The organism is Amycolatopsis marina (genome assembly GCF_900111885.1).
In the GTDB taxonomy this organism is placed as follows: Bacteria; Actinomycetota; Actinomycetes; order Mycobacteriales; family Pseudonocardiaceae; genus Amycolatopsis; species Amycolatopsis marina.
Genome location: NZ_FOKG01000005.1, coordinates 1 through 230,686 on the forward strand (window position 1 = coordinate 1; position 230,686 = coordinate 230,686).

Annotated in this window: 218 protein-coding genes, 5 tRNA genes and 2 pseudogenes (1 of these 225 cut by a window edge); 99 read left to right on the forward strand and 126 right to left on the reverse strand. The window is 67.9% G+C overall.

The genetic code is table 11. The features are described from left to right. A partial coding sequence (locus tag BM199_RS09575; protein ID WP_143101807.1) for a sodium:solute symporter occupies positions 1-1,366 on the forward strand: 1,366 nt, incomplete at its 5' end. Positions 1,367-1,515: 149 nt separating this feature from the next. After that, on the forward strand, positions 1,516-2,277 hold the full coding sequence (locus BM199_RS09580) for a phytanoyl-CoA dioxygenase family protein (RefSeq protein ID WP_091672179.1): 762 nt from the start codon (positions 1,516-1,518) through the stop codon (positions 2,275-2,277). On the opposite strand, the gene BM199_RS09585 is transcribed toward BM199_RS09580, so the two are convergent. The 6 genes from BM199_RS09585 to BM199_RS09610 all read right to left on the reverse strand — a co-directional run bounded on the left by BM199_RS09585 (position 2,267) and on the right by BM199_RS09610 (position 10,880). Further along, the gene (locus tag BM199_RS09585) at positions 2,267-2,644 is read right to left on the reverse strand and encodes a VOC family protein (RefSeq protein WP_091672180.1); all 378 of its coding nucleotides are present in this window, start codon (positions 2,642-2,644) and stop codon (positions 2,267-2,269) included. The genes BM199_RS09580 and BM199_RS09585 overlap by 11 nt on opposite strands. Before the next feature lie 17 nt (positions 2,645-2,661). Then, complete coding sequence (smc, locus tag BM199_RS09590) at positions 2,662-6,279, reverse strand: chromosome segregation protein SMC (protein ID WP_091672182.1); 3,618 nt, start codon at positions 6,277-6,279, stop codon at positions 2,662-2,664. A gap of 113 nt (positions 6,280-6,392) precedes the next feature. Next, complete coding sequence (locus tag BM199_RS09595; RefSeq protein ID WP_091672184.1) at positions 6,393-6,698, reverse strand: acylphosphatase; 306 nt, start codon at positions 6,696-6,698, stop codon at positions 6,393-6,395. Between the two features lie 312 nt (positions 6,699-7,010). Further along, positions 7,011-7,553: a hypothetical protein gene (locus BM199_RS33815; protein WP_177242554.1), complete on the reverse strand. Its 543-nt coding sequence runs from the start codon at positions 7,551-7,553 to the stop codon at positions 7,011-7,013. Between the two features lie 25 nt (positions 7,554-7,578). Further along, entirely contained in the window at positions 7,579-8,295 is a 717-nt protein-coding gene (locus BM199_RS09605) for a response regulator (RefSeq protein WP_091672187.1), read from the reverse strand. Then, positions 8,292-10,880 carry a sensor histidine kinase gene (locus tag BM199_RS09610; RefSeq protein ID WP_091672189.1) on the reverse strand — a complete coding sequence of 863 codons (2,589 nt, stop codon included), beginning with the start codon at positions 10,878-10,880 and terminating at the stop codon, positions 8,292-8,294. Before BM199_RS09610 ends, BM199_RS09605 begins: the two co-directional genes overlap by 4 nt. Positions 10,881-11,289: 409 nt before the next feature. On the opposite strand from BM199_RS09610, the gene asnB reads away from it, so the two are divergent. The 3 genes from asnB to BM199_RS09625 all read left to right on the forward strand — a co-directional run bounded on the left by asnB (position 11,290) and on the right by BM199_RS09625 (position 15,283). Continuing rightward, on the forward strand, positions 11,290-13,131 hold the full coding sequence (gene asnB / locus BM199_RS09615) for an asparagine synthase (glutamine-hydrolyzing) (RefSeq protein ID WP_091672191.1): 1,842 nt from the start codon (positions 11,290-11,292) through the stop codon (positions 13,129-13,131). Positions 13,132-13,332: 201 nt separating this feature from the next. Further along, positions 13,333-14,634: an ROK family protein gene (locus BM199_RS09620; protein WP_091672192.1), complete on the forward strand. Its 1,302-nt coding sequence runs from the start codon at positions 13,333-13,335 to the stop codon at positions 14,632-14,634. A 127-nt stretch (positions 14,635-14,761) separates the two neighbouring features. Further along, positions 14,762-15,283 carry a YflT domain-containing protein gene (locus BM199_RS09625; protein ID WP_091672194.1) on the forward strand — a complete coding sequence of 174 codons (522 nt, stop codon included), beginning with the start codon at positions 14,762-14,764 and terminating at the stop codon, positions 15,281-15,283. A 74-nt stretch (positions 15,284-15,357) separates the two neighbouring features. Here the strand turns inward: BM199_RS09625 and BM199_RS09630 are convergent, their stop codons facing one another. The 10 genes from BM199_RS09630 to rsmD all read right to left on the reverse strand — a co-directional run bounded on the left by BM199_RS09630 (position 15,358) and on the right by rsmD (position 22,472). Continuing rightward, the gene (locus tag BM199_RS09630; RefSeq protein ID WP_091672195.1) at positions 15,358-16,527 is read right to left on the reverse strand and encodes a DUF1700 domain-containing protein; all 1,170 of its coding nucleotides are present in this window, start codon (positions 16,525-16,527) and stop codon (positions 15,358-15,360) included. Between the two features lie 113 nt (positions 16,528-16,640). Continuing rightward, positions 16,641-16,964, reverse strand: a complete 324-nt coding sequence (locus BM199_RS09635) for a PadR family transcriptional regulator (protein WP_091672197.1) — start codon at positions 16,962-16,964, stop codon at positions 16,641-16,643. Positions 16,965-17,071: 107 nt separating this feature from the next. Continuing rightward, positions 17,072-17,935: a bifunctional DNA-formamidopyrimidine glycosylase/DNA-(apurinic or apyrimidinic site) lyase gene (gene mutM / locus BM199_RS09640; RefSeq protein WP_091672199.1), complete on the reverse strand. Its 864-nt coding sequence runs from the start codon at positions 17,933-17,935 to the stop codon at positions 17,072-17,074. A 6-nt stretch (positions 17,936-17,941) separates the two neighbouring features. Then, on the reverse strand, positions 17,942-18,688 hold the full coding sequence (gene rnc / locus BM199_RS09645; protein ID WP_091672201.1) for a ribonuclease III: 747 nt from the start codon (positions 18,686-18,688) through the stop codon (positions 17,942-17,944). 19 nt (positions 18,689-18,707) lie between these two features. Then, positions 18,708-18,890 (reverse strand): 50S ribosomal protein L32, encoded by a 183-nt coding sequence (gene rpmF, locus BM199_RS09650; protein WP_091672203.1) that lies wholly within the window; start codon positions 18,888-18,890, stop codon positions 18,708-18,710. 88 nt (positions 18,891-18,978) lie between these two features. Continuing rightward, entirely contained in the window at positions 18,979-19,602 is a 624-nt protein-coding gene (locus BM199_RS09655; RefSeq protein WP_091672205.1) for a YceD family protein, read from the reverse strand. Between the two features lie 95 nt (positions 19,603-19,697). Further along, positions 19,698-20,417, reverse strand: coding sequence for a flotillin family protein (locus BM199_RS09660; protein WP_091672206.1), 720 nt, complete (start codon positions 20,415-20,417; stop codon positions 19,698-19,700). A gap of 103 nt (positions 20,418-20,520) precedes the next feature. Further along, positions 20,521-21,234 (reverse strand): ribonuclease domain-containing protein, encoded by a 714-nt coding sequence (locus BM199_RS09665; RefSeq protein WP_091672208.1) that lies wholly within the window; start codon positions 21,232-21,234, stop codon positions 20,521-20,523. Positions 21,235-21,306: 72 nt separating this feature from the next. Next, entirely contained in the window at positions 21,307-21,789 is a 483-nt protein-coding gene (gene coaD / locus BM199_RS09670; RefSeq protein ID WP_091672209.1) for a pantetheine-phosphate adenylyltransferase, read from the reverse strand. Between the two features lie 101 nt (positions 21,790-21,890). Beyond that, positions 21,891-22,472, reverse strand: coding sequence for a 16S rRNA (guanine(966)-N(2))-methyltransferase RsmD (gene rsmD, locus BM199_RS09675; protein WP_281245685.1), 582 nt, complete (start codon positions 22,470-22,472; stop codon positions 21,891-21,893). Between the two features lie 111 nt (positions 22,473-22,583). Between rsmD and BM199_RS09680 the strand changes: the two genes are divergently transcribed. The 3 genes from BM199_RS09680 (at position 22,584) to BM199_RS09690 (ending at position 27,109) form a co-directional block, all read left to right on the forward strand. Continuing rightward, on the forward strand, positions 22,584-24,731 hold the full coding sequence (locus tag BM199_RS09680) for a HelD family protein (protein ID WP_091672213.1): 2,148 nt from the start codon (positions 22,584-22,586) through the stop codon (positions 24,729-24,731). 353 nt (positions 24,732-25,084) lie between these two features. Then, the gene (locus tag BM199_RS09685) at positions 25,085-26,044 is read left to right on the forward strand and encodes a glutamate ABC transporter substrate-binding protein (RefSeq protein WP_245788258.1); all 960 of its coding nucleotides are present in this window, start codon (positions 25,085-25,087) and stop codon (positions 26,042-26,044) included. 60 nt (positions 26,045-26,104) lie between these two features. Next, on the forward strand, positions 26,105-27,109 hold the full coding sequence (locus BM199_RS09690; RefSeq protein ID WP_245788259.1) for an LLM class flavin-dependent oxidoreductase: 1,005 nt from the start codon (positions 26,105-26,107) through the stop codon (positions 27,107-27,109). A gap of 99 nt (positions 27,110-27,208) precedes the next feature. Here BM199_RS09690 and BM199_RS09695 read toward each other — a convergent pair whose 3' ends face one another. The 3 genes from BM199_RS09695 to BM199_RS09705 form a co-directional block, all read right to left on the reverse strand. Further along, on the reverse strand, positions 27,209-28,756 hold the full coding sequence (locus BM199_RS09695) for an adenylate/guanylate cyclase domain-containing protein (protein WP_091672216.1): 1,548 nt from the start codon (positions 28,754-28,756) through the stop codon (positions 27,209-27,211). A 19-nt stretch (positions 28,757-28,775) separates the two neighbouring features. After that, positions 28,776-32,150 carry a pyruvate carboxylase gene (locus BM199_RS09700; RefSeq protein ID WP_091672217.1) on the reverse strand — a complete coding sequence of 1,125 codons (3,375 nt, stop codon included), beginning with the start codon at positions 32,148-32,150 and terminating at the stop codon, positions 28,776-28,778. 103 nt (positions 32,151-32,253) lie between these two features. Continuing rightward, positions 32,254-33,213, reverse strand: coding sequence for a S8 family peptidase (locus tag BM199_RS09705; protein ID WP_091672219.1), 960 nt, complete (start codon positions 33,211-33,213; stop codon positions 32,254-32,256). Between the two features lie 214 nt (positions 33,214-33,427). Between BM199_RS09705 and BM199_RS09710 the strand changes: the two genes are divergently transcribed. Both BM199_RS09710 and BM199_RS09715 read left to right on the forward strand, forming a co-directional pair. Further along, complete coding sequence (locus BM199_RS09710) at positions 33,428-33,622, forward strand: hypothetical protein (protein WP_091672221.1); 195 nt, start codon at positions 33,428-33,430, stop codon at positions 33,620-33,622. Next, positions 33,619-34,350: a peptidoglycan recognition protein family protein gene (locus tag BM199_RS09715; RefSeq protein ID WP_091672222.1), complete on the forward strand. Its 732-nt coding sequence runs from the start codon at positions 33,619-33,621 to the stop codon at positions 34,348-34,350. Before BM199_RS09710 ends, BM199_RS09715 begins: the two co-directional genes overlap by 4 nt. 27 nt (positions 34,351-34,377) lie before the next feature. Here BM199_RS09715 and recG read toward each other — a convergent pair whose 3' ends face one another. Then, the gene (gene recG, locus BM199_RS09720) at positions 34,378-36,528 is read right to left on the reverse strand and encodes an ATP-dependent DNA helicase RecG (protein WP_091672224.1); all 2,151 of its coding nucleotides are present in this window, start codon (positions 36,526-36,528) and stop codon (positions 34,378-34,380) included. A gap of 171 nt (positions 36,529-36,699) precedes the next feature. Next, positions 36,700-38,355 (reverse strand): DAK2 domain-containing protein, encoded by a 1,656-nt coding sequence (locus BM199_RS09725; protein WP_091672664.1) that lies wholly within the window; start codon positions 38,353-38,355, stop codon positions 36,700-36,702. Positions 38,356-38,536: 181 nt separating this feature from the next. Here BM199_RS09725 and rpmB point away from each other — a divergent pair, with 181 nt between their 5' ends. After that, on the forward strand, positions 38,537-38,728 hold the full coding sequence (gene rpmB, locus BM199_RS09730) for a 50S ribosomal protein L28 (protein ID WP_091672226.1): 192 nt from the start codon (positions 38,537-38,539) through the stop codon (positions 38,726-38,728). 135 nt (positions 38,729-38,863) lie between these two features. Here the strand turns inward: rpmB and BM199_RS09735 are convergent, their stop codons facing one another. The 4 genes from BM199_RS09735 to BM199_RS09750 form a co-directional block, all read right to left on the reverse strand. Then, a complete protein-coding gene (locus BM199_RS09735) occupies positions 38,864-39,541 on the reverse strand; it encodes a uracil-DNA glycosylase (RefSeq protein ID WP_091672227.1) in 678 nt (225 codons plus the stop codon). A 103-nt stretch (positions 39,542-39,644) separates the two neighbouring features. Continuing rightward, positions 39,645-40,166: a gamma carbonic anhydrase family protein gene (locus tag BM199_RS09740; protein ID WP_091672229.1), complete on the reverse strand. Its 522-nt coding sequence runs from the start codon at positions 40,164-40,166 to the stop codon at positions 39,645-39,647. 35 nt (positions 40,167-40,201) lie between these two features. Continuing rightward, entirely contained in the window at positions 40,202-40,678 is a 477-nt protein-coding gene (locus tag BM199_RS09745; RefSeq protein ID WP_091672230.1) for a GNAT family N-acetyltransferase, read from the reverse strand. A 23-nt stretch (positions 40,679-40,701) separates the two neighbouring features. After that, positions 40,702-41,700, reverse strand: a complete 999-nt coding sequence (locus BM199_RS09750; protein WP_091672232.1) for a thiamine-phosphate kinase — start codon at positions 41,698-41,700, stop codon at positions 40,702-40,704. A gap of 118 nt (positions 41,701-41,818) precedes the next feature. Between BM199_RS09750 and BM199_RS09755 the strand changes: the two genes are divergently transcribed. Both BM199_RS09755 and BM199_RS09760 read left to right on the forward strand, forming a co-directional pair. Then, positions 41,819-42,052, forward strand: coding sequence for an Lrp/AsnC ligand binding domain-containing protein (locus tag BM199_RS09755; RefSeq protein WP_091672234.1), 234 nt, complete (start codon positions 41,819-41,821; stop codon positions 42,050-42,052). A gap of 19 nt (positions 42,053-42,071) precedes the next feature. Further along, on the forward strand, positions 42,072-42,653 hold the full coding sequence (locus BM199_RS09760; protein WP_091672236.1) for a DUF3515 domain-containing protein: 582 nt from the start codon (positions 42,072-42,074) through the stop codon (positions 42,651-42,653). A gap of 147 nt (positions 42,654-42,800) precedes the next feature. Here the strand turns inward: BM199_RS09760 and BM199_RS09765 are convergent, their stop codons facing one another. Then, complete coding sequence (locus BM199_RS09765; RefSeq protein WP_091672238.1) at positions 42,801-43,898, reverse strand: D-alanine--D-alanine ligase family protein; 1,098 nt, start codon at positions 43,896-43,898, stop codon at positions 42,801-42,803. Positions 43,899-43,934: 36 nt separating this feature from the next. Beyond that, entirely contained in the window at positions 43,935-45,320 is a 1,386-nt protein-coding gene (gene pdxR / locus BM199_RS09770) for a MocR-like pyridoxine biosynthesis transcription factor PdxR (protein WP_091672239.1), read from the reverse strand. 97 nt (positions 45,321-45,417) lie between these two features. Here pdxR and BM199_RS09775 point away from each other — a divergent pair, with 97 nt between their 5' ends. Next, on the forward strand, positions 45,418-46,110 hold the full coding sequence (locus BM199_RS09775; RefSeq protein WP_091672241.1) for a pyridoxamine 5'-phosphate oxidase family protein: 693 nt from the start codon (positions 45,418-45,420) through the stop codon (positions 46,108-46,110). A 119-nt stretch (positions 46,111-46,229) separates the two neighbouring features. Here the strand turns inward: BM199_RS09775 and BM199_RS09780 are convergent, their stop codons facing one another. The 4 genes from BM199_RS09780 to BM199_RS09795 all read right to left on the reverse strand — a co-directional run bounded on the left by BM199_RS09780 (position 46,230) and on the right by BM199_RS09795 (position 49,658). Next, positions 46,230-46,709, reverse strand: a complete 480-nt coding sequence (locus tag BM199_RS09780) for a cysteine dioxygenase (RefSeq protein WP_091672242.1) — start codon at positions 46,707-46,709, stop codon at positions 46,230-46,232. Between the two features lie 186 nt (positions 46,710-46,895). Then, positions 46,896-47,828: an LLM class flavin-dependent oxidoreductase gene (locus BM199_RS09785; RefSeq protein WP_091672244.1), complete on the reverse strand. Its 933-nt coding sequence runs from the start codon at positions 47,826-47,828 to the stop codon at positions 46,896-46,898. 92 nt (positions 47,829-47,920) lie between these two features. Next, positions 47,921-48,943 carry an NAD(P)H-dependent glycerol-3-phosphate dehydrogenase gene (locus BM199_RS09790; RefSeq protein ID WP_091672245.1) on the reverse strand — a complete coding sequence of 341 codons (1,023 nt, stop codon included), beginning with the start codon at positions 48,941-48,943 and terminating at the stop codon, positions 47,921-47,923. Between the two features lies 1 nt (position 48,944). Then, positions 48,945-49,658 (reverse strand): lysophospholipid acyltransferase family protein, encoded by a 714-nt coding sequence (locus tag BM199_RS09795; protein WP_091672247.1) that lies wholly within the window; start codon positions 49,656-49,658, stop codon positions 48,945-48,947. Positions 49,659-49,888: 230 nt separating this feature from the next. Between BM199_RS09795 and cofC the strand changes: the two genes are divergently transcribed. The 3 genes from cofC (at position 49,889) to BM199_RS09810 (ending at position 53,778) form a co-directional block, all read left to right on the forward strand. Then, entirely contained in the window at positions 49,889-50,506 is a 618-nt protein-coding gene (gene cofC, locus BM199_RS09800) for a 2-phospho-L-lactate guanylyltransferase (protein WP_091672666.1), read from the forward strand. A 156-nt stretch (positions 50,507-50,662) separates the two neighbouring features. Next, entirely contained in the window at positions 50,663-52,807 is a 2,145-nt protein-coding gene (locus tag BM199_RS09805; RefSeq protein ID WP_245788291.1) for an RNA degradosome polyphosphate kinase, read from the forward strand. Continuing rightward, on the forward strand, positions 52,804-53,778 hold the full coding sequence (locus tag BM199_RS09810) for an NUDIX hydrolase (RefSeq protein WP_091672250.1): 975 nt from the start codon (positions 52,804-52,806) through the stop codon (positions 53,776-53,778). Before BM199_RS09805 ends, BM199_RS09810 begins: the two co-directional genes overlap by 4 nt. 164 nt (positions 53,779-53,942) lie before the next feature. Here BM199_RS09810 and BM199_RS09815 read toward each other — a convergent pair whose 3' ends face one another. The 3 genes from BM199_RS09815 to leuC all read right to left on the reverse strand — a co-directional run bounded on the left by BM199_RS09815 (position 53,943) and on the right by leuC (position 57,030). Beyond that, positions 53,943-54,644: an HU family DNA-binding protein gene (locus BM199_RS09815; RefSeq protein ID WP_091672251.1), complete on the reverse strand. Its 702-nt coding sequence runs from the start codon at positions 54,642-54,644 to the stop codon at positions 53,943-53,945. 258 nt (positions 54,645-54,902) lie between these two features. Next, positions 54,903-55,496 (reverse strand): 3-isopropylmalate dehydratase small subunit, encoded by a 594-nt coding sequence (leuD, locus tag BM199_RS09820; protein WP_091672253.1) that lies wholly within the window; start codon positions 55,494-55,496, stop codon positions 54,903-54,905. A gap of 49 nt (positions 55,497-55,545) precedes the next feature. Beyond that, the gene (leuC, locus tag BM199_RS09825) at positions 55,546-57,030 is read right to left on the reverse strand and encodes a 3-isopropylmalate dehydratase large subunit (protein ID WP_091672255.1); all 1,485 of its coding nucleotides are present in this window, start codon (positions 57,028-57,030) and stop codon (positions 55,546-55,548) included. Between the two features lie 135 nt (positions 57,031-57,165). On the opposite strand from leuC, the gene BM199_RS09830 reads away from it, so the two are divergent. The 4 genes from BM199_RS09830 (at position 57,166) to BM199_RS09845 (ending at position 61,346) form a co-directional block, all read left to right on the forward strand. Continuing rightward, positions 57,166-57,885, forward strand: a complete 720-nt coding sequence (locus BM199_RS09830; RefSeq protein ID WP_091672257.1) for an IclR family transcriptional regulator — start codon at positions 57,166-57,168, stop codon at positions 57,883-57,885. Positions 57,886-58,006: 121 nt separating this feature from the next. Beyond that, positions 58,007-59,650, forward strand: a complete 1,644-nt coding sequence (locus BM199_RS09835) for a LuxR family transcriptional regulator (protein ID WP_091672668.1) — start codon at positions 58,007-58,009, stop codon at positions 59,648-59,650. 142 nt (positions 59,651-59,792) lie between these two features. Beyond that, a complete protein-coding gene (locus BM199_RS09840; protein ID WP_091672259.1) occupies positions 59,793-60,632 on the forward strand; it encodes a class I SAM-dependent methyltransferase in 840 nt (279 codons plus the stop codon). A 39-nt stretch (positions 60,633-60,671) separates the two neighbouring features. Continuing rightward, positions 60,672-61,346: a hypothetical protein gene (locus BM199_RS09845; RefSeq protein ID WP_143101810.1), complete on the forward strand. Its 675-nt coding sequence runs from the start codon at positions 60,672-60,674 to the stop codon at positions 61,344-61,346. Positions 61,347-61,515: 169 nt separating this feature from the next. Here the strand turns inward: BM199_RS09845 and BM199_RS09850 are convergent. The 4 genes from BM199_RS09850 to gltX all read right to left on the reverse strand — a co-directional run bounded on the left by BM199_RS09850 (position 61,516) and on the right by gltX (position 64,172). Next, positions 61,516-61,588, reverse strand: a tRNA-Glu gene (locus tag BM199_RS09850). A gap of 50 nt (positions 61,589-61,638) precedes the next feature. Beyond that, a tRNA-Gln gene (locus tag BM199_RS09855) sits at positions 61,639-61,710 on the reverse strand. A 105-nt stretch (positions 61,711-61,815) separates the two neighbouring features. After that, positions 61,816-62,601: an HAD family hydrolase gene (locus BM199_RS09860; protein WP_091672262.1), complete on the reverse strand. Its 786-nt coding sequence runs from the start codon at positions 62,599-62,601 to the stop codon at positions 61,816-61,818. Positions 62,602-62,681: 80 nt separating this feature from the next. Further along, positions 62,682-64,172, reverse strand: coding sequence for a glutamate--tRNA ligase (gene gltX, locus BM199_RS09865; RefSeq protein ID WP_091672263.1), 1,491 nt, complete (start codon positions 64,170-64,172; stop codon positions 62,682-62,684). Between the two features lie 132 nt (positions 64,173-64,304). Here gltX and BM199_RS09870 point away from each other — a divergent pair, with 132 nt between their 5' ends. Further along, positions 64,305-65,537, forward strand: a complete 1,233-nt coding sequence (locus tag BM199_RS09870) for an FAD-dependent oxidoreductase (protein WP_091672265.1) — start codon at positions 64,305-64,307, stop codon at positions 65,535-65,537. Positions 65,538-65,598: 61 nt separating this feature from the next. On the opposite strand, the gene BM199_RS09875 is transcribed toward BM199_RS09870, so the two are convergent. Continuing rightward, a complete protein-coding gene (locus BM199_RS09875) occupies positions 65,599-66,372 on the reverse strand; it encodes a fumarylacetoacetate hydrolase family protein (RefSeq protein ID WP_091672266.1) in 774 nt (257 codons plus the stop codon). Positions 66,373-66,622: 250 nt separating this feature from the next. On the opposite strand from BM199_RS09875, the pseudogene BM199_RS35190 reads away from it, so the two are divergent. Continuing rightward, positions 66,623-67,096 (forward strand): annotated as a pseudogene (locus BM199_RS35190) (DUF998 domain-containing protein); the annotation flags it as partial. Positions 67,097-67,183: 87 nt separating this feature from the next. On the opposite strand, the gene cimA reads toward BM199_RS35190, so the two are convergent. The 3 genes from cimA to serA form a co-directional block, all read right to left on the reverse strand. Further along, positions 67,184-68,815 carry a citramalate synthase gene (cimA, locus tag BM199_RS09885; RefSeq protein WP_091672268.1) on the reverse strand — a complete coding sequence of 544 codons (1,632 nt, stop codon included), beginning with the start codon at positions 68,813-68,815 and terminating at the stop codon, positions 67,184-67,186. 353 nt (positions 68,816-69,168) lie between these two features. Next, entirely contained in the window at positions 69,169-70,209 is a 1,041-nt protein-coding gene (locus BM199_RS09890) for a 3-isopropylmalate dehydrogenase (RefSeq protein WP_091672669.1), read from the reverse strand. A gap of 197 nt (positions 70,210-70,406) precedes the next feature. Beyond that, positions 70,407-72,005, reverse strand: coding sequence for a phosphoglycerate dehydrogenase (gene serA, locus BM199_RS09895; RefSeq protein ID WP_091672269.1), 1,599 nt, complete (start codon positions 72,003-72,005; stop codon positions 70,407-70,409). 386 nt (positions 72,006-72,391) lie between these two features. Here serA and BM199_RS09900 point away from each other — a divergent pair, with 386 nt between their 5' ends. Both BM199_RS09900 and BM199_RS09905 read left to right on the forward strand, forming a co-directional pair. Next, on the forward strand, positions 72,392-73,789 hold the full coding sequence (locus BM199_RS09900) for an ankyrin repeat domain-containing protein (protein ID WP_091672271.1): 1,398 nt from the start codon (positions 72,392-72,394) through the stop codon (positions 73,787-73,789). A gap of 88 nt (positions 73,790-73,877) precedes the next feature. Next, positions 73,878-74,621 (forward strand): SDR family NAD(P)-dependent oxidoreductase, encoded by a 744-nt coding sequence (locus BM199_RS09905; RefSeq protein WP_091672273.1) that lies wholly within the window; start codon positions 73,878-73,880, stop codon positions 74,619-74,621. A gap of 133 nt (positions 74,622-74,754) precedes the next feature. On the opposite strand, the gene BM199_RS09910 is transcribed toward BM199_RS09905, so the two are convergent. From BM199_RS09910 to BM199_RS09925, 4 genes are all read right to left on the reverse strand, one after another. Next, complete coding sequence (locus tag BM199_RS09910; protein WP_091672275.1) at positions 74,755-75,027, reverse strand: DUF397 domain-containing protein; 273 nt, start codon at positions 75,025-75,027, stop codon at positions 74,755-74,757. Positions 75,028-75,115: 88 nt separating this feature from the next. Further along, positions 75,116-76,129, reverse strand: coding sequence for a ketol-acid reductoisomerase (gene ilvC / locus BM199_RS09915; protein ID WP_091672277.1), 1,014 nt, complete (start codon positions 76,127-76,129; stop codon positions 75,116-75,118). Between the two features lie 76 nt (positions 76,130-76,205). Further along, a complete protein-coding gene (ilvN, locus tag BM199_RS09920) occupies positions 76,206-76,712 on the reverse strand; it encodes an acetolactate synthase small subunit (RefSeq protein ID WP_091672278.1) in 507 nt (168 codons plus the stop codon). Beyond that, a complete protein-coding gene (locus BM199_RS09925; protein ID WP_091672280.1) occupies positions 76,712-78,580 on the reverse strand; it encodes an acetolactate synthase large subunit in 1,869 nt (622 codons plus the stop codon). Before BM199_RS09925 ends, ilvN begins: the two co-directional genes overlap by 1 nt. A gap of 329 nt (positions 78,581-78,909) precedes the next feature. Here BM199_RS09925 and BM199_RS09930 point away from each other — a divergent pair, with 329 nt between their 5' ends. Continuing rightward, complete coding sequence (locus tag BM199_RS09930; protein WP_245788260.1) at positions 78,910-79,389, forward strand: PH domain-containing protein; 480 nt, start codon at positions 78,910-78,912, stop codon at positions 79,387-79,389. A gap of 264 nt (positions 79,390-79,653) precedes the next feature. Beyond that, positions 79,654-81,498, forward strand: a complete 1,845-nt coding sequence (gene ilvD, locus BM199_RS09935; RefSeq protein WP_091672281.1) for a dihydroxy-acid dehydratase — start codon at positions 79,654-79,656, stop codon at positions 81,496-81,498. Positions 81,499-81,537: 39 nt separating this feature from the next. Here ilvD and BM199_RS09940 read toward each other — a convergent pair whose 3' ends face one another. The 4 genes from BM199_RS09940 to BM199_RS09955 all read right to left on the reverse strand — a co-directional run bounded on the left by BM199_RS09940 (position 81,538) and on the right by BM199_RS09955 (position 84,553). After that, complete coding sequence (locus tag BM199_RS09940; protein WP_425425514.1) at positions 81,538-82,089, reverse strand: DoxX family protein; 552 nt, start codon at positions 82,087-82,089, stop codon at positions 81,538-81,540. A 78-nt stretch (positions 82,090-82,167) separates the two neighbouring features. Next, on the reverse strand, positions 82,168-82,638 hold the full coding sequence (locus BM199_RS09945; protein ID WP_091672285.1) for a VOC family protein: 471 nt from the start codon (positions 82,636-82,638) through the stop codon (positions 82,168-82,170). 51 nt (positions 82,639-82,689) lie between these two features. Next, positions 82,690-83,400 carry a hypothetical protein gene (locus BM199_RS09950; protein ID WP_091672287.1) on the reverse strand — a complete coding sequence of 237 codons (711 nt, stop codon included), beginning with the start codon at positions 83,398-83,400 and terminating at the stop codon, positions 82,690-82,692. A 238-nt stretch (positions 83,401-83,638) separates the two neighbouring features. After that, positions 83,639-84,553, reverse strand: a complete 915-nt coding sequence (locus BM199_RS09955; protein WP_091672288.1) for a 2-hydroxyacid dehydrogenase — start codon at positions 84,551-84,553, stop codon at positions 83,639-83,641. A gap of 166 nt (positions 84,554-84,719) precedes the next feature. On the opposite strand from BM199_RS09955, the gene BM199_RS09960 reads away from it, so the two are divergent. Next, positions 84,720-85,859, forward strand: a complete 1,140-nt coding sequence (locus BM199_RS09960; RefSeq protein WP_245788294.1) for a PQQ-dependent sugar dehydrogenase — start codon at positions 84,720-84,722, stop codon at positions 85,857-85,859. Positions 85,860-85,874: 15 nt separating this feature from the next. On the opposite strand, the gene BM199_RS09965 is transcribed toward BM199_RS09960, so the two are convergent. From BM199_RS09965 to gatC, 4 genes are all read right to left on the reverse strand, one after another. Continuing rightward, positions 85,875-86,333, reverse strand: a complete 459-nt coding sequence (locus tag BM199_RS09965) for a hypothetical protein (RefSeq protein WP_245788261.1) — start codon at positions 86,331-86,333, stop codon at positions 85,875-85,877. A gap of 26 nt (positions 86,334-86,359) precedes the next feature. Next, positions 86,360-87,868 (reverse strand): Asp-tRNA(Asn)/Glu-tRNA(Gln) amidotransferase subunit GatB, encoded by a 1,509-nt coding sequence (gene gatB / locus BM199_RS09970; protein WP_091672291.1) that lies wholly within the window; start codon positions 87,866-87,868, stop codon positions 86,360-86,362. Next, positions 87,865-89,421, reverse strand: a complete 1,557-nt coding sequence (gene gatA, locus BM199_RS09975; RefSeq protein WP_091672293.1) for an Asp-tRNA(Asn)/Glu-tRNA(Gln) amidotransferase subunit GatA — start codon at positions 89,419-89,421, stop codon at positions 87,865-87,867. Before gatA ends, gatB begins: the two co-directional genes overlap by 4 nt. Before the next feature lie 73 nt (positions 89,422-89,494). Then, complete coding sequence (gene gatC, locus BM199_RS09980; RefSeq protein WP_091672294.1) at positions 89,495-89,794, reverse strand: Asp-tRNA(Asn)/Glu-tRNA(Gln) amidotransferase subunit GatC; 300 nt, start codon at positions 89,792-89,794, stop codon at positions 89,495-89,497. Positions 89,795-90,076: 282 nt separating this feature from the next. On the opposite strand from gatC, the gene BM199_RS09985 reads away from it, so the two are divergent. The 3 genes from BM199_RS09985 (at position 90,077) to BM199_RS09995 (ending at position 92,218) form a co-directional block, all read left to right on the forward strand. Then, positions 90,077-90,730 (forward strand): ACT domain-containing protein, encoded by a 654-nt coding sequence (locus tag BM199_RS09985; RefSeq protein WP_091672297.1) that lies wholly within the window; start codon positions 90,077-90,079, stop codon positions 90,728-90,730. Between the two features lie 18 nt (positions 90,731-90,748). After that, positions 90,749-91,354: a hypothetical protein gene (locus tag BM199_RS09990; RefSeq protein WP_245788262.1), complete on the forward strand. Its 606-nt coding sequence runs from the start codon at positions 90,749-90,751 to the stop codon at positions 91,352-91,354. 219 nt (positions 91,355-91,573) lie between these two features. Next, positions 91,574-92,218, forward strand: coding sequence for a hypothetical protein (locus BM199_RS09995; RefSeq protein WP_091672299.1), 645 nt, complete (start codon positions 91,574-91,576; stop codon positions 92,216-92,218). 90 nt (positions 92,219-92,308) lie between these two features. On the opposite strand, the gene BM199_RS10000 is transcribed toward BM199_RS09995, so the two are convergent. The 5 genes from BM199_RS10000 to BM199_RS10020 all read right to left on the reverse strand — a co-directional run bounded on the left by BM199_RS10000 (position 92,309) and on the right by BM199_RS10020 (position 98,184). Next, a complete protein-coding gene (locus BM199_RS10000; RefSeq protein ID WP_091672300.1) occupies positions 92,309-92,815 on the reverse strand; it encodes a GNAT family N-acetyltransferase in 507 nt (168 codons plus the stop codon). Positions 92,816-92,821: 6 nt separating this feature from the next. Further along, positions 92,822-94,972, reverse strand: coding sequence for an NAD-dependent DNA ligase LigA (gene ligA, locus BM199_RS10005; RefSeq protein WP_091672302.1), 2,151 nt, complete (start codon positions 94,970-94,972; stop codon positions 92,822-92,824). A 64-nt stretch (positions 94,973-95,036) separates the two neighbouring features. Beyond that, the gene (locus BM199_RS10010) at positions 95,037-95,729 is read right to left on the reverse strand and encodes a hypothetical protein (protein WP_245788263.1); all 693 of its coding nucleotides are present in this window, start codon (positions 95,727-95,729) and stop codon (positions 95,037-95,039) included. Positions 95,730-95,738: 9 nt separating this feature from the next. Further along, positions 95,739-96,791, reverse strand: coding sequence for a methionine synthase (locus tag BM199_RS10015; RefSeq protein ID WP_281245686.1), 1,053 nt, complete (start codon positions 96,789-96,791; stop codon positions 95,739-95,741). A gap of 13 nt (positions 96,792-96,804) precedes the next feature. Then, on the reverse strand, positions 96,805-98,184 hold the full coding sequence (locus BM199_RS10020; RefSeq protein ID WP_245788264.1) for a pyridoxal phosphate-dependent decarboxylase family protein: 1,380 nt from the start codon (positions 98,182-98,184) through the stop codon (positions 96,805-96,807). A gap of 316 nt (positions 98,185-98,500) precedes the next feature. On the opposite strand from BM199_RS10020, the gene BM199_RS10025 reads away from it, so the two are divergent. Next, positions 98,501-99,538 (forward strand): MBL fold metallo-hydrolase, encoded by a 1,038-nt coding sequence (locus BM199_RS10025; protein WP_091672305.1) that lies wholly within the window; start codon positions 98,501-98,503, stop codon positions 99,536-99,538. Here the strand turns inward: BM199_RS10025 and BM199_RS10030 are convergent. Beyond that, entirely contained in the window at positions 99,523-101,076 is a 1,554-nt protein-coding gene (locus BM199_RS10030) for an acyl-CoA synthetase (RefSeq protein WP_091672307.1), read from the reverse strand. The two genes, BM199_RS10025 and BM199_RS10030, sit on opposite strands and share 16 nt — an antisense overlap. Positions 101,077-101,101: 25 nt before the next feature. On the opposite strand from BM199_RS10030, the gene BM199_RS10035 reads away from it, so the two are divergent. Further along, on the forward strand, positions 101,102-101,308 hold the full coding sequence (locus BM199_RS10035; protein WP_143101812.1) for a hypothetical protein: 207 nt from the start codon (positions 101,102-101,104) through the stop codon (positions 101,306-101,308). A gap of 76 nt (positions 101,309-101,384) precedes the next feature. Here the strand turns inward: BM199_RS10035 and mnmA are convergent, their stop codons facing one another. Genes mnmA through BM199_RS10050 form a run of 3 tightly spaced genes read right to left on the reverse strand, consistent with a single transcriptional unit; the run spans position 101,385 to position 105,118 of the window. Next, the gene (gene mnmA, locus BM199_RS10040; protein WP_091672310.1) at positions 101,385-102,476 is read right to left on the reverse strand and encodes a tRNA 2-thiouridine(34) synthase MnmA; all 1,092 of its coding nucleotides are present in this window, start codon (positions 102,474-102,476) and stop codon (positions 101,385-101,387) included. A gap of 3 nt (positions 102,477-102,479) precedes the next feature. After that, positions 102,480-103,700, reverse strand: coding sequence for a cysteine desulfurase family protein (locus BM199_RS10045; RefSeq protein ID WP_091672679.1), 1,221 nt, complete (start codon positions 103,698-103,700; stop codon positions 102,480-102,482). A 41-nt stretch (positions 103,701-103,741) separates the two neighbouring features. Then, positions 103,742-105,118, reverse strand: a complete 1,377-nt coding sequence (locus tag BM199_RS10050; protein ID WP_091672311.1) for an MFS transporter — start codon at positions 105,116-105,118, stop codon at positions 103,742-103,744. A gap of 266 nt (positions 105,119-105,384) precedes the next feature. Here BM199_RS10050 and orn point away from each other — a divergent pair, with 266 nt between their 5' ends. Then, the gene (gene orn / locus BM199_RS10055) at positions 105,385-105,993 is read left to right on the forward strand and encodes an oligoribonuclease (RefSeq protein WP_091672313.1); all 609 of its coding nucleotides are present in this window, start codon (positions 105,385-105,387) and stop codon (positions 105,991-105,993) included. Between the two features lie 82 nt (positions 105,994-106,075). After that, positions 106,076-106,151: transfer RNA gene (locus tag BM199_RS10060), tRNA-His, on the forward strand. A 259-nt stretch (positions 106,152-106,410) separates the two neighbouring features. Here BM199_RS10060 and BM199_RS10065 read toward each other — a convergent pair. Together BM199_RS10065 and BM199_RS10070 are read right to left on the reverse strand one after the other, a co-directional pair. After that, positions 106,411-106,785, reverse strand: a complete 375-nt coding sequence (locus BM199_RS10065; protein WP_091672681.1) for a PH domain-containing protein — start codon at positions 106,783-106,785, stop codon at positions 106,411-106,413. 78 nt (positions 106,786-106,863) lie between these two features. Further along, positions 106,864-108,069: a L,D-transpeptidase gene (locus tag BM199_RS10070; RefSeq protein WP_091672315.1), complete on the reverse strand. Its 1,206-nt coding sequence runs from the start codon at positions 108,067-108,069 to the stop codon at positions 106,864-106,866. A 202-nt stretch (positions 108,070-108,271) separates the two neighbouring features. Here BM199_RS10070 and BM199_RS10075 point away from each other — a divergent pair. Further along, a tRNA-Lys gene (locus BM199_RS10075) sits at positions 108,272-108,347 on the forward strand. 138 nt (positions 108,348-108,485) lie between these two features. Here the strand turns inward: BM199_RS10075 and BM199_RS10080 are convergent. The 5 genes from BM199_RS10080 to BM199_RS10100 all read right to left on the reverse strand — a co-directional run bounded on the left by BM199_RS10080 (position 108,486) and on the right by BM199_RS10100 (position 114,019). After that, on the reverse strand, positions 108,486-109,073 hold the full coding sequence (locus BM199_RS10080) for a TetR/AcrR family transcriptional regulator (RefSeq protein WP_091672316.1): 588 nt from the start codon (positions 109,071-109,073) through the stop codon (positions 108,486-108,488). Between the two features lie 185 nt (positions 109,074-109,258). After that, positions 109,259-110,674: a TRAP transporter large permease gene (locus BM199_RS10085; RefSeq protein ID WP_091672318.1), complete on the reverse strand. Its 1,416-nt coding sequence runs from the start codon at positions 110,672-110,674 to the stop codon at positions 109,259-109,261. Next, positions 110,671-111,219: a TRAP transporter small permease gene (locus BM199_RS10090; RefSeq protein WP_177242555.1), complete on the reverse strand. Its 549-nt coding sequence runs from the start codon at positions 111,217-111,219 to the stop codon at positions 110,671-110,673. The genes BM199_RS10085 and BM199_RS10090 overlap by 4 nt, the downstream gene beginning before the upstream one ends. 16 nt (positions 111,220-111,235) lie before the next feature. After that, positions 111,236-112,336 (reverse strand): TRAP transporter substrate-binding protein DctP, encoded by a 1,101-nt coding sequence (gene dctP, locus BM199_RS10095; RefSeq protein WP_091672321.1) that lies wholly within the window; start codon positions 112,334-112,336, stop codon positions 111,236-111,238. Between the two features lie 474 nt (positions 112,337-112,810). Then, the gene (locus BM199_RS10100) at positions 112,811-114,019 is read right to left on the reverse strand and encodes a TetR/AcrR family transcriptional regulator (protein ID WP_091672323.1); all 1,209 of its coding nucleotides are present in this window, start codon (positions 114,017-114,019) and stop codon (positions 112,811-112,813) included. Positions 114,020-114,199: 180 nt separating this feature from the next. Between BM199_RS10100 and BM199_RS10105 the strand changes: the two genes are divergently transcribed. From BM199_RS10105 to BM199_RS10130, 6 genes are read left to right on the forward strand one after another with little or no spacing between them, the layout of a single operon-like run. Then, entirely contained in the window at positions 114,200-114,733 is a 534-nt protein-coding gene (locus BM199_RS10105; RefSeq protein WP_091672325.1) for a cupin domain-containing protein, read from the forward strand. A 48-nt stretch (positions 114,734-114,781) separates the two neighbouring features. After that, on the forward strand, positions 114,782-115,927 hold the full coding sequence (locus tag BM199_RS10110) for a CaiB/BaiF CoA transferase family protein (RefSeq protein WP_091672327.1): 1,146 nt from the start codon (positions 114,782-114,784) through the stop codon (positions 115,925-115,927). 11 nt (positions 115,928-115,938) lie between these two features. Continuing rightward, positions 115,939-116,931 carry an LLM class flavin-dependent oxidoreductase gene (locus BM199_RS10115; RefSeq protein ID WP_177242556.1) on the forward strand — a complete coding sequence of 331 codons (993 nt, stop codon included), beginning with the start codon at positions 115,939-115,941 and terminating at the stop codon, positions 116,929-116,931. Further along, positions 116,931-117,812 carry an enoyl-CoA hydratase gene (locus tag BM199_RS10120; RefSeq protein ID WP_218160324.1) on the forward strand — a complete coding sequence of 294 codons (882 nt, stop codon included), beginning with the start codon at positions 116,931-116,933 and terminating at the stop codon, positions 117,810-117,812. Before BM199_RS10115 ends, BM199_RS10120 begins: the two co-directional genes overlap by 1 nt. Next, positions 117,809-119,368 carry a class I adenylate-forming enzyme family protein gene (locus BM199_RS10125; protein ID WP_091672330.1) on the forward strand — a complete coding sequence of 520 codons (1,560 nt, stop codon included), beginning with the start codon at positions 117,809-117,811 and terminating at the stop codon, positions 119,366-119,368. The genes BM199_RS10120 and BM199_RS10125 overlap by 4 nt, the downstream gene beginning before the upstream one ends. A 25-nt stretch (positions 119,369-119,393) precedes the next feature. Further along, complete coding sequence (locus tag BM199_RS10130) at positions 119,394-120,533, forward strand: acyl-CoA dehydrogenase family protein (RefSeq protein WP_245788265.1); 1,140 nt, start codon at positions 119,394-119,396, stop codon at positions 120,531-120,533. A 97-nt stretch (positions 120,534-120,630) separates the two neighbouring features. Here the strand turns inward: BM199_RS10130 and BM199_RS10135 are convergent, their stop codons facing one another. The 6 genes from BM199_RS10135 to BM199_RS10165 all read right to left on the reverse strand — a co-directional run bounded on the left by BM199_RS10135 (position 120,631) and on the right by BM199_RS10165 (position 129,354). Then, positions 120,631-120,957 carry a hypothetical protein gene (locus BM199_RS10135; protein WP_091672333.1) on the reverse strand — a complete coding sequence of 109 codons (327 nt, stop codon included), beginning with the start codon at positions 120,955-120,957 and terminating at the stop codon, positions 120,631-120,633. Next, positions 120,954-122,570 carry an AMP-binding protein gene (locus BM199_RS10140; protein WP_091672334.1) on the reverse strand — a complete coding sequence of 539 codons (1,617 nt, stop codon included), beginning with the start codon at positions 122,568-122,570 and terminating at the stop codon, positions 120,954-120,956. The genes BM199_RS10135 and BM199_RS10140 overlap by 4 nt, the downstream gene beginning before the upstream one ends. A 234-nt stretch (positions 122,571-122,804) precedes the next feature. Continuing rightward, the gene (locus BM199_RS10150; protein WP_091672338.1) at positions 122,805-124,655 is read right to left on the reverse strand and encodes a hydantoinase B/oxoprolinase family protein; all 1,851 of its coding nucleotides are present in this window, start codon (positions 124,653-124,655) and stop codon (positions 122,805-122,807) included. Continuing rightward, positions 124,652-126,691, reverse strand: coding sequence for a hydantoinase/oxoprolinase family protein (locus tag BM199_RS10155; protein ID WP_091672340.1), 2,040 nt, complete (start codon positions 126,689-126,691; stop codon positions 124,652-124,654). Before BM199_RS10155 ends, BM199_RS10150 begins: the two co-directional genes overlap by 4 nt. A gap of 388 nt (positions 126,692-127,079) precedes the next feature. Then, positions 127,080-128,705 (reverse strand): AMP-binding protein, encoded by a 1,626-nt coding sequence (locus BM199_RS10160; RefSeq protein WP_091672341.1) that lies wholly within the window; start codon positions 128,703-128,705, stop codon positions 127,080-127,082. Between the two features lie 58 nt (positions 128,706-128,763). Beyond that, on the reverse strand, positions 128,764-129,354 hold the full coding sequence (locus tag BM199_RS10165; RefSeq protein ID WP_177242557.1) for a TetR/AcrR family transcriptional regulator: 591 nt from the start codon (positions 129,352-129,354) through the stop codon (positions 128,764-128,766). A gap of 184 nt (positions 129,355-129,538) precedes the next feature. Between BM199_RS10165 and BM199_RS10170 the strand changes: the two genes are divergently transcribed. The 9 genes from BM199_RS10170 to BM199_RS10210 all read left to right on the forward strand — a co-directional run bounded on the left by BM199_RS10170 (position 129,539) and on the right by BM199_RS10210 (position 139,446). Further along, entirely contained in the window at positions 129,539-130,711 is a 1,173-nt protein-coding gene (locus BM199_RS10170) for a thiolase family protein (protein ID WP_281245687.1), read from the forward strand. Positions 130,712-130,806: 95 nt separating this feature from the next. Then, positions 130,807-131,574: an MlaE family ABC transporter permease gene (locus BM199_RS10175; protein ID WP_177242558.1), complete on the forward strand. Its 768-nt coding sequence runs from the start codon at positions 130,807-130,809 to the stop codon at positions 131,572-131,574. Between the two features lie 13 nt (positions 131,575-131,587). Beyond that, the gene (locus tag BM199_RS10180) at positions 131,588-132,421 is read left to right on the forward strand and encodes an MlaE family ABC transporter permease (protein ID WP_091672684.1); all 834 of its coding nucleotides are present in this window, start codon (positions 131,588-131,590) and stop codon (positions 132,419-132,421) included. Between the two features lie 4 nt (positions 132,422-132,425). Continuing rightward, positions 132,426-133,616, forward strand: a complete 1,191-nt coding sequence (locus tag BM199_RS10185; protein WP_091672348.1) for an MCE family protein — start codon at positions 132,426-132,428, stop codon at positions 133,614-133,616. Then, entirely contained in the window at positions 133,613-134,638 is a 1,026-nt protein-coding gene (locus tag BM199_RS10190) for an MCE family protein (protein WP_091672350.1), read from the forward strand. Before BM199_RS10185 ends, BM199_RS10190 begins: the two co-directional genes overlap by 4 nt. Then, complete coding sequence (locus BM199_RS10195; RefSeq protein ID WP_091672351.1) at positions 134,635-135,645, forward strand: MCE family protein; 1,011 nt, start codon at positions 134,635-134,637, stop codon at positions 135,643-135,645. The genes BM199_RS10190 and BM199_RS10195 overlap by 4 nt, the downstream gene beginning before the upstream one ends. Beyond that, a complete protein-coding gene (locus BM199_RS10200) occupies positions 135,645-136,868 on the forward strand; it encodes an MCE family protein (protein ID WP_091672353.1) in 1,224 nt (407 codons plus the stop codon). Before BM199_RS10195 ends, BM199_RS10200 begins: the two co-directional genes overlap by 1 nt. Continuing rightward, the gene (locus BM199_RS10205) at positions 136,865-138,091 is read left to right on the forward strand and encodes an MCE family protein (RefSeq protein ID WP_091672355.1); all 1,227 of its coding nucleotides are present in this window, start codon (positions 136,865-136,867) and stop codon (positions 138,089-138,091) included. The genes BM199_RS10200 and BM199_RS10205 overlap by 4 nt, the downstream gene beginning before the upstream one ends. Further along, a complete protein-coding gene (locus tag BM199_RS10210) occupies positions 138,088-139,446 on the forward strand; it encodes an MCE family protein (RefSeq protein ID WP_091672357.1) in 1,359 nt (452 codons plus the stop codon). The genes BM199_RS10205 and BM199_RS10210 overlap by 4 nt, the downstream gene beginning before the upstream one ends. 11 nt (positions 139,447-139,457) lie before the next feature. Here BM199_RS10210 and BM199_RS10215 read toward each other — a convergent pair whose 3' ends face one another. Together BM199_RS10215 and BM199_RS10220 are read right to left on the reverse strand one after the other, a co-directional pair. Next, a complete protein-coding gene (locus BM199_RS10215; RefSeq protein WP_091672358.1) occupies positions 139,458-139,961 on the reverse strand; it encodes a hypothetical protein in 504 nt (167 codons plus the stop codon). Positions 139,962-139,975: 14 nt separating this feature from the next. Next, positions 139,976-140,509, reverse strand: coding sequence for a hypothetical protein (locus tag BM199_RS10220; protein ID WP_091672360.1), 534 nt, complete (start codon positions 140,507-140,509; stop codon positions 139,976-139,978). Between the two features lie 293 nt (positions 140,510-140,802). Between BM199_RS10220 and BM199_RS10225 the strand changes: the two genes are divergently transcribed. From BM199_RS10225 to BM199_RS10250, 6 genes are all read left to right on the forward strand, one after another. Continuing rightward, positions 140,803-141,693 carry an enoyl-CoA hydratase gene (locus BM199_RS10225; RefSeq protein WP_091672362.1) on the forward strand — a complete coding sequence of 297 codons (891 nt, stop codon included), beginning with the start codon at positions 140,803-140,805 and terminating at the stop codon, positions 141,691-141,693. A gap of 49 nt (positions 141,694-141,742) precedes the next feature. Further along, positions 141,743-142,543, forward strand: coding sequence for an enoyl-CoA hydratase/isomerase family protein (locus BM199_RS10230; RefSeq protein ID WP_091672363.1), 801 nt, complete (start codon positions 141,743-141,745; stop codon positions 142,541-142,543). 76 nt (positions 142,544-142,619) lie between these two features. After that, complete coding sequence (locus BM199_RS10235) at positions 142,620-143,354, forward strand: SDR family NAD(P)-dependent oxidoreductase (protein WP_342741703.1); 735 nt, start codon at positions 142,620-142,622, stop codon at positions 143,352-143,354. A 53-nt stretch (positions 143,355-143,407) separates the two neighbouring features. Then, positions 143,408-144,109 (forward strand): hypothetical protein, encoded by a 702-nt coding sequence (locus BM199_RS10240; protein ID WP_143101813.1) that lies wholly within the window; start codon positions 143,408-143,410, stop codon positions 144,107-144,109. Between the two features lie 77 nt (positions 144,110-144,186). Continuing rightward, on the forward strand, positions 144,187-144,642 hold the full coding sequence (locus BM199_RS10245) for a hypothetical protein (RefSeq protein WP_091672368.1): 456 nt from the start codon (positions 144,187-144,189) through the stop codon (positions 144,640-144,642). Between the two features lie 93 nt (positions 144,643-144,735). Continuing rightward, positions 144,736-145,806 (forward strand): ABC transporter ATP-binding protein, encoded by a 1,071-nt coding sequence (locus tag BM199_RS10250; RefSeq protein WP_091672370.1) that lies wholly within the window; start codon positions 144,736-144,738, stop codon positions 145,804-145,806. 27 nt (positions 145,807-145,833) lie between these two features. Here the strand turns inward: BM199_RS10250 and BM199_RS10255 are convergent, their stop codons facing one another. Together BM199_RS10255 and BM199_RS10260 are read right to left on the reverse strand one after the other, a co-directional pair. After that, positions 145,834-146,970 carry an acyl-CoA dehydrogenase family protein gene (locus tag BM199_RS10255; RefSeq protein WP_091672686.1) on the reverse strand — a complete coding sequence of 379 codons (1,137 nt, stop codon included), beginning with the start codon at positions 146,968-146,970 and terminating at the stop codon, positions 145,834-145,836. Between the two features lie 38 nt (positions 146,971-147,008). Next, entirely contained in the window at positions 147,009-147,764 is a 756-nt protein-coding gene (locus BM199_RS10260; protein ID WP_091672372.1) for an SDR family NAD(P)-dependent oxidoreductase, read from the reverse strand. 212 nt (positions 147,765-147,976) lie between these two features. On the opposite strand from BM199_RS10260, the gene BM199_RS10265 reads away from it, so the two are divergent. From BM199_RS10265 to BM199_RS10275, 3 genes are all read left to right on the forward strand, one after another. Further along, positions 147,977-148,873, forward strand: a complete 897-nt coding sequence (locus BM199_RS10265) for an SMP-30/gluconolactonase/LRE family protein (protein WP_177242559.1) — start codon at positions 147,977-147,979, stop codon at positions 148,871-148,873. 135 nt (positions 148,874-149,008) lie between these two features. Continuing rightward, positions 149,009-149,611 carry a TetR/AcrR family transcriptional regulator gene (locus BM199_RS10270; protein ID WP_177242560.1) on the forward strand — a complete coding sequence of 201 codons (603 nt, stop codon included), beginning with the start codon at positions 149,009-149,011 and terminating at the stop codon, positions 149,609-149,611. Between the two features lie 141 nt (positions 149,612-149,752). After that, a complete protein-coding gene (locus tag BM199_RS10275) occupies positions 149,753-151,306 on the forward strand; it encodes an AMP-binding protein (protein ID WP_091672378.1) in 1,554 nt (517 codons plus the stop codon). 48 nt (positions 151,307-151,354) lie between these two features. Here BM199_RS10275 and BM199_RS10280 read toward each other — a convergent pair whose 3' ends face one another. Continuing rightward, positions 151,355-151,591, reverse strand: coding sequence for a hypothetical protein (locus tag BM199_RS10280; protein ID WP_091672379.1), 237 nt, complete (start codon positions 151,589-151,591; stop codon positions 151,355-151,357). 79 nt (positions 151,592-151,670) lie between these two features. After that, entirely contained in the window at positions 151,671-152,669 is a 999-nt protein-coding gene (gene ku / locus BM199_RS10285; RefSeq protein WP_091672381.1) for a non-homologous end joining protein Ku, read from the reverse strand. 359 nt (positions 152,670-153,028) lie between these two features. On the opposite strand from ku, the gene BM199_RS10290 reads away from it, so the two are divergent. Then, the gene (locus BM199_RS10290; RefSeq protein ID WP_091672383.1) at positions 153,029-154,870 is read left to right on the forward strand and encodes an AMP-dependent synthetase/ligase; all 1,842 of its coding nucleotides are present in this window, start codon (positions 153,029-153,031) and stop codon (positions 154,868-154,870) included. A gap of 57 nt (positions 154,871-154,927) precedes the next feature. Here BM199_RS10290 and BM199_RS10295 read toward each other — a convergent pair whose 3' ends face one another. Continuing rightward, a complete protein-coding gene (locus tag BM199_RS10295) occupies positions 154,928-155,815 on the reverse strand; it encodes an SDR family NAD(P)-dependent oxidoreductase (RefSeq protein ID WP_091672384.1) in 888 nt (295 codons plus the stop codon). A 449-nt stretch (positions 155,816-156,264) separates the two neighbouring features. Here BM199_RS10295 and BM199_RS10300 point away from each other — a divergent pair, with 449 nt between their 5' ends. The 5 genes from BM199_RS10300 to BM199_RS10320 all read left to right on the forward strand — a co-directional run bounded on the left by BM199_RS10300 (position 156,265) and on the right by BM199_RS10320 (position 164,600). Then, positions 156,265-157,452, forward strand: a complete 1,188-nt coding sequence (locus BM199_RS10300) for an MFS transporter (RefSeq protein WP_091672687.1) — start codon at positions 156,265-156,267, stop codon at positions 157,450-157,452. A 776-nt stretch (positions 157,453-158,228) separates the two neighbouring features. Further along, positions 158,229-159,428: a GGDEF domain-containing protein gene (locus BM199_RS10305; protein WP_245788267.1), complete on the forward strand. Its 1,200-nt coding sequence runs from the start codon at positions 158,229-158,231 to the stop codon at positions 159,426-159,428. 163 nt (positions 159,429-159,591) lie between these two features. Then, the gene (locus BM199_RS10310) at positions 159,592-161,772 is read left to right on the forward strand and encodes a phospholipase A2 (RefSeq protein ID WP_245788268.1); all 2,181 of its coding nucleotides are present in this window, start codon (positions 159,592-159,594) and stop codon (positions 161,770-161,772) included. Positions 161,773-162,086: 314 nt separating this feature from the next. After that, entirely contained in the window at positions 162,087-163,856 is a 1,770-nt protein-coding gene (locus tag BM199_RS10315; protein WP_091672388.1) for an LCP family protein, read from the forward strand. 261 nt (positions 163,857-164,117) lie between these two features. Then, positions 164,118-164,600 (forward strand): helix-turn-helix transcriptional regulator, encoded by a 483-nt coding sequence (locus BM199_RS10320; RefSeq protein ID WP_091672390.1) that lies wholly within the window; start codon positions 164,118-164,120, stop codon positions 164,598-164,600. A 147-nt stretch (positions 164,601-164,747) separates the two neighbouring features. Here the strand turns inward: BM199_RS10320 and BM199_RS10325 are convergent, their stop codons facing one another. After that, positions 164,748-166,274 carry a flavin-containing monooxygenase gene (locus BM199_RS10325; protein WP_091672690.1) on the reverse strand — a complete coding sequence of 509 codons (1,527 nt, stop codon included), beginning with the start codon at positions 166,272-166,274 and terminating at the stop codon, positions 164,748-164,750. Between the two features lie 132 nt (positions 166,275-166,406). On the opposite strand from BM199_RS10325, the gene BM199_RS10330 reads away from it, so the two are divergent. Beyond that, positions 166,407-166,985 carry a TetR/AcrR family transcriptional regulator gene (locus tag BM199_RS10330; protein ID WP_091672391.1) on the forward strand — a complete coding sequence of 193 codons (579 nt, stop codon included), beginning with the start codon at positions 166,407-166,409 and terminating at the stop codon, positions 166,983-166,985. A gap of 194 nt (positions 166,986-167,179) precedes the next feature. Then, on the forward strand, positions 167,180-167,674 hold the full coding sequence (locus BM199_RS34485) for a hypothetical protein (protein WP_245788269.1): 495 nt from the start codon (positions 167,180-167,182) through the stop codon (positions 167,672-167,674). A 39-nt stretch (positions 167,675-167,713) separates the two neighbouring features. On the opposite strand, the gene BM199_RS10340 is transcribed toward BM199_RS34485, so the two are convergent. Continuing rightward, positions 167,714-167,935 (reverse strand): DUF3618 domain-containing protein, encoded by a 222-nt coding sequence (locus tag BM199_RS10340; RefSeq protein WP_091672393.1) that lies wholly within the window; start codon positions 167,933-167,935, stop codon positions 167,714-167,716. 137 nt (positions 167,936-168,072) lie between these two features. Here BM199_RS10340 and BM199_RS10345 point away from each other — a divergent pair. After that, positions 168,073-168,146 (forward strand) — tRNA-Leu (locus BM199_RS10345). Between the two features lie 479 nt (positions 168,147-168,625). Here the strand turns inward: BM199_RS10345 and BM199_RS34490 are convergent. Genes BM199_RS34490 through BM199_RS10400 form a run of 11 tightly spaced genes read right to left on the reverse strand, consistent with a single transcriptional unit; the run spans position 168,626 to position 182,436 of the window. Beyond that, complete coding sequence (locus tag BM199_RS34490) at positions 168,626-168,784, reverse strand: hypothetical protein (protein ID WP_245788270.1); 159 nt, start codon at positions 168,782-168,784, stop codon at positions 168,626-168,628. A gap of 35 nt (positions 168,785-168,819) precedes the next feature. Continuing rightward, on the reverse strand, positions 168,820-169,509 hold the full coding sequence (locus BM199_RS10355) for a methyltransferase domain-containing protein (protein WP_091672394.1): 690 nt from the start codon (positions 169,507-169,509) through the stop codon (positions 168,820-168,822). After that, entirely contained in the window at positions 169,484-170,860 is a 1,377-nt protein-coding gene (locus BM199_RS10360; protein ID WP_091672396.1) for an MFS transporter, read from the reverse strand. Before BM199_RS10360 ends, BM199_RS10355 begins: the two co-directional genes overlap by 26 nt. Before the next feature lie 47 nt (positions 170,861-170,907). Next, the gene (locus tag BM199_RS10365; RefSeq protein WP_091672398.1) at positions 170,908-172,074 is read right to left on the reverse strand and encodes a pyridoxal phosphate-dependent aminotransferase; all 1,167 of its coding nucleotides are present in this window, start codon (positions 172,072-172,074) and stop codon (positions 170,908-170,910) included. After that, positions 172,074-173,327, reverse strand: a complete 1,254-nt coding sequence (locus BM199_RS10370) for a glutamate-5-semialdehyde dehydrogenase (RefSeq protein WP_218160325.1) — start codon at positions 173,325-173,327, stop codon at positions 172,074-172,076. The genes BM199_RS10365 and BM199_RS10370 overlap by 1 nt, the downstream gene beginning before the upstream one ends. Before the next feature lies 1 nt (position 173,328). After that, positions 173,329-174,393: a glutamate 5-kinase gene (proB, locus tag BM199_RS10375; protein WP_177242561.1), complete on the reverse strand. Its 1,065-nt coding sequence runs from the start codon at positions 174,391-174,393 to the stop codon at positions 173,329-173,331. Then, positions 174,390-176,765: a condensation domain-containing protein gene (locus BM199_RS10380; RefSeq protein WP_218160326.1), complete on the reverse strand. Its 2,376-nt coding sequence runs from the start codon at positions 176,763-176,765 to the stop codon at positions 174,390-174,392. The genes proB and BM199_RS10380 overlap by 4 nt, the downstream gene beginning before the upstream one ends. Positions 176,766-176,802: 37 nt before the next feature. Continuing rightward, positions 176,803-178,362, reverse strand: a complete 1,560-nt coding sequence (locus BM199_RS10385) for an AMP-binding protein (protein WP_091672402.1) — start codon at positions 178,360-178,362, stop codon at positions 176,803-176,805. Further along, positions 178,359-179,084 (reverse strand): thioesterase domain-containing protein, encoded by a 726-nt coding sequence (locus BM199_RS10390; protein ID WP_218160327.1) that lies wholly within the window; start codon positions 179,082-179,084, stop codon positions 178,359-178,361. The genes BM199_RS10385 and BM199_RS10390 overlap by 4 nt, the downstream gene beginning before the upstream one ends. Further along, positions 179,078-182,212 (reverse strand): non-ribosomal peptide synthetase, encoded by a 3,135-nt coding sequence (locus BM199_RS10395; RefSeq protein ID WP_091672404.1) that lies wholly within the window; start codon positions 182,210-182,212, stop codon positions 179,078-179,080. Before BM199_RS10395 ends, BM199_RS10390 begins: the two co-directional genes overlap by 7 nt. Next, a complete protein-coding gene (locus BM199_RS10400; RefSeq protein ID WP_091672406.1) occupies positions 182,206-182,436 on the reverse strand; it encodes an acyl carrier protein in 231 nt (76 codons plus the stop codon). The genes BM199_RS10395 and BM199_RS10400 overlap by 7 nt, the downstream gene beginning before the upstream one ends. A 413-nt stretch (positions 182,437-182,849) precedes the next feature. Between BM199_RS10400 and BM199_RS10405 the strand changes: the two genes are divergently transcribed. Genes BM199_RS10405 through BM199_RS10415 form a run of 3 tightly spaced genes read left to right on the forward strand, consistent with a single transcriptional unit; the run spans position 182,850 to position 184,271 of the window. Further along, the gene (locus BM199_RS10405) at positions 182,850-183,218 is read left to right on the forward strand and encodes an ArsR/SmtB family transcription factor (protein WP_091672408.1); all 369 of its coding nucleotides are present in this window, start codon (positions 182,850-182,852) and stop codon (positions 183,216-183,218) included. Beyond that, the gene (locus BM199_RS10410; RefSeq protein ID WP_091672410.1) at positions 183,215-183,703 is read left to right on the forward strand and encodes an SRPBCC family protein; all 489 of its coding nucleotides are present in this window, start codon (positions 183,215-183,217) and stop codon (positions 183,701-183,703) included. The genes BM199_RS10405 and BM199_RS10410 overlap by 4 nt, the downstream gene beginning before the upstream one ends. A 1-nt stretch (position 183,704) precedes the next feature. Further along, positions 183,705-184,271: a TIGR03086 family metal-binding protein gene (locus tag BM199_RS10415; RefSeq protein ID WP_091672412.1), complete on the forward strand. Its 567-nt coding sequence runs from the start codon at positions 183,705-183,707 to the stop codon at positions 184,269-184,271. A gap of 262 nt (positions 184,272-184,533) precedes the next feature. On the opposite strand, the gene BM199_RS10420 is transcribed toward BM199_RS10415, so the two are convergent. From BM199_RS10420 to BM199_RS10430, 3 genes are read right to left on the reverse strand one after another with little or no spacing between them, the layout of a single operon-like run. Continuing rightward, the gene (locus tag BM199_RS10420) at positions 184,534-185,133 is read right to left on the reverse strand and encodes a dihydrofolate reductase family protein (RefSeq protein WP_091672413.1); all 600 of its coding nucleotides are present in this window, start codon (positions 185,131-185,133) and stop codon (positions 184,534-184,536) included. Next, on the reverse strand, positions 185,130-185,969 hold the full coding sequence (locus BM199_RS10425) for a metalloregulator ArsR/SmtB family transcription factor (protein WP_091672415.1): 840 nt from the start codon (positions 185,967-185,969) through the stop codon (positions 185,130-185,132). The genes BM199_RS10420 and BM199_RS10425 overlap by 4 nt, the downstream gene beginning before the upstream one ends. A gap of 57 nt (positions 185,970-186,026) precedes the next feature. Beyond that, positions 186,027-186,770 carry a helix-turn-helix domain-containing protein gene (locus BM199_RS10430; protein ID WP_177242562.1) on the reverse strand — a complete coding sequence of 248 codons (744 nt, stop codon included), beginning with the start codon at positions 186,768-186,770 and terminating at the stop codon, positions 186,027-186,029. 62 nt (positions 186,771-186,832) lie between these two features. On the opposite strand from BM199_RS10430, the gene BM199_RS10435 reads away from it, so the two are divergent. Continuing rightward, positions 186,833-187,414 carry a TIGR03086 family metal-binding protein gene (locus tag BM199_RS10435; protein WP_091672418.1) on the forward strand — a complete coding sequence of 194 codons (582 nt, stop codon included), beginning with the start codon at positions 186,833-186,835 and terminating at the stop codon, positions 187,412-187,414. A 34-nt stretch (positions 187,415-187,448) separates the two neighbouring features. Here the strand turns inward: BM199_RS10435 and BM199_RS10440 are convergent, their stop codons facing one another. After that, on the reverse strand, positions 187,449-188,645 hold the full coding sequence (locus tag BM199_RS10440; protein ID WP_245788271.1) for an FAD-dependent oxidoreductase: 1,197 nt from the start codon (positions 188,643-188,645) through the stop codon (positions 187,449-187,451). A gap of 93 nt (positions 188,646-188,738) precedes the next feature. On the opposite strand from BM199_RS10440, the gene BM199_RS10445 reads away from it, so the two are divergent. Beyond that, positions 188,739-189,344 (forward strand): TetR family transcriptional regulator, encoded by a 606-nt coding sequence (locus BM199_RS10445; protein ID WP_091672420.1) that lies wholly within the window; start codon positions 188,739-188,741, stop codon positions 189,342-189,344. 140 nt (positions 189,345-189,484) lie between these two features. Next, complete coding sequence (locus tag BM199_RS10450) at positions 189,485-190,762, forward strand: choice-of-anchor B family protein (RefSeq protein WP_091672421.1); 1,278 nt, start codon at positions 189,485-189,487, stop codon at positions 190,760-190,762. A 23-nt stretch (positions 190,763-190,785) separates the two neighbouring features. On the opposite strand, the gene BM199_RS10455 is transcribed toward BM199_RS10450, so the two are convergent. Further along, a complete protein-coding gene (locus BM199_RS10455) occupies positions 190,786-192,219 on the reverse strand; it encodes an MFS transporter (RefSeq protein WP_091672423.1) in 1,434 nt (477 codons plus the stop codon). Positions 192,220-192,392: 173 nt separating this feature from the next. On the opposite strand from BM199_RS10455, the gene BM199_RS10460 reads away from it, so the two are divergent. The 5 genes from BM199_RS10460 to BM199_RS10480 all read left to right on the forward strand — a co-directional run bounded on the left by BM199_RS10460 (position 192,393) and on the right by BM199_RS10480 (position 195,368). Then, on the forward strand, positions 192,393-192,755 hold the full coding sequence (locus BM199_RS10460; protein WP_091672425.1) for a YciI family protein: 363 nt from the start codon (positions 192,393-192,395) through the stop codon (positions 192,753-192,755). Positions 192,756-192,758: 3 nt separating this feature from the next. Next, positions 192,759-193,139, forward strand: coding sequence for a YciI family protein (locus tag BM199_RS10465; RefSeq protein WP_091672427.1), 381 nt, complete (start codon positions 192,759-192,761; stop codon positions 193,137-193,139). Then, entirely contained in the window at positions 193,136-194,398 is a 1,263-nt protein-coding gene (locus tag BM199_RS10470; protein WP_091672429.1) for an RNA polymerase sigma factor, read from the forward strand. The genes BM199_RS10465 and BM199_RS10470 overlap by 4 nt, the downstream gene beginning before the upstream one ends. Positions 194,399-194,705: 307 nt before the next feature. Beyond that, a complete protein-coding gene (locus BM199_RS10475; RefSeq protein ID WP_245788272.1) occupies positions 194,706-195,026 on the forward strand; it encodes a hypothetical protein in 321 nt (106 codons plus the stop codon). 96 nt (positions 195,027-195,122) lie between these two features. Then, the gene (locus BM199_RS10480) at positions 195,123-195,368 is read left to right on the forward strand and encodes a hypothetical protein (protein WP_245788273.1); all 246 of its coding nucleotides are present in this window, start codon (positions 195,123-195,125) and stop codon (positions 195,366-195,368) included. 22 nt (positions 195,369-195,390) lie between these two features. On the opposite strand, the gene BM199_RS10485 is transcribed toward BM199_RS10480, so the two are convergent. After that, the gene (locus tag BM199_RS10485) at positions 195,391-195,870 is read right to left on the reverse strand and encodes a pyridoxamine 5'-phosphate oxidase family protein (RefSeq protein WP_245788274.1); all 480 of its coding nucleotides are present in this window, start codon (positions 195,868-195,870) and stop codon (positions 195,391-195,393) included. Positions 195,871-196,028: 158 nt separating this feature from the next. Between BM199_RS10485 and BM199_RS10490 the strand changes: the two genes are divergently transcribed. The 3 genes from BM199_RS10490 to bcp all read left to right on the forward strand — a co-directional run bounded on the left by BM199_RS10490 (position 196,029) and on the right by bcp (position 197,568). Next, positions 196,029-196,211, forward strand: a complete 183-nt coding sequence (locus BM199_RS10490) for a hypothetical protein (RefSeq protein ID WP_091672433.1) — start codon at positions 196,029-196,031, stop codon at positions 196,209-196,211. Positions 196,212-196,440: 229 nt separating this feature from the next. Then, on the forward strand, positions 196,441-196,980 hold the full coding sequence (locus tag BM199_RS10495) for a hypothetical protein (protein WP_245788275.1): 540 nt from the start codon (positions 196,441-196,443) through the stop codon (positions 196,978-196,980). 105 nt (positions 196,981-197,085) lie between these two features. After that, positions 197,086-197,568, forward strand: coding sequence for a thioredoxin-dependent thiol peroxidase (gene bcp, locus BM199_RS10500; protein ID WP_091672436.1), 483 nt, complete (start codon positions 197,086-197,088; stop codon positions 197,566-197,568). 1 nt (position 197,569) lies between these two features. Here the strand turns inward: bcp and BM199_RS10505 are convergent, their stop codons facing one another. Next, the gene (locus BM199_RS10505) at positions 197,570-197,755 is read right to left on the reverse strand and encodes a DUF397 domain-containing protein (protein ID WP_091672438.1); all 186 of its coding nucleotides are present in this window, start codon (positions 197,753-197,755) and stop codon (positions 197,570-197,572) included. Further along, complete coding sequence (locus BM199_RS10510) at positions 197,712-198,617, reverse strand: helix-turn-helix domain-containing protein (protein ID WP_091672439.1); 906 nt, start codon at positions 198,615-198,617, stop codon at positions 197,712-197,714. Before BM199_RS10510 ends, BM199_RS10505 begins: the two co-directional genes overlap by 44 nt. A gap of 115 nt (positions 198,618-198,732) precedes the next feature. Here BM199_RS10510 and BM199_RS10515 point away from each other — a divergent pair, with 115 nt between their 5' ends. Continuing rightward, on the forward strand, positions 198,733-199,062 hold the full coding sequence (locus BM199_RS10515; RefSeq protein WP_245788276.1) for a hypothetical protein: 330 nt from the start codon (positions 198,733-198,735) through the stop codon (positions 199,060-199,062). A 62-nt stretch (positions 199,063-199,124) separates the two neighbouring features. Here BM199_RS10515 and rdgB read toward each other — a convergent pair whose 3' ends face one another. Together rdgB and rph are read right to left on the reverse strand one after the other, a co-directional pair. Beyond that, positions 199,125-199,733 (reverse strand): RdgB/HAM1 family non-canonical purine NTP pyrophosphatase, encoded by a 609-nt coding sequence (rdgB, locus tag BM199_RS10520; RefSeq protein WP_091672441.1) that lies wholly within the window; start codon positions 199,731-199,733, stop codon positions 199,125-199,127. Next, positions 199,730-200,509, reverse strand: coding sequence for a ribonuclease PH (rph, locus tag BM199_RS10525; RefSeq protein ID WP_091672443.1), 780 nt, complete (start codon positions 200,507-200,509; stop codon positions 199,730-199,732). Before rph ends, rdgB begins: the two co-directional genes overlap by 4 nt. Positions 200,510-200,671: 162 nt before the next feature. On the opposite strand from rph, the gene BM199_RS10530 reads away from it, so the two are divergent. Both BM199_RS10530 and BM199_RS10535 read left to right on the forward strand, forming a co-directional pair. Further along, positions 200,672-201,508 carry a hypothetical protein gene (locus tag BM199_RS10530; protein WP_245788277.1) on the forward strand — a complete coding sequence of 279 codons (837 nt, stop codon included), beginning with the start codon at positions 200,672-200,674 and terminating at the stop codon, positions 201,506-201,508. A gap of 85 nt (positions 201,509-201,593) precedes the next feature. Next, a pseudogene (locus BM199_RS10535) lies at positions 201,594-202,574 on the forward strand (lysylphosphatidylglycerol synthase transmembrane domain-containing protein); the annotation flags it as partial. A 45-nt stretch (positions 202,575-202,619) separates the two neighbouring features. On the opposite strand, the gene BM199_RS34495 reads toward BM199_RS10535, so the two are convergent. The 3 genes from BM199_RS34495 to BM199_RS10550 form a co-directional block, all read right to left on the reverse strand. Further along, positions 202,620-203,387 carry an MBL fold metallo-hydrolase gene (locus tag BM199_RS34495; protein ID WP_143101814.1) on the reverse strand — a complete coding sequence of 256 codons (768 nt, stop codon included), beginning with the start codon at positions 203,385-203,387 and terminating at the stop codon, positions 202,620-202,622. Positions 203,388-203,470: 83 nt separating this feature from the next. Next, positions 203,471-204,121 carry a response regulator gene (locus tag BM199_RS10545; RefSeq protein WP_091672448.1) on the reverse strand — a complete coding sequence of 217 codons (651 nt, stop codon included), beginning with the start codon at positions 204,119-204,121 and terminating at the stop codon, positions 203,471-203,473. Continuing rightward, positions 204,118-205,239, reverse strand: a complete 1,122-nt coding sequence (locus BM199_RS10550) for a sensor histidine kinase (protein ID WP_091672449.1) — start codon at positions 205,237-205,239, stop codon at positions 204,118-204,120. Before BM199_RS10550 ends, BM199_RS10545 begins: the two co-directional genes overlap by 4 nt. Positions 205,240-205,381: 142 nt before the next feature. Between BM199_RS10550 and BM199_RS10555 the strand changes: the two genes are divergently transcribed. Beyond that, entirely contained in the window at positions 205,382-206,311 is a 930-nt protein-coding gene (locus BM199_RS10555) for an ABC transporter ATP-binding protein (protein WP_091672451.1), read from the forward strand. Next, on the forward strand, positions 206,308-207,081 hold the full coding sequence (locus tag BM199_RS10560) for an ABC transporter permease (RefSeq protein ID WP_091672453.1): 774 nt from the start codon (positions 206,308-206,310) through the stop codon (positions 207,079-207,081). The genes BM199_RS10555 and BM199_RS10560 overlap by 4 nt, the downstream gene beginning before the upstream one ends. 186 nt (positions 207,082-207,267) lie before the next feature. On the opposite strand, the gene rnhA is transcribed toward BM199_RS10560, so the two are convergent. The 9 genes from rnhA to clpS form a co-directional block, all read right to left on the reverse strand. Beyond that, positions 207,268-207,741, reverse strand: a complete 474-nt coding sequence (gene rnhA / locus BM199_RS10565; protein WP_177242563.1) for a ribonuclease HI — start codon at positions 207,739-207,741, stop codon at positions 207,268-207,270. 9 nt (positions 207,742-207,750) lie between these two features. Next, positions 207,751-208,566 carry a glutamate racemase gene (gene murI / locus BM199_RS10570; protein ID WP_091672454.1) on the reverse strand — a complete coding sequence of 272 codons (816 nt, stop codon included), beginning with the start codon at positions 208,564-208,566 and terminating at the stop codon, positions 207,751-207,753. Then, positions 208,563-209,213 carry a rhomboid family intramembrane serine protease gene (locus BM199_RS10575; protein WP_091672708.1) on the reverse strand — a complete coding sequence of 217 codons (651 nt, stop codon included), beginning with the start codon at positions 209,211-209,213 and terminating at the stop codon, positions 208,563-208,565. Before BM199_RS10575 ends, murI begins: the two co-directional genes overlap by 4 nt. A 117-nt stretch (positions 209,214-209,330) precedes the next feature. Then, complete coding sequence (locus BM199_RS10580) at positions 209,331-210,281, reverse strand: PLP-dependent cysteine synthase family protein (RefSeq protein WP_091672456.1); 951 nt, start codon at positions 210,279-210,281, stop codon at positions 209,331-209,333. Between the two features lie 2 nt (positions 210,282-210,283). Next, positions 210,284-210,562: a MoaD/ThiS family protein gene (locus BM199_RS10585; protein ID WP_091672457.1), complete on the reverse strand. Its 279-nt coding sequence runs from the start codon at positions 210,560-210,562 to the stop codon at positions 210,284-210,286. A gap of 77 nt (positions 210,563-210,639) precedes the next feature. Beyond that, positions 210,640-211,098, reverse strand: coding sequence for a M67 family metallopeptidase (locus tag BM199_RS10590; protein ID WP_091672459.1), 459 nt, complete (start codon positions 211,096-211,098; stop codon positions 210,640-210,642). A gap of 46 nt (positions 211,099-211,144) precedes the next feature. Beyond that, positions 211,145-212,161, reverse strand: a complete 1,017-nt coding sequence (locus BM199_RS10595; RefSeq protein WP_245788278.1) for a P1 family peptidase — start codon at positions 212,159-212,161, stop codon at positions 211,145-211,147. A gap of 3 nt (positions 212,162-212,164) precedes the next feature. Next, a complete protein-coding gene (locus BM199_RS10600) occupies positions 212,165-212,722 on the reverse strand; it encodes a DUF2017 domain-containing protein (protein WP_091672461.1) in 558 nt (185 codons plus the stop codon). A 34-nt stretch (positions 212,723-212,756) separates the two neighbouring features. Next, positions 212,757-213,041, reverse strand: a complete 285-nt coding sequence (gene clpS / locus BM199_RS10605) for an ATP-dependent Clp protease adapter ClpS (protein ID WP_091672463.1) — start codon at positions 213,039-213,041, stop codon at positions 212,757-212,759. A gap of 72 nt (positions 213,042-213,113) precedes the next feature. On the opposite strand from clpS, the gene BM199_RS10610 reads away from it, so the two are divergent. Together BM199_RS10610 and BM199_RS10615 are read left to right on the forward strand one after the other, a co-directional pair. Continuing rightward, complete coding sequence (locus BM199_RS10610; protein ID WP_091672465.1) at positions 213,114-214,427, forward strand: nicotinate phosphoribosyltransferase; 1,314 nt, start codon at positions 213,114-213,116, stop codon at positions 214,425-214,427. Between the two features lie 14 nt (positions 214,428-214,441). After that, complete coding sequence (locus BM199_RS10615) at positions 214,442-215,014, forward strand: isochorismatase family protein (protein WP_091672467.1); 573 nt, start codon at positions 214,442-214,444, stop codon at positions 215,012-215,014. A gap of 139 nt (positions 215,015-215,153) precedes the next feature. Here the strand turns inward: BM199_RS10615 and BM199_RS10620 are convergent, their stop codons facing one another. Further along, on the reverse strand, positions 215,154-215,819 hold the full coding sequence (locus tag BM199_RS10620) for a hypothetical protein (RefSeq protein ID WP_245788279.1): 666 nt from the start codon (positions 215,817-215,819) through the stop codon (positions 215,154-215,156). A gap of 192 nt (positions 215,820-216,011) precedes the next feature. Here BM199_RS10620 and BM199_RS10625 point away from each other — a divergent pair, with 192 nt between their 5' ends. The 3 genes from BM199_RS10625 to BM199_RS10635 all read left to right on the forward strand — a co-directional run bounded on the left by BM199_RS10625 (position 216,012) and on the right by BM199_RS10635 (position 219,310). After that, a complete protein-coding gene (locus BM199_RS10625) occupies positions 216,012-216,602 on the forward strand; it encodes a biotin transporter BioY (protein ID WP_091672468.1) in 591 nt (196 codons plus the stop codon). Between the two features lie 56 nt (positions 216,603-216,658). Then, the gene (locus BM199_RS10630) at positions 216,659-218,746 is read left to right on the forward strand and encodes an ATP-dependent DNA helicase (protein WP_091672470.1); all 2,088 of its coding nucleotides are present in this window, start codon (positions 216,659-216,661) and stop codon (positions 218,744-218,746) included. Between the two features lie 225 nt (positions 218,747-218,971). After that, positions 218,972-219,310, forward strand: a complete 339-nt coding sequence (locus tag BM199_RS10635) for a hypothetical protein (protein WP_091672472.1) — start codon at positions 218,972-218,974, stop codon at positions 219,308-219,310. A 13-nt stretch (positions 219,311-219,323) separates the two neighbouring features. On the opposite strand, the gene BM199_RS10640 is transcribed toward BM199_RS10635, so the two are convergent. From BM199_RS10640 to BM199_RS10655, 4 genes are all read right to left on the reverse strand, one after another. Then, the gene (locus BM199_RS10640) at positions 219,324-220,079 is read right to left on the reverse strand and encodes a peptidyl-tRNA hydrolase (protein WP_177242564.1); all 756 of its coding nucleotides are present in this window, start codon (positions 220,077-220,079) and stop codon (positions 219,324-219,326) included. Continuing rightward, positions 220,076-221,305: a phosphoserine phosphatase SerB gene (serB, locus tag BM199_RS10645; RefSeq protein WP_091672473.1), complete on the reverse strand. Its 1,230-nt coding sequence runs from the start codon at positions 221,303-221,305 to the stop codon at positions 220,076-220,078. Before serB ends, BM199_RS10640 begins: the two co-directional genes overlap by 4 nt. Continuing rightward, the gene (gene ctaD / locus BM199_RS10650) at positions 221,302-223,101 is read right to left on the reverse strand and encodes an aa3-type cytochrome oxidase subunit I (protein ID WP_091672475.1); all 1,800 of its coding nucleotides are present in this window, start codon (positions 223,099-223,101) and stop codon (positions 221,302-221,304) included. Before ctaD ends, serB begins: the two co-directional genes overlap by 4 nt. A 371-nt stretch (positions 223,102-223,472) precedes the next feature. Then, positions 223,473-224,291, reverse strand: a complete 819-nt coding sequence (locus BM199_RS10655) for an SDR family NAD(P)-dependent oxidoreductase (RefSeq protein WP_091672477.1) — start codon at positions 224,289-224,291, stop codon at positions 223,473-223,475. A gap of 80 nt (positions 224,292-224,371) precedes the next feature. Between BM199_RS10655 and BM199_RS10660 the strand changes: the two genes are divergently transcribed. The 3 genes from BM199_RS10660 to BM199_RS10670 all read left to right on the forward strand — a co-directional run bounded on the left by BM199_RS10660 (position 224,372) and on the right by BM199_RS10670 (position 226,253). After that, positions 224,372-225,064 carry a TetR family transcriptional regulator gene (locus BM199_RS10660; protein WP_177242565.1) on the forward strand — a complete coding sequence of 231 codons (693 nt, stop codon included), beginning with the start codon at positions 224,372-224,374 and terminating at the stop codon, positions 225,062-225,064. Positions 225,065-225,126: 62 nt separating this feature from the next. Continuing rightward, on the forward strand, positions 225,127-225,735 hold the full coding sequence (locus BM199_RS10665) for a TetR/AcrR family transcriptional regulator (RefSeq protein WP_091672481.1): 609 nt from the start codon (positions 225,127-225,129) through the stop codon (positions 225,733-225,735). Positions 225,736-225,767: 32 nt separating this feature from the next. Further along, positions 225,768-226,253: a GNAT family N-acetyltransferase gene (locus BM199_RS10670; protein ID WP_177242566.1), complete on the forward strand. Its 486-nt coding sequence runs from the start codon at positions 225,768-225,770 to the stop codon at positions 226,251-226,253. A 5-nt stretch (positions 226,254-226,258) separates the two neighbouring features. Here the strand turns inward: BM199_RS10670 and BM199_RS10675 are convergent, their stop codons facing one another. Beyond that, the gene (locus BM199_RS10675; RefSeq protein WP_091672483.1) at positions 226,259-226,762 is read right to left on the reverse strand and encodes a metallophosphoesterase family protein; all 504 of its coding nucleotides are present in this window, start codon (positions 226,760-226,762) and stop codon (positions 226,259-226,261) included. A 213-nt stretch (positions 226,763-226,975) separates the two neighbouring features. Between BM199_RS10675 and BM199_RS10680 the strand changes: the two genes are divergently transcribed. Both BM199_RS10680 and BM199_RS10685 read left to right on the forward strand, forming a co-directional pair. Then, positions 226,976-228,805, forward strand: coding sequence for a VanW family protein (locus BM199_RS10680; protein ID WP_091672485.1), 1,830 nt, complete (start codon positions 226,976-226,978; stop codon positions 228,803-228,805). A 98-nt stretch (positions 228,806-228,903) separates the two neighbouring features. Next, positions 228,904-229,092 (forward strand): DUF5302 domain-containing protein, encoded by a 189-nt coding sequence (locus BM199_RS10685; RefSeq protein WP_091672487.1) that lies wholly within the window; start codon positions 228,904-228,906, stop codon positions 229,090-229,092. Positions 229,093-229,177: 85 nt separating this feature from the next. Here the strand turns inward: BM199_RS10685 and BM199_RS10690 are convergent, their stop codons facing one another. Further along, complete coding sequence (locus tag BM199_RS10690; RefSeq protein ID WP_091672488.1) at positions 229,178-230,251, reverse strand: Glu/Leu/Phe/Val family dehydrogenase; 1,074 nt, start codon at positions 230,249-230,251, stop codon at positions 229,178-229,180. 137 nt (positions 230,252-230,388) lie between these two features. Beyond that, positions 230,389-230,580, reverse strand: a complete 192-nt coding sequence (locus BM199_RS10695) for a hypothetical protein (RefSeq protein ID WP_091672490.1) — start codon at positions 230,578-230,580, stop codon at positions 230,389-230,391. Between the two features lie 97 nt (positions 230,581-230,677). On the opposite strand from BM199_RS10695, the gene BM199_RS10700 reads away from it, so the two are divergent. Further along, on the forward strand, positions 230,678-230,686 hold the start of the coding sequence (locus BM199_RS10700; RefSeq protein WP_177242567.1) for a LysR family transcriptional regulator. It continues 972 nt past the right edge of the window; the window shows 9 of its 981 coding nt (coding positions 1-9); it begins with the start codon at positions 230,678-230,680; its stop codon lies off the right edge, out of view.

Below are 230,686 nucleotides of genomic sequence, written 5' to 3' on the forward strand. Positions count from 1 at the left end.
GGTGGTCGCCACCGAGACGTCCACGCTGACCGTGATCAGCGTGCCGACCGTGGCCTACCTCGGCAACATCACCTACCTCCAGCTCGCCATCGGCTATCTGATCGGCCGGGTACTGGTCGCCTTCGTGCTGTTGCCCAAGTACTACGCGGGCGACCTGGTCAGCGCGTACGGCTTCCTCGGCAAACGGTTCGGCAGCAGCATGCAGGGCACGGCATCGGTGACCTTCCTGGTCACCAGGCTGCTCGCCGACGGAGTCCGGCTCTTCGCCACCGCGATCCCGGTCAAGGTGATGCTGGGTGTGTTCGGCGTGGACGCGCCGTACTGGATCATCGTCGCGGCGATCGCGCTCATGGCGGTGATCTACACGACCCTCGGCGGGATCAAGGCCGTCATCTGGATCGACGTCATCCAGATGGGCATCTACGTTCTCGGCGCGGTGTTCGCGCTGGTGATCCTGACCGGGAAGCTGCCGGACGGCTGGCTCGGCGCCGCGTTCGACGCGGGCAAGTTCCAGCTCTTCGACTTCTCCTCCGACATCATCACCTCGCAGTACGCGTTCATCACGGCGGTCATCGGTGGCGCTCTGTTCGCGATGGCCTCGCACGGCGCGGACCAGCTGATGGTGCAGCGGCTGCTGGCCTGCCGCAACGTCAAGGAAAGCCAGAAGGCCATCATCGCCAGCGGTGTCGTGGTGTTCTTCCAGTTCGCCCTGTTCCTCGTCGTCGGTACGGCGCTGTGGTCGTTCTACAAGGGACTCGCGCCGGCCGACATGGGAATGGCGGCGAGCGACGAACTCTTCCCCACGTTCATCGTCAACGAACTGCCTTCGGGGCTCTCCGGCCTGCTGGTCGCCGGCATCCTGGCGGCGGCGATGAGCACGATCTCGTCCTCGCTGAACTCGCTGTCCACATCCACGGTCAGCGACCTGTACCAGCGCTTCGCGAAGCGCAAGCTGGCGGACAGCGCGATCCTGAAGCACGCGAGGGTGTGGACGGTGGTCTGGGCGTTCGTCTTCATCGGGTTCGCGTCGATGTTCACCACCACCGAGCAGCCCGTGGTCGAGTTGGGCCTGAGCATCGCCAGCTACACCTACGGCGCGCTGCTGGGCGCGTTCTTCCTCGGCATGCTGGTGAAGCGGGCGAGGGAGGCCGACGCGATCGTGGCCTTCCTGTCGACCGTCGTGGTGGTCGCGGTGTTCATCCTCGGCGTCGAGTTCACTGTGGACGGCGAGCAGAAGACGCTGGCGTTCCCGTGGTACGTCCCGCTCGGCGTACTCGTATCGCTGGTCGTCGGTGGACTGCTCTCCCTGCGTCACCCGAAGGACACCTCGGACGACCCCGAGCAGGAAGAAGTCCACGCCAGCTGATCAACCGCACTTTCCCGGGAAAGTGACGTCCTTGCGTACGCGGGGTATCGCACTTTCCCGGGAAAGTGCGCGGCCGAAAATCCGGTTGATCACGACACGGCCGCCTTGTCAGCATGGGACATCAATCGATTGGAAAGTAGGTCCGCCCGGTGTCCCTGAGCGCTGCCCAGATCGATCAGTTCGTCGCGGACGGCTTCGTCAAGCTGGAGAACGCGTTTCCGGCCGAGGTCGGCCAGCGCTGCCTTGCCGAACTGTGGGCCGCCACCGGGTGTTCCCCGACCGACCCGGCAACCTGGACCGAACCGGTGATCCGGCTCGGCGGCTTCAGCACGCCGCCGTTCCGGGAAGCCGCGACCACCGCCGCACTGCACGAGGCCTTCGACCAACTCGTCGGCGAAGGGCGTTGGCAGCCGCTGGGCGGTCTTGGCACGTTCCCGGTCCGGTTTCCCGTGGCCGAAGAACCCGGTGACGACGGCTGGCACGTCGAAGGGAGCTACGCCGGAGCACACGGAGAACTCCGGGTCAACGTCGGCTCCCGTGGCCGGGCGCTGCTGCTGCTCTTCCTGTTCTCGGACGTCGGACCGGACGACGCACCCACCCGCGTCCGGGTCGGATCCCACCTCGACGTCCCCCGGCTGCTCGAACCGTACGGCGAGGACGGGCAGGAATGGATGCCGCTGTGCCAGGAGGCCGTCCCCGCCTCCGCGCACCGGGCCACCGCGCTGGCGACAGGAACCCTCGGCGACGTCTACCTCTGCCATCCGTTCCTCGTGCACGCCGCGCAGCCGCACCGCGGGCACACACCCCGGTTCATGGCACAGCCGCCGCTGCTCCCCCGCGAGCCCCTCGGACTCCGCGACGAGCATCCCAGCCCGGTCGCCCGAGGGATTCTCGCAGGCCTCAGCGGTTGAGACGCTCGACGTCCCCGCGCAGCACGCAGAACTCGTTGCCCTCCGGATCACCGAGTACCACCCAGCCGGTGCCGTCCGGCTCCCGGCAGTCGTCGACAAGGGACGCGCCGAGCGACGCCAACCGCTCGACCTCCTCGTCCCGCGTGCCCTCGGGACGCAGGCACACGTGCACGCGGTTCTTGCCCGCCCTCGGTTCGGGAACCCGCTGGAAGAACAGCACCTCACCGTTCGGGAGCAGTACCTCGGCCTCGTCCTCGCCCGGGGCGTTGTCCTCGTGTGCGGGCGCGTCGAAGACCTGACTCCAGAACCGGGCCAGGCCGTACGGGTCGGCACAGTCGAAGGCAACGTTCTGCAGTCGTGTGGCCATGGGCGCCTCTCTGGGACTCAGGCCGACGCCGGTTCCGGTTCGGGCTCGATGACCACACCGTCGTTGCGCAGGCGCTGCGAGATCACCTTGGTGATGCCGTCGCCCTGCATGCTCACCCCGTAGAGGGCGTCGGCGATCTCCATCGTCGGCTTCTGGTGCGTGATGATGATGAGCTGCGAGCTCTGCCTGAGCTGCTCCAGCAAACCGATCAGCCTGCGCATGTTCGTGTCGTCCAGCGCCGCCTCGACCTCGTCCATCACGTAGAACGGCGAAGGGCGGGCGCGGAAGATCGCCACCAGCATGGCCACGGCGACGAGCGACTTCTCCCCGCCGGAGAGCAGCGAGAGCCGCTTGACCTTCTTGCCGGGCGGGCGTGCCTCGACGTCGACACCGGTGGCGAGCAGGTCGTTCGGCTCGGTCAGCACCATGCGACCCTCGCCGCCGGGGAACAGGACCGAGAAGACGATCTCGAACTCCCGCGCGACGTCCTCGTAGGCGCCCGCGAAGACCTCGAGGATCTTGTCGTCGACCTCCTTGATGACAGTCAGCAGATCCTTGCGGGTGGCCTTGAGGTCCTCGAGCTGGGTGGAGAGGAACTTGTACCGTTCCTCCAGCGCGGCGAACTCCTCCAGCGCCAGCGGGTTCACCTTGCCGAGCAGGGTCAGGTCCTTCTCCGCCCGCTTGGCACGGCGTGCCTGGGTGTCCCGGTCGTAGGGGATCGGCTGCGGGGCCATGACGGTTTCCCCGCGCTCCTTCGCCGCCTCGTACTCGGCGATCTCACCCGCGCCGGGCGGCACCGGAACGTCCGGGCCGTACTCCGCGACCAGATCGTCGAGACCCATGCCGAAGTCCTCGGCGATCTTGGTCTCCAGCTGTTCCAGCCGCAACCGCTGCTCGGCGCGCAGCACCTCGTCGCGGTGCACGGCGTCGGTCAGCTTCTCCAACTCGCCGGACAGCTCCCTGACCTTGCTGCGCACCTGATTCAGCGCCGACTCGCGGCGCAGCCGCTGGCTCTGGATCTCGTCACGTTCGGCGGCCGCGCGCTGCAACGACACCTCGATGCGCTCCAGCGCGGTCTCCCCGCCGTTCACCACGGCGGCGGCGATCTCGGCACCGCGGGCACGTGCGATCCTCGCCTTCTCCGCCCGCTCCCTGGCCTGCTGCTCGGCGTGCGCGGCGCGGCGCAGCGCGTCCGCCCTGCCCGCGATGCCCCTCGCCCGCTCCTCCGCGGTGCGCAGGGCCAGCCGGGCGTCGACCTCCTCCTGCCGGACGGTGGCCAGCGCTCCGGCCGCCTCGTCCCGCTCGCTGGTGTCGGGATCCTCGTCGACCGGCTGTTCGGCCACCGCCGTGAGCCGCTCCTCCAGCTCGACGAGCTGCGCCAGCGCCTGCTCCCGGCTCTGCTCGACCTTGCCGCGCTGGTTGCGCAGGCGCTCGACGTCGGCCTCGGCCGAGCGCACAGCCTGCTGCATCCGGCTCAGCCGCTCCGAGGAGCGAGCCCTGCGCACCTTGGCCTCGCTCAGCGCCTCCTTGGCCTGTCCGACCTCGTCCCTGCGGTCCTGCTGCTCGGCGTGGGCGCCTTCCAGCTCCGCCGCCGTGCGTTCCAGCATCCGTTCCGCGGCAAGCATGCGGTCCTGCGCCTCGTCGACGGCCGCCTGCACCTCGATAACGCTCTCGCTGCGCGCCGACCCGCCGACCGCCCAGTGCGCGCCGTACACATCGCCGTCCTGGGTGACCGTGCACAGCTCCGGGTACGCGAGAACGAGATCCTGTGCCCGTTCCAGCGTGTCCACGATGACCACCCGCTCCAGCGCGCGCTCGACGGCGGGGCGCAGCGCCTCGGGTGCCGTGACCACTTCCCTTGCCCAGCGCGCCCCTGTGGGCAGCGCGGGCCAGGCAGAAGTGTCCACTGTGTACTTCTGGCCGCCGGGTAGAATGCCCGCCCTGCCGGACTCGTTGGCCTTCAGGTACTTCAGCGCGGCTACGGCGTCCTCCCCCGCGCTGACGGCGACCGCGTCGGCGACCGGCCCCAGCGCCGCCGCCAGCGCCACCTCGTACCCTGCTTCCACGGTGAGCAGCGCGGCGACCGAACCGATCAGGCCGGGCAGGTCGTCGGCCGCGCCAAGCAGCGCACCGGCGCCGTCCTTGCGCTTGAGCCCCATGGACAGCGCGTCCACCCTGGCCTTCTCGGACGCGATCTCCCGCTCGGCGGCCCGCTCCGCGCGGACGAGTTCCTCGACCCGTGCCTTCGCGGCGTTGTTGGCCTGTACCGCGCGGTCGTGGCGGTCCTGCAGGTCCGCGTCGTCGGACTCCTCGACGCCGCCCTCCGCGCGGGCCTGCTCGAGTTCCTCGGCGGCCTCCTCGGCGCGCGCGGAGGCCTCCTCGATGCCCACGGTGAGCCGGTCGATCTCCTCCGCGGTGGCGCCTGTCTTGCTGCGCAGGGCCTCCACCTGACCGGTCAGCTTCGCCAGCCCCTCCCTGCGGTCGGCGATCGCGCGCACCGCCGCCATATGGGCCTTCTCGGCGGCCTGCACCTCGCGTTCCAGCTGCTCCCGGCTCTGCACGGTGGCCGAGAGCATCGAACGGGCCTCGGCGACGACGTCGCCCAGTTCCTGCTCCCGCTCGGCCACCCGGTCGGCCTCGGCGAGCATCTCCTCCGGGTCACGTCCCGCGGTGCCGGTCTCCACCTCGCTGGTCAGGTGCCGCTGCCGCTCCACGGCCAGCCGCACGGTGCCGCGGAGCCGTTCGGCCAGCGCGGAAAGCTTGTACCAGGTGTCCTGGGCCGCGGTGAGCTTCGGCGCGTCCTCGGCCAGCGACGCCTCCAGGTCGGTCTGCTCCGAGGTCACGACCTCGAGGGCCTGCTCGACCTCGGCGCGCCGCGCCCGCGCCGCGTTCTCGTCGGCCTCCTCCCGCGCCAGCTCATTGCGCTGGGTCACCAGGTCGTCGGCGTACAGCCGGAGCCTGGAGTCGCGCAGCTCGGACTGCACGGCCTGCGCCTTGCGCGCGATCTCCGCCTGCTTGCCCAGCGGTTTGAGCTGGCGGCGCAGCTCCGTGGTGAGGTCGCCGAGGCGGTCGAGGTTCGCCTGCATGCCGTTGAGCTTGCGCAGCGCCTTTTCCTTGCGCTTGCGGTGCTTGAGCACACCGGCGGCTTCCTCGATGAAGGCCCTGCGCTCCTCCGGCTTGGCCTCGAGGATCTGCGAGAGCTGCCCCTGCCCGACGATGACGTGCATCTCCCGGCCGATCCCGGAGTCGGAGAGCAGTTCCTGCACGTCCAGCAGCCTGCAGTTGCTGCCGTTGATCTCGTACTCGCTGGCCCCGTCGCGGAACATGCGCCGGGTGATGGAGACCTCGGAGTAGTCGATCGGCAGTGCACCGTCGGAGTTGTCGATCGTCAGCGTGACCTCGGCGCGGCCGAGCGGGGCCCGGCCCGCGGTACCGGCGAAGATGACGTCCTCCATCTTGCCGCCACGCAGGTCCTTGGCGCCCTGGGTGCCCATGACCCAGCGCAGCGCGTCCAGGACGTTGGACTTGCCCGACCCGTTCGGCCCGACCACACAGGTGATTCCGGGCTCGAAACGCAGCGTGGTCGCCGAGGCGAAGGACTTGAAGCCCCTGAGCGTCAGGCTTTTCAGGTGCACGTGGTGCTGACCTCTCGCTGCCGGTTCGCAAAAGTTCGGTGTCGGCGGAGTTTACCCGCCGCTGCCTGACGACCGTGGGACCTGGGGCGCAACACAGGCGTGCGGCGCCGGACTCAGCGCTCGACGAACCCCTCGATCCCGCCCTTGGCCGCCGACCACCGCTCCACCACACGATCCACTCGTCCGGGTGACGTACCCGAGCGCAGCGCGGCCAGTAACCGCTCACAGTGTGATTTCGGGCCCTCGGCGACGACCTCGACCCGGCCGTCGGCGAGGTTGCGCGCACTTCCCACCAGGCCGAGTTCGAGTGCTCTGCTCCGCGTCCACCAGCGGAAACCGACCCCCTGGACGGAACCGTGCACCCAGGCGGTCAGGCGTTCGTGTGTTGTCTCGTCGGTCTTGGAAGTCACGGACCCCATGGTGCCCGACCGCCCGCGAACGCGGAGAGTGAACACCCGGCACACAGCCCCTCGCCCATAGTGACCCGACAGTGGTAGCGTGCCGCCGTCCACCATTCGGACTCACCCGTCCGAGTGCTCTTGCTGCGGTCCCGGCACTCGGAACGAGGCCGAGGACGCACAACGCCGAGGACATGGACCGGACTGAGGATCTGCCAGCCACCACCGCTGTACCAAGGAGCCATGCATGACCCCTGTGCCCGGGTCAGGATCGAGCCCACGGGGCGAGACAAAGCCCCCCACAGCACCGACGGAAAAGTTTCAGCGCTCCGGCTACGCGATGCTCGCGGTGAGCGGGCTCGTCGTGGCCACCGCCTTCGCGGGGGTCGCCGAGCTGGTCGGCGGCGGCGTCAGCGAGGCAGGGGGGCCGCCGGCACAGGGCACCGCCCCCGCCGGAGGCGCCCAGTTGATCCCCGGCAACGGCGTGCCGGGAACGGACACGATGACCGTCACCGGCGTGGCCGAAGCGGGCGAGCTGCCGTCGACGTCGGCACCGACCACGGTCGTGAGCGTCGGTCCCGACGGCACCCCGACCACGACGGTCCTCCCGCCACCGCCACCGGGAACACCGAACCAGCCCGGCCCGTCCGGGCGCTCGGACCTGCCGGGGTCCACCACACGCCCCGGCGGTGGCAACAGCTCCACACCACCGCCGGACACCGGGACGACACCCCCACCGGACACCGGAACAACGCCGCCGCCGGACACCAGCACAACCCCGCCACCGGACACCAGCACAACTCCGCCGCCGGTTTCGGAGGAACCACCCGAAGACACTGCGCCTCCCGGCACCTCCGGTTCAGGTGACTCAGACACCAGCGCCTCCCCCAGCTCCTGACGCTCAGGGTTCGAAGCGGTAGCCCATTCCCGGCTCGGTCAGCAGGTGCCGGGGCCGGGAGGGCTCGCGCTCCAGCTTCCTGCGCAGCTGCGCCAGGTACACCCGCAGGTAGTGCGACTCGGAGTCGTACGACGGTCCCCAGACCTCGTGCAGCAGCTGCTTCTGCGCGACCAGCCTGCCCCGGTTGCGGATCAGCAGTTCGAGCACACCCCACTCGGTTTTCGTCAGGTGCACCTCGGCGCCGTCGCGGGTCACCTTCTTGGCCGCGAGGTCCACGGTGAACGAGCTGGTCTCCACGACGGAGTTGGCCTCCTCCGCCGAGCGGTCCGCTGACCGCCGGACCGCGGCGCGCAGCCGGGCGAGCAGTTCGTCCATCCCGAACGGCTTGGTCACGTAGTCGTCGGCGCCCGCGTCGAGCGCGTGCACCTTGTCCGCCGAATCACCCCGCGCCGAGAGCACGATGATCGGCACCTTGGTCCAGCCCCGCAGTCCGCCGATGACCTCGGTCCCGTCCATATCGGGTAGGCCGAGGTCCAGTACCACGACGTCCGGCCTGTTCTCGGCGACGGCTCGCAGCGCAGCGGTGCCGTCATGCGCGGTGATCACCCGGTAGCCACGGGCCGAGAGGTTGATCCGCAGGGCACGCACGATCTGCGGTTCGTCGTCCACCACGAGCACGGTGCTGTCCTTGCCCGGCGTTTCTCCGGTCGTCGAGTTCACGACAACTTCCCTCCTGCCCGGTACCGAGCCGGAAGCGAGATCACCACGGTGAGTCCCCCTCCTGGTGTGTCCTCGGCACTGATCGTTCCTCCCATGGCCTCCGTGAATCCCTTCGCCACGGACAGCCCCAGCCCAACCCCGGGTGTGTTGTCCCGGTCGCCGAGTCGCTGGAACGGGGCGAAGGCCGAGCCCGCCTTGCCTTTGGCCAGCCCGCGTCCGTAGTCGACCACCCGTAGTTCCGCGTGCTCCCCGTGTGCGCTGGCCCGCACCGCGATCGGCCGGGCGGAGCGGCCGTGTCGCAACGCGTTGTCGATCACGTTGGCCACCACCCGTTCCAGCAGGCCCGGATCGGCCAGCACGACCGGCAACCGGTCGTCGATCTCCACGGCCACCGACTCGGTACCATCCACGTTGGACAGCGCATGTGCGACAACCTCCTCGTAGCCGACCGGACGCAGCAGTGGGCGAACCGCCCCCGTCGCCAGCCGGGAGGAGTCGAGCAGGTTGTTCACCAGCCCGGCGAGCCGGTCGGCCGACTGCTCGATCGTCTCCAGCAGCTCCTCGGTGTCCTCTGTAGACAGATCGATGTCCTGTGCCCGCAGGCTTCCCGCCGCGGCCTTGATCGACGTGAGCGGAGTCCGCAGGTCGTGGCCGACGGCGGAAAGCAGCGCGGTTCGCAGTTCGGTGGCCTCGGCCTTGCGTTCCGCCTTCGCTGTGGCCTGGGCAAGACGCTGCTGGCGCAGCACTAGCAAGGCCTGCCCCGCCGCGGCCTCCAGCGCCCTGCGGTCGGAGGCGGGCAACGCACGGCCGCGCAGGGTGAGGTGGACGTCCGCCGTCACCGGCACGTCGGCATCGGCCTCCTCGGGATCGGCGCAGGGATCGACACCGGCGTGCGCCACCCCGTACCAGTGCCCGTCGCGTTTCTCCAGCAACGCCACGGAATCCAGGCCGAAGTTCTCCCGCACCTTCTCCAGCAGCCGTTCCAGCGGCCGGGGATGGGTCAGCACCGTTCTGGCGTAGGTCGCGAGCAGCGCTGCCTCCGTGCGGGCGCGGGAGGCCTGCACCGCACGCCTGGCCGCGAGGTCGACCACAACCGAAACCAGCAGTGCGACGATCACCATCGCGATCAGCGTGATGACGTTGCCCTGCGCGTCGACCGTGAGCGTGTGAAAGGGCTCGGTGAAGAAGAAGTTGAGCAGCAGGGCCGACAGCACAGAGGCCAGCAGGGCGGGCCCGAGGCCGCCGACGAGCGCCACGACGACGCTGACGAGAACGTACGCGATCACGTCGGTGGAGAAGTCGAGCTCGTCACGCAACAGCACACCCGCACCCGTCACGCCGGCGGGCAGCAGCACGGCCAGCAGCCAGCCCATGCTCAGGCGCGACGGAGCCAGTTCACTGCGGACGATCCTGCGCCGCTGCCGCCCGCCCGCCTGCTCGTGCGTAACCATGTGCACGTCGATCGGCCCCGAGTCCTGCACAACCGCTGCGCCGATGCCCTCGTCGAACAGCCTGGCGATCCGGGACCGCCGGGAGGTGCCGAGCACGAGCTGGGTGGCGTTCACGCCTCTGGCGAAGTCGAGCAGCGCCCGGCGTACGTCGTCCCCGACCACGGTGTGGAAGGTCGCCCCGAGTTCGTCGGCGAGCCTGCGGCAGCCGGCGAGCGAGGCAGGCCAGCCCGGCTGTGGGCCCGGCCCGGCGAGACCGTCCCCGCGCAGCACGTGCAGCACGAGCAGTTCGGCCCCTGCCCTGGCCGCGATCCGGCTCGCGCGCCGGATGAGGGTCTCGCTCTCGGGGCCGCCCGTGACCGAGACGACGACCCGCTCCCTGGCCTCCCAGGTGTCGGTGATGCGCTCCTCGGCCCGATACCGCTGCAGGGCTACGTCCACCTGGTCGGCGACCCAGAGCAGGGCCAGTTCCCGGAGCGCGGTCAGATTGCCGGGCCGGAAGTAGTTGGCCAGTGCCGCGTCGACCCGGTCCGCCGGATACACATTGCCGTGGGCCAGCCTGCGGCGCAGTGCCTCCGGGGTGATGTCGACCAGTTCGATCTGCTCCGCGCCGCGCACCACCTCGTCCGGAATCGTCTCCTGCTGGCGCACGCCGGTGATGCGCTCGACCACGTCGTTCATGCTCTGCAGGTGCTGGATGTTGACCGTGGAGATCACGTCGATCCCGGCGGCCAGCAGCTCGGCCACGTCCTGCCACCGCTTGCCGTTCCGGGAGCCGGGAGCGTTGGTGTGCGCCAGCTCGTCGACAACCACCACCTCGGGCGCGCGGGCCAGCACCGCATCGGTGTCGAGCTCGGTGAACTCGTCGCCGCGGTGCACCACGCCGCGCCTCGGCACCAGTTCGAGACCGGCGAGCGCCTCGGCCGTCCTGGATCTGCCGTGCGTCTCCACGAGCCCGATCACAACGTCGGTACCCCGTTCCAGCCGCCTGCGCGCCTCGCCCAGCATCGCGAAGGTCTTCCCGACGCCCGGTGCGGCGCCGAGATAGATGCGCAGCTCACCTCGAACAGGAACGCTCGCCTTGCCAGCAGACGTGTCCTCGGCAGACTCCACGGTCTCAGTGTGCTCCCGTCGCATGTCCCATACCGATCCGACTCGCGGCTACGGCATGTCCGCTGCCGCCCGCACCGTGGTTCACATGCGTGCCAGTCCGCGCAGCGTGAGCGCCAGCATCAGGAACACGCCGATCAGCAGAACGGCGAGGAGTATGTCGGCCATGTCGCTTCGGCACCTCTCGATGAACAGGTCCTCCCTGGTGGGACCCGTGCGCCTCGATCCTGTGGCCGCGGGACGGCGGGGCCGACGCAGCCTGACGACTCCTTGACGCTGGTAGGGGTGCCTTTTGACGGGTCCTTGACGCCTGGTGAGTTCGCCCACAGCAGGTGACGAACTTCCGAGCGGGCGCAAACCGGGCAGACATTTCCGCCAATCCGCGTTACAACAAGATCACATAGTTGCAAACGCTAAGCAATTGGAGGCGAGGCGGATGTGCGGCATCACTGGATGGGTCTCCTTCGACAGCGATCTGACCGGCGAGCGCGCCGTGGTCGACGCGATGACCGCGACGATGGCCTGCAGAGGTCCCGACGACTCCGGAATCTGGACCCGTGAACACGTGGCGCTGGGCCACCGCAGGCTGGCGATCATCGATCTGCCCGGTGGCTCCCAGCCGATGACCGTGCGCACGCCGGGTGGCACGGTCGCGATGGTCTACAGCGGCGAGGCCTACAACTTCACCGAACTCCGTGCCGACCTACACGGTCGGGGTCACCGTTTCGAGACCGACAGCGACACCGAGGTGGTGCTGCGCGGATACCTTGAGTGGGGCAGCGCGGTGGCCGAGCACCTCAACGGGATGTACTCCTTCGCCATCTGGGACGAACGGGAGAACCGGCTGGTGATGATCCGCGACCGGATGGGGATCAAGCCGTTCTACTACTACCCGACCAGGGACGGGGTCCTGTTCGGCTCCGAGCCGAAGGCGATCCTGGCGAACCCGCGTGCGGCGAGGGTCGTCGACGCCGACAGCCTGCGCGAGCTGGTGGCACTCACCAAGACCCCGGGCTGGTCGCTGTGGAAGGGCATGCGCGAGGTGGAGCCGGGCACGATCGTCACCGTCGACAATGGCGGGATCCGCACCCGCACCTACTGGCAGCTGCCGACCGCTCCGCACACCGACAGCAGGGACGACACCGTCGCACACGTGCGCGAACTGCTCACCGACACCGTGCACCGCCAGCTCGTCGCGGACGTGCCGCGCTGCGTCCTGCTCTCCGGCGGGCTCGACTCGAGCGCCATCACCGGGCTTGCCGCGGCGCACCTGGGCGAGCAGGGCGAGCGGCTGCGCACCTTCTCCGTCGACTTCGCGGGACAGGAGGAGAACTTCGTACCGGACGAGCTGCGCGACACCCCGGACTCGCCCTACGTTCGTGACGTCGCCCAGCTGGTCGGCTCGGCGCAGCAGAACGTGATGCTGAACCCGGACGAGCTCACCGACCCTGCCGTACGCAGGGCGGTCATCAGGGCACGGGACATTCCGGCCGGTCTCGGGGACATGGACGTCTCGCTGTACCTGCTGTTCAAGGCCATTCGCGCGGAGTCGACCGTGGCTTTGTCCGGCGAATCGGCCGACGAGGTCTTCGGCGGCTACCGCTGGTTCCACGACGATCGTGCGCGGATGGCCGACACCTTTCCCTGGCTGGCCGCGCACAACTCCCTCACCGCGGACCGTGACGCACTGTTGCGGCCGGAGGTACGCGACCTGCTCGACGTCCGCTCCTATACCGCCGACCAGTACGCGACCGCGGTGGCCGCGGTGGAGCACCTGGACGAAGCGGACGAGTTCGAACGCCGTATGCGGACCGTGTGCCGACTGCATCTGACCCGCTTCGTCCGGCTGCTGCTGGACCGTAAGGACAGGGCTTCGATGGCGGTGGGACTCGAGGTGCGCGTCCCCTTCTGCGACCACCGGCTGGTCGAGTACGTCTACAACACGCCGTGGTCGCTGAAGACCTTCGACTCCAGGGAGAAAAGCCTGCTGCGCCATGCGACCAGCCACGTGCTGCCCACGTCGGTGGTGGAGCGCGTCAATAGCCCGTACCCATCGACCCAGGATCCGCGGTACGCCGCGGCACTGCAGCAGCAGGCCAAGGAGGTGCTGGCCGAGCACGACGGTCCCGTGCACGAACTGGTGGACCGGGACTGGCTGACCGAGGCGACGCAGCTCGACTCGGCCACCATGCCGGCCGCCACCCGCCAGGGCCTCGACCGTGTGCTGGACCTCTACCACTGGTTCGATCTGTACCGCCCACAGCTCGACCTCGCCTGAGCGCCGCACCCGGATCGCACTTTTACGGGAAAGTGCGACCGAAGGGGCACTCCGGGGCGCACTCTTACGGGAAAGTACCGACCCCGGTGTCGTCCACACCCTTCCTTCGGCTGGTTTTTCGGCTCGTAATGTCGTTCGTAAACGTAAGTAACGTCACAAGAGGTATATGATTGGACCAACCACACAGAAGGGGGCACCCGTATGGACATCAGGCCGGTTCCAGAGGCCCCGAGCATCGAACTGCTCGACAGCTACACGAAGCTGCTGGAACTCGTCCGTACCGGTGAGGCAGAGACGAGACCGGCGCTCAGTCTGCGCACCGGTCTCGGCCGTACCGCCATCACCCAGCGCACCACGACGCTGCTGGAAGCTGGTCTTCTGGAGGAGGGCGACCTCAACCCCTCCACCGGCGGACGCCAGGCCAGGACGTTGCGCTTCCGCAAGGACGCGGGCCGGATCCTGACTGCCGAACTCGGCGCGACCGGGTTCACGGCGGGGATCACCGACCTGCTCGGCAACGTCCTGACCCTGCGCCACCGCGACTGCGACATCGCGCTCGGTCCCGATCCGGTGCTCACCGAGGTCGAGGCGACACTGGACGAGATACTGCGGGACACCGGCACCGCACCCACCCAGGTGTGGGGAGTGGGCCTCGGTCTGCCCGGCCCCGTGGAGTTCGCCACGGGGCGCCCCTCCGAACCGCCGATCATGCCCGGCTGGAACAACCATCCCGTCCGAGACCGGCTGGCCCGCCACTACGAAGCTCCGGTGTGGATCGACAACGAGGTGAACCTGCTCTGCCTCGGCGAACTCCGCACTCCGGGACTTCCGCTCGGCGGGGACCTGCTCTACATCAAGATCGGTACCGGCATCGGCGCGGGCATCAGCAATGGCGGCAGGCTGCACAGGGGCGCCCAGGGCTGCGCGGGTGACATCGGGCATGCCGCGGCCTCCGACGACAGCAGCGTGGTGTGCCGGTGCGGGAAGACCGGGTGTCTGGAGGCACTGGCCGGGGGCGCCGCCCTCGCCAGGGACGGCACGGCGCTGGCTCGCTCCGGCACTAGCGGGTTGCTCTCGGAGGTGCTCGCCGAGCGCGGCTCCATCACCGGCGAGGACGTGACCGCGGCGGCCAGGGCCGGTGATCACCACGCCGTGCAGCTGCTGGTCCAGGCAGGCAGGCGAATCGGCACGATGCTGGCGACCATGGTCAACTTCTACAATCCGTCGACCATCCTGCTCGGCGGCCAGGTGGCCGACGCGGGTGACCTCTTCCTCGCGACGATCCGGGAGACCATCTACCGGCGGTCACTGCCGCTGTCCACAAGGGAGCTGCGGATCGACCGTGCGCGCCTCGGCGAGGAGGGCGGTCTGGTCGGCGCCGCGTACATGGTGCTCGACGAGCTGTTCTCCAGCCGCCACTTCGGACAGTGGCTTCCGGTGGGCACGCCTGCCGGCATGCCGGAGATGCACACGGCGAACGGCAGGAGCGGGATTCTCGCCTGAGTGCCACCCCGCGGCTGAGGATCACCTGATAGTCGCCTGTGAAGTTCCGGCAGCGGGCACGGAAATGGGGCACCCCGACGTTGACACAGGTGTAACACCCATTCACGTACAGCCCGAGGTGAGGACCATGACCGCCGCATTCAGCCGGACCGCGTTCGCCGGACCGTCGAGGGGACCGGCACTGCCGACCCTGCCCGAGGGCTGGCCCATCGGCTCCTACGACTCCTACGCCGAGGCACAGCGAGCAGTGGATCACCTGGCGGACAGCGATTTTCCGGTCCAGGACGTGACGATCGTCGGCGTCGAACCGATGCTCGTCGAACGCGTGGACGGGCGTCTCACCTGGGGCAAGGTGCTGGCGGGAGGGGCGATGTCAGGGGCCTGGTTCGGGCTCTTCGTCGGACTGCTGCTGAGCATGTTCACCCCCGGCGCGGGTCTGCCGCCGATCGTGATCGGCCTCCTCGCCGGTGTCGGTTTCGGGCTGGCCTTCTCGGCCATGAGTTACGCGGCCACCCGTGGCAGGCGTGACTTCGTGTCGCACAGCCAGTTCGTCGCCCGCCGCTACGACGTGCTGTCGATGCCGCGCAACGCCGAACAGGGACGCGAACTACTCGCCACACTGGCGGCGCGCACGGCACTGGTCCACTGAGAACCGAGCTGAGCTGACGAGCCTGAACCGGACGAGGAGCGAGTGGCCCCCGACGCCACTCGCTCCTCGTGCCGCTACTTCTCGCCAGGCTGCTGCGGAGTCACCGACTTGGGGATGGCAGCGGAGAACGGGACACCGGTGATCTCCCGGCAGGTCGGCCGGTAGGCGTTGTAGCCGTTGTAGTAACCCTGGTCGTCGTAGGCGCCGTAATCGATGTGCGGCCGGGGATAGTGATTGTCCTCGCCGACCCGCATGTTGCTGCCGGTGCTCTTGTCGCATCCGTACCGAGCGGTGGTGAGCGGGTTGCCCTGACCGTCGTAGAGGTAGACATCGGTCAACGGTTTGCCCTCGGCGTCGAACGCGTAGATGTTCTCCACCAGCCGGTTGTCGTAGAGCAACTCGTTCGGTCCCGAGGAGTACCGGCCCGTGGAGTAGTACGGATCGCCGGAGGTGCCGCGTTCGTACACCATTTCCACGAACTGGCCCGCGAGACCCAGCAGACTGCCGACCACGAACGCGGACACGGGCAGGCTCACCCAGAGCAGGCGCCGGTCCTCCGCCGACTTCGGCCCGGCCCACAACACCGCGACACCGACGGCCACGAACACCGGCAGCGCGAGTACAGCACTTACGCTGCCCAGCAACAACAACACGCCCAACCCGAGCAGGACCGCGGCACAGAGCAGCCACCAGGCCGGCCGCAACGACGCGAGATAACGCAGAGCCGCTCCAATCCGGCCACTCTCTCGCTGACCGAACGTGTCACGAATCCGGCGCATTTCAGGTAGGTCCTCCACGGGACGGACTCCGTGCTTCCACACGTACCAGGCGCTCGCGCCCAGCACGGGCAGCAGAATGGCGAACGGGTACAGGTAGTCGTCGGCCAGATTGACGGCGACCCCGAATCCCGTGAGCAGCACCCCGAACACCCCGAGCACCAGACTCCACGCCGCCAGCCGGGCTCCCGTGTTGCGCTTCGGCTCGGTGGCCCGCGCCGCCTGTTCGACGGGCGGGGCGGGATAGCCGCCCGCCGCCCGTAGTTCGGCGGCATAGCTCTCCGGCGAACCGAGCCGCTCGACCAGTGCGGCCAGTGTCGCGGACTCCCCCAGTTCGGTGCCGATGTCCTGCAGGTGGGGACGGACGTCCTCGAGGATCTCCTCCACCTCGGCGTCGGGGAGGTCAGCCAGCGCCGTCCTGACCCGCGCCAGGTAGTCGCGCACCCCGCCCGAATTCTGTGTGCTCATGTCTTTACCTCACTCGCCGGCGGGCTGCACATCGCTCAGTGCCACACCCGACTTGTTCACGGTGCCGGTCGCTCATGTCTCTCCCTGTGTGCCGCGTACGCCTGCACCGCCGGTCATGCCGCCTCGCCCAGCAGGTCGTCCATCGTCTTGGCGAACGAATGCCAGGTTCTGCCCGCCTCCGCCAGCCGCTGCCGCCCCAGTTCGTTCATGCTGTAGTACTTGCGGTGCGGGCCTTCCTCGCTCGGCACGACGTACGACGTCAGCAAACCGGCCTTGTACAGCCGTCGCAGCGTCCCGTACACCGAGGCGTCGCCCACCTCGTCCAAACCGGCCTGCCGCAGCCTGCGCAGTACGTCGTATCCGTAGCCGTCCTGCTCGCGCAGCACCGCCAGCACCGCGAGATCGAGCACACCCTTGAGTAGCTGACTGATCTCCACGTGTTCCTCCAGACTCGCACTAAGGACGGTACCACGCATACCGCAGTAGCGCGCACAGCGTTAGGCATGTCGGAGTGTCGGTGGACCCGACATGTGGATAGGAACTGTCAGCGAGCGCGGCGCGGCCGGGGCTGGCAGCGCGGGCAGGAGAACGACGACCGGTTCATGAAGGGGTCGCGCCGGATCGGTGTGCCACAGCGGCGGCAGGGCAAGCCCTCCTGGCCGTAGGCGTCGAGCGAGCGGTCGAAGTAACCGGACTGGCCGTTGACGTTGACGTACAGCGCGTCGAACGAGGTCCCTCCGGCTCGCAGCGCCTCGTTCATCACCTCGGTCGCCGCCTCGAGCAGCGTGCGCGCCTGGCCCGCCGTGAGCCGGTCGGCGGGACGGGCCCAGTGCAGCCTGGACCGCCACAGCGCCTCGTCGGCGTAGATGTTGCCGACACCGGAGACGAGGGTCTGGTCGAGCAGGGCCCGCTTCACCTCGGTCCTGCGGGAGCGCAGGGCGCGCATACCGTGCCGGGGGTCGAAATCGGGATCCATCGGATCGCGGGCGATGTGGGCGATCGTTTCCGGCAGCAGTGTGCCGTCGGACTCGACCAGGTCCGCGAGTGCGAGGCCACCGAAGGTGCGCTGGTCGACGAACCGAAGCTCGGGACCGCCGTCGGCGAACCGCATCCGGACACGCAGGTGCTTCTCGTCCGCCGTGGTCTCGGGCTGCACCCGCATCTGACCACTCATGCCGAGATGCGCGAGAACCGCCGACCGGTCGGCGAGTTCGAGCCACAGGTACTTGCCCCGCCTGCGGGCGGCATCGATGCGGACACCGGCGAGGCGGCCGGTGAAGTCCTCGGCACCGAGGACATGGCGGCGAATGGCTCTCGGATGCAGTACTTCGACATCGGCGATCGTGCGACCCGCGACGTGCTCCTGCAGGCCGGCTCTGACGACCTCCACCTCGGGAAGCTCGGGCACGCCGTGTTACTCCTGGGCCGTGCCGTCTGGCCCCAGTTCCGCGGACAACGCGCGCCATGCGGACTCGGCGGCCTTCTGCTCGGCTTCCTTTTTGGTGCTGCCGTCGCCGTGACCGAGGTCCCTGCCCGCGACGAGCACGATGGCGGTGAACTCCTTGCGGTGGTCGGGTCCGGTGTCCTCGACCTTGTACTCCGGCACGCCGAGGCCCGCGGAGGCCGTGAGCTCCTGCAGGCTGGTCTTCCAGTCCAGGCCGGCACCGCGCAGCGGCGCCTCGGCCAGCAACCCGTCGAACAACCGGTGCACCAGTGTGCGCGCGGTGTCGATTCCGTGAGCCAGGTAGGCAGCACCGATCACGGCCTCGAGACCGTCGGCGAGAATGCTCGCCTTGTCCCTGCCGCCGGTGAGCTCCTCACCCTTGCCCAGCAGCAGGTGCGCACCGAGCCCACCCTCACCGAGCCCTCTGGCCACCCCGGCCAGCGCATGCATGTTCACCACACTGGCCCGCAACTTGGCGAGCTGGCCCTCCGGCAGATCGGGATGCTGGTTGTACAGATGGTCGGTGACGACCAGACCAAGCACCGCGTCCCCGAGAAACTCCAGCCGCTCGTTCGGCGGCAGGCCACCGTTCTCATACGCGTAGGAACGGTGGGTGAGCGCAAGCGTCAGCAGCTCGGCGTCGAAGTCGACGCCGAGCGCCTCGAGCAATGGGGTGGGGTCAGCTGCCGGACCACCGTGTGACGACTTTCCCCCCATTATCTGTAAGCCGACCGTCTCAGGCGGGCTCGACGACCTGGCGACCGTCGTACTGACCGCAGGTGGGGCAGGCGGTGTGCTGCGGCTTCGGCTGCTTGCACGCGCGGTTGGAGCAAGGCACCAGGTGCACGGCGCTCGTCTTCCACTGGGCGCGGCGCGAGCGGGTGTTGGAACGCGACATCTTCCGCTTCGGGACGGCCACGACTGGTTCTCCTCATCAGCATCTGCTCGCGGACGCGAGCGTTCTCGTCATCACCGGCGCGGGCAGTTACCCGCGCCCGGCTGCTTCATCAAGCGTTGTCGTCGGCACCGCTCGCCGGAGTGTCGTCGTCGGCACCGTTCGAGGTACCTTCGAGACGTTCGACCAGCGCGGCCCACCGAGGATCTATGGTCTCATGCCCGTGTCCGGGCTCGAGATCGGCCCACTTCACGCCGCACTCGGCGCACAGACCTGCGCAGTCCTCGGTGCACAGCGGCACCTGCGGCAGCGCGAGCACCAGCGCGTCCCGCACTGCGGGCTCGAGATCGATCCGGTCGTCGATCAGCCTGCTGACCTCGTCCTCGTCGGTGGTGGCCTCGGTCGTCGAGTGCGGGTACGCGAACAGCTCGGTCAGCTCGACCTCGATCTCGTCGGAGATGGGGTCGAGGCAGCGCGAGCAGTGCCCGGTGGTCGGCGCGATCGCGCTTCCCGTCACCAGCACACCCTCGACGACCGACTCCAGGAGCAGGTCCAGGTCGATCTCCGCGCCCTTGGGCACGATGATCACGTCGGGCACGCCGAGCGAGGTGTCGAACGGCGCCTGACGGCGCAGTGACCGGCTGAGGCCGGCTCGCCTGCCGAGCTCACGGGTGTCGACCACCCACGGGCTACGCGCGTCGAGTGGACCATGGGTGGCAGTTCTGAATTCGGACATCGTCTCTTCACGCGTGATGGTCGGTGGTACTTGCGCAACCCGTCCAGCGTACGCGAGGCCCGGCATACCGCCCACCGCGCGGCTGCCAGTGCTCGCTACTGGTAGTCGTACACCGGGGTGCGCTGGCCTGCCGCGCTCCCAGGAGCACGCAGGTGGTTGCGGCCGGAGTCGACCGTACGCAGGGTCGTCGCCAGCAACTCGGAGAACTCGGCCAGCTTGCCGTCGACGTAGGCGTCGCAATCGGCTCGCTGCCGGTCGGCCTCGCCGTGTGCCTCGTCGACGATACGCGCGGACTCGGCGTGGGCCGCCTGCACGATCTCGGTCTGCGACACCAGCCGCGCCTGCTCGTTGCGCCCCTCGTCCACCGCGCGGTCGTAGGCGTCCCTGCCCGCCTGGATCATCCGCTCGGACTCGTGCCGCGAGCGTTCGGTGAGGTTCTGGTACTCGGTTTGGCCCGCGGCGACCGCCCGGTCCGCCTCGGCGTGCGCGTCGGCGACGATCTGCTCGGCACGGGCCTGCGCCTCGGCGACCATCCGCTCCGCCTCGGCCTGTGAGTCCGCGAGCAGCCGCTCGGCCTCCGCGCTGGCGCCGCCGACGGCCGAATCGGCCTCGGTACGGGCCTTCAACAGGATCTCGTCGCGCTTGTCGAGCACGTCCTGCGCGTCGTCCACCTCGCCGGGCAGCGCGTCCCGCACGTCGTCGAGCAGCTCGAGGACGTCGCCACGCGGCACGACGCAACTGGAGGTCATCGGCACCCCGCGTGCCTCTTCCACGATCGTGACGAGCTCGTCCAGAGCTTCGAACACCCGGTACACGGCAACTCCCTAGTGGCCATTCATCCCCGTACGGCTAGCGACCAGTTTGCCTGGTCACTAGCCGAATCCGGGGCAGGCGGCGGCTGCCGGGCGTGTCTGGCCCTCAGGCCGCGAGGTCGACCGCGAGGAACGTCCGGTAGTGATCCGGCGTGTAGGCGATCTCGCCGCCATCGCCCGCGATGACCCTGTCCTGCTCGCCGACCTGGTGCAGCTGGTAGTAACCGGACTCGCAGGCGGGCAGCACGCCCTCCCGGTTCTCGTAGGTGATGCCGGTGGCTCCGTCACGCGCGTCGTCGACCACCGCTCGCGCCGCCGAGGACAGTGCGGAGTACGCGACGGTGTCCAGTTCGGACAGGTCGCCGCACGCCGTCCCCTGCTCCCCGTCCACGTCGATCAGCACGAAACTGGCGTAGTGGTCGGCGGTGTAGAAGTACTCGCCACCCTCGCCGGTCACGATCCGCCGCGCTCCCCGGTCCGGGCTGCCCGGCGTGGGAACGGTGTACTCGTGGTAGTAGCCGGAGGAGCAGTCCGGGAGCAGGCCCTCCCGGTTCTGGAACACGGTTCCGTCCTTGTCGGGATACGGGAAGGGGCCATCCGACTGGATCAGGTCGTAGGTCTCGCTCGCCTCGGCGGGCAGCGCGGAGAGCGGTGTCTTCTCGAAACCCGAGGTGTCACCACACGCCGCCTGGGCTGCCTGGGCCACCTGGGCCTGTTGGGCGGCGGGCAGGGCCTGCGCGGCACCGAAGCCGAGGCCGCCGAGCAGGGCGAAGAGGAGGACGAACAGGGTCGTGGCTGAACGCATCCGTATGTTGGTCATTTTCCGACCGTAAGCCGCGAGGGTGATCGTCCGATAGCGCTCAGGTGAATTCTCCGACGAACGGAGGGGGCGTCAGGCGCGCTCGGCGAGCCGCGCGGTGAGGCGCTCGTGCACGTGCTCGGGCACCATCTGCGTGACGTCCCCGCCGTAGGTTGCGACCTCCTTGACCAGGGAGCTGGACAGGAAGCTGTAGGTCGGGTTGTTCGACATCAGCAGGGTCTCGACGCCGGACAGCTCCCGGTTCATCTGCGCCATCTGCAGCTCGTAGTCGAAATCGCTCACCGAGCGAAGACCCTTCGCGATCGCGGCGATGTCGTTCCGCCTGCAGTACTCGACCAACAGCCCGTGCCAGGAGTCCACCCGCACGTTGGGCAGTTTGGCCGTCACCTCGCGCAGCATCTCCATCCGTTCCTCGATGGAGAACAGGCCCTTCTTGCTCTTGTTGATCAGCACCGCGACCACAACCTCGTCGAAGAGGCTGGACGCTCGCTCGATGATGTCGAGATGACCGTTGGTCGCCGGGTCGTAGGAGCCGGGGCACACCGCTCGCCGCATGGCCGGACGCTACCAAGCCACACGCGCGCCTGCGCGGTATGTGACGAATGCGTCCCTCAGTGCCTGTCGAGAACACGCGACGTGTCCAGGCGGGAGCGGTTTCAGCCGGTGTACTCGGCGCGGTAGAGCGCCGTGTCCCCGTACCGCCTGCTGCGCAACGGATCGAAGCCCGAAGGCCAGTCCGGCTCGCCGTCCCGCTCTGCGCGCTCGACGACGACAAGGCCGCCCGCGGCCACCCACCCGCCCCGCGGCAGCGCGGCGAGCATCGCGGTCAGCTCCGCCCCGCCCACCGCGTACGGCGGATCGGCGAGGACGAGATCGAACGGGGCGGCCGAGTCCGGTGCGGACTCGGCCAGCACCTGGTCAACGCGCCCGTGCCGCACCCGGCCACCGAGGCCGACCGCCGCGATGTTCCCGCGCAGTACCTCGACGGCGGAGCGGTCGGCCTCCACGAACACCGCTTCGCCCGCGCCACGGGACAGCGCCTCGAGACCAAGCGCGCCGGAACCGGCGTACAGGTCGAGCACCCTCGCCCCGTCGAGCTCACCCGCGACCTCCAGCGCGTTGAACAGCGCCTCGCGAACCCGTTCCGAGGTGGGCCGGGTGCCGCGGGGCGGCACCCGCAGCCGCCTGCCGCCCGCCTGCCCGGCCACGATCCTGGTCACCCCGACATCTTGACTCACCGCGCCGGATGTGTTTTTCGCCGGGACTTGGTGAAGTCGCCGCACGGGTTGCGTATTGTCGTTCTTCGCCCTCCCGACGTTGAGTGAGCAATTGAGCTGCTAGGAGCCTGCGTGTCGGAACCTCGGGTCAGACGAGCCGAGATCGCTGTCGAACAGAGTCACGTCGACCGCGTCTACGCTCGTCTCGCGGAACTGCGCGCACAGGCGGAGTCGATGCGCACCAAGGGATACGAGATCGGCCACGGTGCGCAACGGGAGGCCGTTTTCGAGCAGGCCTCCATGCTCTTCGAACGCGACATGATGGTCTTCCACGCCACGCAGACCCTGCAGACACTGGACGCCGAGTACGAGGGTCTTGTGTTCGGCAAGCTGGACTACGCGGCGGCCGCGCAGGAGACCGAGCCGCTCTACGTCGGCAGGCTGGGCATCCGGGACGCCGACTTCGACAACCTCGTCACCGACTGGCGCGCCCCTGCCGCCGCCGCCTTCTACCAGGCCACGGCCGAGGAGCCGATGGACGTCGTGCGCCGCAGGGTGATCCGGTGCTCCGGGCAGAAGGTGCTCGACGTCGACGACGACGTGTTGATGGCCGACGCCGTACCCGAGGACATGCGCGTGGTTGGCGAGGGCGCGCTGATGGCGGCGCTGGGCCGCTCCCGCGGCGAGAAGATGCGCGACATCGTGGCCACCATCCAGCGCGAACAGGACGAGGTCATCCGCGCGCCGTGGCGCGGGGTGACCGAGATCACCGGCGGTCCGGGCACCGGTAAGACCGCGGTCGCGCTGCACCGGGCCGCCTACCTGCTCTACCGGTACCGCAGGCAGCTCGGCGGAGCCGGCGTGCTGGTCATCGGTCCTTCCGGGGTGTTCACCACCTACATCTCCCGGGTGCTGCCCTCCATGGGTGAGACGAACGTGGAGCTGCGGGCACTGGGCGAGGTACTCGACGGCATCGCGGCTACCAGGCAGGACCCCGCCCCGCTCGCCGCGATCAAGGGCTCGCTGCGGATGCGCAAGGTGCTGCTGAAGGCACTGCGGGCGACACCGCCGGACGCACCGGAAGAGATGCGGATCGTCTACCGGGGCGAGGTGCTCAGGCTCGGCGCCAGGGAACTGGACAAGGTGCGACGCAAGGTGCACACGCAGGGCGGCCCGCCGAACCGGTCCAGGGTGCGCGCGGCCGAGGCATTGCTCGGTGCGCTCGCCGACAAGGCCGAGGAGTACGCGAACGCCGACGACAGGACGGTCGAAAGGGCCGAACTGATCAACGATCTCGGTGAGCGGATCGACTTCCACCGGTTCCTGGTGACGTGGTGGCCCGCCCTCTACCCGGCCCAGGTGCTCGGCTGGCTCGGCGACGAGCGCAGGCTGGCGCGAGCGGGCAAACAGCTGCTGTCCTCCGGCGAGATCACGATACTGGCCGCCTCCATGCGCGACCGCACTCGCGGCTGGTCCGTCGCCGACATCGCACTGCTGGACGAACTGCGGGTGCTGCTCGGTCCCCCGCCGAAGCGCCGCAGGCAGGACAACAGGCTCGAACTGGATGCCGAGCAGGCGCGGGACAGCACGGCCGTGCGGGACCGGCACCGGCCCGAGCACTACGACGAGTACTCCCACATCGTGGTGGACGAGTCGCAGGACCTCTCCCCCATGCAGTGGCGGATGGTCGGTAGGAGGGGCCGTTTCGCGAGCTGGACCGTGGTCGGTGACCCGGTGCAGAGTTCGTGGCCGGATCCCGCGGAAGCCGCGCAGGCCAGGGACGCCGCGTTCGGTACGCGGACGGCGCGCAGGCGCTACACGCTGCGGACGAACTACCGGAACTCGGCGGAGATCTTCGCCCTCGCCGCGCGGGTGGTCGCCGGGCACGCGGAGGCGGACGATCTGCCCCACGCCGTGCGCACGACCGGACTCGTGCCCGAGGTCCGCACCATCGAACGCGGCACCGCCGAGGGCGCCGTGCAGGCCGCGGTCAAGGAGCAACTCGGCTCGGTGGACGGCACCGTCGGTGTGATCTGCGCCATGGACCGGGTCGGCGAGGTGGAGCAGTGGCTGCGCGGGCAGACCGACGAACGACTCAAGGTCGTCGGCAGTCTGGACTCGAAGGGACTCGAGTACGACGCGGTGGTCCTGCTCGAACCCACCGAACTGATCACCGAGTCGACGACCGGGCGCAGGGTGCTCTACGTCGCACTGACCCGCGCCACCCAGCAGCTCACCGTCCTGGCTTCGGACCAGGACTGGCTGCCGGACCAGGACTGAACTCCTCACTCTCCGCACAAAGACAACTACGCGCATTTCGCCGTCGAAGTTGGTTTGTCACTGACAATTCCGATGATGAATTGGACTACACCGCCGTTCGAATTTCGCGGCAAAGTGAGTACTATTCACCCGGCCGTATTCCGTCAGCGGTCCCGTTCGACCCGGAGGGCTATTCACGATCAGCCGGACGGGGGTGGCCCGGAGGGCTACTCGCGGCTGGTCGATGCAGGTGAGATGCGTGCATCGGTGACGTGTGTCGCGTGAATAGCCCTCAGCTGAATAGTCCACACAGCCTGCCGATGTGCGATCCACTCGGCGGCCCACATCGCAAGCCGAGATGGAGTGTGTCCTTGATGACACTGTTCTCTTCGATGCGTGGCCCGTCCGCGCGCCGTCCGGCGCACCGGGTGACCACCGCCATCGGGGCCGCGCTCGTGCTGCTGGCCACCGCCGCCTGCACCGCGGAACCGCAGCAGACACCACCCCAGGACACCGCGTCCGGCGCGCCCAGCCTGTTGGACCTGGCTCCTGTTGCCAGCGCGGAGGAACTCGGCTCCTCCCGCACGGCCGCGGCGATCAAGCGACGTGGGGAGCTCCTCGTCGGCGGTGAGGTGAACATGCCGCTGCTGTCCCAGCGGAACCCCACCACGGGGCAGACCGAGGGATTCGACGCCACACTGAGCAAAATGCTCGCGAAGTACATCATCGGCGAGCCGAACACGAAGATCATCAAATCCACTCCGGAGACCCGTGAAGCACTGCTGCGGATCAACACGGTCGACGTGGTGATCCGGATTTACTCCATCACCCCGGCACGAGCGGAAAAGGTGTCGTTCGCGGGCCCCTACCTCACTTCGGGGCAGGCCATAGCCACCCTGAAAACAGAAAAGAACATCACCGCCCCGGAAGACCTCAACGGAAAGACCGTGCTCGCCGTCGCGGGTGCGACCAGCGTTCAGGCCGTGCGGGACCACGCACCCGATGCCGAGATCAAGACCTTCGACACGGCTCCGGAGTGCATCCAGGCGCTGGAGGACGGTGGCGGCGACGCGTACGTGCACGATCTCACGCTGCTGGCGGGGTTCGCGTTCCTGAACGAGAAGATCCAGGTGGTGGGCGACCCGTTCACCAGCGAGCCCTACGGAATCGGCCTGCGCCACGGGGACGAGGAGTTCAAGCAGTTCATCAACACCTGGCTGAAGAAAATCGAGGATGCCGGGCTGTGGGAGCAGGCGTGGCAGCAGTCGCTCGGCACGGTGGTCGCGGGCGACCCGCCCGAGCCCCCCGCGATCGGCTCGGCACCCGGGTCTTGACCCAGGACCCGATCGGGAAGTAACTGCGATGCTCGCGCGTTGCACACAGGCGTGACTTCCGTGCCCAGCACCAGCCTGACCGAAACACCGCTGTCCGTTCTGGACCTTTCGCCGATCACCAGCGGCTCCGACGCGGCGACCTCCTTCCGTAACACCGTGGATCTCGCCAAACACACGGAGTCGCTCGGCTACCGCCGATACTGGCTCGCCGAGCACCACAACATGCCGGGGATCGCCAGCTCCGCCACCGCTGTGCTGATAGCGCAGGTCGCGTCGGCCACCGAGCGCATCAGGGTCGGCTCCGGCGGAGTGATGCTGCCCAACCACGCCCCGCTGGTCGTGGCCGAGCAGTTCGGCACTCTCGAGGCGTTCCATCCGGGCCGGATCGACCTCGGGATCGGCAGGGCGCCGGGCACCGACCAGCGGACTGCCGTCGCGCTGCGCGGCTCGGCCGCCTCGCTGTCCGCCCAGGACTTTCCGCAGCAGCTGACGGAGTTGATGGAGTACTTCGCCGCGGATGACAGCAGGTCGGTGCGCGCGGCGGTCGCCGAGGGCAACCGCCCGCCGATCTGGCTGCTCGGGTCGAGCGGCTTCAGCGCGCAGCTGGCCGGAATGCTCGGCCTTCCGTTCTCCTTCGCGCATCACTTCAGCGCGCAGAACACCGGTCCGGCGCTGCGGATCTACCGGGAGTCGTTCCAGCCGTCCGCCGTGCTGGACGAACCGTACGTGCTGCTCGGAACCTCGGTCATCTGCGCCGAGACCGACGAGCACGCCCGCTGGATCGCCGGTCCTGCCGGAGTGACCTTCCTCAGTCTCCGGCACGGGCGGCCGATCCCGCTGCCGAGTCCGCAGGAGGCCGCGGACTACCCGTACTCCGATCTGGACCTGATGTTCATCGAGGAGCGCATGGCGAGCAACATCGTCGGTTCGCCGGAGACCGTTCGCAAGGGTCTCGACGACCTGGTGGCCGAAACCGGCGCGAACGAGTTGATGATCACCACGATGGTGCACGGCCACGAGGACCGGCGCCGCTCCTACGAACTGGTCGCCGGCCTGGCCCGCTGACCTGGCCCGACCTCGCACTTTCCCGGGAAAGTGCGAGGTCGGGAGGCCCTGAGCTGGGACGGGACGTTAGCCTCCCCGCATTCTTGCGGGAAAGTGCGGCTACGTCACCTCGGCAACCGGCGCCGCGACACGGGTCGGTTCGGTGCGCCCGCGCAGGGTGGTCTCGTCGATCGCGGTCCAGAGCGCGGCTTCGTCGCCGTCCGCGTGCTCGACCGCGCGCATCGAGGCCACCACGCGCCCCGGCACGGACTTGGCCAGCTCGGTGAGCCGCGCCGCCTCGTTCACCGGGTCACCGATCACGGTGTACTCGTACCGGTTCTCCTCACCGATGTTGCCCGCGACGGCCGGTCCCGCCGCGACCCCGATGCCTGCCTCGCATTCGGTCACCTCGACCCGCAGCCGCCTGCTCATGGACCGCGCGGCGGCCAGTGCCCGCCCCTCGGGATCGGACAGGCTCGTGGGTGCGCCGAACACGGCGAGCGCCGCGTCGCCCTCGAACTTGTTCACCGAGCCCCCGTGCTCGTGCACCTCGGCCACCACCACTCCGAAGAAACGGTTGAGCACGCCGACCACCTCGGTCGGCGGGTGGGTGGCCGCCAGGGTCGTCGAACCGATGACATCGACGAACAGCACGGCCACCTCCCGCACCTCCCCGCCGAGTTCGATGTCCCTGGACAGCAGCGCCTCCGTTGCCACCTCGTGGCCGACGTGCCTGCCGAACAGATCGCGGATGCGTTCCCGCTCCCGCAGGCCGTCCACCATCCGGTTGAAGCCCGCCTGCAACAGCCCGAGCTCGGTCCCGTCGAACACCACCACCTCGGCGCTCAGGTCCCCGCCCTGCACCCGGGCCAGCGCGGAGCGCACGGTCCGGATCGGGGCCACCGTCGCCCGCGCCATCAGCAGCACGATCAGGAACCCGAACACCAGGATGATGCCGCCGAGCACCAGGATGTTGATCGAGAGCTGCGTGGCCGAGACGTCACCTCTGGCCAGGGCGAACAACGCGACCAGCATGAGACCCGTCAACGGCACCCCGGAGCCCAGCGCCCAGGCCATCAGCACGCGGGTGGTCACTCCGGCGACCATCCGCCTACGCGGGGCAGGCCCGCTGGAGAGGGCCCGCGCGGCGATCGGCCGGAGCGCGAACTCGCTGAGCAGGTAGGCGTTCGCGCACACGACGAGGCCGCCGAGTCCGACGGTGAAGCCGACCTTGAACACCGCGTCCGGGAGTTCGAGGGCGTAGATCGTGGTGAACAGCACCGTGCCGCCGAACCAGAGAGCGGCCTGCAGCCGGAACAGCCGGATCGGCACGCGCAGCGTCGCCCTGCGCTCCGGTTCGGTGGGCGGCCGTCCCTCCAGCACCCAGCGCATGGTGCGCAGTGCCCGCCTGGTGCCCCAGACGATACCGACGGCGAGCGCGAACACGATGTACGCCGGCAGCGCGACGAAGTGCACCAGGGTCAGGTCCCCGACGAAGACGCTCGGTCCTGGCAGCACGACCGTCACCAGCGTCACGACGGCGACGATGCCGACCAGATTGGCGATCACCAGCGTCGCGGTGAGCAGCAGCTGCACCCGCAGGCGCAGCACCGTGTTCCGCTGGTTCACCGAGCCGAGCAGCCAGGACCCGAGCGGGCTCGCGCTCATGCGGTCGGCGCCACGCCGGTCACTCCAGCACCACCAGGAGGTCTCCGCCCTCGACCTGCTGGACCGAGTTGATGGCGAGGCGGGAAACCTTGCCTGCCTCGGGCGCGGTGATCGCGGCCTCCATCTTCATCGCCTCGATGGTCGCGATCGTGGCACCGGCCTCGACCTCGTCGCCGTCGCGGACGGACAACGTGACCACCCCGGCGAACGGTGCGGCGACCTGCTTGGGGTCGGACTTGTCCGCCTTCTCCGCGGCCGGCAGGTCGGACGCCACCGACTTGTCCCGGATCTGGATCGGCCGGAGCTGACCGTTCAGCGTCGCCATCACGGTACGCATGCCGCGCTCGTCCGCCTCCCCGATCGCTTCGAGTTCGATCAGCAACCGGACACCCTGTTCGAGGTCGACCGCGTGCTCGTCCCCGGGGCGCAGCCCGTAGAAGAAGTCCTTGCTCGGCAGCACACTGGTGTCGCCGTATGCGGCCCGGTGTGCCTCGAAGTCCTTGGTGGGTCCGGGGAACAGCAGGTAGTTCAGTGTCACCCGCCGGTCTGACGCGAGGCTCTTGCGTTCCTCCTCGGACAGCTCGACGACCGGCTTGGGTTCGGCCCTGCCCTCCAGCGCCTTGCTCCGGAACGGCTCCGGCCAACCACCGGGCGGGTCGCCGAGTTCCCCGCGCAGGAAGCCGATCACCGAGTCCGGGATGTCGTACTTGTTCGGCTCGGCCTCGAACTCCTCTGGTGATACTCCCGCGCCGACGAGGTGCAGGGCGAGGTCGCCGACGACCTTGGACGACGGTGTGACCTTGACCAGGTGTCCGAGGATCCGGTCGGCCGCCGCGTACATCGCCTCGATGTCGGTGAAGCGGTCGCCGAGGCCGAGTGCGATGGCCTGGGTGCGCAGGTTCGACAGCTGCCCGCCGGGGATCTCGTGGTGGTAGACCCGGCCTGTCGGCGAGGCCAGGCCTGCTTCGAACGGCGCGTAGATCTTGCGCACGATCTCCCAGTAGGGCTCGAGATCGCCGACGGCCTGCAGATCCAGCCCGGTCGGCCGGTCGGAGTGATCGGTCGCCGCCACGATCGCCGAGAGCGATGGCTGCGAGGTGGTTCCCGCCATCGAGGCCACGGCCCCGTCGACGGCGTCCGCGCCGGCCTGCACCGCCGCGAGGTAGGTGGCCAGCTGACCACCCGCGGTGTCGTGGGTGTGGATGTGCACCGGAAGGTCGAACTCCTTGCGCAGTGCGGATACCAGCCGCGCCGCGGCGGGCGCGCGGAGCAGTCCCGCCATGTCCTTCACGGCGAGCACATGCGCGCCTGCCTCGACGATCTGCTCGGCGAGCCGGAGGTAGTAGTCCAGTGTGTACAGCTTCTCGTCCGGATTTGAGAGATCGGACGTGTAGCAGAGCGCCACCTCGGCAACCGCCGTTCCGGTCTCCCGCACCGCTTCGATCGCGGGTCGCATCTGGGAGACGTCGTTGAGGGCGTCGAAGATGCGGAAGATGTCGATCCCCGTCGCGGTCGCCTCCTCGACGAAGGCGTTCGTCACCTCGGTGGGGTACGGCGTGTAGCCGACCGTGTTCCGGCCGCGCAGCAGCATCTGCAGGCAGATGTTGGGCACCGCCTTGCGCAGCGCCGCGAGGCGCTCCCACGGATCCTCCGCGAGAAAGCGCAGTGCCACGTCGTAGGTCGCGCCGCCCCAGCACTCGAGGGAAAGCAACTGCGGCACCGTGCGCGCCACGACCGGCGCGACCGCGAGCAGGTCCTTCGTGCGGACCCGCGTAGCCAGCAGTGACTGGTGCGCGTCGCGGAAGGTGGTGTCGGTGACACCGATCGTCGGCGACTCCCGCAGCCAGCGGGCGAATCCCTCCGGTCCGAGTTCGAGCAGCCGCTGCCGGGATCCGGCTGGCGGTTCCCGGCCATCGATCGGCGGCAGCTTCTCCACCGGGTTGATCAGGCGAGGGCGTTCCCCGTTCGGCTTGTTCACCGTCACGTCGGCGAGGTAGGTCAGCAGCCGGGTGCCGCGGTCGGCCGAGTGCCGGGCGGTGAGCAGGTGCGGTCGCTGCTCGATGAACGACGTCGTGACCCGGCCCTCCTGGAAGTCCGGGTCGTCCAGCACCGCCTGCAGGAACGGGATGTTGGTCGCCACACCGCGGATACGGAACTCGGCGACGGCTCGCCGTGCCCGCCCGACCGCCGTCTTCAGGTCCCGTCCACGACAACTGAGCTTGACCAGCATCGAGTCGAAGTGGGCGCTGATCTCGGTGCCCGCGAAGGCGGTGCCGCCGTCGAGCCGGATACCGGAGCCGCCGGGTGAGCGGTACGCGCTGATCATCCCGGTGTCGGGGCGGAAGCCGTTGGCCGGGTCCTCTGTGGTGATCCGGCACTGCAGTGCAGCACCGCGCAGGTAGATCGCGTCCTGGGAGAGGCCGAGATCGGCCAGCGTCTCGCCGGCGGCGATCCGCAGCTGCGACTGCACCAGGTCCACGTCGGTGACCTCCTCGGTCACCGTGTGCTCGACCTGGATGCGCGGGTTCATCTCGATGAAGACGTGGTTGCCATAGGGATCGAGCAGGAACTCGACCGTGCCCGCGTTGCGGTAGCCGATCTGTTCGGCGAAGGCGACCGCGTCGGCGCAGATCCGGGCGCGGAGTTCAGGGTCGAGGTTGGGCGCGGGGGCGAGCTCGATGACCTTCTGGTGCCTGCGCTGCAGCGAGCAGTCCCGCTCGTAAAGGTGAATGACGTTGCCCTCGCCGTCGGCGAGGATCTGCACCTCGATGTGCCGCGGATCCACGACGGCCTTCTCCAGGAACACCGTGGGATCACCGAAGGCGGACTCGGCCTCGCGCGCGGCGGCCTCGATCGACTCGCGCAGCATCCTCGGCTCCGTGACCCGCCGCATTCCCCGGCCGCCACCACCGGCAACGGCCTTGACGAACAGCGGGAAGCCGAGTTCCTCCGCGTCCGCCACCAACCGATCGATGTCGGAGGACGGTTGCGAGGAGCCGAGCACGGGCACTCCCGCCGCGCGCGCGGCGGCCACCGCGCGGGCCTTGTTGCCGGTCAGCTCGAGGATCTCGGCGCTCGGGCCGACGAAGGTGATTCCGGCCTCCTCGCAGGCCCGAGCCAGGTCGGGATTCTCCGAGAGGAATCCGTACCCCGGGTAGACGGCGTCCGCGCCTGCCTTGCGGGCGGCTTCGACGATCTCCTCGACGGAGAGATACGCGCGGACCGGGTGTCCTTCCTCCCCGATCTCGTAGGCCTCGTCGGCCTTCAGCCGGTGCAGTGAGTTGCGGTCCTCGTGCGGGAACACCGCGACTGTGCCTGCGCCCAGTTCGTAGCCTGCACGGAACGCGCGAATGGCGATCTCACCACGGTTCGCGACGAGTACCTTGCGGAACATGCCGGTCCTTCCCTCGTACGGATCGGTAGATTGCGCACGTTACCGCCTGCCTCCCGCTGTGCGGGAGTTCCGTACCAGGTGATGGACATCATTGCGGTGCGACCTACCGCTCGGCGCTCCCGGTGAACAGCAGCCGGTTGGCCGTGCCATCGGGCACTGCGCTCAGTGCGTCCTCGGTCGCCGCGGCCAGCAGTGCCTCGCCGACCTCGGCAGGTGTGGCCTCCGGATGCTGCGCCCGGTAGAGGGCCGCGGCCCCCGCGACATGGGCGGCGGCGATCGAGGTTCCCGACTGCACGGAGACGGCCCCGCCGGTACTCGGTGCGGGAATCTCCGCGCCCGGGGCGAAAAGGTCCACCGCTGAGCCGGAGTTCGACCGCGACACAGCGGCGTCGGTGCGATCCGCCGCCGCGACGGTCAGCGCCTCGGCCACCCTGCCCGGCGAGAAGTCACCCGCCGACGCACCTGAACTGCCCGCGGGCACCGCCACCGGCATCACCGCGGCAAGCTCGCGGACGGCCTCGTCGAGCGCTTCCTCCGGCGGGCCGCCGATGCCGAACACCGCAACCGCGGGTTGCGTGGCGTTCACCCTGACCCACTCGATTCCGGCGAGGATGTCGAGCAGACTCCCCGCGCCGTTGTCATCGAGGACCCGGACCGGCATGATCCGTACGTCCTTGGCGATGCCGTGGTGCTCCGCACCGATCACTCCGGCGAGATGAGTGCCGTGCCCGTTGCCGTCGGTGGCGTGATCGTCGTCGTCGACGAAGTCCTTGCCGGGCCACACCCGCCCCTCGAACTCCGGATTGGTGCCGTCGACGCCGGTGTCGATGACGTAGACGGTCACCTGCTCCGCCCTGGTCGGGTAGCGGTACAGCTGGTCGAAGCCCTCCCGCTGGTCGATCCGGTCCAACCCCCAACTCGGCGGCTCCGCCTGCTCCCCCGGCTCCGTCACCGCGGCTTCGACGGGCGCCGCAGCCGCCGATGGCACCACCAGCCCCATCCCCGACGTCACAAGAACAACCGCCGTTGTCGCGAGCACGGCCCGTGCGCCTCGAAGTCCCATGCGAAGGGCTTACCCGCTGCGGCCAGGCCCGGCAACGCGAGCGTTCCCCCGATCGTGAGCCCACCGAAGGCGAGCACCGCGGGGACATCCCCCAAAATAAAGCCAAAATCTTTTCGGCGTTGATTCCGCTGAGTGGCCGGTTGTACGATCAGCCCATTCAGCCGAAATTGATTCGGCAGATTCTTCGTCGTCTCGCGTACGAAACGAGAAAAACATGTCCGAGATCGAGCATTCGAGGCGTCGTTTTTTCGCCTCGGCCGGAAAGACTCTGACCGCGGCGGCCGCACTGTCCCTGCTGCCGGCCACCGCCTTCGCGGCGACCGCGACCGAGCTGACGGCAGGTGTCGACGCCGCTGCCGGCGAGCCGCTCGACGCCGGAATCGACTGCGACCGGGAGCGCCAGCTATGACCACCGTCGTGACCAGGGCAAAGTGGGGTGCGGTCGCGCCGCGCAACGTGCCGACCAACATCACTCCCGGCAAGGGCGGAGTTGCCATCCACCATGTCGGCAAGGGGTCGGTGGCCAGATCGGACCACGCGCAGTGCGCGGCACAGGTGCGCGGCATCCAGAAATTCCACATGGAAGAAAAGGGCTGGGCGGATATCGCATACACCTATCTGGTCTGCGTGCACGACTACATTTTCGTCGGCCGCGGCAAGAATGTGCGAACGGCCGCCAACGGCTCGAACTCCGGAAATCAGAACTGGTATGCGGTGTGCGGACTCGTGGGTGACGAGGACACCCTGGGGGAAAAACTGGTCGACGCCTACAAATCCGCCATCGTGGATCTGCGCACCTCCGGGGGCGCGGGCCGGGGTATCACCGGCCACCGGGACCATGTCTCCACGACCTGTCCCGGCGACGAGCTCTACCAGATGGTCAAGGATGGGGCGCTGACCCCGGGCCCTGATGTCCCGCCGCCCTGGCCCGGGATCTACCTGAGCTATCCGCCGATCATGCGGAACAGCAGCGTCACGGTCTGGCAGAAGCAGATGCGCGCCCGCGGCTCGTCCATCACCGCCGACGGCGCGTACGGCCCCTCGTCGAAGTCCGCGTGCACCTCGTTCCAGCGCGAGAACGGCCTCACCGCCGACGGCATCGTCGGACCGGCCACCTGGGACGCCACCTGGGCCTGACGCAAACCGGGCCTGACGTGACCTCTGTCAGGTCTTTTCCAGGTACTCCGCACGGTCGGCGTCCACCACGTCGGCCACCAGGTGCGCGAGACCGAGGTGGTTACCCAGCGCCGGATCTTCGGCGACGATGCGCTGAGCGCACTCCCGAGCCTCGGCGATCACGTCCTCGTCGCGCAACAGCGACAACAATTTCAACCCCGACCGCTTCCCGGACTGCGCCGCGCCCAGGATGTCCCCCTCCCTGCGCAGTTCGAGGTCCAGCCTGGACAGTTCGAATCCGTCGAGTGTGGACTCCACGGCCGCGAGCCGCTCCCTCGTGGCCGTGCCGTCCAGCGCCTCGGTGATCAGCAGGCAGAGACCGGGAACCGAACCGCGGCCGACCCGGCCGCGCAGCTGGTGCAGCTGACTGACCCCGAATCGGTCCGCATCCATGATCATCATCACGGTCGCGTTGGGCACGTTCACACCGACCTCGATGACGGTCGTGGCGACCAGCACGTCCAGGTCACCCGCCGCGAAGGCCCGCATCACCGCGTCCTTCTCGTCACTGGGCAGCCTGCCGTGCAGCACGCCGACACGCAGCCCTTTCAGCGGTCCCTCCGCCAGTTCGGGCGCGAGGTCCAACACGGCGAGCGCGGGCCGTTTGTCGGTCTTGTCCGACGGCGGTTCGTCACCGATTCTCGGACAGACCACATAGGCCTGATGGCCCTTGCGGACCTCCTCGGCGACCCGCTGCCACGCGCGGTCCAGCCAGGCCGGTTTCTCGGCGGCCGGAACCACGGTGGTGGAAATCGGCGAACGGCCCGCGGGCAGCTCGCGCAGTGCGGAGATCTCCAGATCGCCGTACACGGTCATCGCGACCGTCCGCGGGATCGGGGTCGCGGTCATCACCAGCACGTGCGGACTGGTGAAGTCCGCTCCTCTCGAGCGCAACGCGTCCCGCTGCTCGACGCCGAACCGGTGCTGCTCGTCGACCACGACGAACCCGAGGTCGGCGAAGGACACGGTGTCCTGGATCAGGGCGTGCGTTCCGACAACGATGCCCGCCGCCCCGCTGGCGATGTCCAGCAGCGCCTGCTTGCGTTCCTTCGCCGACATCGAGCCGGTGAGCAGGGTGACCCTGGTGGCGTTGTCCGCTCCACCCAGTTCACCCGCCATCGCGAGGTCACCGAGCAACTCGCGCAGGGAACGCGCGTGCTGCGCGGCCAGCACCTCGGTCGGCGCCAGCATGGCCGCCTGCCTGCCCGCGTCCACCACCTGCAACATCGCCCGCAGCGCGACGATGGTCTTACCGCTACCCACCTCGCCCTGCAGCAGCCGGTTCATCGGATGCTCGCCTGCGATGTCGGTGGCGATCTTCGCGCCGACCTCGCGCTGGCCCTCGGTGAGTTCGAAGGGCAGTCGCATTTCGAAGGTCTCGGCGAGGCCGCCCGCCTTCGGTGGGCACGCCGGCGCCGTCCGGGACACCGCCGAGTACCTGCGCTGCGCGAAGATCAGCTGGATGGCCATCGCCTCGTCCCACTTCAGGCGGGTCCGCGCGGACTCGAGTACGTCCCAGTTCTCCGGCCGGTGGATGTTGCGCAGCGCGGGATGCAGATGGTCGAGGTCGTACCGCACGCGCAGCCAGTCGGGCAACGGGTCGTCCTCGGGTTCGAACGTGCCGAGAACCTGCTGCACGGCTCGGCCGATCGACCAGGACGGCATCCCCTGTGCCGCCGGGTACACGGGGATGATCTCGGCGAGAAAACTGTCCACGGAGGACATGTCGTCGTCGTCGATCAGCTCGTACTCGGGATTGGCCAGCTGCAGGTTGTTCCGGAACGCGGTGACCTTGCCCGCGAACAGCCCTGTCCGGCCGGGCCGCAACTCCCGCTCCCGCCATGCCTGGTTGAAGAACGCGCAGGAGAGCCTGCGGTAGCCGTCGGTGATCGTCATCTCCAGGATCGAACCGGGACGCGCGCGCATCCTGCGCTTGCTCACGTGCTCGATCCTGGCCATCACCGTAGCGTGCTCGCCGATCTCGAGCCCCGCGATGTCGGTCAGTTCCCCCCGCGCGGCGTAGCGCCTGGGGTAGTGCCGCAGCAGGTCACCCACGGTGTGGATGTCCAGCGCGGACGCCAGCGCCTTCGCGGTCTTCTCCCCGACCAGTGACGTCAGCTTGTCGCGCAGCCCGCTCATTATCCGATCTGCCTCGCTCGTCGCTCCAGGTTGTGCACGGTGTCCTATTCAACTGAGGGTGATCACGCGACGCACGTCACCGGCGCACGCATCTCACCTGTATCGACCAGCCGCGAGCAGCCCTCCGGGCCACCCCCGTCCGGTCGGTCGTGACCCCCTCTCCCGGCCCAGTCACTCCACGCCGATCAGCAGCACCGCATCGGTCGCACCACTGGAATAGCACACCAGTTCGACTTCCGGCCGCTCGGCACGCAGACGCAGGGCGAGTTCGGCGTCGATGTCCGGCGGTGCGGCCACCCCGGTGAGGACAGTGACCAGCTCACCACCGAGGTCCAACATCCGGCCCAGCACCTCCATCGCGGCCGCGAGCACGCTCTCGGCCGTGGCGGGTCCCGGTTCGATGAGCTGGACCTCTCCGTCGACCAGGCCCAGCACGTCTCCGGCGTGGGCCCGTCCCGCCCAGGTGATCGCCTCCTCGGCGGCCACCCGCAACTCCCCCCGCCGGGTCGCGGCCGCCGCCTCGGCCATGGCCACGACGTCGTCGTTGGTCCGCCTTTCGATGTCGTGCACGGCCAGCGCGGCCAGCACCTGCACCGGGGAGGTGCACGGGACCACCACGATGTCGCGTTCCTCCAGCATCGAGTGTCCCGCCACCCGGTCGGCGGCCGCGGTCAGCTCCGGCCCGCCTGGCAGCACCGTGACGTGCGCGGCGCCCGTTCCGGTGATCAGGCCCAGCAGTTCCTCGGCGCTGGGCACCTCCCCGGTGCCGACGGCGAGCACACGCGCGCCCTCTCCCCGCACCAGCGCGGCGAGCTCGTCGCCGTGCACGACGGCCACCACCGCGCGGTCGCGGCCCGGCTCGGCGGGTTGCTGTGGCGGATGCGCGAGCAGCGGCTCGACACGGATCCGGTGCGGCCTGCCCGCGTCGAGCCCGGCCTCGATCGCCGCCCCGATGTCGCCGCAGTGCACGTGAACGGCGTAACTGCCGGCACCGTCACCCGCCACGGTGACGCTGTCGCCCAGCTCGCTCAGCGCCGCCCGCAGGGTCGTCAGTCCGTCCGCTGCCGCGCTGTCGGCGGTGCTGGCCCCATGCACGCCGTCCAGCAGGTACATGACCTCCCATGCGTGCACGACGGTGGATTCGAGCGGCGTCTCCTGGAGACGTGCCCGCCCTCCCGGAGCGGTGAGTGTGTGCCGCGGCTCGGCGGCCCGGCCTGTGAGAACACACACCAGTGCGTCCAGCACGGCGACCAGTCCCCGCCCGCCGGCATCGACCACGCCCGCGGAGGCGAGCACCGGCAGCTGTGCCGGGGTGCGGTCCAGGGCCGCTCCCGCCGCCGCGGCGGCCGTGGAGGCGACCTCGGCGGCCGTGCCCGTCGAGACCCCGGGGTCGGAGACCGTCGCCGAGACCGCGTGCAGCACGGTGAGCATGGTGCCCTCCACCGGGCGCGCGACGGCCGCCGTGGCCACGCTGTCGGCTCGGACCAGTGCCGCGGCCAGCGCGGGTCCGTCAAGTAGCTCGGCGCCGGGCCGCACCGACTCCGCGAGACCACGCAGCACCTGCGAGAGGATCACGCCGGAGTTGCCCCGTGCCGCCCGTACCGCACCGCGCGCGAGCACACCCAGCGCGCTGCCCACGGCGGCGGGCTCGCCTTCGGCGCGGAGCATGTCCCTTGCGCCGGTCACGGTGTGCAGCAGGTTCGAGCCGGTGTCGGAGTCGGCGACCGGGTAGACGTTGATGCCGTTGATGTCCGCGCACAGCGCATCGAGGCTGCGCACACACGCGTCGGCCCAGTTCGCCACCGCCGCCGCGTCCACCGCCGACACCACCTGTCATCATTGCCGGGCAGCACCCGGTCCGTCAGAAGTCTTCGAGGTCCACGGCGAGGGTATCGACCCCGCTTCGACCTCTGAGAGCGCACCGGCTACGCTGTTCGAGTTGCCCGGCGCCGCCGGGTCAGCGCTAGTAAGAGCTCAGCGTTTCCCCAGATTTCGAGGAGTGTTCGACGTGGCTGCCGTGTGCGACGTCTGTGGCAAGGGGCCCGGCTTCGGCAAGTCGGTCTCACACTCCCACCGGCGTACCAACCGCCGGTGGAACCCGAACATCCAGACTGTGCACGCCAAGATTGGCATTTCCCAGCGGAAGCGCCTGAACGTGTGCACATCCTGCCTCAAGGCAGGCAAGGTCGTTCGCGGCTGAACCCAGGCTCTCCAACGGCCCGGTGGATCTCGATCCACCGGGCCGTTGTTGTGTTGTCAGTCGCGCTCAGCTGGCGCTCGGGACCGGAATTCGTCGACGAGTTCCGGGGTGGCAGGATCGCCCCGGGGTCTCGGATCAGGGCAGCTTCCAGTCGACCGGCTGCGCACCCTGCTCGGTGAGCAGTGCGTTCGCCCGGCTGAACGGCTTCGACCCGAAGAACCCGTTGTGCGCGGAGAGCGGGCTCGGATGCACCGACTCGATGCACGGCACCGGCGACAGGAGCGGCTTGAGCTTGCGGGCATTGCTGCCCCACAGGATCGCCACGAGCGGGCCACCGCGGGCGGCGAGCGCCTTGATGGCCTGCTCGGTCACCTCCTCCCAGCCCTTGCCCTGGTGCGAGTTCGGCGAGCCGGGGCGAACGGTGAGGGCTCGGTTGAGCAACAGCACGCCCTGCTCGGTCCACGGGGTCAGGTCACCGTTGGACGGCAGTGGATGCCCGAGATCGTCGGCGTACTCCTTGTAGATGTTGACCAGGCTCTTCGGCAGCGGCCGGACATCCGGCGCGACCGCGAAACACAGACCGATCGGATGGCCTGGCGTCGGGTAGGGATCCTGGCCGACGATCAGCACGCGGACGTCGGCGAACGGCTGCTGGAACGCGCGCAGCACGTGCTCACCGGCCGGCAGATAGCGGCGGCCCGCCGCGATCTCGGTGCGGAGGAAGTCCCCCATCGCGGAGACCCGGCCCGCCACCGGTTCGAGGGCCTGCGCCCAGCCTGCTTCGACGATCTCATGCAGCGGTCGTGCGGTCACGGGCAGCGACTCTAGCGCACCGAGGGCTCGGTGTTTCCGAGCACTCGGGCCCGCGATCCACAGATCACCATGACCACGCGGTTCACCGTTCGCAGAAGCCCGGTCAGTCCAGGCGGCGGAGTTCGGCCCTGAACCACGCGCCGCGCTTGACGTAGCTCTCGACGACGGCCTGGATCATCTCCGGGCCGAAGGAGGTGTTCGGCCGGTTCTTCGCCGGCACACCGAGCGCCACCTCGCCCGTTCCCACTCCACCGCCGTAGGAGAGCACCGCGCCCGCGCCGACCATGCCGCCGTCGGCGATGACGCTGCCGTTGAGGACGACCGCCCCCGAGGCGATCAGACAGCCGGCACCGATCCGGGCGCCCTCGACATGTACCGAGTGGCCGATCGCCGAGTTCGGGCCAAGCACCAGTGGATCGCGCTCGGTGCAGTGCAGCACGCTGCCGTCCTGCACGTTGGACCGCTCGCCGATCTCGATGTAACCGTGATCCCCGCGCAGCACCGCCTGCGGCCACACCGACGCTCCTGGTCCGAGCCGCACATCGCCGATCACGGTCGCGTCGGGGTGCACGTAGGCCTCGGGGTCGATCTGCGGGCGCAACTCACCCAGCGCGTAGATGGCCATCGTTTCTCCTTGCCAACTCGGTCCTGCGGGAGCGGTCAGTCCACCAGGGACTTCGCGAGGCAGAGACTGCGCTCGTCGTCCTTGTACAGCCCGTACTTCTGCATGTCTCGGTAGCCACTGGAACGGTAGAGCGCGATCGCCTCCGGCTGTTCGGTGCCGGTCTCCAGCACCGCACGCAGCCGGCCCGCCTCAGCCGCTGTCCGCTCGAGTTCGGCGAGTACCGCGCGGGCGTAGCCCCGGCCCCGCGCCGTGCGTGCGACGTACATCCGCTTCAGTTCGGCGTCCCCCGGCAGGAGCGCGGGCGGCGGCCCGTCATGGGCGCGCCACGCTCCCGTCGCCACCGGCGTGCCGTCCTCGTACCCGACGAGGAACAGCCCGCGGGGCGGGGCGAACTCGGCGGGATCCATCGGGCTGATGTCGGGCTCGCCGTAGCGGCGGACGTACTCCTGCTGTACCTCGTCCATCAGCTTGCGGGCGTCCGCATCGTCGTAGGGCACCACACGAATCTCCACCCGGCCACGATAACCGGCAGGGATCAGCGCCAGTGTTCCCAGCCGGAGTCGCCCTCGTACGGCATACCGTCAACGGTCACGCCGGTGTCCGGCAACAACACCGTGCCGATCTGCACCCACCCCTCGGGCAGGTCCGCGTACGACGGGAAGGTCGCGGCCAGCGCATGGTCCTCGCCGCCGGTGAGCACCCAGCGCAGCGGGTCGGCACCGAGCGCCGTGCCGACGTCGACGAGCCGTTGATCCACGGTCAGCCGCGCCGTCTGCACGTCGAGGCCGACCTCGGAGGCCGCCGCCAGATGGCCGAGGTCGGCCAACAGACCGTCGGACACGTCGATCATCGAGGTCGCGCCTGCGATCGCGGCCGCGGGCCCGGCCTGATAGGCCGGTTCCGGGTAGCGCTGCGCGTTGACGACACCGACCGGCGAACGGAATCCTCGCCCGAGCACCGCGAGCCCGGCCGCCGCCCAGCCGAGCCTGCCGCAGATGGCGAGCACGTCGCCCGGCCGCGCGCCAGAGCGGGTCACCGGGGGTCTTCCGCCGAGGTCACCGAGCGCTGTAACGCTCAGCACAAGCTGGTCGGCGCCCACGACGTCGCCGCCGATGATCCCCGCACGAGCCCGCTCGGCCTCGGCCCACATGCCGTCGGTGAGTGCGGCGAGCATCGTCGTCTCGGTTTCCGGCGGGCAGGCGATTCCGACGAGCACCGACGTCGGCACGGCGCCCATCGCTGCGAGGTCGGCGAGGTTCACCGCGACCGCCTTGCGCCCGATGTGCTCAGGATCGGACCAGTCCAGGCGAAAGTGCACCCCCTGTACGAGAACGTCGGTGGTCGCGACGACCCGGCCGTCGGACGCGGCGACGACAGCCGCGTCGTCTCCCGGGCCGAGCAACGTCGTCGAGGGTTGGGTCCTGCCCCGGGTCAGCGTTCGGATGAGTCCGAACTCACCTGCTGCTGCGACCGTGCCCGGACGAGGCGAGTCCGACCGCGCACCCTCCTGCTGGGGTCTACCGTGCGTCGACACCACACCACCTTCGAATCACCGATAGTCGGATGCCCGATGTTTGCCCGACTGGGGTACGTTGCTGCTGGTTACGTTCAATGAAACACCGAGCCGACCGATCCAGACGAAGGGGCGCGCCGTGGTCCACGCTTACATCCTGATCCAGACCGAGGTCGGCAAGGCGGCATCGGTCGCCGCCGAGATCGCCGGCATCTCGGGTGTCACCAGCTCCGAGGACGTCACCGGCCCCTACGACGTGATCGTGCGCGCGGCAGCGGACAACGTCGACCAGCTGGGCCAGCTCGTGGTCGCGAAGGTGCAGAACGTGGAGGGCATCACCCGGACGCTGACCTGCCCGGTCGTGCACCTGTAGAACGTGCTTCAGTGGAGCCGTGTCCAACCCAGCCAACACGACCAAATCGGATGACAGCGAGAACGGGACCCCGCCCAGGTTCCTGATCGTCACCGCTGCGGTGTTAGCGGTGGCCCTGGCCGGTGCCGTCGCGATCGCGGGGCTGACGGCGGGCTCCACGGGATCCGGCGAGGACCCCGCCGCGAACGGAACCGGGCCGTTGCCCCTGGTTCCCGTCCCCGCGCCCCAAGCAGGACGCCCCGAATGCGGCACGTTGATCGGCGCGCTGCCGGAAGAGCTGACCTCGGCAGGTGACACGCTGGCCCGGCGCGAACTGGCTAAGCCGGCGCCCGAGGCCACCGCCGCCTGGGGCGGAGCGGCACCTGTCGTGCTGCGGTGCGGGCTCAACCAGCCCCCGGAGCTGAACGAGACCTCCGGCCTGCGGGTGATCAACGGAGTGCAGTGGCTTCAGGTCCCCGGCGAAGGCAGCGCGACCTGGTTCGTCGTGGACCGGGACGTGGTCATCGCCCTGACCGTGCCGGACAGCGCGGGCACCGGTCCCTTGCAGCAGATCTCCGACACGGTCTCCGCGAACCTCGAGCCCGCACCCCCGCGCACCTGACCCCATCGCACTTTCCCGCGAAAGTGTCGCCAACCGGGCCCCCGGCCTCGGCGACGCTCGCACTTTCCCGGGAAAGTGCGGTACCCCGCGCGTGCAGGTAGGACACTTTCCCGGGAAAGTGCGAATGTGGACAGGCGGTGAGCGTTGCTACCTGAGGCCGGTGCCGCGGGCCAGTGCCGTGTCCACGAGGGTGGCGAGCAGGGTCGGGTAGTCCACCCCCGTCACCTCCCACATCTTCGGGTAGGCCGAGGTGGTGGTGAACCCCGGCATCGTGTTCACCTCGTTGATCGTCGGCTCGCCGTCGGCGCCGATGAAGAAGTCCACCCTGGCCAGACCCTGACAGTCCAGTGCGATGAAGGCCCGCACGGCCATCGCCCGCAGCCGCTCGGTGGTGACGTCCTCCAGCTTGGCCGGGATGTCCAGTTCGGCGGCCTCGCCGAGGTACTTGGTCTCGAAGTCGTACCAGGCCGACTCGTCCTCCGCCAGCACCCGGATCTCCGCCGGAAGCGAGGCCTCGACCCTGGCGTCCGGGAACTCCAGAACGCCGCACTCGACTTCCCTGCCGACGACCGCGGCCTCGACGAGAACCTTCGGGTCGGTCTGCCTCGCCAGCGCGATGGCGGCATCGAGATCGGCCCAGTCCGTGACCTTGCTGATGCCGATGGAAGACCCCGCGCGCGCTGGCTTGACGAACACGGGCAGACCCAGGCGCTCGCGGTCCTCATTGGCCAGAGTGGACTGTCCACGACGGATCGTCGCGTACTCGCCGACCGGAAGTCCTTCTGCGGCAAGGAGTTTCTTCGCGTACTCCTTGTCCATCGCCGCGGCGCTCGCCAGCACCCCGGCCCCGACGTAGGGCAGTCCCGCCATCTCGAGCAGGCCCTGGACAGTGCCGTCCTCACCGAAGGCGCCGTGCAGCACCGGAAAGACGACGTCCACACCGGCGAGCGTCTCCATACCTGTGCCCGGATCCAGGCTGACCAGCTCGCGCTGTGTCGGGTCGCCCGCGAGAACCAGCGATTTGCCCTCGTCCACCGAGGGCAACGTCTTCCCGCGGATCTCCAGTGCCTTGGGATCGCTCGTGCCGAGGACCCAGCCACCCTCCCTGGTGATGCCGATCGGGAGGACTTCGAACCGCTCGGGGTCGAGGTTGGCGAGTACGCTTCCCGCGGACACACACGAGATTGTGTGCTCGGTGCTACGGCCACCGAACACGACGGCGACTCGTGTCTTCCGTTCACTCATGGGCCGTCACCCTACCGGGCGCTTGCGGCAGCAGGGTCAGCGCAGTATCTCGACCAGGTCCCCCAGCGCATCGCGCAACGCCTCCTGCGAACACCCCGCATATGCGATGGCGATCCCGTGTGCGGAAGGCACACCGGCGAAGTGCCTGCCGAGCGCGTCGAGCTGGATACCCCTTGTCCTACCTGCCGCCAGCCGGTCCCGCTCGTCCTCGGCGGACACACAGGGCACCACCAGATGCGCCCCCGCGTCGTCCCCGAGCACCGGCACACCTGCCGCTCGCAAGGCGTCAACGAGCAGGGTGCGCCGCTCGGAGAGTTCTCTGCGCAGTCTGCGCAGGTGCCGCCCGAGGTCGCCGTTGCGGGCGAGTTCGACCAGCACCCGCTGACCGGCGGGCGACGGCCGGGTGCCGGTGCGCTCACGGTATTCCAGTACCGCCGAGGTCACCGGCTGCGGTGCGACCATCCACCCCGCACCCAGCGTCGGGGTGAGGATCTTGCTGGTGGTGCCGAGATGGGCCACGACGTCCGGAGCCAGTGCGGCGAGCAGTGGCAGCGGTGCGACGTCGAAGCGCAGTTCGCCGTCGTAGTCGTCCTCGATGAGCAGGAAGTCCTCCGCACGAGCCCGCTCCACCAGTTCCACCCGCCGGGACGCGCTCATTCTGCTGCCCATCGGGTACTGGTGCGCGGGGGAGCAGTACACGGCTCGCACCCCGGTGGGGACCGCGTCCGGGAGCAACCCCTCCCCGTCGACCGGCAGGGGGAGCACCTCGACTCCCGCGCCGCGGAACGCCTGTACCGCGCGCTGGTATCCGGGTTCCTCGACGGCGACCCGGTCACCCGGTTCGAGGACGGCGCCCGCGAGTTCGACCACCGCCGCGGTGGTCCCGCCGGTGGCCAGCACCGACTCGGTTCCCACCGCGAGCCCGCGGTGGCGCAGCAGGTGCTCGGCGATCGCGGCCCGGTACTCGGGCAGGCCCGCCCGATGCGCGGCGGACAGTGGCGGCGTGTCGGCAGCCGCCCGCCAGGCACGCCGCCATGCGGCCCTGTCAAGACCTTCCGCCCACGGCACCCCGGGGGTCAGGTCGAGCAGGCTAGGCGGCGGCCCCTCCCCGCCGACCACCGTGCGCCCCTGCGGTCGCTCGGCTGGCGGTGAGGTGGTGACGTAGGTTCCCGAACCGTGCCTGCCCGCGATCCAGCCCTCGGCGTGCAGTTGTTCGTAGGCGGCCGACGTGACGGTCCGGCTCACGCCGAGCCTGCCGGCCAGCGCTCGGGTTGAGGGCAGCCGGTCCCCACCGCGCAGGTGCCCCGTGGCAGCCGACTCCCGCAGTGCGTCCGCGAGCTGCACCGCCAGCGGAACCTCGGACTCCCGGTCGAGACTGACCGGCAGGGCGGTGGCCGTACGCGACGAACCCGGCGAACGCATTGGCTTGTCCACACTATGGCCATTCACGGCAGTGGCCTTCCAATTCTCTCGACTAGTGGCCGTTCCATGATGCCACCTGGGCTCAGATGCTGCTTACATGCCCGAGACAGCGATAACAGACCTCTCGTCCACCACCCGAACCACCGTGACGCGCAAGAAGGACAGGGCGGCAACGGACCGCGCGGCACTGCACGCCGTTCTCGACGCAGGACTCGTCTGCCACCTGGGCATGGTGACCGGCACGGGTGCCCCGATGGTGCTGCCGACCGGCTACGGCCGCGACGGCGACACGCTCTACCTGCACGGCTCAACCGGCGCGACCAGCATGCGGGCGGGCGCGGAGGGCCCCGAGGTCTGTGTGACCGTCACCCTGCTCGACGCGATCATCTACGCCCGTTCGGTGAACAACCACTCGATGAACTACCGCAGTGCGGTCGTCTACGGCCGGCCGCGGCACGTCACCGGCCGCGAGGAGAAGCTGCACGGGCTCCGGGTGCTCACCGATCACCTCGCCCCGGGCTCGTGGGAACACGCCCGTGCCGTGAACGACAAGGAGCTGGCCGCGGTGACCGTACTGGCGCTCGACCTCACCGAGGCTTCGGTGAAGATGCGCTCGGCGGGTGTCATTGACGAGCCGGAGGACGTGGAGGCCGCGACCGCGTGGGCAGGCGTGCTGCCCGTACACACGGGATTCGGCGAGCCGCAGTCCGATCCGCTGTTGCCCGAGGGCACAGCGTTGCCGGAGCACGTCAGTCTTCGGCGACCGGCCCTTCGACCAGATCCAGCTTGAACGGCCGCACGGTCCTGGGCGCTGCACCCCACCACTGGCCTCACACGCCGGCCAGGCTCACCGCGCTCAATGCCGTACCCCGGTAGTTCACGGTGCGGGTCGCACCCCAACCACCGGCCTCACAAACAGACCAGGCTCACCGCGCTCAGTGCCGTACCCCGGTAGTTCACGGTGCGGGTCGCGCGATACACGTGCACGCTCACGACGGGATCGGTGCCCCGGTTGCTGACCTCGTGCACGTAGCCGGGGCCAAAGACCCGCGACTGGCCCACCGAGATCGTGTGCAGTTCACGCAGCACCTTGCCGTCGGTGGCCCTGCGGGCGACCGACTCCGACAGTTCGCCGGTGACGACGGTGAACGCGCCGGTCGACGGCCCGTGGTCGTGCAGATCGGTCCCCTGCCCCGGGAGCCAGCTCATCAGCCAGACCTCCTCTTCGGAGGACCGGGAGAGCAGAGCGGCGAAGCGGTGGTCCGGGTCGTAGCGCAGCAGGTGGCGCCAGCGATCGCGGTCGGCGGCGAACTGGAGCGCGACTCGCACCGGATGGCGCAGGACGGGGTTCTCTGCAACGGCGACAGTGTTGTCCGGAACGGCGAACATGGAAAATTCCTCAGGTTGCGGTGACGGCTGGTTGACGGGGTGAATCACCGACAACAGCAACACCGCACGTCAGCGGCCCGGCGCAGGTCGAGGCGACCTCGCAGCACAGGGGCAACTGGCGTCAGCACCCGAACAGGAAACCAGCGGCCACCCGCACGGTCAATTCGTCCCATACCGTGGGCGCGTTCATTCCAACAGGGCGCGAGCCTCGGCGAGCAGGTCGAGCTGGTGCAGCTGATCCGGCCCGTCGAGCGCGAAGCCGAGTTCGGTGACCCCGGCCGCGGCGAAGGCCGCGATGCGCTCCGCGATCTGGTCCGGCCCACCGGTGACGGTCACCTGCGCGATCTTCTCCGGAGGCATCCCGAAGAAATCGCCGAGCTGCCGCACCATCGCCTCGCGGGCGGACCGTGTGCCGGCACCTCCGCCAAGCACCGCGTGCACACCGAGGTACACACCGGGCGTCGGCCGCCCGCGCTCCGCGGCCAGCTCACGCAGACGTACCACCGCCGAGGACACCTCGGACGGCGTCATGGCCGAAGGCAGCCAGCCATCGCCGTAGGCGGCCGTGCGCCGCAGCACCGCTTCGGCGACACCGCCACCGATCAGGATCGGCGGCACCGGGGCGGCGGGGGCCAGCGTCACCACCGGCCGTTCCCGCTGACCGGGTGGCGCGGGTAGCTCCGTGGGCTCACCGGCGATGAGACCGGGCAGCACCCTGAGCGCCTCGTCGACGAGCCTGCCCCTTGCCTTCGACCGGGCGCCGACGGCCTGCCAGAAGGAAGAACCGGGAAAACCGCCGATTCCGACACCCAGCCGGACCCGGTTACCCGAAAGGTGCTGCAAACTCTGCACCTGCGCGGCCACCATGGCCACCGGCCGGGTCGGCAGCGACAGCACGCCGAACTCCAGCCGGATCCGCTCGGTGACCGCAGCGGCCGTCGCGAGCACGGTGACCGGTTCCAGTGCGAAGGTTCCGTCCCCGATCAGCACGTCGGCGGCGGCGACCGAATCGATCCCCACCTCCTCGGCGTGCCGGGCGAGGGCAACGATGTCTGCGGATCCGCGCGCGTCGGTCTCGTGCAATACGGGCAGACCGACGCCGATTCCGATACCGGGCATGAGTCCTCCTGGGATGCGAGCCGGTTCCAATCGGCGTCACCCCATGCTCGTACCTCGACCAAGCTGGAGGTCAAGCGTGCTCGAAGGTTCCCTCAGGACCACTCGTGCTTGCGCTCCCGCCCAAGCAGTTCGGCACCAAGCGACCGGAGATCGCCGCCCTCGTGACACACCCGGTACATCGCGTCCGTGATCGGCATGTCGACACCGAGACCACCGGCGAGTTCGCGGATCGAGGAGCAGGACATCACGCCTTCCGCGACCTGGCCGCCCGCCGCCGACTGGGCCCGCTCCACCGTGTCACCCCTGCCGAGCCGTTCCCCGAAAGTCCGGTTGCGGGACAACGGCGAAGAACAGGTCGCGACCAGATCACCGACGCCGGCAAGCCCGGCGAACGTGAGCGGGTCGGCCCCCAGTTTGCTCCCGAGCCGCGCCATCTCCGCCAGGCCGCGGGTGATCAACGTCGCCACCGTGTTGGTGCCGAAGCCCATTCCGACGGCCATTCCACAGCTCAGCGCGATGACGTTCTTGCACGCGCCGCCGAGTTCGCAGCCCACCACATCCGTGTTGGTGTACGGCCGGAAGTAGGAGTTCGAGCACGCCTGCTGCACGGCGACGGCCCGCTCGTGGTCCGCGCAGGCCAGCACCGCGGCCGAGGGTTGTCCCAGCGCGATCTCCTTGGCCAGGTTCGGCCCCGAGACCACGACCACCCGGTCCGGCGGACACTCCGCGACCTCCGCGATGACCTCGCTCATCCGCTTCAGCGAGCCCAGTTCGACACCCTTGGCCAGGCTGACGAGCGGGACTCCGGGGGGCAGCAGCGCACGCCAGCGCTCCAGGTTCGACCGCAAGCTCTGACTCGGCACCGCGAGGACGACCGCCTGAGCCTCTTCGAGTGCGGCAGCCGGATCCGCGGTCGCGGTGAGATTGTCCGGCAACCGGATGTCCGGCAGGTACGCCGAGTTGGTGTGCGCACTCGCGACCTCGCCCGCCACCTCGGCCCGGCGTGCCCAGAGCGTGACGTCCCGACCCGCGTCGGCTAGCACCTTGGCGAACGTGGTTCCCCACGACCCCGCACCGAGCACGGTGATGCGCTGGGGCGAACGGGCGTCACTCATGTCACTCGCCGTCCGCCGGGACGTCGTCGCGGGCGGGCGGTCGCTCCCCACGCACTTCGGCGAGCAGTTCGACCACCTCCCGCATCAGCAGGTCCGTCACCTCGCGCAGGACCTTCGGACCTGCCGCGGTGCCCTCCTGCCGGTAGGCGGAGAGGTCGACCGGGCTGCCGACGGCGTGCACGACCCGCTTCCGTGGAAACGGGCGGAACTTCTTGTCGTAGCCGTTCCAGATCGCCTGTGTTCCCCAGCGTGCGATCGGGATCACCGGCACATCGTTCTCCAGCGCCAGCCGCGCGACACCGGTGTAGGAACGCTTCGGCCAGCCCTCCGGGTCCCTGGTGATGGTGCCTTCGGGGTAGATCACCACGATCTTGCCCTCCTGCAGCGTCTGATGCGCCGCACGCAGGCTGTCCCCGGCCGAACTGGTACCTCGATAGACCGGGATGCCGCCGGAACCGAGGAAGATCTTGCCGAAGACGGGCGCCTTCGCCACGCTGTCCTTCGCCAGGAACCTCGGCACGCGCTTGTTGCGATGCACGAACACCGCGTCGACGGCGGGGTCGAGATGGGATACGTGGTTGAGTACGAGGAGCGCGGCTCCTTCGCGGGGAATCCGGTCCGCGTCGCGGTACACGCGCCGTCCGATCCAGCTCAGCGGATAGAACAGCGCGGCCGCGGCGCCGACCCAGAACCCGCCCTTCTCGCGATCTGCCACAACTCCTCCTTCACATCACGGTGCTGTCGCGCGTTTCCCGCCTCACTCGCCGGCAGGTTGCACATCGCTCAGTGCCGTATCCGACCCGCTCACAGTGCCGATCGGTGGCCCTGATCCTCCCCCGGCCCCCACCACGGTCCAACAAGGGGTCCGGGGATGCCGGTGGCGCGGGAGGAACCTCAGCCGGTAATGATGGTGACGTGGCTCGCGAGGTGGACCTGATCGTGCCGATGAAACCTCCCCATGCCGGCAAGTCCCGGCTGCGGGGGGCCGCAGGCACGCCACCCGGCGCGGACGGGCACGCCGAACTGGTGCTCGCGCTGGCCGTGGACACCCTCACCGCGGCCATCGGAGCCGCTGGGGTGCGCAGGGTGCTGGTGGTCGGCAGCGAGCCCGCCACCCTGACCGAGCTGAACGGTCTCGGCGTCGAGGTGGTGGTCGAACAGGGCGCGGGCGGACTCAACGCGGCCCTGAGCCACGGTGCGGCACTCCTGCGCGGTGACGACCCGGACTCCGTTGTCGCTGCCCTGCAGGCCGATCTGCCCGCACTGCGCTCCGTCGAACTGGCCGAGGCGCTCGCCGAGGCGGACGAGCGGCGTGCGTTCGTCGCCGACCGGCACGGCACCGGCACCACCCTGCTGGTCTCGGCACCCGGCGGGCCGCTGGGGCCGCTGTTCGGCACCGACTCCGCGCGATCCCACCTGGAGTCCGGCGCCGTCGCGCTGACGCTGGCTGCCGCCACGCTGCGCAGCGATGTGGACACGCCGGACGATCTGGTCCATGCCCGGGCACTGGGCCTCGGGTGCCGGACGACAGAACTGGTCGGCACCCCCTGCTGCGTGACCTGACGACCGGGCACCACCTCGTACGACGTGACGCAACATTCACCCACGCGTCGAACGCGGGAAGGGCATCACCCGCCCGAGTGCGGAACAATGCACGGTGTGAGCAGCGACGAGATCACCACCGCCCAGTCATCCACGACCGACGGTCAATCCCGGCGGGTGCCCGTGACTAGCGACCGGGCACAGGAGAAGCATTCCGTCCCGTCGGCGCCGCCCGCGGTCACGTCGGTCGCGGCCCAGCTCACCGACGCGCTGCCCGACGACCGCTACTTCAACCGGGAACTCTCCTGGCAGGACTTCAACGCCCGGGTGCTCGCGCTGACCGAGGACCCTTCGCAGCCCCTGCTCGAACGCGCCAAGTTCATCGCGATCTTCGCGTCCAATCTGGACGAGTTCTACATGGTCCGGGTGGCCGGCCTCAAACGCCGCGACGAGACGGGCCTCTCGGTGCGCAGCGCGGACGGGCTCACCCCGCGCGAGCAACTCGCGTACATCGCCAAGCGCAACCAGGACCTGGTCGAGCGCCAGACCGAGGCCTTCGAGGAGAACGTGCGGCCCGCGCTGGCGGCCGAAGGAATCCGCATCGTGAGCTGGTCCGACCTCGACGCCGCGGACAAAGTTCGCCTTTCGAGCTACTTCAGTGAGCAGATCTTCCCGGTGCTGACCCCGCTCGCGGTCGACCCGGCACACCCGTTTCCCTACATCTCGGGCCTTTCGATCAATCTGGCCGTGACCGTCCGGGATCCGGAGGGCGGCACCGAACGGTTCGCCAGGGTCAAGGTCCCGAACAACGTGCCCCGGCTGATCCGCATCGAGCAGCAACGACAGAGCCGGACCGCGACATTCCTCCCGCTGGAGGAACTGATCTCCGCGCACCTCGGCGAACTCTTCACCGGGATGGAGGTGATCGAGCACCACGTGTTCCGGGTCACCCGGAACGCCGACTTCGAGGTCGAGGAGGATCGCGACGAGGACCTGTTGCAGGCGCTCGAACGCGAGCTCGCGCAGCGTAGGTTCGGCCCACCGGTGCGGCTCGAGGTCGCCAGCGACATGAGCGAGCACATGCTCGAGTTGCTGCTGCGCGAGCTGGAGGTCGATCCGAACGACGTCGTCGAGGTCCCCGGCCTGCTCGATCTCAGTTGTCTGCACCAGCTCTCCAGTGTGGACCGCAAGGAGCTCAAGGACCCGCCGTTCGTACCCGCGACCCACCCGGCCTTCGGGGAGCGCGAGACACCGAAGAGCGTATTCGCCACCCTGCGCGAGGGCGACGTGCTCGTGCATCATCCCTACGACTCTTTCTCCACGAGCGTGCAGCGGTTCATCGAGCAGGCCGCGGCCGACGACAAGGTCCTCGCCATCAAGCAGACGCTGTACCGCACCTCGGGCGACTCCCCTGTCGTCGACGCGCTCATCGACGCGGCGCAGGCGGGCAAGCAGGTGGTGGCGCTCGTCGAGATCAAGGCGCGGTTCGACGAACTCGCCAACATCAGCTGGGCCCGCACGCTGGAGCGCGCAGGTGTGCACGTCGTCTACGGCTTGGTGGGACTGAAGACCCACTGCAAGGTCGCGATGGTGGTTCGCCAGGAAGGTTCCACCATCCGCCGCTACTGCCACATCGGCACAGGCAACTACAACCCGAAGACGGCCAGGATCTACGAGGACATGGGCCTGCTCACCGCGGATCCGACCATCGGCGCCGACCTGACCGACCTGTTCAACGTACTCACCGGGTACTCCAGACAGGACACCTACCGCAATATCCTCACGTCGCCACACGGGATTCGGCGCGGCATCCTGCACTGCATCTCCCAGGAAATCGAGCAGCAGAAGGCTGGCGGGAGGGCCGGCATCCGGATCAAGTGCAATTCGCTGGTCGACGAACAGATCATCGACGCGCTGTATCGCGCTTCGCAGGCGGGAGTAGCTGTCGAGATCGTCGTCCGCGGTATCTGCTCGCTCAAGCCCGGAGTACCCGGACTGAGCGAGAACATCGTCGTTCGGTCGATTCTCGGACGATTCCTCGAGCACTCCCGTCTCTTTCACTTCAGGGCAGGCAACTCGTACTGGATCGGCAGCGCTGACATGATGCACCGAAATCTGGACCGGAGGATCGAGGCACTGGTGCGGGTGAAGGACCCCAAGCTCACCACGCAACTGGACGAAGTGCTGGACTCGGCACTCGACCCGGCAACCCGTTGCTGGGTACTCACCGACAACGGCGAGTGGGCGCCGTCCCCCTCCGACGGATCGCAGGTTCGCGACCACCAGGTCGAGACTCTCGCCAAGCACAGGGCGGCCGGATGAGCCCGGCGGAAGCCACTCCGGCGGTCAGGGCCGCGGGAGCGGTGTTGTGGCGCACGGGAAAGAAGGAGGCAGGAGGCACCGTCGAAGTGGCCGTGGCACACCGGCCACGCTACGGCGACTGGTCACTGCCCAAGGGAAAGCTCGATCCGGGGGAGACCCCACCCGTGGCCGCGGTACGCGAACTGCGCGAGGAGACCGGGTTCGACGCGGTACTCGGGCGCTATCTGCGCCAGGTCGGGTACGAGGTCGAGCAGCGCGGCTCACGGGTGTACAAGGTCGTGGACTTCTTCAGCGCCAGGGCGGTGTCCGGTGAGTTCGAGGCGAACGACGAGGTCGACGACCTGCGCTGGCTGCCGGTGCGGGAGGCCGAGTCCCTGTTGACCTATCCGGCCGACGTGGCCGTGCTGCGCGAGTTCCGCGCACTGCCGGCGCAACTCACCACGGTGTTGCTCGTCCGTCACGCCAAGGCGGGCAAACGGGAGGAGTGGACCGGCGACGACGACCTGCGCCCGCTCTCCGATGCCGGGCTGCGGCAGGCGGAGGCCGTACGGACCATGGTGCGGGCATTCGGCCCGGACCGTGTTCTCGCGGCACCCCGCCTGCGCTGCGTCCAGACCGTGCAGGGAGTCGCGGAGGATCTGAGCACGGAAGTCCGGCACGAGGCGCTGCTCGCGGAGGAGGGCTACTGGCGCGATCCGGTACTGGGCGTCGCGCGACTGCTCGCCATCGTCAGTGACGGTGGGACTCCGCTGATCTCGAGCCAGGGCGGCGTGATTCCGGATGTCGTCACGATGCTCGCCGAGCGCGACGGAGTGGCGCTGCCGTGGGGCAAGTCCGGCACGGTTTCCGCGAAGAAGGGTTCGCTCTGGCTGTTGTCGTTCCGGCCGGCGACCGAGGAGGAAGGGCCGCGGCTGGTGGCGGCGAGCTACTTTCCCAGTCCGCTGCCCGCTCCCGCGGCCGCGAGGTCCTGAGCCGCCGGTGCCTCTGGCTTCCACAGTGGAGCAGTGGAGCGCGGGCACGACCCGACCGAGGCGGAACACCACCCGTCCGGCATGCGGCAGGGCCCCGCGCTGAGCGCACGGGGCCCTGCCGAGAAGCCACCTGGCGTGGCGAAATCACCAGCTCAGAAGCTGTGCTACTTCTTCTTCTTCGCCGCGGCGGTGGTCTTCTTCGGAGCCGCCTTGGTCGCCGTCTTTGCCGCGGCGGCCGTCTTCTTCGGCGCCGCCTTGGTGGCGGGCTTCTTGGCGGCGGTGCTCTTCGTTGCGGTTGAAGAAGCCTTCGACGTCTTGGCCGTTGCCTTCGGAGCCGCCTTGGTCGCCGTCTTGGCGGCCGTCTTCGGCGCCGCCTTGGTGGCGGTCCGGCTCGCGGTGGTGCTCCGGCTGGACGCCGCGCGGGTCGTCGTCGCCTTGCTCCGCGAGGTGGTGCTCCGGGTCGTGCTGGGGCGGCTGGCGGTCGCCCTCGTCGCCGCGGTGCGGGTACCCGTGCCGCGCGACGCGGTGGTGCCCGCGGTACGCGAGGCCGGGGTGGCCCGCTTGACGGCCGTGGCCTTCGGCAGCTTCTTCGCGCCGCTGACAACGTCCTTGAAGGTCGTACCGGCGCGGAACGCCGGAACGTTGGTCTTCTTCACGCGCACGGTCTCGCCCGTACGCGGGTTGCGAGCGGTGCGGGCGGCACGCGCACGCTTCTCGAACACACCGAAGCCGGTGATGTTCACCTTCTCGCCCTTGTTGACCGTCCGGATGATGATGTCGACGAGACCGTCGACAGCTTCCGACGCAACCTTTTTGTCGCCCAAGCGCTCGGAGAGCGCCTCGATCAGCTGGGCCTTGTTGGCCATTCCAGTCCTCCAAGAAGAACTACTAGTACACGGCCACGTCGGCCGACTTGCGCACACGGTATTACCAATGCAGCACAAATTCCAAACGGCACGCGGAAGTTTTCGTTGCCGGAGCGGGATGTTCCGCCCTCCGAGGGACCTCTGAGAGTGGTCTGAGGCCCTTTCCCGGTGCCGTTCGGCGTAGTTTCGACGGCCTTCGGCCGGTCCCGGATCCCCTTGCTGAGCAGGGAATCCGTGTCTCCAACCCGCCTCGAGGGGTCAGCTTGGGGTGGTCACCGGCTTCCACGATGGCCTGCTCGACTCGAATTCGTCGATGTCTGCGGCGTGTCGCAGGGTGAGGGCGATGTCGTCGAGGCCCTCCAGCAGCCGCCAGCGGGTGTAGTCGTCGATCGTGAAGGGGGCGACGAAGTCCTTGGCTCGTACGGTCTTCTCGGTGAGGTCCACGGTGACCTCCGTGCCCGGCTCGTTCTCCAGGATCTTCCACAGCTGTTCGACGTCCGCCTGCTCGCACTGGGCCGCCAGCAGGCCCTGCTTACCCGAGTTGCCCCGGAAGATGTCAGCGAAGCGGGACGAGATGACCACGCGGAAGCCGTAGTTCATCAGCGCCCAGACGGCGTGCTCCCGCGACGAACCGGTGCCGAAGTCGGTCCCCGCGACGAGGACGCTGCCGGACTTGAAGGGCTCCGAGTTCAGCACGAATTGCTCGTCGGACCGCCAGGCCGCGAACAACCCGTCCTCGAAGCCGGTGCGGGTGACCCGCTTGAGGTAGACGGCCGGGATGATCTGGTCAGTGTCCACGTTGGACCTGCGCAGCGGCACTCCGATCCCGGTGTGGGAGGTGAAGGGTTCCATGCTCGGTGGCTCCTGTGTCAGTTCGAGGTGAAGGTTCGCTGCCTGCTCGTCAACGCGCGCCGTTGCCCGCCGTCGCGGTGTCCGGCGCGGCTCCGGCGGTCGACAGGAGGTCCTCAGGGGAGGACAGGGTGCCGCGGACGGCCGTTGCGGCGGCGACGAGCGGTGAGACCAGGTGGGTACGACCGCCCTTGCCCTGCCTGCCCTCGAAGTTTCGGTTGGAGGTCGAGGCGCTGCGCTCGCCCGGCTTGAGCTGATCGGGGTTCATCCCGAGGCACATCGAGCATCCCGCCTGCCGCCATTCGGCGCCCGCTGCGGTGAAGACCTCGTCCAGCCCCTCGGCCTCCGCGGCCTTGCGCACCCGCATCGAACCGGGGACCACAAGCATCCTCACCCCGTCCGCGACCCGGTGCCCGCGCAGCACCTCGGCGGCCGATCGCAGGTCCTCGATTCGCCCATTCGTGCAGGAACCGAGGAAGACGGTGTCCACCGAGATCTCCCGCAGCGGGGTGCCCGGCTCAAGATCCATGTAGGACAGAGCCTTCTCGGCGGCGAACCGCTCGCTCTCGTCGGCGATCTGCTCGGGGTCCGGGACCCGGCCGTGCAAAGGAAGTCCCTGTCCGGGATTCGTACCCCAGGTCACGAACGGTGTGAGTTCCGCCGCATCCAGGCGCACCTCGGTGTCGAAGTCCGCGTCCGCGTCGGTCCGCAACTCCCGCCAGTTGGCCACCGCGGCGTCCCAGTCGGCGCCGGAAGGTGCGTGCGGACGGCCCTTCAGGTACTCGAAGGTGACCTCGTCCGGGGCGATCATCCCGGCTCGGGCGCCTGCCTCGATCGACATGTTGCAGATGGTCATCCTGGCTTCCATCGACAGGGCTTCGATCGCGCTGCCGCGGTACTCCAGAACGTAACCCTGTCCGCCGCCGGTACCGATCTTCGCGATCACCGCGAGGATGACGTCCTTCGCCGTGACTCCAGGCCGCAACTCGCCGTCGATGGTGATCGCCATCGTCTTGAAGGGACGCAGGGGCAGCGTCTGGGTGGCGAGCACGTGCTCCACCTCGGAAGTGCCGATGCCGAAGGCCATCGCACCGAAGGCGCCGTGGGTGGAGGTGTGGCTGTCGCCGCACACCACGGTCATTCCGGGCTGGGTCAGACCGAGCTGCGGGCCGATGACGTGCACGATGCCCTGTTCCGCATCGCCCATGGGATGCAGCCGGACGCCGAACTCCGCGCAGTTGCGCCGCAGCGTGTCGACCTGCGTCCGCGACACAGGGTCGGCGATCGGCAGGTCGATGTCGACCGTGGGCACATTGTGGTCCTCGGTCGCGATCGTCAGGTCCGGCCTGCGCACCGGCCTGCCCGCGAGACGCAGCCCGTCGAACGCCTGCGGGCTGGTGACCTCGTGCACGAGGTGCAGGTCGATGTAGAGCAAGTCCGGTTCGGCGCCTTCACCCCGGCGAACCGTGTGCGACTCCCACACCTTCTCCGCGAGGGTCCTCGGCTTCTCCGTACGGCCCTGGTCTGTGGTGGTCATCAGGGCTCCTCCCAAGAGCTAGTCGGGAGCAAAGGAACTCGGTCGAGCCGACAGGACGAGCCAGGCGAAAGCGACTCGAGTTCGATTTGTCCCAGGATCTGGACATCCCAAAGTTCGGGATTATAGTATCGCTTCGTGGGACAGCATAGCCCTTCCAACCAGCACAGCGGTATCGGAGTCCTGGACAAGGCAGTAGCCGTTCTCCAGGCCGTGGCCGACGAACCGTGCGGCCTCGCCGAACTCTGCGCCCGTACGGGACTGCCGCGCGCGACGGCGCATCGCCTCGCGGTGGGTCTCGAGGTGCACCGGCTCCTGCGCCGGGGAGCGGACGGCAAGTGGCGTCCGGGCAGCGCACTGGCCGAACTCGCAGGCGGCACGACCGACCCGTTGCTCGACGCGGCGGGGTCGATCCTGCCGAAGCTGCGCGACATCACCGGCGAAAGCGTGCAGCTGTACCGCAGGGACGGTGTACAGCGGGTCTGTGTGTCCACTGCGGAGCCGCCGAGCGGTCTCCGGGACACAGTGCCCATCGGCTCCCGGCTGCCCATGACGGCGGGCTCAGGGGCCAAAGTGCTGGCCGCATGGTCCGACCCGCACACACAGCGCACGATCCTGACCGACGCCGTCTACGGCGAGCGGACGCTGCTCGAGGTCCGCAGACGTGGCTGGGCACAGAGTGTGGCCGAGCGCGAGCCGGGCGTCGCGAGTGTCTCCGCGCCGGTCCGGGACTCCTCCGGCTCGGTCGTCGCCGCTGTGTCGGTGTCGGGTCCGATCGAACGGATCGGCCGCAAGCCGGGCTCGCGCTGGGCCGCGGACCTGCTGGCGGCGGCGGAAGCCCTCCAGGACCGCCTCTAGTTCGACCGGGCCGTAGCTCGCGAATCGAATGTTCACATCGTCGATCCGGCGAGCGTATTGTGAGCGAACGTGCCAGGTGTCCGAACCCGGTGCGCGCAACGGACTGAAGTGGTGGGATCCGATGCACGCTGCGGATGCACTCGAGCGGGGCCGGGAATCGTATTCACTCCGTGCTTGGCGGGACGCCTTCGACGCCCTGTCGGCGGCCGACAAGCACACGTCACTGGCGGCCGCCGATCTCGATCGGCTCGGTATGGCCGCATACCTGATCGGACTGGACGAGGAAGCGGTCGACGGCCTTCAACGCGCTCATCACGCATTCCTCGTCGAGGATGAGGTCGGCCGCGCCATCCGGAGCGCGTTCTGGCTTGGACTGATGCTGTTCCTGCGTGGCAGGCGCGCCGAGGGCGGCGGCTGGCTCGGACGTGCCCAGCACCTGCTGGAGCGGGATTCGCGGCTCCGCGTGGAGCGCGCCTACCTGATGATCCCGACAGCCCTGCAGACCATGGAGAACGGCGACCCTGGCGCGGCCTACGAGATGTTCGGCGAGATCACGCGGATCGCGAACCACTCCGGCGATCCGGACCTGGTCGCGCTGAGCAGGCTCGGACGCGGTCAGTCGCTGATCTCCATGGGTGAGGTGCGTCGGGGCGTGGCGATGCTCGACGAAGCGATGGTGGCGGTGACGATCGAAGCCGTGTCGCCGATCGCCGCCGGAATCGTCTACTGCGCGCTGGTCGTCACCTGCCGCCAGATCTTCGACCTGCGGCGGGCACAAGAGTGGACAGTCGCGCTGGGCCGCTGGTGCGCCACTCAGCAGGACCTCAAACCCTATCGGGGCCAGTGTCTTGTACATCGTTCGGAGATCATGCAGGTGCGTGGCGAGTGGGCCGAGGCGATGGACGAGGTGCGGCAAGCCTGCGCACACCTGGCCGAGCCACCGGGTAACCCGGTGCTGGGAATGGCGCACTACCAACGCGCAGAGCTGCTACGGCTGCGCGGCCAGTTCGCACAGGCGGAGCAGGCCTACCGCAAGGCAGGTGAGTCGGGGCACCCCGTACAACCGGGTCTTGCCCTCCTGCGCCTGGGCCAGGGACGGATTGACGATGCGGAGGCGGCCATCCGCCGGGTCGTGGACGAGGCCGAGGACGACCGCGTGAAGCGTTCCCGCGTGCTGGCCGCCTTCGTCGAGATCGTTCTCGCCACTGGAGATGTCGAAGGGGCCAGAGCGGTCGCCGACGAGCTGACGGAGTTCGGCGCCGACTTCGACACTCCATACCTGCGTGCAGTCGCGGCGTCCGCGCGCGGCGCCGTCCTGCTCGCCGACGGCGACGCTCACGGCGCGTGTGTGGTGCTGCGCGCCGCATGGACGATCTGGCACGAGATCGACGCGCCGTACGAAGCGGCGCGGGTACAGATGCTGATGGCAGAAACCTGCGAGCGGCTTGCCGACCACGACACGGCGAGCATGGAACTGGACGCGGCCCGTCGGACATTCGAGCAGCTCGGCGCAGCTCCGGCGTTGGCCAGGGTGGCCGAGCTGTCGCGGCCAACGCCGAAGCCGAGCGACCCGGGCGGCCTCACCCCACGCGAACTCGACGTGCTCCGCCTGGTCGCGACCGGGGCAACCAGTCGCGAGGTCGCCGAAAGGCTGCACATCAGTGAGAAGACCGTGGCCCGCCACTTGAGCAACATCTTCGCCAAACTCGGCGTCACATCCCGGTCCGCTGCCACCGCCTACGCCTACCGGCACGAGTTGGCGTAGCGCCCGTCAACGTGCCTGCTCGTCGCTCGGCTACACAGAATTGCCCATGCGACGCGCATGGCGGGATGGGTAATTCGTTCGAAGCGGCACAGGCCTTGTTGGCCGGATCGTTGCCTCGTCCACCGACGAGGAGGTAGCAACGATGACCACGCAGCACGCACCGACGACCGAACAGATCCAAGAGGCGTGGGACCGCCTCGCGACCCGATTCGACCAGTTCGTCACGCCCGAGTCGATGATGCTGGCGGAGAAGGCGCTGCGCCATATCGATCTGCGCCCCGGAACGCGTCTGCTGGATGTCGGCGCGGGCAGCGGGGCACTGAGCATCCCGGCCGCGCGGATGGGCGCACACGTTCTCGCCACGGATCTGGCTCCCACCATGATCGATCGACTGAACGAGCGGGCACGTGCCGAGGGGCTGGCCAACCTCGAAGGCAGGGTTATGGACGGCCAGGCTCTCGGCCTTGGTGACGACACCTTCGATGTCGCTGTCTCGGTGAACGGCGTGTCCTTGTTTCCCGATCTCGTGCGGGGGCTGGCCGAGTTGGTGCGGGTCACCAGGACGGGCGGGCGCGTCGTCATCGTCGCGTTCGGTCCCCTGCACAAGGCAGAGTTCATCGCCTTCTTCATGGCTGCGATGAAGGCCACGGTGCCCGGGTTCACGCCGTTGCCTGCCGATCCGCCGCCGCTGCCCTTCCAAGTGGCCGACCCAGCCGTGCTGAGCGCCAGATTGTCCGAAGCAGACCTGCGAGACGTCGAGGTCAAGTCCGTCACGTGGGACATGCCGATCGACTCCGCTGAGCACTTCTGGAACCTGTTCACATCCAGCAACCCGATCGGTGCCCAACTGGTCGCCGAACTTCCCGACGAGCTGCGGATCGAGGTGCTGCAGGTCCTGGACGGGATGCTGCACGAACGCTCCGGTGGCGGGCGCGGCGCTGTTTTGCACGCCGGCGTCAATATCGGCATCGGGACGGTGTGACCAACAACCTCAGCAGCGATGAACCGGACGGAGACAACCATGACAACGATCGCGACAACCAGAACTCGTCTCGGGGCCGTGGCCGTCGCGCTGGCACCGGCCGTGATGTTCGCCGCGCTCGTCTCGCACCCTTACCTCGCGCGGTTGCCCGATGCGCCAGCCGTCGCCGAAGCAGTAGCGGAGAACACCACGCGTTGGGGGTTCGTGCACCTGCTGACGTCGGTGGGCTCGGCGCTGATCGCGCTGGCGTTCCTGGCGGTCCGAGCGCACCTGCGAAACGCCGGGGAGGACCGGTTCAGCGCATGGGCGCTGCCCTTCACGATCATCGGTAGCGCACTGTACGGACTGGTGCCCGGGTTGGAGTTCGCACCGATGGCCGCCGCACGAGCAGACGGCGACGCCGCAGCGGCCCAGGCCATATTGGAACCGTGGTTGATCGCGATACTGGCAACGAGCGTGTTCATCTTCGCGATCGGGACCTTCGGCTTCGCGCGAGCCATCGCGGACAGCCAGATCCTGAGCAGACCGTGGACCCGTCTCGTCGTCGGGGCGCTCGTCGTGCTGGCTGTGTCGAGGTTCGTTCCACTCGGCGCAGTGCAGTTCTACGTGCAGGCCCCGGCCGGTCTCGTCGCTCTGTGGCCCCTGGCCAACCAGATGTGGCGCGCACCGGCCATCGCACCCGCCGTGCCGGGGAGCCCCGTGACCGCTGGATGACGGGAGTGCGGCTGACAGCAGACGAGAACTCTTCTACTGTGGATTCAACGCCGACGACCGAATCGATGGTCCGGCCTACTTCCGCGCCCGTCGAGCTTCCCCTCCTGTCACAACGAAAGAGCCCCATCCGCAGCTCTCGCGGATGGGGCTCTTTCGTGTGATGCGGACGTACCCCCGATGGGATTCGAACCCACGCTACCGGCGTGAGAGGCCGGCGTCCTAGGCCGCTAGACGACGGGGGCTTGCCTTGTTGCGAGAGAGAACTTACCAGACTGGATTTTTCCCTCTGCAGCTGGGGTACCAGGACTCGAACCTAGACTAACTGAACCAGAATCAGTCGTGCTGCCGATTACACCATACCCCAAAAACTCGGCGCTCTCTGGGAGAACTCCTGTCGAGCACCGCCGGGAAGAAATACTAGACCACCCCGAATCACGGCGTGCAGGCGGCCCCGCATCCCACCCCGCCGTCACCGCTGCACGGGCACGCCGACACTGGCGAACTCGCAGATCAGCAGCTCAGGAAGGTCGACGAGAGAGTCGATCTCGTGCACGCCCGTCGGCACGTCCTCGGACACGGCACGACGGTTGAGCCAGACCCCGCCGAGACCGGCGTCACGGGCACCGATCGCGTCGGTGTCGAGTTTGTCCCCCACATGCGCCGCCTCGGACGGGTCGCAACCCATTGTCAGGCAGACCGTGTGGAACATCACCGGGTCGGGTTTGGCCGTGCCCATCTCCCCCGCGATCGCCACATGATCGAAAAACCGGGCCAGCCCGAGATCCGCCAGCTTCGCCCGCTGGTGTCCACCGGAGGCGTTGGTCACGGCGGCCAGCTGCACACCCGCCGCGGTCAACCAGTCGAGACAGGGCAGCACGTCGTCGAACAGCCGCCACGAGCGGCGCAGCAGCTCCCGTCGCCTCGCCTCGAAGCCGACGATGTCACCGGCGTCCATCTCGGCCCCGAGTTCCTCGAGGAAGCACCGGCTGCGGGTGAGGTGCATGTCGGCGTACGAGAGGTCGCCCGCGACCACCTTGGCGACGTGTTCATCGGTGATCCGCTCCCAGACCGACCACATGTCGGCCCTGCCGATAAGTGCGGCCAGGGCACGACTGCCCGCCGAAGTGAAGTCGATCAAGGTGTCATCGATGTCGAGACAGACCAGCCGGAGTGCCGGCGGAGACCACGGCCCCGGAGGGGCGCTCCGTTCGGCCGTTGCCTGCGATGCCGTCGGGGAAGCGAACGCAAAATCCACTCAGCGAGGCTAGGCCACTTTCGGCCGTACCGATTCGACTATCGAGGTGATTAGCACTGCTCTGTTCCGGTGTAAATCGTCTACCCTCCGTGGGTCGCGAGGGCGCGGCGCAGCCGACCGAGCGACTTGTCCCGACCGAGCAACTCCATCGATTCGTACAACGGTGGAGACACCGTACGCCCGGTGACGGCTACCCGAACAGGGGCGAAAGCCTTGCGCGGCTTCAGCCCGAGGCCGTCGACCAACGCGTCCTTGAGCGCCTGCTCGATGGCGCCGGTCTCCCAGGAAGGCAGTGCCTCCAACGACTCGAGCGCCGCGCGCAACACCGGCTCCGAGTCCGGCCCGAGAGCCTTCGTCGCGGACGCCTCCTCCGGGGCGAAGCTCTCCTCGTCGGCGAAGAGGAAGCGCAGCATGTCGCCGGCGTCCGAGAGCACCGTGACGCGCTCCTGCACCAGTGGCGCGATCTCGCGGAGGGCAGTGAGTTGCTCCTCGCTGGGCGTCTCGGGCAGCACGTCCGCCGCTGTGAGATAGGGCACCACACGCCGCGCGAAGTCCGCGTTGTCCAGTGCGCGAACGTGCGTGCCGTTGATCGCCTCGGCCTTCTTCACGTCGAACCGTGCTGGGTTGGCGCTCACCTTGGTGATCTCGAACGCGGCGACGAGTTCGTCGACACCGAACACGTCCCGGTCATCGGCGATCGACCAGCCGAGCAGCGCGAGGTAGTTGAGCAGTCCCTCAGGGATGAAGCCCCGGTCGCGGTAGTTGAAAAGATTCGAGGAAGGATCGCGTTTGGACAACTTCTTGTTGCCCTCGCCCATCACGTAGGGCAGATGACCGAACTCCGGCACGAACTCGGCAACGCCGATGCGCCGCAGTGCCTGATACAGCGCGATCTGACGCGGTGTGGAGGGCAGCAGATCCTCGCCCCGGAGTACATGGGTGATCCGCATCAACGCGTCGTCGACCGGGTTCGTCAGCGTGTAGAGCGGATCTCCGTTGCCCCGCACCAGAACCGGGTCGGGGATGGTGCCGGCGGGGAAGCTGATCTCGCCGCGCACCAGGTCGGTCCAGCCGAGGTCCGCCTCCGGCATCCGCAGCCGGAGCACCGGGGACCGACCCTCGGCCCGGAACTCCTCCCGCTGCTGCGCCGAGAGCTCCCGGTCGAAGTTGTCGTAGCCGAGCTTGGGATCCTGCCCCGCCGCCCTGCGCCGCGCCTCCACCTCCTCGTTCGTGGAGAACGCCTCGTACAGCTCGCCGGCCTCCAGCAGCCGCCGGACCACGTCGGCGTAGATGTCCCGGCGCTGACTCTGCCGGTATGGCCCGAAGTCGCCACCGACCTCGGGACCCTCGTCCCAGTCGAGCCCGAGCCAGCGCAACGCGTCGAGCAGCGCCTCGTAGGACTCCTCCGAATCGCGCGCGGCGTCGGTGTCCTCGATCCGGAACACCAGACTTCCGCCGTGGTGCCGGGCGAAGGCCCAGTTGAACAGCGCCGTGCGGATGAGCCCGACGTGCGGGGTACCGGTCGGCGAGGGACAGAAGCGGGCGCGCACTGGCGAAGGCATCTCAGTCATAGCCAGGTCAGCGTATCGGGACACCTCGACCCGGCAACGAGGAGCGTCCGCACGGGGGACAGCACTTGACGACGCGGCCTGGGAGGGGCCACAGTGAGTTTATTCAACGGTCGATGAAAAAGGGGTGGAACGATGACCGAACGAACTACCTGCGCCGTGATCGGGGGTGGCCCCGCTGGAATGGTTCTCGGACTGCTGCTGGCGAGGGCGGGGATAGAGGTGACCGTCCTGGAGAAGCACGAGGACTTCCTCCGCGACTTCCGCGGCGACACCGTGCATCCGACGACCTTGGAGCTGCTCGACGAACTCGGGCTCGGAGAGAAGTTCGCCGAGCTGCCGCAGAGCAGACTCGAGGAGGTGGCCTTCCCCGTCGGGGACGACGACCGCATCGTGGTCGGGGACCTGCGCAGGCTCAAGGTGCGGCATCCCTACATCGCGATGGTGCCGCAGTGGGACCTGCTCAACCTGCTCGCCGAGGCCGGGCGCAAGGAACCGACATTCACCCTGCGCATGCAGACCGAAGCGACCGAACTGGTCCGGGATGCGGGCAGGGTCGCCGGGGTGCGGTATCGCACGGCCGACGGTGAGGCCGGCGAACTGCGGGCCGACCTCACCGTCGCCTGCGACGGCCGTACCTCGATGGCACGAGCGCAGGCAGGCCTGCGGCCGAAGGAGTTCCGCGTACCGATCGACGCGTGGTGGTTCCGGCTCCCACGGTATGAGGGCGAATCAGCGTCCGCGCTCAGCCCGAGCATGCGACGCGGCCGGTTCGCGATCACCATCCCCCGTGAGGGCTTCTTCCAGATCGCCTACATCGCCCGCAAGGGCGTCGACGCCCGGATGCGCGCCGAGGGGATCGAGAAATTCCGGAACGGGCTGGCGGAACTGGTCCCCCGACTGGGCGACCGCACGGACAAGCTGGAGTCGATGGACGAGATCAAGCACCTCGACATCCGTCTCAACCGCCTCAACCGCTGGCATGTCGACGGGTTGCTGTGCATCGGCGATGCCGCGCACGCGATGTCGCCCATCGGCGGGGTCGGCATCAATCTGGCCGTCCAGGACGCGGTCGCCGCCGCGACCCTGCTGGCCGAACCACTGCGCGGGAGAACCGTGGGCATCTCCCAGCTGGCCAAGGTGCGGACCAGGAGACTGTTGCCGACGATTCTCGTGCAGTCCCTGCAGCGGCTGCTGCACCGGGTCGTGGTGGCCCCCGTGGTCGAGGGCAGGCGGGACGGGCCGCCCGCACCGATCGTCGCGCTGGTGCGGAGGTTCCCCACGGCCTCGTTCATCCCGGCCTACCTCATCGGCGTCGGATTCCGCCCCGAACACGCGCCGGAGTACGCACGCAGGCGGCCGGAGTAGCACACCCGCCGACCGGAATTCGTCGACGAATCACCGTACCGAGCGGCCGGTGCGGAGCCGGTCAGCCCGCCGCCACCGGGTTCGTGAGGGTGCCGATGCCCTCGACGGTGATCGACACCTGCTGGCCTGGCGCCATCGGGCCGACACCCTCCGGGGTGCCGGTGATGATGATGTCACCGGGCAGCAGGGTCATCACCGTGGAGACGAACTCGACCAGATCCGGAATCTTGTGCACGAGCGCGGAGGTACGGGAGTCCTGCCGGACCTCACCGTCCAGTTCGGTGCGCAGGGCGAGGTCGCCGGGGTCCAATGAGGTCTCGATCCACGGGCCGAGGGGGCAGAAGGTGTCGTACCCCTTCGCCCTGCCCCACTGCCCGTCGGACTTCTGCTGATCCCGCGCGCTGACATCGTTGGCGATGGTGTAGCCGAGGATCGCCGCGTTCGCACGGGCCGCGGGGACGTTCTTCACCGGCTGCCCGATGACGACGGCGAGCTCTCCCTCGAAGTCCACTTGGGACGAACTCGGCGGCAGCTTGATGGCGGCATTGGGGCCGATGACGCTCGTGGACGGCTTCATGAAGATCATCGGTTCGGCCGGCACCTCGTTGCCGAACTCGCTCGCGTGCGCGGCGTAGTTCCGGCCGACGGCAATGATCTTCGAAGGCAGGATCGGTGCGAGGAGCCGGACATCCGCCAGCGGCCAGCGGCGGCCGGTGAAGTTGGGCTGACCGAACGGATGTTCGGCGATCTCCAGAACCTGGGCGTCCGAGTCATCCCCTTCGATGGCCGCGAAAGCCACGCCACCGGCCGGATGTGCAATTCGAGCAAGTCGCATACCGACAAGCCTACGTCAGGCCACCACGGCGAGCGGCGGGGTCGGGTCCGGGGTCAACCCTGAGAAGAGGGTAGGGACAACACCAGGTAGGAATCGGGAGCATGCCCGATGGTTTCACCCCGCACATCGCGCGAATGTTGTTCGTATGGCGAATGTCGCGATTGCACCCGCTGGTTCCGGGCCGGAGATCTCGGTCAGGCAGTTGGCATCGAGCCTCGGGGCGGGTGGGGCGGCCCTGGCCCTGCTGACCATGGCCGTCCTGCATCTCGCCGGAGCGGGACGGGTCGACCCGATGTCCACCACGCTTTCGGACTACATCTTCCTGGACGGCGTGGGCTGGTTGTTCAACGCCAGTGTGCTGAGCATCGCCGTCGCAGGCTGCGGAATCATGCTGGGGCTGCACCGAAACGGGCTGGCGCGTGGTCCGCTACTCCTGGGGACGCTGTGGCTGGCGGTTGTCGGTTCGGTGCTGGTGGCGGCGTTTCCCACCGACCTCGGCGAGTCCGTCTCGCTGTCCGCGCAGATCCACCGCTACGCGGCTGGCGTCGTCTTCTTCTGCCTGCCGATCACCGCGGCGCTCGTGGCATCGCGGCTTCGCCATGACGGCCGGCTGCACCGGCACCGCAGCTGCCTGTGGGGCAGCGTCGTCTTCACCTGTCTCGTCCTCGCGGTGTTCCTCACGAGCCAGTCACCGGTGGCCTCAGCGGATCTGAGCGCCACACTCGGTTTGTGGCAACGGGTGTTGTTCGTCGCCGAACTGTGTCTGCTGGCGCAGCTCGCGTTGCTCACCATGCGATCCGCCGTGACTCGCTCAGCGATCCATGACCGCGGTCCGGAGACTCTTGTGGACCAGCGCGTCGCACAACGCGAGCCAGCTGGCCTCGACGATGTTCTCGTGCACGCCGACCGTCGTCCACTCACTCCGGCCGTCCGAGGTTTCCACCAGAACCCTGGTGACCGCGTCGGTACCTGGATGCCCAGGCAGGATCCGCACCTTGTAGTCGGCCAGCTCGACCGTGTCCAACCAGGACAGATGCGGCGTGAGCGCCTCGCGCAGGGCCGCGTCGAGTGCGTGCACGGGGCCGTTGCCCTCCGCGGTGGCGATCACCCGATGCCCGGACACGTGCACCTTGACGGTGGCCTCCGAACTCACCTCACCGCCGGCACGGTGATCGAGCACGACCCGGTAGGACTCGAGTACGAACGGGGGCTCGTCGAGCACATCACGCTGCGGACCGTCGACCTCCCTGCGCAGCAACAGTTCCAGTGAGGCGTCGGCCGCTTCGAAGGACCAGCCCTGCGCCTCGAGGCTCTTGACCTTGCGCACGGCGCTGGTCAGGGCGTCGGGTTGGCTGGCGAGGTCAACCCCGAGCTCACGTCCCTTGAGCTCGAGGCTGGCCCTGCCAGCCATTTCGGTGACCAGTACCCGCATGTCATTGCCGACAGAAGCTGGATCGATGTGGTTGTACAACAACGGATCCACCTTGATCGCGCTCGCGTGCAGCCCCGCCTTGTGAGCGAAGGCCGACGTACCGACATAGGCCTGGTGGGTGTCGGGTGCGATGTTCGCGATTTCGGCAATGGCATGGGAGACGCGGGTGAGCTCGGCGGCGCCCCCTGTGGGGAGCACCTCCATGCCGAGCTTGGCCACCAGGTTTCCCGTTACGGCGAAGAGGTCGGCGTTGCCCGCCCGCTCCCCGTAACCGTTCGCGGTGCACTGCGCGTGCGTGGCACCGGCCTGCACCGCGGCGATGGTGTTGCCTACGGCGCAGGACGTGTCGTCCTGACAGTGGATGCCCAGCCGCAGGCCGGTCCGCTCGGCCACCTCCCGCACGGTTTCGGCGAGTTGCAGGGGCAACTGCCCGCCGTTGGTGTCGCAGAGCACCACCACGTCGGCCCCGGCCTCACCGCCGGCCCGCAGCACTCGAAGTGCTGTGTCCGGATCGAAGGCGTAGCCGTCGAAGAAGTGCTCCGCGTCCAGAAAGACCCGCCTGCCCTCACCGACGAGAAAGGACACTGTGTCCCGCACCATGGCACAGGCTTCGTCCACGTCGACCCGCAGCGCACGTTCGATATGCCTGCGATCCGACTTGGCCACTAGCGTCACCACTGGTGCGAGGGAGTCCAGCAGGCCGCGCACCTGCACGTCCTCGGCCGCGGTGGTACCCGCCTTCCTGGTCGATCCGAACGCGACCAGTGCCGCGTGCTTGAGCGACAGCTCTCCCCTGGCCGCCCTCGCGAAGAACTCGGTGTCCTTCGGCATGGCGCCCGGCCAGCCGCCCTCGATGAAGCCCACTCCCAGTTCGTCCAGCAGCCGCGCGACCGCGAGCTTGTCGGTTACCGAGTAGGAGATGCCCTCGCGCTGCGCGCCGTCGCGCAACGTCGTGTCGTAGAGGTGGAAATCATCGCCGAGGGGGGTGTCGGCCGGCTCCGTGCGGGTCACGGTCACTCCTGTGTCGTGGAAACACTGTGTCTGGGAAAACGCTGTGCCTTGAAACGCAAAAAGACCCCTCGCGGATGCGAGAGGTCTGCGCGTCGGGTGCTCTGTGAGCTCTACCCGGCGCGCCTGCCGATAATGATCGCGGCATGAGAAGTCATGCCAGGCATCATGCCACAGCCCCGATGGACTTCCAAACCCTGAGCGGAATTTCCCATGATCTGGTCACCCCGCGTCGCACTTTCCCGGGAAAGTGCGAGGTCGGCAGCAGCACTTTCCCGGGAAAGTGCGGAAAGAGCCGAGGCCCCCTCACATGCGTGGAGCACGCGAGGGGGCCTCGGCTTCTTCGAGCTATCGGCTCAGGCGACGGGCCGGACGTTGGACGACACCAGCGCGGCCAGACGGTCGCCGATGGACTGCGTGGCGCCCGGCGACGACTGGTCCCTGGTCGCCAGGTCGAACGCAACGGACGCCTCGATCCGGCGCGCCGCCTCCTTCTGCCCGAGGTGGTCGAGCAGCAACGAGACGGAGAGCACCGCCGCGGTCGGGTCGGCGAGGCTCTGCCCGGCGATGTCCGGCGCGCTGCCGTGCACCGGCTCGAACATGCTCGGGTTGCGCCGGGTGATGTCCAGGTTGCCGCTCGCGGCCAGGCCGATACCACCGGTGACCGCCGCGGCGAGGTCGGTGATGATGTCGCCGAACAGGTTGTCGGTGACGACCACGTCGAACCGGGACGGATCCGTCACCAGGTGAATCGTCGCCGCGTCCACATGTGAGTACGCCACGGTGACGTCGGGGTGCTCGAGCGAGGCCTCCTCGACGATGCGCGACCACAGTGAACCCGCGTACTCCAGGACGTTGGTCTTGTGCAGCAGCGTGAGGTGCTTGCGCGGCCGCTCCTCCGCCCGCCGGAACGCGTCGTTGACCACCCGGCGAACACCGAAGGCCGTGTTGACGCTGACCTCGGTGGCGATCTCGTTCTCGGTGTCCTTGCGCAGCAGACCACCGTTGCCCGCGTACGGCCCCTCGGTGCCCTCCCGGACGACGACCATGTCAATCTCGGAGGAGTCGGCGAGCGGACCACGCACGCCCGGGTAGAGCCGGGCAGGGCGCAGGTTCACGTGATGGTCGAGTTCGAACCGCAGACGCAGCAGCAGCCCCCGCTCGAGGATGCCGCTGGGAACCGAGGGGTCCCCCACCGCACCGAGCAGGATCGCGTCGTGCTGCCGAAGCTCGCCAAGCACGGACTCGGGGAGGAGTTCCCCGGTGGAATGCCACCGGGCCGCACCGAGGTCGTAGTTGGTGATCTCTGCGGCCGGAACGACTTCACCGAGCACCTTGAGCGCCTCGGTGACCACTTCGGGCCCGATCCCGTCACCTGGGATCACCGCGAGCCGCATCCACACACCTCCGTCGATCGGGGACCGGAGCCCCGGATGCCCCATCTGCAACAAAACTCCAGCCACGGCAGGTTACCGGCCGTCGACATCCGACCGAAGCACTACCACCCTTACGCCGGAGTATCCCGCTGTCCGAGACACCCGAACGGGGCATAGCACTACCCACCGCGCCGGTTGATTATCAACGCTCAGCCGGCTCAGTCGAACGTGACGGCCCTGATCAGGCGGGCGCCCACCGACGCCCCGATCGGCTCCAGCACGTGCGTGTCGACGGAGCGGTCCACCCGAAGCAGCATCACGGCGTCGGTCTTGTCCGTGGTCTGGCTGATCTGCGCGGCCTCGATGTTGATCCCGGCCTCGCCGAGCAGGGTGCCGACGCGGCCCATGATGCCCGGCCGGTCCGGGTACTCCAGCAGGAGCACGTTGCCTTCGGCCCTGAGGTCGAAGTGCCTGCCGTTGACCTCGACCAGCTTCTGCACCTCGTCCTTGCCCGTGACGGTGCCGGAGACCGAGAGGGCCGTCCCGTCGTCGTGCACGGCCCGGACGGTGACCAGGCTGCGGTGGTTGGGGCTCTCCGGCTCGGTGACGAGCTCGACGGTCACGCCGAGCTCCTCGGCCAGCCGCGGCGCGTTCACGAACGTGACCTGGTCCTCCACGACACCGGAGAACACGCCCCGCAGCGCGGCCAGCTGCAGCACACCGACGTCCTCGGCGGACAGCTCGCCGCGGACGACGACCGTGACCGACGAGGGCGCCTTGGCGCTGAAGGCCGATACGACCGTGCCCAGCTTCTGGGTCAGCGGCAGGTAGGGCCGGACCTCCTCACCGACCACACCGCCGCCCGCGACGTTGACCGCGTCCGGCACGAAGTCGCCGCGCAGCGCGAGCAGGGTCGACCGCGCGACGTCGGTGCCCGCCCTGTCCTGTGCCTCCGCGGTCGACGCGCCGAGGTGCGGCGTCACGACGACGTTGGGCAGCTCGAACAGCGGGCTCGAAGTGGTGGGCTCGGTGACGAAGACGTCGATGCCCGCACCGCCGACATGACCTTCGCGGATGGAGTCGGCGAGTGCGTCCTCGTCGATGAGGCCACCGCGGGCCGCGTTGACGACGAGGACGCCCTTCTTGGTCTTGGCCAGCGCCGCCGCGTCGATCAGCCCCTTGGTTTCCGGGGTCTTCGGCAGGTGGATGGAGATCGCGTCGGCGCGCTGGAGCAGTTCGTCCAGCGACACCAGCTCGATACCGAGCTGCGCGGCACGGGCAGCGGAGACGTACGGGTCGTAGGCGATCAGCTCGGTGTCGAACGCGGCGAGACGCTGCGCGAACAGCTGGCCGATCTTGCCGAGGCCGACCACGCCGATGGTCTTTCCGTTGAGCTCGATGCCCGAGTAGGCACTGCGCTTCCACTCGCCACCGCGCAGGCTCTGGTCCGCAGCGGGGACACGGCGGGCGACCGCGAGCAGCAGCGCGACGGCGTGCTCGGCTGCGGAGACGATGTTCGACGTCGGGGCATTGACCACCAGAACGCCGCGTTCGGTGGCCGCGGGCACCTCGACGTTGTCCAGCCCGACCCCGGCGCGCGCCACGACCTTCAACTTGCCGGAAGCGCCGAGTACCTCGGCGTCGACCTTGGTCGCCGATCGCACCAGGAGCGCGTCCGCGTCCTGCACCTCCTTGAGGAGGGCGGCGCGGTCGGTGCCGTCCACGTGCCGGACCTCGACCTCGTCGCCGAACACGCTCACCACGGACGGGGCGAGCTTCTCGGCGATGAGTACGACGGGCTGGCTGGGCTTGCTCACGATGCGGCTCCCACTGCTCGGTGTTTTTATTACCCAAATGCTCGGGTGCCAGGCGCCCTCGTGGGCGGCACAATGAAGGGCCGCGGTCAGCCGACATGCCCAACTCGGGAGCGAAACACCCCACCTACGGTGACCGGCCACGGCGCTGTGCCCGGATGGCGCAGTTTAACCCCGCACGGGCCCACTCGAATGGGTACCCGTTAACTCCGCCGCAATCCGTCCACAACATGAGACGGACAGTCGTGAGTAAACTCATCCCAGCGCGGCCGGGGCCGCGTCCCGTCCGCGGAAAGGGCCGAGCCCACCCCGGTGCGTCGCCACTGCACGACCGCACCCTTCTTCCTGCCCGGTGCCTGCGGACGACGGGGCGTCATGGAGGAAGTGGCATGAATTCGGGCATTCCGGCTTTCGCCAATGTGGAACAGCTTCGCAAGCGCGCGAAGGACCTGCTGCGCGCGTCCAGAAGCGGCGACGCCGCGGCGCTCGCCAGAATCACCGCACACCGTCGGCAGGATCGGCCGCAACCACTGCTCAGCGACGCGCAGTTGACCCTCGCTCGCGAGTACGGATTCCCGAGCTGGGCCCAACTGCGGTCCTATGTAGAACGCCTCGCCGAGCACGGCCCGGGGCTCGAGCACGCCTACCGCGACGATCCGGGGTACTACGAGGAGCGTGCCGACGGCCTGCTGGCCTCCGCGGAGGACGGCACGCCCTCGGCCGTGGCCGCCTTCGACCGGGCGCGGGCGCCGGTCGATCGAAACGGCGCCCGGTTGGTGCTCGCCCGGCAGCACGGCTTCCGTTCCTGGGCAGGACTGCGCGGGCACGTACGGGGGCTGATCGCGGGCGGTGAGCCGTTCGCGCGGGCCTACCGGGCGGTCGAAGCGCAGGACGTGGCCGGACTGGGCGCCCTCGTCGGCCGGTTTCCCGAACTCGTCCACGCGAGGGGCACCAACGGCAACGACCTGCTGGGCATGGCGACGGCGACCTGCGACGAGCGGCTGGTGCAGGTGCTGCTGGACCGGGGAGCGGATCCCGCCCGGGCCAACGCGCACGACTGGACCGCGCTGCACCAGACGGCGTATTCCGGCCAACCGCACCTGGCGCGCCTGCTGCTCGCCACCGGTGCACCCATCGACGTCTCGGCCCGCGGAGACGGCGGCACCCCATTGGTCATCGCGTTGTTCTGGGGACACACGGAAGTGGCGGAACTGCTGGCCACAGCCGGCGTCGTTCCGGCGAACCTGCGCGCAGCGGCCGGACTCGGGCGGCTGGATCTGCTGGGCGAACTACTCGCACCGGACGGCACACCGACACGGGAGGCCGGCGCGCATCGCGGGTTCTACCGGCCGCACAGCGGGTTCCCCGCCTGGCGGCCGTCGGACGAACCGAAGGAGATCCGGAACGAGGCGCTGACGTGGGCCGCGCGAAACGGCCGGGTGGAGGCCGTCGAACTGCTGGTCCGACACGGCGCGGACGTGGACGCGGATGTCTATCGCGGCACCGCCCTCACCTGGGCGGCCGCCTGCGGACAGGCACTTGCGGCCCAAGGGCTGCTCGCGCTGGGGGCCGACCCGAACCGGCGTGGCACGTTCGGCGGGCCGGGCCACGGCGAGGGAGTCACCGCACTGCACCTCGCAGCGCAGCACGGATCGGTCGGCGTGATCGAGGTACTCCTGCGTGCGGGTGCCGATCCGTCGATTCGCGACAACCTGCACGGCGGTGACGCGGCGAGCTGGGCCGAGGAGTTCGGCCAGCAGGCGGCGAGAGAGTTGTTGAATACTTAACTTCCTGTCCGAAAAGCGCCGGTAATCGGTCGCTTTTCCCCGTTGTATGGAACTCGCAAGCAGGACGGGACAACGGAAGGAGACAGCGATGACAGGCGTGCTCGACGGCAAGGTCGCTCTGGTGACCGGGGGCAGCCGCGGGATCGGTGCGGCGATCGCCATCCGGCTCGGCGAACAGGGTGCCGACGTCGTGCTCACGTACCAGCACAGCGCGGACCAGGCGGGCAACGTCGTGGAGTCGATCAAGGCGCACGGCAGGAGGGCACTGGCGGTGCGGGCGGACAACGCCGACGCCGACGCGGTGGCGGGTTCGGTACGGGCGGCGCTGGGCGAGTTCGGCAGGCTGGACATTCTGGTGAACAACGCCGGCGTGGGGCACTACGGCGTGATCGAGGACATCTCGCAGGCCGAACTCGACCACGTCATCGCCGTGAACGTCCGGGCGCCGTTCCTGGCGACCCAGGCTGCCGTGCCGCACCTGAGCGATGGCGGGCGGGTCATCACGATCGGCAGCATCGCGTCCGAACGCGCCGCCGTCGCCGGGTTCAGCCTCTACGGGCTGAGCAAGGCGGCGCTGACCGGCCTGACCAAGGCGCTCGGCAGGGAACTCGGCCCACGGGGAATCACGGTGAACCTCGTGCAGCCGGGGCCGATCGACACCGACATGAACCCGGCGGACGGCCCCGGGGCGGACGGGCAGCGGGAGTTCGTCGCGCTGGGTGCCCACGGGCAGCCGTCGGACATCGCCGCGACCGTCGCGCACCTCGCCGGTGAGACCGGCAGGTACATCACCGCCACCGCGATAGCAGTGGACGGCGGCCACGCCGCCTGAGGACTCGCACTTTCCCGGGAAAGTGCGAGGTTGAAAGCACCCCACCCCAGGTGGCACGCGCGCGGTCACGCACTTTCCCGGGAAAGTGCGATAGGTGCACGCGCAAGTACCGCACTTTCCCGGGAAAGTGCCGCTACCAGGGTTCGTCGAACTCGCCGTCTTTGACGCCCTTGACGAAGGCGTCCCATTCCGACGGGGTGAAGACCAGGATCACGCCGTCGGGCTTCGAGGACTGGCGCATCGCCACGTAGGTGACGCCGTCGGTGTGCGGGACGAACGCGTACTCGACAGCGTCCTCGAGCGTCTCCCCCTCGGGCTCGGCCCGGATCCACTCGGCCTTGCCCAGGTCCAACTCGTGGCGGATGTGCGCCTTGTCGTCGACGGGCTGCGACGGTTGCTCGCTCATACCGCCACCGTATCGGCTCGGCGGAAAACGACCAGGGCCACCTCGACGGCACGTACTGCCGCCGGGGTGGCCCTGGCTGCCGGCGTGACTAGGCCGTTTCGGTGATGGGGCGGTCCACCCACGACATCAGGTCGCGCAGCTTCTTGCCGGTCTCCTCGATCGGGTGCTTCTCGCCTGCCGCCTGCAGTTCGCGGTACTTCGGCCTGCCGGCCTCGTCCTCGGCGACCCACTCACGGGCGAAGGTCCCGTCCTGGATCTCGCCCAGGATCTTCTTCATGTTCTCCTTGACCTCCGGCGTGATGACCCGCGGACCACGGGTCAGGTCGCCGTACTCGGCGGTGTCGGAGATCGAGTAACGCTGACGGGCGATACCGCCCTCGTACATCAGGTCGACGATGAGCTTGAGCTCGTGCAGCACCTCGAAGTAGGCGATCTCCGGCGCGTAACCGGCCTCGGTCAGCACCTCGAACCCGGTCTGTACCAAGGCGGAGGCACCACCGCAGAGCACGGCCTGCTCACCGAACAGGTCGGTCTCGGTCTCCTCGGTGAAGGTCGTCTTGATGACACCTGCGCGAGCGCCACCGATGGCGGCCGCGTAGGACAGCGCGAGGGCCTGGGCGTTGCCGCTCGGGTCCTGCTCCACCGCGATCAGCGCGGGAACGCCCTTGCCGTCCACGAACTGCCTGCGGACGAGGTGTCCGGGGCCCTTCGGCGCGACCATCGCGACGTCCACATTGGCCGGCGGCTTGATCAGGTCGTAGCGGATGTTGAAGCCGTGGCCGAAGAACAGCGCGTCGCCGTCCTTGAGGTTCGGCTCGATGTCCTCGCTGTAGATGACCCGCTGCTTGGTGTCCGGCGCGAGGATCATGATGAGGTCGGCTTCCTTCGAAGCCTCGGCCGGCGTCAGCACCCGCAGGCCCTCGTCCTCGGCCTTCGCCCGCGACTTCGACCCCTCGGGAAGACCGATGCGGACGTCGACGCCGGAGTCGCGCAGGCTCAGCGCGTGCGCGTGGCCCTGGCTGCCGTACCCGATCACGGCGACCTTGCGTCCCTGGATGATGCTCAGGTCGGCATCGTCGTCGTAGAAGATTTCGACTGACATGAGGGGTACTTACTTCCTTTCGGATTCTGACATTCTAAGTAGCTTTGTTCAGTGGCTGCCGTGACGCGCAGGCGCCTCAGCGGGCGCCGGTGGCGGTGATCGACCGGGCACCCCGGCCGACCGCGACCATTCCGGACTGCACGAGCTCGCGCACCCCGTAGGGCTCGAGCATGCGCAGCAGGGCGTTGATCTTGTCGCCCGTGCCGGTCGCCTCGATCGTCAACGCCTCCGGCGAGACGTCCACCACCTTGGCACGGAACAACTGCACGGTCTCCAGCACCTGGCTGCGCACCGTGGCATCCGCCCTGACCTTCACGAGAAGCAACTCGCGCCGGACCGCGGTGGCCGGGTCGAGCTCCACGATCTTGATGACGTTGACGAGCTTGTTGAGCTGCTTGGTCACCTGTTCGAGCGGTAGCTCCTCAACGGCGACCACGATCGTCATCCGGGACACCTCCGGGTTCTCCGTGGGCCCGACTGCGAGGGACTCGATGTTGAAACCGCGGCGGGAGAACAGTCCCGAGACGCGGGCGAGCACACCTGGGACATTCTCCACCAGGACGCTCAGGGTGTGATTGGTCATCAGATCTCATCCTCGTCGAAGAGCGGGCGGATGCCGCGCGCGGCCATGATCTCGTCGTTGCCGGTGCCCGCGGCCACCATCGGCCACACCTGGGCATCCTTGCCGACCACGAAGTCGATCACGACGGGGCGGTCGTTGATGGCCATCGCACGCTGGATGACGTCGTCGACCTCCTCCTTGCTCTCGCACCGCAGGCCCGCACAACCGAGCGCCTCGGCGAGGAGGGTGAAGTCGGGGATCCGGTGCTTGTGCGTTCCGAGGTCGGTGTTGGAGTAGCGCTCGGAGTAGAAGAGGTTCTGCCACTGCCGGACCATGCCGAGGTTGCCGTTGTTGATCACGGCGACCTTGATCGGCGCGCCCTCGATGGCGCAGGTGGCCAGCTCCTGGTTGGTCATCTGGAAGCAGCCGTCGCCGTCGATCGCCCAGACCTGCGTGTCGGGGCAGCCGAACTGCGCGCCCATCGCGGCCGGGACGGCGAAGCCCATCGTGCCGAGGCCACCGGAGTTGATCCAGGTCGCCGGCTTCTCGTACTTGATGAACTGGGCCGCCCACATCTGGTGCTGGCCGACGCCCGCCGTGTAGATGGCGTCCGGACCGACGAGTTGCCCGATACGCTCGATGACGTACTGCGGCGAGAGGGCTCCGTCGTCCGGCCACTCGTAGCCCGCGGGGAACGTGTCCCGCCACGAGTTCAGCTGCACCCACCACGCATCGAGGTCGGGGCCGCCGGACTGCTCGGCCTCGCCGCGCACGGCGCTGATCAGGTCGGTGATGATCTCCGCGCAGTCACCGACGATCGGGACGTCGGCCTTGCGGTTCTTCGAGATCTCCGCGGGGTCGATGTCGGCGTGCACGATGGTGGCGTCCGGCGCGAACGAGTCCAGCTGTCCGGTGACCCGGTCGTCGAACCGGGCGCCGAGGGCGATCAGCAGGTCCGAGCGCTGCATCGCGGCCACAGCCGCCACCGAGCCGTGCATCCCCGGCATGCCGAGGTGCTGCCGGTGCGAGTCGGGGAAGGCGCCGCGAGCCATCAACGTGGTCACGACGGGGATACCGGTCGCCTCGGCGAGTTCGAGCAGCTGCGCGGAGGCCTTGGCCTTGATCACACCACCGCCGACGTAGAGCACCGGCCGCCGCGACTCCGAGATCAGCCTGGCGGCCTCGCGAACCTGCTTGCCGTGCGGCCGCAGGGTCGGGCGGTAGCCCGGCAGCCGCATCTCCGTCGGCCAGGAGTAGGAGGTCAGCTCCTGCAGGACGTCCTTGGGGATGTCCACCAGGACAGGTCCCGGGCGGCCGGTGGAGGCCAGGTGGAAGGCCTCCGCGATCACCCTCGGGATGTCGGCGGGGTCGGTGACCAGGAAGTTGTGCTTGGTGATCGGCATCGTGATGCCGCAGATGTCCGCTTCCTGAAACGCATCGGTGCCGATCAGCGCGCGCGACTGCTGGCCGGTGATGGCCACGACCGGGACCGAGTCCATGTTGGCGTCCGCGAGCGGGGTCACCAGGTTCGTGGCCCCGGGGCCGGATGTCGCCATGCAGACCCCGACCTTGCCGGTCGCCTGTGCGTAGCCGGTCGCGGCGTGGCCTGCTCCCTGCTCGTGGCGCACCAGCACGTGGCGGACCTTTGTGGAGTCGAGCAACGGGTCGTAGGCGGGCAGGATGGTGCCGCCCGGAATACCGAAGACGACCTCGGCACCTACCGCTTCGAGAGACCGCACGAGTGACTGCGCGCCGGTCACCCGGACGGGGGTGCCTGCGGGGGGCGCGGGCTTCGGGCGGGAGCCGGGCTGGGTGGGCGACGCGGCGGGCGTTCCACCTGCCGGCGTCGACCCTGCGTTCGTGTCCGATCGCGAGGTGGCGCTTGTCATCGGTTCTGCCTCGTGGGTCTCGTTGCTACTCGGGTCAGCTGTCGCGGTGTGATTGGTTCACTCGTTCAGGTCAGCAGGTACAGACATCAAAAAACCCCCGCCGACCGATAGAGGTCGCACGAGGGTCGCGCGTCAACGCAGAGGCTCTTCCCTAAGCGTCGACGCGCTTGGGAAGTACGAGGCCGGTCTGCGGTGTCACGTCGACGACGGTAATCGGTCGCTGTCAAGAGTGTCAACTCTGCGGGATCGTGATTCCGCATACTGGACGCCGGGGGCGTGGCTCCAACCCCGCTCACCAGTGCCGAAACCGCCCGGTGCACCATCACAGGGTGAACCAGGAAGCGCAGAACTCGCAGCGTGAAGCCCCGGTCGAGGGTCGCAAGGCCATCTTCCGGATCCCTGCCACCGCGATGCTCGCCGTGGCATTTCTGACGATCTGTGTGACGCCCGCCGCATTCGCGCTGCCGGGTCTGCAGGCGCTCTACCTCGCTCCGATCGCCCTGGCCGTGTGGGTGATTCGCATGCGGACGACGGCGACGGCCGAGGGCCTCACCGTCCGGACGGTGTTCAACGAGCGGAAACTCCACTGGTCCCAGCTGCGTGGGCTGGCCGTGGCGAAGGGCGCGAAGGTGAAAGCCGTGACCACAGAGGGCACGGAGGTGGCGCTGCCCGCGGTCCGCGCCCGGCATCTGCCCGTGCTGTCGCTGATCAGCGGGGGCCGGGTGCCCGACCCCACCGGCATCACCGAGGAGATCACCGAGGAGGACCTGCGCGGCGGGCCGAAGGAGACGGGCAGCGACGAGGAGTAACCTCGACGTACCGCTACCGGGCCGCGGGCGCGTACCCCACGCCGGCCGTTTCGATATCAGGAGGGTTATTCACAAGTCGGCAGACGGGACCGTCCCGGAGAGGGCCCACGCTGCGGCATGCTTCTTCTGCCGCAGTAGGGGCGGTCGTGGCTGCCGACTGCAGGCGACGTGCGGGCATGACCGCAGGTCGACCGTGAATAACCCGACTTGTGAATTAAACGCCGTACTCGGCCGTCGTGGCCGAACAAGACACAAGGTGAGTTCATGCCTGCGCTGCGCTCTCGCACCACCACTCACGGCCGCAACGCCGCAGGGGCCCGTTCCCTGTGGCGCGCCACCGGAATGACCGACAGCGACTTCGGCAAGCCGATCGTCGCCATCGCCAACTCCTACACCCAGTTCGTCCCCGGCCACGTACACCTCAAGGACCTCGGCGAGATCGTCGCCGAGGGTGTCCGGGAGGCGGGCGGAGTCGCCAGGGAGTTCCACACCATCGCGGTTGACGACGGAATCGCCATGGGGCACAGCGGCATGCTCTACTCGCTGCCCTCGCGGGAGATCATCGCGGATTCCGTGGAGTACATGGTCAACGCACACCAGGCGGACGCGCTGGTCTGCATCTCCAACTGCGACAAGATCACCCCCGGGATGCTCAACGCAGCCATGCGGCTGAACATCCCGGTGGTGTTCGTGTCCGGTGGGCCCATGGAGGCAGGCAAGGCCGTGGTGGTGGACGGCGTCGCGCACCCGTCCTCCGACCTGATCACCACGATCTCGGCCTCGGCCAATTCCGCGGTGGACGAGGCAGCTCTGTCCGAGGTGGAGCGTTCGGCCTGCCCCACGTGCGGCTCCTGCTCGGGCATGTTCACCGCGAACTCGATGAACTGCCTCACCGAGGCGCTCGGGCTCTCGCTGCCGGGTAACGGTTCGACGCTCGCCACCCACGCCGCACGGCGCACGCTGTTCAGCGACGCGGGCCGCACCGTGGTCGAACTGTGCAAGCGCTGGTACGGCGAGGACGACGCCAGTGCGCTGCCGCGCTCCATCGCCAACAAGCACGCGTTCAACAACGCGATGGCGCTCGACATGGCCATGGGCGGATCCACGAACACGGTGCTGCACATCCTCGCCGCCGCCCAAGAGGGCGAGATCGACTTCACGATCTCCGACATCGACAACATCGGCAGGCGCGTGCCCTGCCTGTCCAAAGTGGCGCCGAACTCGGACTACCACATGGAGGACGTGCACAGGGCGGGTGGCATTCCCGCCATCCTCGGCGAGCTGTACCGGGGCGGGCTGCTGCACACCGACGTGACCTCGGTGCATACGCCGACCCTGCACGAGTGGCTGTGCACATGGGATATCCGGGCCGAGTCGCCTTCCGAGGCGGCCGTGGAACTGTTCCACGCGGCACCGGGTGGAGTCCGCACCACCGAAGCGTTCTCGACCACGAACCGCTGGTCCAGCCTCGACACCGACGCCGAGAACGGCTGTATCCACGATGTCGCGCACGCCTACACCGCCGACGGTGGTCTGGCTGTGCTGCGCGGCAATCTCGCCGAGAGCGGCGCGGTCATCAAGTCGGCCGGTATCGACGAGTCGCTGTGGCGTTTCCAGGGCCCGGCACGGGTGCTGGAAAGCCAGGAGGAGGCCGTTTCGGCGATCCTCGGCAAGCAGATCCAGCCCGGCGAGGTCCTGGTGATCCGGTACGAGGGCCCCGCGGGTGGCCCCGGCATGCAGGAGATGCTGCACCCCACGGCGTTCCTCAAGGGCTCCGGCCTCGGCAAGAAGTGCGCGCTGATCACCGACGGCCGGTTCTCCGGCGGATCATCCGGAATATCGGTGGGACACATCTCCCCCGAGGCGGCGGCGGGCGGCCTCATCGGCCTCGTGCAGAACGGTGACGAGATCCTGCTCGACGTGCACGAGCGCACGCTGGAACTCCTCGTCGACCCTGAGGTGATCGCCGAACGCAGGGCCAAGATGGAGGCCAGCGAGCGGCCGTGGCAGCCGGTGGACCGGCAGCGACCCGTCACCGCCGCACTACGCGCCTACGCCCGGATGGCCACCTCGGCCGACACCGGCGCGGTCCGCGACGTCACCAAGTAGCGGTGCCGGTCCGGAATTCGTCGACGGATTCCGGACCGGTCAGCGGAAGACGACAAGCACCACGACCGAGGCCGCGGCGGCGATCAGCAGTCCCAGGATCGCGAACGGCATCGGCTTGCGGCGCCACGGCGTGTTCTTGTCCACCGCGATCCGGCCCGACCCGGTGAAGAGCAGTGCCAGCGCGGCGGCGCCGATCAACAGCTCGTACTCGAATCCCTGCTGCGGCCCCATGAAGAACCCGTTGCCGAACTTGACCGCGACGATGCTCGCGGCCACGCCAAGGATTCCGGCCGCACCGATCGGGGTGAACAGCCCGACCACCAGCAGCAGCCCGCCGCCCAGTTCCGTCAACGCCGTGATCCAGGACAGCAGTGTCGTCTGGCTGGTGAAACCGAATCCACCGAGCGCGTCCGCGAATCCACTGATACCCGGACCGTCGAACGCGCCGAACAGCTTCTGCAGTCCGTGCGCGGCCATTGTTCCGCCGAGCACGAGGCGCAGGACGAGCAGCCCGAAATCGAGCCCCCCGTGCCACTGGGACGTCTGATCTCGCACGTCACTCGAAGAACTGCTGTCAACGTCGGACAGCAGGCTGGTCCGCCCTGGGTCATCAACCGCGGGAATCGACGTGGTCCTGGACTCATCATCGTGCGTACTCACCGGCGCAGACTAGGGCATATCGGCCCGCGCTGGCGAGTCGCTCATCCGGGCACTCTCCCGTTCAGGAACGGTCACTGCCCGCCCCATCATGGACATATCCATGAACAGGAAAGACCACTGGTGGCCGTCCAGGTCGCGGAAACCGCGCATGTACATGAACCCCTGGTCCTCCGGCTCGCCCAATGCCTCCCCGCCGGCTGCGACAACCCGGTCGAGCAACTCGTCGACCTGCTGCCCGCTGTCGGCGGAAAGGCCGATGATCACCTCGCTGCTCGTCGAGGTGTCGGTGATCTCCCGGTTCGTGAAACCCCGGAAGTAGGCCTCCGACTGCAGTATGACCGTGACCTCGTCACTGACGACCAGGAAGGCGGCGTTCTCGTCGGAGAACTGCTGGTTGAGCGAAAGGCCGATGGCGGTGAAGAAGTCGACCGACTTGGCCAGATCCTTGACCGGCAGGTTGATGAAAGTCTTCGTGGACACGGATTTCTCCCAGTTTCTCAGTTGGTCGAAAAATCAGAATCTGAGGACGAGTCAGGCTTCGAGGTACGTCTTCAGTGCGGCGAGGCGGTCACGCCAGTACGCCTTCATGCGCGCGGCGGCGTCGGACTCGGTCAACCTGTCGTGGGAGACCGCGACCAGAGCCTTCGCCTCGCCTTTCGGCAGGAAGGTGACGACGATCCGCGTGGATCCGTCCGCCCAGTCGGCCCTGAACGACTTCGGCGCCGTGGCGGTGCGCACGGCCAGATCGGCCTCCGGCAACCACTGTGTCCGCAGCGCTTCATCGGCGAACGCCGCGAAGAGACGGTCGACGGAAACCGCGATCGTCTTTGTCGCGCCCGCCGAGAAGTACCCGTCGCTTTTCTGCCCGGGCGCCCGCATTCCGCGCGCCTGCTCGTAGGCCACCGTGATGCTCTGCGCCCACCATCCGTCGACCTGGTGCTGCTCCACCAGCCAGCGGGCGATTTCGGTGTGCGTGTGCTGCGTGCCACCCCAGGCGTCGAGCAACGAGAACCACTCGTCCTGCCCCTTGCCTGTGCGTTCCCGGAGCGGGGCGTCGGGGAGTTTCTGCCCCCGAACCGGTTCGGCGGTCGGCTCGGTGGGTTCGACGGCCACCGCGCCGGACTCGGGCTGCCGCCCGGTGGCGGCCTTCTCGAGCAACCGGCGCCGAGCGGCGGTGTAGCTCTCACCGGTCTTGTCCATCCGGGCCCGGACGCCGGACTTGAAGGATTTCTGCCTGGTCATCACATGCTCCCTGTCAACAGCGCGGCCACAGAACTCACGCTCCTGTTGACCCCGCCGGATAGGGCATGCTGCCGGCACCCCGAGAACTCGCGGTTCCCTTTGCCCTCTCGAGCCCGATGGCGTGAGCACCGGATATGAGGGTGCGGCGCAGGATGACGCCGACCCTCAAACTACCCGGCCGCACTACTCGGCCGCAAGCACGCGACTTCTTTGAGAATGCTCAGTGAGGGTTGCGCACTCAGTACTCGCCGTGCACGAGGTTGTCCGGCAACTCCCCGTTGACCCAGCGCTCGATCTCGGCGGCCGCCACCGCGTAGGAACGCCGCTGCACGCCCCGCGCCGCCCCCGCCACGTGCGGAGTCAGCACCACTCCCTGAGCTGTCCACAGTGGATGATCCGAGGGCAGCGGTTCGGGATCGGTGACGTCGAGCGCCGCGCGAAGGCGCCCCCGCTCCAGCTCCGCGAGCAGCGCGCCGGTGTTCACGACCGGGCCGCGGGCCGCGTTCACCAGGATCGCCCCGTCGGGCATCTCGGCGAGAAATGCCGCGTCGACCATGCCGCGGGTCTTGGAAGTCAACGGCACCATCAGCGCCACGACGTCGTGCTCACCGAGCAGCTGCGGCAGCTCTTCGACGGCATGCACGCCTTCCCTTGCGGAAATACCCACCATGGTCACGCGGGTGTCGAACGGTTCGAGGCGGCCGCGTAGCTGCCTCCCGAGGTCGCCCGCGCCCACGATCAGCACCCGCTTGCCCTGCAGCGTGTCGGTGGTGCGCCTGGCCCACTGGCGGTTCTCCTGCAACGCCGTGAACTCCCGCAGCTCGCGGTACATCAGCAACAGCACGCCGACCACCCACTCCGCCGTGCTGCCGCCGTGCGCGCCCCGGCAGGTGGAGAGCAGAACTCCGTCGGGCAGGTCGCCGATCCAGTCCTCGGCACCCGCGGACAGCAGCTGGATCAGCTTCAGCCGGGGCAGGCCCTCGAAGAACTCGTCGGTCGTCTCGGCGGGATGAAACTTGGGGATCAGCACCTCCGCTTCGCGGGCCTGCGGGGGTAACGGTTCACCCCACTGGTAACGCACCGGCCGGACGCCGGCGACCTCGGACAGGGCGATCATCCCGTCCTCGTCGGGGACAAGCACCGTAACCGTCATGATCACCACGGTAGCCACCTCCGGCGTCCGGCGTCGGCCGGCCGCCCGTGTCCGGGCCACCGCTTACCCGAGGCTCACGGACATCGACCTACCCTCTCTCGTTGTGGGACCCCGTTCCAGGAGAAGCCCGGCGTGGCCGCTGGCCCTGCTTGCCAGCGGCGCCCTCATGCTGACCAGCTGCGCCGACTTCGACGACTCCGCGTCGGGACAGACCTGGGAGCCCGCCCCGGACCTGACCCCCCAGGCCGGGCCGCAGCCGCAACTTCCCGAGGCGGGTGGCACCAGCCAGGGACCGCCGAAGGGATCGGCGCCGACGCCCGTGCCGCCACCGGACGGCTGCAAGGACTTCAACAAGGCGGTCATCGCCACCTGCCTCGACAGGATCTCCGCCGTGGCCGCGCTACCGGCCGCGGGCTCGACGATCGGCGCGTTGGCGGCCGAACGAATCAGTGGCAGTGTGCTCAGGGTCTCCAGCGAGCCCGGCGCCTCACCCAAGGAGATCGCCTCCTTCGACGTGGACGCGAGCGGTGACGGCGGGCTCACCGGGCTGGCCCTCTCCCCCAGTTACTCCGAGGACCGGCTCGTGTTCGCCTACCTGACCACGGAAAAGGACAACCGGGTCGTGCGGTTCGCGGAGGGGCAGCCGCCGAAGCCCGTGCTCACCGGCATTCCGAAGGGTCCGAAGGGCAACCGTGGGGTGCTGCTCGCCGATTCGGACGGCGCGCTGCTGGTGGCCACCGGTGACGCGGGCGATCCCGCCGCGGCCGCGGACCCGAAGTCGCTCGCGGGCAAGATGCTGCGCATCGACACCTCGGGCAAGCCGGCCAAGGGCAATCCGACCACGGGCTCGCGGGTGCTCGCCAGTGGGCTGCAGGCGCCCGGCGGGATCTGCGAGTCCACCGACGGTTCCCGAACCTGGGTGACCGACCGCGCCGACGGCAGGGACGTCATGTACCGGGTCGAACCGGGAACGACCCTGACCACCCCGGTCTGGTCGTGGCCCGATCAGCCTGGTGTGGCCGGGTGCACCGACTGGTCCGACGTCCTGATCGTGGCCACCTCGAAGGCGGGCAACCTGCAGAACCTCCCGGTCACCGAGGAGGGAGCCGTCAGCGGCAAGCCGTCGGTGACGATGGACGGCGAGAACGGGAACAGCTTCGGCAGGCTCACCGGGATGGACGTCGTGAACCCCGACTTCGTGGTGGCGGGCACGGCGAACAAGGACGGCGGAGATCCGGTGTCCAGCGACGATCGCGTCGTGCTGATCTCCAGGCAGATGACCCCGGCAGGGAACGGCAGGGACTGACCCTCCGCCCCCTGCTCAGCGGGCCCGGACGTCGAGCACGGCGGCGAGCAGTGACGTCGCGGCGGCCACAGTCGCCAGTACCCGTCCCGATCCCGTCCCGATGGCGATGCCTGCCTCCTCCAGCAGCGCCCGCTGCTCGGTGCCGAACTGCCAGCCGAGGGTGAACCAGCCGATCAGCAGCAGCGCGAGCGCCACCGAGGCCGCGACCAGCCACAACTGCGGGAGCCCCGCCACCCGCACCGCACGGATCTGGCCGGTCAGGGCGACCGCGAACCCGGTCAGCAGCAGGACCAGTGCGGGGAACCAGGCGAAGAACCCGGCCTTCCACACGTCGCGGACGACATCGTCCTGCGGCAGTTCGGCCAATGCCGCGATCAGATCGGGATTCGCCGCACCGAGGACGGTCCAGGGCAGGAACAACGACCCGAGCGCGAGCAGCCCCGCGGCGAGGCCGAGCCACTCGCGCCACGTCACCGCCGCAGGGCGGACGCGGGGCAGGCTCAACTGCCGTTGACCCTTTCCAGGATCAGCTCGCGGACCCGCTTGGCGTCGGCCTGCCCCTTGGTCGTCTTCATCACGGCACCGACGATCGCGCCCGCCGCCTGGACCTTTCCGCCACGGATCTTCTCCGCGACGTCCGGCGCGGCGGCCAGGGCCTCGTCCACGGCCGTGAGCAGCGCGGAGTCGTCCGAGACGACCTTGAGATCACGCTTCTCCACGACCTCGTCCGGCTCGCCCTCGCCCTCCAGCACACCCTGGACGACCTCACGGCCCATCTTGTTGGTCAGCTCGCCGGAACCGACCAGCTCGATCACCCGTGCGACCTGGACGGGCTTGATCGGCAGCTCCGCCAGCTCGACCTCACGCGTGTTGGCCTGCTGGGTCAGGTACTGCACCCACCAGCTCCTGGCCTCCCCTGGCGCCGCGCCCGCGTCCACAGTGGCCGCGACCAGGTCGGCCGCGCCGGTGTTGAGCAGATCGCGCAGCTCCTCGTCGGTGAGGTTCCACTCGTCCTTGATCCGCTTGCGCCGTTCCCACGGCAGTTCCGGCAGGGTCTGGCGCAGCTGCTCGACCCACTCCCGCGTCGGTGCGATCGGCACCAGGTCCGGCTCGGGGAAGTAGCGGTAGTCCTCGGCCGTCTCCTTGGTACGTCCCGGCGAGGTGCTGCCGTCGGACTCCTGGAAGTGCCTCGTCTCCTGCTTGATGGTGCCGCCGTCAAGCAGCACGGCTCCCTGCCGGGTCATCTCGTAGCGCACCGCCCGCTCGACACTGCGCAGCGAGTTGACGTTCTTCGTCTCGGTACGGGTGCCGAACTCGGTCGCGTCCTTCGCCATCAGCGAGACGTTGGCGTCACAGCGCAGCGACCCCTGGTCCATCCGCACGTCGGAGACGTCCAGCGCCCGCAGCAGGTCACGCAGCGCGGTCACGTAGGCGCGGGCGACCTCCGGGGCACGGGCGCCCATGCCGGTGATCGGCTTGGTGACGATCTCGATGAGCGGCACACCGGCCCTGTTGTAGTCCAGCAGCGAGTGTTCCGCCCCGTGGATCCGGCCCGTCGCACCGCCGACGTGCAGCGACTTGCCGGTGTCCTCCTCCATGTGCGCGCGCTCGATCTCCACCCGCACGACCTCGCCGTCGTCCAGCGGGACGTCGAGGTAGCCGCTGAAGGCGATCGGCTCGTCGTACTGCGAGGTCTGGAAGTTCTTCGGCATGTCCGGGTAGAAGTAGTTCTTCCTCGCGAACCTGCACCACGACGCGATCTCGCAGTTCAGCGCGAGCCCGATCCGCATCGCCGACTCGACGGCCTTGCCGTTGACCACCGGAAGCGCTCCCGGCATTCCGAGGCAGGTCGGGCAGACATGGGTGTTCGGCTCGCCGCCGAACTCGTTCACGCAGCCGCAGAACATCTTCGTCGCGGTGGACAGCTCGACGTGCACCTCGAGCCCGAGTACCGGGTCGAATCGGGAGATGACCTCGTCGTAGTCCATCAGTTCGACCAGCGCGGTCACAGTGCCGCTCCCTTCAGCTCCGGCACGCGGTTGAGCAACGGGCCTTCGGCGGCGTCGCGGGCCGTCTCGTAGGCCGCACCGACGCGGTACAGCCGGTCATCGGCCAGCGCGGGGGCCATGATCTGCAACCCGACCGGCAGCCCGTCATCGGCTGAAAGGCCACTTGGCACGCTCATCGCGGCATTGCCCGCCAGGTTGGACGGGATGGTGCACAGGTCCGCGAGGTACATCGCCATCGGATCGTCCGCCCGCTCGCCGATCTTGAACGCCGTGGTCGGCGTCGTCGGCGAGACCAGCACGTCGACCCGCTCGAACGCCGCGTCGAAGTCCCGCGAGATGAGCGTGCGCACCTTCTGCGCCGAGCCGTAGTACGCGTCGTAGTAACCCGAGGACAGCGCGTAGGTGCCGAGCATGATCCGGCGCTTGACCTCGGCGCCGAAGCCGGCCTCCCGGGTCAGCGACATGACCTCCTCGGCACTGCGCGTGCCGTCGTCGCCGACGCGAAGGCCGTAGCGCATGGCGTCGAACCGGGCGAGGTTCGAGGAGCACTCGCTCGGCGCGATCAGGTAGTAGGCAGGCAGCGCGAGGGTGAAGTTCGGGCAGGACACCTCGACGACCTCGGCACCCAACTCACGCAGCTGCTGCACGGCGGCCTCGAAGGAGGTCAGCACACCGGGCTGGTAACCCTCACCACCCGCCGAAGCACTCCCTCCCGCTGAGGCGGCATTACCGCTGAACTCCCGCACGACACCGACGCGGACGCCGGTGAGGTCACCGCGTGCGCCTTCGCGGGCGGCCGCGACGACAGCGGGCACCGGCGCGTCGACCGAGGTCGCGTCCAGCGGGTCGTGCCCGCCGATCACCTCGTGCAACAGGGCTGCGTCCAGCACGGTCCGTGCGCACGGACCCGCCTGGTCGAGGGAGGACGAGAACGCGACAAGGCCGTACCGGGACACGCCGCCGTAGGTCGGCTTGACCCCGACCGTGCCGGTCACGGAGCCGGGCTGGCGGATCGAGCCACCGGTGTCGGTGCCGATCGCCAGCGGCGCCTCGAAAGCAGCCAGCGACGCCGACGAGCCACCGCCGGAGCCACCGGGGATCCGGTCGCGGTCCCAGGGGTTGCGGGTCGGCCCGAAGGCGGAGTTCTCGGTGGAGGAGCCCATCGCGAACTCGTCCATGTTGGTCTTGCCGAGGATCGGCACACCGGCCTCGCGGAGCCTGCGGGTGACCGTGGCGTCGTACGGCGGCAGCCAGCCCTCGAGCGTCCTGGAACCACAGGTGGTGGGGATGCCCTCGGTGGTCAGCACGTCCTTCAGCGCCAGCGGCACTCCGGCCAGCGGCGACGCCGGCTGCTCGCCCGAGGCGATCCGCGCGTCCACCGCGCGGGCGGCGTCGAGCGCACCCTCGGTGTCGACGTGCAGGAACGCGTGCACGGCGCCGTCGACCTCCTCGATGCGGTCGAGGTGGGCCTGCGTCACCTCCACGGAGGAGACCTCGCGAGCGTGGATCCGGCCGGCCAGCTCGGCCGCCGTCAATCTTGTCAGGTCGCTCATGCTTCTTGCCTCATTCGCCGACGGGCTGCACATCGCTCAGTGCCGTACCCGAACTGGTCACGGTGCCGGTCGCTCACTGCTCATCCCCCAGAATCTGCGGCACCCGGAACCGGCCTTCCTCGGCGGCGGGCGCACCGGAGAGCGCCTGCTCCTGGGTGAGCCCCGGCCGGACCACGTCCTCACGGAACACGTTGGTCAGCGGCACGGCGTGCGAGGTCGGCGGGATGTCGGAGTTCGCGACCTCGCCCACCTTCGCCACCGCGTCCAGGATCTGGTCGAGCTGCCCGGCGAAGGTGTTCAGCTCCTCGTCGGTGACGGCCAGCCTGGCCAGCCTGGCGAGATGCGCGACTTCGTCGCGGGAAATATTGGGCACGCGGGTGTCTCCCGGGGTGTGCTGGTCGGGTGCGGTTCGAAGGGGCAATTCTATGGCGCGACCATCCCAGGACTCGACCGGGTTACCGTGCAGGGTGTGCGCTCGCGCGGATGACGGCACGGGCAGCGGGAGAGCACAAGACGATCTCGCTAGGCGGACGGCGGGCCCAGCCGTGGGTCCGGTCTGCCACAATCGGCGGCCGGTACGAGCAAGCATGGCGGCCGGTGCGCAGGAACGCCCTCCACGGCAAGGCTGGAGCGGCAGACCCGAGAGGGGTTCGCGTTGTCCTTCCTGATCCGGGTACAACTCCCGGACAGCCCGGGGACCCTCGGCGCGGTGGCCACGGCGCTCGGCACGGTCGGCGCGGACATCCTCAGCGTCGACGTGGTGGAGCGTGGGGCGGGTGTGGCGATCGACGACCTGGTCGTCGAACTGCCCTCCGGCAGGCTGCCCGATGCGCTGATCACCGCCGCCGAGAGTGTCGAGGGCGTCGAGGTCGACGCCGTCCGCCCCTACGCCGGCGTGCTGGACACCCACCGCGAGCTGGAACTCGTCGAGGAGATCGCCGGGCAGCCCTCGACCGGGCTGGACATACTGGCCGAGGGCGTACCCAAGATCATCCGCGCGGGCTGGGCGCTGGTCCTGCACTACACCGAGGACGGGGTGCACCGCCTCGCGTCGTCCAGTGCCGCCCCGGAGGCCTCGGTCACCGATCTGCCGTGGCTACCGCTGGAACGCGCCACCGTGCTCGACGCCGAGGACACCTGGGTGCCCGACACCTGGCAGGAGTTGGGTACCGAACTCGCCGCGACACCGCTCGGCAAACCGGACCGGACATTGCTGGTCGGGCGGCCGGGCGGCCCGATGTTCCGTGCGGCCGAGGTAGCCCGCCTTGCCCATTTCGCCGGAATCGTGGCCGTAGTGCTGGACAGCTGAAGCGGACCGCTGTGCGACGTGAGTGAAGGCGAGGACGACCGCGACACCCGCGCCCAGCAACTGGAGGAGCGGCTGGCGATCCCGGTCCTGATCGCCGCGCTGGTGTCGGTACCCGCGGTGTTCCTCACCACCACCGGCGACGAGACGACGGTCGTGGTCGGCAAGGTGCTCAACTGGGCCTCGCTCGCGGTCCTGCTCAGTGAGTCCCTCGTGCTGCTCTGGTTCAGCAGGGACATCGTCGCCTGGGCCCGCACCCACCGGTGGAAGCTGCTGGTGACGGCAGCCGCCGTTCCCGCGGTGGTCTTTCTCGTCGGACCGGTGCAGATCCTGCGGCTGATCCTCTCCATCGGCGCGCTGCGTGTGCTCCGAGCCGGGCGCATCTTCAGGGCGGGACGGGTCATCCGCAGACGCGCAGGCCTGACCGGCAGGCGTGGACGCTGGCTGCTCGGCGGCGTCACCGTGCTTGCGGCCGCGTTCGTGACCCTCGTGCTGGCCGACCCGACCTCGCGCAGCAGACACCTGGCCGACCGCATCCTCGATCAGTTCGGCGTGCTGCCCGCCGTCCTGGCCGGCCTCATCCTGGCCGTCGCCCTGCTGGCCCTGATCCGCCACCGCCGCCGCTGACCCCCGAGTTGGCAGATCCGGGGCCCGAGTTGGCAGATCCGGCGGTGGGGTGACCTGCAGTGAGCCCGGTTCACCAGACCGTGCCCGCCCATCACTCATTACGCGTAGTGACCATCCGTTATACCCTTGGTAATGTTCCTGGGGTCTTCGCGGGAAGACGCCGAAATTCCGATCATCAGCACGCCGCAATTCGGTAATTGATCGAGCAAGGAGAATCCGATGACCACGACAATGGCGCCCTCGACTTTGACTCTCTCGGAAAAAATCGAGGCACGGAGAGCTCACAGCACCGCGCGAATCTACATGGCAAGCATCGAAGGCGTCCCGATCAGTTTCGCGCAGTACGAATGGCCTGACTATGTCACCGCCTTCACGGAAAACAGAGGACAGTTCGACGGTATGTCCTATTCCGCGACAACGAATGTCGGCAGCGACTCCCCCATCGCCGATATTTCAAAGAAGCGGCGAGACCAATTGACCGAGAACACCAAAGACGTCGAGGTGAGCGCCGAAAAAGCGGTCCGGGAGTACGTCGACAGCAAGGACCGCAACAGCCTCCACGACAAGATCGAACAGAAGCGCAAAGAGCACGAAAAGAAGCTCATCGACCAGAACAACAAGTACTGGGGAGATGTGGAAAGCGCGATTAAGGACCTGCCCGAAGCGGAGCAGGACAAGGCGATCGACCTGGCGGATCAGGTATCCAAGTTCGCTGCTTGGCTTTGGGGAAAAATCAGCGCAGCGATCGTTGAGCTGGCCAAGAGGGCCTGGGAGTGGATCAAGCAGGCCTGGGAAGACATTAAGCAATGGTTCGTCGACCGCTACAACGATGTCACCAAGTTCTTCAACAGCTTGTTTGGTTGACCTGCGGTACGAAGTGCCCTGCTTTATGCGCTGAGGGCTGTGGAACGTTGGCCGAGGTTCGAATCGGCCAACGTTCAGCAGCCGAGCGGGTCAGGCTGCGAGATCGAGCCCGAAGGTGAGGAGCCGGACACCCGGTGCGGGCTCCCAGTCCCGTTCCGGCAGCCGCCGGAAGCCGAGCCGCTCGTAGAGCCGATGTGCGGTGTGCATCAGGTCCAGGCTGCACAACACGATCCGGCTCGCACCGTGCTCAAGTCCCCGCTCGATGACCGCCTGCGCCAGCAGGGCACCGACACCACGCCCCCGCGCCGAGGGCGCGACAGCGAGCATTCGGAACTCCACCTCCCCTTCCCGGGAGATCTCGGCGAACCTGGTTCCCGGCAACACGACCGCCACCGAACCGACGATCCTGTCGTCCGCGCCCACCGCGACCAGCAACTCCGCGTGCTCGGCCCGGCGAGCGGCGTCGCGTAACTGCGCGCCGTACCCGTCCTCCTCCTCGGCGCCGACGAAGCCGTCGGCCTGGTACGCGGCAAGGGTCAGCTCACCGATCTCGGCCCACTCTCCGGCACGCGCTGCCCGGATCCGGATGTCACCCATCTGGCTCTACTCGCCGGCCGCGGTGTCGGCGTCGGCCGGCAGGGCGACCTCCGCGGCGGCTTCGGGCCCGCGGTCGAGCAGCACCCGGAAGCCGTCCTCGTCCAGCACCGGCACCTTCAGCTGAACCGCTTTGTCGTACTTGGAGCCAGGGGCGTCACCGACCACGACGAAACTCGTCTTCTTCGAGACCGAGCCCGCGGCCTTCCCACCCCGGGACATGATGGCCTCCTTGGCCTCGTCCCTGGAGAACCCGGGCAGCGACCCGGTGACCACGATGGACAGCCCTTCCAGATGCCGGGGAACCGACGTGTCCCGCTCCTCCTCCATCCGGACGCCTGCCGCCCGCCACTTCTGCACCACCTCGCGGTGCCAGTCGACCTCGAACCACTCCTGCACGGCGTGGGCGATCGTCGGCCCCACACCATCTACATCGGATAGTTCCTGTTCGTCGGCGTTCTCGATCCGTTCCAGCGAGCCGAACTCCCTGGCGAGCGCCTGTGCCGCCGTAGGTCCGACGTGGCGGATCGACAGCCCCACGATGACCTTCCACAGCGGACGGTCCTTGGCGTTGCCGAGGTTCTTCAGCAACCGCTCACCGTTGGCCGAGAGCGTGCCCGCCTTCGTCCGGAACAGGTCCGTGGCCAGCAGCTTCTCCTCGTCGAGGTCGAAGATGTCGCCCTCGTCGGCCACGACACCGGAGGACAGCAGCGCCGACGCGGCCTCGTAACCGAGTACCTCGATGTCGAACGCCCCCCGGCCCGCGAGGTGGAACAGCCGCTCCCGCAGCTGCGCGGGACAGGACCGCGAGTTCGGGCAGCGGATGTCGACGTCGCCCTCTTTCTGGTACGCCAGCGAGGTGTGGCATTCCGGGCAGCGCGTCGGCATCACGAACTCGCGTTCGTCGCCGGTGCGGGCGTCCACCACCGGACCCAGCACCTCGGGAATGACGTCGCCCGCCTTGCGGATCACCACGCGGTCGCCGATCAGCACACCCTTGCGTTTGACCTCCTCGCCGTTGTGCAGGGTGGCCATCGCGACGGTGGAGCCCGCCACCTTGACCGGTTCCATGACGGCGAACGGGGTGACGCGCCCGGTCCTGCCCACGTTGACCTGGATGTCCAGCAACGTGGTCGTGGCCTCTTCGGGGGCGTACTTGTAGGCGATGGCCCAGCGCGGCGCCCGCGAGGTGCTCCCGAGCCTGCGCTGCAGCGACACCTGGTCGACCTTGATCACCACGCCGTCGATCTCGTGCTCGGCGTCGTGCCGGTGCTCGCCCCAGTACTCGACATGCTCGGCCAGCCCCTTGGCCGACTCGATCACCTTGCTGTGCGCGGACACCGGCAGTCCCCAGGCCGCCAGCGCGTCGTAGGCCTCCGACTGCCGGACGGGTTCGAACCCCTCCCGCCTGCCGAGACCGTGGCAGATCAGCCGCAGCTTGCGGGACCTGGTGACCCGTGGATCCTTCTGCCGCAGTGAGCCGGCCGCGGTGTTGCGCGGGTTTGCGAACGGTGGCTTGCCCGCCTCTACCAGCCGGGCGTTGAGCTCCAGGAAGTCCTCCTCGCGGAAGAAGACCTCGCCGCGGACCTCCACCAGCGCGGGGACGGGAAACTCCGCGGTGCCGGTGAGCGTGTCCGGCACCTGGTCCAGGGTGCGCACGTTGAGCGTGACGTCCTCACCCGTACGACCGTCTCCCCTGGTCAGCGCCCTGGTCAGCTTCCCGTTCTCGTAGAGGAGATTGATGGCCAGCCCGTCGATCTTGAGCTCGCAGAGGTACTGCGTCGAGCCGACCTCCCGTTCGACCCGGTCCACCCAGGCCAGCAACTCGTCGACGTCGAACGCGTTGTCCAGGCTGAGCATCCGTTCGAGATGGTCATGGGCGGCGAAGTCCGTGGAGAACGTGCCGCCGACCTGCTGTGTCGGCGAGTCCGGCGTCGCCAGGCCCGGATGCTCCGCCTCGAGCTTCTGCAGTTCCTGGAACAGCGCGTCGAACTCGCCGTCGGAGATGGTCGGCGAATCGAGCAGGTAGTACCGGAACTGATGCCCCCGGACTTCCTCGGCGAGCGCGGCATGCCGCTCCCGCACCTCGGCAGGCACGTCACCGATGTCCTCGGCGACGGCCACATCGATCTGGTCCTCGGGAAGTTCCTCGCTGCTCACAGGGGGTGAGCCTAGTGGTCGGCACCGACAATCTCAGTGTCTGTCCGAGAACGCGATTCCGTGATCACGTCCCAGCATCGCCCAGCCCCCGCACCAGCTCCCGCAGTTCGAGCAGCGAGATCGCGCCCTCCGGTTCCAGGTCCGCCGTCTCCACCCGCCGCAGCCGCTCGGCGGCCAGCCGCTCACCGAGGGTGGCGTCGAGCGGCAGGAAGGTCATCGCCGACCGGGCTGGACCACTGAGCCCGGCCAGCGCGGGGTGGTGCACCGCGACGTCGACGACCTGCTCCACCGAGTCCACCTGCGCCGCGATCCTGACTTCGGCAAGCGCCACCCGGGTCTCGCCCAGATGCACCGTCACCTCTGCCGGGTCCGGCACGGGCGGCACCGAATCGTGGTACTCCCACATCGCGTCCTCAGCAGGCGCGGCAGCCTTCCAGGCATCGGTGAAGGGTCGCAGGGCCGGGTCTTCCTGCCCGGTGACTACCAGCGCATAGATCGCCCGCTGGCCGCGTTCCAAGGAGAAGTGCAGGTCCGGATGCACGTGCGCGACCGCACGGCAGAGCTCGTGCTCGACTCGCTGCGGCTCGCCGTCGCCGAGTGCGGCGCTGACCTGCGGCAGCAGCTCGAACCAGCTCCGCCAGAACAGCCGTGCGGCGGCGCCGGGGTCCTCCGGCACCGACTGTTCCGGCCACCGGGTCCGGGGATCCACTGGCTCGTCCCGGCTGCCCCTGCCCAACAGACCGCGAAGAAATCGCACCACGCCTGCCTACCAGTTCTCCGGCGGCTCGGTGAAGGCCTTTCCGAGTTCACGGGTCAGCGCCAGGGCTCTGCGCGTCCACTCCCCGGTCGCACCGGCAAGGCCGCACACCGGCGTGGCCACCGCGCGCTCGGCGAGGATCGACCGGTTGAAGCCCAGCCGGTCCACCAGTCGTAACGCCGGACCCGCTGCCTCGTGCAGGCTCGGCCAGCGCTCCGGCGCGATGCCCGGTACGAGGCCGAGCAGCAGTTCGGTACCCGAGTCCCAGGCCTCGCCGATCTCGTCGAGCAGTGCGGCCGGCGCGCTGTCGAGCGCGGTGGCATCGAGCGAAATGCCCCCTGCTCTGGTCGAGTGCAGCAGCGCCACCGGCGGCCGCGGCGCGCAGCAGTGCAGCACGACGGGGTTGCCCGTGGCCTGCTCCATCCCCTGGACGACCTTGCCGAGCAGATCCCGTGCCTCCGGCGCCCGGACGGCGGACACGGTGTCGTAGCCGGAGGCGGTCGACAGTGATCCGGCGAGCACCTCGGGCAGACTCGGCTCGTCGAACTGCACTACGACGCCGGCACCGGTGCGTTCCCGCAGTTCCACCACATGCGCCGCGAGTCCTTCGATCAGCGACTCGGTGAATTCGCGCACCGCGCCGTGGTCGGTGAGGATGCGGTGGCCACGCGCTGTTTCGACGTTCGCGCACAGCGTCCACGGCCCGGCGACCTGTGTCTTGATAAGTCGAGGCCGCATGCCCGCTCGCTGCTGGGCGTTCTCGAGCGCGTCGAGATCCCACCTGAGGAGATCCACGGCCCGGCGGTAGTGCCGTCCCGGCCTGCTCGCGACCCGGTAGCCGCTCGGCACGACCTCGACGGCGAGATCGACGAGCAGGCCGCAGGTACGGCCGATCAGGTCGGCACCGACACCGCGGTCGGGCAGTTCCGGCAGGTACGGCAGGTCGGGCAGCTCACCGAGGACGATGGCTGCGGTTTCCGCCGCGTCCGAACCGGGCATCGAACCGATGCCGGTGCCTGCACCGGGCGGCCACGTCACTTCCTGGGCTGACTTTTCACGCACACCGATAGTGTGGTCACGCCGTGTCGGCGAGTCGAATCCGGCCCACACTCCGCCGGGCGAACTCGTGCAGCACCGCCAACGCCTCGCTCACATGCTCGGCGTGCGTCCGGTGGGAGAGCACGCACAGCCGGAGCACGTGCCTGCCTTGCACCATCGTGCTCGACAGGTACACCCGTCCGGTCGCGTTGACCTCCTCCAGCAATTGCCGGTTCGCTTTCTCACTCGCACCCGCGAGGGTGAAAACGACCGTCGAGAGATCCGGCGGCAAAGGGCAATCGAAATAACCACCCGAAGCCAGTCCCCGGTAGGCGGAACACGCGAGGTCGAGCTTTTCGTCCAGCGCCCGTCGGAAGGCGGAAACGCCGTGCAACCACAATGGCAGCCACAATTTCAGCCCCCGGCATTCGCGGGTGAGTTCGCAGCCGTAGTCCGCGTAGTGCGGAAAGGTGGTCGGGTGGAGGTCCTGCAGGTATTCGCCAGTGCCCTGGTGCGCCGCCCGCAGGACAGTCGGATCGCGCACCAGCAGCATGCCCGTACCGTACGGCGCGAACAGCGACTTGTGTGGATCGACCACGAGCGAGTCCGCGCACTCGATGCCCCGCAGGATCTGTCTGCCCCTCGCGGTCAGCTGGAAGAATCCGCCGTAAGCCCCGTCGACGTGGAACCAGAGCCCCTCCCCGTGGGCGAGTGCGGCTATTTCGGGCAACGGGTCAACGGTCCCGGTGCTGGTGGTGCCCGCGTTCGCGACGACCAGGAAAGGTCGTGCACCCGCGGCCCTGTCACGGGCGATCATCGCCGACAGCGCCTGCGGGTCCATTCGCAGGTCGTGTCCGGTTGGGACTGTCCGAACAGCACTGGCTGGAAACCCGGCGATACGTGCGGCTTTCGCGACGGAGTAGTGAGTCTGAGCTGTGGTGTACAGCGTCCCAGCGGTGAAACACTCACCAAGTCGCTCGTACCGCGCGGCCACGAGCGCCGCGAGGTGTGCGGTGGACCCACCGGTGGTGATGAGCCCGCCAGCACCCGCGGGCAGCCCGAACTCCCCGCAGAGCCAGCGGATGACTCCGTCCTCCATCGCGACCAGCGCAGGCGAGAAACCGGCGAGACCGGTGCAGCGATTCAGTGCTCGGGTCAGCAGTTCGGCAACCGCGGAGGTAAAGGTGCCACCGGAGGGAACGTAACCGAAGTAGCGCGGTCCCGCCGTCTCCAGCCCCTCCCCCGCCGCCGTACGGAACAGGGCGAGCGCCTCATCGAGGCCACGACCGTCCTCGTCCGGCCGCGCGGAAACCTGCTCGTACACATCGGATCCCAAATGGAAACTCGACGCCCGGGAAAAAGGCAACTCCCCGACCAGATCCGTGATCAATTCCAGCGCCGACCGACCGATCTCCATCATCGTTTCCCGGTCGGGTTCAATCGGATAACCAGCCACACCGCAAGTTGTACTCCCGTACCAACCCTGCGGATAAGGCCTGGAATATGTGATTTACGGCTCAGCATAAAAATTGCCTTGAGGTCGGTAAAGAACTGTGCAAGGAATTGCATCCATCGGGTACCACGCGCGGCTCGGCAACTCCGGCACCGCCCCGGCCGGAGCCAGATACCGGTCAGTCTGTGCGTGACACACGTCTCAACTACCTCCTGCCGGAGCCCGTTCCCTGGTCGAATCGAGAACTCAGCCTGCAACGCCAACAGACAACGAGGTCAACGTGGAACCGCTTCCGGAGACCAGCACCGACGACTGGACCACGCCAGGCATCTACACGGTCGCGCCCGGGGTGTATCGCGTCCCCCTGCCGCTGCCGAACGACGGGCTGAAGGCGGTCAACGTCTATGCCGTCACGGATGGCACCGGACTGGTGCTGATCGACTCCGGCTGGGCACTGGACGAGGCGCGTGACCTGCTGCGCGCGGCCCTGCGCGCGATCGGTGCCGATCTCGGTGACATCGGCCAGTTCCTCATCACACACATGCACCGCGACCACTACACGCAGGCCGTCGCCCTGCGCCGCGACTTCGGGGGCAGTGTCGCGCTCGGCAAGCTCGAGGAACCGTCTGTCCAGGCCTCGGCCGAGCCGGACGCCACCGCCATGCACGCGCAGGGCAGGCTGCTGGTCAACGCCGGTGCCGGAATGCTGCTCGACGAACTGACCCGCGCCTTCGATTCGTCCCCACGCGCTGCGCGGGACTACGAACTGCCGGACGAATGGCTGGTTCCGGGCAGCCGAAAGGTGCTGCCCGGCCGCGACCTGGAGGTGGTGCACACCCCCGGCCATACCGCGGGGCATGTCGTATTCGACGACGCGGACGCGGGCCTGCTCTTCTCCGGCGACCACGTACTGCCGCACATCACTCCGTCGGTCGGCTTCCAGCCGGTACCCGTCGAGTTGCCCCTGCGCGACTACCTGGACTCCCTACGGCTGATCCGCGAGCGGCCCGATCGCATGCTGCTGCCCGCGCACGGGCCGGTGACCGGCAGCGCCCACGAGCGGGTGGACGAACTGCTGGCGCACCACGACGAGCGCCTGACCGCGACCGCCGAGACCGTCGCGTCCGGCGCGAACTCCGCCTTCGAGGCCGCGGACGCCCTCGACTGGACCCGGCGCAAGCGGGCACTGGGCGACCTCGACATCTTCAACCGCACGCTCGCCGTGCTGGAAACCGCGGCCCACCTCGACGTACTGGTCCTCCAGGGACGGTTGGCCGCGACCGAGACCGACGGCGTCCGGCACTACTCGGTGGCCTGATCCGCGGCGAACGCACTTCGCAACTCTCGTTTGAGGATCTTTCCCGAGGCATTGCGCGGCAGGTCGTCGACGAAGTGCACGGCCTTGGGCACCTTGAACGGTGACAGCCTGGACCGCAGGTGCTCGAGGAGCTCCTCCGCGACGGTCGTCTCGGCTGCGTCCGGTTTGGACACGACAACGGCGGTGATCGCCTCGATCCACTTCTCGTCGGGCAACCCGATGACCGCCACCTCACCCACCGCGGGATGCGTGTAGAGGGCGTCCTCGACCTCGCGCGAGGCGACCAGGACGCCCCCCGTGTTGATCACGTCCTTGATCCGGTCCACGACGTAGATGTAACCCTCCTCGTCGATGCGGACGAGATCGCCGGAGTGGAACCAGCCGCCGCGGAAGGCTTCCTCGGTCTCCTCCGGCTTGTCCCAGTAGCCGAGGCACAGTTGTGGCGACCGGTAGACGACCTCGCCCAGCTCACCCGGTGCCACGTCGGCCCCGTTGTCGTCCACCACCCGTAGTTCCACGAAGAGCGCCGCACGACCGGCCGAGTCCGGCCGCTGCTCGTGCTCCTCCGGCCGCAGGATCGTCGCCAGCGGCGCGATCTCGGACTGCCCGAAGCAGTTGTAGAACCCGAGTTCCGGGAGTGCCTCGCGCAGCCGCTGCAGGACCGGGCCCGGCATGATCGAGGCTCCGTAGTAGGCCTTGCGCAGCGAGCGGAGGTCGAGTCCGGCGAAGTCCGGGTGGTTCGCCAGCGCGACCCACAGTGTGGGTGCCGCGAAGAAGGCGCCGTGGCGGTTCCGCGCGATGCGTCGCAGAATGTCCGCCGGGTCGGGCACCTCGAGCAACTGGTTGGTGGCGCCGACGGCGAGCCAGGGCAACAGGAACACGTGCATCTGCGCGCTGTGGTAGAGCGGCATGACGTGCAGCGGCTCGTCGCGCTCGGTCAGATCGAGCCCGACGATGCAGGAGAGATACTCGTGCACGAGGGCCCGATGGGTCATCATCGCGCCCTTCGGCCGCGACGTGGTTCCGGACGTGTAGAGCAGCTGCGCGAGGTCCGTGTCGGCGATCTCGACGTCCAGTTCGGGCACCGGCCCGGATCCGGCCGCGGCGAGCAGCGAATCCTCCGTGTCGCGCAGCGGCAGCACCTGCCGCAGCCCTGCCCGTTCACCGACGGCGTCGACGTGTTGCCGCAGTGCAGGGTCGACGAGCGCGACCCGGCTTCCGGACTGCTCGACGAGGTACGCCAGTTCGTCCCCGACCAGGTTGTAGTTGACCGGAACGTGCACCAGCCCCGCCCGTGCGCAGGCCAGAAACCCGATCAGATACGCGTCGGAGTTCTTGCCGTACGCGGCCACCCGGTCGCCCTTGTCCAGACCGAGGGAGAGCAACCGGCCCGCGGCCCTGGTCACCGCCGCATCGAGTGCCGCGTACGTCCACTCGCGATCGGCGAACCGCAGGGCAACTCGCCCCGGTACCCGGGCGGCGCTGCGCCTCACCAGGTCGGCGACAGTGCTGGATCGCAGAGCCAGGTTGCTCGTCATCGGCGTCCTCCGGAGACACTAATCTGTGGATGAGATCACGATTAGATCCGCTGTGGAGGCCGATGTCGAGCCCGTAGTGCGGATGCCGGCCGACGATCAACCGGGCGCGGCCCGGGACTCCGTCGAGGACCTGGGGCCGTATCTGCGGACGTTCCGGGAGATCGAGGCCGATCCGCACCAGCTGCTGGTGGTCGCCGACGCCGGTGCCGGCCCGGTGGCACCCTGCAGCTGAGCATCAGCTCCATGAGCGCCTTGGCTTCGTCGCGTCACGTACCGCACGACCGGCGAGTGAGGCCATGGAATCGGCTTCAAGCTGCGGTTGTACTAGCGATCTTGGCGCTACCGAGGACCAGGTCGCCCTCGTCGTCGGTGCGGTACAACACGACCACCTGTCCGGGGGCGACACCGTGCAGGGACTCCTCGAGCCGGATGCTCACCTGACCGTTCACCACCTCGGCGACGGCCGGCGCGGTGCCACCGTGCGCCCGCACCTGTGCGACGCACTCGGTCGGTTCGGCCAGCGGAAGATCCGGCCACACCGGACGGTCCGCCTGGATCTCGCGTACGCCGAGGTCTTTCGCCGAGCCCACCTTGACCGTGCCGGAGACCGGCTCCAGCGAAAGGACGTACCTCGGCCTGCCGTCCGCGGCCGGGGCCTCGATACCGAGCCCCTTTCGCTGGCCGACGGTGAATCCATGCACCCCGCTGTGCCTGCCGAGCACCGCGCCGGTCTCGGCGTCCACCAGCTCACCCGGCGTGCTGCCCAGCCGTGATTCCAGGAACTTCTTCGTGTCGCCGTCCGGAATGAAGCAGATGTCGTGGCTGTCCGGCTTGTTCGCCACCGCGAGTCCACGCCGCTCGGCCTCGGCCCGCACGTCGGACTTGCGCGAGTCACCGAGCGGGAACATCGAGTGCCGCAGCTGCTCCGGCGTCAGCGAGGCGAGCACATAGGACTGGTCCTTGCCCTCGTCGGCACTGCGCCGCAACTGCGGGACGCCGTCCTCCACGGAGAGCCTGGCGTAGTGCCCTGTGCAGACCGCGTCGAAGCCGAGCGCCATCGCCTTGTCGAGCAAGGCCTCGAACTTGATCTTCTCGTTGCAGGTGACGCACGGGTTGGGGGTGCGCCCCGCGGCGTACTCGCCGACGAAGGTCTCCACGACCTCCTCGGTGAACCGCTCCGCGAAGTCCCAGACGTAGAACGGGATCTCGAGCAGATCCGCCGCCCTGCGCGCGTCGTGGGAGTCCTCGATGGTGCAGCAACCCCGCGAACCCGTGCGCAGTGTTCCCGGCTTGGCCGACAGTGCGAGATGCACGCCGACGACCTCGTGACCCGCGTCCACCGCACGTGCGGCGGCCACCGCGGAATCCACTCCACCGCTCATCGCGGCCAGTACCCGCATCTGTTACACCTCAGCCTTCTGCTTACGCATTCCTGCCAGCCCCGCCTGCCTGGCCCTGGCCACAACGCCACCGATCGCGCCCGCGAGTGCGTTCACGTCCTCCTGAGTAGACGTGTGCCCGAGGGAGAACCGGAGCGAACTGCGCGCCGATGCGGCGTCGGCCCCCATCGCGAGCAGGACATGGCTTGGTTCCGCGACACCTGCCGTGCAGGCCGAGCCGGTGGAGCATTCGATCCCCTTGGCGTCGAGCAGCATCAGCAGGCTGTCACCCGCACAACCGGGGAAGGTGAAGTGGGCATTGCCGGGGAGTCGTCCCCTGGTCTCGGGCGAACCGAACGTCTCGCTCGTCGGAGCCCCGTTCAACCGTGCGTCCGGCACCTCACGCAGCACCGCGGTGACCAGGTCGTCCCGCAGCAGCGCCAGCTTGTGCGCGCCCTCCTGCCAGTCGACGGTGCTGGCTCGGATGGCGGCGGCGAACGCGTGGATCGCGGGCACGTCCAGGGTGCCGGACCGGACGTTGCGCTCCTGGCCGCCTCCGTGCTGCAGCGACTCGCACGGCGTGTCCCTGGCCAGCAGCAGAGCGCCGACGCCATATGGCCCGCCGACCTTGTGTCCGGTCAGCGTCAGCGCGCTCGCGCCGCTCGCGGCGAAGTCGACCGGAACGCTGCCGATCGCCTGTACCGCGTCGGTGTGCAGCGGGATGTCGTGTTCCGCGCAGATCGAGGCGAGTTCGGGGACCGGATTCACGGTCCCGACCTCGTTGTTGGCCCACATCACCGTGGCCAACGCCACATCCTCGGGGGAGGAGCCGATAGCGTCCTTGAGGACCTCCGGATGCACTCGCCCCGCGGCGTCGACCTCCAGCCAGGTGATCTCCGCTTCGGCATGGTCGGCGAGCCACTGCACCGCGTCGAGCACGGCGTGGTGCTCGACGGCACCCGCCAGCACCCTGCGGCGCGCGGGACGCTCCTTCCTGCGGGCCCAGTAGATGCCCTTGACCGCGAGGTTGTCGCTCTCGGTCCCACCAGCGGTGAACACCACCTCGGAGGGCTTGGCGCCGAGCGCACCGGCGATAACTTCGCGGGCCTCCTCGACGACCCGGCGCGCGCGCCGACCTGAGGAGTGCAACGAGGAGGCGTTGCCCACGGTGGGCAGCGCCTCTGTCATGGCGGCCACGGCTTCCGGCAGCATCGGTGTCGTGGCCGCGTGGTCTAGATAGGTCATCGCCTGTCCAGGGTAGCCCTGCCCGCGCCGGCCGTTCGAGCTCACTCCGCCGCAGGCCACCGGCCGGTCACCACAGCGCCGGTCAGGGCGACGGCGGTCATCAGCACGGCGAGTACGGCCATCGCGAAGGAGGGCTCGGTAGCGGACGCGAGCCCGGCCAGCAGTACCCCGCCGAGACCGATCGTCATCGCCGACCCCATCCAGTCGCCCAGCTGCATCGCGGAGGTGTTGAATCCGCGTTCCCGCTCGGTGGAGAAACGCAGCAACAACAGCGAAATCGCGGGCATCGCGATGCCCATTCCCGCCCCGGCGAACAGGCTGACGACATACACCAGCCAGCCGGGCGCCCACGGCTGAGAAACCACCGCGAACAGCGCCAGTGCCGTCGCGACCAGGAAAAACCCCGAGCGAAGCAGCCGTTCCCTGGACCAGTCGGGGTATCGGCCCTGCAACACCGAGCCGGCCGACCAGCCGATCGCGCTGACCGTGAGGGGCAACCCGGCCGCCGCAGGACCGTACCCGTGGACCGCGCTCATCGTCAGTGGAATGAACGCCTCGATGCCGGCGAACGAGGCAGCGATCAACGCCCTGGACGCCACCACCGTCGGCAGGCCGGGCCGAGCGCGCAGCGTCCCGGACGGCAGCAACCCGCGCAGGGCGATGCCGAGCACGACGAGCCCTGCGAGCCCGTACCCCAGCGCCTCCGGGGAGGGATGCTGGGCGGCCCAGGTGAGCGCGGTGACGCCCGCCGCGGCGGCCAACGCCGCGAGAACGCCCGCCCTGCGGGTGCCTTGGCTTTCCGCTGGAGGCGGGCCGAGCCTGCGCACCACCACGACCAGCAGGCCCGCCCCGAGCAGGACGAACGGGGTAAGACCGAGGAAGACCCACCGCCAGCCCACGTGCTCGGTGAGCAGCCCGGCGATCGGCGGCCCCAGCACCGCGGGCAGCACCCAGGCCGCGGCGTTGGCCGCGTACACGACCGGCCGTTCGCGGTCGGTGTAGATCAACGCGATCACCAGTGACACGGCCACCAGCAGAGTTCCCGTGCCGATGCCCTGCAGCGCCCGTCCGATCAGGAGGACCGACATGGTGTCGGCCGTGCCCGCCACTATCAGCCCGGCAAGGAAGATCATCGGTCCGACCAGCAGGGACGGCTTGGGGCCGTGCCGGTCGCACACCCTGCCGGACAGGACGGTCGCCACGACACTGGCGATGAGAAACGCCAGGAACGGCCACGCGTAGTGACCCTGGCCGCCCAACTCGGCCACCATCGTCGGCATCGCGGTGGCAACGCCCATGCTCTCGAAGGCGACGAGGGTGACAACGAGCACGAGTCCGGCTGTGGCGGTGCGATGCTCCGGCGTCCACAGCACGGCGGAGCGGCGGGAGGATGCGGCCTTCGGGGCGATCAGAGTCATGTACGCAAGCCTGCAACCTCGACTTAACTGGAGGTCCAGGGCCGATTTGACCGCACGCCGCCACCCCATCCTGCCCCTCGCACTTTCCCGGGAAAGTGCGAGCCCGAGCGTCCCCCGCCCCAGGCCCGAGCCGCATCCTCCGGCACTTTCCCGGGAAAGTGCCGGGGCCGGGTTCGGTGCGCGCCGATACCACCCGACGGGTGACCCGCGTTGCGACTCCGCAGGTCGCGAACGTGCGACCGCACAGGGCGCGTTAGGGTGCCCCGGTGACTGATCGCCTTGTCTGGATCGACTGCGAGATGACGGGGCTCGACCTCGCCAAGGACGCGCTGATCGAAATCGCCGTGCTGGTGACCGACGCCGAACTGAACGTGCTCGGCGAGGGTCTGGACCTCGTCATCCACGCCGAGGACGACGTACTGGCGACCATGCCGGACATCGTCAGGGAGATGCACGCCCACTCCGGGCTCACCGAGGAGGTCCGGCGATCCGAGATCACCCTCGCCGAGGCCGAACAACGCGTGCTCGACTACGTGCGCGAATACGTGCCCGACCCACGCAGCGCACCCTTGGCAGGCAACTCCATCGCCACCGACCGGGGCTTCATCACCAGGGACATGCCCGCGCTCGACGAGCACCTGCACTACCGGATGGTCGACGTGTCCTCGGTGAAAGAACTCGTCCGCCGCTGGTACCCGCGGATCTACTACGCCAAGCCGGAAAAAGGCCTCGCCCACCGCGCGCTCGCCGACATCCGCGAGTCCATCGGCGAACTGGACTACTACCGCAGGACGGCGTTCGTTCCCCAGCCCGGCCCCACCAGTGACCAGGCAAGAGCCGCCGCGGCGGTGGTGCTCGGCACCGGGAGCGAGTGAATCACCGAACCCCGTGTGAGCCGCCAAGCCCAGCACGCTACGATGTTCCAGCCGAGGTACCGCAAGCCGGTTCCTCGCAATGGTGGGTGTAGCTCAGTTGGTAGAGCACCTGGTTGTGGTCCAGGAAGTCGCGGGTTCAAGTCCCGTCACTCACCCCACTGGCCCCACCCTGCTTGCCGCTTCGCGGCTTCGCGGGGTGGGGTTTCGTCATTGCACCCGGGGGCCGAGCCCCCGGACCCCCACGGTGCGTTGGGCGCCTTGGGTACGTCTCTCCCGTTGGTTTGAGGGGGCTCGGCGCTTCGCGCCATCGGGAGGACGGGGGGGCTCGGCGCTTCGCGCCATCGGATGGGGATGGGGTGAGGTGGCATGGGGTGGGGATCGGGTGGGGGTGGGGTGGGGTGGGGGCTTCGTTGCCGTCTAGAGGACGTGGGTGGCTATTAGTTGACCTATTTGACGGATGTCGGAGTTGCCGCGGAACTCGAGGCGTACCTTTCCCAAGCCGCTGAACCACAGGTCCAGCTCGGCATCCAGGTCGAATGTGCCCGCCGTCTCGATCGAGAACGCCTGGATCTTGTTGTACGGCAGCGAAGTGAAGTCCTTCTTCTTGCCCGTCACACCCTGCACGTTCACGGCGATGAGGCGCTTGTTCGTGAACACCACGAAGTCCCGCACCGCCTTGAACGACGAGATGATCTGTTCTCCTGGGATGATGATCGGCTGCACCGTGGGCGCGAGGTCTCTCGGATCGCACGGGTTGAGCTTGAACACCGTGTCCTTGGAGAAATCAATCATGGTCTCCACAGTACGGATTCAGCACCGCTCATCCCAGATCCTCGGTGTACTAGCCCCGAGTAGTTGCGCGTGGGGCGGCTAGTTTTGTTGGCTGTTGGACTTCCAGTCCTTCCAGGGCATCTGCCAGACGCTCCAGCCGTCGGTCGGTTCCAACTCGGGGCCGCCGCTGTTCTTCACGGTGATGATGTCGCCCGGCCGTGAGGTCTCCATCAGCCAGGCCGCGTTCGCTGTCGACAAGTTGATACAGCCGTGGCTGACGTTCGAGTTTCCCTGCTGCCCCACCGACCAGGGAGCCGAGTGGTAGAAGATGCCGCTGTTCGACATTCGCACCGCGTACTCGGTGTACGTCCGGTAGCCCGCCGCGGAGTCGGTCGGCACCCCGTATGTACTGGAGTCCATTGTGTAGCCGCGGTGCTCACTCATCACCGTGTAGGTACCCTTGGGCGTCGGACTCGACTGCTTGCCCATCGACAGCGGCATGGTCTTGACCACCTTGTCGTTCACCGACACGGTCATCTTGTGGCTGCCCCCGTCGGCGACCGCCACCACCTTGTCGCCGACCGTGAGCTTCGCCGACCTGTCCTCCATACCGAACGTGCCGTCACCCAGATCGATGCCGTAGATGCCGGCGTCCACCGTCACCTTCGTGCCCGGCTTCCAGTACTCCTTCGGCCGCCAGGTCACCGACTGGTCACCGAACCAGTGGAACGCACCCTCGGTCTTCGGCTCGGAGACGACACGCAGCGCGTCCTCGGCGGCCGCCCTGTCCGGAACGGAGCCCGTGAACGTGAAGATCAACGGCATGCCGACGCCGACCTTCTGGTCGTCACGGACGTTCAGCGACACGTTCACCTGCCGGTTCGGCGTGGCGGTGGTGATCGTGGAGGTCGCCGTGACCGGCTTGCCGTCGGCCCCGACCGCCTCGGCCTTCAAGGTGTAGGTCTTGCCGTAGCCCAGCTTCTCCGAGGTGGACCAGCCAGAACCGTCCTTTTCCTTGGCACCCTTCACCACGGTGTCGTCCGCGCCGACCAGACTCACCTCGGTGAGCTCGCCGTCGTCAACCGACACCGTCACCGGCTCGCCCGGGGCGAAGTCGTCAACCGAGCCAGCCGGACTCAGCTCCAGCGAAGCAGGCTTCGGCGGAGGCGCGGTCGAGACCTTGACCTCTTTTGGGGGTTCGCCCGCTCCCCCTGAAGTACAGCCGCTCACCAGCAGCCCGCCCGCTACCAGCAACAACGCCCACCGAGCCCCCCGATGCGGCTTCCGCCCGCCCCGACTCGCCATGAACTAAACCACCATTTCGTGTGAAATTCCCCGATGTAAGTCCAGTCTGCCCGAACTCCGGGAGTCGGTGGGCGGGTATGCCAACTCGTTGTACGCGCGCAGCCGGGGGGTGCGCGCCAGCCCCCACAGGCCCCTGTGTTAATGTTTTCTTCGTCGCCGAGCGAGGCACCGACCAGCGCGGTAATCACCGGCAGACGTCTTCGCGCCATTAGCTCAATTGGCAGAGCAGCTGGCTCTTAACCAGCGGGTTCGGGGTTCGAGTCCCTGATGGCGCACCAACAAGCCGCAGGTCAGTAGTGCGATACTGGCCTGCGGCTTCTTGCTTCCACAAGAGATTTCCGCCCGACAGCGGCTGGACTTCGGATCGTGTTCGCGATCACAGCCTGCCCCGTCCAGTTGATCGCGACAACGTTGGTCTAGGGACCTGGGGTCCCGTCGCCCGGGCCATCCGGACCGGCGTGCTCGGCGGTGGCGGTGAGCAGCGTGCGCACCGTCTGTTCGAGTGCCCTGAGCTGTCGGCGCTCCCGGCGTTCGTCAGGGTAGAGGAACCGCTGGCTGGCCATTCCGCGAAGCGCGTTCAACGTCAACTCGCCAATCTCCAGCAATCGTTGCCTGGGGTGGCGCCCGTCGTCGAGTAACCGGATGAGTAGCTCCCGCTGCTGGCGTCCGATCTGCTGTTCGGCAGGTACAAGCACCGCCCGGAGGTCGTCATCACTGCGCGCCGCCATCCGTAGCTCCATCGCGGCCGTGTACAGGTCGGTGATCTGGCTGCGCCACAACGCCTGCAGGACACCGCGCACATCCTTGCCCGCCGTATGCCCGAGCTTGGCGATCGTCTCGGCTTGGTACCGCTCCTGTAACTCCACCAGCGCGACCGACACCAGCTCGGCCTTGTCCTTGAAATGGTGTTTCTGGGCTCCTCTGGTAAATCCGGAAATCTCGGCGATCCTGGTCGACGTGGCACCCGAGTAGCCATATCTCACGATCGCCTCGATTGTCGCCATCAACAACGCTGACTTGGTCGCCTCGGCCCGCTCGGCGTTCGGGACGCGAGCAGGCCGAGCGTCCCGTTGACCTTTTCCTTGACCTTGACGCTGAGAGTTCTTCACTGCCCGCCTTCAAGTCTCGCCCTGTGCCCACGGAGCCGGTTGGAGTGGCGGAGCCGATTATCCCTGCCTGCCATCGGAGTTCACTCCGCGACCATCGACGGCAACCAGAGCGCGGTCTCGGGGAAGACGAACACGATCACCACGACAACCACGGAAACGGCCAGGAACGGGAACACTCCGCGGAAGACCGACTCGACCTTGACCCCGGAGGTCATGGACACCACGAACGTATTGATCCCCACCGGTGGCGTCACCAGCCCGATCTCCAGAAGCATCACGAAGAGCACCGCGAACCAGATGCCATCGAATCCCAGTTCCGTGACGGCCGGGTGCACCAGTGGCACCACGATGACGATGATGGCGAGCGGATCCAGGAACATCCCGAGCGGAATGAGCGCAGCCAGCAGGAGCGCGACCACGACCATGGGCGGCACGTCGATGCCGGCGACCCATTCCGTGAACCGCATCGGCACGCGCGCCATAACCAGGAACACCGAGAACATCGCGGCGCCGACCACCAACGCGAACGACATGGCAGTGATCCCCGCCGCCTCAAGCAGCGCGTTCTTCATCCGGCGCAGAATCTCCCTGGAACCCAGTTTCAGATTCTCCACGAACAGCATGATCAGCGCGGCGATCGCGCCCACGGCCGCGGACTCGATGACTGTGAACACGCCGGAGAACACACCGGTCAGCACGACGCCGAAGATCAGCATCAGCCAGCAGACCGCCCGCACCTGTTGGAACCTGGTGACCGGCGCGGGCTCGTCCTCGCCGGCTTCCAACAGCTCGGCGGTCGAGCCGCCGGAAAACGCGGGAGCGGGGCGCGTTCCTCCAGGGGAACTGAGGGCAACGAGCTGACGGCGCAGGTCAGCACCGGGCGCCACCATCATCTTGCGCGCTCTGACCGCGATCAGCATCGCGTAGGCAGCGGCGCTGAGCACGCCGGGGATGATGCCGGCGACCAGCAGCTGAGCGATCGACTCCCGGGCCAGCACCCCGTAGATCACCAACGCCACACTGGGCGGAATGAGGATCCCGAGGGTCCCAGCGATCGCCACGATGCCGGTCGCGAAATGCGGCTTGTAACCGGCCTTCATCATTTCGGTGACCGACAATTTTCCCATGCTGGCCGCGGTCGCCACGCTCGAACCGGAGACTGCGGAGAATCCGGCACACGCGGCCACCGTAGCGACACCCAGCCCACCGGGCAGCCTGCGCAGCAGTACGCTGCCCGCCGCGTAGACCCGCCCAGCCAGGTTCCCGTGCAGAGCGAACATGCCGAGCACCACATACATCGGGATGATCACCAGGCTGTAATGGGCAGTGGCGGTGAGCGGCACGTCGCCCATGGTCGAGGTGGCGAGATCGACGTCGCGTAGGAGCATGATGCCGGTCGCCCCCGCCGCGGCCAGAGCGAACGCCACCGGAGTCTCGATGCACAGCAGCACCAGCAGGAGTCCGAGAGCGACGAAGACAACTACATCGGGGCTCAATGTGGTCTCCCATCAGGTGCTGAGGAGGAGCCGGGCTGCTGTCCCGCGGCGGACGCCTGTCGCCGCGAGCCGCTGAGCCCGCGGCGGAGGCCGAGCAGAACCTCGATGGACAGTGCGGCGAAGCCGACAACGATGGCCACGCGTGCCGGCCACAGCGGAATGTTCAGCAGTCCGACCTGCGCCTCACCACGGTCGATCGATCGGCCGGCCGCCACCAATGTCGCGTAGGTGAACCACAGCGCGACGGCCAGGGTGATCACAGCGCTGGCAACACGGGTGCCCAGTGCGGCGCGGCGAGGAAGCCTGTCGGTCAACAACGTGAGCTTGATCGTCGCCCCGGTCCGTTCCGCATGCGCCAGTCCCAGGAACACGATCACGACCAGGAGCACGGTGGTGATCTCGAAGGCACCTGGCACCGAACTGCCTGTGACATTGCGACCGACGACGTCGACAGCCACGACGACCATGACCATGCCGACCAGGAGGGCGGCGACGAGAGCAAGTGCCTTCGCGACTCTCGCCGCCACCGCATCGATGCGATCCATAACGGACATCCGCGTGCTATCCCGCGCTACCGGCGCAGATCTGGTGGGTTGGCGGAGTGTTCCCCTCGCTGAGTTCAGCGTACAAGTTCACGTACTCGTCGAAGGCCGCTTCCGGGTTGTCGATCTTGCCGTTCGCGCTGTCGATCCAGGCCTGACGCTGCTGCTCGGCACCACGACGGGCCCAGTCCTCGCCGACTTCCCTCGGTCCTATGGCGTTGATCTCGCCGCCGTTTTCCATCGCCGTGGCACACGTCTTGGCATTCCATGGCAGCACCCACTCCTCGACGATCCGTGTGGAGATGTCCGTCGATGCCGTGGCCATGATCTGCCGAACCTCGTCGGGCAGGCCCTGGAAGGTGTCCTGATTCATCCCGAACATCGACATGGCGTAGATGCCGACGTACTCACCGATGTCGTAGATGTACGGGGCGACCTCGTGGAGCCGGAAGTCGACGATGGTTTCCAGGGGGAGGACCAGTCCCTCGACAACACCACGTTCGACCGATTCGTAGATCTCCGAAGGACCGACCGCCACCGGGTTCGCCCCGATGGCCTCCATGGCGGCGGCCATCGATCCCGTGGCCCGCAGTGATTTGCCACTCAGGTCGGCGAAATCATCGATGGGCTCCTTGAGCGCGACCACCGGGGGCGAGTTCGTGAAGTTGAACAGAACCTCGACGTTGCGATCATCGTATTCCTTGCGATAGGCGTCCGAGGTCTCCTGCAGCTGGTTGTGTGTGTCGGAGGCAGCCTGCAGGTCGTGCGCGAGGAACGGGACCGAGCTGAGGTTCTGCTGTATCAACTCCGGCGTGTACGCGTGCGTGACGAAGGAGATGTCCGCGGTACCGTTGCCGATGCACTCGACCGCCTGCGGTAGCTGGCACAGCGCCGAGTTGTAGAAGTGCTCGAACTCGACGGCGCCGCCGGTCTGCGTCGTGACCTGTTCGGCCCATGCGCCGAAGGCCTCGCTGAACCCGTGGTCCTCGGAGACGACGTGGCTCACCGAAAGCGTCACGGTGTCGCCTGGTCCGGAACTCTCGCCGCTACACCCGCTCGCGACCAGCCCGGCCGCCGAAAGCACACAGGCGATACGCAACGATGCTCGTGATCTGTTCATCTGTCTGGACACTCCAATTCCTTGTGCAGGCGTCCCCTGACAGGCCGCGAGTCCACGTGCCGCTCGCTGTGCGGGGACGGCCGCCAGTGGACTGGTTGAGAAAGCTCAGACTGTGCGCTCGCGCATCCGCACTGGCTTCAGATGTCCTTTGCGGACGCTCGCTGTCTCAGCAGGTGCCGTTCGCCCACTCGTGCCCTTGGACGAGTGCGGTTTGTCAAGTCTGCGCGTTGACGTGGAACGAGATCCCTTGCCACCGAGTGGGCCTGGGGCTGTTTGCCCGGCTGCCAACTTCGGACGAAGCGCGATGAACCTAACATCCATCCCTGGATGTATGTCAACGATATGTGTCGAATTGAGACCTCAACCGAAGATCCCTTACAGGGCAACGGGTCACGTTCGGACTCGACCGAACCTCTCTTGATTCGGTAATTGTTTCGCGTGTCGCGTGGAGGTCGAAAACCGCTGAGCTGATCGCTATTTCACCGTGCGGCCGCGCGGCTGGGTGTATCGCATAACCGCGGTCGCCACACGAACCAACGAGTCAACCGCTCCGGCCTGGTGCATCACCCGGCGGGTGCGCACGGTGTCATCGATCAGCACGCGAGCGGTGTGCACGATCAGTTGATTCACCGTGTCGGAGCGCTCCGGACACACCTTGCGCAGCCAGTGTGCCCAGTCCTGCAAATGCTCGGCTCGCGAGCGAGCGAGTCGCTCGGCCAGATCCTCGGGCAGATGGTGTGCCTCGGTCACGGTGACGGCCAACAGGTTCTCCGCCTCGGCTGCGAGACGCACATAGCCGGAGACCATGTTCGTCAGGGCCTCCTCATCACTGGACGCCGTACCCAGTCCCCGCACGGTCTCCAGCGACACCCACTCGGTGAACCGGTTCGCGATGGTCGCGAGCATCGCGGTCTTGCTGTCGAAATAGCGATAGATGGCGGGGCCGGCCATACCCGCTTCCGCAGCGATCCCGTCGACACTGGCACCGTCGAAACCCTGGCGTCGAAATGTCATCGCGGCGATATTGATCAACTGTTCCCGGCGCGACGCAGAGGACCGCGTGGCCGGGGGCGGGTCGGGGATGCCATCCGGCGCCGCGACCAGGTTGTGATCGACCGCCGCGAGCGCCGACGCGCCGAGTATCCCGGCAGTCTGCTCGGTATCCATCGACTTCGACCCGTTATGGCTGTTGAGCACGGCGATCACGGCCCAGGCTCGGACGGACTTCTCCACTGGTGCCAGTTCCGGATGCCGAAGCCCGATCACGTGTGCCAGCCCGGAGGCCAGCGAGTTCAGGCGGATACGCAGTTCCCGCGAGTCCTCCGGGCCGATATGGCGGGCCTCGCGCTTCCACAACCGCGCCATGTGCGGATCGACGAGCGAAGCCCTGGCCATGACGCAGAGGTCTTCAGACAGGCTCGCCGGATCGTAGTCCTCGGTGATCTCGGGCAGCGCCCCGAGGAAGGCGTCCTGCGCCTCGAACAACACGTGCAGGAGCAGCGCCTGCTTGTTCGTGTAGTGCCGATACAGCGCGCGGGGGGTGATGCCGGTCGCTTCGGCGATATCGCTCATCCGCACCGAGTGAAAGCCGCGTTCGGCGAACAGTTCTCGCGCGTTGACCGAGATCTGCCGACGACGGTCTCGAGGCCTGCGAACTCGGTCGGCGTCACCCGCGGTGCTCATACCTCACCCCCTTCAGGCGTCAACCGAAAGGCTAGCACGTGAACGCTGATGTACATCTTGACGCTTGGCTCGGTCTGACTCCATACTCCTGGCCTAACGTGTAGTACATCACGTTAACGCTCACAGACGTAGTGCCTGTGCTGCAGGAAACCACCGATCTAGGCGAAGGCGAGTTACGCGATGAAGGTCCGCAGGGTTGTCATGGGCAACGACGCGCAGGGCAAGACCACGGTCATCGAGGACGGCGTGGTCGAGCCGACCACGGCCTCCTTGCTGCCTGGCGTGGAGATCCACCGGGTGTGGGAACTGGACTCGGTGTCAGTTCCGGTCACCGATGCCGCCACGGGCGACAAGAAGGCCACGTTCTTCCCGGCCAATCCGGGTGTGCGGTTCGGTTTCCTGACCGTGCCGCCGGGCATCACTTACGTCCCCGAGCCCGGTGCCGATCTGGAAGCCGCCGCGGCGGAGATGGAAGAGAAGCTGCCGGGCGCTGCGGCCACGTTCGCGTTTCCCGACCAGCCGGGAGCACACGCCACACAGACCGTCGACTACATCATCGTGCTCTCCGGTGAGGCCACGATGCGAGTTGACGACATCGAGGTACACCTCAAGCAGGGCGACTGTCTGATCCAGAACGGTAACCCACACGCCTGGTTCAACAACGGAACCGAGCCACTAGTGATGGGTTTCGCGCTCTGCGGCGCCACGACGTAGAAGCCATTCCGTCGCACCGCAACTCGTCCATGAGAGGCAGTAGTACCTGTGAACGATTCAGGACCATTGCACGGAATCAAGGTCGTGGAACTCGGCGCGATCGGGCCTGCCCCGTTCGCCGCGATGTTGCTCGCCGATATGGGAGCACAGGTCGTCCGGCTGGAACGCCGGGACAGCCAGGGCGTCGGCGTCGGCTCCTGGAACCACCTGCACCGCGGCCGCCCCTCAGTGGCCTGTGACCTGAAGAGCGGCTCCGGGCGGGAGCTCCTGCTGACGTTGGCCGAAACGGCCGACATCCTGATCGAGGGCTTCCGCCCGGGGGTGATGGAGCGACTCGGGCTCGGCCCCGACGAAGTTCTGGCCCGCAATCCGGCATTGGTCTACGCAAGGGCCACCGGGTACGGCCAGGACGGGCCGCTCGCACAGGTGCCAGGGCACGACATCAACTACATCGCGATGGCGGGTGCGCTCGGTGCCATTCGCCGCCACGGTGAACGGCCGCTGTTCCCGTTGAGCCTGGTCGGTGACTTCGGTGGCGGTGGAATGTTGGTCGCGTTCGGCGCACTGTGCGGGGTACTCGAGGCCCGCGTCTCCGGGCGTGGACAGGTCATGGACGCCGCGATGGTCGATGGCACGGCCCTGCTCACCACCGCTTTTCATGCGCTGCGCAACACCGGGGAGCTGAACGGCGAGCCCGGCACCCATTTCATCGACAGCGGCGCCCACTTCTACGAGGTCTACCCGACAGCCGACGGAGGCCACCTGGCCGTCGGCGCACTGGAGCCCCAGTTCTATGCCGAACTGCTCCGCCTGCTGGAACTCGATCCAGCAGATTTTCCGCAATGGCACCGATCGCGTTGGCCCGAACTGAAACACCGGTTCACGGAGATCTTCCGTAGCCGGACGACGGCACAGTGGGCAGCGCTTTTCGAGCACGAGCAGGCATGTGTCACGGCCGTCTACGGGCTGGCCGACGCACCGGCTCATCCGCACAACCGAGCGCGTCGAACCTTTGTCGACATCGACGGATACCGGCAACCCGCACCGGCACCCCGGTTCAGTCGCACACCGCCAAGACTGCCAACCCCCGCTGCCGATCCCGGTTCCGATGACGGCACCGCACTCGCCGAGTGGGGCCTCGATCCGGACGACATCGCCAGGATCACCACCGCGGACACTCCCGCACATCGATGAGAGGAAAACCAATGCCCACCCCGAAGCTGTCCTGCGCGTTCTACACCGGACCGGACACCCCCGACCACATCGCACTCGCCGAACGTCTCGGGTACCACCGCGCTTGGGTGTACGACTCCCCCGCGCTGTGCCTGGACGCCTGGAGCACACTGGCGCGCGCGGCCGACCGGACGGAACGTATCGGGCTCGCCACCGGTGTGGCTGTGCCCGCGCTGCGGCACCTTTTCGTGACCGCTTCGGCGATCGCGACGATCGAGTCGATCGCGCCGGGCCGGTTCACCTTCGGTGTGGGGACCGGCTTCACCGGTCTGCGCGCACTCGGGCACAAGCCGATGAAGTGGGCCGATATCCCGCCCTACGTTCAGGCGCTCAAGGCCCTCCTGCGCGGCGAGTCGGTGCGGTGGGAGGGCAAGACCATGCAACTGATGCACGCCACCGGTTACCTGCCCGAACTGCCCATCGACTTCGAGGTGTACATGGCCGCCGAGGGGCCAAAGGGCCTCGCCGTGGCGAGGGAGCACGCAGACGGGGTGCTCACGGTCAATGCCGACCCCGGTGAAGGTTGGGAAAAGTCCGCGCGGTGGGCGTTGGGCACGGTGCTCGACGACGGTGAGTCGCCAACCTCGGATCGAGTGTGGGCCGCCGCCGGACACGCGGCCGTGGTGCTTTACCACCTCTATTACGAGGCGGGCTACGACCTGAACACCCTACCCAACGGCGCTGCCTGGGCGGAAATGATCTCCTCGCTGTCGGCGGAGGAACGGCACGTACTGCTCCACAAGGGCCACCTCATGGAGGTTTCCGAGCACGACGACCGGCTGATACCGCGGGAAACCGTCGAACCCATGACGTTCACCGGAACGGTAGAAGTTCTGCGGGCACGGATCGAGGAGATGGGCGCCAAGGGCATCAGCGAGGTTGTCTACCAGCCCGCAGGACCGGATATTCGGCGCGAGTTGGAGGCCTTCGCCCAGCTGGCGCCCGCCACCACGGCAGTAAACTGATGTCAGCCGACACGATCCGGTACGAGCAGCCGGAGGCTGACATCGTCCGGATCGTGCTCGCCCGCCCGGACAAGCGCAACGCGCAGGACCGCGACCTGCTCTACGCCCTCGATGACGCCTATACCCGTGCGGTACGTGATGAGCGGGTCCGGGTCATCATTCTCGCCGCGGACGGTCCGGACTTCTCCTCGGGGCACGATCTGGAGACCGACTGGTCCATGCGGGACGCGGGTGTCCGAGGCGTCACCGGGGGGTTCGAGGCCCCGGGCGCCGAAGGCTGGTACGCCACGGAGGAGGAGCTGTTCACCGGGCTCTGCCTGCGCTGGCGGGACATCCCGCGCCCCACCATCGCCGAGGTCCGCGGGCAGGTGATCGGTGGCGGGCTCATGCTCGTGTGGCCCTGTGATCTGGTGGTCGCGGCTGACAATGCGATGTTCGTCGACCCGGTCACCGCGTTCGACATGAACGGGGCGGAGTACTTCACGCATGTGTGGGAGCTCGGCGCCAGGCGAGCCAAGGAAATGCTGTTCACCGGAGAGCCGATTAACGCTCACGAAGCGGAGGCACTGGGGATGGTCAACCGGGTGGTTCCCGAGGAAGAACTCGAGACCGCCACGTTGGACCTGGCGCGTCGCATCGCGCAACGACCCGCTTTCGGCATCCGACTGGCCAAACGCGCGGTGAACATGAGCTTGGACTTGCAGGGGCAGCGCTCGGCGATCGAGGCAGCGTTCGGACTGCACCAGCTCGGGCACAGCCACAACCAACAGCTGCACGGCACCCTTGTCGATCCGAGGGGCAGTGCGGTGATCAGGGAGGGGGTCCGACAGAGCCGGAATGCCAACCGGGACACCAGCGTGAGCGAGGAGCCACAACCATGAATCCCACCAGCCTACTGATCAAGAGTGCGCAGATCTACGGCGACCGCGTTGCGTTCGTGTGCGAGGACCGCCGCCAGACCTACACGGAGCTACGAGATCGGGCGGCCCGATTCGCCAACACCTTGCGCGATGCCGGGGTCCGCCCCGGCGAGCGCGTTGCGGTACTGAGTGACAACGCGATCGAGGCGCTGGAACAGGTCGTCGGACTCGCGATCGGCGGCTTCGTCCGATGTGCGTTGTACGCCCACGAGCCCGCCGAGAAGAACCTCTATCTGCTCCAGCTGACCGGTGCATCGGCGTTGGTGGTGCAGGACAAGCACTACTCGGCGATCGCGTCCGTGCTCGCGCAGGCGCCCGACGTGCGAGTAGTGGTCGTCGTCGGTGAGGCCCCGGACGGAGTGCGCGACTACGAAACGGCGCTGGCCGAGGCCTCTGCCGAACTGCCCGACGTGCAACTGCGGCCCGACGATCCGCACCTGATCCGGTTCTCTTCCGGTACAACCGGTATGCCGAAAGGCATCCTGCACACGGTGCGCGGGTGGATGGAACTGGGCAACGAGTTCGCCCTCGTGTTCGGCGGCTTCGCGACCGACGACCGCTACATCGCCGCCACGCCATACACCCATGCCGCGGGGTTGATGGCGTGGCCGCTGCTGTCCGTGGGCGCGACGACCGTGGTGATGCCTTCGTTCGATCCCGGCGCATGGCTCGACATCGTGGAACGGGATCGAATCACCTTCGCCATTCTCCCCCCGACCGTGATTCAGATGCTGGTGAACATGCCCGGCGTGGAACGACGTGACCTGTCCAGCTTGCGCAAGGTGGTCTACGGCAGCGCGCCGATCTCGGAAACCACCCTCGTGGCGGCGTTGCGGCTGTGGGGAAACATCATGTACCAGACTTTCGGGCAAAGCGAGGCCATGCCCATCACCTGTCTCACGCCCGAACACCACATTCCCGACGGCACATCGGAACAGCGCTCCTGGCTACGCTCCGCAGGACGTCCGACACCGAACTCGGTGGTGCGAATCGTCGATGACGACGGCAACGACGTTCCCCAAGGCGAGGTGGGCGAGATCGTTGCCCAGTGCATGGGAACCATGCACAGTATCTGGGGCGACCCGGAGGCCACCACGCAGCGATTTCTGCCTGGTGGCTGGCTACGGACACGCGACATGGGCTACCTCACGACCGACGGGTTCCTCTTCCTGGCCGACCGCAAGGAAGACATGATCATTTCCGGCGGGTTCAACATCTGGCCGATGGAGCTGGAGAACGCCATGGCGGCGCATCCCGCCGTGGCCGAGGTCGCCGTCGTCGGTGTGCCACATCCGAAATGGGGCGAAACCCCGCACGCCGCGATCGTCCTGCGTCCGGGGATCGACGCGACCGAGGAGGAACTCGTCGCGTGGAGCAGGGAGAAGGTCGGATCCATCAAGAAGATCACCGGAGTGACGTTCACCGATTCGCTGCCGAAGAGCCCGATCGGCAAGGTGCTGCGGCGCGCGGTGCGGGAGCAGCATGTCGGTGGCACGCCCCGAATCGCCGGCGCTTGACGAAGTCACGAGTAAGGAGACCCCAGTGTCGTTGGACACCGAATCGCGACACGACTTCGCGGCCGCGATCCGCGAGTTCGCCGGGCGGGAATGCGGAACACGGGAGAAACGTGTCGCACTGACCGGCGGCGAGACAGAGGCGCACGCTCCCGAGCTCTATGCGCGGCTGGCCGCACTTGGCTGGATCGGTGTGGCAATGCCCGAAGAGTACGGCGGAGGCGGAAGCGGCCTCACAGATGCCTGTGTGCTGTTGGAAGAACTGGCTTACGGCCAGGTTCCGGTGTTCGCGCTCGGCATCTCGATGATCGCCGCCAAGAATGTCGAGAAGTTCGGTACGCCGGAGCAGCGGGAGAGCATTATCGGCGGATTCTGCCGAGGTGAGATCTCCGCAGTGGCGATGAGCGAACCGGAGGCCGGTTCGGACGTCGGCGCGTTGGCCTGCCGGGCGGAGCGGCGCGGTGATCACTATGTCGTCAACGGTCAGAAGACGTGGATCTCGTGCGCGCACTATGCCGACCGCATGCTGCTCGTGTGCCGGACCGATTCCTCCGGCGGCAAACATGCGGGCATCACCATGATGACCGTGCCGTTGCCCGCCGAAGGCGTTACCGTCAACGGCATCGACACGCTCGGCGGCCGGGAGATCAACGACGTCTACTTCACCGACGCCGTGGTTCCGGTTGCCAATGTGATCGGTGCGGAGGGCGGCGCATGGCCGCAGTTGATGGCCGGTCTGAACTTCGAGCGGATGGTGTGCGCGGCGACGTTTCTCGGCAAGGCGAGACGGGCGTTCGACGACACGCTGGACTACGTCCGACAGCGTCGGCAGTTCGGCAGGCCGATCGGCAGCTTCCAGGTCCTGAAGCACCGGATCGCCGACCTTGCGACAGAACTGGAGTGCTGCCGGGCGCTGGTCTACGATCTCGCGGCCCGGATCGACGCCGACCCGGACACGCCGCGTCCCAGGGAGGCTTCGATGGCCAAACTCAAGGTCACCGAGACCGCCAAGCGGATCAGCATCGAGGGCATGCAGATGTTCGGCGGCGCCGGCTACACCAAGGAGTTCGACATCGAACGACACCTACGGGGAAACATCATCTCGACAGTGTTCGCGGGTACCAGCGAGGTTCAGCGCGAGATCATCGCCGGCTCCTTCGAGCTCTGAGGTCCCCCGAAGACGACCTTGCCCCGGCCTGCTTGGCCGGGGCAAGGTCGTCTTGAACGTCAGAGAGGCAGATCGACGTCCAAGACCAGGTCCGTGCTTACTCGGCCCCGTCCCGCTCCGCGTAGTCCTTGGCCATCCCGAGCAGCAGTCCCCGTGCCAGGGTGTGCTTGTCGACCGACATGACACGCTCGATGCTCTGCAGTCCGGGGAGCACTTTGACCACCTCTTCAAGGCTTTCGTAATCGGGTGCTTCGAACAGCATGTAGTACTGCTTTGTGTCCACCGTGCCGCTGCCACCGAGCCAGACCACCGGCAGTTTCGGCTCGTCCTGCACGGAGTCGGCGACTAGATAAGCCAGTGGCTGCAAGTGCTCTTTGACGACATCGGCTTCGGGGCCCAGCTTCTGCCGCACCATGAACTTCATCGGCGTTCCTCCGGAAACTCCTCAGCGCCGTCGGTACCGAGTTTCTTCAGCTTGAACTTCTGGATTTTTCCGGTCTCGGTCTTGGGCAACTCCTGGATGATCCGGACGAAACGTGGCACGGCGAACCGGGGAAGGTTCTCCCTGCATCGAGCGATGATCTCGGTGGCGGACACCTCGTATCCGGGCCGAAGCACCACTGATATCGCGATCTCGTCCTCGCCGAACCGCGAGGGCACCGGATAGGCCGCCGACTCGAGCACCTCGTCGACGCCGTTCACGACGTCCTCGACCGTCTGCGCCGCGACGTTCTCCCCGCGACGCCGGATCATGTCCTTGATCCGGTCGGCGAACCACAGATAACCGTTCTCATCGAAGTAGCCGCCGTCGCCGGTGTGCAACCCGAAGTTGCGCATCACTTCCAGGGACATTTCCGGCTGGTTCCAGTAACCCGAGAACGTTGACCACGGCTCGTCACAGGACACCACGATCTCGCCGGTGACCCCGGCCGGAACCGGGCGGTCGTACTCGTCCACGATCCGGACCCGGTAGGGCGGATGGGGCTTCCCGCAGGCCGCCTTGGGACCGTCGAGGTTCATCACGGAGATGTTGCCTTCCGTGCTCGCGTATCCCTGGAACACCTCGATGCCGAATCGCTCGGTGAACGGGTCGGCCACCGATGGCGGGCACGGCACCAGCAGGCCGCGGGTGATGGAGTGTTCCCGATCCCGGGGTGACGGTTCCTGGGCGAGCAGAAAGTGCCCGACCGTGACGATTCCGTGCATCACCGTGGCGTTGAACTGCCTGGCCTGGTTGAAGAACTCCTTGCCGCTGAACCGGCGCACGAAACCGCAGCGTGCCCCCGCCAGCAGGCAGGCGCCGGTGTTCATGTACCGCCCGCCACCGTGGAACTGCGGCAGGATGCTGATTAAGGTGTCCTCACCGGTCAGGCCGAACGCGCCCGCACTGCGCTGGGCGATCCGATAGTTGTGATGGTGCGGCAGTAGCGCCCCCTTGGGCAGCCCGGTCGTACCCGACGTGTACATGATCGACGCGGGCATGTTCGCCCGCACCGAGGGATCAGTCGCCAGAACGGTGCTTTCGTCGGCCAGCATCTCGTCCAGCGTCGGCACGTCGCCGCTCTCCGGGGCGGGTCCGCCCTCGGGCCCCGCCTGGATGATGATCGGGCTCGAGTCCGCGGACAGCGCCGCCTCGACCGCCTCCCGGTGCCCTGGTGCCACGATGACCGCCTTCGGCGCCGCATCGGCCAGTAGGTGCGAGAGGCTCTGCCCCACCAACGCCGGGTTCACCGGTACCTCCACCGCGCCCAGTTTGGACAGCGCGGTACCGATGTAGATCACCCGCACGTCGTTGGCGACCAGGGTCGCGACCCGGTCACCGACACCGATGCCGTGTTCCCGCAGTCCGGCGGCGATCGCGCTCGCACGTTGGTTCAGCAGGCGGTAGGTCACCGAGACCCCATCGTCCTGCACGATGCACTCGCGGTCGCCATCGTGTTCGGACCACCGTTCGACGATGGTGCTGAACACTCGGTCGAGAACGTCCAGCTCGAACGGCGGGTCGATCTCCAGGCTCGTCGGTGGTCTCCAGCTCATGACACTCCCTGGGGTGGGGCGATGATCAACTCACTGGATTCGACGTGCAGACAGGAACGGCACTTCACCACACGAAGCCAGCCACGATAGTTGACCAGCCGATAGCGGTATACGGCATCGTCGCCACACTGGGAACACGGTTTCGCCACCGGCTCCAATGGTTCGTCGATGGTCAGTTCCTGCGGTTGGGGGTATTCCATTTGATTGCCTCTTTCCTCGTGCCGACCGGAAAGCTCACTGTCCGGCTGCAGCGGCGGAGCTGTAGATGCCGTCCCGGACGTCCCTGCGCACGGCCTCCGGATCGCGCTCGGGTGCCGGGCCGTATCCGCCCGCACCCGGCAGCCGCAGCACGACCACATCGCCGGGCATGAACGGCGCACCGGCCCCCTTGCTGTTGCGGAACTCCACCCCAGGGGACTCGGCTTCCTCGGCTGGAGCGAGCCGGCCGGTGTCGGAGTAGGCGAATCCCGCGATGACCTCCGGCTCCGGCAGCGCCTCGCCCCGGACCCATGCATCCAAGCCGCCGCGGTGAACCTTGATCGAGGCAAGGGCACCGTTGCCGCCACCAAGCACACCCTGCGTCGGGAAGCGGCACTGGTCGAGCTGATATGTCATCTGCACGGGAACCTGCGGCGCCAGCATCATCTCGGTGGAGGGACCGCCCCGATGTGTACCCACACCAGCGGTGTCGGTGACGAACTCACGACTGAGTACGACCACCGGGTACGCCTCTTCGTCGAGTTCGATCGACGGCTCCAGACAGTTGCCACCCTCGACCAGGGTCATGCTGCACCCGTCGTCCCGCGCGGTACCACCGAACGGACCACACAGTGCGCGAATGGTGATGAACGGGTTGTGCGTGTCCGCACGGTCGTCAATTCCGACGAAACCGAGCACACCGACGTCATCGTAGTTCTCCGCCACGGCCAGTTCCGGGCTTGCCTTCGACAGCGCGAGCTTCACCAGGTTCAACGCCTTGGTGAAGAACATCGTGTGCCCGGCGTTGGTCGACATCGGCGGCAGCGCGGACAGACACGACCCCGGTGGGGCGACCACGTGGATGGGCCGATAGGCACCCGCGTTGAGCTCCACCGCCGTGGTGTCCAGAATGTTCGCGACACCGAGGTGGGCGCCCGATACCGTGTCCGACCACTGCGAGGCGTAGCCACCCCACTCCTCGCGGCAGCTTCCCGAGTAGTCGACCTCGATGCTGTCCCCGTACTTGCGCACCGTGCAGCGCACCAACATGGGTTCGCCGTCCATGTTGTTGTCCAGGTAGTCCTGTGACTCGTATGTACCGTCCGGAACTTCGAGCAGGGAACTGCGAACCGCACGCTCGGAGTAGTCCAAGGTATACTGCGATGCCGCGTAGTAGGCGTCAGCGCCGTACCGCTTGACGTAGTGGCCGACCATATCGGTACCGAGCTGCAACGCCGCTTTGATCACCTGAAGATCGTTGATCGTGATGTCGGGAATTCGAGTCTGCTCGGTGAACAGCTCCAGTGTCTCCCGAACCAGTTCGCCCTTGTCGTACAGCTTGCGAGGAGTGAGCTTGATGCCCTCGGCGTACATGTCGCGCTGCAGACCCGCACCGAGCCCGGCGGGAACCGGGCCACCGATGTCGAGCCAGTGCGTGATGGCGACGGCGAAACCGATCAACTGGTCCTCGTGGAAGATCGGCATCAATGTGCCCACATCGTTGACGTGACTACCACCGCGGTAGGGATCGTTGTAGATCAACACGTCCCCCGGCTGGAGCCGGTCGACTCCCCAGTGCTCAATCGCCATCCGCGCGTAGAACTGGTTGATGACGTAGTGCGCGGGTGCGGCACTGGCCATGGCGATCGCGTCGAAGTCGAGATCACGTTCGAGATCGCGCGGGGCGAGCAGGCCAACGCCGAAGTCGTTGACCTCGCTGAGCAACGGACTCAGTGCTGCGGTATTGATCTTGAGTTGCATCTGCAGCGACACGAAACGCAGTGCGTGCCGCAGCACTTCCGCGGTGGTGAGGTCAATCCCGTAACGCGACTTGACCTCGTCGACGTCCAGCGCCACTCCGCCCGACTGCGCTTGCGTGCCGGTCATGCTCCAGCCTCCTTCAATTCCACGATGATGTCGCCGACTTCATTGACCCGGGCGACGTCTCCGGGTACCAGTACTCCGGTGTAGCTGGGCGCCTCGATAACGGCAGGGCCGTTGATGACCTGTCCCGCGGCGAGCTCGGTGGCTCGGAACACCGGGCTGTTCGCGTGGGTGACTCCACCGGTCACCAGTGTCCGCCGGGTGCGCGGCTCCGCCGGCGAGCGTTCCGGTACCGGCGCCGGACGCGCTGCCCGCTCACTGGTGGACACCGCTCGCACCCGCAACGCCGAGATCTGCACCGGGGCGGGGAGCTGGTATCCGAACTGCCTTCGGTGCGCGTCACCGAACGCTTCGGTGAAGTGCTCGAAGCAGTCCTCAGTGCGACTCGGGTCCACGAGGGCAGGCAGCTCCCAACGCTGACCCAGATACATACCGTCCACAATGAACTCCGCATGCTCGGCAGCCTCTTCGCCGAGCTTCTTGCGCAGCCGCACCGCGGTGTCCCGCATCTGCGCGAAGGAGTCCTGGACCAATTCGGGGGTAGCGATCTTCATTACCGGAATAACCTCCTCCTCGAATCCTGCGCCCTCCAACATGCCGAACGCCGAGAAGACACCGGCCAGGGCGGGGAAGACCACCGTCGGCATCTCCAGCACGCGGGCGACCTGGCTCGCGGCGAACGGACCCGCAGCGCCGTAGGCGAGCAGACCGAACTCGCGGGGGTCGACCCCGCGGTAGACGGTGAGCTGACGGACGGCCTCGGCCATGCTGTTGATCGCGATCTCGGCGATGGCGTTCGCGACCGTTGTCGCGTCCATCCCGATCTGCTCACCGAGGTTGGCCAGCGCCTGTTCGGCGGCAGCGAAATCGGGGGTGATCTCGCCACCAAGCGAGGTGTCCGCGGCCAACCAGCCCAGCACCAGTAGCGCGTCGGTCACCGCGGGCCGGGTACCACCCTTGCCATAACAGGCAGGGCCGGGTGTGCTGCCCGCACTTTCCGGACCGACGCGGAGACCACCCGCGGCATCCACGGACGCGAGGCTGCCACCGCCCGCGCCGATGCTGTGAATCTCCAGCACCGGCATGCTCACGATCAGGTCGTGCTCGAGTTCCAGCTCCCTTTTGGTCGAAGCCCGTCCGTCGGTGACGACCGCGACGTCGGTACTGGTGCCACCCATGTCGAAGCCGACCAGGTTGGGCATGTCCAGCAGTCGCGAGTAGGTCTGCACGCCCATGACACCGCCGACGGGACCGCTGTTGAGCGTGGTCACCGGCTTGACCCCGACCTCGGTCGGGGCACTCAGCCCGCCGTCGTTGGTCATGAACATCAGCGGAGCCTGGTATCCGGCGCCGTCCAGACGTTGCTCCACGGACGTGGTGTAGTTGGACATCAGTGGCTGCGCGTAGGCGTTGAGCACACACGTCGACGTCCGGTTGTACTCCCTGGGGAACGGCGCGATCTCCGAAGAGGTACTCACGTGCAGATCCGGGAAGTGCTTCCGGATCAGCGCGGCGGCGCGCAGTTCGTTGCCCGGGTGCTTGTAGGAGTGGGTGAAGCTGATGGCGATGCTTTCACAGCCCAGGTCAACCAGCTCCTGCGCCTCACGCAGCAACTGATCCTCATTGAGCGGGACCAGCACGGTGCCGTCTGCCAGGGTCCGCTCGCGGACCGTACGCCGCCGATACCGCTCGACGATCGGCCGCAACTCGTGCGGACGACGATAACGTGGGTCCATAATGGCATCGGGGGCGCGCCAGCCGCGGCCCATGTCCATCAGATCGCGGAAACCCTCGCTGGCGATCAGGCCGATCTCGGCGCCTCGGCGAGTGAGGATCGCGTTGAGCGCGACAGTCGTGCCGTGCACGACCTGTCCAAGCTCGCCCTTGTCGATATCGGCCTTGCCCAGGGTGTTCAGTAGACCTGTCGCTAGGTCACCGTACGTCGTCAGCGATTTCGCGGCGACCAGGACCTGATCCCCTTCGGCTACCACCAGGTCCGTGAACGTGCCGCCTGTGTCGATTCCGATTCGTAGTGCCACTGCTCCTCTTCCTGTTCGGAGTTGGTACGCCGTCCGGAAAACCGGGGAACGGTGTCGGAACCACCCAGTGGGGCGACTCGTGCCCGGACACCATGTTTGCCTAACTGGCCAGTAAAGTAGCAGGAAGACATCTGATAGGCAACGACATGGCCGCGGGAACTTTCCACTCCTGCCCTAGATGCATGGCGGTGGAAAACTTGCAGGTCAGAACCAAGTGGAGGCGGAACGACGCACCGTCGACCTTCCAGGCGTCCACCTGCGATGAGTTGAACCAATCATACTGGCTGGTAAGGAAGATTAACCATAAGGCTGGACAGTTTTGCGGATTCGCGGAACACGACGACCGGTGCTCGGGCAGCGGTCAGCCACCCGAGCACCGAGTCCGCGGTCAGGCTGCGCCGGTGGCGTTGCCGGCGCGCAGTTTGAATCGCTGGATCTTGCCGCTGGGAGTCTTCGGCAGTTCGGACACGAAGTAGACCTGCCGCGGGTAGGCGTGCGCGGCGAACTCACTCTTGACGAGCTTCTGCAACTCCGTCACCAGTTCCGGGCCGCCCTCGACCCCTTGCCGCAGCGTCACGTATGCGGTGAGCACCTCGCCACGCAGTTCATCCGGCGCGGCCACGACCGCGGCCTCCACCACCGCCTCGTGGGTGACCAGCACACTCTCCACATCGAACGGCCCGATCCGGTATCCGGCCATGATGATGACGTCGTCGTCACGTGCGGAGAAGTGGAATCTGCCCTGCTCATCGCGCAAGGCCGTGTCGCCGGTGACGTACCAGCGCCCGTCGGACGTGAACCGTTCCGCCGTCTTCTCCGGCGCGTCGAGGTAACCGGCGAACCACATCGACGGGCTCTGGTGGGTATCGACAGCGAGTCGGCCGACCGTACCGGTGGGCGCGATCTCATCACTGTCGTCGCTGAGCACCTCGCAGGACCATCCCGGGAGCGGCCTGCCCATCGACCCGGCCACCACTTCCTCACGCAGGCCGTCCCGCCACGCGTTGGCGATGACCATGCCGAGTTCGGTCTGCCCGTAGTGATCACGCACCTCGACTCCGAGCGCATCGCGGGCCCAGGTCACGACCTCTGGGGTCAGCGGCTCACCGGCCGCAGCGGCACGACGCAGCCGCACGGGCACGGCCGCACTGTCCGAAGTCTCCGGGTTCGCGCGTAACGCGCGGTAGACCGTCGGCGCGGCGGCGAAGCTGGTGACCCCGAACTTCCGCAGGACCCTCCAGCAGGTCGCCGGTGAAAACGCGCCCTGAAACAGGAGATTGCGCCTGCCGAGTGCGAGTGGTGCGAGAACGCCGTAGTACAGCCCGTATGCCCAGCCGGGATCGGCGGCGTTCCAGTAGACATCGGTCGGCTGCACGTCCACCGCGTCGATCAGGTAGTCCTGCATCGAGGCCAGTGACCGCAACGGAATCGGGACTCCCTTCGGCACTCCCGTGGTGCCGCTGGTGAACAGCAACACGATCGTCCCTTCCGGACCGACCTCGACCGGGTCGGGAACGGGCCCAGCCGACGACAGCAACTCGTCCAAGTCGTACCAGTGCGGTCGCTCCGGTGGCCTCCCACCCACCTGGACGATCTTCCAGTCCCGCTCCCCAGTTACGGGCAGCTTCTCGGTCTGGTCGGCATCGGCGACCACCACCTTGGCGTCGGCGGCGTTCAACCGCATTTCGATGGCCGGGCGGGCAAACGCGGTGAACAGCGGCACTTGGACCGCTCCCAGTCGCCAGATGCCCAGCAGTACCGAGGGCAGGTCGGCGGACTTGCCCATCAGCACGCCCACCGAGTCGCCGCGCCCGACACCGAGACCGGCCAGCGCGGCGGCCACCCGGGCCGAGCGGTCAGCCAGTTCGCCGTATGTCAGGTCGAGAGCGTTGAGCCCATCGTCGACAACTGTGAAGGCGACCGCATCCCGCGGATGACGATCACAGAGCAGCGTCGTGGCGCAGGTGGCGGCAGCATCGGCAGCAGACTGGACGTTCTGTTTCGTTTGGTTCATTCGTAGCACCCAAACCTTTCCTCGTTGAACGGTCGGTGGTGGCGCGACGCGAGCGGGATCAGCCGCCCTCGGGCTGAATAAAGCCGGAAAGCAGCCCGACCACCTGGGACAACAGCTCCTCCACGCTCACTCGGCCGCCAGGGGTGTACCAGCGCGAGATCGACAGGGCCATGCCGTTGATCAGGTTCACCGCGACCGTGATGTCGAGATCCGCCCGCACGAAGCCGTCCTTGGCACACACCTCGAAAAGACCTGCCGCGGCGTGGTTGAGATCGCGAGCCCAGGACAGATAGTTGCGCAACGCCTGGGCCGACAGCTGGTGCTGATCGGAGAACAGCACCGCGTAGTAGGTCCGGTACCGAACCGCGGACGTGACCTGGACTCGCAGATACCGCATGAGCTTCTCGCGCGAATCCAGATCGCTGTTGATGATCTCGTCGATACTGTGCCGCAGCGGGTAGATGACCTGCTCGACAATCGTCTCCAGCAACCAGCGTTTCGACTCGACGTACTGGTAGACGGTCGGCTTGCTCACTCCCGCCTCGGCCGCGATGTCACTGATCGTGGCTTCGACGAAGCCCTTACGCTCGAAGACCCGCGCCGCGGCGTCGACGAGTTCCTGCACGCTTGTGGCGCGCCGTGGTGCCATGTCGCCTCCCTTAACGCTGCTCATCCTAACCGGTTGGTCATGGGTGGCTAAAGAAAATGACGGAACTTGGGCCAGTTCAATGGGAAGACATACACCCGGCTTGATACTTTACTGCATGGTGAGTTAAGTTGCCGCACTACGGCAGCGAGCCCAGGTGACGAAAGGTGATCAAGTGCGAGACGTAGTGATCTCAGGCGTCGGCATGACAGCATTCGGCCGGCATTCGGATCGGACGATCAGCTCACTCGCCACCGAAGCCGCCCGCGAGGCACTCACCGACGCCTGCATCGGCGACGCGCAGAGCCAGGTGGACATCGTCTACTACGGCAACGTGGCGTCCGGTCTGCTGCAGGGCCAGGAGTCGGTTCGTGGCCAGCATGCGCTGCACGGCACGGAGTTGGCCGGGGTGCCGTTGATCAACGTCGAGAATGCCTGCGCATCCGGGTCCACCGCACTGAACCAGGCATGGCTGTCCGTGGCGGCCGGGCAGGCCGAGGTCGCGGTCGCCCTCGGCGCGGAGAAGCTCAACATCGGCGACAAGAACCGGACCTTCAACGCCCTGGCCTCCGCGCTGAACCAGGAGCGTATGGACGACATCGTCACAGAGTTGGGCAGCGACGGCGTCGGTTCGGTGTTCATGGACATCTACGCCCGCTTCGCCGAGTGGTACATGGAATCGTCAGGCGCGACCCCCGAGGACTTCGCCCGAGTCGCGGTCAAGAACAGCGCGCACGGGGCACTCAACCCCAAAGCGCAGTACGGCAGGCAGCTCACTGTTGAGGAAGTGCTCAACGCCCGGAAGGTCAGCGGGTGCCTCACCGTGCCCATGTGCGCGCCGATGAGCGATGGCGCGGCCGCTGCGGTCGTCACCACACCGGAGTTCGCCAAGCGCTGCGGGGCCTCGCCGGTTCGTCTGCGCGGCAGTGCACTGTCCGCCGGACGGCACGGCGCCTACGGCGAACTGGTTCCGGCGACAGCGCTGCGCGCTTTCGAGATGGCCGGAGCGGATCCCCGCGACGTCGACATAGTCGAATGCCATGACGCCGCCTCCCCCGCGGAACTGATCGTGCTGGAACAACTGCGCCTGTGCGAGCCGGGCGAGGCGCCCGCACTGCTGCGGTCCGGCGCCACCAGCATCGGCGGCAGACTGCCGGTGAACCCCAGCGGTGGGCTCCAGAGCAAAGGACATCCCCTTGGCGCGACCGGGCTCGGCCAGGTGGCCGAGATCGCCGACCAGTTGCGCGGCCGGGCCGGGCGCCGACAGGCCGGCAGCCCGACATTGGCCGTGGCCGAGAACGCGGGTGGCTATATCGGGCCGGACGCGGCGGTCGCCACCGTCACCATCCTGAGCACCTGACACCAACACGACTCACCCGGCACCGGGCCGTCCCATGCGAAACCGGCCTCGCCTAACCGTCCCGTTCAGACCTTCAGCGCACTCAGGAGGGTGCCATGCCATCGAGCGCCGTCGACAGAGCGCTACAGCCGGTGGGGGGCTTCCTAGCGATGTGTCTGGACACCGCGGTCGGTATCTTCCGGCGGCCGTTCCAGCTCAGGGAGTATCTCGAGCAGACGGTGTTCATCGCCCGTGTGTCGATCGTGCCGGCCATCATGCTGACCATTCCGTTCCTCGGCGTGGTCATGTACAACCTCAACGAACTGCTCGGCGAGATCGGGGCCATCGACTTCGCCGGTGCCGGAGTCGGCCTCGCTGTCATCCGCGAGATCGGGCCGCTGGCCAGCGTACTGGTGGTCGCGGGAGCCGGAGCCACAGCGATCTGCGCCGACCTGGGCTCACGAAAGATCCGCGAGGAACTCGACGCCATGGAGGTACTCGGTGTCGATCCGGTGCAACGCCTGGTGGTTCCCCGCGTACTCGCCTCGGCGACCATGGCGGTCGCGCTCAACACCCTGGTCTCCGTCGTGGCGATCGTGACCGGCTACCTGCTGTCGGTTGCGGTGCAGGGGGCCAGCCCAGGGCAGTTCATCGCCAATCTGAATCTGCTGACCGGACTGCCTGATCTGATCGTGAGCACGATCAAAGCCGCGGTGTTCGGTCTCGGTGCCGGCCTGGTCGCCTGTTATCGCGGGCTCACCGCCGGCGGCGGGTCGAAAGGCGTAGGCGAAGCCGTCAATCAAACGGTCATTCTGGCCGTGATCGTCCTGTTCGTATTCAACGTGCTGATCAGCGCCATCTACATGCAACTGGGCATCGAGTGAAATGGGTGTCGAGATGACACAGACGGTTCGCGAGCGGGTGATCGAAGCGCCGCTCAACACGACGACGAAGCTGGGCGATCAGGTCAACTTCTACGCCCGTGCGCTCGCCTGGACGCCCCTGGCGATAACCAGGTATCGCAAGGAGATTCTTCGTCAGATCGCCGCGGTCAGTTTCGGTACCGGCGGGTTGGCGTTGATCGGCGGCACGGCCGCCGTCGTGGCCATCCTCACCGGAGCCATGGGCATCGAGATCGGCCTCCAAGGACACTCCCAGCTGACCAACGTGGGAGTCGAGGCGCTGAGCGGTTTCGTGTCGGCCTACGTCAACACCCGAAACGGCGCCCCCCTCGTGGCCGGCATCGCGCTGGTCGCCACCGTAGGCGCCGGATTCACCGCGGAACTCGGCGCCATGCGGATCAGCGAGGAAATCGACGCGCTCGATGTGATGGCAGTGCCCTCGATCCCCTATCTGGTCACCACACGGATCATCGCCGGAATGATCGCGGTCACGCCGCTGTACGCTGTCGCGCTGATAGCGGCCTACGCGTTGACCCGAGCCACCGTCATCGTCGTGTTCGGACAGTCCGCGGGAACCTATGACCACTACTTCAGTACGTTCCTGATCCCGTCGGACATCCTCAGCTCCTATCTGACGGTGCTGGCGATGTCGGTGGTGGTGATGTGTGTGCACTGCTATTTCGGCTTCAAGGCAGAAGGTGGCCCTGCCGGTGTCGGGCTCGCCGTCGGCAAGGCGGTTCGCACCTCACTGATCGCCATCATGTTCGTCGCGCTGGCCGCGACGATCACCCTGTACGGAAACACCGACACCCTCCACATATCAAGGTGACACCATGGCCGCACGACAATCACGACGGCGAGCCCGCACCGCGACCGTGGGAGGGTTGGCGGCTGTCTGCCTGGCCGCCGTGGCCGCGCTCGTGGTGGGCAACTACATGCAGTTGTTCACCCCGGTGGTCACGGTGACCGTGATCGCTGATCGGGCGGGGCTGATGACCGACCTGAGATCGGACGTGACCTTCCGCGGGGTCACGATCGGCGAGATCCGGGGTCTGGACAACCGAGATGACCAGGTCCATATCGAGATCGCCCTACGTCCCGAAGCGGCCGCGCAGGTGCCCGCCGACGTGTCCGGGCGCATCCTGGCACCGACGGTGTTCGGCGCCAAGTATCTGGAGCTCATCGAGCCGGGAACTTCGACCGGACCCGAACTCCGGGACGGGGACGTGATCACGCCCGCGACGGCCCAGGTCGAGATCAACTCGGTGTTCGACAGTCTCATGTCGCTGCTCAGCAGTATCGACGTCAGCAAACTGAACGGCACGCTGGGAGGGTTGTCGGCCACCCTTTCCGGCCGGGGTGAACAGACCGGCCGGTACATCACCGAGCTCAACGGCTATCTCCGTGAGTTCAACGCTCATCTCGCCAACCTCCACGCCACCGTCGACGGCACCGGTCCGGTCGCCCGGCTCTACGCCGGGGTCGCGCCAGATCTGGTAGCCACATTGGACAATGTGGTCACCACAGCCCGGACTCTGGTCGAGAAGGCGCCCGAACTCGAATCGACATTGGCGGAACTGACCACACTGGCGAACAGTGGTAGAGCGCTGTTCGCCGAAAACGGCGAGCATTTACGAGCAGCGCTGGCGGAGTTGACTCCGACCATGGAACTCCTGTCGACCTACTCCGGGATCATCCCGTGCACCCTGGACACCGCGAACCGGATTCGTGTTCTGTTCGAACAAGCAGTGGGCACGGAAGTGCCGGGTATTTCGCTGTATATCGGGGTCCAGCCCGCGCAGCCGGGTTACCGCTATCCCCATGACCTTCCCACGGTCCCCCCTGGAACCGGACCGAGTTGTTACGGCGCGCCGCACAGTCCTGAACAGTTGCCCTCTCCATATGTGAACTTCGCGGATGGCAGTGAAATCTATCCATCCAAGGAGGACAGCGCCGAGATCGGTGAGCCGTTGATTGTGACGCAACTGTTCGGCCCCGAACTAAGCGAGGTTCTGACACGATGAGCACAGGGACGAACCTGGTCCGGGTCGGAATCATCGTTTCGATCAGCGGGTTGCTGATGGCCCTGCTGATCGTCCTGTTCGACCGCCCGCAGGTAGGGGACCAGTTGCGCTATCACGCGCTGTTCCGAGACGTTTCAGGTCTCAGTGAGGGCGAGGACGTGAAGGCGTCCGGAGTCGTCGTCGGCCAAGTGCGCAGCGTTGAGCTCGACGATGACGGCACTCTGCGGGTCAGCTTCTCCGCGGCCCCGCATGTCCCGCTCACCACCAGCAGCACGGCCACCATCCGATACGCCAACCTCCTCGGGGATCGTTTCCTGGAGCTCGGCGCCGGCGAGGACTCGACCGAGGCCGATCCGCTGGCGCCGGACGCCACGATCAGCGAAGATCACACCTTCCCCGCCCTTGATCTCGACGAGCTCTACAGCGGTTTCGCCCCACTCTTCCAGGGCTTGGACCCGGAACAGGTCAACGAGTTGTCCGCGGCGCTGATCGCCGTCTTCCAGGGCCAGTCCGGCGCACTCGAGCACCTGCTCGGCAACCTCGGCGAGTTGACCGGGGAGCTCGCCGATCACGACCAGCTGATCGGTTCACTCATCACCGAACTGAACTCGGTGCTCGGCACGGTCAACGCGAGGACACCGGAGCTGTCCTCGCTGGTCGACGAGGTGGACAGGCTGGTGGCGGGACTGGCGCAGGACCGAGACCCAATCGGCGAGTCGTTCGCCAGGATCAGTGGGTTCACCGAGGAGGTGTCGGGGCTACTCACCGAGGCCAGACCAGAGGTCCGCGGCCTTGTCACCGAACTCAAGCGTTTGTTGCCGGTGCTGCACGAGGGCAGGCCAACGATCGAGGAGAACCTGCGGCGGGCTCCGCGGCTGCAAGAACTGCTCGGCCGAGTCGGTGGGTACGCCTCCGCGTTCAATTTCTACATCTGCGGCCTGCGGCTGCACCTGGACGGCCCCACCAGTGAGGGCATTCTCACGCCCTTCATCAGGAGCGAAGTGGAGCGTTGCCAAGGATGAGAACCTCTTTTCGAGAACGTAGCCGCACCAAGATCGCACTGTTCGGCCTGGTGGTAATCGCGGGATCTGGCACGCTCGCGCTGAACTCGGGAGCGCTGTATCGCACGCTCGTCACCGAGACCTTCCACGCGCATTTCGCCGCCGCGGGCGGTTTGACATCGGGCGACGAGGTGCGAACCGGTGGGCACGAGGTCGGCAGGGTCACCGAGGTCGGACTCGAAGGGGACAGAGTTGTGGTGACCTTCAACGTCGACAACGATGTCCAGCTTCGCGAGGGCGCTCGGGCCGCTATCGGTACCGCTACTCCGCTGGGTGCGAAGTACCTCGATGTGGACCTGGGCACCGGCGGGGAACTGGCGGCAGGAGGGGTGATCCCCAAGGAGCGCACGAGCAACCCGTATGACGTGAACCTGGCCTTACAGCAGTTGGGCGAGACCACCGCCGCGATCGACACCGAGCAGCTGGCCGAGTCACTCGATACCGTCGCCGCCGCGTTCGAGAACACCCCTGACGAGTTCGCGTCCGCATTGCGCGGGGTGAGCGAGTTGTCCAGGACTGTCGCTTCTCGCGATCAACAACTCCGGGAACTGCTCAGCAACGCCAGCGGGGTCACCAAGGTGCTGGCCAACCGAAACCAACAGGTCGTCGGGTTGATGGAACACGGCAATGAACTGCTGGCCGAGCTGTACCAACGCCGGGACGATCTGCGCGACCTGCTGGCGGGCACCACCGCGACGATCGAAACTCTTCGCGGTGTCATCGACGACAACGAAGCCGACATCGCTCCGGTGCTTGATCAGCTCAACGATGTCGTGAAAGTTCTGGTGCAGAACGAAGAGAACGTGAACAAGACCATCGACGGGCTGGCGACCTATGCGCTCACCCTCGGTGAGTCCGTCGCCGGTGGCAGCCACTTCTACGCCCTCATCGAGAACATCGTGCCGAGCAACCTGACACCGGTGCTGTCCGGAATGGTGCCGGAAATCCTGGAAGGGGGCGGCAACTGATGTTCCGACCACGTCCATCGCGCCTGCTCACGGTGGCGATCGTGGCGGCACTGGCGGTGTCAGCGACCATCGTGCTGTGGCCGAGCAACAGCGATCGCGCCATCACCGTCCACTTCGCCTCCACCACTGGCCTCTATGTCGGCGACGATGTTCGCATCCTCGACGTGCCGGTCGGCTCGATCACCAGCATCGAGCCGACCGACGGCAGCGTTGTGGTCGAACTCGAATACGCCGAGGAACACCTGCTTCCCGCCGATGTCCAGGCCGCGATCATCGCCCCCACTCTGGTGACCGGCCGCTATGTCGCGCTCCACCCGCCCTACACGTCAGGCCCCGAACTGGACGACGGCGCGGTGATTCCGGTGGAGCGAACCGTCGTGCCGATGGAGTGGGATCAGATCACCGAACAAGTGGCCCAACTCGCCGCCGACCTCGGCCCCGAAGGCGCGAATAGCGAAGGGGCACTGTCCCGGTTGCTCGACGTATCAGCTCGGAATCTCGACGGTCAGGGCGCACGACTGCACCAGACGTTGACCGACCTCGCGGCGGCGACCACCACCTTGGCGGACGGCAGCGGTGACCTGTTCGAAACTGTGGAGAATCTGCGAATTCTGGTCGGCGCACTGGCCGACAGCGATCACGTGGTCGCCGAGTTCCAGAAACAGCTCGCCGGGGTTTCCGGTGTGCTCGAGGAGAATCGCGAACTGGTCACCACGACATTGCGGACGTTGGACGGCTCGGTCGAGCAGATTCGAGCATTCGTCGCCGACAACACCGACCGGCTCACCGCGAACCTGGAGTCACTGGGCTCTGTTGCCGAGAATCTCGCGGGCCAACGCCAGCGCATCGCGGACCTCCTGCAGATCGGCCCCACCACGCTGTCCAACTACAACAATGTGTACGACCCGGAGAGTTCTTCGATCAACGCCGTGGTCTCGGACATCTTTCTGCAGCACCCCGCGGTGTTCGTGTGCAGCACGATCTTCTCCCTGGGCGGGCCTCCGGAACAATGCCAGCAGGCGCTGGCCCCACTGCTGAACGTCCTGCCTGACCAGTTGCCCGTCGGCACGAACCCGTTGTACCGCGATGGTGTGTCCAACCAGGTCGATGCGGGTGAGGGTGCCGAACCGAGTCCCCCACGGAAGCAGGAACCGGCGCCGGCGCCACAACCCGGCGCACAGGAGGGTTTGGCCGGCCTGCTGCTCCCGGGAGGTATCCGATGACTCGTCCAACCCGTCTGCGTTGGGCCGCGCTGGCCTCAGTGACGGTCATGACCGCCACCGGTTGCGCCTTCTCCAGCGAGGATATCCCGCTTCCGTTCAGCGATGGATCCGACGACAACGCCTACTCGATCACGGTCGAGATGGCGCAGATCAACAATCTGGTGAAGAACGCCGAGGTGATGTACAACGACGTCATCGTCGGCTCGATCAAGAACATCGAGTTCGAGGACTGGCGAGCGATTCTCACGCTCGGCATCAACGGCGAGGTGGAGCTGCCGGGCAACATCATCGCCAAGTCGGGCCAGAAGAGCCTGCTCGGAGCCGAGTTCCTCGACCTGAGCACCCCCGAGGGCGAACAAGCCGCAGGTGACCTACGACCCGGCAGCACCATCCCCGTGCAACGCACCGGCGCGTACCCGGAGACCGAGGAAGTGCTCAGCGCGCTGTCAGTGGTGCTCAATGGCGGCGGTCTCCAACAGGTCAGAACCATCACCACCGAGCTCAACAACGTCTTTCGGGGACGAACAGACGATACCCGCGAGCTACTGGACAATCTGGACGTGCTGGTCTCGCAGCTCAACGGTCATTCGGAAGGCATCGTCCAAGCCCTGGAAGGTCTCGAGCAGCTCAGCACCACACTGAACGATCACACCGACCAACTCGACAACGCTCTGGACCATCTACCCGCAGGGATCGCGGTCCTCAACGAGAACCGGCCCCAGTTGACCCGGACGCTGACCGCACTGGCCGATCTCAGTGATGTCGGAACGTCGGTTCTCAACTCGACGAGGGACGACCTCCTGCGTAACCTGCGCGATCTGCAACCGATCGTCGGTCAACTGGCCAACGCCGACACCGATCTGATCGAATCGCTTTCGATACTGCTGACCTTCCCTTTCCCCGGCAACACCCTGGATGGGGCCGCAAAGGGCGACTTCGCCAACAACTTCGTGACGCTCGACCTGCGCCTTTCGACCCTGCAGGAGAACTTCCTCACGGGCGTTCCGATTCTCGGGAACCTGCCTCCCCTGGGTGTGGGCAGCTCAGATTCACAGCCGGCACTGCAGGCTCCGCTCGGTCGGCCAGATCAACCCGACCAGTCTCAGGCGCCCGCACAATCCGAACGGCCGCCGTCGGATGGCTCGGTGCGAACCACTGAACCGCCGCCTCCGTCCGATCCCGTACCCGGCCTGCTCGGCGCGATTCTCGGAGGAGACAAATGATCTCGCGACTGGTCCGTGGACAGCTCCTGCTTTTCGTGACGCTGACAGTTGTCTGCCTCGTCGTCGCCGGAGTGCACTACATCGGGCTGCCGCGATTGCTGGGTGTCGGCCAGATGCCGGTATACGTCGAGCTTCCCGCCTCAGGCGGGCTGTATCCGGCCGCGAACGTCACCTACCGAGGTGTCAAGGTCGGCCGGGTCGACCGGATCGAACTCACCGGCAAAGGGGTGATCGCCGACCTCAGCGTCGACCGTGACGTCGACATACCGGCAGACGTGTCGGCCGCGGTGCGGCAGACCTCCGCGGTGGGCGAGCAGTATGTCGCGCTCATGCCGAACACGACGGGACCGCCCCATCTGGCGGAAGGCGCGACGATCCCGGTCGAGCGAACCAGTCTGCCCACCCCGGTCGAAACGGTGCTCGACAACGCGAAATCACTCGTCGACTCCGTGCCACAGGACAGTCTGCGCACCACATTGGACGAGGCTTATCTCGCCTACAACGGTTCCGGAAAGAGCGTGCAAAGACTGCTCGACTCCGCCGGGAGACTGACCGAACAGGCCCAGCAGCACCTGGACTCCACCGGCCAGCTGCTCGCGGACGCGCCCACCGTGCTCGGCACCCAGCGGGACTCCGCCGCCGAGATCCAGTCCTATGCCGCGGACCTCGCGGCGTTCACCGGCGAGCTGAAAAGCACCGATGAGGCACTCAGGGGGGTGCTGGACCAGGCTCCGGCCTATGCCGAGGAGCTGACCACCCTCGTCGAACAAGTGCGACCCGCGCTGCCCCGGCTGTTGAACAACATGGCCGCCACCGGCGAGGTGTTCAACGTCTACCTCCCCAACCTCGAGGCATCACTGGTGATGCTGCCCGCGATCATGAACAACACCCTGTCGGTCGCGGCGACCACACCGGTGCCAGGTACCGCGAAGATGAACCTCAAGACCTCGATCAACGACCCCGCCACCTGCACGGAGGGCTTCGGAAACGAGGCGAGGGATCCGTCGGACACCAATCCGCTTCCCACCGCTGACGACGCCTACTGCAAGGTGCCGCAGGATTCGGACCTGCTGGTGCGGGGAGCACGCAACTCCCCCTGTCCCAACGACGCCACCCGGCGTTCGGCCACCGCCGCAGGATGCGGACTGCAGTTCATCGGGGGTGCCGGAGCGGGTACGACGGGACCACGGAAGTCAGACGGTCCAGAAAGGACCGGCGCCGCCACCTACGACCCACTCACCGGTCTGTTCTTCGGCCCAGGGGGAAAGTCGTTCCTCTTGCGCGAGGACTCTGGCGTGGCCGCCCACCCGGGAGTGCGTTCCCTGTTGGACCCGCTTGGTCTCGCGCCCGCGTGACACTGACACCCTCAGCCCTGCGCGAACTCCGAGACGAGCCAGTTCCCATCGGACTTCACCAGGCTGACGGTGAGCGTGATCTGGTTCAGCTCGGCCTCGGGTTGCTCGGCGCTCGTGGTGGACTGGTCGACGAACAGGATGACTTCGGCGCTCTCGGTGTCATTGCGCACGACGCCGGCCGCCAGCACCTCGGCACTGGTGTCGATTCCCGCATCGGCCGCGGTCGGTGAGATGACCTCCTCGACCGTGCGGGAGAGAATGTCCGAGAAGGGCTGTGTCGTCACGGCGAGGCCCTCGGACAAGTCGGCATCGAGCGTGTCGGCGCTGTAGGACAGAATCGCCACCACGTTCTGTGTGGCCGCAGCGATGATCTCGGCCCGCAGGTCACGCTTTTCGTTCTCGGCCACGGCATTCTCGGTGAGCACCGCGGCCGTGGCCCCGCAGGCCACGGCGCCGGCCAGGATCGCCACAACGACCGTGCGGGGCAGCGCTCCCGCCAGTGCTCGTACTCGCATACCTGGGCTCCGCATCACTTGGTCTCCGCGTTCTCCACCAGCCAGCGGCCGTCCTGCCACAACAGCGACACCACGGACCGATACGAACGTTGTTGGCCCTCGGGGTGTTCTGTGTTGACGAACGTGGTGTCGACCTGCGCCAACACCTCGGCACGCTGGTCATCGATCCGGGCCAGCGCGACGTCTGTCACCTGTCCCGAGGACTGCACCTTGCCCTGTTCGAGCAATCCGAACAGGGGGTCGCCCACACCCTCGAGTTGCCGCCGAAACTCACCCGTCGCGCCCTCGCGCAGCTTCGCCAGTACATCGGCCGCGGAGGCGTGCCCCAAGTTCGCCAACACTTCCAGGTGCTCGGTAGCCGCCCGTATCGCCGCGGTCTCCCGTTCAGCGCGTACTTGCTCCTCGTGCCGCAGCACCAACGCCCAGATCAACGCGGCCCCGCACACCAGCGCCAGGCCGAGCGCGGCGATGGCGGACACCGGCCGACAGCGGCGTGCGAGCGGCCGGGCAGCGCCGTCATCCGGCGTGCCCTCCTCGTTGACCGTCATACCGGTTCTCCCAATTCGGCGTGCGGCGCTAACGCGTGAACGCGCCGAGATTTGCCCGGTGCCACGCGAAACCGGGCAGGTCCGCGGCAGGACTCACCTGTTCGATCCCCGGCCCCTCGAACATCTTGACGCATGTCTGCCCCTGATAGGTTATTGAACTAACCAGTAAGGAATACTAGTCTGTCGTTGTCGAGTTTGACATGCCATATCGCTGGAAGCCAGCGCACTCGATGTAGCCAACGAAATCTGTCCAGCTAGTTCAGCTAGGAGTACGCGGAGGTGGCAAACGCCCAATGAGCGACCAACGAGTGCGGTACGAACGGCCGAGCGATCATGTGGCTCGAGTCGTTCTCGCTCGCCCGGAAAAGCGCAACGCCCAGGACCGCGCGATGCTGCACGAACTCGACGATGCCTATCTGCGAGCCCTCCGCGACGAGGACGTGCGAGTGATCATCCTCGCCGCCGACGGACCCGACTTCTCCTCGGGGCACGACCTCACCCTCGACTCCACCGACACCTATGACATGACCGGAGTCACCGCCCGGACGATGACCGGCGGCTTCACCGCCGCGGGCGCGGAGGGCTGGTACGCCACCGAAGAGGAACTGTTCCTCGGTCTCTGCCTGCGTTGGCGCGATATTCCCCGGCCGACCATCGCGCAGGTACATGGTCGGGTCGTGGGCGGTGGCCTGCTCCTGATGTGGCCGTGTGATCTCGTGGTCGCCGCCGACGACACCGTCTTCACCGATCCGGTGGGCGCGTTCGGCTGCGGTATCGGCGAGTACTTCGTGCAGCCGTGGGAGATGGGACACCGGCGCACCAAGGAGATGCTGTTCACCGGCGAATCCATCGACGCCGTCGACGCCCACGCCCTCGGCATGGTCAATCGAGTGGTTCCACGCGCCGAACTCGAAGCGGAAACCCTCGCGATGGCCGAACGGATCGCCAAGCGACCGACGTTCGGGGTCCGGTTGGCGAAACGTGCGGTGAATCAGACGCTCGACCTGCAGGGACAGCGCTCCGCGGTCGAGGCGGCCTTCGGACTGCACCACCTCGCGCACTCGCACAACCGCGAGCTACACGACAGCCTCGTCGACCCCGCCGGAATTCCGTTGGTGCGCGAAGAGGCGCGCAGTCGCGCGGTACGAGCCCCCGGTGTCCGCCTCGGCACAGAACCGTCATGACCGGCCCCACCGCCGGAAGATCCGAATCAGCAGAAAGAGAGAGCACCTGATGTCACAGGCCGGAAGCGAGCACTCGGTCGTTCGCTACGAACTACGCGAATCGGCGGCGTGGATCGTGCTGAACCGACCCGAAGCACGCAATGCGTTGTCGACCCAGGTGGTCGACGGCCTGCGCGGCTCTCTCGACCGTGCTGAGCGCGACCCGGCCGTGCGGTCGATCGTGCTGGCGGGTGCTGGGTCGATGTTCTGCGCGGGCGCGGACCTGAAGATGGTGCTCGGGCAACTGAACGAGAACGGGGCGCTCGGCGCGTTCCTCGCCTCGGTCGGCGAGATCTGCAAACAAATCGCCCGGCATCCGAAACCGGTCATCGCCGCGGTACACGGCGGTGTCATCGCTGGCGGATTCGAGCTGGTACAGGCCTGCGATCTGATCGTTGCCACCGAAGATGCCACGTTCACCGACGGGCACGCGCGGTACGGGCTCTTCCCCGCGGCCGGTGGAGCTGTCCGGCTGGTGCGAAAGATCGGTGCGAACCGGGCGAAGCAGTTGCTTTTCACCGCCGAATCCTGGTCGGCGCAGCGGATGTACGACGCCGGTCTGGTCAACGAGATCGTGCCCCCTGGCGAACTGGAACGAGCGGTCACCGAGCTCACCACGACGATCGGCAAACACAGCGCCACCGGGCTCGCGGCGATGAAACGGGTCGTCGAACAGGGTGCCGACCTGTACACGAACGCGGCGTTGGAGCTGGAACTCAACGCGTGCCGGGACTATGCGACCAACTGCCCTGACTTCGCCGAGGGCCTGCATGCCTTCCGGGAACGGCGTGAACCCAACTTTCAACGGTGACGAACCAGCCCCGTGCGCGGGGCGCGGAAACTGAGCGGAAAGCGAGACCATGGATCTCAAAAACAAGGTAGCCCTCGTGGCCGGGGGCGCATCCGGTCTCGGTCGTGAGGTCTGCGTGGACCTCGCGCGAGCCGGTGCGCTCGTCGCCGTTCTGGACCGGGACGAACAGGGTGTGCGCGCGGTGGCGGAGAGCCTGCCACGCGGCCTTGCCATCCCCGCCGACATCACCGATGCGGCGTCCGTGGAGGAGGCCGTCGAACGGGTGTGCGCCGAGTTCGGCACGGTCCACATCAACATCAACACCGCCGGCGTCGTCGATGCGGGCAAGATCGTGTCCCGGGGCAAGCCGGGATCGTTCGACGATTTCCACCGGGTCGTGAACATCAACCTGTGCGGCACCTTCAACGTCATGCGGGTCGCCATCGCGGCGATGCTGCGCAACGACCCGGAGGACGGCGAGCGCGGCGTAGTCGTCAACACCTCTTCGGGCGCGGCCTTCGAAGGACAACCGGGACAGGCCGCCTACAGCGCGAGCAAGGCGGGACTGATCGGGCTGGCACTACCGATTGCCAGAGAACTGGCCGGAAAGGGCGTCCGGATCAACACCATCGCCCCTGGCCTGTTCGACACACCGATGTCGGCCGGACTCCCCCAGGCCGTTCGGGACGGACTGACGGCCGAGATCCCGGAACCCAGCCGACTGGGGCGGCCGGAGGAGTTCGCCCGTCTCGTACGCGACATCGTCGGCAACGGCTATCTCAACGCCGAGTGCATCCGGCTCGACGCGGCGGTTCGCATGTCCCATCGCTGAGCATGCAGCACCCGCGAACAGAACGAGACCCGGACAAGCAAGGAGTGGGCAACGTGGCTCTCCCCGATGCGGACGCAGCGGACACATCCGAGGCCAGTGCCGATCCCGGCGATTCACCGAACGACGGTGGCGATGCCGAATCCGAACCGACGACGAAACGGCCCTCGCCACATCCTCGTGTGGAGCCCGCGGCGGCTGGCGAGTCCGATCGGTCCGAAGAGGAACCGCAACCCGAGGAGTCGTCGAACGAGGACGAGGTGCGGCGCGAACCACTCCGCACGCGGTCAACGGCGCTGCTCCTGCTCATCGCCTGCACGCTCGCGGCCGCCGGGATCGTCGGCTGGCTGTGGTCGGGCGAACGTGCCGCGACCGCCCGCGAATCCGCATCACGTGACGCGGTCGCGGCGGCGACCGACGCGGCCCTGGCGTTGACCGGATTGAGCTATCAACACCACGAGCAGGATCTGGCCCGGCTGCGGGAAGTCACGACCGGCGAGTTTCGGCAGCAGCTCGACGCCCAGGCCGATGCCTTTGCCGAAACCCTCGCCACCCACCAGGTCGAGTCCGAAGGCACAGTCGTCGCAGCCGGAGTCGAGGAGCGCGATGCGGAGCAGGCGACCGTCGTCGTCATCGCGGAGGCAACGGTCGACAACACCGAATCCGAAACGGGCGATCGTCGCCAGTACCGAATGCGACTGGGCATGACGCATGAGGACGGACGGTGGCTGGTGCACGGTTTGGAGTTCCTCTCGTGATCACTCCCAAGCTGATCGACTCGATAACCGGGTTATATCGCCAAGCCACCCGGAGTCGGACCCGTGTCCTTGGCCTCGTGCTCTTTCTCGTGATCGCCGGACTCGCCGTCACGGGCGGTTTGCTCGCACTCAGGACCAACTCGCTGGCCGTGCTCGACGAACAGCGAGGCCAGTCACAGCAGGTGGCCAAGGAAACGGTCGCGGAGGTGCTCTCCTACCGTCACGAAACCCTTGACGCCGATCGTCAGCGGGCTGCGGAGCTGGTGACCGGAAGTTTCGCCGAGGACTTCAACGCGCTGATGGACGAGGTACTCGGCGCGACGGTGCTCGACAAGCAGGCCAGCGTGACCACAACCGTGACCAACACGTCTGTCATGGAGTCCGAGCAGGGGGCGGTCGTTCTACTGGTGCTGCTCGCGCAGGAAAGCGAGCACGCCGAGCAGAAGACCCCCGTCATCTCCAGCACCGCGGCTCGGGTGGAGATGCGCGAGGTCGACGGACGCTGGCTGATCGCGGATCTTTCCCCGCTGTAGTGCCAGGTCGAGACTTCGTGAGGCAGTTGAGCCAAGCCCCGACACACAGTTCTTGAGCACAACCGGTTCAGCACATCGTTCCAGGAGGTCTGCATGGGTGTCGAAGTCGTCGTCGAAGGTTTGACGAAGTCCTTCGGAAACCAGAACATCTGGCGTGACGTATCACTGACCTTGCCACCCGGCGAGGTGTCGGCGCTGCTCGGGCCCTCCGGCACCGGCAAGTCGGTGTTCCTCAAGTCGTTGATCGGACTGCTCAAACCGGAGCGCGGCAGGTGCGTCATCAACGGCGTGGACATCGTGACCTGCTCGGAACGCACGCTGTACGAGACGCGCAAGCTGTTCGGGGTGTTGTTCCAGGACGGCGCGCTGTTCGGTTCGATGAACCTCTTCGACAACGTCGCGTTTCCACTGCGCGAGCACACTCGCAAGTCCGAGACCGAGATCAGGCGAATCGTGCTGGAAAAGCTGGAGATGACCGGGCTCACCGGTGCGGACGACAAGCTGCCCGGTGAGATCTCCGGCGGTATGCGCAAGCGTGCCGGTCTGGCGCGCGCACTGGTGCTGGACCCGGAGATCATCCTGGTGGACGAACCCGACTCCGGCCTCGATCCGGTTCGGACCACCTACATCTCCCAGCTGTTCCTTGACGTGAACGCGCAGATCGACGCGACTTTCCTGATCGTCACGCACAACATCAACCTGGCCAGGACGGTGCCGGACAACATCGGCATGCTGTTCCGCAAGGAGCTGGCCATGTTCGGTCCTCGGGAGGTGCTGCTCACCTCGGACGAGCCGGTGGTCAAACAGTTCCTCCACGGTCGTATGGACGGTCCGATCGGCATGTCCGAGGAGAAGGACGGTGCCACCCTGGCGGCGGAGAAGGCGATGTTCGCGGCAGGCCACGGCGCGGGCGGCGTGGACGATGTCACCGGGGTGCCGCCCCAGATGCAACCCAGCCCGGGTCTGCCGGAACGGGCGGGCAGCCGCAACCGGACCGATCGCGTGATGCAAAGTCTGCACACCCTGCCCGAGAACGCGCAACACGCCATCGTCGAATCACTGTCCCCGGAGGCGCGCAGGCACTACGGGGTCGAAGGCGGCGACACCCACAACTACGGCGCGCACGCCGCGATCAGTCAGGGAGCGGGCAGTCCCGTTGACTGACGCGGCGGCGCTACCGATGTGCGTTGCTCACAGGCCGTACGAACGGCCGATGATGTCCCGCTGAATCTCACTGGTACCGGCATAGACCGTGGAAATGACCGACTCCCGAAGATGGCGTTCCATCTCGTGTTCCCGGGTGTAACCCGCACCGCCCATGAGCTGCATGCCTTCGATGGCAGTGCGTTTGGCGGTCTCGGTCACCTTCAGCTTGACCATGGAAGCTTCTCGCGGCTCGCACCGGTCGGGGTCGGCATCGAGCTTGGCCGCCGAATCGTAGACGAGTAGCCGACTGCACTCGATCTCCGTGGCGAGTTCCGCGATCCGGTGGCGGACAGCCTGGAAACTGCCCACGGGCCGACCGAACTGCTCGCGTGTCGCGACGTACTCCAGCGCATCATCGAACGTTCGTCGCGCACGGCCGAGAAACACCGCCCCACACATCAGGCGGTCGGTGTTGAGAGTGCGCATGATCTGGTGCCACGCCCTGTCCGGCTCGCCGATCACCCGGTCGGCGCTGACCACGACGTCGGTGAAGAAGACGTCGTTCACCTCGTCCCCGCCAAGCGTGTCTATCGGCCGCACCTCGACACCCTCGGTATCTGCGGGCACGTCGATCATCGTGATGCCGTCGTGCTTGGCGCCACTGGAATCGGTACGGCACAGCACCAGAATCCGGGTGGCGATATGGGCACAGGAGATCCAGGTTTTCTGACCGTTGAGGACATAACTGTCACCCCGACGTTCGGCCCGGCAGGTCATGGCCCCGGGATCGGAGCCGGCACCTGGTTCACTGATCGCCGTCGCGAGCACGTCACCACGGCACACCCCACCGAGAATGTCGTGCTTCTGTTCCGCTGTGCCGAACCGCTCGACCACGCTGGAGCTCACCAACGAGACCGCCAGCCCGAACAGGGGGGCCAACCCGTACGCCATTTCCTCGAGAAGATGGCAGGCATCGGTCGCACTACCACCTCCACCACCGTATTCCGTTGGAATCGCGCAGCCGAGCCAACCGAGTTCGGCGAGCTTGCGATGCAGCTGTTGGTTGTGCGTCGCCTGGCCGTTCCGGCTCAACTCGCGCCGCTGTTCCCTGGTCCCACACTCACGGCCGACGAAGTCGCGCAGGGAATGCACGAAATCCGCCCTGTCAGCAACTGCTGTCATGATGTCACCTTTGTTGTTCGTGAATATCAGAGTCTTCGTCACAACAGGTTGGTTGCCCCGTTGTCCAGTACGTAGGTGTGGCCGGTGGTGAACGCGGACTCGTCCGACGCCAGATGCAGCGCCACAGCGGCGACCTCAGCGGTTTCCCCCCACCGACCCTGCTTGTTCTCGACGAAATCGGCCATGTCGATGCCGATCGCCTGGCTGAGGAAGTCCGAGTTCGCCCTCGCGGCCCCGGTGCTGATCATTCCGGGAGCGATGGCGTTGACCCGCACACCCTGGTCCCGCAGCTCCAGGGCGGCACACCGGGTGATCGCCTCGATTCCGGCTTTCGCTGCCGCGTACGCCGACATTCCCCGCATCGCCCTCCGCCCCGCCGCGGAGGAGAGATTCACGAAGGCTCCACCACCCCGCTCCCGCATGGCGGGAGTCGCGTACCGCAGCGTGTGGAACACCCCGCCCACACCTACCGCGAGGACCCGCTCCCAGTCGTGTTGCTCCTGGTCGGTCACCAGCAGGCTGGACCCGACGGCCGCGTTGTTCACCACGATGTCCAGACCGCCGAAGGTGGTCCTGGCGACATCGACGGCGGCAGCCACATCCGGTCCTGCCGAGACGTCACACCGGATCCACGTCGCTCGCGGGCCGAGTTTCTCACTCAGATCGCGAACCGCCGCGTCCGCGATGTCCGCCAGCACCACACTGGCGCCTTCGTCGACGAAACGCCGTGCGATCGCGGCACCGATCCCGTACGCGGCTCCGGTCACGATCGCCACCTTGTCCGACAAGCGCATCGTCGTCCTCCAAATATTACTTACCAGTTAACATTGTTTTAGCTGCCGACCCGGCTGACTGTCAAGCGCTCCCACGGCAAAGCTTCACAGAGTGACGCGATCTAGGTCGCGCTCTTGCCAACGGGAGCGAAGCACGGTATTAACTTAATCCTTACTAGTTGGTTAGTTTTGATGGGACATACACGCAACGGTTCTCAACGAGGAGATCGATGATGAGCAGGAAGTTCGACACCGTTGTCGGCGGCGGGATGTACTTCGAGGGCACTCGGTGGCACGAGGGCCGTTGGTACGCCTCGGACGCGCTCGCGGGCGTAGTGTGCGCGTTCGACCCCTCCGGGCGACGAGAAGACCTCATGCGCGTCGATGCACTGTGTTCCGGGCTGGGCTGGCTGCCGGACGGTTCGCTGCTGGTGGTGTCGATGAAGGACAGGGCCCTGCTGCGCAGGAACGCCGACGGCACCGTGAGCACCCACGCGGATCTGTCCGCGGTCGCGCCCTACTGGATCAACGACATGTGGGTGGACACCGCGGGCCGGGCCTGGGTCGGCACCATCGGGTTCGCGATCCATGAGGGTGAGGCCGCCAAGCCTGGCCCCATCTTCCGCGTCGACCCGGACGGTGGAGTCGCCATCGCAGCGGAGGATCTGTGGTGTCCCAACGGGATCGTCACGATCGACGGCGGCAGGACGCTGGTCGTGGCGGAGTCGTTCGCGGCGAGGCTCACCGCGTTCACGATCGGCGAGGACGGCTCGCTGAGTGCCCGCCGCACCCTGGCACAGTTCGGCTCACCACCGCGACCCGGTGGTCCGCAGGAGATGCTCGCCGAGATGGAGCTCGCCCCCGACGGTCTCTCGGTGGACGCCGAGGACCATGTCTGGGCGGCTGACGCGCGCGGACAGCGCGTGGTCCGGGTGTCGCCCGCCGGCGAGATCGTCGACGAGATCGCCCATCCCGCCGGAGCCAACGTCTACACCTGCGCGATGGGTGGACCGGACGGGCACGAGCTCCTTATCGCCGCCTCAGCGGGATTCTTCGAGGCACTCGGCGGGGTGGCGGGTACCGCGGAACTCATCACGACCCGGGTGGCCGTGCCTGCCCCGAGTTCGTAAACGTCGGCCTGGACGTCGAACGCAGTCGCCTGTGCGCGTTCATCGGCCCTCGTGCGATCAGTAATATTCGGCCAGTCGATCAGGGTCACCGGTGCGGCACACCGTGGGGCCGGGTTTCGGTGGAGGGGAGCGGTCGTGGCACGTCAGCGCGCTACCAGTGTGCAGCAACTGGTCGACGCGGCCGCGCGGGTGTTCGAGCGCAAGGGCTTCGTCGAGGCGACGATCAGTGATATCGCGGCCGAGGCCGGCGTCAGCAAGCCGACCGTGTACCAGTACGTCACGTCCAAGCGCTGGTTGCTCGAAACGATCGTGGAGCAGATCATTTATCCGCTTCGCGACGGTATCGAGCAGATCGTGGCCAGTGAGCTCTCCTCACGCGAGAAGCTGAACGCCTACCTCCGCGCGCACATCGAGAACGCGGTCAAGTACCAGACCTACTACCAGGTGCTGACCGCCGACCAACACCAGTTGTCCACACAGGCATTGCGCAACTACCGATCCTGGGCCCGCGATGTGAACCACACGGTGGAGAAACTGCTCGCCGACTGTGCCGAAGCCGGGATCGTACGGTCGGACCTGGACATCAGCGCCGTGGCGAACCTGATCAACGGGATGCTGGTGTCGATCACCCGTTGGTATCACCCGTCCGGCCGGATCGACGTGGACACCTTGTACGAGCAGGTGGTCGGTCTGCTCTCCGGCTACATCCGCTCCGGCGACGACTCTCAACACGACTGACCCGAACCGGCCTGATCGTTCGTAGCAGTTGACTCACCGGTGCTCCGTCGCGAGCACCCGAACGAGGTTGGAACACCGGTCCGCATCCTTCGAGTGTGGATACGAGAGCAAGCACCGATCGATCGTCATGACGGAGGAAACATGATGGATCCTGTGGAAGTCCTGCGCCGCAACGCCGAGATCAACGGCGAGCGGACCGCACTCATCTGCGGCGACCGCCGACAGTCCAATCGCGAACTCTACGAACGATCATGCCGACTGGCAAACGCACTGCGCGCGGCCGGAATCAACCAGGGTGAGCGGGTCGCCCTGTTGGCGGACAACAGTTTCGAGTCCGTCGAACTCATCGGTGGGTTGACGCTCGGCGGTTACGTACGTTGCCCGCTCTACGCCCACGACAGCGCTGACCGCCACGACTACCTACTCGGCCTGACCGAGGCCACCGCCCTGATCGTGCAGGACAAATACCACGCCGCGATCGCGCGGGCACTCGCCGTTCGCGATTCGGTACGCGTGGTGGTTGTGCTCGGCGAACAGCCGGACGCCGACGTCCTCGACTACGAGCAAATGCTCGCCGCCGCCCCAGCGGGTCCTCCCCCGGTCATCGTCCGGCCTGACGACCCTTTTCAGATCCGCTTCTCCGCGGGCACCACCGGCCTGCCCAAAGGAATCCTGCACACCGTCCGTGGCTGGATGGCTGTCGGTGAGGAGATGTTCACCGCGGTACGACCGAAACTGGGCAGCGAGGACCGCTATCTAGCAGCGGGCCCGATGACACACGCGGCGAACATGCCGTTGTGGCCGCTGCTCGACGCGGGCGGCTCGGTCGTGGTGATGCCCGCGTTCGACCCGGGAGAGTTCCTGCGGCTGGTCGAGGCCGAACGCGCGACGATGACGGTTCTGGTCGCGACCATGGTGCAAATGGTGATCCAACACGAGGACGCCTCGATACGGGACGTGTCCAGCCTGCGGCGCGTGTTCTACGGCGCCTCGCCGATCCCGGAGTCGATCGTGATCGGGGCGCTCGAGGTGTGGGGCAACATCATGCACCAGCAGTTCGGCCAGAGTGAGGTGGCACCGGTCGCCGAACTGCTTCCGGAGCACCACATCGTGAACGGTTCGCCGGCACAGCGGCGGCGACTACGGTCGGCGGGCAGACCGACAGCGAACGCGCGCATCCGAATCGTGGACGAGAACGACAACGAGCTGCCACAGGGCGAGATCGGGGAGATCGTGGCGGTCGGGCCTCCTCGAATGGCCGAAATCTGGTGCGATCCCGAGGCGACCGCCGCGCGGATCACACCGGACGGCTGGGTGCGTACCAGGGACATGGGCTACTTCGACGAGGAAGGCTTTCTGTTCCTCGCCGACCGCAAGGAGGATTTGATCATCTCCGGCGGCTTCAACATCTGGCCCGCCGAGCTGGAGAACGTACTCACCGCCCACCCCGGTGTCAGTGAGGCAGTTGTCGTCGGCGTACCGCATCCGAAATGGGTGGAGACGCCGCTGGCCGAGGTGGTCCTGGTCCGCGGCTACGACGGTGAGGTAACCGAACAGGAGCTGATCGACTGGACTCGGGAGCGGCTCGGCTCGGTGAAGAAGGTCACCGGCGTGCGCTTCGTCGACGAACTACCGAAAACTCCGATCGGCAAGGTGCTCAGGCGTGTCGTACGCGACCGTTACCGAGATCGGTAACGGTCGAAACGGACAACTTACCGGGAAACGTACCGTCCGCCGCCAATGTCAGGAAGCCAGCGAGAAACCGTCCTGCTGCTGCGACTGCGCACATCCGCAGTCCGGATTCTCGTCCACACAGTTCAGCAGGAGCGGGTGGCGGGCCAGATCCCGGTCGGAGCAGTCCTGCTCCGTGCAGTCCACAACGCCGTCGTCATGCACGATCAGCGTGCCGTGGCAGTGCTCGAGCTCTGCTGTGCAGTCCGTGCACGTCACCTCGACGATGACAGATCCAGTGAAGGCCATGCTGCCTGTGATATCACGCGCGGGCGACGTTCCTCCGGCACCGCTGCGGCGTGTCGGAGGATTTCCGCGAATCCACCAACTATGCGCTCTTCGGCCTGCGGACAGGCGCCTTGCGCGGGGTGGACTTGGGCGTGGCCGCCTTGTCCGACCCCGAATCCCGGGAGCGACTGCCCTGGCCTGACCGGGTGGTGGACTTGGCCGTCGAGCCGGCACCGCCCGACTTGCGGGTGGTCGTCTTGCGCTCCTCGGCCGCCTTGCCCGCTGTCTTCCGGCTGCCCGAGCCACTGTTCTTGGTCGCACGGGGCTTTCTGGTCGCGCTGATACTCGCCTGCAGCGCCGACATGAGGTCGACGACCTGCGCCTCACCCTTGCGGTCGGGCGCAGGCTTCGTGGTGCCCTTTCCGGCGATCTTCGCGTCGATCAGCTCCCGCAGCGCCTGCTGATAGCTGTCCTGGTACTGGTCCGGCTCGAACACGTCCTCGGTCATCGAGTCGATGAGCGACCCGGCCATGGCCAGCTCCTGGTCACGGATCTGCGGCGGGTCGTCGAGGAACCCGAAGTCCGGGGTGCGCACCTCCTCCGGCCACAGCAAGGTGGAGAGCACCAGCACATCGGCATAGACGCGCAGCAGCGCGAGTGACTCCCGCTGCCGCAGGGTCACCTTGACCAGCGCCACCCGCCCCGACTTTCCGAGCGCATCGCGCAACAGCACGTACGGCTTGGTCGCCGCCTTCTGCGGTTCGACGAAGTAGCTGCGGTCGTAGGAGATCGGGTCGATTGCCTCCAGCGGAAGGAACTCAAGCACGTCTATCGACTTCGACGACGAAACGGGCACGTCGGCGAGGTCCTCATCGGTGAGCACGACCATCGATCCGTCGTCGAGCTCGTAGCCCTTCGCGACCTCGGCGTAGGGCACTTCCTGCCCGTCGATCGAGCAGACACGCTTGTACTGCACCCTGCCCCCGTCGGCGGCGTGCACCTGCCGGAAGCTGATCGACTTCCCCTCGGTGGCCGCGTACAGGTGGATCGGGATCGACACCAACCCGAACGAAACCGTGCCCTTCCACATCGACCGCATCAGCCCCGCACCTCCGTGCGTCGACGACCGCAAGTGTGATCGAGACTACCCGTCGAACCAGTGGGACGAAAGACTGCCGACGGCGGTATCGGGTACGTCTGCGCAGCTCAGCCGGGTTGTCTGCGCAACGGCAGTCTGCGATGGACGGGAAATCCCGGCAATGTGCCGCCATTCGGCCGAACAGCCAATAAGTTAACGAAGAGTCGCATGACGACAACCACACTGCCACGCGGAAGGCCTCCCCGAATTACCAGCTCATCTCGTGGATCACTGGCGAAACCGAACTTGATCGAGAGTTCCCTTCCAGATTTGTTAACTAGGATTTACTGTATCCGCGTGCCGATCCGAGGAGGCCAGCGTTGACCACCCAGCAATCCGTCCTGAGCGAGACCGAAGGCAAGACGATCCCCTCCCTCCTGCAACGCAACGCAACGGAGTTCGGCGATCTGCCTGCGCTCACATCACTGGACGCGGCGGGAGAACCCACCCTGACCTGGGCCGAGCTCCGGTCCGAGATCGCCGCGGTGGCCAGAGGCCTCGCCGACCTCGGCCTGAACGCTGGCCAGCGGATGCTGATCATGGCCTCCAGCAGGCCTGAGCACCTCGTCGCCGACCTGGCGGCCACCCACATGGCAGTGATCTCCTGCACCGCGTACTCGACCCTGAGCAGCTCACAGATTTCGTTCGTGGCGCGGCACAGCGCCGCACCGGTCGCGGTCCTGGAGGGTGCGGCCGAGCTGGAACGCTGGCTTCCCGTGCTGGACGAGCTGCCGGACCTGCGTCACGTGGTGGTGATGAACGCCGAGGACGTTCCCCCTGGCGACGATCGTTTCGTGAGTCTCGCCGATGTGCGGGCACGTGGGGCCGAGCTGCACGCGGCCGATCCGGACGTGTTCGAGTCCGCGGCCGCGGGCATCAAGCCGGACGATCCGCTGGCGATGATCTACACCTCCGGCACCACCGGTGATCCCAAGGGCGTGGTGCTGTCGCACCGAAACGTCATCCACGAGGGGCTGGCGGTGCATCGGCTGCACGGCACCCCGTTGCACATGACCAACATCGCCTACCTCCCGCTCGCACACATCGCCGAGCGGGAACTGTCGATCTACATCCCGATCATCTTCGCCGGTCATGTGCACACACTGGCGGATCCGAAAAACGTGGTCAGCGCGCTCGGCAGGGTGCGGCCACAGAGCTTCTTCGGCGTCCCCCGCGTGTGGGAGAAGATGACGGCCGGCCTCAAGAACATGCTGGCCGGAGCACCGGAGGACCGGAGGACCGCGCTCACCGAGGCGAACCAGCTACTGCAGGAGGGCTACAAGCTCCGCAGCGCGGGCAAGGATGTGCCCGCCGAACTCGCCGAGCGGATCGATCAGGCGGACCGCGAGGTGCTCGCACCCGTCCGGCAACTGCTCGGCCTGGACAACCTGCTGCTCGCGGCGAGCGGCGCGGCCGCCCTCCCGGTGGAGGTGCTCTACTTCATCGCCGGGCTCGGTGTCGAGATCGAGGAGGTCTGGGGGCTCTCGGAGACGACGGGCGCCGCAACATCCAACACCGCGGGCGCGTTCAAGGCGGGCACGGTCGGCAGGCCGCTCGCCGATATCGAGGTCTCCCTGTCCGAGGACGGCGAGCTGCTCGTCAGGGGCCCGATCGTGTTCCTCGGCTACCTGCAGGCCGACGGCTCTATCGAACCGGCGACCGACGCCGAGGGCTGGTTCGCGACCGGTGACATCGGCACGATCGACGACGACGGCTACGTGACGATCACCGACCGCAAGAAGGAGCTGATCATCACCTCCAGCGGCAAGAACATCGCGCCCACCAGGATCGAAGGACTGTTGAAGGAACATCCGCTCGTCGGCCAAGCCGTGGCGATCGGGGATGACCGTCCGTACATCACGGCGCTGATCGTCCTGGACGACGAGATCGCCCCAGGCTGGGCCGCCTCGAAGGGGATCGAGGAGTCCGACGTCAGCAAGCTCGCGGAACACCCGGATGTGCGGGCCGAGATCGACAGTGCGGTCGAGGCGGCCAACTCCCGGCTTGCCCGGGTGGAGCAGATCAAGCGTTATCACCTGCTGCCGAAGGCGTGGACCCCGGAGACCGGCGAGGTGACGCCGACGCTCAAGCTCAAGCGCAGGGTGATCAACGACCGCTACGGCACCGACATCCGCGCGCTCTACGAGGCCGCGAAGGACTGAGCGGGACTCAACGCCGGGTTGTGCCCGCGCCGGTACGGGCGCGGGCACAACCCGGCGTCACGCAGCGCCTTCCGTCCACTTGCGCAAGCGGGGCGGTACCCGTTTCTCCAGCCCGTACGGTTCGAGGTGCGCGCTGAACACCTCGTCGAAGGCACGCTGGACGTCGTTGGTGTCCCACACCTGACGTTCCAGGATGGGCGCCTTCAGGTAAGGGTGGCCAACGATGTGCAACTGCGGGCCGGTGCACCGGATCAACTGCCCGGTGATTCCCTGAGATCCCGGGCCGAGCAGGTACATCACCAGCGGCGCCACCCGCGACGGTGTGCGGTCGGGCGGGCAGTTGCGCAACGAGCGCTCCGACTTCCAGACCATCCGGGTGTGCGCGAGTGGACACACCGCGTTGACCCGGATTCCCACCTCCTCCATGTCCAGCGCCCAGGAGTAGGTCAGCGACGCCACCGCCCCCTTGGTCGCCGCGTAGGTACCCAGTTTGCGCTGCCCGAGTGACGCTCCGGAAGAGATGTTCACAATGGAGCCACCCCGGCCGCCCTCCACCATCGCGCGCGCCGCGGCCATACCCGTGTAGATGACCCCCAGAAGGTTGACATCCACGATCTCCTTGACCTGTTCGGGTGATTCCTCCCAGGGGTAGGCCTCGTAGTTCAGCCCCGCGTTGTTGACCAGGCCGTCGATCCCACCGAACTCCGCGACACACAGATCGATGATGGCGTTCGCCTGCCCAGGGTCGGTCACGCTGTCCGAACTGGCGACCGCCCGCCCACCGTGCTCGCGGATGATGGCGGCCGTCCGCTCGGCAAGATCGGCGTCAATGTCGTTGGCGACCACGGCCGCTCCGGCCTGCGCGGCATGAATCGCGAACGCCTCACCGAGGCCACGCCCCGCACCGGTCACCACTACCGCTTTGTGTTCTAGCAGCATGTCCATGTCCTTACTCCCAACGCCAGCCCCGACTCAGCTCTCGTAGCTCACTGCCGCTGGCCTTGCAGCCAGTGTTGGGTACCCGCGGGTTCCCCCGAACAGACCCGCGCCAAGCGGTCTATCCACTGCGCCGAACGATGGAGAGCTGATCGGTTCACGGGAAACTGCCCGACAGGTCGTTGTGCGCGCGAACGGCCGGTCACCGCACCGTGAGCGGGCAGGCCGCGACTTTCGGAGGGGGTCGGGCGGCCCAGCCCCGACACCCGTTGGTCGGATTCGGCCAAGGTTCCCTGTTCGGCTCCGCGTAGCCGACGGCATACTTTACGTTGTTGTAGTCGTCGCATCCGGTGACGACGGACCTGCTGTCCGGCGGGCGGACAGCAGCCGGGAACAGTGACACCATCAGCCGACGGGGGACAGGTGGCGAGACGGTGACGAGCAAGACCGCGCCCCGGGTGACCGCGCCACTCGGCAACCGTGAGTTCCGAGCGCTGTGGGCCGCCGAGACGCAGTCTGTGCTGGGAGACCAGCTCACCACGGTCGCACTCGCGATCATGGTCTTCGACCGCACCGGCTCCGCGCTGTGGGCCGCGCTCGTCTACGCACTGACGTTCCTGCCCGCACTGGCAGGCGGGCTGGGACTCGCACAACTCGCCGACCGCTACCCACGGCGGACGATCCTGTGGGTCACCGCCGCGATGCAGGCGGTGCTGGTGGGCCTGATGGCGATACCCGATTCACCGATCGCGCTGCTGTGTGTCCTGATCGTGTTCGCCAGGCTGGCCGGCGCCCCCTCCAACGCCGCACAGAACGCGCTGACCAGGGAGGTGTTCACGGAAGACGAGATGTATCTGCGCAGCCAGGATCTGCGTGGCATCACCACCAACACGGCGATGCTCGTCGGCCTCGGCGGCGGCGGGCTGCTCGTTTCCCTGGTCGGGCCGTTCTACGCACTGGCCGCCGACGCACTGACCTTCGCCGTCGCAGCCGTGCTCATCCGTCGCTACGTGCGCTGGCGTCCAGCCGCTGGCGGCAACGGGGACGCCTGGTTCGGCGCACTGCGGTGGGTCTTCGGCCAGCGCAGGCTCCGCGTGCTGCTCGCACTGTCCTGGCTGGTCGGTCTCGCGGTGATTCCCGAGGGCCTCGCCGCGCCACTGGCTCACGAGATGGGCGCCCCCAGCCAGGCTGTCGGCTGGCTGCTGGCCGCGGATCCCCTCGGCTTCGTCGCCGGTGTCTTTCTCCTGTCCCGCTACGCCTCGGCGGAGGACCGCCGCAGGCTCATGGGCATTCTGGCGGTCTGTTCGGTGGCCGCCCTCATCGGTTTCGCGTTGCAGCCCGCACTTCCGTTCGCGCTCGTCATACTCGCGCTCGCCGGAGCGGCAGGCGCGTACATCATCACCGTGGGAGCCACCTTCATCACCTGGGTCCCGAACGACCTCAGGGGCGGAGCGGGCGGTCTGTACCGCACAGGTCTGCGAGTGGCGCAGGGAGTCGGCGTCGCGCTCGGTGGTGTGGTCGCACACCTGATCGGCTCGGCGTCCACAGCGGTCGCCTTCGCCGGCGTCACGGGCGTCGTCCTCGCCATACCCGTCGCACTCGCGTGGACACGGGTACGGACGGCCGACCCGAGCGTGTCGGGCTGATGGCGGTGAACTCGGTGACCGAAACTCCGGCACCGGTCACAACAACCTTCCGAGCTTGCCTGCCTGAGGTCACCAGTCACGGCTCGACATGGTCCGCCCTCCTCCTGAATCGAAATCCAATGTGTGCTGTCGTTCCGGTTCACCAGTCGCGACTCGACATGTCACGTCTCCTTCCGTTGCGCGAAAAACAGAACTTCACCGCTGTTTCAAGATCACCAGTCACGGCTCGACATCGCTTGCCTCCTCCTCACTCGAAAACGAACCAGGTCCACACAGGAGTCACCAGTCACGGCTCGACACGATCGACCCTCCTTCCACCGCAAGCAAAACTCAACAGAATCAGATCCTTCCGAAGATCACCAGTCACGGCTCGACACGAGGAACACCTCCGATCGGCACTCGCGCATACGCACGAACGATACGGACAGTACAGCCGAGGCTCGGCTACACGACACATCTGGTGGAGTGAGATGATACCGGGCGAAGAAAACGAATGGCACTTCAGCGGGTAGCGGAGAGATTACCGATCCCGACAAGACACCGGTCAGGGAGGTGAAGACATGCCACCCCCACCTCCGGACCAGTCGCGGACTCCGCCCCAGCACGCCGATCTCCGGTCCGCGCCGCCGGACGGCAACGGCGTGGCACCGCTACGGCCAGCCAAGAACGACGAGAGACCCGTGCAACAAGCAGCGACACAGAGTCACCATCCTTTCCATCCACGGGAGTGGGCACTGTGGCAACGACCGAAGCGCGTCGTCGTTGCGCTACTCGCCATGGAATTGCTTGCCGTTGCGGTCTTCGCCGTGGCGATCGCACACTCGGAAGTACCGTCCGTGGGCGACTGGATACGATTCGCGATCCTCGCCGCGGGCGCTACGGTCCACATCCAATTGACCCAGCGACAAGAAGAGCGACGGCGAAATCGGACCAGAACCGTATTGATCGATCTCACGGCGGTCTGGACGTTCCCCGCCGCGGTCATTTTTCCGGTTCCGCTCACCCTTCTACTCGTCGCATTGATTCGACTTCAACATTGGTTCATCGCCCGGCGTCCGGCGCACAACTTCGTCTTTTCCTCGATCGCCCACGGCCTGTCCGGAACATTGGCTCAGCTGACGTTCGTCTCACTGGCCCCATACAATTGGGGATCACTCGGCGGACTGGATTCCCTACATGACTTCGGCGGCCTGGTTCTCGCCGGTCTCGTCTTCGAAGCGGTACAGATCCTCTACGTGGGTTCAATTCTCGCGTTGAGTTCCTCATCGAGGCCCACGGTGGGCAAGGTGCTGGGCAACAAGGCCGACAACCTGCTCGAGGCGATCACGATCGGACTCGGGGCGGTCACGGCGGTCCTGCTGGTCATCATGCCCCCGGCCGTGGCGATCATGGCGGTGGTGACGGTGGTGTTCAACCGGCTCGCCGAACTCGACCAGTTGCAGGACGACGTCCGAACCGACTCCAAGACCGGCGCGCTCAACATGCGCGGCTGGAACGAACTCGCCGAACGGGGACTCGAACGCGCCCGCAAGTCCGAGGACGATATCGCCCTTCTGATGATCGACCTCGACCACTTCAAGTGGATCAATGACTCGTTCGGACACCCAGCCGGCGACGATGTGCTACAGGCCGTCGCCGAAGCGCTTCGAGAGGTTACCCGACCGAGTGACGTGGTCGGTCGCTTCGGGGGCGAAGAATTCCTCATCCTCCTTCCCGACATGGACGAACGTGCCGCCCTGCAGGCGGCGGAGCGCGTGCGGCGGGCAATCGCCGATCTGCGTATCGTGACGACCGACAAGCGTGGTAGTCAGACAACCATCAACCGGCGCACGACATCTGTTGGCGTGGCAATTTTTCCGCAGCACGCCGACAGCCTCGAAGGGCTCATGCACGCCGCGGACGCGGCCGTTTACGAGGCCAAGGAAGCGGGCCGGAACCAGGTCCGGATAGCAACCCGAAACAGTCACGCCCCGTAGTGAGAGCCGATCGACCCAATCGCTGCTGTCCCTCGATTTCCCACTCGTCTGGTCACCCTCTGCGAACAACTGGGTGCTCTCGGCGACCCGAGGCCGTCGATACCACCGAACTAGGGGGTTACCCGGATGCATATGCTCCAGGTCTCCTGGGACCCTGTTGCCTGTGATCGTTCCGACCCAGCCGGCGCCCACACGCGTACGCCGTCCGTTGTGGACCTCGGCGTGGGTTCTCGTGCTGGTCCTCGTGGTCGTCGGTTTCGGGTTCGTCGCGTCGCGGTCCGACCCGCCCGCACCGACCGGCCCGCTGCGGCCCGAGGTCGCCCAGGCGGAGCAGGCGATCGGCACGCTGCTCTCCCCCGGCACCGCCAGCACGACGATCGAACTGCTCCCGGCCGACTTCACCGAGGTCACCGGTGTCGTCCCGGCAGAACTGACCGCGCCGGACAACACCATTCGCGCCGTGCACGCCGACGGCGGTTGTTCCACGCCGTGGGGCGACGACGGCACCAGGTGGGACTACACCGCCTCCTGCAAGGCGCACGACCTCGGTTACGACCTGCTTCGTTACTCCGCGGCAAAGGGCCAGCCACTCGGACCAGAGGTCCGGAAGGCACTGGACGACCGGCTCTCGGCGGACATGCATGCCATGTGCGGGATCAATCCGCAGAACTCCCCCGGCACCTGCCGTGCGGTCGCCTCGCTGTTCTCGGCAGGCCTCGTCATCAACTCCTGGCATCAGCGCTGGGGCCCGCCGGTCGGCGAACCCGTGGCGCCGATGCTCGCGGGCGTCGCGATGATCGGATTCCTGCTGACGTTCCGGTTGCGCGGCTGGCTGCATGCCCGCCGGATCGCCCCCCGACAACGGCAGAGCGTCCCCGCCGTCGTCCGGCACAGAGCCGCGGGGAGCTGGGCGCCACTCGCCGTGGCCGCCGTCGCGCTGCTGGTACTCGGCGAGTCGGCGGTGGCCCTGGGCCGGTGGGCCGGAGTGGGCGACGGCTGGCTCTGGCCGCTGACCTGGCTCACCCAGCTGGCGTTCCTCTTCTTCTTCGCAGGTGGGCGTGCCAACGCCGCCGGATGGCGGGAGATCGTCGGGGCCGGCGGTGGCTACCGCGAGTACCTCGCCCATCGGGCAGGCTGGCTGCTGCGGCCGGCGCTGGTCTTCGCGGTCGTGGCCTTCGCGGTGCCCATGGCTCTCGAACTGCTCGGCATCCCGCCGAACACGACGGGCACGGTGATGCGCATAGCGCTCCATCCACTGTGGTTGCTCGGCGTCTATCTGCTGACCGTGGTCGTCACGCCGATCATGCTGACGCTGCATCGCCGCGCGCCGCTGGCCGTCCTCGCGCTCATCGCCGGAGGCGTTCTGGGGCTGGCCACCACCGCGAGCGGGGCGGGGCCCGAACTGCTCCAGTACGCGGGGGTGATCGGGCTCGCACTCCTGGCCCAGCAACTCGGCTTCGCCCACGCCGACGGTCTCCTGTCCCGGCGCCTGTTGGGCTGGACCGGTGCTGCCGCGATCGGCACCCTCGTCGCGTTGGCAGGCAGTGGCGCGCTGCCGCTCCTGCTGCTCGGCACCCCTGGGGCGGTGCCGCCCCTGGCTGGTCCCACGCTCGCCGTACTGCTGCTCGGCCTCGCGCACCTCGGGCTGCTGCTCGCGCTGCCACAGCCTGCCCGTGCGCTGGGTGCTCGTGCCGCGGTCGTCAGGGTGACCGACTTCGCCCTGCGTGCTCCGATGAGCCTCTACCTCTGCTTTCTGACCGCCATGCTGCTGCTGATCACCGTCGTCTACCTACCGGAGCAACTGGGCCGCGGCCTCGGCTGGGTGCTGCACCCTCGGTCCGTCATCGCGCTGGCGATGCTCGCCGGACCCGGTGTTGTCGTGTTCTGGTGGTTCGAACGGCACACGCAGCCGCACCGCACCCCCCGACTCGTGCCCGGCCCCGTCAACCGGCTGGAGATCCTGCTCGCCAGGGCAGCCGCCTGGTTGGGGTTCGGCTACGCGGTCATCGGCATCTTCGGCTTCGCGCTCTCCGGTTTCAGCGGCTCCGGGAACGCGACTCTGCTCGGCCTTGAGCTCGATCCCATCCAGAGCGTGCTGCACCTGCTGCTCGGCGTCTCCCTGCTGCACACCGTCCGGACCGGCGCCAGCGGCACTCCGACGACCTGGGTGCTCAGCACGCTCGCCTGCGTGCCGCCTCTGCTGGCCGCCACCTCAGGCCCGGACACCGACACGCTCGCGCTCCTCGTGCACGGCGTGACCGGGCTCTTCGCCACCGCCGCGGTCGTGGCCACAGTGGCGACCAGTTGGCGGCCGAGTCGCACACCCGTGCGAAGCGGAGGCTGACGGGCGTGTGGGAACGGCGGATCGCGTGGTCATGGTGAGCTGTGGAACGCGGCCGACGAAGTCCCGTCTGGGAGTCAGAGCCCTGGCGACTCGATGGCTGACCCGATCTTTCAGGCAGGCACTGATGGCGTTGGCATCGTCGACTTCGGGGTACTCAATGTGACGACAGCGCCCAACCGTGGGTGGGGTCGGCCACAACCGAAGGGCCATATGCCAGGCTACGGCAACCCGCGCCGGTGGTTGGACGTCCAAACAAGGACCAGGCGTGGACTGTGTCCGTTGCGGACGGGCACCCGACGAAGGGAGTTGCTGGCGTGGAGTACCCGCCGCGCGACGGTCACGGGGACCGGCGTCCCCGGAGGCCGTGGCAGGAGGGCGCGTCCGGCAGCAAACCCACCCCACCGCCTGGAAGCAGGCCCCCGCGCTCCCAGACCCCGCCGGACAGGAGCGCAGGCCCACCACCCGGCAGGCCGGTCCGGCGCGGCCGGGCTGACGCTGGCCCCCGTACGCCGCCGGAGCGAGCAACGCGTTCCCGGCCCGCGAGCCGTCCCCGGCCCGCCCCACCGCCACGCAAGCGTGGCCCCGGCAGGGGCGCGAAAATCGCTGTCGCCGTGGTGTCACTGCTGGTCATGAGCCTCACGGGGTATGGCTGGGCGGCCATGCAGGGGCTGGTCAGCGGACTCACGATGACCGATGTGATCGCCGAGGACGGCGGCGGGGACAAGCCTGCCGATGGCGCCCGCGACATCCTCCTGGTCGGCATGGACAGCCGTACGGACGCGCAGGGCAATCCGCTCTCCGAGGACCTGCTCGCGCAACTGCGTGCCGGAGTCGCCGACGGCGAACTGAACACCGACTCACTGATCTTCGTGCACATCCCGAACGACGGCAGCAAGGCCGTCGCCATCTCGTTGCCGCGTGACTCCTACGTGGACATCCCCGGGTACGGCAAACACAAGATCAACTCGGCGTATGCGCGGGCGAAGATGGAGGAGCGCTCCCGGCTCGAGGCCGAGGGCGTGACGGACCCGAAGGAGCTCGAGGTCCAGAGCAACCAGGCAGGGGCGAAGACCCTCGTAGCCACTGTGGAGCAGCTCACCGGCTCCACGATCGACAACTACGCTTCCATCAACCTGCTGGGTTTCTTCGAGATCACGAAGGCGATCGGCGGGGTGGAGGTCTGCCTCAACGAGGCCACGAAGGACAGGTACTCGGGTGCGGACTTCAAGGCGGGCAGGCAGACGATCTCCGGTTTCGACGCACTGGCTTTCGTCCGGCAGCGGCACGGTCTGCTCCGCGGTGACCTGGACCGGGTGGTGCGTCAACAGGTCTTCATGGCGGGCCTGGCGAAGAAGGTGCTCTCCGCGGGCACGCTCGCCGATCCCGGCAAGCTGAACGAACTGGTCGGCGCCATCAAGAAGTCGGTCGTGCTCAACCAGGGCTGGGACATCCTCGGTTTCGCCCAGCAGATGAAGGGCCTGACCGGCGGGCAGATCGAGTTCCGGACGATCCCGACCGTCAACATCGAGTACGAGACCCCCAACGACGGCACAGCGATCCAGGTCGATCCGGACCAGGTGCAGGATTTCGTCCAGGGCCTCGCCGGTCCGCCGCAACAGCCCGGCGAGGGTGCGTCGAAGGAGCAGGAGGACCTGCCTGCCAAGTCCACCATCACCGTGAACGTGCAGAACGGGACCAGCCAGACCGGCCTGGCCGCGAGTGTGTCCCAGTCGCTGACCGAGCAGGGATTCGCCGAGGGCGAGACCGGCAACGCTGCTCCTCAGGACATCTCGGTGGTGCGGGTGCCGCCGGGTACGACCGGCGTTGGTGAACAGGTCGCCGGCGCGCTCGAGGGCGATGTCGCCGTCGAGGAGGACAGCTCCGTACCCGCGGGCCACGCCACCGTCGTGCTCGGCACCGACTACTCCGGTTCCTCGACCGGGCAGTCCACCGGGTCCGGTAATACGGGCGGCGCGAGCGGAGCGGGCAAACCTGCTGCCGCACAGGCCGACGGGACCGGCGGGGCGACCCCCGAGGACGAGGAGCCGCCGATCACCGCAGGCGGCGTGCCCTGCGTCAACTAGCGCGTGCGGGCGCTCCGCCTGCGAGCCGAGTGGCCATCGAGCAGAGCCCCCTGCGCCTTCAGCACTCCCCCGGCACCCCCCTCCGGCCGCGCGCGGTTACTCCATTCGGGCGGACTGTGGGGTGGTTCGGCAAACAGTCGGCCGAATCCGCGTAATGAGCGGCGTGTCAGCGGCTTTCATCCTCGTGAAGGAGACTCGCATCACCCGGCCGGGCGACGGCAGGAGTGCGATACGACGCGTGGTGCAGGCAGGGGACGACGAGTGCGTATTGACGCGGAGGCCTATCAACGTGCGCTCGGCGAGGAGTTGCGCAAAGTCCGCAAGCGGCGAGGGTGGACGCGTAAGGAGCTGAACGAGCGTCTGCAGAGCGAGATCTCTCTGCAGACGCTGGCCACCTACGAGCTGGGGACGCGACAGTGTTCCGTCGTGCGGCTCGTGGAGTTGTGCGTGGCGATGGAGGAAACACCGCAGGATCTGCTGGCCAGGGTGCACCGGCGCGTCTTCACGGACGAACCCGGCCGTGTCCGGGTCAATCTCGCGGCGGTGATCGGCGACGACCAGCCGGAGTTGCAGCCGCTGCGCCGTTGGTGTCTGGACCGCCAACGACAGCCGGGGGGCGACCAGGCGGACGTTCAGCTCGATCGGCGGGCGCTCGAGTGGCTGGCCGAACTGTGTGGCATGCCGGTCGCGGAACTGGTGTCCCGCCTGCATCACCTCATGAACGACACGCACCAGGGGAGCTGACCCGCACCAAGCCACGGAGTCGCACTTTCCCGGGAAAGTGCGATAGGTCCGTGCGCAACTACCGCACTTTCCCGGGAAAGTGCCGTCCTGTGCCGCGTCTTCGCTGCTCACGGGGCCTCAGTTGGGCACTTTCCCGGGAAAGTGGCGTTATGCCGTGGGGACGCTCGGCTGCTCGCTCTCCTTCGCGGCCTCGCCCGTGTCCGCAATGCCGACCAGCGAGTACTCGCTGGTGTCGACCTTGCGGGTCTGCAACCAGTAGCGCCAGGTGAAGCCCGGCCACACCGTGCGGTTGACCCCCTTGGCGTCCAGGTACCAGCTCTTGCAACCGCCCTGGGTCCAGATGCCCTTGGCCAGCTTGCGCTGAATGTCCGAGTTGAACTGCGCCTGGGAGTCGGGGCGCGCCTCGATCCCGTCCGCTCCCGCGGACTCCACCAGGCGCATCGCCGCACTGACGTAGCGGATCTGCGACTCGATCATGAAAACGACCGAGTTGTGCCCTAGACCGGTGTTCGGGCCGAGCAGGAAGAACAGGTTGGGGAACCCGGACACGGTGATCCCCTTGTGGGTCTGCATGCCCTCGGTGGCCCACTCCTTGCCGAGGTTGCGCCCTTCCCTGCCGATGACCTCGAGGTTGTCGAAGGCGTCGGTGACATGGAAACCCGTGCCGAAGATGATCGCGTCGACCTCCCGCTCGACACCGGCGGAGTCGACGATGCTGTGCTCCCTGACCTCGGCGATGCCGTCGGTCACCACATCGACGTTCTGCCGGTTCAGCGCCGGGTAGAAGTCGTTGGAGATCAGCACCCGCTTACAGCCCATCGTGTAGTCGGGCGTCAACTTGGCCCGCAACCGCGGGTCCTTGATGTTCTTGTCGATGTTCCACTTGGCGATCTTCTGCGCCAGCTTCATCACGCCCGCGTGACCGTTGAAACCGATCGCCCGCACCTCGAGCATCCAGTACAGGGCGTTGCGGTACATCCGCTGTACGCCAGGGACCTTGTTGAACAGCTTCTTCGTCCACTCGGGCATCTCGTGGTCCGGCTTGGGCATGATCCACGGCGGTGTCCGCTGGAACAGCGTCAACTCCCGCACGTCCTTCGCGATCTGCGGGACGAACTGGATGGAACTGGCACCGGTGCCCACCACGGCGACCCGCTTGTCCCGCAGGTCGTAGTCGTGATCCCACTGCGCGGAGTGGAACTGGCGGCCCTCGAACCGCTCGAGGCCGGGCAGTTGCGGAATCTGCGGAATGTGCAGCGCCCCCATGCCGGAGACGAGGAACCGCCCGACGAACTCGTCGCCGGAGGCGGTCGCGACGTGCCAGCGCCCCTCCTCCTCGTCCCAGCGCGCACCGGTCATCTCCTGACCGAACCGGACGAAACGGTAGAGGTCGTACTTCTCGGCGACCCCACGCATGTAGTCCCAGATCTCCGGCTGGGGCGAGAACGACCTCGACCAGTTCGGGTTCTGCTCGAAGGAGAACGAGTACATGTGCGACTGGATGTCGCAGGCACAGCCGGGGTAGGTGTTGTCCCGCCACGTGCCGCCGACATCCTGGGCCTTCTCCAGGATCACGAAGTCCTCGCGACCCTCCTTGCGGAGCTGGATCGCCATGCCGAGCCCGGAGAATCCGGACCCGACGATGATCACACCAGCTTCGGTGCGCTTGCCCATCTGCTCGTCCTCCATGTCCTGATTACTGTTACCCGAAGTCCATCTTACTCGGAGTAGGTTACTTCCGGTAGACTGACTTTTGTGACAACTTCCTCGAGCTCCAGCGCGACGACCGCAACCCGGCGCAAGCGCATGCCACGGGCCGAACGTGAGAAGCAGATGATCGAGATCGCTGAGGCCGTGTTCTCCGAACGCGGGTACGCGGCGGCGTCGATGGACGAGATCGCCGAGCGTGTGGGCGTGTCGAAGCCGATGCTCTACGAGTACTTCAACTCGAAGGAAGGTTTGCTCCTCGCCTGTATCAGGCAGTCCAGGGCGGCGTTGCGCAGCGTGACCGAGCAGGCAGTTGCTGGAGCTGAATCCGCCGAACAGGCGATGTACAAGGGGCTACATGCGTTCTTCGTCTTCATCCGCGAGCACCGCCAGGCCTGGTCCCTGCTACGCCACGAGATGGTGCTCATCGGCACATCGGCCGCGGACGAGATCGAGGCCACGCGGCAGCAGCAGACCGATCTGATCGCCGCCCTGATGAGCGGCTATTTTGAGACGTCCGCTCCGTTGCAGGTAGAGGCTGCGGCGGAGTTCGTCGTCGGCGCCTGCGAGCGGCTGGCCATCTGGTGCGAGCGGCACGAGGACGTGTCTCCCGAGGTCGTCACGGGCTACGCGATGGACATCCTCTGGGACGGGCTGCGCGCTCGCGCCATGAGCTGATCGACGGACGGTAATCGTCTACTCTGCGTAATCTCTGACACATTGTCGTATTGCTGTGCCCCACAGTCCGATACAGAATTCAACGAGAAGACTGAATGGGTGCACACGATCGTGTGGTGCCCGTGATCGGCGTCATGACACGAGGGCGACTGGGTCTCCCCTGTGGATGACGTTGTGAATGGAGGGCTGGACCGATGGCGCAGGCGATCACGGCGATGTACGCACAGGACAACGACGACTGGTCGATCACGGTGGCCGGACTCGGCGAGGAGGTCACGGCGAGGGCGCCGGGCATCATCGCGGCACGCGACCGCGTCGACCAGCTGGTGGAGAAGCTCGTCAACGAGGACAAGGGCACCACGGTCGTGCACCTGTTGAACGGCAGCGCGCTCGAGTTCACCTCGGCGTACATGACAGCCCGTCTCACGCGGTCTACCGCGGAGCCGCTCGCGGCGCAGCAGGCCGACGAGGCGGCCGAGCCCGAAGCGGCCGAGGTTCCGGCCCAGGCCAGGACGGAGAACGGCGGGCCAGAGGCGGAAACCACCACGAAGCCCAGCAAGCCCGTCGTCCCGACGAAGGAACTGGCCAAGAGCCCCGAAGCGACAGGCACGCAGGCAGGCAAGAACGCGAAGGCCAACCCCAAGGGCAAGAGCGGTCAGCGGGACAGCCGTCGAAAGGTCGCTCGCTGAGCCGTCGTCCCATTGCCCTTCCAGCGAACCGCCGGCGGGTCAGCGCAGGAGCTTGCGCACCAGCAGCAGCCCGATCAGCACACCCGCGCCGATCAGCGGGTACTTGACCTTCGGCTGATCAAGGGTGGTCTGCAGACTGGACTTCGCGTTGTCGGCAAGCCGCTTGGGGCTCGCCTTCGTGCCGAGCTCGTCCAGCGTGGACGCCAGCGCGTCCCTGGCCTTCTCGATCTCACGCTCGATGGTGTCCGGATCGCGGGCCACGTGTCCTCCTCGCCAGGCATGCCCTCGCAGGCTGCGCGGTTGCGGCTTCAGGCAGCCAACCGTAAAGGACGTCGCCTCGTCCGGTCGCGCGGGCACGCCGAAAGGCACTGCGCCGGTCACGCTAAGCTCATCCTCGCGGGCCCGTAGCCCAATTGGCAGAGGCACATGGTTTAGGTCCATGCCAGTGAGGGTTCGAGTCCCTCCGGGCCCACCGACGTAGTCATTGTGCGAATCACACCTATGCACGACAGGGTGTGAGCGCTCAGCACGACCACGACCGTCGTGCCCGCGCGAACGCCCCGAGCCGATGCGGTCGAACAGGCCGTACATCATCTTGGCCTCGTACACCCAGTCCAGCGTGAGGCCGTGCCGCGACTCGAAATCATGGATGAAGGCGTTCAGCCCGGGCTTACGCTTCGCGTAGCCGCCGAAGTGGAAGTCGTGGTCGGGCGTCCAGTTGCCGGTCTCCGCGCCGAACCCTTCACGCTGAAGCCGCCGCAGCTCGTCGTCGAGGAACTGGCCCCCTTGAGTACGGCGAACCCGAGAGCGCGTTGGCGTCCGGCGAGCCCGGCAGCGATCCCGGCCACGGTGCCGCCGCTGCCGGTGGCACAACAGACGACGTCGAAATCGATCTCGATCTCGCCGGGAAGCTCGGCGCAGCCGCGCACGCCCGGTCCGTTGCTGCCGCCCTTAGGTCAGCGTCATTCCCCGGTCAACGGCGTAGGCCAGCGACTCGTTCAGCGGCAGATGCTCCTCGCCCCGAATCACGTCTTCCCGTTTGAGGTAGACCCGCACCTCGTGCTCGTCCAGACGGACATCGCACAGCTCCACCAGCGGCGACGGCAACAAGACAGCCGGCCGCTCCGCCGCTCCCCCACCAGGCCTCAGCCGACGCGCGTACCGGCGGCGAGAATGAACGGGATGGCGACGAACACCCGGTCGTCGCGTGCCCTGGCGGCCTGCTCCTCGAACCAGGCCCCTTCTCCGCCGATGTTGGCGAGCATCGGCAGGCACGAGGCGTCTGTCCAGACGATCGTGTGGACCTCGACGGTGACATCGGTGAACCCGTTGTCCAGCAGGAGGTTCCGCTGTCGGCGGGAGATCCATCGATGGGTCACGCCGTCCGCGCGAGCGCGAACGAGCGCGCGGGTGTGTCGGGGATCATCGGAGTCGATCATGTACGCGTCCCAGTCCTGACTGACGAGCACCGCGCGGCCGCCCCCGGCCAGGACCCGGCTTGCCTCGATGACGGCCCGCTCGGGCTCGTCGAGGTCGTGCAGGACCTTCTCGGCGCGGTAACCGGTGACCGAGCCGTCGTCGAGCGGCAACGCGGTGGCGTCGGCGACGTGGAACTCACTGGCGGGCCAGCGCTCGATGGCGACCTCGATCATGTCAGGGTCCGCGTCGACGCCGATGGCCCGAACCCCACGGGCGGCCAACTCGCCGACCGCCCGCCCGCTCCCGCAGCCGACGTCGACCACGGTGTCACCGAGCGCTTGGTAGGTCCGTTCTCGCAGACTACGAGCCTGGGACAGGTCGTCAAAGGCATCAAGGAGAGTGAGCATCGTCGACATGGCCGTCATTGTGCTCTCTCACCCCCGGAGCCGGTGGTTCCGCACCCGAGGAAATTCGCGTCTCCATGTCGGCGGCGACCGTGCGTGAATAGACCCGGAGAAAGGGTACGACGACGGTCAGCGCGATCAGAGCGAACACCGCGAACGCGGCCTTGACCCCGACCCATTCCGCCAGCAACCCGGCGACGAAGGCGCCGACTGGCACCGAACCCCACCCGAACAGCCTTGCGGCCGCGCTGTACCGCCCCATCATCGACGCGTTGACCAGTGTCTGGCTGACCGTCCGGGAGTTGACCACCCACAACCCGCTGCCCAGGCCACCGAGGAACGCGCCGAGCGCGACCACCCACACGTTCGTGCTGATCGCGGGGAAAGCGACCAGGGCGCCGGTAAGGAAGATGTTGCCGAACATCACCCGCCGCCGTCCGAAGAGCCGGTTGCAGTGGGACACCAGCACCGCTCCGCAGGTTCCGCCCGCTCCGAGCGCGCCCACCAGCAGGCCGTAGGCAGCGGTGCTCAAGCCCATGGTCGTGGTGGCGTACAACGGCATCAACGCCAGCCAGGCTCCCCACAACGAACAGAGCACGCCGACCAGCAGGGTCATCACGCGCAGAACGCGCTGTTCCCACAGGTACCGCAGGCCCTCGACGATCTGCGCGTGGATCGCGGGCCGGGCCGCCGCGACCCCGGCAGGGGCCGTGGTCTGGACCGCCCGGAACCGGCCGACCAGGAATACCAGCGTGGCCGCGGTGATCGCGTAGGTGATCGCGGAGGTGCCCAGCACTATTCCCGCGCCGGCGGCTACCAGCAGACCGCCCAGGAACGGCCCGAGGAATTCGTTGCAAACCGTTTCCGATCCGGTCAGCCAGGAGTTCGCGCGTTCCCGTTTCGGTGCGGCCACCAGCGAGGGCAGCAGGGCAGCCGCGGAGGTCAGTGCGATCACCTCGGCGACACCGAGGATCACGCCGCCGGCGTAGATCATCGCCAGGTTCAGCGTGCCGGCCAGCGCCGCCGCCAGGAAACCGCCCACCACCGCGACCCGGACGGCATTGGCCAACCACAACAGTTTCCGCCGATCCCCTCGGTCCACCAGGACGCCGACGTGCAACGCCGTGAACAGCCACGGCAACGTCAGGGTGGTCAGCACTCCGGAGATCAAGGCTGGTGAGTTGGTCAGCGAGGTGGCGATCAGCGGTAGTGCGACCTTGAGCATGCCGTCGGCGAGATTGGTGGCCGCGGTGAAGAGCACCAGCACCGCGGTGTTCCGCCCGCTGGAATCGGTTCGGGCGGTGGCGGGGGTGGCGGCATCCGCGCCTCGCGCCTCCACCGCAGCTTGTGCCGCTTCCGTCATGACGCTTCCCTTCCCACGGAGCTGGTTTCGACCCGCGATGACACGCCTTATCCGCCGGAACTCTCGATGAGCCTGCCGATCGCGTCGAGGCCGCGCCGGATCCGTTCGGGTGTTTCGGTCCCGACCGAGATACGAATGTGGCGGTCGCAGGAGTCGCCGTACGCGATCCCGGGAACCACACTGACCCCGGATTCCCGCAGCAGGCGCTCGGCGAATTCGTCCGACCCCAGCGCCGAACGTCCCAGCGAGGCGAACAGGTAGAAGGTCGCCTCGCCGGGCAGCACCTCGATTCCCCGTGCGGCCAGCCAGCCCGCCACCTCGTTCCGTGTCGCGACCACGTGCTGGATCTGTGGCCTGGTGCGCTCGATGAGCGAGTCGAAGTGGTCGGCGAGGTAGCGCATCAACGGTGTCGGCGCGCAGGTGATCAGGTGCTGGTTGACCTTCAGGATCTGCTCGACCAGGGCCTGATGGGCGATGACGTAGCCGACTCGCCACCCGGAAATGCCGTAGTTCTTGGACATCGAGTTGACCGTCATGGTGTGCCGCTTGTCCGGATCGGCGGCACCACAGCTGACGAAGCGGGTGCCGGGCGCGACGAATTCGTTGTACGCCTCGTCCACCACCAGCAGCAGGCCGTGCCGGTCGGCCAGTTCGTGCAGGAACTCCAGTTCGGCCGCCGTGTAGACCCGGCCGCTCGGATTGTTCGGGTTGTTGATGATGATCGCCCGGGTGCGCCCGGTGAGATACCTGGCCAGCTCGAAGATCTCGACATCGTGCGGCACCATGACCGGCATGCCGCCGCAGAGCCGGACCTGCGTGGGGTAGCTCAGCCAGAACGGCTCGAGCACGACGACCTCGTCGCCGGGCTCCACGGTCGCGAGCAACGCCAGGTAGATCGCCACCTTCGAACCGGCGGTGATCAGGATTTCGTGGTCGGGGTCGACGGGCAGCCCGAACTGGTCCCCGTAGTACTTGGCCAGCTGCCTGCGCAGTTCCGGCAGACCTCGGGAATGTGCGTAATGGTGCAGCTCGCCCGGGTCGATACCACCGAAGTCCGGGGCAGGTACGTCGAAGTACGACTCACCGAGGGAAAGCGTGATGATGTCGTGGCCGGTCGCCTTGAGGTCGTAGACCAGGTTGTTGTACTTGATCGAGATCGCCTGGTCGACCGACTCCATCAGCGCGCTGTGCCGCAGTGAGCTCGTGCCGTCCATCAGGCCACCTTCCTGGTCTGTCCGGTACCCCAGACCACGTTCTTCGCGGTCATCAGCGAGGTCAGGCCCATCGGGCCCCGCGCGTGCAGCTTCTGGGTGGAGACCCCGATCTCGACGCCATAGCCGAACTCACCGCCGTCGGAATAGCGGGGAGAGGCGTTGACGAACACGCTGCCGGAGTCGACCTCGCGCGCGAACCGGTTCGCCACATCGATGTCCTGGGCCACGATGCCCTCCGCGTTCCCGGTCCCCCACTGCCGGATGTGCGCGATCGCCTCGTCCACATCGGACACGACCCGGACCGCGAGAACGAGGTCCAGGTACTCCGTCGCCCAGTCCTCGGCCGTGGCGGCCACTGCTTTCGGCCACGCCTCGCACACCTCGGCGCAGCCCCGGACCTCGACCCCGGCCCCGGCCAGCTCGTCCAGCGCCTGCGGCAGCCAGCCCGATACCAGATCCTTGTGCACCAGCAGGGTTTCGATCGCGTTGCACACGCTCGGCCGAGACGTCTTCGCGTTGACCACGACCTCGGTGGCCATCTCCCGCCGCGCGGTGCCGTCGACGTAGAGGTGGCAGTTGCCCGCGCCGTCGATCACCGTCGGCACGGTCGCGTTCCGTTCCACCGAGGCGATGAGGTCCGGGCCACCTCTCGGCACCAGCAGGTCGATGTGGCCCTTGGCGCGCATCAGTTCCAGCGCGGCTTCCCGAGAAGGGTCTTCGACCAGTTGCACGACCGCGGCCGGCACACCGGGGTGCGCCGCGATCGCGGCGTGCAGCGCCGCCATGATGGCGCGGTTGGTACGCATCGCGGTGGATGATCCGCGCAGCACGGCGCAGTTGCCCGATTTCAGGCACAATGCGGCCACCTCGGCCGTGACGTTCGGGCGTGCCTCGTAGATCACCGCGATGACGCCCAGCGGTTCCAGCACCCGTTCGATGCGCAGGCCATTCGGCCGTGTCCAGCCCTCCACCACCCGCCCCGACGGATCGGGCAGGTCGATGATCGTCCGGATGGCGGCGGTCAGCCCGGCCGCACGCCGCTCGGTCAAGGTCAGCCGGTCCACCAGCGTCGCCGAGGTGCCCGCCGCGCGAGCCGCGGCGACGTCCTCGGCGTTGGCCTCGAGGATCGCGTCCAGCCGCGTTTCGATGGCCTCCACCATGTCCCGCAGCAGTTCGTTCTTCTTCTCCGTGGTCAGCTGCTTGATCACGGCCGAAGCCGCGACCGCGTCCTGACACAGTTCCAGCACAGTCACGTCAGTCCTTCCCGATGCGTACGTAGTCGGAATCGACGAGCAGGGCGGTGCCCGGTGCACAGCCGAACTCGACGGTCTCGGCGGCGAAACGAATGCCGCCACGGGCGAGTAGGCGCTGATCCGGCCCGGTCAGGTCCACCACGTCGCCTGCGCGGAACCGGCCGCGCGCTGTGGTGATCTGCACACGGCGCAACGGTTGCCGGTGCTCGATGGCCAACTGCCCGGCCGAGCCGCAGGTGATCGCGCCCCGCGGTGGGGTGCGGAAAGCGCGCCACAGCCGGCCGGCCGACGGCGGCCTTCCGCGGATCGGACGCGGCGCGAAGTCGGTGCCCACGTCGACACCGCGGTGGGCGTCGATGAGCACGGCTGGGTCAGCGGTGTCGGCGATGACGGTGCGCACTCCCGAATAGGTGGCTATCCAGCACGCGGCCAGCTTCATCTGCATGCCGCCGGTGCCCCCGTCGCTCAGCGAGTCCCCCGCCATGGCTTCGATCTCCGGATTCAGCGCGGGCACGTGGCCGATCCGGCGCGCGGCCGAGGCCAGCAGCGGGTTGCCGTCGTAGAGTCCGGGAACGTTGGTCAGCAGCAGCAGAAGCTCCGCTTGGAGGAAACCCGCGAGCAGCGCGGCGAGCACGTCGTTGTTGCGGACTCCGAGCGCGTCGTTCTCGTTGACGATCGGCAGAAAACCGTGCCGGTGCATCTCGTCGAACAAGGCCCGCACCCGAGGGCCCCGGCCCGGCTCGATCAGGTCGTGCGGGGTGAGCAGCACCTGCCCCGTCGCCAGGCCGCTGGCGGCGAAGCGCTCCCGCAGCGCCGGGTAGAGCACGCCCTGTCCCAGTGCGGCGGCCACCTGCTGGGCGGCGTCGTCGCCGGACCGCGCGACGGCCGGATACGCGGTACGGCCCACGGCGATCGCGCCGGAGGCCACCAGCACCGGCGCCAGGCCGGCCGCGATCCCACGATGGATCGCCTCGCAAAGCCGGTCGAGGCGCTGCGGATCGACGCGGCCGTCGGCGATCAGGGAGCTGGTGCCGATTTTCAGCACCACCCGCTTGCCGGTGTTCACGCCATGGTCCGTTCGAATTCGACGATCGCCGCGGCCACTTCCCGCGCGGCTCCGGCCCGCAGCACCCCGTGGTGGTCGGTGTCGGCTTGCAGCGGCCTCGGCTCGCGGAACCGGCCTGCCCATTCCTCGTTCTCACTCGCGCGCAGGTCCGCGCCCACGATCAGCGCGGCGACCGGCAGCTCCGCCGTGCGGACGTAGGCCTCGCCGATCCGTGCGTGCCTGGCATAGGCGCGCCACCGCTCCGCCAGCGCCACGGCGGGAATCGGCTGTCCGATCGCCGCCAGCCAGGCGGCGAGCACCCGGACGCGAAACTCCGGCTCTCCCACCACCACGGGTCGGTCCGCGCCGGTGAACGCCGCCGAAAAGGCGGTGAAGAGCTCGTCCTCCGGTGTGGGCGAGTACCCCACTGGCGGCGGCGAATCCAGCAGTACCAAGGGTTTCGCGGATTCCGGTGACATCTCGCAGGTCATCTCGTATGCCACCAGCCCGCCCATTGACCAGCCGCCGAGCAGGTCCGGCTCGTGCCCCTCCTCGGCCAGGTCCGCCCCGAAGCGCCGCGCCATCTCCCGTACGCTCGTCGCGGGTTCCTGTTCACGTGAGGCCGTCACCCGCCAGTGCGGCGGGAGCGCCTCGGTGATCTCCCGGAAGTCGCTCGGGCCGCCACCGGCCCCGGGAATCAGGTGCAGGTGCGGGCCGGTGCCCTCGCGCAGCGAGACCGTGGTCGTGGTGGTCGTGTCGCCTGACTCGTCCTCGTTCCCCGCCAAGAGGAGCACCAATGCGCGTGGTGTCGGCTCCGCGAGCCATTCCACCGCGTCGATGAACACCCCGGTGGCCTCCTCGAGTGCGGCGCTGAGCCGCAGCAGGAGCAGGGAGTTGCCACCCGCGACGAAGAAGTCCACATCGGGCCCCTCGGGCGGCCCGCCGAGCAGGTCCGACCACACCGCGTGCACCTGCCGCCAGGCGACCGACTCGGTGTCACCGTCAGGGGCGGTGACGCCACCGCGCCCGTCGATGGTCCGTGCCGGGGTGGAACGGGTGCTTACCCGGATGCCACCCACCACCCGTTCCGGATCGGTCGCGCCGAGGGCCAGCACGTTGTCCAGGTCGGTGAGCAGCGACTCCGCGGCCGCCCGGTCGTAGCGGCCCGTGTTGTACTCGACCTCCGCGTGGTATGTGCCGTCGGCTTCCCAGGTGGAGATCGAAAAATCCGCCCTGGCCGCCCGGTTCGGGCTGGGCAGCAGGGTCAGGCCGATGTCGCCGAGCCCGAGCCCGGTGCCGATCGGCCCAAGGTGGCTCAGCCCCACCGGGCAGTCGTCGGTCAGCGTGCGCCTGGTTTCGTCGGGCAGCGCACCGAAGACGAAGGGATACGGCGTGGCCTGATGCGCGAGCATCTCCCAGGCGTCGTCACGGGCGGCGGTCACGACGTCGAGCACGCGGTCGGTCTCGGCCACGTGCGCGCGGGAAAGGCACAGGTTGGCGAGATAGCCGACGAGCCCCTGCTCCTCCGGAGTCATCCGGTTGGCCAGTTCCGTCCCGATCGTGACATCGGGCCCCGCGCCCCCGAGGGCGAGCACTATGTGCATGGCGGCCTGGAAAACGGCGAACGGGGTGGCGAAGGTGTTCGTGGTGAGAGCCGCGATTCCGGCCGTGGCCTGTTCGCTGAAGGTGCGGCGGAACACCACGCCGGGAGCGCCGGGCACGAACTCGGCTTCCGTGGTGGGGGCCACGGTGGTGGCGACCGCGCCCGCCAGTCTGTTCCGCCAGTACTCGACGTCGGCCGCCCATCGCGCACTGGTGGTCGTCGCCCGCTGGCCGATCGCGTAGCGGTGGAACGGCTCCGGTTCGATGCCGAACTCGGGCTCCTGCCCGGCAACCGCTGCGGCGTAGGCCCTCGACAGATGCTCCATCACCAGTTGCAGTCCCCAGCCGTCGAGGATCAGGTGGTGGACCGTGAGCACCAGTTCGTGCCGGTCGCCGACCCGGACGGAGGCGAGTCTGGCCAGCGGCGCGTGCTCGAGGGTCATCGGCTGTTGCTGCGCCTCCTCCGCGATCAGCCGCAGCAGCTCGTCCGTGCCCGCTTCGCCTGGGTCGTCCACTTCGACTCGGCGCACCGGGGCGCGCAGCCCGAACCGGACCTGCAGCAGCACGTCCTCGCCCGGCCTCGACACCGAGGTCCGCAACGCGTCGTACCGGTCGACCACGGACTGCCAGGCGATCGCCAACGCGGCCGGATCGATCGCGCGGTCGGCGGCCAGCCGCCAGGTGATGTGGTAGACCGACTTGTCCTTCGCGCGCTGATGCAACCACCACATCGCCTCTTGCGCCGGGGTCGCCGCGGCGGTGACGTTTCCACTTTCCACGTCGGTTTGCACGATTGGCCTCCTTTCTCGCAGGTAATCGAATTCCGGCTCAGCGGCTGAGGAATCCGTCGACGAGCCGCCTGCGGTCGACCTTGCCGTTGTCGGTGACCGGGATTTCCTCGCGGTGGTGGAAGCCCCGTGGCCGCATGTACCGCGGCAGTTCGGCGACCAGCCGGCTCAGCTCGTCCTCGGCGATCGGGTCCCCGAGGTAGAAGGCGTGCAGGTCGACTTCCCCGTCCACGGCGGGGATCGTGACGACCACGGCCTCGGCGATGGCGGCATGCCTGCGCAGAGCGCTCTCGATCTCGCCGAGCTCGACCCGGTTGCCGAGCACCTTGACCTGGTGGTCGACCCTGCCCTGGTGCACGAGTTCGCCCGCCTCGCGGCGCACCCGGTCCCCGGTGCGGTACCAGTGTTCGGCGGTGAGCGGGGCGCTCCCGTCGTAGACTTCCACCTCACCATCCACAATGGATACGAAGCGGCCGATGTTGTCGGCGGGGTCCAGGTAGCCGGGGAACCGCTGATCGCCGCGCACACAGAGCTCGCCGTCCTCCGCGGGACGGAGGTCCGCGTCAAGCAGCGCGTATTCCAGGCGGGGGAAGACATCCCCGATCGGAACCGAGCGGTTCGAGGTCTCGACCAGCGACGATGGGTCGGACGGCACCTCGTAGGCGGTGACGATGCAAGCGCACTCGCTCGGCCCGTAGCAGTTGATGACCGTGGTGTTCGTCGCGGCCGCGGTCCAGGCCTCGATGTGTTCCAGGGTCAGCGGTTCACCGCCGAACGAGCTCAGCCGGAGGGTGGGCATGCTGCCGGGGCCCAGTGCTCGCAACCGCTTGGCGAACCAGATCAGCGAGGGCACGGACATCCAGTGGGTCAGGTGTCTGGTGTTGATGAACTTCACCGGTGCGAGCACGTCCGCGCGCTGCGCGACGACCACCGCGCCACCGCCGCCCCACGTCCCGAACATGGCCAGTATCGATCCGTCGAAGCTCATCTCGAACGTCTGCGCGCCACGGGAGGTGGGCCCGAACCGGTATCGCTTCATCACCTCGGTCAGGAACGCGGAGACGTTGGTGTTCGTGACCGGCACGCCTTTCGGGCGACCGGTGGTGCCACTGGTGAAGATCAGGTACGCGGGAGCGTCCGGATCGGGCTCCACCACCTGCGGTACCGCCAACGTGGAATCCGGCCGCAGATACCGCCGCCAGCCGTCCCCGGTCAGGTCGAGGATGTCGACACCGGCCCGGGTACGGTAGTCCGCCGCCCCGTCACCAGCGGTGTCGTCGAGCATGGTCAGGTCCAGTTCCGCCGCCGCGGAGATGTCCAGGTTGCGAGCCGACGGGTTCGCCGGGTTCAACGGCACCACGGTCGCACCGAGCCGCAATGCCGCCAGATAGGCGATGTAGCCTGGCACGCTTCGCGCGGTCATCAGCCCGACCCGCTGGAGCACGCCGTCGTGGGCTGTCCGCATCACCGCCGAAACCTGCTCCACCGCGCCCATCAGCTCGCGGTAGGTGAAGGTTTCGACGCCGAGCTCCAGCGCCACGTTGTCCGGATACGCCTGCGCCGACGCGCGGAACCAGTCGAAGAGGGAACGGTTTGTCATAGCGGCAGACTCCATGGTTCCGGTGTCACGAAGGGCGTCAGCGAGTCGCGCAGAGCCGGCAGGTTGTCCGGCCTGAACACCTCGTAGTGGTCCACGTCCAGATGTTGTTCACGCAGGCGGGGCGCCAGGTTTCGCCAGTTGGCCACGGTCAGCTCTCGCGTCGCCTCCGGGCCGGCGCAGGTGACCAGCAGCACGCGGCCTCCGTACGAGCGGTCGACGCGGTACTCGGCGACCGCGCTCAGCTGGCCCATCAGCACGCGTTTCAACCGCGCCGCGTTCTCCTTGTCGGGGCGGGGGCCGAGCATGCCGCCGACCTTGTCCAGCAGCCAGTTCGTGGAGTCGGCGCTTTCCGCGCGCGGCAGAGGTGAACTGTCCAGCAGCGCCAGGTCGGGTCGGACACCACGCTCGGCGAGCCGGACGCACATCTCCCAGCCGATCACTCCGCCCATCGACCAGCCGAGCACCAGGTCCGGTTCGATCCCCGCGTCGTCCAGCGCCCGGAGCGCCGAGTCCGCCATGTCACCGACCCGGCTCTCGGGTTCTTCACCGGCCACCAGTCCCGACGCCCGGATGCCGTACACGTTGCCGGTCCGCCCGAGGAATTCCGCCAGCCGCAGGTAGTACCCGAGGCCGCCGCCCGCCCCGGGAAGCAGCACGCACGTGCGCCGGGATCCCCGGCGCACCAACGTGATCAGCCGGCCGGGCTGCGTCGCCGTCAGCACGAGTCCACCTGTGCCGAACGCACCAGCGCGGCCAGCGTGGCGATCGTGGGCGACGCGAAGAACTCCCCCATCGCCAGGGTGACCCCGTAGGTCTGCTGGATCTCCGCGAAGGTGGTGAAAATATTCAGCGAATGCGCGCCGTACTCCAGCACCGGCCGGTCGCGGGCGATGCCGTCGACCCCGAGTACGCGTGACCACAGTGACGCGAGTTCACGTTCGAGTTCGCTCGCATACTCCACCACCGGGCCGTTGTCCCGCCGCTGAGCGACGAGTAACTCGTCGACCGTTCTGCCAAGTGCCGCGCGGTCGGTCTTTCCGGTTCCCGTCGCCGGGATCTCGGGCACCGTGAGTATCCACAGTGGCCGCATGTATTCGGGCAGTGTCGCCGCGAGATGGGTTCGCACCCGCTCCGGATCGGGCGTCGCACCGGGATGCGGGACCAGCAGCAGCGCGATCTCCTTGGCTGCGCCGTCGCCATGGACCACCGCGACGGCCTGGCGCACCCCGAGCACCCGGGTCGCCACCGCTTCGATCTCGCTGAGTTCCACCCGGTTGCCCCGGATCTTCACCTGGGTGTCCAGCCTGCCGAGGTAGATCAGCTCACCACGGTGATCGCGGACCACCAGATCTCCGGTGCGGTACATCAAACCCGCTCCGGCGAAGGTGTCCGGCACGAACCGTTCCCCGGTCAGCACCGGATCATTGCGGTAGCCGTCCGCGAGGCATTGCCCACCGAGGTACAACTCGCCGGGAACACCGGCCGGGGCCAGGTGCCCGGTAACGTCCACCACGTACGCGGCCACGCCGGGCAGCGGCGTCCCGATCGGCACGTGGACCGGCCACACCTGGTCCGCCACGGAAAGCCGGCGCGTGGTGACGGCCTGAGTTTCGGTGGGGCCGTAGTGGTTCACCAGCTCGCAGTGGGGGTGCTGGACGAAGAACTCCCGCAACTGCTCGTCCACCAGCAACTGCTCACCCGAGACGCAGAGCTGGCGCAACGCGGGCAACCGCGTTCCCCGGTCCAGTGCGTGCAACAACATCGGTCGCAGCGCCGCCACCGGCAGGTACACGTGCGTTGCTTCGCATTCGGCGATCCGTCGCAGCATCGCGGGGAAGTCACGTCGATCGGCCGCTCCCCGCGAGATCACCATGCCGCCGCTGAGCAAGGTCGGCAGGATTTCCTGGAAGCACACATCGAAACCGAGCGGCGCGTACTGGAGGAACCGGGTGTCGCGGTCCATCCGCAGCGCGTCGACCTGCCAGGCAGCCAGCTGGGTCAGCCACCGCTGTCCCATCTGAACTCCCTTTGGAACCCCGGTCGAGCCCGAGGTGAACATCACGTAGACCGCCCCGTCCGGGTCGCCCGCGGCCTCGCCTGGCTCGGCCGCCACCAGTTCCTTGATGGCCACCGCGGGCACTCCGGGAACGACTTCGTGCCCGGCGACCAGGCGGCATTCCGCCTTGCGGACCATGTAGTCCAGGCGTTCCCCAGGAAGGCTTTCGTCAAGGGGCAGAAAACCCGCACCGCGACGGAGGATCGCCAGTATCGCGGTCACGGCGTCACCGAGGTTGTCGGTGGCCAGTCCGACCAGGTCGCCCCTGCCGATGCCACGTTCGGCGAGTCCGCCGGATGCCCGCTCCACCGCGCCGACGAGCTCCGCATAGGTCAGCTGCCGCCCGGGTTCGGAGATGGCGATCGCGTTCGGGTTCTGCCGCGCCATCGCTTCGACGCCCTCGACCAGGGTTGGGTACGGCGGACGGGAACTCCAGCCGTCAGATCGGGTGCTGGTCGCTGCCGACGAGTCGGTGAACAGCTCGGCCAGCGGCCTGGAACTGTCGTCCCACGCCCGCCGTGCCGCGGTGCGCAGGGAGGCGAGCAGGTCGTCGGCCACGGCCGGGGCGATGAGCTCCTGGTCGTACTCCAGTTCCAGCAGCCAGCTGCCGTCAACCGGTGTCGCGCCGAGCCACAGGTCGAACTTGGCGGTGTCGTTGCCGGGTTCACTGATCCGGCGAACCGGCCCGTCCGGCCGCCCCACGAACGTGTCCTGCATCGCCAGCATCGCCGAGAAGAGGGGGTTGCGGTTCGTCGTTCGATCCGGCCGCACGTCCGCGACGAGCTGGGTGAAGCTGATATCAGTGTTGGCCCGGCAGAAATCGACCGATTCACTGACCACTGTGGATAGATGATCGGCGACCGTGCGGTTCCAGTCGAGCGGGACGGTCACCGGCAGGGTGTTGACGAAGAACCCGCACAGGTCGAAGGCGCCGATGGTGCGCCTGGCCAGGAACGGGCTGCCGATGAGTACCTCCGCCACGTTGCCGTGCCGGGCCAGCACCGCGCCGTAGATTCCGGTGAACAGCACGAACGGGGAGACGTCGAGCCGATTGCAGAGACCGTTGAGGGCGGCCGCCTCCGCGTCGTCGAGCCGCCACTGCACACGCGCTCCGGTGAACGAGGTCTGGGCCGGCCGCCCCGGCCGGGGCGACAGCTCCAGCGGCGGGACGGTACGCAGCCGCTCCGCCCACGCCGCGGACCGCTCACGCGCATCCGCGGAGGTCGAGGACTGTTGCTGTGCCGAAACTTCCTTGCGGTAGGCGCGTTCGCGCAGACCGGCCTTCGCGTCGATCTCCGCCGGAGTGAGCGGTGCGGTCAGCATGCGTTCCAGGTCGTTGACCATCGGGCCGACCGAGAGCCCGTCGAGGATGATGTGGTGGTCCGCCAGCAGGATCACCGACGCGCTGTCGTCGGTCGCGCGCACCGTGGCGAACCGGTACGCCGGACCGTTCTCCAGATCGAACTCGGGTCTGCCGATCTTGCGGGCCGTGGTCGTCACCGCTTCCTCGAAATCGGCCGGTGCCACGACCACCCGTTCGCACGGGAGCGCGGAGGGGGCCGGGGTGAGCCGGGCGTGCATCTCCGGCAGCACGCCGAAGGTCTGCCGGAGGGCGGGCTGCATGGCGACCATCGCGGCGAGCGCGGCCTCGACCTGTGCGGCGCCGTAGCGCGGATCGAGGTCGAACCGGACAAGCATGTTGTAGACCGGCTTCCCGGCGGCCCGGTTGTGCACCATGAGCAGTCCCTGCTGGGAACCGGTGAGCGGGATGCCCTGTCGCGTCTCGGTCAGCATGCCGAGGCCGCCAACCGCATGAGCCAGGCCTTGAGATCACCGACGGTGCGCACGTCGACGAGACTGGCGAGGTCGATCTCCGCGTCATCGTCGGCAACGACCTCGACCGCCAGCCGGAGCAGTGCCAGTGACTCGATTCCCGCTTCCAGCAACGGCGTCGTGTCGGTGAAGCGCCCGGTGGCGTACTTCTCGATTGTTTGATCGAGATTCGAAGTCAAGGGCATATCCCGTCCCCCTGCGATAGATCATCCTGGTGATTCCTGGTTTCCGTCCCGCTTTCGGTCCCGACCGCGCTATTGCGGACCTCCTGAAAGAGTCCGCTGCAGGCTTTCGAGGCACTTAAGTCAAGCTATCGGCTGTTCGACGCGAATGTAACGGCCAACCGCGCCGTGAAAACAATCGAGCATTTTGGAAGATTGATCAATGCCGATATCAACAACTCGATTGCCATTTCTCGTGCGAAACAGTATTTAGTTTGGTGACGGATACATGCGTTCCCCGGGAAGAAGTCACACGGCAAACCTGGCCATGCGGTCCCGGCGCCGGCAGGACACACAGCCGACTTTCTCAACCAGCTGGTTGACAACGAGTCGAGGGTGTCCTAGATTCCTATTCAACCGATGAGTTGAGGAAGACTGTGGACGAGAACGCGGAGCAGCTCAACCTGGTGTTCGCGGCACTGGCCGACCCGACCCGGCGCGACCTGGTGGCCCGGCTGGCCGGCGCGGACGCGACCGTGGGCGAGCTGGCCGAGCCGTACGACATGAGCTTCCAGGCGATCTCCAAGCACGTGAAGGTGCTCGAGGAGGCCGGCCTGGTGACCCGCAGCAGGGACGCCCAGCGCAGGCCGGTGCACCTGGACGCGGAGGTGTTCGACCTGATGACCAAGTGGATCGAGCGCTATCGCAGGGAGGCCGAGGAGCGCTACCGGCGCCTCGACGCCCTGCTGGGCCGGATGGCCGACGACAAGGACCGGAAGCACACTCACACGGAGGAAGCATCATGAACACGACCAAGCACGAGACCGAGATCCTGGCGGACGAGAAGGTCCCCACCATCGAGATCGTCCGGGAGTTCGACGCGGATCCCGAGCGACTGTTCCGCGCCCACATCGATCCCGACCTGTACGCGCAGTGGGTCGGGCCGCGCTCGGTGAGCACGAGGGTCACCAGATGGGACGCCCGAACGGGCGGCGCCTGGGCGTTCGCCAACGATCGCGACGGCGAGGAGATCGCCTCCTTCTACGGCAGCTTCCACGAGGTGCGGCCGAACGAGCGGATCGTGTGGACCTTCACCTACGAAGGAGCGCCCGACGGAGTCGCGCTGGAGACGCTGACCTTCGAGGAGCTCGAGGGCGGGCGGACTCGGCTACGGGTGCTGAGCGTGGTGCAGGACTTCGAGACCCGCGACGGCATTTTGTCCAGCGGCATGGACGTCGGGGTCAGCGAAGGCTTCGACAAGCTCGACGAGTTGCTCGCGAAGGAGGCCTGAGATGCCGTCCGCGTCCAAGAGTCCGGCCGAGCAGCACGCGTACGACGCGGCCCCGTTCACCGAACTGGTCGAGTCCGCCTCGGCCGGGGACTGGGCCCGGCCCAGCCCGGTCGCGGAGTGGACGGCTCTCGACATCGTGAAGCACCTGGTCGAGTGGTCCCGTGGCTTCCTGCAGGGCGCGGGGATCGAGCTCCCCGCCCTGGACGTCGAGGCCGATCCGGTCGCCGCCTGGAAGCAGCACGTGACCGACATCCAGGCCATCCTCGACGAGCCGGGAGGGCGGGTGCTCAGCAATCCGCACACCGGCGACAAGCCCGTGGACGAGGCGATCGACCAGTTCTACACCGCGGATATCTGGATGCACACCTGGGATCTCGCGAAGGCACTCGGCCACGAGCCCGACCTCGGCCAGCAGCGCTGCCGCGCCGCGCTGGCGGCCATGGAGCCGATGGAGCAGATGCTGCGCGACAGCGGGCAGTTCGGTTCCGCTGTGCCCGTCGCCGCCGATGCCTCCCCGCAGGACAGGTTGATGGCCTTCATCGGCCGCGACCCGGCCTGGCACCAATGACGCGGTGACCGCGGTCGCGACCGCACACCGCACACCGCGACCGCGACCGACAGTCCGGTGCCGGTTCACCGGGATGGTGCTTCGCCACCAACCCCGCGCACTTTCCCGGGAAAGTGCGCGGCAGGAAACGCGCCGTCGCTGGTCCCGGACCCCGGCCCCTCGCACTTTCCCGGGAAAGTGCGAGGGGGGTCGCGGGGTGCGGGTCGCGGGGTGCGGGGGCGCTCCCCGCTCGGAACTGGTGTCCACGGGGACACCGAGTCCGTCAGCGTGCGCGGTCGTAGACCATGGCGATCTCGCCCAGCTCGCCGGTCTCCTGAAGGGTGAGCGTCCATTTCGACGCGGGCAGGTCGTCTTCGAACAGTCGCCGCCCGCCTCCGGCGATCTCGGGGCTGATCATGAGATACAACCGGTCGAGCTGGTCCGCCGCGAGGAGCGCCTTGATGACGCTCGCGCTGCTGTTGACGAGAATGTCGCCCTCGCCGCTGGCCTTGAGGTCGGTGACGACGTCCGCGGCGGGTGCGTTCACCACTCGGGTGCGTTCCCACGGTGCCTCGGTCAGAGTCGTCGAGAGGACCACCTTTTCCGCGCCGACCAACCACTTCGCGTAGCCGCGATCACGCGGGTCGGCGTTCTCGTCCCCGGCGACCGATGGCCAGAAGCCCATGAACCCCTCGGCATTGAGCCTGCCGAGCAGCGCTGTCGTCGCCGACTGCCAGATGCGGTCGAGATGACGTCGCGCGACCTCGGTGGTCGCATAGGGGATGATCGCGCTCAGATCGCCGGGCCCGCCGGGGCCGTTGTAGCGCCCGTCGAGGGTGAGATTCATGTTCGCGGTCACCCTGCGTGCGGTCGAGTTGGTCATGACGGTGATTCCTTTCCCTTGGTCCGCGCCTTGGTGGTGCCGTGGGACGCGCCGACGGCGTCGGCGAGGTTGTCGAGCACCTGCCCCCAGCCGGTTTCGATTCCGGCGATGTAGGGGACGGCCCCGACCGTCGTGTCGGTGATGCGCAGGCCCAGCCGCAACCGGGTGCCGTTCCGGGTCGCGGTGAGCGTCAGGTCGTAGTGGCCGCTGAACGAGATCGCCCCGGACGCGTCCAGCACCGAGAGGTCGAACGCGAGGCGCTCTGGTTTGCTCGCGGTGTGGACCTTTCCTTCGGAGCGGTAGCGCCCTTCGGCATCGCGGTACTCGAGAACGACGCGCCCGCCCGCCCTCGGCTCGAGAGCGCAGTCGGTGATCGTCATCGACGGCGGGGCCCACCAGGACGCCAGCAGGTCCGGATCGACCCAATGGCGCCAGACGAACTCCCGCGGCGCGGGCAGCACGCGCTCGAACGAAAAGGCGCGCCCGTCCGCCCACCGCTGACGGTCCGCGACCGCGGAGTCCGCGTCGATGGCCGCGCGGTAGCGCGCGATGACGTCTCGCTCGCTCCCGTGCGCCTCGGTTGCCTCGACCAGTTCCCGCAGTCGACGCGCGAGAGCCGCCAGTGGCGCGGCCTCGACCGCGTAGACGCGACGTTGCCCGAGCGGAAAGACGGTGACGAGGTCGACTCGGGCGAGGGTCTGGAGGTGCTTGGTGGTCTGCGGCTGCCGCAAACCGGTCAACTCGGCCAGTTCACCGACCGACCGGGGACGTTCGGCGAGGAGTTCCATGATGTGCCACCGCGCGGCGTCCCCGAGTGCTGATGCGATCCGGTCCATGAGGCAGAGTATTCACTCATCAGAATATTCTCGTCAAGGAATTTCTTTGTTCTGCTGCTAGTACCGTGCGGCGTACCAGGTCGGGGACTCGCCGAACATCTCCTTGAAGTCCCGGGTGAAATGCGCCTGGTCGGCGTAGCCGAGTTCGGCGGCGAGGGAGGCCCAGTCGACCTCCACACCCGCGGCCAGTCGTTCTGTCACGTCGTGCAGCCGGTAGCGGCGGATCACCCACTTCGGCCCGACGCCCACGTACTCGGCGAACAGCCGTTGCAACTGCCGGACGCTCGTACCGAGATCACTCGCCAGCGCGCCGACGCGCGTGATCGCCGGTTCGGCGGCGATCTTCCCGACCACGTCAGCCGCCCGCTGCGCCCTGGGGTCCGGCTCGGGAAGGTGCGCCCTGAGGAACCGTTCGACCGTCTCGACGTCGCGGGCGTCCGGGACACCCGGACCGAAGACCTCGCCCGCGTCGACCGAGCGGTCCGTGATCGTGGAGACGGCCGCGCCGAGGAAAGGGCGGAAGCACCCCGGCCGGAACGCCACACCCAAGATGTTTCTTTCGCCCTCCAGCACCTTGATCCGATGTCCACTGACCACACCGTTCACGATCGCGGTGCCGTCCCGGAAAGTCAGGTGCACATTCGGCCGGGGTACGACCAGCTGCCGGTAGGGCTCGCTGTAGCTCCAGGAGACCATCCAGTAGTACTCGACGAACGGCGCAAGGTCCGGCGCGGGCGCGGGAAAAGTGTGACGCTGGAATCTCCGCCACGCGCTTCCGAGCTCACGGGCATCCCTGCTCACGCCGAAAGTCTATGTCGCGTTTGTTCAAGACACCCGCGGCACGGCGTCGCTAGCGTGGCGCCATGTCCGACACTCAGTTGACTGCTCGCGCCGCCACTCCCCTGCTGGAGATCATTCGCAACATCAAGCCGGACCAACTCGATGCGCCGACACCGTGCGCCGAGTACGACGTCCGCAGGCTGCTGAACCACCTGCTGTTCTGGGGGCCTTCGCTGGAAGGCGCCGCACGTAAGGAAACAGTGCCTCCGCCCGCCGAGTCGGATTCGGCGGTGGACCTGACCGGCGGCGACTGGGCCGCCGACGTCGAAACGCAGCTGAACCGCATCGTCGACGCCTGGAGCAAACCCCGCGCATGGGCGGGCACCACCCACATGGGCGGCCCGACGGAACTGCCCGCGGCATTGGTCGGCGGCATGGTCCTGAGCGAGCTGGTCGTGCACGGATGGGACCTGGCGAAGGCGACCGGCCAGCACCTGGTCGTGGCGGACGACGTCGCCGGGGAAGTACACAAGGAGGTCACGAAGACCGCCACACTGGGCCGGGAAATGGGCGCCTACGGGCCCGAGGTACCCGTGCCCGCCTCCTCGTCGACTGTGGACCGGGTACTCGGACTCACCGGGCGCGACCCGGCTTGGACGCCCTGACGACGACCACCGGACCAGCACCGCACCGACCGGCTCACCGGTTCGCGCGCTCGATGGAGCGCCGCACCAGGCCGCGAATCCCCGGGAGCCCGATGGCCCGGATCGTCAGATCGCGTGCCAGGACGTGCGCCTTGCTCGGCGGCGCGAACTGGCTGATCCCTTTGCGGGCCAGCGCCTGTCGTTTGCGGACCTCAGGGCGCAGCCCCGCCTCCCATTCGGCCAGCGCCGCCGGAATGTCGTCGCCGTGCCCGTCCAGCGCGGCGCCCAGCCGGTCGGCGCCGTCGAGCGCGAGGGCCGCGCCGTAGCCCGCGAACAGCGTCACGCACCAGGCCGCGTCGCCGATCAGTACGACCCGATTCCGGCTCCACCCGTCCAGCACGATCTGACTGACGGAATCGAAGTAGGCACCGGCCGGGTCGGCCTCGAGTTGCCGCAACGCGTCAGGCACGCCCCCGCCCAGGTCCCCGAACGCCGCCGTGAGCGCCGACACCGGTCCGCGTGCCAGTTCGGCCGCCGGATCAGTGGCCCGGTAGGTGAAGAACGTCGAGGACCGTCCCGGTCCGAGGTTGACCACAGCCGCCGTGCGCCCCGGCCCGATGAACGTGGCGCCCGCCCCCTCCGGCACGTCCTCCGGAAGCCGGTCAAGGGGAAACGCCCCCACCACGTGCCGCAGGTCCACCCGGAGATCGGACTCGGGACCGAACACGAGTTCGCGGACGCCGGAGTGCAAGCCGTCGGCGCCGACAAGGAGGTCGGCGCGCTCGGACGTGCCGTCGCTCAGCACCACCTCGACGTCGGGGCCATCTTGGCCGACCGCACGCACGGTGGTGTCGAAGCGGATCGCGACGATCTCGCGTACCGCCTCGTACAGCGCGGACTCCAGATCGCCGCGGAACACCGACAGGGCCCGCTTGCCGAGCGCGGCTTGCGCGATCGCCTGCGGGACCGTGAACTTCTCCCTGCCGTCGGCCTTCACGAGGATCGAGGTGAAGAAACCGAGATCCCGCGGCTCCAGCTCGGGCAGTAGCCCGAGACGCTCCGCGGCGTCGTAGCCCGGTCCGGTCAGGTTCACCATGTATCCGCTGCTGCGGCGCCCCGGGGCACGCTCCACCACGAGCACGTCCCATCCCGCCCGGCGTAGTCGCAGCGCCGTAGCCAAACCGGCGATGCCGGCCCCCACGACGACCGCTCGTCGCGCCCGTACGCCGTTACCCGCGTCATTGCTCGTCACCACTGCTCCCGCCATCAGAATGAACACCTGCTCAAACCAAGTATGAGCATGTGTTCACACTGAAGGCAAGGTGGGGTTCCGTAGACTCGGGGCGTGCCAAGAGGTGTCGCCATACCGGAGCTCAGGCAGCAACTGTTCGCCGCCACCGAGCAGGTGATCGTCCGCGACGGGCCTGCCCGGCTCAGCGGCCGGGCGGTCACTGGCGAGGCCGGGGTCGCGACCGGGCTGCTGTACGCCCACTTCGCCGATCTCGACGACTTCCTGGCCGCATACGCCGTGGATCGCGCCTTCCTGGTCTCCGCCGAAGCGGCGACGCTGCCGGAACGGGCGGGCTCGGGAAGCGTCGCAGGGAACCTGTGCGACGCTCTCCTTTCGACACCGCCGGTCACCGTCCTGGCGCTGGCGCGGCTCCTCGTGACTCGGCCGGCATTGTCCGGACCGGTCCGCGCCGTACTCGGCGACAGGACCGCTGGTCTCGACGCGATCGAGAGCGCCGCCGTCAGGTACCTCGCCGAGGAGCAGCGCCTGGGCCGGGTCGCCGCCACCGCCGAGCCCGAGTGGCTGGCCCTTGCGCTCGTCGGCGCACTGCACCACCTCGTGCTCACCGTCGATTCCGAATCGGACGTCCACGCGCGCATCCAGCACACGGTCAACGCGCTGATCACGAACGTCACCACGAGACGGCCTGTCGGCGGCTGACTCCCCTCCGCTGCCGACGCCCGGACGTGCACCCCGTGTGCCGCGAACTGTCGCCCAGATAGCCGATTGTGATGTGCGCCTTCACCGTATTGGGTGATGCACAAATTGGACAATCCCGTTTCCGGATCACCGGAGGACACATGAAGGCGAAAATCGCTACCGCGACAATCGCGCTGATGACGGCGGGGATTTTTGTTGCGCCACTTGCGTCGGCGCACGAACAGGCATACGACCAGGTCTCACCGCCGACCATGGAGGAGCGGCAGTCCGAACTCACAGCAGCACCGGACGGGCAGTCGAAGTGTGTGCACGGCCTCGCGGCCGACACCTACGCCTGCGACGGCATCGACATGCTCGACCACCTGTGGCTCGAAGACCTCGGGCTGACCTTCGCCAATGACATGTGGGGCTGGACGGACCCGGCGACCGGCAAGGACTACGCCATCATCGGGGGCACCGAAGGTACTGTCTTCGTGGACGTCAGCACCCCGACCGACGCCACCGTCGTCGGCATACTTCCGGCACACGTGCTGGATCCACATCGCCCGTACTGGCGCGACATCAAGGTGTTCGACAACCACGCGTTCGTCGTGTCCGAGCAGATCCCGCACGGCCTGCAGGTCTTCGACCTGACGCGACTGCGCGACGAGACCGGCACCTTGACCGAGGACGCGCACTACGCCGAGTTCGGCAAAGCGCACAACATCAACATCAACGAGGACAGCGGTTTCGCCTACGTGATCGGCACCAACACCTGTGCGGGCGGCCTGCACATGGTCGACATATCGTCGCCGACCAGCCCCGCCTTCGCCGGCTGCTTCGACGAGCACGGTTACATCCACGACACCCAGTGCGTGACCTACGCGGGTCCCGACGCCGACTACACGGGCCGGGAGATCTGCGTGAACTCCAACGCCGCTTCGGACGGCCACTTCGTGTCCGTTGTGGACGTCACGGACAAGGCGAGCCCGGCGCCCATCGCCCGTATGTCCTACCCGGACAGTGGCTACAGCCACCAGGGTTGGTTCACCCCGGGTCAGCGGTACTTCCTGCACGGTGACGAGCTCGACGAGCAGGGGCACGGGATCAACACCAGAACGCGGATCTGGGACATGACCGATCTCGACAACCCGCGGCACACCGGCACCTTCGACAACGAAACCACGTCGATCGACCACAACATCTACACCGAGCGCAGGCTCGCGTACATGTCGAACTACACGTCCGGCCTGCGGGTCTACCACACCGGAAAGATCGGCATGGGTGAGCTCAAGGAGGTCGCCCACTTCGACGTGTACCCGGAGAACGACAACGCGTCGTTCGAAGGCGGCGCCTGGAGCAACTACCCGTACTTCAAGCGGGACATCGTCGGCGTCAGCACCATGGACAGAGGTTTGTTCATCCTGAAGCTCAAGTAGCGAGCACGCCACGCGCGGACGCTTCACCGCCGGGCCAACCCTCCGGCGGTGAGGCGCCTGCCGAGCAGTGACATCGCGATCGTCAGGCCGATCAGGGCGAACACCGCCGCCGTGGCGAAACCCGACCGCAGCCCTTCGGTCAACGCCGCAAGCGGAGCGTGCCCTCCTGGCTCGGCCAGCAGTCCGGCCGTGCGCACGGTCGCCACAGTGGACACACCGGCGACCCCCAGTGCACAGCCGATGTTGAACGACGTCTCCACCAGTCCCGACGCGATCCCGGAATCGCCGTCCGCGACACCGGACAGTGCCGCGATGGATGCGGCGACGAACGTCGCCCCGAGGCCGAGTCCGAACACCATCAGCGCCACCACCAATATCCCGAGCCGGTCGACTCCCGTGAGCGCGACGGCGAGGAGCGCACTCCCAGCCGCGATCAGTCCGAGGCCACCCGTCGTCACCGGACGGACGCCGATCCTGGTGACCAGCGACTGACCACCGACGGAACCGGCGACCGACGTCACCGTCATCACGGCCGTGAGCAGACCGAACTGCAGTGCGGAGTAGCCGATCGCCTGCTGGGCGTACAAGGTGAGCGCGATCAGCAGGCCGTCGACCGCCATCCCGGCGCACAGCAGCACCAGATTGCCCCCGACCAGGGATCGTGACCGGAAGACGCGCGATGGCACCAGCGGGCTGTCCACCCGCGCTTCGATCACGACGAACGCCCCGATCAGGGCCACCGCTGCCGCCAGCAGGCCCACCGTGCGCGGACTCGCCCAACCTACCTCCGGCGCACTCGACACGGCGTAAACGACGAGGACGATCGCGGCGGTGATCGTCAGCGCTCCCGCCGTGTCGAAGGTGCGCGTGCGGCCCGAGTCCCGGCTTTCCCGCAGCAGCACCGGGCTCAGCGCGATCACGACGAGTCCGATCGGGACGTTGATCAGGAAGACCCAGGCCCAGCCGGGCCCGTCGGTGATCGGGCCGCCGAGCAGCAGCCCCGCGGTCGCTCCACCGCCGCCGATGGCGCCCCAGACCCCGAGTGCCCTGTTCCGTTCCGGCCCCTCGGCGAACGTCGTCATGAGAATGGCAAGGGCCGTCGGGGTGAGCACGGCGCCTGCCGCGCCCTGCACCGCCCGTGCCCCGATCAGCACGCCGCCGGACTCCGCGAGCCCGCACACCAGCGAAGCCAGCGCGAACAGCGCCATTCCCGCCATGAACACGCGTCGTCTGCCGAGCAGATCGCCCAGACGTCCACCGAACAACATCAGGCCACCGAAGGTCAGCGCATACGCACTGAACACCCACTGCAGCTCACTACCGGTGAATCCCATGTCCGACTGGATCGACGGCGCGGCCGTGAACACCGCGGTGGAATCCAGGATGGCAATGGAGAACGCGAGGCAGAGCAGGCACAGCGCCGGCCACCTACGGGGGTCGGGCTCGGAAGTGGACATGTGAACTCCTGGGGTACGTACGGGTCCCTTCGGGACGTTTCACCACAGAGTCGAAACCGACGGCACCATCTCGACGTCGAACTTTTTCCTTCGCGGATGTCGAAGTGGCCACCCGTGCTTCGATGTCCCTGTCGAGAGGCGTCCGACCAGGCGCCGGGACACGAGGGGCTGCCATGAAGTACCTGATTCTCATCTACAGCAATCCGGAGACCTGGGACTCGCTGTCCGCCGAGCAGCGACAGCGGGTGAGCCGCGAGCACGATGCCCTTGACCGGGAACTCGGGGAGTCCGGCGAACTCGTCGGTTCCGAGGCGCTCGCCGAGCGGTCACAGACCAAAACGGTGCGTGCCCGCGCCGGTTCCCCGGTCGTCACCGACGGACCGTTCGCCGAAGCGAAGGAACAACTGGCCGGCTTCTACCTCCTCGACTGCGAGAGTGTCGAACGCGCGGTCGAGATCGCCGGCCGTCTCCCCGACATCGAACTGTGCGCGGTCGAGGTACGCCCGGTGATGGATCTCGCCGGACTGGAGATGTGACCGATGAAGTACCTGCTGCTGATCTACGCCAACCCCACGACCTGGCAGCACCCGTTGTTCCTGCACCCGCAGGGTGGGCTGTCGTCCGACGAGGCCGAGCGGCTGCGGGCGAGGTTCCATGCGCTGCTGAAGGAGATCACCGAATCCGGTGAACTGGTGGGCGGTGAGCCGCTCGCCGCACCGGCACTGAGCAGGACGGTGCGCAAGGGCGCCGGCGCACCCGCGGTCACCGACGGCCCGTTCGCCGAGACCAAGGAGCAGCTCGCGGGTTACTTCCTGCTGGACTGCGCGAGCTTGGAGCGCGCGACCGAGATCGCCGCCCGCTTTCCGGACGCCGAGCAGTGCGCCGTGGAAGTCCGCCCGCTGACGGTCACCGGCCCGTGAACAGCCACGACATCGAGCACCTGCTGCGCGAACTGGCGCCGCAGGTGCTCGGTGCGCTCCTGCGGCGGCACGGCACGTTCGACGCGTGTGAGGACGCGGTGCAGGAGGCCCTGCTGGCGGCAGCGGCGCAGTGGCCACACGAGGGCCTGCCCACGAGCCCACGTGGCTGGTTGATCACCGTCGCCTCCCGCAGGCTCACCGACCAGTGGCGCAACGAACTCGCCCGCAGGCGCAGGGAGAGCACCGCCGCGGCGATGGAACCCGCCGACCACCTGCTGGCACCGGCCGCCGACGAGGCGTACCAGGGCGACACCGACGACACCCTCACTCTGCTGTTCCTGTGCTGCCATCCCGCGCTGACCGAACCGTCCAGGATCGCCCTCACCCTGCGCGCCGTCGGCGGGCTGACCACAGCCCAGATCGCCCACGCCTTCCTGGTTCCGGAGACCACCATGGGCCAGCGCATCTCCAGGGCGAAACAGCGGATCAAGGCGAGCGGCGCTTCCTTTCGGCCGCTGACCGAGCAGGAGCGGATTGACCGGATCGACGCCATCAGACACGTGCTCTACCTGGTGTTCAACGAGGGATACACCGCCAGTTCCGGCTCCGACCTGCATCGGGTGGAGTTGAGCGAGGAGGCGATCCGGCTGACCAGGGCAGTGCACCGGCTGCTGCCCGACGACCACGAGGTGGCCGGTCTGCTGGCCCTGATGCTGCTCACCGACGCGCGTCGTCCGGCCCGAACCGGCCCCGGGGGCGAGTTGATCCCACTCGCCGAACAGGACCGGGACCGCTGGGACCGCGAGCGGATCGACGAGGGCGTCGCCCTGATCACCGCGACGCTCTCGCAGGGGCCCGTGGGGCCGTACCAGGTGCAGGCGGCGATCGCCGCGGTACACGACGAGGCACGGCGCGCCGAGGACACCGACTGGGCCCAGGTCGTGGAACTGTACGAAATGTTGCTCCACCTCGCCCCGAACCCGATGGTGCGGCTGAACCACGCGGTGGCGGTCGCGATGGCACAGGGCCCCCAGGCAGGGCTGGACCTGCTCGACACACCCGGGGGCACGGACGGCCTCGACGGACACCACCGGCTGCACGCCGTGCGCGCGCACCTTTTGGAACTGGCGGGCAGGACCGCCGAGGCAGGGGCGCACTACCGGCAGGCCGCCGCGCGCACCACGAGCCTGCCCGAGCGGCGATACCTCGAGTCCAGGGCGGCCCGTTTGATGTCCTCAATGTGGCATTGGGGACGTTGAAGTTCCTCAATGCCACATTGGGGACGTCACCTCCCGGCGGCACCCGGTCCTGCCGGACACCTCCGGGCGGCCCAACACCAGCGGCCATCGGTGTGCTCCCACTGCCGGTACCCCGCGTGCCCGCGCCCCGCGAAGATGGGGAGCACCCGCGCTCCGTCAACGGGAGCAGGGTGTGCGTCATCCGTTACGACACCGCCATCCGGCTGGACTTCCCCTCAAGCGACCGAAGGTGTGACGATGAGCTACGAGATGGTCGAGTGCCCCCTGTGTCACGGATCCGGGCTGGCACCCAACCGGAAGGACGCCTGTGGCAACTGCGGAGGGCTCGGACAGGTACCAGGGCGCTGAGTGCGAGCTGTGCCAGGGCACCGGCACGATGTCCTGGCAGCAGCCGACACCCGCCGGCGTGCTGCGCACGATCGAGATGCCCTGCCCGAACGGCTGTGGCGAGCACTGGAAGCATCCGAACGCCGAACGCGGCCGGGTCGTCGACCAGGCCGACGACCGGCCCGCACGGGTGCGCGGCCAAGCCGACGAGGCGAATCGGATCGGCGCCGACTTCATCGCGGGCGCACTGCGCAAGTGGGGCGCCCAGCACCCTGAGCACCGCGGCGGCCGACCGGACTGATTCCGGGAACGGTCCGCGTGGCTGCCCCGGCCCGGCGAGACTGCGACACTGTGGGCAGGGCCCGGTCCCGCAATCCGGGCCCGGATGGAGTACGCCGTGGAGACCAACCCGAACGAAGAGCCCGTCCCGGCCGTGCCGGAGGACGACTACAACGACTCCGGAACGCCGAGCTTCGACTACGTGCGCGATCGCATCGAGAACCGGTTCGCCACCGCCACAGGAGCCACCGAACTGGCCGAGGGCACGCCGGAAGGCGCCTCGCTGGACCAGCAGCTGGCCGACCGTGACCAGGCCGCGAAGGAGAAGCTGGCCCAGATTCGCCGGTCGATGCGGGGCGAGTAGTCCCCGGAGCCCGGATCCCGGCTCAGCCCTGATCGACCATCTTCCGGAAACTCCAGCTCGCGATCTTGCCCGGCGTGATGCGCAACCACGCGTGCCGCTCGTCGTAGGGCATCTGGTCGGTGTCGAAGTACTTGCGAGCGATCAGCCGCTCCGGCTCGTGCAGTTCGGGGCAGGACTCCCCGACACGAGGCACCTCGCCGACCACCTCGGCCGTCCCGGTGATCTCGACCCCGCGAAGCTCGAAGTAGTCGTGCCCGGAATCCATCAGCACGGCCACCCGAGGGTCGCGAGAGATGTCCACCCAGCGCTGACTGCCGGTGATCGAGTAGATCCAGACCGCCTGGTCGTGCCAGACGAACCAGAGTGCGGTCAGGTGCGGCCCGTGCTCGTTGATCGTCGCCACTCGGCACATGCGCTCCTCGGTGAGGTAGGCGTCGATCTCGTCGGGCGTCATGGCGACCCTGCGGCTCCGACGCTGCGGCCTCAACTGCTGCTCTGTCACGATCCGGCTCGCTTCCTGCGGTACGCGTAGCGGTGCGCACATTTACCTGCGCCAGTGAACGTAAGTTGTACCACGGGTTTTCGCCGTGGAGGACGACGGAATGTGCCCGTCGCCGCGTCCGTCGATATGCTCGGCGGACGACTTCGGAGGTGCCCGCGATGCCGAACCGCAATCCGCTGCGCTGGCTCGTGCAGTGGGCCGACTGGTTCGAGATGCGCGGAGTTTACGTTCCAGGCGAGGACAATCGGGGCGTCGACCCGTGGCGGGACTTCGGCTGGCTCATCGTCGCCTGGGTCGTCGCCCTCGGCACCTTCATCTTGTTCTTCGCCCTCGCCACCTGAACCTGCCACCTGAATGCCGCCTCGGCGACCGCGCCGATCAGTGACACCATGGTGACTGCTGTCACCCCTCGTGCTCTGACGATCACGGATGGGACACGGGCGTACACCAGGTCCGCTTCAACACCACGTTGCTCCTCGCATCGTCGCGCGATGGAGGACAGAGTGGAGCGAGCACGGCGATTACCGCCACCGAATGGACGTAATGACCTACAGCAGATGGAGTAGTCGAGTGGCTCCTGCGCGAATGCGGGGCTTCGCGCTGGCGGGATGCGTGCTGTTCACGCTCACCGCCTGCGGGACATCCACGGGCGCCTCCAGCACCACCACGACCGCGTTGGAGTCGGAGGTGGCGGCCGAGCAGTCGGTCCGGGCCGAGCAGACGATCCCGTTCGGCAGCGACTACCGGTTCGAGTCGGGTATCACCGTCGCGGTGGCCGCGCCGAAAACCTTCCAGCCGAGTGAGACGGCGTACCCCCAGTCACCGAGGGCGGTCGCGTTCGAGATCTCCATCTTCAACGGCAGCGACCGGCCCTACCGCCTTTCCGACCTCGGCGTTACCGCGACCGTCGCGAGCACCCCTGCCAAGCAGGTCATGGACGCCACCCAGGGGTTCAACGGCATCGTCGACGCCGACCGCGACGTCCCCCCGCAGCGCAATGTCCGCCTCACGCTGGCGTTCGCGATCCCGGCCAAGCAGGCCCCCCTCTGCCTGGAACTGCGCCCGAACCGCACCACCGAAGCCACCGCCGTCTACGTAGGCTCCGTCTGACTTTGCGTTCTGTGTACACGTGTGTGCGTTCCATGGACACGTGTTCGACATCCAAGAGCGCTAGTGCACAGGTCGCGTGTCAGTAGCGGTCGCTAGTCTGGCCACATGACCGAGCAGACGCGACTTTCCCCCGGCGACAAGGCTCCCGACTTCACCCTCACCGACAGCACAGGCGCGTCCGTGTCGCTGTCGGACTACCGGGGCAAGTCCGTCGTCGTGTACTTCTACCCGGCCGCGGGCACCCCCGGCTGCACCAAGCAGGCGTGCGACTTCCGGGACAACCTCGGCGAACTGGACGGCGCCGGATACCAGGTGCTGGGCATCTCCCCGGACAAGCCGGAAAAGCTGGCGAAGTTCGTCGAGACCGAGCAGCTGACCTTTCCGCTGCTGTCGGACCCGGACAAGACGGTGCTCAGCGAGTGGGGCGCCTTCGGCGAGAAGAAGAACTACGGCCGCGTGGTGCAGGGCGTCATCCGCTCCACGTTCGTGGTGGACCCCGAGGGCACGATCGCCGAGGCCAGGTACAACGTGAAGGCCACCGGCCACGTGGCGAAGCTCCTCCGTGACCTGGACATCGCGACGGCCTGAGTCAGCTCAGTTCCCGCAGGAACGCGTCCCACGCGGCGGGCGGCACGGACAACGTGCCGCCCGGCCGGTCCTTCGTGTCCCGCACGAGCACACCGGCCGGAGCAAGAGCGATCTCGACACAGTTGCCCTGGCCTGCGGAGTAACTACTCGTGCGCCACACCGTTCTGCCCAGCTCGGGCGGGTTCATCTTGGTCCTCTCGGTCCCCGGACAGCTCTACGGCAACTTTGCCGATCAACTCCCTCGATTGTTCCTCATCGAGCGCGGTTTCGGCCAGCGCCGAGAGGATGCGCTGGTAAGCCGCAACTTCGGCCTGCTCTTCCAGAAAGAGCGTGGACGTCTCACTTTCGAGGTAGACGACCGGCTTGATCGCGGCGAACTCCATGTACGTGAAGGATCCGGCGAGCGCGGCGTGCACGCCAAGCGAAGCTGGTACCACTCGCAACGAGATACGAGGCCGAACCGACATACGCAGCAGGTGATGCAGTTGATCCGACATCACCGCAGCACCGCCAATCGGGAGCCGCAACACGAACTCGTGAAGATAAAAGGCGAAAACGACCGGCACTGGTCGGCTGAATATGGCGGACCTGGCAAGCCGAGCAGCGACTCGCTCCTCGACCTCGTCAGCAGGAACGTTCACGATGCCACCCATCACTGCCCGGGCGTAGTCTCCCGTCTGCAGCGAACCCGGAACCAGCGTCGCGGCGTAGTCCCCAATCGTCACCGCCTTGTCCTCGTGGTCGATGTACGTGCGCAACTGCTTCGGCAGCCGCGAGCCGTACTGCTGCCACCACCCTGGCCGGTTCGCCTCCCGGCACAGCGCCAGCAGCCGGTCGTACTCCCTCCCCCGCACCGAGCAGGCCCCGAGGAACGCGGCCACGTCGGTCTCCCGCACCCCGCGTTTCCCGTTCAGCATCCGGGACACATCGCTCTGCGACCAGCCGAGCCGGTGCGCGATGTCCACTCCGGTCAGCCCGGCCCGCTCCAGCACCCCGCGCAGTCCCTCGCCGAGTTCGCGGCTGCGTACGGTCGTCTCCCTCTCGCCCATGTGTCCACGGTAGACAGACCACGGGCCGCTTCGGTGGAAATGTGCAAGGCGTCCACCGGAAAGGACCATTGATTGCCTGCGGTGGAATCGGTTGTCTATCGTCAGGAGGTTTCTCTTGGCGATAGACATATCACCCGCATTGGCGCACGCTTTCGCCTTGCTGCGCAACGATCTTTACACCTACCTGGACGTGACCGAAGCCCTGGCGACGGACAACGCCGTATGGCGCCCCGAGGACGTCCGGTCCGCGCGCCGGGTGATCGGTGACCTGGTGGAGGTAATCCGATCCGTGGTGGCGCAGCACTGCGAGGACGCGGCGGGTGGCTGCCGGTTCTGCCACAGCATGTACTGGCCGTGCTCCACGATCGAAGCCGTGTACCGCGTCTTGCGCGATCCCGATCGGGAGTTCGTCCGGCTGGTTCAGTCGGAGCCCGGGAGTTGGTAGCGGTTAGTGCAGAAGTTGATCTTGCTTGGTGGTACTTGCAGACGCTCCAACCCCGGGCTGGGTCAGGAGGCTAGCGCGGTCAGGTGCGGGAGGAGGGCACGGAGGGCGCGGCCGCGGTGGGAGGCCGCGTCCTTCTCGGCAGGATCCAGTTCGGCGGAGGTTCGAGACTCCCCATCGGGTACGAAGATCGGGTCGTAGCCGAAACCGTTGGCGCCTCTGCGCTCGCGGATCAGGGTGCCGCGCCACTCGCCGCGCACCACGGTCTCCGCACCACCCGGCACCACCAGCGCCGCGGCGCAGACGAATCCCGCTCCCCTGCGCTCGTCCGGAACATCGGCCAACTGCCCGAGCACCAGGTCCAGATTGGCGTCGTCGTCACCGTGCCGGCCGACCCAGCGCGCGGAGAGCACGCCGGGCATTCCGTTCAGCGCGTCTGCCGCCAGCCCCGAGTCGTCCGCGACGGCGGGCAGTCCCGTGGCCGCTGCGGCATCCCGCGCCTTGGCGAGGGCGTTCTCCTCGAACGTCGCGCCGGTCTCCGGCGCCTCGGGGAACTCCTCGACGTCGGCGAGCCCGACCACGTCGAGCCCCGCCACACCCTCGGCCGCGAGGATCCGGCGCAGTTCGCCGAGTTTCTTCGCGTTACGCGTGGCCAGCAGAACGGTGCCGCTCACTTGCCACCCTTGGACTTCTTGCCCGACTGCGGCTCCGGCAGCTCGCCCGGGTACGGCAACGCCAGCGCCTCGGCCTGCTTGCGCGACAGCTCCGCACACCCGGCCAGTGCCATGTCCAGCATCTTGTCCAGTGTGGACCTGGTGAACGTCGCACCCTCACCAGTGCCCTGCACCTCGATGAGCGTGCCGACGTCGGTCGCCACCACGTTGGTGTCGACCTCGGCGCGGGAGTCCTCCTCGAAAGGCAGGTCCAGCCGCACCCGGCCGTCCACGACGCCCACGCTGATGGCCGAAACGGCGGCCGAAAGCGGCTGCGGGTCGGCGAGCCTGCCCGCCGCGCCGAGCCAGGTGATGGCGTCGGCGAGCGCGACGTAGCCGCCGGTGATCGCGGCCGTGCGGGTGCCGCCGTCCGCCTGGATGACGTCGCAGTCGATGACGATCGTGTTCTCCCCGAGCGCGGCGAGATCGATGCACGCGCGCAGCGAGCGGCCGATCAGCCTGCTGATCTCATGGGTGCGGCCGCCGATCTTCCCCTTGACCGACTCCCGGCTGCTCCGGGTGTTGGTGGCCGAGGGCAGCATCGCGTACTCGGCGGTCACCCAGCCGAGCCCGGACCCCGCACGCCAGCGCGGCACTCCCTCGGTCACGCTCGCCGCACACAGCACCCTGGTGTCACCGAACTCGATGAGCACCGAGCCTGCCGGCCAGCGCTGGAATCCCCGAGTGATCTTGACTTCGCGGAGCTGTTCGTCGGTCCTGCCGTCTTTTCTCACCACGGGTACGCACTCTAGATCCCCGCCGTCACGCACCCACGCCCCGGTTCGTGCGAGCCACTTTCCCGGGAAAGTGACGTACTTGCGCGCGCAGCTACCGCACTTTCCCGGGAAAGTGCGAGTTCCGGCTACGATCCGTGTGATCACTGTCACTGGGGAGCCTCCATGAACCGGATCCGCGCCGCTGTCGCCGCACTGCTGACCACCGCGCTCTGCCTCACGCTGAGCCCCGCCACCGTTCTGGCGCAGCAGCACAGGGGGCCCGCCGAGTGCGCCGCCGCGCTCGACTGCACCGCGGCCGAGATCGACCTGATGTCCATGGACGAACGACTGACCTTCGTCCGCGCCATGTCCAGCGGGCCGGCCGCCGAACTGCTCCCCGGCTACCTCCCGCGCTGGCGCAACATCGAAGGCATCATCACGTTCTTCCGCGACCGCGGAATGGGCGCGCCCGGCACGTGGATCTCCCATGTGGACGCCGGGATCGTCGAGGGCATCGAACGTGGCATCGCCCTCGCCCTCGGCCGGGACGGCGGAACGTTCGGCAACCCCGGCTCCGAACCGTGGGCCGACTACCTCACCGCACTGCGCGACGGCGACCTGCGCGGCCGCTCCGCGCACGACCGCGCGTGGAGCGTGGCCGAGCAGGCCTCCACCGAGCACGGCGTCATGCTCGCCGAAGAAGTGCACGGCGTCTCGGCGACCGGCGTCGAGCAGCGCTTCTACCTCTACTCCGAGTTCTACCGCTGGGTGCTGCGCAACCGGCCCGCGCTGCTCGACCTCGTCACGCCGCCGGTCGGCCCCGGTGAGCAGCCGCAACTCCTCTTCCACAACTGGTTCACCGACGTCAGCAACGCCACGCCCAGCTACCGAGGAGCGGTGCTCGCCTACGACCTCGCCGAGTTCGACGCGCCGGGCGGCACGCTGAGCATGGTCGCGCTACTGCACGCCTACACGCGGGAACTGGCCGACGACCATCTGGCGGACATCGGCGCGAACTGACGCGCGGGCCACACTTTTTCAACACTCGTTGACCAAATCACCACGCGCCTCGCATAATTCATCGTGAGATGAATTGGGGTACGCCATGGCCGCCATACGCACTCGACGCGGGATCATCCAGCTGGTCGGCACCCTCGCCCTGCTCGCCCTCGTCGTGCTGACCCTGCGCGAACGGCTTCCCGCGCCTGCCGACGTCGGCCGCGCACTCGCCTCGGCGGATCACCGCTGGCTGCTCGCCGCGGGCATCGCCGAGTTCGTCTCCATGGCGATGTTCGCCCGCCAGCAGCGCAGACTGCTGACCGCGTTCGGCGTCACCATGCCGAGACATCGGGCGCTCGCGCTGTCCTACAGCCGTTCGGCCATCGCCATCAGCCTGCCCGCGGGTTCCGTGGTGTCGGCGGCCTACGCCTTCCGCGAGTTCAGAGCGGGCGGCGCGGACCGCGCGGCCGCCACCGCCGTGATGGTGCTGTCCGGCGTGCTGTCGCTGTTCGGCCTCGCACTGCTGTACGCCACCGGCGCACTGACGACCGCGCTGGTCCACCTGTCCGCCGCCTGGAACACCCATCCCGCGCCGACCCTCGCCGCGGCTGTGGTGCTGGTGGGCCTCACCGCCACCGCACTCCATCGACTGACCGCCGTCCGCCGACGCAACCGCGACGTCCCAGCCGAGGCCGCGTCCGTCCGGCCACCCAGGATGTGGCCGTGGCTGGCGGCGCTGGTCCGGCCCGCGGTCGAGGCTGTCACCAGCTCTCGCGGCGTCGCTCCCCGGCACTGGCTGCTCGCACTGGCCGCGGCGACCGGCAACTGGCTCACCGACCTGGCCTGCCTGTTCGCGGCGACCAGGGCGTTCGGGATCGAGATCGGCCTGCTCGAACTGGCCACCGTCTACCTGACGGTGCAGATCGTGCGGCAGATCCCACTGACCCCGGGTGGAATCGGCGTGATCGAGATCAGCCTGCTCGCCGGACTGGCCGCGGCAGGGGCGGCCGAGTCACCCGCCGCGGCGGCGGTGCTGACCTACCGCCTGCTGTCGTGCTGGCTGATCATCCCGGCGGGCCTGCTCGCCTGGCTGGTCCTGCGGCGGGCCGGCCGGAGCGGCCGATCACCAGGCTCAGATCTCGTAGACCGCGCCCTGCCGGACGAGTTCGGCCCCGGAGAACACCGCCCTGGCCTCGGCGAGCACGGCGCCGTGATCGGTCCAGGGGGCCACGTGGGTGAGCAGCAGCCTGCCCGCGCCGGTCCGGACGGCGAGCTCCCCCGCCTGCTTGCCCGACAGGTGCACGCCGGGCGGACGGTCGGGTGAATCGGTCCAGGAGGCCTCGGACAGCAGCACGTCCACGCCGTCCGCCAGCTCGTCCAGCGCCGCACACGGGCCGGAATCACCCGTATAGGCGATCGTCGCGGTCGGGGAGCTGATGCGCAGGCCCCACGCCTCGGTCGGGTGGTCCATCGGGAACGACGTGACCTCGAAGGGCCCGATCGGAACGGTGCCGACTTTCAGTGTGTGAAAGTCGTAGACGTCGGAGAGGTCGGTCTCCAGCCGCTCGCTCTCGTGCGGTGCGTACGCGTTGGCCAGGCGAGTCGGCGTCTCGGCCGGGCCGTAGAGCGGCAGCCTGCGCGGACGGACGGCATACGGCGGATCCGGGTGGTAGCGGCGCATGACGGTCAGTGCGCTGACATCCGCGCAGTGGTCGGGATGCAGGTGCGACAGGACGAGAGCGTCCAGGTCGAACGGACTGCGCAGGCCCTGCAACTGGGCCAGTGTGCCGTTTCCGAGTTCGAGCCCGAGAACGAAGCCGTCGGCTTCGATCACGTAGCCCGACGCCGCCGTGTTCGGGCCGGGGAAGCTGCCCGCGCAGCCGAGAATGGTCAGTCGCACGCCCGACACCCTATGCAACAAAGTCGCGATTTACCCCATGACGGGAGCCAGACCACGTTGCCGCTTGAGCGAGTCCCATGCGCTCAGCGGAGCAGCCCGTGCTGCAGGCCCCGCAGCACCGCCCTGGTGCGGTCCCGGACACCGAGCTTCATCAACAGACTGGAGACATGGTTCTTGACCGTGCCTTCGGCCAGGTGCAACGCGGTGGCGATCTCCCGGTTGGCGTATCCGCCTGCCAGCAAACGCAGAATCTCCCGCTCCCTTTCGGTCAGCGGCTGCGGCGGCGGCAGGTCGTCGTACCGCTCCTGCCCCGGTAGCTGCCGAGCCGCCCGGACCAGCCGCTCGGTGACCGCGGGCTGCACCAACGTCCCACCGTCAGCCAGTGTCCGGATCGCGCCGAGGAGCTGGTCAAGGGTGACGTCCTTCAGCAGGTACCCGTGTGCCCCCGCGCGCAGGGCCCGCAGGACGAGTTCGTCGTCGTCGAAGGTGGTCAGCACCAGGGTGGGCACATTGATGGCGCGCTCCCGCATGGCCTTCAGCGTGGAGATGCCATCGCGGCCAGGCATGCGCAGGTCCAGCAGCACGACATCGGGCTGCGTACTGGCGAGGATGTCCAGCGCCTCGTCCCCGTCACTCGCCTCGGCCGCCACGGTCACCTCGGTCGAGAGGTCGAGCAGGCTGCGGATGCCCTGGCGCACCAGGGTCTGATCGTCGACGACGCACACGCGGATCATCGGGCGGGCACCTGAGCGCTGACCCGGAATCCTGACCGGGTGTCGAAGGAGACGGCGCCGCCGAGCTGTTCGACACGCTCGCGCACGCCGGTCAGTCCGTTGCCGAGACGAAGCAGTGACGCACCACGTCCGTCGTCCTGCGCGGTGAGCGTGACACGTCCGGCCTCCGCCTGTTCCACGTGGATCGAAAGGTTCTCGGCACCCGAGTGACGGATCGCGTTCGTGACGATCTCCTGCACGCAGCGGATCAGCGCGGCGACACAGTCCTCGTCCGGCTGCACGGTGTCGTCCACGGTGAGCCGCACCCGAGGGCGCGGCAGGTCCGCCACGATATCGGCCAGCGCCTGACGCAACTGCGGCGGCCGGGTGCGGATTTCGCCCACGGCGGTGCGCACGTCGCCCAGCAGATCCCTAGCCAGGCCGCGGGCACGCTCGACGTGTTCACTGGCGGGTGGAGTGCTGCGATGTGCCGCCACCTCCAGTTCGAGCACCAGCGCGGTGAGCTGGTGGCCGACCAGGTCGTGCAACTCCCTGGAGATGTGCAGGCGCTCATTGACGCGGCTCGACTCGGCCAGCAGGGCCGTCGCCGCACGCAATTCGGTGTTCACCACCGCCAGGTGGGTACGCGCGGCTGCCTCCCGCAGCTGACTCAGCACCGCCCACACCGAGCACGCCTGCAGTGTCGCGTAGATGAGCGCGCTCAGCGCGATCTCCGCGAATCCGCCGCCCGCGAGCACCACGGTGCCGCCCACCAGTGCGCTGTGCGCCACGATCACCACGAGGACACCGCGCAGGGAAATGATGTGCGTCACGAGCGCCGTGGTGAAGACCAGCAGGATCGCCGTCCATCCCGCGCGGGGCGCCAGCAGCACAACCGCCGAACCGAACCCAATCAACGCGGCGACCAGCATCCGCGAGTTCAACCACAGGGTGCCGGTCTGCACGCAGGTGAGGGCGATCAGCACCAGGTATCCGAGGTAGCACGCCCACCACAGCCACCCTGGCCCCGTGGTGAGGACCTCGCCCTGAAGTGCGCTCAGCAACACCGGTACCCCGACAAGCAGGCAGACCAGCATGAAGCACGCCAGGCCCCAGCGCTCGAGCCGAGAGTCGGTCATAAGAGCAGGTTACGGACCCGGAAGCCGCATGCCCCGTGCCAGAAGTCACGGGGTCAGGTCATGACGTCCGGCACCCGACACGCGGCCGCCCGTTTTCTAGCGTGGTTTCCACCCAGCCAGGGGGGCACATCAGGGAGGAACCATGGCCGTGATCGAGATCGAGGGTCTGCGAAAGAGCTACGGTGGCTCTGCCGCCGTCGACGGGCTCAGTTTCACCGTCGAGGAGGGCGAGATCTTCGGGATCGTCGGGCCCAACGGTGCGGGCAAGACGACGACTGTGGAGTGCATCGAAGGCATCAGAGTGCCGAATGCCGGCCGCGTCAGCGTGCTCGGGCTGGACCCACATCGCGATCGCGCCCGGCTGCGACGACTCGTTGGGGTTCAACTGCAGCACGGCGCCCTACCGGGGCAGCTACGGGTTGGTGAGGCGCTGGCGCTCTACCGGTCGTTCTACCGCGACAGCGCCGATCCGGAGCGGCTGTTGGCCGACCTGGGCCTCGCGGACAAGCGCAGAACGGCGTTCGACGACCTCTCCGGTGGCCAGGCTCAGCGGTTGTCCATCGCGCTCGCGCTGATCGGCAAACCGCGCATCGCGGTGCTGGACGAGCTGACCACCGGCCTCGACCCCCAGGCGCGCAGAGATACCTGGCAGCTGATCGAGGAGATTCGCGATACCGGCGTGACGGTGCTGCTGGTCACCCATTTCATGGAGGAGGCGCAGCGACTCTGCGACCGCATCGCGATCATCGACCACGGCAGGCTCGTCGCACTGGACACGCCGGACGGCCTCATCGCACGAGCAGGACTGCCACGGCGAGTCCGATTCCGAGCGGCAGGCGGGTTCGACGATTCCCTGCTGGCCAGCCTCCCCGAGGTGACCACGGTCGCGACCGAACGGGGCGAGACGGAAGTGACCGGGACGGGAGATCTGCTGCAGGCCGTCAGTTCCGCACTGGTGCACCACGGGATCGCCGCCACCGAGACGCGCCTCGAAACCACCTCACTCGACGACGCATTTCTTGCCCTCACCGGCCGCGGCCTCAGCGCCACCGAACAGGAGACGACACGATGACCGGCAACATCCGCGCCCATCGTCCCGGCCCGGCCGCATGGGCGATGCTGACCTGGACCGAGGCCAAACTCGTCTGGCGGGACACCTCAGGGGTGATCATTCCGCTGGGGTTGCCGATGCTCATCATGGTGATGAACGGGCTGGGCTCGGACGGAAGCGCAATCCCCGAGTTCGGCGGTCTCTCGGCGTTCGAGGCCTATGTGGTCCCGCTGACGATCGCCATGGTCGTGGCGCTCGTCGGGGTGGTGAACATGCCGTCGTTCCTGGCCACGTATCGCCACACCGGTGTACTGCGCCGCCTGTCCGTCACACCGGCGCACCCCACGCTGGTGCTGCTGGCTCAGGTGGTGGTCAGCCTGGTGCAGTCGGTGATCGGGGTGCTGCTCGCACTGGGCCTCGCGGTGGCGTTGTTCGACGCGTCGCTCCCCCGCGGCCTGCTGGCCGCCATCGGAGTCTTCCTGCTGGTGGCCGCGGCGATGTACGCGCTCGGCACGCTCGTCGCCGCGATCTCACCGACGACCAACTCCTCCATCGCCATCGGCCTCGTGGTGTTCTTCGCGATGCTCGCCGCCGGTGGCGGATTCGGGCCGAGGGAGAACCTGCCCACCTGGCTCGCCACGATCGGCGAGTATCTGCCGTTCGGCGCGGGACTCGACGCGCTCACCGCCACCTGGATGGGCGCTGCCCCGGAACTGCAGCACATCGCGGTACTGGTCGGCACCACCGTGCTGGCCGCTGGTGCCGCGGTGAAGCTGTTCCGTTGGACGTGAACCGCAAGGAGATCACCGGGACGGCTGGATCACAACCTTCCCGGTGATCTCCTCAAAAGTCGGGTTGTTCACGTCGACCTGCAGCCATGCACGCGCCTCACCAGCAGTGAGTCGTCGCGACCCGCCCCTGCTGCGGCCCGAAATGTATGCCGCAACGGGGCCCCTTCCGGGGCGGGCCCCGCCAACTCACTTGTGAACAACCTTCCCGGTGATCTCCTCGAGGCCCCTGACAGCCAGCCGGTCCGCACGCTCGTTCTCCGGGTGCCCGGCGTGGCCCTTGACCCACAGCCACTCCACCTGATGGCGCGCGGCGGCGGCCTCGAGGCGCTGCCACAGGTCCGCGTTCTTCACCGGGGTCCTGGCCGAGGTCTGCCAACCGTTCTTCTTCCAGGTGGCGACCCATTTGGTGATGCCGTTGCGCACGTACGTGCTGTCGGTGTACAGCCGGACGATCACGGGCCGCTTCAGACTCTCCAGCGCCTGGATGGGCGCGTTCAGCTCCATCCGGTTGTTGGTCGTCTCGCCCGCTTCCCCGCCGTAGATCTCCTTCTCGTGATCGCCATACCGCAACACCGCACCCCAGCCGCCCGGCCCGGGATTGGGACTGCACGCGCCATCGGTGAAGATCTGCACGATCCGCCCCGGTTCCTGTTCTGCCACGGGAGCACCTTAGAGCCTCGATGCCGGGCCGGTGACCCGCAGTGCTCCCGGCGCGAACCCCATGAAACGGTGCGCGAGCCGGGTGAACGGTTCGGGGGACCCAGTCGCCACGAACTCGTGCCGGGGGGCGGGGCCGGGTTCGGCGAGCAGGTCGAGCTCGGTGAGCACCCGGACGAGATCCTTCGCCGTCTCCTCCGCGCTGGACACCAGCGTCACGTCCTGGCCCATGACGATCTGCAGCACGCCGGTGAGCAGCGGATAGTGCGTGCAGCCGAGCACCAGCGTGTCCACCTCGGCGCGCAGCAGTGGTTCCAGGTACCCCTGAGCCAGCCCCAGCACCTGCCTGCCCGAGGTGATGCCGCGCTCCACGAAGTCCACGAACCGCGGGCACGCCACGCTGCTCAGTCGCACATCGGGGGCGGCGGCGACGGCATCGTCGTAGGCGCGGGACCGGACCGTGCCCTCGGTCCCGATGAGGCCGATGCGGCCCGAGCGCGTGGCCGACACCGCCCTGCGCGCCGCGGGCAGGACCACCTCGACAACCGGCACGTCGTAGCGCTCGCGCGCATCGCGCAGACAGGCGGCCGAGGCGGTGTTGCACGCGATGACCAGTGCCTTGACCCCGTCGTCGACCAGCTCGTCCAGCGCGGCGAGCGCGAGCTCCCGCGCTCTGGCGATGGGGAGTGGCCCGTAGGGGTTGTGGGCGGTGTCGCCGACGTAACGCAGTCGCTCGGCGGGGAGCTGGTCGACGATCGCGCGAGCGACCGTCAGGCCTCCGACGCCGGAGTCGAACACGCCGATCGGAGCGTCCGAAGCTGGGGTCACATGCCGAGGTTATCCGGATGCGCCGCGCCACCCGGGGGCGACGCCTTCCTGCGCCTGCCCGCCCGGCTGACGATCCACGCGGCGAGGATGCCCGCCAGCGCGCCGAAGAGGTGCCCCTGCCAGGAGATGTTCGGGTTGCTGGGCAGTACGCCCCAGAGCATGCCGCCCCAGATGAACAACAGCATTCCGGCCAGCAGCAACTGACTGCCGCTGCGGTTGAAGATGCCGCGCACCAGCAGGAACGCGAGCCAGCCGAACGCGAGCCCGGACGCGCCGACGGTGAAGGTGCCCGACTCGGCCACGAGCCACACGCCCGCTCCGCCGAGGATCCAGATCGTGGCCGTGACGACGATCCACTGCCCGAGACCGCCCGCCATGGTGAGGAAGGCGAACACCAGTACGGGAATGGTGTTGCTCAACAGGTGGCCCCAGCTACCGTGCAGCACGGGGGCCCAGAGAATCCCGTCCAGCCCGTCCAGGGACCGCGGTGCGATACCACCGGTGTCGAGTTCTGCCGGGAGAACGGTGTCGACCAGCTCCACCAGGTAGAGCAGCACGGTGAAGGCCACCGCGACCGCACCCGCCGACTTGGGATCGGCGGGGAGGATGCGCTTCGCCGACGCGGGATGGGCAGGCTGTCCAGACATCATGCTCACGTCCTCCAGGCTACGGCCGTACCCACCGCCCGTGCCTCAGGCATTTCCCCTGAGATCCTGAGCCCCTGAGATCTCGCGCGCCTTCCCGCCGGTCCGGTCCGGAGTCCGTCAGGCCCAGAGCTGGCCATCGAGCCGTTCGGCGGCCTCGTCGAGGGAGCCGCTGTAGGCGCCGGTGGACAGGTACTTCCAGCCCGCGTCGGCGACGACGAACGCGACGTCGGCCTGCTCTCCCCTGGCCGCGGCCTTCTCCGCGACGGCCAGCGCCGCGTGCAGCACCGCCCCGGTGGAGATGCCCGCGAAGATGCCCTCGTTCTCCAGCAGCTCCCTGGTCCGGCGCAGCGCGTCGTAGGCGCCCACCGAGTAGCGGCCGTTGAGCACGTCGGGGTCGTACAGCTCCGGCACGAACCCCTCGTCGAGGTTGCGCAGCCCGTAGACCAGCTCCCCGTACCGCGGCTCGGCCGCGATGATCTGCACGTCCGGCTTCTGCTCGTGCAGGTAACGGCCCACACCGACCAGGGTTCCGGTGGTCCCGAGCCCGCCGACGAAATGCGTCACCGTCGGCAGGTCCTTCAGCAGCTCGGGACCGGTGCCGGAGTAGTGCGCGTCGGCGTTGGCCGGGTTGCCGTACTGGTAGAGCATCACCCAGTCCGGGTTCGCCTCGGCCAGTTCCTTGGCGCGACGCACGGCCTCGTTCGAGCCACCCGCCGCGGGCGAGTAGACGATCCGCGCGCCGTAGGCCTGCAGCAACTGCTTGCGCTCGGCCGACGTGTTCTCCGGCATCACGCACACCAGCCCATAGCCCTTGAGCTTCGCGGCCATCGCCAGGGAGATACCGGTGTTGCCGGACGTCGGCTCCAGGATCGTCGACCCCTTGCTGAGCCTGCCCTCGGCCTCCGCTGCCTCGATCATCGCCAGCGCGGGCCGGTCCTTGATCGAGCCGGTCGGGTTGCGATCCTCGAGCTTCGCCCACAGGCGCACGTCCGCCGAAGGGGACAGCCGGGGCAGCCCCACCAGCGGGGTGCCGCCCAGCGTGTCGAGCAGCGACTCGTAGCGGGCCACGGTTAGCGTGCGCCGCCCGCGACCGCAGGCAGGATGGTCAGCGAGTCGCCGTCCTTGACCTCGGCGTCGAGCCCGCCGGCGAAGCGGACGTCCTCGTCGTTGACGTAGATGTTGACGAAGCGGTGCAGCTTCTCGTCCTTCACCAGGCGGTCCTTGAGCCCACCGTGCTTGGCCTCGATGTCGTCGATCACCTCGAGGACGGTCTTGCCCGCGGCCTCGACGGACTTCTCGCCGCCGGTGTGCGTGCGCAGGATGGTGGGGATTGAAACGGTGACGGCCATGGATAACCTCCGCTGGTTCGGGCCTGGTTCTGCTCAGGGCTGACGTTCGGGCGCACGAGAGTATTCCCGGACGTGACTCACCGATCAGGTGCGTCGTCGTTGCCGGTGTTGGCGAACATGTACGACTCGACGACCTCGACTGGCTCCTCGGTCACCTCGCCATCCACGATTCGGTAGGAGCGGAACTCATGCTCCTCGGGGTCGCGCGTGGAGACCAGCACGTAGTGCGCGAACGGCTCGGAGGCGTAGGAGATGTCGGTGCGCGAAGGGTAGGCCTCGGTCGCGGTGTGCGAGTGGTAGATCACCACGGGGACCTCGTCGTTCGCGTCCATCCCCCGGTAGAGCCGGAGCAGGTCGCCGGAGTCGAACTCGTAGAACGTCGGCGAGCGTGCCGCGTTCAGCATCGGGATGAACCGCTCCGGCCGGTCACTGCCGTCAGGACCGGCGATCACCCCGCACGCCTCGTCGGGGTGGTCCCGGCGGGCGTGGGCGACGATCTCGTCGACAAGGTCACGGCGGATGCGAAGCACGCCCATATCCTACTTGGTGGAAAACCGCGGTCCACAGGGTGAGAACCACCACTCACGAGCGGCGGGCGAAGGCCTCCGGCCACAGGTCACGGTAGGCCGGGATGCCCGCAGCGGCCGTGGCGGTGAGCAGACCCCGCACCATCGAGCGCGCGAACACCCGCGCGGCGGCCGAGCACAGCGCGTCCAGCGCGCCTGCCCTGGACATCTCGCCGATCGGCCCGCTCGCCTCCGGCAACTCCCGCGCCCCCGTAGCCAGCGCGAACACGGTGTCGCCATCGAACATGGTGTGCGCGGGGCGCACCGAGCGGGCAAGGCCGTCCTGCGCGGCGACCGCGAGCCGCCTGCACTCCGCCTTGGACAGCGCGGCATCGACAGCGACGACGCCGATCGTGGTGTTCAGGTCGGTAGCCAGGGTTTTCGGCCGCTCGGCGGGCCGGTTCGGCCACCGCACCCCGAACTCGCCGTCCATCTCGTGATCCGCCGCGAACGGCAGACCGGTGTCGTACGGGACTGCTTCACCGGAGGCGTTGACGACGGCCAGCGCTCCGACGGTGAACCCGTCGACGACCTCGCTCGCGGTCCCGATCCCGCCCTTGAGCGAGCCGACCTGCGCGCCGGCGCCCGCGCCGACGCTGCCTTCCGGCACAGGGCCGCTCCCGGCGGCGGCGCAGGCCGCGTACCCGAAGCTCTGATCGGGCCGGTTGCCCCAGTCGCTGCGCGGGAGGTCGAACAACACGGCTGCGGGCACGATCGGCACCACCTCGTGCGGCTTGACACCAACCCGGAAACCAAGGTCCCGCTCGGCGAGCCAGCGCATGACCCCGTCCGCGGCGGCGAGGCCGTACGCGCTGCCCCCGGAAAGGCAGACGGCGTTGACCCGCTGTACCAGGTTCTCCGGCTCCAGCAGGTTCGTCTCGCGCGTTCCGGGGGCGCCCCCGCGCTGGTCAACGGCGCCGGTCGCCGATTCGGGCACCAGGACCACGGTGGTGCCCGTCGCCCAGCCGTCCCCGACCCGCTCGTGCCCGCCGACGAGCACACCCGGTACGTCGGTGATCGCGTTGTCCGCCACGGCCTACTCCGCCAGCGCCTGCACCAGCGTCTCCTGCACCCACGTGAGCCAGTGGTAGACGCCAAGATGCGGGGCGCGCGGGTCGTCCTCGGGTAGCTCGTCCGGCATGTCCTCGGTGACGTCGAGCGCGGTGCCCAGCGCGAGCCGCACGTCGTTGATCGCCGACAGCCAGGCATCGGCCTGCTCGAGCGTGAGCTTCACGTCGCCGCCGTCGGGCGGAAGCGACCCCAGCACCACCGCGGCGACACCGACCTTGGCTTCGAGCACCTCCGGCTCGTGCAGCGAGCGCAGCGCCGCCGCCGAGTCGAGGTCCTCCTTGCTGGGGTTGTCCGGGTCCAGCTTGTGGAAGTCCGGCAGCAGCCGCGACAGGACCGGGTCGTTGGGCGACTCCGACGGCCCGGTGCGGATACCGGTCAGCTCGGCCAACTCGTCCTGCGGCGCCTCGTCGGAACGGGCGCGCAGCATGTCATCGAGCTGACTCACCAGCCCACGGATCACCGCGGCTTCCTGCTGCTCGAACCCGGCGACCACCTTGGCACCCTTGCGGCGCCACCCCTTCATATCGCTGCCTCCGCTGAGACAAGTACGTCGGCGGTCACGGTTGCTCCATAGTGGCCCAGAGCCCCGCCGCATGCAGCTTCGCCACATCGCCCTCCACTTTTTCCTTGCTGCCGGAGGACACCGTGGCCTTGCCCTTGTGGTGCACGTCGAGCATCAGCTTCGTGGCGTGATCGCGGCTGTACCCGAAGAGCTTCTGAAACACGTACGTCACGTACGACATCAGGTTCACCGGATCGTTCCAGACGATGGTCTGCCACGGTCTGTCCTCGGCACTCTGTTCAGCGCCGATCGTTTGTCCGGCCTCGACAGGCGTGGTCATGTCCCCATGGTGTCACGGCCCATGTCCAGCGTGGGCGAGTAGGTGTGCTGTGTGAGTGAATAGGGTGGCGGTATGGCATCCGAAACTGGTGCGGGACCGAGCACGGCACTGCTCACCGATCACTACGAGCTGACCATGCTGGGCAGCGCCCTGGCCGACGGCACGGGCGACCGGCGGTGTGTCTTCGAGGTCTTCGCGCGACGGCTGCCTGACGGGCGGCGTTACGGCGTGGTGGCCGGCACCGCGCGGGTGCTGGAGGCGATCGCGGACTTCCGGTTCGCCGAGGCCGAGCTCGCCCAGCTGCGGTCCACCGCGGTGGTGGACGACGCGACCCTCTCGTGGCTGGCGGACTACACCTTTTCCGGTGACATCGAGGGATACCCGGAAGGGGAGCTGTACTTTCCCGGCTCGCCGATCCTCACCGTTCGGGGGACGTTCGCCGAGGCAGTCATCCTGGAGACGCTGGTGCTGTCGATCCTCAACCACGACAGCGCCATCGCCTCGGCGGCGGCGCGCATGAGCGGAGCGGCCAACGGCAGGCCGATCATCGAGATGGGCGGGCGGCGCACTCACGAGTACGCCGCGGTCGCCGCCGCACGGGCGGCGTACCTGGCCGGGTTCGCGACGACCTCGAACCTGGAGGCGGGGCGGCGGTACGGAATCAGCACGCGCGGCACCGTCGCGCACGCGTTCATGCTCCTGCACGACGACGAGGAGCAGGCGTTTCGCGCACAGATCGCCAAAATGGGCACGGACACCACGCTGTTGGTGGACACCTACGACATCAGTGCGGGCATCGACACCGCGGTGCGCGTCGCTGGGACGGAGCTCGGCGCGATCCGAATCGACTCGGGCGACGTCGGCCCGCTGGCGCGCAGGGCCCGCGAGCAGCTCGACCGGCTCGGCGCGAAGGACACCAGAATCGTCGTCTCCGGCGATCTCGACGAACACGCGATCGCCGCACTGCGCGCCGAACCCGTGGACGCGTACGGGGTGGGCACGTCGGTGGTCACCGGCTCCGGCGCGCCGACAGCCGGCATGGTCTACAAACTCGTCGACGTCGAGGGGCGCCCGGTGGAGAAGCGCAGCACCCACAAGGAGTCGCGGGGCGGCCACAAATCGGCGTTCCGGCGGCACCGGGAGACCGGTACCGCGGTGGAGGAGGTCATCTGCCCCGCCTCCCGCGTCCCGGAGCTGGGCGAGCACGACCGCGCGTTGCAGATTCCGCTGGTGCGGGGTGGACAGGTGACCGGTGAACTGCCCACCCTGGAGGACAGCAGGCGATTGCTGCGCCGGGGACTGGTCAGCCTCCCGTGGGAGGGGCTCAAGCTCTCCCACGGCGAACCGGCCATCCCGACCGTGTTCGCCTCCGGCGAGAAGGCCTGATCCAGGAGGTTGTCATGGGCAACGCACTGATCGTGGTGGACGTGCAGAACGATTTCTGTGAGGGCGGCGCGCTGGCCGTGACCGGCGGGGCGGCGGCGGCCACCGCCATTTCCGGGTACGTGGCGGGCAGCGACCACGAATACGTGGTGGCCACCCGCGACTACCACATCGACCCTGGCGCGCACTTCAGCGACAACCCGGACTTCGTGCGGTCCTGGCCGAGGCACTGCGTGGCGGGGACGGCGGGCGCGTCCTTCCATCCGGAACTCGACGTCGGCCCCGTGTCCACAGTGTTCTCCAAGGGCCAGTACAGCGACGGCTACTCCGGGTTCGAGGGCAGCACGGCATCCGGCGAGCAGCTCGCGGACTGGCTGCGCGAGCGGGGAGTCGACCGGGTGGACATCGTCGGCATCGCCACCGACCACTGCGTCCGGGCAACCGCACTGGACGCTGCGCGTGCGGGGTTCGACGTCCGCGTCCTGCTGGACCTCACAGCGGGCGTCTCCCGCGCCACGGTGGACCCCGCCCTCGACGAACTCCGAGCCGCAGGCGTAACGCTCGAAGGCTCACCCGCCGTCGCGGGCTAGGAGTGTCTGCAAGTACCCCCAAGTAAGATCAACATCGTCGCTAACCGCTACCAAGCTGAGCTCAGCTTGGTAGCGGTTGAGGACAGAAATGATCTTGCTTGGTGGTACTTGCAGACGCACCAAGAGCCGGGGACGGCGGTCAGGCGCCGTAGGGGTCGCAGCTCGCGCTGCCGACGACGATGTCGCCGCTGGCTGGGCCACCTTCGGGGAACAGGGTGATGCGCAGTGCGTTCGTCGTGAGGCTGCCGTCGGCCGGTGTCGGCACCTCCAGTTCGTTGAGCACCAGGCGAGCCATGGGCGGGTCGCCCTGCCCCCGGCCAGGAATCATGATCGTGTGGTTGGACCGGATCTCCCTCGGCACGGAGAACCCGGAGACTCCGCTCAGTTCGACATAGCCACTGCTGCCGTTGCTCGTGGTGTTGCAGCGGGCGGAGAACGTCCGCACCCGCAGCGTCGGCCCGCCGAACTGGCGCAGCACCGTCGTCTCGAACCGCTGTCCTGACGCCTTCGCCGACGCCGTGCCCCCGGAGTCGCGCGCGCACTCCGTACTTCCCCTGCCGAACTTGGTCGTGTTACCCGCGAACCCGCCCGTTGTGCTGTTGGTCTGCCTGCCGTCCACATCGCACGGGGCGATCGGCGCGGCCTGCGCGGACTGACCCGAGACGACGATGTCGGCGCTGCCCACCGACGCGGAGGCCACGGCGACGGGCTCAGCTGCCTGGGCGGGCGCCGCTGTGGCGAGCACCCCACCCGCCAGCACGACCGCGAGCGCACTCCTGTTGATCTTCGACCTGATGTTTGACATCGACTCTCCTCGCCCGCTGTTCCAAACTGCCCCTTCGACATCGGCGGCTGCGGCGCCCGGCCTGACCGGCAACGGCACCTGCCACTCGGTCGTGTGGATTCGGCGGCGTGAGAAACCCGACTCGGGCAGGGTGCGAAACGCGATCACGCGCTACTTTGCGACCAGTCTGCGTGTGTCTACCAGGAGGTTTTCGTGTCTTCGCTGTCCGTCGCCAGCCGCAAACCGGTACTGGCAGATCTCGTTCCCGGTTCACTCGTCCGTGATCTCACGCTGGTCGTGAGCGGTGCCGCCTTCACCGGTCTCGCCGCGCAGGTCGTGTTCCCCGTCCCGGGCAGCCCGGTGCCGATGACCGGCCAGACCTTCGCCGCCCTGCTGGTCGGGACCGCGCTCGGCTGGCAGCGCGGTGGCGCGGCCATGCTGCTCTACCTGCTCGCGGGCGCGGCCGGTGTCCCCTGGTTCAACAACGGCAGCTCCGGGCTGTTCGGCGCGAGCGCCGGGTACATCATCGGGTTCGTCTTCGCCGCCGCACTCGTGGGCGCACTCGCCGCGCGGGGCGCGGACCGCACCCCGATGCGAACCGCGGGCACGATGGTCCTCGGCAACCTGGCCATCTACGCGGTCGGCCTGCCGTGGCTGATGGCGTCGGCGGGCCTGGATCTGGCCGGCGGGCTGGAAAAGGGCCTCGTGCCCTTCCTGCTCGGTGACGCCATGAAGATCGCGCTCGCCGCAGGTCTGCTCCCGGCCGCATGGGCGCTGGTCCGCCGGGTCCGCAAGGAATCCTGACCGACGCGGACGGCCAGGCCCGTTCCTGACGGTGGCGCGCGGTAACGTCTCTCCCCGTGCCCGAACTACCCAGAACCCGCCTTCCCGGTGTCGGGGAGCTGCTGACGCACGCGGTCGAGGCCGTCGGCGGCACCGAGCGGACGGGCCAGGTCAAGATGGCGGAGGCCGTCGGCAGGGCGATCCGCACCGGGGAGCACCTGGCCGTCCAAGCGGGTACCGGTACCGGGAAGTCGCTGGCCTACCTCGTACCCGCGATCCGGCACGCGGTGGAACGGGAGGCCACGGTCGTGGTCTCCACTGCGACGATCGCCCTGCAGCGCCAACTCGTCGACCGGGACCTGCCCCGGCTCGCCAAGGCGCTGAAGAAGCCGCTGGGACGCGAACCCACGTTCGCGATCCTCAAGGGCAGACGGAACTACCTGTGCCTGCACCGGCTCGACAGCGGCGCGCCGGAGGAGCCGGACGACGCCGCCCTGTTCGACCCGTTCGCGGTTTCGCGCATGGGCAAGGAGGTCAAGCGTCTGCACGAGTGGTCCTCCGACACCGAGACCGGTGACCGCGACGAGTTGGTGCCCGGGGTGTCGGACCAGGCATGGCGCCAGGTCTCGGTCACCGCCAAGGAGTGTCTCGGCGCCGCCCGCTGCCCGATCGGCACCGACTGTTTCGCCGAGCAGGCCAGGGCCGAGGCCGGTCGCGCCGACGTCGTCGTCACCAACCACGCGCTGCTGGCTATCGACGCGTTGCAGGGCTACCAGGTCCTGCCGGAGCACGACCTGGTGATCATCGACGAGGCGCACGAACTGGTGGACCGGGTGACGTCCGTCGCCACCGCCGAGCTCACCAGCGCGATGATCACGGCCGCCACCCGGCGCTGCGGCAAGCTGATCGACGCCGACATCGCCGACCGGCTGATGGAGGCCGGTGACGGGCTCGCGCTGGTGCTGGACGACCTCAGCCCCGGCCGGATGGACGCCCTGCCCCAGCCGCTGCAGGGGGTCCTCCCCGCGGTGCGGGACGCGGCGCACGGCTGCCTGAGCATGCTGGGCGCGGAACGCAAGGAGGAACTCGAGGAAGCCACGGCCCGAAAGCTGGCCCGCACCCTGCTCGAGGAGGTGCACGACACCGCGGTCCGCCTGCTGGAGGCGTTCGAGCCGGACCAGGCGCACCAGCGCGATGTCGTCTGGCTCAGCGGTGACCAGTACTCGGCGAACCCCCGCCCGCCGGCGCTGCGCGTGGCGCCGCTGGCCGTGGCCGGGCTGCTGCGTGAACGCGTGTTCGGGCTGAACACCACGGTGCTCACCTCGGCGACGCTCACACTCGGCGGCACCTTCGACACGCTCGCCAGGCAGTGGGGCCTGCCGCCGCTGGCTTCCTTCGGAAAATCCGAGACCGAATCGGCGGGCGCCGCGGAACAGAAGTCGTCCGGAACCGCGACGGAGAAGCCGGCCCCGTCCGACGAGGACAACCTGCGCTGGACGGGGATCGACGTCGGTTCCCCGTTCGACCACAAGCGCAACGGAATCCTCTACGTGGCGCGGCATCTGCCACCCCCAGGACGCGACGGCCTCGGTGCTGCGACCCTCGACGAGATCGCCGAGTTGATCGAGGCGGCGGGGGGACGAGCACTGGGATTGTTCTCCTCCATGCGCGCCGCGAAACAGGCCACAGAGGAACTGCGGGACCGGGTGGAACACCCGATCCTGTGCCAGGGCGATGATTCCACTTCCCTGCTGGTCCGCAAGTTCTCCGAAGACGTGCGCACCTGTTTGTTCGGCACGCTGTCGCTGTGGCAGGGGGTGGACGTGCCGGGGCCGTCGCTGCAGCTGGTACTCGTGGACCGGTTGCCCTTCCCCCGGCCGGACGACCCGGTCTCCTCGGCACGCCAGCGTGCGGTGGAAGCCAGGGGCGGCAACGGGTTCTTGACGGTGTCGGCCACACATGCCGCGCTGTTGCTCGCGCAGGGCACCGGCAGGCTGCACCGCTCCATCGAGGACAAGGGCGTGGTCGCGGTGCTGGACTCACGTCTGGCTACCGCGAGGTACGGCGGCTTCCTGCGGGCCTCACTGCCCCCGTTCTGGCCCACGTCCGATCCACAGGTCGCCAGGGACGCGTTGCGCAGACTCGACGCCGCGGCCCCAGCCTGAACCTTTTTGACAGACCGGACTACCGTGGACAAAACGCAAGGAGAGTGATGTCGAGCCCGCGAACGTCCTCCTGCCGCTGCCGCCGGCGACCGTGGCGCGCGTCCGGCGGGCACGCACTGAGATCCACCGCACGAGCGTGACGTCACCTTCCCCTGCACGACCGCGCATCCCATCGACGCGACAGCGGATGCGCGATTCTCGATCCGAAACCTGAGGGAGAACCTGTTGTCCCAGGACCCAGCCAACGCACACTCCAGGGCCGTCCGCGTCGACGACACCGGAGTCCGCCGCCAGTTGGCCGACGGGAGCGAAGAGTCCGTCACCTGGTCGGACCTGTCGGCGGTGGTGATCAGAGTGATCCCTGAGGGCCCGTGGAAAGAGGACGTGTTCTTCATGCTGGCCGGCTCGGACGGCGCGGGCACGGCGATTCCCAGCGGCGATCCCGCCGCCGACGCCCTGCTGGAGCGACTTCAGGGGCTGCCGGGCTTCGACCACGAGAAGTTCGTCGAGGCGATGACCACCGACGCGGACGAAGCCTACGTCGTCTGGACCGCCGCCTCCTGAGGCGAGTTCCCGATCACCGCCACTGGGCCAGCACGGTGACCGTGCCCGGGTCCACCTCGGTGAAACCCGCGTCCCGCACCGCGATCACCCGGCGCTCGCGCCAGGCGTGCCCGGGGTCGTCTCCGGGATGGAGGTTCCGCCATTCGGCGGGAGTCGCCGTACGCACCGCGCAGCGGTACCCCTGCTCCTCCCAGCCGCTGCGCTGCTCCGGGTCGAGCAACGCGGCGAGGATCATGGTCGCGTGCCCGACCTGCGCGGCCGCCTTGCCGACGGTCATCGTCACGGCGGGATTGAGCAGCAGCAAGGGCACGTCCTCTGGCGGTGGGCCTGGCTCGTCCGCGGGCAGCTCACTGCCGGAGATCTGCAGCCGGGCGACCTCCTTCGGCGTTTCCGCCACCAGTCCGGGCAGCAATGCCCGCACCTGCGCCCCTTCGACCGTCACCGTCACACCCGGCAGCTCCTGTACGGCCTGCCAGTGCGCGCCACGGGCCCGACGCGCGACCTTGCGGATCCGTCCGTCGATCCACGCAGCGACCGCCTCGTGCCACTCGCCGTCCTGCGCGGCGCGTGGGTCGAGGCACACCGCGAGCGCCGCCGCGGCCGCGGCCTCCAGCAGCGGGGTTCGGCCGGGTGGTTCCGCACGTTCGATTCGCAGCACCACCGGCATCGCCCGTACCTGACCGGGATCCTCGTCGGCGGTGTCGGCAGTGGCTTCCGCGGGCAGACCTAGCCACGACGCGTAGCGTGCCGCCAGCGGTCGCAGGCTCACGGCCGCTGCAGCTCGAGACCGTCGGCCGCGTCGGCGGCCTCGACCTCGGCGCGGGTCACTCCGAGCACGAACAGCACCGCATCGAGATACGGGTGCGACAGAGCGGTGTCGGCGACCTCGCGCAGCGCGGGCTTGGCGTTGAAAGCCACTCCCATACCGGCCGCGGCGAGCATGTCGATGTCGTTGGCCCCATCGCCCACCGCGACGCACTGCGCCAGCGGAATGCCGAAGTCGGCGGCGAACCGGCGCAGGGCGACGGCCTTGCCCGCCCTGTCGACGACGTCACCGACCACCCGCCCGGTGAGTTTGCCGTCCACGACTTCGAGCTCGTTCGCCGCGGCGAAGTCCAGCCCGAGATCGTCCACCAGTCGATCGATGATCCTGGTGAAACCACCGGACACCACACCACACCGGAACCCGAGGCGCTTGAGCGTGCGCACCGTGGTGCGCGCTCCCGGGGTCAGTTCCAGTGACTCGGCCACCTCGTCGAGCATCGCCTCCGGCAGCCCTTCGAGCAGCGACACCCGTTGTTCCAGCGATTCCGTGAAGTTCAACTCTCCGCGCATCGCGGCCTCGGTGATCTTCCGGATCTCCGGCTCGACGCCGGCGTGCCCGCCGAGCATCTCGATCACCTCGCCCTGCACGAGTGTCGAGTCCACGTCGAAGACCACAAGCCGCTTGGCACGGCGGGCGAGTCCGGCCCGCTCGACGGCCACGTCCAGTCCGACCTTCGAAGCCGCCTCCGCGATCACGGCGCGCAACTCTTCGTCCGCGGCGAGCGTGTCCTTCGCGACCGAGACGTAGATTTCCAGGCCGGTGACCGGGTAGTCGGCGACACTGCGGATCGAGTCGATGTTCGCGCCGACCGCCGCGAGCCTGCGGGCCACTTCGGTGAACGCGCGAGCGGTGAGCGGACGGCCGAGCACCACCAGCACGTGACTCGACCCCTGCTTGCCCGGCGCGAACGGATCATCACCGATAGCCGCGCCGATCCGCACATCGACGTGCATGCCGACGGTCGCCATGGCCTGCTCGACGGCCTCCTGCAACGCCTCGGGATCGTCCTCGACGGCCACGAGCACGCCGAGCACCAACTGCCCCCGGATGACCACCTGCTCGACGTCGAGGACATCGACCCCGTGCCGTGTCAGTGCGGCGAAGAGGACCGAGGAAACGCCGGGCTTGTCCGGGCCGGTCGTGCTGATCAGGACAGGCGTCGTGCTCACTTCTTGTCCGAGCCGCCCTCGCTGGCGTTGTCGTGGTCGTGGTCCCCGGGAATGACGGCTTCCGTCAACTGCTCCGACGGTGCCCGCCGCGCCTCGGCGTGCGTCAAGGGCTTACCGGTGAAGCTGATGTGCCCCTCGGAACCCAGTCGCTCGACCATGTGCGGGTAGTGCAGCTCGAAGGCGGGCCGCTCGGAACGGATCCGCGGCAGCTCGGTGAAGTTGTGCCGCGGAGGCGGGCAGGACGTCGCCCACTCGAGCGAGTTGCCGTAACCCCACGGGTCGTCCACCGTGACGACCTCGCCATAGCGGTAGCTCTTGAAGATGTTCCAGATGAACGGCAGCGTCGAAGCACCGAGAATGTAGGCGCCGATCGTCGAGATCGTGTTCAACGTCGTGAAGCCGTCACTGGCCAGGTAGTCGGCGTAGCGGCGCGGCATGCCCTCGTTGCCCAGCCAGTGCTGGACCAGGAAGGTGCCGTGGAAGCCGATGAACGTGGTCCAGAAGTGCAGCTTGCCCAGCGGCTCGTCCAGCATCCGGCCGGTGATCTTCGGGAACCAGAAGTAGATACCGGCGAAGGTGGCGAACACGATCGTGCCGTAGAGCACGTAGTGGAAGTGCGCCACCACGAAGTAGCTGTCCGACACGTGGAAGTCGATGGCGGGGGCGGCGAGCAGGATGCCCGTCAGGCCACCGAAAAGGAAGGTGACGAGGAAGCCGACGGAGAAGATCATCGGCGTCTCGAAGCTGAGCTGCCCCTTCCACATCGTGCCGATCCAGTTGAAGAACTTCACCCCGGTCGGCACCGCGATCAGGAAGGTCATGAAGGCGAAGAACGGCAGCAGCACGGCGCCGGTGGCGTACATGTGGTGCGCCCACACCGCGACCGACAGCGCCGCGATGGCGAGCGTCGCCCAGACCAGACCCTTGTAACCGAAGATCGGCTTGCGGCTGAACACCGGGAAGATCTCGGAAACGATGCCGAAGAACGGCAGCGCCACGATGTAGACCTCGGGGTGGCCGAAGAACCAGAAGAGGTGCTGCCACAGGATCACCCCACCGTTGGCCGGATCGAACACATGCGCCCCGAGGTGTCGGTCCGCGAGCAGGCCGAGCAGGGCGGCGGTGAGGATCGGGAACGCCAGCAGCACCAGGATGCTGGTCACCAGGATGTTCCAGGTGAAGATCGGCATCCGGTACATCGTCATTCCGGGCGCGCGGAGGCAGACCACCGTGGTGATCATGTTGACCGCACCCAGAATGGTGCCGAGACCGGAGACCGCGAGCCCGGTGATCCACAGGTCCGCACCGACGCCCGGTGAGTGAATCGCGTCGGACAGCGGCGTGTAGGCGAACCAGCCGAAGTCGGCGGCGCCACCGGGGGTGAGGAAGCCGGAGACGACGATCAGCCCACCGAAGAGGTACAGCCAGTAGGAGAACGCGTTCAGCCGCGGGAACGCGACATCCGGCGACCCGATCTGCAGCGGCAGGATGAAGTTCGCGAAGCCGAACAGAATCGGCGTCGCGTACAGCAGCAGCATGATCGTGCCGTGCATGGTGAAGAGCTGGTTGTACTGCTCCGCGGACAGGAACTGCTGGCCCGGCTGGGCCAGCTCCGTGCGGATCAGCATCGCCATCGCGCCGCCCACCATGAAGAAGGCGAACGACGTGACGAGGTACATGATGCCGATTTGCTTGTGGTCCGTCGTGCGGAACAGCCGCAGCAGGTACGAACCCTTCACCGAGTCGTGCGCCGGATACGGACGCGTGGCGATCGGCTTGGGGGCTACGGCCGTCACTCCTGCCTCCTGCAGTCAACCTTGTGGTGGGTCAGCGTTCGTGTCGCCGGGGCCGGGAGCCGGAACCGGCGGCTAGGGGGATCGTAGCCCTCGACGTTTCCCGTCGTGCGCACCGCCTGGCACGATCGCATCGGGAAGGACGGTTTCACCACGTCGGGAGTGGGAGAGGTCGTCATCGCTGGGTCGAAACCGGGGTTACCGACGAGTCACCGGCAGGTCCGGGCGAGCCGGTCGAATGTGCTGGTGGGACCGGGATTCGCGGCCGTGAAGTGGCCGCGACCACATCGTTCGCACGCTCGGACGCGACGGTCCGCGAAAGCAGGAAAGTGGCGCTCGCCTCATTTCTGCCGATGCGCGGACGCGACCCGCGTCTAGGGAATGATGCGCTTGCCCGCGAGGGAGACCAGCCGCTGGTAACCGGCTCCGAACAGCCTGGGCAGCGCGTCGATGACGTAGGCGTCCGGCCCGATCAGGATCCGTGGGCGGTTGCGCTCGACGCCGCGCAGGATCGTCCTGGCCGCGACTTCGGGGCTGGTGCGCGCGATCCGCTCGAACAGACGCGCCGCACGGTCGGCGTCGGGGCCCTCGAGCCCGCGGGCGTCCCTGGCGATGTTCGTCTTGATTCCGCCGGGATGCACACAGCTCACCCGAACCGGGCGCCGCTCCATCAGCATCTCCTGGCGCAGGGCCTCGGTGAAGCCGCGCACCGCGAACTTGGCCGCGTTGTACGCGCTCTGGGTCGGTACGCCGATGAAACCGAAGACACTGGAGACGTTGACCAGGTGGCCGTCACCGGACGCGATCAGGTGCGGCAGGAACGCCTTGGTCCCGTGCACCACCCCGCCAAGGTTGATGCCCATCAGCCAGTCGAACTCCTCCCAGCCCATCTCCTCGACCGTGGAGGTGAGTGCCACTCCGGCGTTGTTCACCACCAGGTTGACCTGGCCGAACTCGCCCGCCACCTGCTCGGCGTGCGCGAGCACGGCGGCCCGGTCGGCGACATCCAGCACATACGACCGCGTCTCGGCACCCGCCTTCTCGCACAGCGCCGCCGTCTCGGCGATTCGCGCCGAGTCGACATCGGACACGGCCAGACGAGCACCGCGGCCCGCGAGGTCCAGCGCGAGCGCCCTGCCGATCCCCGAACCAGCACCGGTGATCACCGCGACCCTGCCACCGAAGTCCTTCATCCGACTGCCCTCACTTCCACCCGAACCCGGCGATTTATGGCGTACCGCCAGTATCTGTTACTTCGAGTACTATCCAGCGCGTGAATGAGGGTGTCAACCGGCAGGACGGCCGGGCCGAACGCTGGCGTCAACACCGGGTCGAACGACGCCGGGAGTTCGTCGAGGCCGCGATCCGGGCGCTGGACCGCCACGGCCCCGACGCGGCGATGGCCGACATCGCCCGTGCGGCCGGTGTCGCCAAGCCGCGGCTGTACCGGCATTTCACCGACAAGGCGGAGCTCTTCGTCGCCGTCGCCGAACGCGCATCGGAATTGGTGTGGGACCGGCTCAGGCCGGCGCTGAGCGAACCCGCGGCGGTGCGCGACCGTGTCGAGCAGTCCGTGCGGGCCTACTTCTCGGCGGTCGCCGAGCATCCGAACGTCTTTCGCATGGTGGGCGAACGACGGTTCCTCACCCGGACCGCCCAGCCGGACCCCGTCGCGGTGGGCAACACGGCCATGGCCGCACTGATCGCGGCGGTGTTCGACGAGTACCTGCGCGCCCACGGCGCGCACTCCACCGGAACCCTCCCATGGGCGCACGGAATCGTGGGATCGGTCGAGGGGGCCACCCGGTGGTGGCTCGCGGACGGCACGCTCGGCCAGCAGGAGATCGTCGAGCACGTGAGCGTGCTGGTGTGGGGTGCGATGGAGGCTGTCCTGCGCTCGGCCGGCGTCACCGTGGATCCGGACCAGCCGCTTGACCTGGACCTCGACGAACTGCCGACCCGCTGAGGTCGGCCGGAAACCCCAAGACCAGCGGTATCCGGATACCGTGTCGGCAATATGGTGTGCTCATGGCACGTCTCACCCGCGCGGAAAGTCAGGCCCGCACCAGGCAGCAGCTCGTGGAGACCGCGAGGGAACTGTTCCTGTGCGACGGCTACTCGGCCACCTCGCTGGAGAAGGTCGCCGACGCGGCCGGGTACTCCAAGGGCGCGGTGTACTCGAACTTCCGGAACAAGGACGAGTTGTGCCTCGCCGTTCTCGACACGATTCACGAGCAACAGGCGACCTCGATGACCGAATCGCTCGCGAGCGCCGACTCGATGGAGGGCATGCTCGCCGCGTTCCAGGAGTGGGCGGAGCGCAGTATCGGCGACGAGGCGTGGACCGCGCTCGAGGTGGAGTTCGCCACGAACGCCCGCCGGAATCAGCACATCCGCGCGGAACTGGCCACCCGGGACAGGACGATCCGCGATCTGATCTCCGGCCTGCTGACGGCACACGCCGAGCGCTTCGACATCACCCTGCCGATGCCCGCGGACGACTGCGCCACCGCCCTGCTCAGCCTGGGCATCGGGCTGGGCGTGCAGCGCGCCATCGATCCCGGCATTCCCGTTCGCGTGCTGCCCGAGGTGATCCGGCTGCTCGCGGGCTCCACCCCGAAGGAACCGCCGACGTGAAACTCGCTCGACAGGATCATCAGGATGGGGCCGTGACCACCGAGTGGAAGATCGCCGTCGCGGCCCCGGACTCAGCGGATGCCGTGGCGGTGCTGCGGCGCTACTTCGCCGACATCTCCAGCCGTTACTACCGCAGGCCGGCGACCGACGCCGACGTCGACGCCGCGATGGCCGAGGAACCGAGCGGAAACCTGGTGCCACCGGAGGGCCTGTTCCTGATCGGCCATCTCGACGGCCTCCCGCGGGGATGCGTCGGGATTCGGGTGCTCTCGGCGGAGATCACGGAACTGACCAGGATGTTCGTGGACGCCGGCGCACGCGGACACGGCGGCGGGGATGCGCTGCTGGCCGCCGCCGAGGAGGCTGCCCGTGTCCTGGGGGCACGCACCATGCGACTGGACACCCGCACCGACCTCGTCGAGGCGCGCCGCCTCTACGCCAGGCACGGGTACGTGGAGATCCCGGCCTACTCGGACGGCCGCTACGCCCAACACTGGTTCGAGAAGCACCTGACCTGAGCGACTCAGGTGCGCCGCGGCAACTTGTGGAACTCGACGTCGGCCAGCGCTCCGTCGGCCACTCGAGCGGTCACGTAGGTGCAGTAGGGCTGCCGCCTGCGATCGGTCGGTGAGCCGGGGTTGAGCAGGCGCATCCCGCCCTCGGTGACCGAGTCCCACGGAATATGGCTGTGTCCGAACACCAGCAGGTCGACATCCGGAAAGTCCCGATCACACCGCTGCTCCCTGCCGCGGGCCTGCCCGGTCTCGTGCACCACCGCGAGCCGGAGCCCGTCCAGTTCCGCACGTGCGACCTCGGGCAACCGCGCCCGCAGGTCCGCACCGTCGTTGTTGCCGTACACCCCGATCACCCTTCGTGATCGCGCGAGAAGTTCGTCGAGCAGGGCAACGTCCATCCAATCTCCGGCGTGGACCACCACGTCAACGGCCTCGGCCGCCTGCCAGACCGGCGCGGGCAGAGCACGCGCCCGGACCGGAAGGTGGGTATCCGCGATGACCAATAAGTCCATTTCACCTCGTCCCGACCTGCAGTTGAGATCTAATTGGAACATTCAACCCAGCGCACGCGCCCCCGGCGACTACCCTGGGTTACAGAACAAAAGGCCTGGTCAGAAGCTGTTGTTGTCCCCCGTAAGGGCGAATCAAACCACCGGACCGTGGGACCCGTATCTTGGCATTCGGAGTCTCTGGACTCACCGCCAGAAGACGTGGAGGGTTTTGTCTTGCCACAGGATCACCAGTGGCCCGAGTCGCACGCCGACCAGACGGATGTGCTGCCGGCCCTACCCGGTTCTCACGACGGCCCCACCGATCAGCATCCGCTTCCCAAGCAGCCCGGTGAGCCTGCGGGTGAATCGTCGAACACCACCAACCGGTGGCGCAAGCCCGCGCTCATCGGCGGCGCCGTCGTCGGCGTGCTCGCGCTGCTCTACGGCATTGATCTGCTGGTCAGCCAGGGCAGCGTGCCAAGGGGTGTCACGGTCGCGGGGGTGGAAGTCGGCGGAATGAGTCAGTCCGACGCCGAGCAGACGCTGCGCGAGCAGATCGAGCCACGTCTCGAGCAGCCGGTGCAGATCGCCGCGGGTGATGTGCAGGAGACCGTCGACCCACGATCAGCCGGTCTCGCGATGAACTGGCGCTCCACCCTGGACCAGGCCGGGGACCAGCCGCTGAACCCGATCACGCGCCTCACGTCCTTCTTCACCTCCACCGAGGTCGGCGTGGTCACCCAGGCCGAGCCGAACCAGTTGCAGAACGCGATGAACGACCTGCAGAAGAAGGTCGACCGCAAGCCGGTCGAGGGATCGGTGAAGTTCGAGGGCGCGAAGCCCGTCGCGGTGGAGCCCAAGCAGGGGCAGCAACTCGACGTCGACGCGGCCAAGCAGGTGGTGCTTGCGCAGTGGGCCTCCGGTCAGGCGCTGGAGCTTCCGGTGACGGTGACGCCGGTGACCATCACCAGTGACGCGGTCCAGGTCGCGATGAAGCAGGTCGCCGAGCCCGCGGTTTCGGCGCCGGTCGTCGTGCACGGCGAGGGCAAGGACGCCACGCTGGAGCCCGAGGAGATCGCGAAGGGCCTGAGCTTCGAGCCAGGGGACGGCGGCTCCCTCAAGCCCAAGATCGATCAGAAGAAGATCGTCGAGGGGCTATCGGAGGAGCTGAAGTCCACCGAGAAGGAAGGCAAGGACGCCACCATCGAGTTCGAGGGCGGCAAGCCGACCGTGCATCCCTCGGTGGAGGGCAACCAGGTCAAGTGGGACAAGACCCTGGCGCCCCTGCTCGAGGTGCTCAAGCGCGAGGACAAGCGCGAACTCACGGCCGAGTACGAGAAGAAGCCCGCCGAAGTGACCACCGAGGAAGCGGAGAAGCTGGGGATCAACGAGGTCATCGGCGAGTTCACCACCGGTGGTTTCGCCCCGGACTCCGGTGTGAACATCCGGGTGGTGGCCGAGGAGGTCAACGGCGCGATCGTGAAGCCGGGCGAGACCTTCAGCCTGAACGGGCACACCGGGCCGCGCGGCACGGCACAGGGCTATGTGCCCGCCGGCATCATCGAGAACGGCGCGCCGGGCAAGGCGGTCGGTGGCGGCATCTCGCAGTTCGCCACCACGCTGTACAACGCGTCGTACTTCGCCGGGATGAAGGACGCCGGGCACAAGGAGCACAGCTACTACATCAGCCGCTACCCAGCCGCCCGTGAGGCAACGGTCTTCCAGAGCACCGAAGGCGCCAGCATCATCGACCTGAAGTTCACCAACGACGCCGAGACCGGCGTGGCGATCCAGACGATCTGGTCGCCGTCGTCGATCACGGTGCGGTTGTGGGGCACGAAGCGGTACGAGGTGGAATCGATTCCCGGCGGGAAGTCCAACTTCGTCGATCCGCCGACCGAGCCCGGTCCGGACGAGAACTGCAAGCCGAGCAACGGCGCACCCGGGTTCACCACCTCCGACACGCGAGTCCTCAAGGACGCGTCGTCGGGAGCCGTCGTGCGCAAGGAACCGCGAACAGTGAAGTACAACCCGCAGCCGAAGATCACCTGCGACTCGGACTAGCAGGCTCCCAATGGTGGCGGTCACCGCAAAAGCGGTGGCCGCCACCATCGCTTCCTGGCAAGCTGCTGGAAGACACTCACCGGACCTCGGAGGTTCGCATGACAGATTCAACCCCCACACAGGACGCCGGTGCGAACGACGACGTCAAGCAGAAGTTCCGCGAAGCGCTCGAGCGCAAGCAGGCACACGCGAAAGCGGGCGCGGCACACGAGAACCTCGGCTCCAAGGTCACCCAGGCCCACGGTCCCGCCGCCAGCAAGCGCAACTTCCGCCGCAAGAGCGGCTGAGGCCACAGCGCATTGTTCCCCAATGTGGCGTTGGGGACGTCAGACGTCCCCAACGCCACATTGGGGAACTCCTCGCGACCGAGGGTCAGGTCGTGAGGATGGAGCGCAGCCGGGGGACCTCCGACATACGGCGCTCGGCGAGGCGGTCGGCGGCGGTCACCGGCGGCACTCCCTCCTTCGCGGCCAGCGCGAACACCGACCTCGTGGTGTCGTAGAGCCCGGTCACCTTGCGCTTCGCGCGCTCGAAGTCGAAGCCGTGCAGCTCGTCGCTGACCTGGACCACTCCGCCGGAGTTCACCAGGTAGTCCGGCGCGAACAGGATCTTGCGGTCGTCCAGCCGCTTCTCGATGCCGGGATGGGCCAACTGGTTGTTCGCCGCGCCGCAGACCACCTTGGCCCGCAGCACGTCGACGGTCTGGTCGTCGAGCGCTCCGCCCAGCGCGCAGGGCGCGTAGATGTCGAGATCGGCGCGGACCAGCTCGTCGTTGCTGCCGAGCACGTCCACTCCGGGATACACGGCACGTGTGCGGTCGATGGCGTGCTCGGCGACGTCGGTGACGACGACCTGCGCTCCGGCTTCCACCAGATGCCCGACCAGGATGTGTCCCACCTTGCCGACACCGGACACGCCGACCCGTCTACCGGTCAGCTCGGGGCTACCCCAGGTGTGCGCCGCGGAGGCTCGCATGCCCTGGAATACGCCGTACGCGGTGAGCACCGACGAGTCGCCTGCTCCCCCCAGATCGGTCGAGCGGCCCGTGACGAAGCTGGACTCCTTGGCCACGACGTCCATGTCCCTGACGAACGTGCCGACATCGCAGGCGGTGATGTAGCGCCCGCCGAGCGACTGCACGAACCGCCCGTACGCGCGCAGCAGCGCCTCGGACTTGTCGGTGTTCGGATCGCCGATGATGACGGCCTTGCCGCCACCGAGATCGAGCCCGGCAAGCGCGTTCTTGTACGCCATACCCTTGGACAGGGCCAGCACGTCCTCGAGCGCGTCGCTCTCGGACTCGTAGGGATAGAAGCGGGTGCCGCCGAGCGCGGGCCCGAGTGCGGTGGAGTACACCGCGATGATCGCCTTCAGCCCACTGTGGGCGTCCTGGCAGAACACAACCTGCTCATGGCCGCTGTCGCGGCCGAATACACCTTCGGTCACGGTTGGTGACTCCTTTGTCAGCCCCGGCTCGCGGCTTGTGACGCGCGGCCGGTCGGTGGTTGTCCGTACGGGGGCACGAGGAAGGTCATTCCCCGTGCGATCCCGCACAGAACCTATGCTGACAGAAGTGTCCGGCGCTACGGGGTCGGCAGGCGGAGCACGCTCCACCGGTCACGATTCCCTGCCCGGTCGGCAGGCCGCAGGCGACACTCGAAGGCCGCGACCTCGCCGAAACCAGTGGAGTCGCCGTAGCGGGGCTCGAGCTCCGGGTACCGGAACTCGTCGCGCCGCCGTGCACTGTCGGCCGTACCGGTGATCCGCGTACCCACTCTGCGCCCTCCTCCGAGCAGCACTGTCCGCCCCTGGTCAAACGATGCGGCATGCGCCCCATTCGCGGTCATCGCAAGTGGCCATAGGATGAACGCTATGGAACTG

Coding starts and splice junctions, on each gene's coding strand:
- BM199_RS09585 (WP_091672180.1), bottom strand. CDS start 2,644: ATGGCCACACGACTGCAGAACGTTGCCTTCGACTGTGCCGACCCGTAC.
- BM199_RS09595 (WP_091672184.1), bottom strand. CDS start 6,698: ATGGGGTCCGTGACTTCCAAGACCGACGAGACAACACACGAACGCCTG.
- BM199_RS09610 (WP_091672189.1), bottom strand. CDS start 10,880: ATGCGACGGGAGCACACTGAGACCGTGGAGTCTGCCGAGGACACGTCT.
- asnB (WP_091672191.1), top strand. CDS start 11,290: ATGTGCGGCATCACTGGATGGGTCTCCTTCGACAGCGATCTGACCGGC.
- BM199_RS09620 (WP_091672192.1), top strand. CDS start 13,333: ATGGACATCAGGCCGGTTCCAGAGGCCCCGAGCATCGAACTGCTCGAC.
- BM199_RS09625 (WP_091672194.1), top strand. CDS start 14,762: ATGACCGCCGCATTCAGCCGGACCGCGTTCGCCGGACCGTCGAGGGGA.
- BM199_RS09630 (WP_091672195.1), bottom strand. CDS start 16,527: ATGAGCACACAGAATTCGGGCGGGGTGCGCGACTACCTGGCGCGGGTC.
- rnc (WP_091672201.1), bottom strand. CDS start 18,688: ATGGGGGGAAAGTCGTCACACGGTGGTCCGGCAGCTGACCCCACCCCA.
- BM199_RS09655 (WP_091672205.1), bottom strand. CDS start 19,602: ATGTCCGAATTCAGAACTGCCACCCATGGTCCACTCGACGCGCGTAGC.
- BM199_RS09665 (WP_091672208.1), bottom strand. CDS start 21,234: ATGACCAACATACGGATGCGTTCAGCCACGACCCTGTTCGTCCTCCTC.
- coaD (WP_091672209.1), bottom strand. CDS start 21,789: ATGCGGCGAGCGGTGTGCCCCGGCTCCTACGACCCGGCGACCAACGGT.
- BM199_RS09685 (WP_245788258.1), top strand. CDS start 25,085: ATGACACTGTTCTCTTCGATGCGTGGCCCGTCCGCGCGCCGTCCGGCG.
- BM199_RS09695 (WP_091672216.1), bottom strand. CDS start 28,756: ATGAGCGCGAGCCCGCTCGGGTCCTGGCTGCTCGGCTCGGTGAACCAG.
- BM199_RS09700 (WP_091672217.1), bottom strand. CDS start 32,150: ATGTTCCGCAAGGTACTCGTCGCGAACCGTGGTGAGATCGCCATTCGC.
- BM199_RS09705 (WP_091672219.1), bottom strand. CDS start 33,213: ATGGGACTTCGAGGCGCACGGGCCGTGCTCGCGACAACGGCGGTTGTT.
- BM199_RS09710 (WP_091672221.1), top strand. CDS start 33,428: ATGTCCGAGATCGAGCATTCGAGGCGTCGTTTTTTCGCCTCGGCCGGA.
- BM199_RS09715 (WP_091672222.1), top strand. CDS start 33,619: ATGACCACCGTCGTGACCAGGGCAAAGTGGGGTGCGGTCGCGCCGCGC.
- recG (WP_091672224.1), bottom strand. CDS start 36,528: ATGAGCGGGCTGCGCGACAAGCTGACGTCACTGGTCGGGGAGAAGACC.
- BM199_RS09740 (WP_091672229.1), bottom strand. CDS start 40,166: ATGGCCATCTACGCGCTGGGTGAGTTGCGCCCGCAGATCGACCCCGAG.
- BM199_RS09765 (WP_091672238.1), bottom strand. CDS start 43,898: ATGAGTGAACGGAAGACACGAGTCGCCGTCGTGTTCGGTGGCCGTAGC.
- pdxR (WP_091672239.1), bottom strand. CDS start 45,320: ATGCGTTCGCCGGGTTCGTCGCGTACGGCCACCGCCCTGCCGGTCAGT.
- BM199_RS09775 (WP_091672241.1), top strand. CDS start 45,418: ATGCCCGAGACAGCGATAACAGACCTCTCGTCCACCACCCGAACCACC.
- BM199_RS09780 (WP_091672242.1), bottom strand. CDS start 46,709: ATGTTCGCCGTTCCGGACAACACTGTCGCCGTTGCAGAGAACCCCGTC.
- BM199_RS09785 (WP_091672244.1), bottom strand. CDS start 47,828: ATGCCCGGTATCGGAATCGGCGTCGGTCTGCCCGTATTGCACGAGACC.
- BM199_RS09790 (WP_091672245.1), bottom strand. CDS start 48,943: ATGAGTGACGCCCGTTCGCCCCAGCGCATCACCGTGCTCGGTGCGGGG.
- cofC (WP_091672666.1), top strand. CDS start 49,889: ATGAAACCTCCCCATGCCGGCAAGTCCCGGCTGCGGGGGGCCGCAGGC.
- BM199_RS09810 (WP_091672250.1), top strand. CDS start 52,804: ATGAGCCCGGCGGAAGCCACTCCGGCGGTCAGGGCCGCGGGAGCGGTG.
- BM199_RS09815 (WP_091672251.1), bottom strand. CDS start 54,644: ATGGCCAACAAGGCCCAGCTGATCGAGGCGCTCTCCGAGCGCTTGGGC.
- leuD (WP_091672253.1), bottom strand. CDS start 55,496: ATGGAACCCTTCACCTCCCACACCGGGATCGGAGTGCCGCTGCGCAGG.
- leuC (WP_091672255.1), bottom strand. CDS start 57,030: ATGACCACCACAGACCAGGGCCGTACGGAGAAGCCGAGGACCCTCGCG.
- BM199_RS09835 (WP_091672668.1), top strand. CDS start 58,007: ATGCACGCTGCGGATGCACTCGAGCGGGGCCGGGAATCGTATTCACTC.
- BM199_RS09840 (WP_091672259.1), top strand. CDS start 59,793: ATGACCACGCAGCACGCACCGACGACCGAACAGATCCAAGAGGCGTGG.
- BM199_RS09845 (WP_143101810.1), top strand. CDS start 60,672: ATGACAACGATCGCGACAACCAGAACTCGTCTCGGGGCCGTGGCCGTC.
- gltX (WP_091672263.1), bottom strand. CDS start 64,172: ATGACTGAGATGCCTTCGCCAGTGCGCGCCCGCTTCTGTCCCTCGCCG.
- BM199_RS09870 (WP_091672265.1), top strand. CDS start 64,305: ATGACCGAACGAACTACCTGCGCCGTGATCGGGGGTGGCCCCGCTGGA.
- BM199_RS09875 (WP_091672266.1), bottom strand. CDS start 66,372: ATGCGACTTGCTCGAATTGCACATCCGGCCGGTGGCGTGGCTTTCGCG.
- BM199_RS09890 (WP_091672669.1), bottom strand. CDS start 70,209: ATGCGGCTCGCGGTGATCCCAGGTGACGGGATCGGGCCCGAAGTGGTC.
- BM199_RS09900 (WP_091672271.1), top strand. CDS start 72,392: ATGAATTCGGGCATTCCGGCTTTCGCCAATGTGGAACAGCTTCGCAAG.
- BM199_RS09905 (WP_091672273.1), top strand. CDS start 73,878: ATGACAGGCGTGCTCGACGGCAAGGTCGCTCTGGTGACCGGGGGCAGC.
- BM199_RS09910 (WP_091672275.1), bottom strand. CDS start 75,027: ATGAGCGAGCAACCGTCGCAGCCCGTCGACGACAAGGCGCACATCCGC.
- ilvC (WP_091672277.1), bottom strand. CDS start 76,129: ATGTCAGTCGAAATCTTCTACGACGACGATGCCGACCTGAGCATCATC.
- ilvN (WP_091672278.1), bottom strand. CDS start 76,712: ATGACCAATCACACCCTGAGCGTCCTGGTGGAGAATGTCCCAGGTGTG.
- BM199_RS09925 (WP_091672280.1), bottom strand. CDS start 78,580: ATGACAAGCGCCACCTCGCGATCGGACACGAACGCAGGGTCGACGCCG.
- ilvD (WP_091672281.1), top strand. CDS start 79,654: ATGCCTGCGCTGCGCTCTCGCACCACCACTCACGGCCGCAACGCCGCA.
- BM199_RS09950 (WP_091672287.1), bottom strand. CDS start 83,400: ATGACCAGGCAGAAATCCTTCAAGTCCGGCGTCCGGGCCCGGATGGAC.
- BM199_RS09955 (WP_091672288.1), bottom strand. CDS start 84,553: ATGACGGTTACGGTGCTTGTCCCCGACGAGGACGGGATGATCGCCCTG.
- BM199_RS09960 (WP_245788294.1), top strand. CDS start 84,720: ATGCTGACCAGCTGCGCCGACTTCGACGACTCCGCGTCGGGACAGACC.
- gatA (WP_091672293.1), bottom strand. CDS start 89,421: ATGAGCGACCTGACAAGATTGACGGCGGCCGAGCTGGCCGGCCGGATC.
- BM199_RS09995 (WP_091672299.1), top strand. CDS start 91,574: ATGACCACGACAATGGCGCCCTCGACTTTGACTCTCTCGGAAAAAATC.
- BM199_RS10000 (WP_091672300.1), bottom strand. CDS start 92,815: ATGGGTGACATCCGGATCCGGGCAGCGCGTGCCGGAGAGTGGGCCGAG.
- BM199_RS10020 (WP_245788264.1), bottom strand. CDS start 98,184: ATGGAGATCGGTCGGTCGGCGCTGGAATTGATCACGGATCTGGTCGGG.
- BM199_RS10030 (WP_091672307.1), bottom strand. CDS start 101,076: ATGACGAGCAACCTGGCTCTGCGATCCAGCACTGTCGCCGACCTGGTG.
- mnmA (WP_091672310.1), bottom strand. CDS start 102,476: ATGCGGGTACTGGCCGCGATGAGCGGTGGAGTGGATTCCGCGGTGGCC.
- BM199_RS10045 (WP_091672679.1), bottom strand. CDS start 103,700: ATGACCTATCTAGACCACGCGGCCACGACACCGATGCTGCCGGAAGCC.
- BM199_RS10050 (WP_091672311.1), bottom strand. CDS start 105,118: ATGACTCTGATCGCCCCGAAGGCCGCATCCTCCCGCCGCTCCGCCGTG.
- BM199_RS10065 (WP_091672681.1), bottom strand. CDS start 106,785: ATGATTGATTTCTCCAAGGACACGGTGTTCAAGCTCAACCCGTGCGAT.
- BM199_RS10070 (WP_091672315.1), bottom strand. CDS start 108,069: ATGGCGAGTCGGGGCGGGCGGAAGCCGCATCGGGGGGCTCGGTGGGCG.
- BM199_RS10080 (WP_091672316.1), bottom strand. CDS start 109,073: ATGGCGACAATCGAGGCGATCGTGAGATATGGCTACTCGGGTGCCACG.
- BM199_RS10090 (WP_177242555.1), bottom strand. CDS start 111,219: ATGGATCGCATCGATGCGGTGGCGGCGAGAGTCGCGAAGGCACTTGCT.
- dctP (WP_091672321.1), bottom strand. CDS start 112,336: ATGAACAGATCACGAGCATCGTTGCGTATCGCCTGTGTGCTTTCGGCG.
- BM199_RS10100 (WP_091672323.1), bottom strand. CDS start 114,019: ATGAGCACCGCGGGTGACGCCGACCGAGTTCGCAGGCCTCGAGACCGT.
- BM199_RS10105 (WP_091672325.1), top strand. CDS start 114,200: ATGAAGGTCCGCAGGGTTGTCATGGGCAACGACGCGCAGGGCAAGACC.
- BM199_RS10115 (WP_177242556.1), top strand. CDS start 115,939: ATGCCCACCCCGAAGCTGTCCTGCGCGTTCTACACCGGACCGGACACC.
- BM199_RS10120 (WP_218160324.1), top strand. CDS start 116,931: ATGTCAGCCGACACGATCCGGTACGAGCAGCCGGAGGCTGACATCGTC.
- BM199_RS10125 (WP_091672330.1), top strand. CDS start 117,809: ATGAATCCCACCAGCCTACTGATCAAGAGTGCGCAGATCTACGGCGAC.
- BM199_RS10135 (WP_091672333.1), bottom strand. CDS start 120,957: ATGAAGTTCATGGTGCGGCAGAAGCTGGGCCCCGAAGCCGATGTCGTC.
- BM199_RS10140 (WP_091672334.1), bottom strand. CDS start 122,570: ATGAGCTGGAGACCACCGACGAGCCTGGAGATCGACCCGCCGTTCGAG.
- BM199_RS10150 (WP_091672338.1), bottom strand. CDS start 124,655: ATGACCGGCACGCAAGCGCAGTCGGGCGGAGTGGCGCTGGACGTCGAC.
- BM199_RS10160 (WP_091672341.1), bottom strand. CDS start 128,705: ATGAACCAAACGAAACAGAACGTCCAGTCTGCTGCCGATGCTGCCGCC.
- BM199_RS10165 (WP_177242557.1), bottom strand. CDS start 129,354: ATGGCACCACGGCGCGCCACAAGCGTGCAGGAACTCGTCGACGCCGCG.
- BM199_RS10175 (WP_177242558.1), top strand. CDS start 130,807: ATGCCATCGAGCGCCGTCGACAGAGCGCTACAGCCGGTGGGGGGCTTC.
- BM199_RS10180 (WP_091672684.1), top strand. CDS start 131,588: ATGACACAGACGGTTCGCGAGCGGGTGATCGAAGCGCCGCTCAACACG.
- BM199_RS10185 (WP_091672348.1), top strand. CDS start 132,426: ATGGCCGCACGACAATCACGACGGCGAGCCCGCACCGCGACCGTGGGA.
- BM199_RS10190 (WP_091672350.1), top strand. CDS start 133,613: ATGAGCACAGGGACGAACCTGGTCCGGGTCGGAATCATCGTTTCGATC.
- BM199_RS10195 (WP_091672351.1), top strand. CDS start 134,635: ATGAGAACCTCTTTTCGAGAACGTAGCCGCACCAAGATCGCACTGTTC.
- BM199_RS10200 (WP_091672353.1), top strand. CDS start 135,645: ATGTTCCGACCACGTCCATCGCGCCTGCTCACGGTGGCGATCGTGGCG.
- BM199_RS10205 (WP_091672355.1), top strand. CDS start 136,865: ATGACTCGTCCAACCCGTCTGCGTTGGGCCGCGCTGGCCTCAGTGACG.
- BM199_RS10210 (WP_091672357.1), top strand. CDS start 138,088: ATGATCTCGCGACTGGTCCGTGGACAGCTCCTGCTTTTCGTGACGCTG.
- BM199_RS10215 (WP_091672358.1), bottom strand. CDS start 139,961: ATGCGAGTACGAGCACTGGCGGGAGCGCTGCCCCGCACGGTCGTTGTG.
- BM199_RS10220 (WP_091672360.1), bottom strand. CDS start 140,509: ATGACGGTCAACGAGGAGGGCACGCCGGATGACGGCGCTGCCCGGCCG.
- BM199_RS10225 (WP_091672362.1), top strand. CDS start 140,803: ATGAGCGACCAACGAGTGCGGTACGAACGGCCGAGCGATCATGTGGCT.
- BM199_RS10230 (WP_091672363.1), top strand. CDS start 141,743: ATGTCACAGGCCGGAAGCGAGCACTCGGTCGTTCGCTACGAACTACGC.
- BM199_RS10250 (WP_091672370.1), top strand. CDS start 144,736: ATGGGTGTCGAAGTCGTCGTCGAAGGTTTGACGAAGTCCTTCGGAAAC.
- BM199_RS10255 (WP_091672686.1), bottom strand. CDS start 146,970: ATGACAGCAGTTGCTGACAGGGCGGATTTCGTGCATTCCCTGCGCGAC.
- BM199_RS10260 (WP_091672372.1), bottom strand. CDS start 147,764: ATGCGCTTGTCGGACAAGGTGGCGATCGTGACCGGAGCCGCGTACGGG.
- BM199_RS10265 (WP_177242559.1), top strand. CDS start 147,977: ATGAGCAGGAAGTTCGACACCGTTGTCGGCGGCGGGATGTACTTCGAG.
- BM199_RS10275 (WP_091672378.1), top strand. CDS start 149,753: ATGATGGATCCTGTGGAAGTCCTGCGCCGCAACGCCGAGATCAACGGC.
- BM199_RS10280 (WP_091672379.1), bottom strand. CDS start 151,591: ATGGCCTTCACTGGATCTGTCATCGTCGAGGTGACGTGCACGGACTGC.
- ku (WP_091672381.1), bottom strand. CDS start 152,669: ATGCGGTCGATGTGGAAGGGCACGGTTTCGTTCGGGTTGGTGTCGATC.
- BM199_RS10295 (WP_091672384.1), bottom strand. CDS start 155,815: ATGGACATGCTGCTAGAACACAAAGCGGTAGTGGTGACCGGTGCGGGG.
- BM199_RS10305 (WP_245788267.1), top strand. CDS start 158,229: ATGGAATTGCTTGCCGTTGCGGTCTTCGCCGTGGCGATCGCACACTCG.
- BM199_RS10325 (WP_091672690.1), bottom strand. CDS start 166,274: ATGGGCAAGCGCACCGAAGCTGGTGTGATCATCGTCGGGTCCGGATTC.
- BM199_RS10330 (WP_091672391.1), top strand. CDS start 166,407: ATGCCACGGGCCGAACGTGAGAAGCAGATGATCGAGATCGCTGAGGCC.
- BM199_RS34485 (WP_245788269.1), top strand. CDS start 167,180: ATGGCGCAGGCGATCACGGCGATGTACGCACAGGACAACGACGACTGG.
- BM199_RS10355 (WP_091672394.1), bottom strand. CDS start 169,509: ATGTCGACGATGCTCACTCTCCTTGATGCCTTTGACGACCTGTCCCAG.
- BM199_RS10360 (WP_091672396.1), bottom strand. CDS start 170,860: ATGACGGAAGCGGCACAAGCTGCGGTGGAGGCGCGAGGCGCGGATGCC.
- BM199_RS10365 (WP_091672398.1), bottom strand. CDS start 172,074: ATGGACGGCACGAGCTCACTGCGGCACAGCGCGCTGATGGAGTCGGTC.
- BM199_RS10385 (WP_091672402.1), bottom strand. CDS start 178,362: ATGACAAACCGTTCCCTCTTCGACTGGTTCCGCGCGTCGGCGCAGGCG.
- BM199_RS10395 (WP_091672404.1), bottom strand. CDS start 182,212: ATGCTGACCGAGACGCGACAGGGCATCCCGCTCACCGGTTCCCAGCAG.
- BM199_RS10400 (WP_091672406.1), bottom strand. CDS start 182,436: ATGCCCTTGACTTCGAATCTCGATCAAACAATCGAGAAGTACGCCACC.
- BM199_RS10410 (WP_091672410.1), top strand. CDS start 183,215: ATGAACACGACCAAGCACGAGACCGAGATCCTGGCGGACGAGAAGGTC.
- BM199_RS10415 (WP_091672412.1), top strand. CDS start 183,705: ATGCCGTCCGCGTCCAAGAGTCCGGCCGAGCAGCACGCGTACGACGCG.
- BM199_RS10420 (WP_091672413.1), bottom strand. CDS start 185,133: ATGACCAACTCGACCGCACGCAGGGTGACCGCGAACATGAATCTCACC.
- BM199_RS10425 (WP_091672415.1), bottom strand. CDS start 185,969: ATGGACCGGATCGCATCAGCACTCGGGGACGCCGCGCGGTGGCACATC.
- BM199_RS10435 (WP_091672418.1), top strand. CDS start 186,833: ATGTCCGACACTCAGTTGACTGCTCGCGCCGCCACTCCCCTGCTGGAG.
- BM199_RS10450 (WP_091672421.1), top strand. CDS start 189,485: ATGAAGGCGAAAATCGCTACCGCGACAATCGCGCTGATGACGGCGGGG.
- BM199_RS10455 (WP_091672423.1), bottom strand. CDS start 192,219: ATGTCCACTTCCGAGCCCGACCCCCGTAGGTGGCCGGCGCTGTGCCTG.
- BM199_RS10460 (WP_091672425.1), top strand. CDS start 192,393: ATGAAGTACCTGATTCTCATCTACAGCAATCCGGAGACCTGGGACTCG.
- BM199_RS10465 (WP_091672427.1), top strand. CDS start 192,759: ATGAAGTACCTGCTGCTGATCTACGCCAACCCCACGACCTGGCAGCAC.
- BM199_RS10490 (WP_091672433.1), top strand. CDS start 196,029: ATGCCGAACCGCAATCCGCTGCGCTGGCTCGTGCAGTGGGCCGACTGG.
- bcp (WP_091672436.1), top strand. CDS start 197,086: ATGACCGAGCAGACGCGACTTTCCCCCGGCGACAAGGCTCCCGACTTC.
- BM199_RS10505 (WP_091672438.1), bottom strand. CDS start 197,755: ATGAACCCGCCCGAGCTGGGCAGAACGGTGTGGCGCACGAGTAGTTAC.
- BM199_RS10510 (WP_091672439.1), bottom strand. CDS start 198,617: ATGGGCGAGAGGGAGACGACCGTACGCAGCCGCGAACTCGGCGAGGGA.
- BM199_RS10530 (WP_245788277.1), top strand. CDS start 200,672: ATGAACCGGATCCGCGCCGCTGTCGCCGCACTGCTGACCACCGCGCTC.
- BM199_RS10545 (WP_091672448.1), bottom strand. CDS start 204,121: ATGATCCGCGTGTGCGTCGTCGACGATCAGACCCTGGTGCGCCAGGGC.
- BM199_RS10550 (WP_091672449.1), bottom strand. CDS start 205,239: ATGACCGACTCTCGGCTCGAGCGCTGGGGCCTGGCGTGCTTCATGCTG.
- BM199_RS10555 (WP_091672451.1), top strand. CDS start 205,382: ATGGCCGTGATCGAGATCGAGGGTCTGCGAAAGAGCTACGGTGGCTCT.
- BM199_RS10560 (WP_091672453.1), top strand. CDS start 206,308: ATGACCGGCAACATCCGCGCCCATCGTCCCGGCCCGGCCGCATGGGCG.
- BM199_RS10575 (WP_091672708.1), bottom strand. CDS start 209,213: ATGTCTGGACAGCCTGCCCATCCCGCGTCGGCGAAGCGCATCCTCCCC.
- BM199_RS10585 (WP_091672457.1), bottom strand. CDS start 210,562: ATGGCCGTCACCGTTTCAATCCCCACCATCCTGCGCACGCACACCGGC.
- BM199_RS10590 (WP_091672459.1), bottom strand. CDS start 211,098: ATGGGCGTGCTTCGCATCCGCCGTGACCTTGTCGACGAGATCGTCGCC.
- BM199_RS10600 (WP_091672461.1), bottom strand. CDS start 212,722: ATGAAGGGGTGGCGCCGCAAGGGTGCCAAGGTGGTCGCCGGGTTCGAG.
- clpS (WP_091672463.1), bottom strand. CDS start 213,041: ATGACCACGCCTGTCGAGGCCGGACAAACGATCGGCGCTGAACAGAGT.
- BM199_RS10610 (WP_091672465.1), top strand. CDS start 213,114: ATGGCATCCGAAACTGGTGCGGGACCGAGCACGGCACTGCTCACCGAT.
- BM199_RS10615 (WP_091672467.1), top strand. CDS start 214,442: ATGGGCAACGCACTGATCGTGGTGGACGTGCAGAACGATTTCTGTGAG.
- BM199_RS10620 (WP_245788279.1), bottom strand. CDS start 215,819: ATGTCAAACATCAGGTCGAAGATCAACAGGAGTGCGCTCGCGGTCGTG.
- BM199_RS10655 (WP_091672477.1), bottom strand. CDS start 224,291: ATGAAGGACTTCGGTGGCAGGGTCGCGGTGATCACCGGTGCTGGTTCG.
- BM199_RS10665 (WP_091672481.1), top strand. CDS start 225,127: ATGGCACGTCTCACCCGCGCGGAAAGTCAGGCCCGCACCAGGCAGCAG.
- BM199_RS10675 (WP_091672483.1), bottom strand. CDS start 226,762: ATGGACTTATTGGTCATCGCGGATACCCACCTTCCGGTCCGGGCGCGT.
- BM199_RS10685 (WP_091672487.1), top strand. CDS start 228,904: ATGACAGATTCAACCCCCACACAGGACGCCGGTGCGAACGACGACGTC.